This is a genomic window from Amycolatopsis sp. Poz14 (assembly GCF_006704225.1).
GTDB lineage: Bacteria > Actinomycetota > Actinomycetes > Mycobacteriales > Pseudonocardiaceae > Amycolatopsis > Amycolatopsis nivea.
In genome coordinates, this window is the sequence record NZ_JACLHD010000001.1 from 8,811,518 (window position 1) to 9,042,203 (window position 230,686).

General features: G+C 68.7%; 207 protein-coding genes, 2 tRNA genes and 1 riboswitch (2 of these 210 cut by a window edge). Of the genes, 91 read left to right on the forward strand and 118 right to left on the reverse strand.

Annotated elements, in window-relative coordinates; all coding sequences use genetic code 11:
• Positions 1-566: the 3' portion of an RHS repeat-associated core domain-containing protein gene (locus FKO37_RS40970; protein ID WP_238607890.1), read on the forward strand. The gene continues 4,402 nt to the left of window position 1, outside the view; 566 of the gene's 4,968 nt are visible here — the last part of the coding sequence; the start codon falls outside the window, past its left edge; its stop codon occupies positions 564-566.
• 60 nt (positions 567-626) lie between these two features.
• Here the strand turns inward: FKO37_RS40970 and recG are convergent, their stop codons facing one another.
• Both recG and FKO37_RS40980 read right to left on the reverse strand, forming a co-directional pair.
• Complete coding sequence (gene recG / locus FKO37_RS40975; RefSeq protein WP_238607891.1) at positions 627-2,780, reverse strand: ATP-dependent DNA helicase RecG; 2,154 nt, start codon at positions 2,778-2,780, stop codon at positions 627-629.
• A 2-nt stretch (positions 2,781-2,782) separates the two neighbouring features.
• Positions 2,783-4,369, reverse strand: coding sequence for a DAK2 domain-containing protein (locus tag FKO37_RS40980; protein WP_037811702.1), 1,587 nt, complete (start codon positions 4,367-4,369; stop codon positions 2,783-2,785).
• A gap of 134 nt (positions 4,370-4,503) precedes the next feature.
• On the opposite strand from FKO37_RS40980, the gene rpmB reads away from it, so the two are divergent.
• Positions 4,504-4,695 carry a 50S ribosomal protein L28 gene (rpmB, locus tag FKO37_RS40985; RefSeq protein WP_009074135.1) on the forward strand — a complete coding sequence of 64 codons (192 nt, stop codon included), beginning with the start codon at positions 4,504-4,506 and terminating at the stop codon, positions 4,693-4,695.
• A gap of 195 nt (positions 4,696-4,890) precedes the next feature.
• On the opposite strand, the gene FKO37_RS40990 is transcribed toward rpmB, so the two are convergent.
• The 5 genes from FKO37_RS40990 to FKO37_RS41010 all read right to left on the reverse strand — a co-directional run bounded on the left by FKO37_RS40990 (position 4,891) and on the right by FKO37_RS41010 (position 8,478).
• On the reverse strand, positions 4,891-5,679 hold the full coding sequence (locus tag FKO37_RS40990; RefSeq protein ID WP_238607892.1) for an alpha/beta fold hydrolase: 789 nt from the start codon (positions 5,677-5,679) through the stop codon (positions 4,891-4,893).
• Positions 5,680-5,752: 73 nt separating this feature from the next.
• Positions 5,753-6,430, reverse strand: a complete 678-nt coding sequence (locus tag FKO37_RS40995; RefSeq protein ID WP_037811706.1) for a uracil-DNA glycosylase — start codon at positions 6,428-6,430, stop codon at positions 5,753-5,755.
• Positions 6,431-6,461: 31 nt separating this feature from the next.
• Complete coding sequence (locus FKO37_RS41000; protein WP_134727843.1) at positions 6,462-6,992, reverse strand: gamma carbonic anhydrase family protein; 531 nt, start codon at positions 6,990-6,992, stop codon at positions 6,462-6,464.
• A 17-nt stretch (positions 6,993-7,009) separates the two neighbouring features.
• Positions 7,010-7,498: a GNAT family N-acetyltransferase gene (locus FKO37_RS41005; RefSeq protein ID WP_238607893.1), complete on the reverse strand. Its 489-nt coding sequence runs from the start codon at positions 7,496-7,498 to the stop codon at positions 7,010-7,012.
• Positions 7,499-7,518: 20 nt separating this feature from the next.
• A complete protein-coding gene (locus tag FKO37_RS41010) occupies positions 7,519-8,478 on the reverse strand; it encodes a thiamine-phosphate kinase (RefSeq protein WP_238607894.1) in 960 nt (319 codons plus the stop codon).
• Positions 8,479-8,624: 146 nt separating this feature from the next.
• On the opposite strand from FKO37_RS41010, the gene FKO37_RS41015 reads away from it, so the two are divergent.
• Positions 8,625-8,858, forward strand: coding sequence for an Lrp/AsnC ligand binding domain-containing protein (locus FKO37_RS41015; protein WP_037811714.1), 234 nt, complete (start codon positions 8,625-8,627; stop codon positions 8,856-8,858).
• A gap of 19 nt (positions 8,859-8,877) precedes the next feature.
• On the forward strand, positions 8,878-9,417 hold the full coding sequence (locus FKO37_RS41020) for a DUF3515 domain-containing protein (RefSeq protein WP_037811716.1): 540 nt from the start codon (positions 8,878-8,880) through the stop codon (positions 9,415-9,417).
• On the opposite strand, the gene FKO37_RS41025 is transcribed toward FKO37_RS41020, so the two are convergent.
• The 4 genes from FKO37_RS41025 to FKO37_RS41040 all read right to left on the reverse strand — a co-directional run bounded on the left by FKO37_RS41025 (position 9,398) and on the right by FKO37_RS41040 (position 14,941).
• A complete protein-coding gene (locus tag FKO37_RS41025) occupies positions 9,398-10,738 on the reverse strand; it encodes an MFS transporter (protein WP_037811717.1) in 1,341 nt (446 codons plus the stop codon). The two genes, FKO37_RS41020 and FKO37_RS41025, sit on opposite strands and share 20 nt — an antisense overlap.
• Before the next feature lie 95 nt (positions 10,739-10,833).
• Positions 10,834-11,931, reverse strand: coding sequence for a D-alanine--D-alanine ligase family protein (locus FKO37_RS41030; protein ID WP_238607895.1), 1,098 nt, complete (start codon positions 11,929-11,931; stop codon positions 10,834-10,836).
• A 6-nt stretch (positions 11,932-11,937) separates the two neighbouring features.
• A complete protein-coding gene (locus FKO37_RS41035) occupies positions 11,938-13,464 on the reverse strand; it encodes a serine hydrolase (protein WP_238607896.1) in 1,527 nt (508 codons plus the stop codon).
• A gap of 106 nt (positions 13,465-13,570) precedes the next feature.
• Positions 13,571-14,941 (reverse strand): PLP-dependent aminotransferase family protein, encoded by a 1,371-nt coding sequence (locus FKO37_RS41040; protein WP_037811720.1) that lies wholly within the window; start codon positions 14,939-14,941, stop codon positions 13,571-13,573.
• 89 nt (positions 14,942-15,030) lie between these two features.
• Here FKO37_RS41040 and FKO37_RS41045 point away from each other — a divergent pair, with 89 nt between their 5' ends.
• Entirely contained in the window at positions 15,031-15,705 is a 675-nt protein-coding gene (locus FKO37_RS41045) for a pyridoxamine 5'-phosphate oxidase family protein (RefSeq protein ID WP_238607897.1), read from the forward strand.
• Here FKO37_RS41045 and FKO37_RS41050 read toward each other — a convergent pair.
• Together FKO37_RS41050 and FKO37_RS41055 are read right to left on the reverse strand one after the other, a co-directional pair.
• On the reverse strand, positions 15,677-17,128 hold the full coding sequence (locus FKO37_RS41050; RefSeq protein ID WP_238607898.1) for a cell wall metabolism sensor histidine kinase WalK: 1,452 nt from the start codon (positions 17,126-17,128) through the stop codon (positions 15,677-15,679). The two genes, FKO37_RS41045 and FKO37_RS41050, sit on opposite strands and share 29 nt — an antisense overlap.
• Complete coding sequence (locus FKO37_RS41055; protein ID WP_134727838.1) at positions 17,125-17,826, reverse strand: response regulator transcription factor; 702 nt, start codon at positions 17,824-17,826, stop codon at positions 17,125-17,127. The genes FKO37_RS41050 and FKO37_RS41055 overlap by 4 nt, the downstream gene beginning before the upstream one ends.
• A gap of 138 nt (positions 17,827-17,964) precedes the next feature.
• Here FKO37_RS41055 and FKO37_RS41060 point away from each other — a divergent pair, with 138 nt between their 5' ends.
• From FKO37_RS41060 to FKO37_RS41070, 3 genes are read left to right on the forward strand one after another with little or no spacing between them, the layout of a single operon-like run.
• Positions 17,965-18,339, forward strand: coding sequence for a VOC family protein (locus FKO37_RS41060; protein ID WP_037811724.1), 375 nt, complete (start codon positions 17,965-17,967; stop codon positions 18,337-18,339).
• Entirely contained in the window at positions 18,336-19,157 is an 822-nt protein-coding gene (locus FKO37_RS41065; RefSeq protein ID WP_238607899.1) for a class I SAM-dependent methyltransferase, read from the forward strand. The genes FKO37_RS41060 and FKO37_RS41065 overlap by 4 nt, the downstream gene beginning before the upstream one ends.
• A 10-nt stretch (positions 19,158-19,167) precedes the next feature.
• On the forward strand, positions 19,168-20,154 hold the full coding sequence (locus FKO37_RS41070; RefSeq protein ID WP_238607900.1) for an asparaginase: 987 nt from the start codon (positions 19,168-19,170) through the stop codon (positions 20,152-20,154).
• On the opposite strand, the gene FKO37_RS41075 is transcribed toward FKO37_RS41070, so the two are convergent.
• From FKO37_RS41075 to FKO37_RS41085, 3 genes are all read right to left on the reverse strand, one after another.
• Entirely contained in the window at positions 20,155-20,634 is a 480-nt protein-coding gene (locus tag FKO37_RS41075; protein ID WP_134727834.1) for a cysteine dioxygenase family protein, read from the reverse strand.
• 266 nt (positions 20,635-20,900) lie between these two features.
• Complete coding sequence (locus FKO37_RS41080; RefSeq protein ID WP_238607901.1) at positions 20,901-21,926, reverse strand: NAD(P)H-dependent glycerol-3-phosphate dehydrogenase; 1,026 nt, start codon at positions 21,924-21,926, stop codon at positions 20,901-20,903.
• Complete coding sequence (locus FKO37_RS41085) at positions 21,926-22,639, reverse strand: 1-acyl-sn-glycerol-3-phosphate acyltransferase (RefSeq protein ID WP_238608412.1); 714 nt, start codon at positions 22,637-22,639, stop codon at positions 21,926-21,928. The genes FKO37_RS41080 and FKO37_RS41085 overlap by 1 nt, the downstream gene beginning before the upstream one ends.
• Positions 22,640-22,815: 176 nt before the next feature.
• Here FKO37_RS41085 and cofC point away from each other — a divergent pair, with 176 nt between their 5' ends.
• The 3 genes from cofC to FKO37_RS41100 are packed head-to-tail and all read left to right on the forward strand — an operon-like array spanning position 22,816 to position 26,862.
• A complete protein-coding gene (gene cofC / locus FKO37_RS41090) occupies positions 22,816-23,448 on the forward strand; it encodes a 2-phospho-L-lactate guanylyltransferase (RefSeq protein WP_238607902.1) in 633 nt (210 codons plus the stop codon).
• 55 nt (positions 23,449-23,503) lie between these two features.
• Positions 23,504-25,918: an RNA degradosome polyphosphate kinase gene (locus FKO37_RS41095; RefSeq protein WP_199817566.1), complete on the forward strand. Its 2,415-nt coding sequence runs from the start codon at positions 23,504-23,506 to the stop codon at positions 25,916-25,918.
• On the forward strand, positions 25,915-26,862 hold the full coding sequence (locus FKO37_RS41100) for an NUDIX hydrolase (protein WP_238607903.1): 948 nt from the start codon (positions 25,915-25,917) through the stop codon (positions 26,860-26,862). The genes FKO37_RS41095 and FKO37_RS41100 overlap by 4 nt, the downstream gene beginning before the upstream one ends.
• A 1,044-nt stretch (positions 26,863-27,906) precedes the next feature.
• Here FKO37_RS41100 and FKO37_RS41105 read toward each other — a convergent pair.
• The 3 genes from FKO37_RS41105 to leuC all read right to left on the reverse strand — a co-directional run bounded on the left by FKO37_RS41105 (position 27,907) and on the right by leuC (position 30,841).
• Positions 27,907-28,548 (reverse strand): HU family DNA-binding protein, encoded by a 642-nt coding sequence (locus tag FKO37_RS41105; protein WP_037811731.1) that lies wholly within the window; start codon positions 28,546-28,548, stop codon positions 27,907-27,909.
• 242 nt (positions 28,549-28,790) lie between these two features.
• On the reverse strand, positions 28,791-29,393 hold the full coding sequence (gene leuD, locus FKO37_RS41110) for a 3-isopropylmalate dehydratase small subunit (protein ID WP_037811732.1): 603 nt from the start codon (positions 29,391-29,393) through the stop codon (positions 28,791-28,793).
• 23 nt (positions 29,394-29,416) lie between these two features.
• Positions 29,417-30,841, reverse strand: a complete 1,425-nt coding sequence (gene leuC / locus FKO37_RS41115; RefSeq protein WP_238607904.1) for a 3-isopropylmalate dehydratase large subunit — start codon at positions 30,839-30,841, stop codon at positions 29,417-29,419.
• A gap of 145 nt (positions 30,842-30,986) precedes the next feature.
• Here leuC and FKO37_RS41120 point away from each other — a divergent pair, with 145 nt between their 5' ends.
• The 6 genes from FKO37_RS41120 to FKO37_RS41145 all read left to right on the forward strand — a co-directional run bounded on the left by FKO37_RS41120 (position 30,987) and on the right by FKO37_RS41145 (position 37,895).
• Positions 30,987-31,688 carry an IclR family transcriptional regulator gene (locus FKO37_RS41120; RefSeq protein WP_009074079.1) on the forward strand — a complete coding sequence of 234 codons (702 nt, stop codon included), beginning with the start codon at positions 30,987-30,989 and terminating at the stop codon, positions 31,686-31,688.
• 1,140 nt (positions 31,689-32,828) lie between these two features.
• Positions 32,829-33,452 carry an HU family DNA-binding protein gene (locus FKO37_RS41125; RefSeq protein ID WP_037811736.1) on the forward strand — a complete coding sequence of 208 codons (624 nt, stop codon included), beginning with the start codon at positions 32,829-32,831 and terminating at the stop codon, positions 33,450-33,452.
• Between the two features lie 740 nt (positions 33,453-34,192).
• Complete coding sequence (locus FKO37_RS41130) at positions 34,193-35,419, forward strand: glycine betaine/L-proline ABC transporter ATP-binding protein (RefSeq protein WP_238607905.1); 1,227 nt, start codon at positions 34,193-34,195, stop codon at positions 35,417-35,419.
• On the forward strand, positions 35,412-36,296 hold the full coding sequence (locus tag FKO37_RS41135; protein WP_043827831.1) for a proline/glycine betaine ABC transporter permease: 885 nt from the start codon (positions 35,412-35,414) through the stop codon (positions 36,294-36,296). Before FKO37_RS41130 ends, FKO37_RS41135 begins: the two co-directional genes overlap by 8 nt.
• 33 nt (positions 36,297-36,329) lie before the next feature.
• A complete protein-coding gene (locus tag FKO37_RS41140; RefSeq protein ID WP_043827830.1) occupies positions 36,330-37,238 on the forward strand; it encodes a glycine betaine ABC transporter substrate-binding protein in 909 nt (302 codons plus the stop codon).
• 156 nt (positions 37,239-37,394) lie between these two features.
• Positions 37,395-37,895, forward strand: a complete 501-nt coding sequence (locus FKO37_RS41145; protein ID WP_051728872.1) for a MarR family winged helix-turn-helix transcriptional regulator — start codon at positions 37,395-37,397, stop codon at positions 37,893-37,895.
• Here the strand turns inward: FKO37_RS41145 and FKO37_RS41150 are convergent.
• Positions 37,892-38,380: a TetR/AcrR family transcriptional regulator gene (locus FKO37_RS41150; protein WP_238607906.1), complete on the reverse strand. Its 489-nt coding sequence runs from the start codon at positions 38,378-38,380 to the stop codon at positions 37,892-37,894. The genes FKO37_RS41145 and FKO37_RS41150 overlap by 4 nt on opposite strands.
• An 85-nt stretch (positions 38,381-38,465) precedes the next feature.
• Between FKO37_RS41150 and FKO37_RS41155 the strand changes: the two genes are divergently transcribed.
• Positions 38,466-39,521, forward strand: coding sequence for an FAD-dependent monooxygenase (locus FKO37_RS41155; RefSeq protein WP_238607907.1), 1,056 nt, complete (start codon positions 38,466-38,468; stop codon positions 39,519-39,521).
• 75 nt (positions 39,522-39,596) lie between these two features.
• Here FKO37_RS41155 and FKO37_RS41160 read toward each other — a convergent pair.
• From FKO37_RS41160 to FKO37_RS41170, 3 genes are all read right to left on the reverse strand, one after another.
• Positions 39,597-39,669, reverse strand: a tRNA-Glu gene (locus tag FKO37_RS41160).
• A gap of 91 nt (positions 39,670-39,760) precedes the next feature.
• Positions 39,761-39,832, reverse strand: a tRNA-Gln gene (locus tag FKO37_RS41165).
• Positions 39,833-39,881: 49 nt separating this feature from the next.
• Positions 39,882-40,628 carry an HAD family hydrolase gene (locus tag FKO37_RS41170; protein ID WP_240016015.1) on the reverse strand — a complete coding sequence of 249 codons (747 nt, stop codon included), beginning with the start codon at positions 40,626-40,628 and terminating at the stop codon, positions 39,882-39,884.
• A gap of 1,259 nt (positions 40,629-41,887) precedes the next feature.
• Between FKO37_RS41170 and FKO37_RS41175 the strand changes: the two genes are divergently transcribed.
• On the forward strand, positions 41,888-43,126 hold the full coding sequence (locus tag FKO37_RS41175; protein WP_238607909.1) for an FAD-dependent oxidoreductase: 1,239 nt from the start codon (positions 41,888-41,890) through the stop codon (positions 43,124-43,126).
• A 542-nt stretch (positions 43,127-43,668) separates the two neighbouring features.
• Here the strand turns inward: FKO37_RS41175 and FKO37_RS41180 are convergent.
• From FKO37_RS41180 to FKO37_RS41220, 9 genes are all read right to left on the reverse strand, one after another.
• Positions 43,669-44,439, reverse strand: a complete 771-nt coding sequence (locus FKO37_RS41180; protein WP_037811749.1) for a fumarylacetoacetate hydrolase family protein — start codon at positions 44,437-44,439, stop codon at positions 43,669-43,671.
• Between the two features lie 282 nt (positions 44,440-44,721).
• A complete protein-coding gene (gene cimA / locus FKO37_RS41185; protein ID WP_238608413.1) occupies positions 44,722-46,386 on the reverse strand; it encodes a citramalate synthase in 1,665 nt (554 codons plus the stop codon).
• 210 nt (positions 46,387-46,596) lie between these two features.
• Positions 46,597-47,409 (reverse strand): ABC transporter substrate-binding protein, encoded by an 813-nt coding sequence (locus tag FKO37_RS41190; protein ID WP_238607910.1) that lies wholly within the window; start codon positions 47,407-47,409, stop codon positions 46,597-46,599.
• Between the two features lie 184 nt (positions 47,410-47,593).
• On the reverse strand, positions 47,594-48,382 hold the full coding sequence (locus tag FKO37_RS41195; RefSeq protein WP_134665572.1) for an ABC transporter ATP-binding protein: 789 nt from the start codon (positions 48,380-48,382) through the stop codon (positions 47,594-47,596).
• On the reverse strand, positions 48,383-49,456 hold the full coding sequence (locus FKO37_RS41200) for an iron ABC transporter permease (RefSeq protein ID WP_238608414.1): 1,074 nt from the start codon (positions 49,454-49,456) through the stop codon (positions 48,383-48,385).
• Between the two features lie 758 nt (positions 49,457-50,214).
• A riboswitch (cobalamin riboswitch) is annotated at positions 50,215-50,343 on the reverse strand.
• A 5-nt stretch (positions 50,344-50,348) separates the two neighbouring features.
• Entirely contained in the window at positions 50,349-51,389 is a 1,041-nt protein-coding gene (locus FKO37_RS41205) for a 3-isopropylmalate dehydrogenase (RefSeq protein WP_037811756.1), read from the reverse strand.
• 262 nt (positions 51,390-51,651) lie between these two features.
• Positions 51,652-54,984, reverse strand: a complete 3,333-nt coding sequence (locus tag FKO37_RS41210; protein ID WP_037811758.1) for a S8 family serine peptidase — start codon at positions 54,982-54,984, stop codon at positions 51,652-51,654.
• A 251-nt stretch (positions 54,985-55,235) separates the two neighbouring features.
• On the reverse strand, positions 55,236-56,834 hold the full coding sequence (gene serA, locus FKO37_RS41215) for a phosphoglycerate dehydrogenase (RefSeq protein WP_134665574.1): 1,599 nt from the start codon (positions 56,832-56,834) through the stop codon (positions 55,236-55,238).
• Between the two features lie 80 nt (positions 56,835-56,914).
• Positions 56,915-57,514: a TetR/AcrR family transcriptional regulator gene (locus tag FKO37_RS41220; RefSeq protein ID WP_134665575.1), complete on the reverse strand. Its 600-nt coding sequence runs from the start codon at positions 57,512-57,514 to the stop codon at positions 56,915-56,917.
• A gap of 206 nt (positions 57,515-57,720) precedes the next feature.
• Here FKO37_RS41220 and FKO37_RS41225 point away from each other — a divergent pair, with 206 nt between their 5' ends.
• The 4 genes from FKO37_RS41225 (at position 57,721) to FKO37_RS41240 (ending at position 62,024) form a co-directional block, all read left to right on the forward strand.
• Positions 57,721-58,554 (forward strand): TIGR03620 family F420-dependent LLM class oxidoreductase, encoded by an 834-nt coding sequence (locus FKO37_RS41225; RefSeq protein WP_238607911.1) that lies wholly within the window; start codon positions 57,721-57,723, stop codon positions 58,552-58,554.
• A gap of 352 nt (positions 58,555-58,906) precedes the next feature.
• Positions 58,907-59,533, forward strand: coding sequence for a DUF1345 domain-containing protein (locus FKO37_RS41230; RefSeq protein ID WP_238607912.1), 627 nt, complete (start codon positions 58,907-58,909; stop codon positions 59,531-59,533).
• Positions 59,534-59,690: 157 nt separating this feature from the next.
• Positions 59,691-61,037: an ankyrin repeat domain-containing protein gene (locus FKO37_RS41235; protein WP_238608415.1), complete on the forward strand. Its 1,347-nt coding sequence runs from the start codon at positions 59,691-59,693 to the stop codon at positions 61,035-61,037.
• 90 nt (positions 61,038-61,127) lie between these two features.
• A complete protein-coding gene (locus tag FKO37_RS41240; protein WP_238607913.1) occupies positions 61,128-62,024 on the forward strand; it encodes a nuclear transport factor 2 family protein in 897 nt (298 codons plus the stop codon).
• A 340-nt stretch (positions 62,025-62,364) separates the two neighbouring features.
• On the opposite strand, the gene FKO37_RS41245 is transcribed toward FKO37_RS41240, so the two are convergent.
• The 3 genes from FKO37_RS41245 to FKO37_RS41255 form a co-directional block, all read right to left on the reverse strand.
• Complete coding sequence (locus FKO37_RS41245; protein WP_134665584.1) at positions 62,365-63,396, reverse strand: HEAT repeat domain-containing protein; 1,032 nt, start codon at positions 63,394-63,396, stop codon at positions 62,365-62,367.
• Complete coding sequence (locus FKO37_RS41250) at positions 63,390-64,070, reverse strand: HEAT repeat domain-containing protein (protein ID WP_238607914.1); 681 nt, start codon at positions 64,068-64,070, stop codon at positions 63,390-63,392. Before FKO37_RS41250 ends, FKO37_RS41245 begins: the two co-directional genes overlap by 7 nt.
• A gap of 97 nt (positions 64,071-64,167) precedes the next feature.
• Entirely contained in the window at positions 64,168-64,707 is a 540-nt protein-coding gene (locus FKO37_RS41255) for a cupin domain-containing protein (protein WP_238607915.1), read from the reverse strand.
• 104 nt (positions 64,708-64,811) lie between these two features.
• Between FKO37_RS41255 and FKO37_RS41260 the strand changes: the two genes are divergently transcribed.
• Positions 64,812-65,372, forward strand: coding sequence for a TetR/AcrR family transcriptional regulator (locus FKO37_RS41260; RefSeq protein WP_205670069.1), 561 nt, complete (start codon positions 64,812-64,814; stop codon positions 65,370-65,372).
• A gap of 238 nt (positions 65,373-65,610) precedes the next feature.
• Positions 65,611-66,435 carry a M55 family metallopeptidase gene (locus tag FKO37_RS41265; protein WP_205670070.1) on the forward strand — a complete coding sequence of 275 codons (825 nt, stop codon included), beginning with the start codon at positions 65,611-65,613 and terminating at the stop codon, positions 66,433-66,435.
• Between the two features lie 147 nt (positions 66,436-66,582).
• Here the strand turns inward: FKO37_RS41265 and FKO37_RS41270 are convergent, their stop codons facing one another.
• From FKO37_RS41270 to FKO37_RS41285, 4 genes are all read right to left on the reverse strand, one after another.
• Positions 66,583-66,846 carry a DUF397 domain-containing protein gene (locus tag FKO37_RS41270; RefSeq protein ID WP_238607916.1) on the reverse strand — a complete coding sequence of 88 codons (264 nt, stop codon included), beginning with the start codon at positions 66,844-66,846 and terminating at the stop codon, positions 66,583-66,585.
• A gap of 101 nt (positions 66,847-66,947) precedes the next feature.
• Complete coding sequence (gene ilvC / locus FKO37_RS41275; protein ID WP_238607917.1) at positions 66,948-67,961, reverse strand: ketol-acid reductoisomerase; 1,014 nt, start codon at positions 67,959-67,961, stop codon at positions 66,948-66,950.
• A gap of 42 nt (positions 67,962-68,003) precedes the next feature.
• Positions 68,004-68,510 (reverse strand): acetolactate synthase small subunit, encoded by a 507-nt coding sequence (ilvN, locus tag FKO37_RS41280; RefSeq protein WP_037811774.1) that lies wholly within the window; start codon positions 68,508-68,510, stop codon positions 68,004-68,006.
• The gene (locus FKO37_RS41285; RefSeq protein ID WP_037811776.1) at positions 68,507-70,393 is read right to left on the reverse strand and encodes an acetolactate synthase large subunit; all 1,887 of its coding nucleotides are present in this window, start codon (positions 70,391-70,393) and stop codon (positions 68,507-68,509) included. Before FKO37_RS41285 ends, ilvN begins: the two co-directional genes overlap by 4 nt.
• 324 nt (positions 70,394-70,717) lie before the next feature.
• On the opposite strand from FKO37_RS41285, the gene FKO37_RS47655 reads away from it, so the two are divergent.
• Positions 70,718-71,308, forward strand: a complete 591-nt coding sequence (locus FKO37_RS47655) for a PH domain-containing protein (protein WP_238607918.1) — start codon at positions 70,718-70,720, stop codon at positions 71,306-71,308.
• 72 nt (positions 71,309-71,380) lie between these two features.
• Positions 71,381-73,225 (forward strand): dihydroxy-acid dehydratase, encoded by a 1,845-nt coding sequence (ilvD, locus tag FKO37_RS41295; protein WP_134665597.1) that lies wholly within the window; start codon positions 71,381-71,383, stop codon positions 73,223-73,225.
• A 588-nt stretch (positions 73,226-73,813) separates the two neighbouring features.
• Here the strand turns inward: ilvD and FKO37_RS41300 are convergent.
• Together FKO37_RS41300 and FKO37_RS41305 are read right to left on the reverse strand one after the other, a co-directional pair.
• Complete coding sequence (locus FKO37_RS41300; RefSeq protein ID WP_134665599.1) at positions 73,814-74,389, reverse strand: DoxX family membrane protein; 576 nt, start codon at positions 74,387-74,389, stop codon at positions 73,814-73,816.
• A 105-nt stretch (positions 74,390-74,494) separates the two neighbouring features.
• Positions 74,495-75,403 carry a 2-hydroxyacid dehydrogenase gene (locus FKO37_RS41305; RefSeq protein ID WP_238607919.1) on the reverse strand — a complete coding sequence of 303 codons (909 nt, stop codon included), beginning with the start codon at positions 75,401-75,403 and terminating at the stop codon, positions 74,495-74,497.
• A gap of 58 nt (positions 75,404-75,461) precedes the next feature.
• On the opposite strand from FKO37_RS41305, the gene FKO37_RS41310 reads away from it, so the two are divergent.
• Positions 75,462-76,670 carry a sorbosone dehydrogenase family protein gene (locus tag FKO37_RS41310; RefSeq protein ID WP_238608416.1) on the forward strand — a complete coding sequence of 403 codons (1,209 nt, stop codon included), beginning with the start codon at positions 75,462-75,464 and terminating at the stop codon, positions 76,668-76,670.
• Between the two features lie 375 nt (positions 76,671-77,045).
• Here FKO37_RS41310 and FKO37_RS41315 read toward each other — a convergent pair whose 3' ends face one another.
• Genes FKO37_RS41315 through gatC form a run of 4 tightly spaced genes read right to left on the reverse strand, consistent with a single transcriptional unit; the run spans position 77,046 to position 80,880 of the window.
• Positions 77,046-77,564, reverse strand: a complete 519-nt coding sequence (locus FKO37_RS41315) for a hypothetical protein (protein WP_037811783.1) — start codon at positions 77,562-77,564, stop codon at positions 77,046-77,048.
• Positions 77,565-79,070: an Asp-tRNA(Asn)/Glu-tRNA(Gln) amidotransferase subunit GatB gene (gene gatB / locus FKO37_RS41320; protein ID WP_037811785.1), complete on the reverse strand. Its 1,506-nt coding sequence runs from the start codon at positions 79,068-79,070 to the stop codon at positions 77,565-77,567.
• Positions 79,067-80,584 carry an Asp-tRNA(Asn)/Glu-tRNA(Gln) amidotransferase subunit GatA gene (gene gatA / locus FKO37_RS41325; RefSeq protein WP_037811788.1) on the reverse strand — a complete coding sequence of 506 codons (1,518 nt, stop codon included), beginning with the start codon at positions 80,582-80,584 and terminating at the stop codon, positions 79,067-79,069. Before gatA ends, gatB begins: the two co-directional genes overlap by 4 nt.
• Positions 80,581-80,880 (reverse strand): Asp-tRNA(Asn)/Glu-tRNA(Gln) amidotransferase subunit GatC, encoded by a 300-nt coding sequence (gene gatC / locus FKO37_RS41330; protein WP_037811790.1) that lies wholly within the window; start codon positions 80,878-80,880, stop codon positions 80,581-80,583. The genes gatA and gatC overlap by 4 nt, the downstream gene beginning before the upstream one ends.
• 221 nt (positions 80,881-81,101) lie before the next feature.
• On the opposite strand from gatC, the gene FKO37_RS41335 reads away from it, so the two are divergent.
• Positions 81,102-81,755 (forward strand): amino acid-binding protein, encoded by a 654-nt coding sequence (locus FKO37_RS41335; RefSeq protein WP_037716711.1) that lies wholly within the window; start codon positions 81,102-81,104, stop codon positions 81,753-81,755.
• A gap of 228 nt (positions 81,756-81,983) precedes the next feature.
• On the opposite strand, the gene FKO37_RS41340 is transcribed toward FKO37_RS41335, so the two are convergent.
• The 5 genes from FKO37_RS41340 to FKO37_RS41360 all read right to left on the reverse strand — a co-directional run bounded on the left by FKO37_RS41340 (position 81,984) and on the right by FKO37_RS41360 (position 87,186).
• The gene (locus FKO37_RS41340; protein WP_037811792.1) at positions 81,984-82,388 is read right to left on the reverse strand and encodes a PASTA domain-containing protein; all 405 of its coding nucleotides are present in this window, start codon (positions 82,386-82,388) and stop codon (positions 81,984-81,986) included.
• Between the two features lie 322 nt (positions 82,389-82,710).
• Positions 82,711-83,205, reverse strand: coding sequence for a GNAT family N-acetyltransferase (locus FKO37_RS41345; RefSeq protein WP_037811794.1), 495 nt, complete (start codon positions 83,203-83,205; stop codon positions 82,711-82,713).
• Positions 83,198-85,357, reverse strand: coding sequence for an NAD-dependent DNA ligase LigA (gene ligA / locus FKO37_RS41350; protein WP_134727822.1), 2,160 nt, complete (start codon positions 85,355-85,357; stop codon positions 83,198-83,200). The genes FKO37_RS41345 and ligA overlap by 8 nt, the downstream gene beginning before the upstream one ends.
• A gap of 11 nt (positions 85,358-85,368) precedes the next feature.
• Complete coding sequence (locus FKO37_RS41355; RefSeq protein ID WP_037811798.1) at positions 85,369-86,079, reverse strand: hypothetical protein; 711 nt, start codon at positions 86,077-86,079, stop codon at positions 85,369-85,371.
• A 72-nt stretch (positions 86,080-86,151) separates the two neighbouring features.
• Entirely contained in the window at positions 86,152-87,186 is a 1,035-nt protein-coding gene (locus FKO37_RS41360; RefSeq protein WP_037811800.1) for a methionine synthase, read from the reverse strand.
• Between the two features lie 20 nt (positions 87,187-87,206).
• Between FKO37_RS41360 and FKO37_RS41365 the strand changes: the two genes are divergently transcribed.
• The 4 genes from FKO37_RS41365 (at position 87,207) to FKO37_RS41380 (ending at position 91,101) form a co-directional block, all read left to right on the forward strand.
• Positions 87,207-88,031: a hypothetical protein gene (locus tag FKO37_RS41365; RefSeq protein ID WP_238607920.1), complete on the forward strand. Its 825-nt coding sequence runs from the start codon at positions 87,207-87,209 to the stop codon at positions 88,029-88,031.
• 104 nt (positions 88,032-88,135) lie between these two features.
• On the forward strand, positions 88,136-89,179 hold the full coding sequence (locus FKO37_RS41370) for an MBL fold metallo-hydrolase (RefSeq protein WP_037811804.1): 1,044 nt from the start codon (positions 88,136-88,138) through the stop codon (positions 89,177-89,179).
• 100 nt (positions 89,180-89,279) lie between these two features.
• Positions 89,280-89,675 (forward strand): GNAT family N-acetyltransferase, encoded by a 396-nt coding sequence (locus FKO37_RS41375; RefSeq protein WP_051728874.1) that lies wholly within the window; start codon positions 89,280-89,282, stop codon positions 89,673-89,675.
• A gap of 151 nt (positions 89,676-89,826) precedes the next feature.
• Entirely contained in the window at positions 89,827-91,101 is a 1,275-nt protein-coding gene (locus FKO37_RS41380) for a DUF222 domain-containing protein (protein ID WP_238607921.1), read from the forward strand.
• 5 nt (positions 91,102-91,106) lie between these two features.
• Here the strand turns inward: FKO37_RS41380 and mnmA are convergent, their stop codons facing one another.
• The 3 genes from mnmA to FKO37_RS41395 form a co-directional block, all read right to left on the reverse strand.
• A complete protein-coding gene (gene mnmA / locus FKO37_RS41385) occupies positions 91,107-92,201 on the reverse strand; it encodes a tRNA 2-thiouridine(34) synthase MnmA (RefSeq protein ID WP_037811810.1) in 1,095 nt (364 codons plus the stop codon).
• Between the two features lie 4 nt (positions 92,202-92,205).
• On the reverse strand, positions 92,206-93,402 hold the full coding sequence (locus tag FKO37_RS41390) for a cysteine desulfurase family protein (RefSeq protein WP_037811811.1): 1,197 nt from the start codon (positions 93,400-93,402) through the stop codon (positions 92,206-92,208).
• Between the two features lie 64 nt (positions 93,403-93,466).
• Complete coding sequence (locus FKO37_RS41395) at positions 93,467-94,831, reverse strand: MFS transporter (RefSeq protein WP_134665612.1); 1,365 nt, start codon at positions 94,829-94,831, stop codon at positions 93,467-93,469.
• A 357-nt stretch (positions 94,832-95,188) separates the two neighbouring features.
• Here FKO37_RS41395 and FKO37_RS41400 point away from each other — a divergent pair, with 357 nt between their 5' ends.
• Positions 95,189-96,094 carry an NADP-dependent oxidoreductase gene (locus tag FKO37_RS41400; protein ID WP_037811813.1) on the forward strand — a complete coding sequence of 302 codons (906 nt, stop codon included), beginning with the start codon at positions 95,189-95,191 and terminating at the stop codon, positions 96,092-96,094.
• Between the two features lie 425 nt (positions 96,095-96,519).
• On the opposite strand, the gene FKO37_RS41405 is transcribed toward FKO37_RS41400, so the two are convergent.
• The 4 genes from FKO37_RS41405 to FKO37_RS41420 all read right to left on the reverse strand — a co-directional run bounded on the left by FKO37_RS41405 (position 96,520) and on the right by FKO37_RS41420 (position 100,140).
• Positions 96,520-97,410 (reverse strand): 1-acyl-sn-glycerol-3-phosphate acyltransferase, encoded by an 891-nt coding sequence (locus FKO37_RS41405; protein ID WP_037811814.1) that lies wholly within the window; start codon positions 97,408-97,410, stop codon positions 96,520-96,522.
• On the reverse strand, positions 97,407-98,189 hold the full coding sequence (locus FKO37_RS41410; protein ID WP_037811815.1) for a GNAT family N-acetyltransferase: 783 nt from the start codon (positions 98,187-98,189) through the stop codon (positions 97,407-97,409). The genes FKO37_RS41405 and FKO37_RS41410 overlap by 4 nt, the downstream gene beginning before the upstream one ends.
• A gap of 177 nt (positions 98,190-98,366) precedes the next feature.
• Positions 98,367-99,326 carry an electron transfer flavoprotein subunit alpha/FixB family protein gene (locus FKO37_RS41415; RefSeq protein ID WP_037811816.1) on the reverse strand — a complete coding sequence of 320 codons (960 nt, stop codon included), beginning with the start codon at positions 99,324-99,326 and terminating at the stop codon, positions 98,367-98,369.
• Positions 99,327-99,354: 28 nt separating this feature from the next.
• On the reverse strand, positions 99,355-100,140 hold the full coding sequence (locus FKO37_RS41420) for an electron transfer flavoprotein subunit beta/FixA family protein (protein WP_037811817.1): 786 nt from the start codon (positions 100,138-100,140) through the stop codon (positions 99,355-99,357).
• Between the two features lie 243 nt (positions 100,141-100,383).
• Here FKO37_RS41420 and FKO37_RS41425 point away from each other — a divergent pair, with 243 nt between their 5' ends.
• On the forward strand, positions 100,384-101,223 hold the full coding sequence (locus tag FKO37_RS41425; protein WP_043839119.1) for a DegV family protein: 840 nt from the start codon (positions 100,384-100,386) through the stop codon (positions 101,221-101,223).
• Here the strand turns inward: FKO37_RS41425 and FKO37_RS41430 are convergent.
• Complete coding sequence (locus tag FKO37_RS41430) at positions 101,201-101,632, reverse strand: hypothetical protein (RefSeq protein ID WP_037811819.1); 432 nt, start codon at positions 101,630-101,632, stop codon at positions 101,201-101,203. The genes FKO37_RS41425 and FKO37_RS41430 overlap by 23 nt on opposite strands.
• Before the next feature lie 53 nt (positions 101,633-101,685).
• On the opposite strand from FKO37_RS41430, the gene FKO37_RS41435 reads away from it, so the two are divergent.
• Genes FKO37_RS41435 through FKO37_RS41445 form a run of 3 tightly spaced genes read left to right on the forward strand, consistent with a single transcriptional unit; the run spans position 101,686 to position 104,494 of the window.
• On the forward strand, positions 101,686-102,459 hold the full coding sequence (locus FKO37_RS41435; RefSeq protein ID WP_238607922.1) for a bifunctional 2-polyprenyl-6-hydroxyphenol methylase/3-demethylubiquinol 3-O-methyltransferase UbiG: 774 nt from the start codon (positions 101,686-101,688) through the stop codon (positions 102,457-102,459).
• Complete coding sequence (locus FKO37_RS41440) at positions 102,456-103,985, forward strand: glycoside hydrolase family 57 protein (RefSeq protein ID WP_238607923.1); 1,530 nt, start codon at positions 102,456-102,458, stop codon at positions 103,983-103,985. The genes FKO37_RS41435 and FKO37_RS41440 overlap by 4 nt, the downstream gene beginning before the upstream one ends.
• Positions 103,986-104,002: 17 nt before the next feature.
• Positions 104,003-104,494 carry a glutathione peroxidase gene (locus FKO37_RS41445; protein ID WP_037811822.1) on the forward strand — a complete coding sequence of 164 codons (492 nt, stop codon included), beginning with the start codon at positions 104,003-104,005 and terminating at the stop codon, positions 104,492-104,494.
• A gap of 500 nt (positions 104,495-104,994) precedes the next feature.
• Here FKO37_RS41445 and FKO37_RS41450 read toward each other — a convergent pair whose 3' ends face one another.
• Positions 104,995-106,809 (reverse strand): glycoside hydrolase family 2 protein, encoded by a 1,815-nt coding sequence (locus FKO37_RS41450; RefSeq protein WP_037811823.1) that lies wholly within the window; start codon positions 106,807-106,809, stop codon positions 104,995-104,997.
• Positions 106,810-107,340: 531 nt separating this feature from the next.
• On the opposite strand from FKO37_RS41450, the gene FKO37_RS41455 reads away from it, so the two are divergent.
• Positions 107,341-108,594 carry a glycosyltransferase family 4 protein gene (locus FKO37_RS41455; protein ID WP_037811824.1) on the forward strand — a complete coding sequence of 418 codons (1,254 nt, stop codon included), beginning with the start codon at positions 107,341-107,343 and terminating at the stop codon, positions 108,592-108,594.
• 68 nt (positions 108,595-108,662) lie between these two features.
• Here the strand turns inward: FKO37_RS41455 and FKO37_RS41460 are convergent, their stop codons facing one another.
• From FKO37_RS41460 to aceA, 6 genes are all read right to left on the reverse strand, one after another.
• Positions 108,663-109,124 (reverse strand): MarR family winged helix-turn-helix transcriptional regulator, encoded by a 462-nt coding sequence (locus tag FKO37_RS41460; protein ID WP_134665620.1) that lies wholly within the window; start codon positions 109,122-109,124, stop codon positions 108,663-108,665.
• A 202-nt stretch (positions 109,125-109,326) separates the two neighbouring features.
• A complete protein-coding gene (locus FKO37_RS41465) occupies positions 109,327-110,118 on the reverse strand; it encodes an alpha/beta fold hydrolase (RefSeq protein ID WP_037811825.1) in 792 nt (263 codons plus the stop codon).
• 132 nt (positions 110,119-110,250) lie between these two features.
• On the reverse strand, positions 110,251-110,655 hold the full coding sequence (locus tag FKO37_RS41470; RefSeq protein ID WP_051728875.1) for a multidrug efflux SMR transporter: 405 nt from the start codon (positions 110,653-110,655) through the stop codon (positions 110,251-110,253).
• 34 nt (positions 110,656-110,689) lie between these two features.
• Complete coding sequence (locus FKO37_RS41475) at positions 110,690-111,007, reverse strand: multidrug efflux SMR transporter (protein ID WP_037811827.1); 318 nt, start codon at positions 111,005-111,007, stop codon at positions 110,690-110,692.
• 843 nt (positions 111,008-111,850) lie between these two features.
• Positions 111,851-113,455: a malate synthase A gene (gene aceB / locus FKO37_RS41480; RefSeq protein WP_238607924.1), complete on the reverse strand. Its 1,605-nt coding sequence runs from the start codon at positions 113,453-113,455 to the stop codon at positions 111,851-111,853.
• Between the two features lie 70 nt (positions 113,456-113,525).
• Complete coding sequence (gene aceA, locus FKO37_RS41485; protein ID WP_037811829.1) at positions 113,526-114,815, reverse strand: isocitrate lyase; 1,290 nt, start codon at positions 114,813-114,815, stop codon at positions 113,526-113,528.
• 229 nt (positions 114,816-115,044) lie between these two features.
• Here aceA and FKO37_RS41490 point away from each other — a divergent pair, with 229 nt between their 5' ends.
• From FKO37_RS41490 to FKO37_RS41500, 3 genes are all read left to right on the forward strand, one after another.
• The gene (locus FKO37_RS41490; RefSeq protein ID WP_037811830.1) at positions 115,045-116,469 is read left to right on the forward strand and encodes a short-chain fatty acyl-CoA regulator family protein; all 1,425 of its coding nucleotides are present in this window, start codon (positions 115,045-115,047) and stop codon (positions 116,467-116,469) included.
• Positions 116,470-116,530: 61 nt separating this feature from the next.
• On the forward strand, positions 116,531-117,787 hold the full coding sequence (ilvA, locus tag FKO37_RS41495; protein ID WP_043839134.1) for a threonine ammonia-lyase IlvA: 1,257 nt from the start codon (positions 116,531-116,533) through the stop codon (positions 117,785-117,787).
• 86 nt (positions 117,788-117,873) lie between these two features.
• Positions 117,874-118,551, forward strand: coding sequence for a GrpB family protein (locus tag FKO37_RS41500; protein WP_238607925.1), 678 nt, complete (start codon positions 117,874-117,876; stop codon positions 118,549-118,551).
• On the opposite strand, the gene FKO37_RS41505 is transcribed toward FKO37_RS41500, so the two are convergent.
• Both FKO37_RS41505 and FKO37_RS41510 read right to left on the reverse strand, forming a co-directional pair.
• Positions 118,505-118,849 (reverse strand): nuclear transport factor 2 family protein, encoded by a 345-nt coding sequence (locus FKO37_RS41505; RefSeq protein WP_238607926.1) that lies wholly within the window; start codon positions 118,847-118,849, stop codon positions 118,505-118,507. The genes FKO37_RS41500 and FKO37_RS41505 overlap by 47 nt on opposite strands.
• Positions 118,850-118,914: 65 nt before the next feature.
• Complete coding sequence (locus FKO37_RS41510; protein WP_037712791.1) at positions 118,915-119,670, reverse strand: acyltransferase; 756 nt, start codon at positions 119,668-119,670, stop codon at positions 118,915-118,917.
• 52 nt (positions 119,671-119,722) lie between these two features.
• On the opposite strand from FKO37_RS41510, the gene FKO37_RS41515 reads away from it, so the two are divergent.
• Positions 119,723-120,670, forward strand: a complete 948-nt coding sequence (locus tag FKO37_RS41515; RefSeq protein WP_238607927.1) for a nucleoside hydrolase — start codon at positions 119,723-119,725, stop codon at positions 120,668-120,670.
• Between the two features lie 647 nt (positions 120,671-121,317).
• Complete coding sequence (locus FKO37_RS41520) at positions 121,318-122,418, forward strand: C40 family peptidase (protein ID WP_238608417.1); 1,101 nt, start codon at positions 121,318-121,320, stop codon at positions 122,416-122,418.
• A gap of 176 nt (positions 122,419-122,594) precedes the next feature.
• On the opposite strand, the gene FKO37_RS41525 is transcribed toward FKO37_RS41520, so the two are convergent.
• Positions 122,595-123,569 (reverse strand): SDR family NAD(P)-dependent oxidoreductase, encoded by a 975-nt coding sequence (locus tag FKO37_RS41525; protein WP_238607928.1) that lies wholly within the window; start codon positions 123,567-123,569, stop codon positions 122,595-122,597.
• 43 nt (positions 123,570-123,612) lie between these two features.
• Between FKO37_RS41525 and FKO37_RS41530 the strand changes: the two genes are divergently transcribed.
• The gene (locus tag FKO37_RS41530) at positions 123,613-124,137 is read left to right on the forward strand and encodes a TetR/AcrR family transcriptional regulator (protein ID WP_238607929.1); all 525 of its coding nucleotides are present in this window, start codon (positions 123,613-123,615) and stop codon (positions 124,135-124,137) included.
• 3 nt (positions 124,138-124,140) lie between these two features.
• Here the strand turns inward: FKO37_RS41530 and FKO37_RS41535 are convergent, their stop codons facing one another.
• Positions 124,141-124,749 carry a TetR/AcrR family transcriptional regulator gene (locus FKO37_RS41535; RefSeq protein ID WP_037811843.1) on the reverse strand — a complete coding sequence of 203 codons (609 nt, stop codon included), beginning with the start codon at positions 124,747-124,749 and terminating at the stop codon, positions 124,141-124,143.
• 91 nt (positions 124,750-124,840) lie between these two features.
• On the opposite strand from FKO37_RS41535, the gene FKO37_RS41540 reads away from it, so the two are divergent.
• The 3 genes from FKO37_RS41540 (at position 124,841) to FKO37_RS41550 (ending at position 127,218) form a co-directional block, all read left to right on the forward strand.
• Positions 124,841-125,584: an SDR family oxidoreductase gene (locus FKO37_RS41540; RefSeq protein WP_238607930.1), complete on the forward strand. Its 744-nt coding sequence runs from the start codon at positions 124,841-124,843 to the stop codon at positions 125,582-125,584.
• Positions 125,585-125,684: 100 nt separating this feature from the next.
• Positions 125,685-126,311 carry a TetR/AcrR family transcriptional regulator gene (locus tag FKO37_RS41545; RefSeq protein ID WP_037811847.1) on the forward strand — a complete coding sequence of 209 codons (627 nt, stop codon included), beginning with the start codon at positions 125,685-125,687 and terminating at the stop codon, positions 126,309-126,311.
• A gap of 1 nt (position 126,312) precedes the next feature.
• Complete coding sequence (locus FKO37_RS41550; protein ID WP_037811849.1) at positions 126,313-127,218, forward strand: carboxymuconolactone decarboxylase family protein; 906 nt, start codon at positions 126,313-126,315, stop codon at positions 127,216-127,218.
• Here FKO37_RS41550 and FKO37_RS41555 read toward each other — a convergent pair.
• Positions 127,202-127,612, reverse strand: coding sequence for a hypothetical protein (locus FKO37_RS41555; protein WP_037811851.1), 411 nt, complete (start codon positions 127,610-127,612; stop codon positions 127,202-127,204). The genes FKO37_RS41550 and FKO37_RS41555 overlap by 17 nt on opposite strands.
• A 99-nt stretch (positions 127,613-127,711) precedes the next feature.
• Here FKO37_RS41555 and FKO37_RS41560 point away from each other — a divergent pair, with 99 nt between their 5' ends.
• A complete protein-coding gene (locus tag FKO37_RS41560) occupies positions 127,712-128,575 on the forward strand; it encodes a 3-hydroxyacyl-CoA dehydrogenase family protein (RefSeq protein WP_238607931.1) in 864 nt (287 codons plus the stop codon).
• 1 nt (position 128,576) lies between these two features.
• On the opposite strand, the gene FKO37_RS41565 is transcribed toward FKO37_RS41560, so the two are convergent.
• Both FKO37_RS41565 and FKO37_RS41570 read right to left on the reverse strand, forming a co-directional pair.
• Positions 128,577-129,584, reverse strand: coding sequence for a HAMP domain-containing sensor histidine kinase (locus FKO37_RS41565; protein WP_238607932.1), 1,008 nt, complete (start codon positions 129,582-129,584; stop codon positions 128,577-128,579).
• A gap of 38 nt (positions 129,585-129,622) precedes the next feature.
• Complete coding sequence (locus FKO37_RS41570; RefSeq protein ID WP_238607933.1) at positions 129,623-130,282, reverse strand: response regulator transcription factor; 660 nt, start codon at positions 130,280-130,282, stop codon at positions 129,623-129,625.
• A gap of 518 nt (positions 130,283-130,800) precedes the next feature.
• Here FKO37_RS41570 and mptB point away from each other — a divergent pair.
• The gene (mptB, locus tag FKO37_RS41575) at positions 130,801-132,822 is read left to right on the forward strand and encodes a polyprenol phosphomannose-dependent alpha 1,6 mannosyltransferase MptB (protein WP_238607934.1); all 2,022 of its coding nucleotides are present in this window, start codon (positions 130,801-130,803) and stop codon (positions 132,820-132,822) included.
• Positions 132,823-133,461: 639 nt separating this feature from the next.
• On the opposite strand, the gene FKO37_RS41580 is transcribed toward mptB, so the two are convergent.
• From FKO37_RS41580 to FKO37_RS41590, 3 genes are read right to left on the reverse strand one after another with little or no spacing between them, the layout of a single operon-like run.
• Positions 133,462-133,956, reverse strand: a complete 495-nt coding sequence (locus FKO37_RS41580; protein ID WP_037811858.1) for an SRPBCC family protein — start codon at positions 133,954-133,956, stop codon at positions 133,462-133,464.
• Positions 133,910-134,296: a helix-turn-helix transcriptional regulator gene (locus tag FKO37_RS41585; protein WP_037811860.1), complete on the reverse strand. Its 387-nt coding sequence runs from the start codon at positions 134,294-134,296 to the stop codon at positions 133,910-133,912. Before FKO37_RS41585 ends, FKO37_RS41580 begins: the two co-directional genes overlap by 47 nt.
• Positions 134,297-134,326: 30 nt before the next feature.
• Entirely contained in the window at positions 134,327-134,917 is a 591-nt protein-coding gene (locus FKO37_RS41590) for a helix-turn-helix domain-containing protein (RefSeq protein WP_238607935.1), read from the reverse strand.
• 90 nt (positions 134,918-135,007) lie between these two features.
• Between FKO37_RS41590 and FKO37_RS47660 the strand changes: the two genes are divergently transcribed.
• Positions 135,008-136,837, forward strand: a complete 1,830-nt coding sequence (locus FKO37_RS47660; protein WP_238607936.1) for a bifunctional NAD(P)/FAD-dependent oxidoreductase/class I SAM-dependent methyltransferase — start codon at positions 135,008-135,010, stop codon at positions 136,835-136,837.
• A gap of 165 nt (positions 136,838-137,002) precedes the next feature.
• On the opposite strand, the gene FKO37_RS41600 is transcribed toward FKO37_RS47660, so the two are convergent.
• Positions 137,003-137,329 carry a putative quinol monooxygenase gene (locus FKO37_RS41600; protein WP_134727804.1) on the reverse strand — a complete coding sequence of 109 codons (327 nt, stop codon included), beginning with the start codon at positions 137,327-137,329 and terminating at the stop codon, positions 137,003-137,005.
• A gap of 56 nt (positions 137,330-137,385) precedes the next feature.
• Between FKO37_RS41600 and FKO37_RS41605 the strand changes: the two genes are divergently transcribed.
• The 3 genes from FKO37_RS41605 to FKO37_RS41615 all read left to right on the forward strand — a co-directional run bounded on the left by FKO37_RS41605 (position 137,386) and on the right by FKO37_RS41615 (position 139,530).
• Positions 137,386-137,823: a MarR family winged helix-turn-helix transcriptional regulator gene (locus FKO37_RS41605; RefSeq protein ID WP_238607937.1), complete on the forward strand. Its 438-nt coding sequence runs from the start codon at positions 137,386-137,388 to the stop codon at positions 137,821-137,823.
• A gap of 52 nt (positions 137,824-137,875) precedes the next feature.
• Complete coding sequence (locus FKO37_RS41610; protein ID WP_238607938.1) at positions 137,876-138,430, forward strand: dihydrofolate reductase family protein; 555 nt, start codon at positions 137,876-137,878, stop codon at positions 138,428-138,430.
• 119 nt (positions 138,431-138,549) lie between these two features.
• Positions 138,550-139,530: a chitinase gene (locus FKO37_RS41615; RefSeq protein ID WP_238607939.1), complete on the forward strand. Its 981-nt coding sequence runs from the start codon at positions 138,550-138,552 to the stop codon at positions 139,528-139,530.
• Positions 139,531-139,587: 57 nt separating this feature from the next.
• Here the strand turns inward: FKO37_RS41615 and FKO37_RS41620 are convergent, their stop codons facing one another.
• The 5 genes from FKO37_RS41620 to FKO37_RS41640 all read right to left on the reverse strand — a co-directional run bounded on the left by FKO37_RS41620 (position 139,588) and on the right by FKO37_RS41640 (position 144,210).
• A complete protein-coding gene (locus tag FKO37_RS41620) occupies positions 139,588-140,349 on the reverse strand; it encodes an HAD family acid phosphatase (protein ID WP_043839175.1) in 762 nt (253 codons plus the stop codon).
• Between the two features lie 23 nt (positions 140,350-140,372).
• Positions 140,373-141,581: a class I SAM-dependent methyltransferase gene (locus FKO37_RS41625; protein ID WP_134727800.1), complete on the reverse strand. Its 1,209-nt coding sequence runs from the start codon at positions 141,579-141,581 to the stop codon at positions 140,373-140,375.
• A gap of 1 nt (position 141,582) precedes the next feature.
• Complete coding sequence (locus FKO37_RS41630; RefSeq protein ID WP_037811873.1) at positions 141,583-142,548, reverse strand: class I SAM-dependent methyltransferase; 966 nt, start codon at positions 142,546-142,548, stop codon at positions 141,583-141,585.
• Positions 142,545-143,324, reverse strand: coding sequence for an enoyl-CoA hydratase/isomerase family protein (locus tag FKO37_RS41635; protein ID WP_101435362.1), 780 nt, complete (start codon positions 143,322-143,324; stop codon positions 142,545-142,547). Before FKO37_RS41635 ends, FKO37_RS41630 begins: the two co-directional genes overlap by 4 nt.
• Before the next feature lie 73 nt (positions 143,325-143,397).
• Positions 143,398-144,210, reverse strand: a complete 813-nt coding sequence (locus FKO37_RS41640) for an ABC transporter ATP-binding protein (RefSeq protein WP_037811875.1) — start codon at positions 144,208-144,210, stop codon at positions 143,398-143,400.
• A 282-nt stretch (positions 144,211-144,492) separates the two neighbouring features.
• On the opposite strand from FKO37_RS41640, the gene FKO37_RS41645 reads away from it, so the two are divergent.
• Both FKO37_RS41645 and FKO37_RS41650 read left to right on the forward strand, forming a co-directional pair.
• Complete coding sequence (locus FKO37_RS41645; protein WP_037811876.1) at positions 144,493-145,038, forward strand: cysteine dioxygenase family protein; 546 nt, start codon at positions 144,493-144,495, stop codon at positions 145,036-145,038.
• A complete protein-coding gene (locus FKO37_RS41650) occupies positions 145,035-145,430 on the forward strand; it encodes a rhodanese-like domain-containing protein (RefSeq protein WP_238607940.1) in 396 nt (131 codons plus the stop codon). The genes FKO37_RS41645 and FKO37_RS41650 overlap by 4 nt, the downstream gene beginning before the upstream one ends.
• Before the next feature lie 105 nt (positions 145,431-145,535).
• Here FKO37_RS41650 and glgP read toward each other — a convergent pair whose 3' ends face one another.
• A complete protein-coding gene (glgP, locus tag FKO37_RS41655) occupies positions 145,536-148,079 on the reverse strand; it encodes an alpha-glucan family phosphorylase (protein ID WP_037811878.1) in 2,544 nt (847 codons plus the stop codon).
• A 128-nt stretch (positions 148,080-148,207) separates the two neighbouring features.
• Between glgP and FKO37_RS41660 the strand changes: the two genes are divergently transcribed.
• Entirely contained in the window at positions 148,208-149,650 is a 1,443-nt protein-coding gene (locus tag FKO37_RS41660; RefSeq protein ID WP_037811879.1) for a neutral zinc metallopeptidase, read from the forward strand.
• A 55-nt stretch (positions 149,651-149,705) separates the two neighbouring features.
• On the opposite strand, the gene FKO37_RS41665 is transcribed toward FKO37_RS41660, so the two are convergent.
• A complete protein-coding gene (locus tag FKO37_RS41665) occupies positions 149,706-150,626 on the reverse strand; it encodes a tetratricopeptide repeat protein (protein WP_199817577.1) in 921 nt (306 codons plus the stop codon).
• 155 nt (positions 150,627-150,781) lie between these two features.
• Here FKO37_RS41665 and FKO37_RS41670 point away from each other — a divergent pair, with 155 nt between their 5' ends.
• On the forward strand, positions 150,782-151,189 hold the full coding sequence (locus FKO37_RS41670; protein ID WP_238607941.1) for a hypothetical protein: 408 nt from the start codon (positions 150,782-150,784) through the stop codon (positions 151,187-151,189).
• A 1-nt stretch (position 151,190) separates the two neighbouring features.
• Here FKO37_RS41670 and FKO37_RS41675 read toward each other — a convergent pair whose 3' ends face one another.
• Positions 151,191-151,496: a thiamine-binding protein gene (locus tag FKO37_RS41675; RefSeq protein WP_043839187.1), complete on the reverse strand. Its 306-nt coding sequence runs from the start codon at positions 151,494-151,496 to the stop codon at positions 151,191-151,193.
• 71 nt (positions 151,497-151,567) lie between these two features.
• Here FKO37_RS41675 and FKO37_RS41680 point away from each other — a divergent pair, with 71 nt between their 5' ends.
• Positions 151,568-152,068, forward strand: coding sequence for a MarR family winged helix-turn-helix transcriptional regulator (locus tag FKO37_RS41680; protein ID WP_037811883.1), 501 nt, complete (start codon positions 151,568-151,570; stop codon positions 152,066-152,068).
• Between the two features lie 51 nt (positions 152,069-152,119).
• Here the strand turns inward: FKO37_RS41680 and FKO37_RS41685 are convergent, their stop codons facing one another.
• The 3 genes from FKO37_RS41685 to FKO37_RS41695 all read right to left on the reverse strand — a co-directional run bounded on the left by FKO37_RS41685 (position 152,120) and on the right by FKO37_RS41695 (position 158,525).
• The gene (locus FKO37_RS41685) at positions 152,120-152,488 is read right to left on the reverse strand and encodes a DUF3817 domain-containing protein (protein WP_037811885.1); all 369 of its coding nucleotides are present in this window, start codon (positions 152,486-152,488) and stop codon (positions 152,120-152,122) included.
• Between the two features lie 314 nt (positions 152,489-152,802).
• Positions 152,803-155,190, reverse strand: coding sequence for a GH92 family glycosyl hydrolase (locus FKO37_RS41690; protein WP_238607942.1), 2,388 nt, complete (start codon positions 155,188-155,190; stop codon positions 152,803-152,805).
• A 77-nt stretch (positions 155,191-155,267) separates the two neighbouring features.
• Positions 155,268-158,525 carry a GH92 family glycosyl hydrolase gene (locus FKO37_RS41695; RefSeq protein ID WP_238607943.1) on the reverse strand — a complete coding sequence of 1,086 codons (3,258 nt, stop codon included), beginning with the start codon at positions 158,523-158,525 and terminating at the stop codon, positions 155,268-155,270.
• A gap of 317 nt (positions 158,526-158,842) precedes the next feature.
• Here FKO37_RS41695 and FKO37_RS41700 point away from each other — a divergent pair, with 317 nt between their 5' ends.
• The 11 genes from FKO37_RS41700 to FKO37_RS41750 all read left to right on the forward strand — a co-directional run bounded on the left by FKO37_RS41700 (position 158,843) and on the right by FKO37_RS41750 (position 169,997).
• Complete coding sequence (locus tag FKO37_RS41700; RefSeq protein WP_037811888.1) at positions 158,843-159,826, forward strand: LacI family DNA-binding transcriptional regulator; 984 nt, start codon at positions 158,843-158,845, stop codon at positions 159,824-159,826.
• A complete protein-coding gene (locus FKO37_RS41705) occupies positions 159,823-160,860 on the forward strand; it encodes a class I mannose-6-phosphate isomerase (protein WP_037811889.1) in 1,038 nt (345 codons plus the stop codon). Before FKO37_RS41700 ends, FKO37_RS41705 begins: the two co-directional genes overlap by 4 nt.
• Before the next feature lie 5 nt (positions 160,861-160,865).
• Positions 160,866-161,630, forward strand: coding sequence for an ATP-binding cassette domain-containing protein (locus FKO37_RS41710; RefSeq protein WP_238607944.1), 765 nt, complete (start codon positions 160,866-160,868; stop codon positions 161,628-161,630).
• Positions 161,627-162,670: an ABC transporter permease gene (locus FKO37_RS41715; protein WP_238607945.1), complete on the forward strand. Its 1,044-nt coding sequence runs from the start codon at positions 161,627-161,629 to the stop codon at positions 162,668-162,670. The genes FKO37_RS41710 and FKO37_RS41715 overlap by 4 nt, the downstream gene beginning before the upstream one ends.
• 31 nt (positions 162,671-162,701) lie before the next feature.
• Positions 162,702-163,703 (forward strand): ABC transporter substrate-binding protein, encoded by a 1,002-nt coding sequence (locus FKO37_RS41720; protein ID WP_037811894.1) that lies wholly within the window; start codon positions 162,702-162,704, stop codon positions 163,701-163,703.
• A gap of 101 nt (positions 163,704-163,804) precedes the next feature.
• Positions 163,805-164,854 (forward strand): sensor histidine kinase, encoded by a 1,050-nt coding sequence (locus tag FKO37_RS41725; RefSeq protein WP_037811896.1) that lies wholly within the window; start codon positions 163,805-163,807, stop codon positions 164,852-164,854.
• Positions 164,851-165,606, forward strand: coding sequence for a LytTR family DNA-binding domain-containing protein (locus FKO37_RS41730; RefSeq protein ID WP_043839202.1), 756 nt, complete (start codon positions 164,851-164,853; stop codon positions 165,604-165,606). The genes FKO37_RS41725 and FKO37_RS41730 overlap by 4 nt, the downstream gene beginning before the upstream one ends.
• Positions 165,607-165,757: 151 nt before the next feature.
• Positions 165,758-166,108: a hypothetical protein gene (locus tag FKO37_RS41735; RefSeq protein WP_238607946.1), complete on the forward strand. Its 351-nt coding sequence runs from the start codon at positions 165,758-165,760 to the stop codon at positions 166,106-166,108.
• 125 nt (positions 166,109-166,233) lie between these two features.
• On the forward strand, positions 166,234-167,946 hold the full coding sequence (locus FKO37_RS41740) for a cation acetate symporter (protein WP_238607947.1): 1,713 nt from the start codon (positions 166,234-166,236) through the stop codon (positions 167,944-167,946).
• Positions 167,947-168,018: 72 nt separating this feature from the next.
• Entirely contained in the window at positions 168,019-168,369 is a 351-nt protein-coding gene (locus FKO37_RS41745; protein ID WP_037811903.1) for a DUF485 domain-containing protein, read from the forward strand.
• On the forward strand, positions 168,366-169,997 hold the full coding sequence (locus tag FKO37_RS41750) for a cation acetate symporter (protein WP_037811905.1): 1,632 nt from the start codon (positions 168,366-168,368) through the stop codon (positions 169,995-169,997). Before FKO37_RS41745 ends, FKO37_RS41750 begins: the two co-directional genes overlap by 4 nt.
• Positions 169,998-170,055: 58 nt before the next feature.
• Here FKO37_RS41750 and FKO37_RS41755 read toward each other — a convergent pair whose 3' ends face one another.
• The 5 genes from FKO37_RS41755 to FKO37_RS41775 all read right to left on the reverse strand — a co-directional run bounded on the left by FKO37_RS41755 (position 170,056) and on the right by FKO37_RS41775 (position 174,624).
• Entirely contained in the window at positions 170,056-170,796 is a 741-nt protein-coding gene (locus FKO37_RS41755; RefSeq protein WP_238607948.1) for an isocitrate lyase/phosphoenolpyruvate mutase family protein, read from the reverse strand.
• On the reverse strand, positions 170,793-171,251 hold the full coding sequence (locus FKO37_RS41760; RefSeq protein WP_037812138.1) for a carboxymuconolactone decarboxylase family protein: 459 nt from the start codon (positions 171,249-171,251) through the stop codon (positions 170,793-170,795). Before FKO37_RS41760 ends, FKO37_RS41755 begins: the two co-directional genes overlap by 4 nt.
• A gap of 373 nt (positions 171,252-171,624) precedes the next feature.
• Positions 171,625-172,362 carry a peptidylprolyl isomerase gene (locus FKO37_RS41765; RefSeq protein ID WP_238607949.1) on the reverse strand — a complete coding sequence of 246 codons (738 nt, stop codon included), beginning with the start codon at positions 172,360-172,362 and terminating at the stop codon, positions 171,625-171,627.
• Between the two features lie 110 nt (positions 172,363-172,472).
• Positions 172,473-173,435, reverse strand: coding sequence for a methylmalonyl Co-A mutase-associated GTPase MeaB (gene meaB, locus FKO37_RS41770; protein WP_037811909.1), 963 nt, complete (start codon positions 173,433-173,435; stop codon positions 172,473-172,475).
• Position 173,436: 1 nt separating this feature from the next.
• The gene (locus tag FKO37_RS41775) at positions 173,437-174,624 is read right to left on the reverse strand and encodes an acetyl-CoA C-acetyltransferase (protein WP_037812139.1); all 1,188 of its coding nucleotides are present in this window, start codon (positions 174,622-174,624) and stop codon (positions 173,437-173,439) included.
• Positions 174,625-174,764: 140 nt separating this feature from the next.
• On the opposite strand from FKO37_RS41775, the gene mce reads away from it, so the two are divergent.
• Positions 174,765-175,226, forward strand: a complete 462-nt coding sequence (gene mce / locus FKO37_RS41780; RefSeq protein ID WP_037811910.1) for a methylmalonyl-CoA epimerase — start codon at positions 174,765-174,767, stop codon at positions 175,224-175,226.
• A gap of 572 nt (positions 175,227-175,798) precedes the next feature.
• On the opposite strand, the gene FKO37_RS41785 is transcribed toward mce, so the two are convergent.
• Both FKO37_RS41785 and FKO37_RS41790 read right to left on the reverse strand, forming a co-directional pair.
• Complete coding sequence (locus FKO37_RS41785) at positions 175,799-176,392, reverse strand: TetR/AcrR family transcriptional regulator (RefSeq protein WP_037811911.1); 594 nt, start codon at positions 176,390-176,392, stop codon at positions 175,799-175,801.
• Between the two features lie 33 nt (positions 176,393-176,425).
• Complete coding sequence (locus FKO37_RS41790; protein WP_051173160.1) at positions 176,426-176,794, reverse strand: SPW repeat protein; 369 nt, start codon at positions 176,792-176,794, stop codon at positions 176,426-176,428.
• A gap of 199 nt (positions 176,795-176,993) precedes the next feature.
• On the opposite strand from FKO37_RS41790, the gene ccrA reads away from it, so the two are divergent.
• From ccrA to FKO37_RS41810, 4 genes are all read left to right on the forward strand, one after another.
• Entirely contained in the window at positions 176,994-178,334 is a 1,341-nt protein-coding gene (gene ccrA, locus FKO37_RS41795) for a crotonyl-CoA carboxylase/reductase (protein ID WP_037811912.1), read from the forward strand.
• 129 nt (positions 178,335-178,463) lie between these two features.
• Positions 178,464-179,744, forward strand: coding sequence for a chromosome segregation protein (locus FKO37_RS41800; protein ID WP_374204470.1), 1,281 nt, complete (start codon positions 178,464-178,466; stop codon positions 179,742-179,744).
• Positions 179,745-179,801: 57 nt separating this feature from the next.
• A complete protein-coding gene (locus tag FKO37_RS41805; RefSeq protein WP_037811913.1) occupies positions 179,802-180,251 on the forward strand; it encodes a universal stress protein in 450 nt (149 codons plus the stop codon).
• A gap of 4 nt (positions 180,252-180,255) precedes the next feature.
• The gene (locus FKO37_RS41810; protein ID WP_238607951.1) at positions 180,256-181,371 is read left to right on the forward strand and encodes an adenylate/guanylate cyclase domain-containing protein; all 1,116 of its coding nucleotides are present in this window, start codon (positions 180,256-180,258) and stop codon (positions 181,369-181,371) included.
• Positions 181,372-181,798: 427 nt separating this feature from the next.
• Here the strand turns inward: FKO37_RS41810 and paaE are convergent, their stop codons facing one another.
• Genes paaE through paaZ form a run of 6 tightly spaced genes read right to left on the reverse strand, consistent with a single transcriptional unit; the run spans position 181,799 to position 187,473 of the window.
• Positions 181,799-182,875 (reverse strand): 1,2-phenylacetyl-CoA epoxidase subunit PaaE, encoded by a 1,077-nt coding sequence (gene paaE / locus FKO37_RS41815; RefSeq protein ID WP_134727790.1) that lies wholly within the window; start codon positions 182,873-182,875, stop codon positions 181,799-181,801.
• Entirely contained in the window at positions 182,876-183,367 is a 492-nt protein-coding gene (paaD, locus tag FKO37_RS41820) for a 1,2-phenylacetyl-CoA epoxidase subunit PaaD (protein ID WP_037811915.1), read from the reverse strand. It abuts the gene before it with no gap.
• On the reverse strand, positions 183,361-184,218 hold the full coding sequence (paaC, locus tag FKO37_RS41825) for a 1,2-phenylacetyl-CoA epoxidase subunit PaaC (protein WP_037811916.1): 858 nt from the start codon (positions 184,216-184,218) through the stop codon (positions 183,361-183,363). Before paaC ends, paaD begins: the two co-directional genes overlap by 7 nt.
• An 8-nt stretch (positions 184,219-184,226) precedes the next feature.
• Entirely contained in the window at positions 184,227-184,511 is a 285-nt protein-coding gene (gene paaB / locus FKO37_RS41830) for a 1,2-phenylacetyl-CoA epoxidase subunit PaaB (protein WP_009073848.1), read from the reverse strand.
• On the reverse strand, positions 184,508-185,449 hold the full coding sequence (paaA, locus tag FKO37_RS41835; RefSeq protein WP_037811918.1) for a 1,2-phenylacetyl-CoA epoxidase subunit PaaA: 942 nt from the start codon (positions 185,447-185,449) through the stop codon (positions 184,508-184,510). Before paaA ends, paaB begins: the two co-directional genes overlap by 4 nt.
• Positions 185,446-187,473 (reverse strand): phenylacetic acid degradation bifunctional protein PaaZ, encoded by a 2,028-nt coding sequence (gene paaZ, locus FKO37_RS41840; protein WP_238607952.1) that lies wholly within the window; start codon positions 187,471-187,473, stop codon positions 185,446-185,448. The genes paaA and paaZ overlap by 4 nt, the downstream gene beginning before the upstream one ends.
• Before the next feature lie 200 nt (positions 187,474-187,673).
• Between paaZ and paaI the strand changes: the two genes are divergently transcribed.
• From paaI to FKO37_RS41860, 4 genes are read left to right on the forward strand one after another with little or no spacing between them, the layout of a single operon-like run.
• The gene (paaI, locus tag FKO37_RS41845; RefSeq protein WP_037812143.1) at positions 187,674-188,069 is read left to right on the forward strand and encodes a hydroxyphenylacetyl-CoA thioesterase PaaI; all 396 of its coding nucleotides are present in this window, start codon (positions 187,674-187,676) and stop codon (positions 188,067-188,069) included.
• Positions 188,066-189,346 carry a phenylacetate--CoA ligase PaaK gene (gene paaK, locus FKO37_RS41850; RefSeq protein WP_037811920.1) on the forward strand — a complete coding sequence of 427 codons (1,281 nt, stop codon included), beginning with the start codon at positions 188,066-188,068 and terminating at the stop codon, positions 189,344-189,346. Before paaI ends, paaK begins: the two co-directional genes overlap by 4 nt.
• Positions 189,343-189,933, forward strand: coding sequence for a TetR/AcrR family transcriptional regulator (locus FKO37_RS41855; protein ID WP_037811921.1), 591 nt, complete (start codon positions 189,343-189,345; stop codon positions 189,931-189,933). Before paaK ends, FKO37_RS41855 begins: the two co-directional genes overlap by 4 nt.
• Before the next feature lie 39 nt (positions 189,934-189,972).
• Complete coding sequence (locus FKO37_RS41860; RefSeq protein ID WP_238607953.1) at positions 189,973-191,568, forward strand: SMI1/KNR4 family protein; 1,596 nt, start codon at positions 189,973-189,975, stop codon at positions 191,566-191,568.
• Here the strand turns inward: FKO37_RS41860 and FKO37_RS41865 are convergent.
• Positions 191,537-192,568, reverse strand: coding sequence for an Lrp/AsnC family transcriptional regulator (locus tag FKO37_RS41865; protein WP_134663200.1), 1,032 nt, complete (start codon positions 192,566-192,568; stop codon positions 191,537-191,539). The genes FKO37_RS41860 and FKO37_RS41865 overlap by 32 nt on opposite strands.
• A 119-nt stretch (positions 192,569-192,687) precedes the next feature.
• Here FKO37_RS41865 and FKO37_RS41870 point away from each other — a divergent pair, with 119 nt between their 5' ends.
• Together FKO37_RS41870 and FKO37_RS41875 are read left to right on the forward strand one after the other, a co-directional pair.
• A complete protein-coding gene (locus tag FKO37_RS41870) occupies positions 192,688-193,914 on the forward strand; it encodes a M20 family metallopeptidase (RefSeq protein ID WP_238607954.1) in 1,227 nt (408 codons plus the stop codon).
• Positions 193,911-195,224, forward strand: a complete 1,314-nt coding sequence (locus FKO37_RS41875; protein ID WP_238607955.1) for an MFS transporter — start codon at positions 193,911-193,913, stop codon at positions 195,222-195,224. The genes FKO37_RS41870 and FKO37_RS41875 overlap by 4 nt, the downstream gene beginning before the upstream one ends.
• 77 nt (positions 195,225-195,301) lie before the next feature.
• On the opposite strand, the gene FKO37_RS41880 is transcribed toward FKO37_RS41875, so the two are convergent.
• A complete protein-coding gene (locus tag FKO37_RS41880) occupies positions 195,302-195,592 on the reverse strand; it encodes a hypothetical protein (protein WP_037811929.1) in 291 nt (96 codons plus the stop codon).
• Between the two features lie 164 nt (positions 195,593-195,756).
• Here FKO37_RS41880 and FKO37_RS41885 point away from each other — a divergent pair, with 164 nt between their 5' ends.
• A complete protein-coding gene (locus FKO37_RS41885; protein ID WP_200864558.1) occupies positions 195,757-196,359 on the forward strand; it encodes a TetR/AcrR family transcriptional regulator in 603 nt (200 codons plus the stop codon).
• Here FKO37_RS41885 and FKO37_RS41890 read toward each other — a convergent pair.
• Positions 196,356-197,372, reverse strand: coding sequence for an AraC family transcriptional regulator (locus FKO37_RS41890; protein WP_238607956.1), 1,017 nt, complete (start codon positions 197,370-197,372; stop codon positions 196,356-196,358). The two genes, FKO37_RS41885 and FKO37_RS41890, sit on opposite strands and share 4 nt — an antisense overlap.
• Positions 197,373-197,451: 79 nt before the next feature.
• Between FKO37_RS41890 and FKO37_RS41895 the strand changes: the two genes are divergently transcribed.
• Together FKO37_RS41895 and FKO37_RS41900 are read left to right on the forward strand one after the other, a co-directional pair.
• A complete protein-coding gene (locus tag FKO37_RS41895) occupies positions 197,452-198,543 on the forward strand; it encodes a winged helix DNA-binding domain-containing protein (RefSeq protein WP_238607957.1) in 1,092 nt (363 codons plus the stop codon).
• An 80-nt stretch (positions 198,544-198,623) separates the two neighbouring features.
• Entirely contained in the window at positions 198,624-200,099 is a 1,476-nt protein-coding gene (locus FKO37_RS41900) for an NAD(P)/FAD-dependent oxidoreductase (protein WP_238607958.1), read from the forward strand.
• On the opposite strand, the gene FKO37_RS41905 is transcribed toward FKO37_RS41900, so the two are convergent.
• Entirely contained in the window at positions 200,071-201,567 is a 1,497-nt protein-coding gene (locus FKO37_RS41905; protein WP_205669931.1) for a chitinase, read from the reverse strand. The two genes, FKO37_RS41900 and FKO37_RS41905, sit on opposite strands and share 29 nt — an antisense overlap.
• A gap of 126 nt (positions 201,568-201,693) precedes the next feature.
• Here FKO37_RS41905 and FKO37_RS41910 point away from each other — a divergent pair, with 126 nt between their 5' ends.
• On the forward strand, positions 201,694-204,117 hold the full coding sequence (locus tag FKO37_RS41910; RefSeq protein ID WP_238607959.1) for a Tex family protein: 2,424 nt from the start codon (positions 201,694-201,696) through the stop codon (positions 204,115-204,117).
• A gap of 55 nt (positions 204,118-204,172) precedes the next feature.
• Here FKO37_RS41910 and FKO37_RS41915 read toward each other — a convergent pair whose 3' ends face one another.
• Positions 204,173-205,900 carry an acyl-CoA dehydrogenase gene (locus FKO37_RS41915; RefSeq protein WP_238607960.1) on the reverse strand — a complete coding sequence of 576 codons (1,728 nt, stop codon included), beginning with the start codon at positions 205,898-205,900 and terminating at the stop codon, positions 204,173-204,175.
• Between the two features lie 12 nt (positions 205,901-205,912).
• Positions 205,913-207,241, reverse strand: coding sequence for a serine hydrolase (locus FKO37_RS41920; protein WP_238607961.1), 1,329 nt, complete (start codon positions 207,239-207,241; stop codon positions 205,913-205,915).
• A gap of 278 nt (positions 207,242-207,519) precedes the next feature.
• Between FKO37_RS41920 and FKO37_RS41925 the strand changes: the two genes are divergently transcribed.
• Complete coding sequence (locus FKO37_RS41925) at positions 207,520-209,052, forward strand: DEAD/DEAH box helicase (RefSeq protein WP_238607962.1); 1,533 nt, start codon at positions 207,520-207,522, stop codon at positions 209,050-209,052.
• Between the two features lie 59 nt (positions 209,053-209,111).
• On the opposite strand, the gene FKO37_RS41930 is transcribed toward FKO37_RS41925, so the two are convergent.
• From FKO37_RS41930 to FKO37_RS41945, 4 genes are all read right to left on the reverse strand, one after another.
• Entirely contained in the window at positions 209,112-209,438 is a 327-nt protein-coding gene (locus FKO37_RS41930; RefSeq protein ID WP_051728877.1) for a hypothetical protein, read from the reverse strand.
• Positions 209,435-209,827 (reverse strand): hypothetical protein, encoded by a 393-nt coding sequence (locus FKO37_RS41935; RefSeq protein ID WP_238607963.1) that lies wholly within the window; start codon positions 209,825-209,827, stop codon positions 209,435-209,437. Before FKO37_RS41935 ends, FKO37_RS41930 begins: the two co-directional genes overlap by 4 nt.
• The gene (locus FKO37_RS41940; RefSeq protein WP_238607964.1) at positions 209,824-210,189 is read right to left on the reverse strand and encodes a hypothetical protein; all 366 of its coding nucleotides are present in this window, start codon (positions 210,187-210,189) and stop codon (positions 209,824-209,826) included. The genes FKO37_RS41935 and FKO37_RS41940 overlap by 4 nt, the downstream gene beginning before the upstream one ends.
• Before the next feature lie 83 nt (positions 210,190-210,272).
• The gene (locus tag FKO37_RS41945; RefSeq protein ID WP_238607965.1) at positions 210,273-214,505 is read right to left on the reverse strand and encodes a hypothetical protein; all 4,233 of its coding nucleotides are present in this window, start codon (positions 214,503-214,505) and stop codon (positions 210,273-210,275) included.
• Between the two features lie 347 nt (positions 214,506-214,852).
• On the opposite strand from FKO37_RS41945, the gene FKO37_RS41950 reads away from it, so the two are divergent.
• From FKO37_RS41950 to FKO37_RS41960, 3 genes are all read left to right on the forward strand, one after another.
• Positions 214,853-215,389, forward strand: a complete 537-nt coding sequence (locus FKO37_RS41950; RefSeq protein WP_238607966.1) for a hypothetical protein — start codon at positions 214,853-214,855, stop codon at positions 215,387-215,389.
• Positions 215,390-215,578: 189 nt separating this feature from the next.
• Positions 215,579-216,970 (forward strand): tachylectin-related carbohydrate-binding protein, encoded by a 1,392-nt coding sequence (locus FKO37_RS41955; protein WP_238607967.1) that lies wholly within the window; start codon positions 215,579-215,581, stop codon positions 216,968-216,970.
• 62 nt (positions 216,971-217,032) lie between these two features.
• Positions 217,033-217,248 (forward strand): cold-shock protein, encoded by a 216-nt coding sequence (locus tag FKO37_RS41960; RefSeq protein WP_238607968.1) that lies wholly within the window; start codon positions 217,033-217,035, stop codon positions 217,246-217,248.
• Here the strand turns inward: FKO37_RS41960 and FKO37_RS41965 are convergent, their stop codons facing one another.
• The 7 genes from FKO37_RS41965 to FKO37_RS41995 all read right to left on the reverse strand — a co-directional run bounded on the left by FKO37_RS41965 (position 217,249) and on the right by FKO37_RS41995 (position 224,242).
• Positions 217,249-218,238 carry a YdcF family protein gene (locus tag FKO37_RS41965; RefSeq protein WP_238607969.1) on the reverse strand — a complete coding sequence of 330 codons (990 nt, stop codon included), beginning with the start codon at positions 218,236-218,238 and terminating at the stop codon, positions 217,249-217,251.
• Between the two features lie 47 nt (positions 218,239-218,285).
• The gene (locus tag FKO37_RS41970; RefSeq protein WP_037811952.1) at positions 218,286-219,170 is read right to left on the reverse strand and encodes an ABC transporter permease; all 885 of its coding nucleotides are present in this window, start codon (positions 219,168-219,170) and stop codon (positions 218,286-218,288) included.
• Entirely contained in the window at positions 219,157-219,933 is a 777-nt protein-coding gene (locus tag FKO37_RS41975) for an ABC transporter ATP-binding protein (RefSeq protein WP_037811954.1), read from the reverse strand. The genes FKO37_RS41970 and FKO37_RS41975 overlap by 14 nt, the downstream gene beginning before the upstream one ends.
• A 25-nt stretch (positions 219,934-219,958) precedes the next feature.
• Positions 219,959-221,014, reverse strand: a complete 1,056-nt coding sequence (locus tag FKO37_RS41980; protein ID WP_037811955.1) for an ABC transporter substrate-binding protein — start codon at positions 221,012-221,014, stop codon at positions 219,959-219,961.
• Between the two features lie 114 nt (positions 221,015-221,128).
• The gene (locus FKO37_RS41985) at positions 221,129-222,154 is read right to left on the reverse strand and encodes an S-adenosylmethionine:tRNA ribosyltransferase-isomerase (protein ID WP_238607970.1); all 1,026 of its coding nucleotides are present in this window, start codon (positions 222,152-222,154) and stop codon (positions 221,129-221,131) included.
• On the reverse strand, positions 222,151-222,825 hold the full coding sequence (locus tag FKO37_RS41990; RefSeq protein WP_037811958.1) for an SDR family oxidoreductase: 675 nt from the start codon (positions 222,823-222,825) through the stop codon (positions 222,151-222,153). The genes FKO37_RS41985 and FKO37_RS41990 overlap by 4 nt, the downstream gene beginning before the upstream one ends.
• A gap of 43 nt (positions 222,826-222,868) precedes the next feature.
• A complete protein-coding gene (locus FKO37_RS41995; RefSeq protein WP_238607971.1) occupies positions 222,869-224,242 on the reverse strand; it encodes a cytosine permease in 1,374 nt (457 codons plus the stop codon).
• A 101-nt stretch (positions 224,243-224,343) separates the two neighbouring features.
• On the opposite strand from FKO37_RS41995, the gene FKO37_RS42000 reads away from it, so the two are divergent.
• The gene (locus FKO37_RS42000) at positions 224,344-225,564 is read left to right on the forward strand and encodes an MFS transporter (protein ID WP_238607972.1); all 1,221 of its coding nucleotides are present in this window, start codon (positions 224,344-224,346) and stop codon (positions 225,562-225,564) included.
• A gap of 54 nt (positions 225,565-225,618) precedes the next feature.
• On the opposite strand, the gene FKO37_RS42005 is transcribed toward FKO37_RS42000, so the two are convergent.
• Entirely contained in the window at positions 225,619-227,598 is a 1,980-nt protein-coding gene (locus FKO37_RS42005; protein ID WP_037811964.1) for a protease pro-enzyme activation domain-containing protein, read from the reverse strand.
• An 876-nt stretch (positions 227,599-228,474) separates the two neighbouring features.
• Here FKO37_RS42005 and FKO37_RS42010 point away from each other — a divergent pair.
• Positions 228,475-230,686, forward strand: the 5' portion of a protein-coding gene (locus FKO37_RS42010; RefSeq protein ID WP_238607974.1) for a BTAD domain-containing putative transcriptional regulator. Its footprint extends 665 nt past the window's final position; only the first 2,212 of its 2,877 coding nucleotides appear in the window; its start codon is at positions 228,475-228,477; the stop codon falls past the right edge of the window.

A 230,686-nucleotide genomic window follows, 5' to 3' on the forward strand; every position in this document is an offset into this window, starting at 1 on the left:
ACCCGAACCGGCGCTACCAGACGCACGACTACCTCGGCAATCCCACCGGCATCGTCCGCGGCCACAGCAATGTCGTGATGGGCCACAACCCGTCGGCCGGAACCCATTTCAACCAGACCGGCCATCGGAACACGCCCGAACAGAACTTCGCGCACAACTCCGACGTGCGGATCTTCAAGCACCTCGAACCGAAGAGCAACTCCGCCGCGAGCGGATCCCAGGAACCCCGGTTCGGCGCCCCGGACCCGCGGGACTCCAACCGGGTCTACTGGGACAAGAACCACCGCGGCTACGTCGGCAATCCGGACCACGACTGGGATCTGGTGAGTCCGCAGCCGAGCCGGTCCTCCGGCCACCGCGGGTCAGGCGGCGGGAGCTACAGCGGCGGATACAGCGGGAGTTACGGCGGCGGTTCCAGCAGTTACGGCGGTGGCTCCAGCAGCCACGGCGGATACAGCGGCGGCTACGGCGGCAGCGGCGGATACGGCGGCGGCAGCAGCTACGGAGGCAGCAGCAGCCGCCGGAACCACGGCTACGACTCCGACGACGACCTCTACGACGCCTGACCCCACGAGAAACCTCAAGCAAGAAGGCGTGGCCCGGGAAACTCCCGGGTCGCGCCCCGCTCAGCTCTTCTCCAGGTACTCCGCCCGCTCCAGGTCGACGACGTCCGCCACCATCTGCGCCAGCCCCGGCAGCGAAGCCAGCTCCGGATCGGCCGTCACGATCTCCTGAGCCTGCGCCCGCGCCTCGGTGATCACGTCCTCGTCCCGCAGCAACGACAGCAGTTTCAGCCCGGACCGCTTGCCCGACTGCGCCGCACCGAGGATGTCGCCCTCCCGGCGCAGTTCCAGGTCCAATCGGGACAGTTCGAACCCGTCCGTGGTGGACTCGACCGCCGCCAGCCGCTCGCGCGTGGAAGTGCCGTCCAGGGTTTCCGTGACCAGCAAACACAATCCGGGTACGCTCCCCCGCCCGACCCGGCCGCGAAGCTGGTGCAGCTGGCTCACGCCGAAGCGGTCGGCGTCGAGGATGACCATCGCCGTCGCGTTGGGGACGTTCACGCCGACCTCGACCACCGTCGTCGCGACCAGCACCTCGACCTTCCCCGCGCCGAACGCCTGCATGACGGCGTCCTTCTCGTCCGTCGGCATCCGGCCGTGCAGGGCGGCGATCTTCAAGCCCTTCAACGCGCCGTTGGCGAGATCCGGCGCGACGTCCAGCACCGCGAGCGGCGGCCGCTTGTCGCTCTTGTCCGACGGCGGTTCGTCGCCGATCCGCGGGCACACGACGTACGCCTGGTGTCCCTTGCCGACTTCCTCGCTGACCCGCTGCCACACCCGGTCGAACCACGCGGGCTTCTCCGCGACCGGCACGACCGTCGTCTTGATCGGCGAGCGGCCGACCGGCATTTCGCGCAGCGCCGAGATTTCCAGGTCGCCGTAGACCGTCATGGCGACCGTGCGCGGGATCGGCGTCGCCGTCATGACCAGCACGTGCGGACTCGTCGAATCGGCCCCGCGCGAGCGCAAAGCGTCCCGTTGCTCGACGCCGAACCGGTGCTGTTCGTCCACGACCACGAGCCCGAGATCGGCGAACTGCACGGTGTCCTGGATCAGCGCGTGCGTGCCGACGACGATGCCCGCCTCGCCGCTTACCGTCTCCAGCAACGCTTTCTTGCGTTCCTTCGCGCCCATCGACCCGGTGAGCAGCGTGATCCGGGTGGAATTCTCGGCCGCGCCGAGCTCGCCCGCCATCCCGATGTCGCCGAGCATTTCGCGCAGCGAGCGCGCGTGCTGCGCGGCCAGTACCTCGGTGGGCGCGAGCATCGCCGCCTGCCGTCCGGAATCGACGACCTGCAGCATCGCCCGCAGCGCGACCACCGTCTTGCCGGAACCGACCTCGCCCTGCAGCAACCGGTTCATCGGATGCTCGGTCGACAGGTCGGCCGCGATCTCGTCGCCGATCGCGCGCTGGCCCGCGGTGAGGTCGAACGGCAGCCGCTTGTCGAACGCGTCGAGCAGGCCGCCGTCGACGTGCGGGCTCGCCTTCGCCGGACGCGACACCGCGGAATGCCTGCGCTGCGCGAAAATCAGCTGCACGGCCATCGCTTCGTCCCACTTGAGCCGGTGCCGCGACGACTCCAGGTGCGCCCAGTCCTCCGGGCGGTGGATGCCGCGCAGCGCGCGCTCGAGACCGGGCAGCCCGTGCCGCTTGCGCAGTTCCTCGGGCATCGGGTCCTCGCCGACCTCCAGCACGTCCAGCACCTGCCGCACGCATTTGGCGATCGACCAGGTCGGCATGCCTTGCGCCGCCGGGTACACCGGGATGATCTCGGCGAGGAAGTTGTCGACCGCCTCGGCCTCGCGTTCGGCGTCGAGCAGTTCGTACTCCGGGTTGGCCAGCTGCAGCGTGTCCCGGAACGCGGTGACCTTGCCCGCGAACAGCCCGGTTTTGCCGGGGGCCAGCTCCTTCTCGCGCCACGCCTGATTGAAGAACGCGCACGCGAGCCGTCGCTTGCCGTCGGTGATCACCATGTCGAGGATGGTGCCGTTGCGGGATTTCATCCGGCGCTTGCTGATCTTCTCGATCCGCGCCAGCACGGTCGCGTGCTCGCCGAGCTCCAGCCCGGCGATGTCGGTCAGCTCGCCTCGTTCGGCGTAGCGGCGCGGATAGTGGCGCAGCAGATCGGAAACCGTCTCGATGTCGAGCGAACTCGACAGCGCCTTCGCCGTTTTCGCGCCCAGCAGCAGCGGGAGCTTGTCGCGAAGCCCGGCCATGATTATTCGACCCCCATCAGCAGCACAGCGTCGTTTTGCCCGCCGGCGTAACTCGTCAACTCCACCTCGGGGTGCTCCAGCCGCAGTTGTTCGGCGAGCTCGGCGGCCACCCTCGGCGGAGCGTCCGCCCCGCTCAGGACGGTGACCAGCTCGCCGCCGAGCGCCAGCATCCGGTTCAGCACGCTGACCGCCGCCGCGACGAGATTCGTCGCCGACGCCGGGGCGGGCTCGATCAGCACCACCTCGTCGTCGACCAGGCCGATCACGTCGCCGGACTGGGCCCGGCCCACCCAGGTTAGCGACTCCTCGTGCGCGATCCGCAGCTCGCCACGCCTGGTCGCGGCGGCCGCCTCGGCCATCGCGACGACGTCGTCGTTGACCCGGCGTCCGCTGTCGTGCACCGCGAGCGCGGCCAGCACCTGCACCGGCGACGCGCACGGGATCACCACGACGTCGCGCTCGCCCGCCATCGGATGCCCGGCGGCGGTGTCGGCGGCCGCGGTGAGGTCCGGCCCGCCCGGCAGGACGCTCAGGTGCTGTCCGGCCGCCTCGTTGAACAGCCCGATCATGTCCTCGACGCTCGGCGTCTCGCCCTCGGGCACCGCCAGCACGGCGACGCCCTCGGCGCGCAGCAGCTCGGCGAGCCCGCCGCCGCGCACCACCGCGACCACAGACCGGTCGATACCGCCACCGGGTTCGATCGGCGTCGGCGTGATCAGCGGTTCGACCCGGATCTTCCGCGGCCTGCCCAGCTGCAGCCCGGCTTCGATGGCCGCGCCGATGTCCGCGCAATGGACGTGCACCGCGTGGCTGCCCGAACCGTCGCCCGCCACGGTCACGCTGTCGCCGAACCCGCTCAGTTCCTTGCGCAACGCCGGCAGCCGGGCCTCGTCGACCTCGTCCAGCAAGTACATGACCTCCCACGCGTACGGCGCCTGCTCCGGCAGCGAAGCGACCGCCTTCAAGTCGTGTCCGGGGTCCTCGGGTTCGCCGGTGATCACGCCGGCCAGCGCGTCGAGCACCGCGACCAGCCCGCGGCCCCCCGCGTCGACGACTCCCGCCTTGGCCAGCGCGGGCAACTGCTTGGGCGTCTCCTCCAGCGCGGCCGCCGCCACGGTGACGACCTCGCGCGCTACCTCGGGCAACGTCCGCGTCGTGTCTCGGACGGCGGCGGCCACGGCGTGCAGAACGGTCAGCATCGTCCCGGCAACCGGCCTGCTGACCGCGCCCGTGGCGGCCTGGTCCGCGTGCCCCAGCGCAGCGGCAAGGCCCGATCCGTCGAGGTCGCCGCCGGTGGCCGCCCAGTCGGCCATCCCCCGCACGACCTGGGACAGGATCACGCCCGAATTGCCCCGCGCGTGCGCCACCGCCCCGCGCGCCAGCACCGCCAGCGCCTCAGCCGCGTCGGCCGGTTCCGCCGCGGCGAGCGCCTCGTGCGCGCCGGTCATCGTGTACAGCAGGTTGGAGCCGGTGTCGGAGTCCGCGACCGGGTAGACGTTGATGCCGTCGATGGCCGTGCGCAGCCTGTCCAAGCTGCGCACAGAGGCCGCCGCCCAGCCCGACACCGCCGCCGCGTCCAGCACCCGCACCCCGTAACCTCCTAGCCGGTCCCCGCGAGGGTAACGACCCCGCGGCAAGCCCCCCGAGACCACTCGTTACTATGGTCGAGTTGCCCGGCACGTTCGGGCGCGCATTCTTTGTCCCATATCCAGAGGAGTTCGACGTGGCTGCCGTGTGCGACGTCTGTGGCAAGGGACCCGGCTTCGGCAAGTCGGTCTCGCACTCCCACCGGCGTACCAACCGCCGGTGGAACCCGAACATCCAGGTTGTGCACGCGAAGGTCGGCGTGTCCCAGCGCAAGCGCCTGAACGCCTGCACCTCGTGCATCAAGGCTGGCAAGGTCGTCCGCGGCTGAGCGCAGATTTCAGGGTGGCGAGTGCTCGTGGAGAGCACTCGCCATTTTTCTGCGCTCAGGTGTCTTCCGGGGGTCGAACCCCCGAGCCCCCGCCAGGGGCAAGCCCCCTGGACCCCCGCGTTGAGTCGCCTTGGGGTCGGAACTTGAGTTGGGGCGAGGAAAGGGGCGAGTGCTTCGGCACCCGCCCCTTTTTCGTCACCGCAGGAAGTTCGCCAGCACCTCTCGCAAGGACTCCGGCGCGTTCAGCACCCCGTGGTCCTGCCCCGGGATCTCCTCATACCGCCCATGCGCGACCGCTCCCGCCACAGCCTTGGCGGACGACGTCATCCACGCCTCCCCCGCGCCGCCGGACAGCGACAGCACCGGGACGGTGATCGCCGCCAGCCGGTCCGTCGGCAGGTAGTTGCCGCGGCCGCACACGGTCAGGTCGTACGGCAGCGTGTGCGCCAGTCCGACGAACCAGCCCCACACCGGCGCGGACTTCATCGAGTCCACCATCGAGGCCGGGGTCCCGGTGCCCTCGACCAGGAACAACTCGACCGCGCCGTCCCGGTCGCCGTCGGCGAGGCAGGCGCTGACCCGGTCCACCAGGTCTTCGGCCGGCCGTGGGCGGTCGTCGCCGATGAACGGCGGTTCGTACACCGCCACCTTCGTGATCGGCAGCCCGCGCGCCGCCGCTTCCAGGGCCAGGATCGCGCCGGACGAGTGGCCGAACACCGCGGCCGAGCCGCCGACGGCCTCGATCAGCACCTCGAGGTCGTCGATCTCGCGCTCGACGGCGTAGACCGGCGCGTCGCCGCTGTCGCCGCGGCCTCTCCGGTCGTAGGCGACGGCGGTGAAACCGGCGTCGGCGAGCACCGCGGCGAGCGCGGCGACGGTCGTGCGGTCGTTCACCGCGCCGCCGACCAGCAGCACCGGCGAACCCGTGCCGTAGGTGTCGAAGGCGATCGGGGTGCCGTCGGCGGACGTGACGGTGGCGGTCATGGCGTTCCTCCAGGGTTTCAGTCGCTGCTTACCCTGGTGGTCGGCGCCGATCGCCGGAACTGGACACGCCGCGTCAGGGAAGTTTCCAGTCGAGCGGTTCCGCGCCCTGCTGGACCAGCAGCTGGTTCGCCCGGCTGAACGGCCGCGACCCGAAGAAGCCGTTGCGCGCCGAAAGCGGGCTCGGGTGCGCCGATTCGATGCACGGCACCTCGCCGAGCATCGGCCGCAGGTTCCGCGCGTTGCGGCCCCACAGGATCGCCACCAGCGGTCCGCCGCGCGCGGCGAGCGCCTTGATCGCCTGCTCGGTGACCTGCTCCCAGCCCTTGCCCTGGTGCGAGTTCGACTTGTGCGGCTGCACGGTGAGCGACCGGTTCAGCAGCAACACGCCCTGCTCCGCCCACGGGGTCAGGTCGCCGTTGGACGGCGTCGGATGGCCCAGGTCCTCGCAGTACTCCTGGTAGATGTTGATCAGGCTCTTCGGGATCGGCCGCACGTCCGGGGCCACCGAGAAGCTCAAGCCGACCGCGTGCCCCGGCGTCGGGTACGGGTCCTGGCCGACGATCAGCACGCGGACGTCGTCGAACGGCTGCTTGAACGCGCGCAGCACGTGCTCGCCCGCGGGAAGATAGGTGCGGCCCGCGGCGATCTCGGCGCGGAGGAACTCCCCCATCGCGGCGACCTGCGGGGCCACTGGTTCAAGGGCTTTCGCCCAGCCGGCTTCGACGATTTCGTCCAGCGGTCGTCCAGTCACGGCCCGCGAGCCTAGCGCCACGTGCCCGAGGTCACCGGGGCGGGTCCAGCCTGCGCAACTCGGCCCGGAACCGGGCCCCGCGCCGGACGTAGGAATCCACCACCGCGGCGATCTGGTCTTCGGAAAACGACTTGTTCGGCCGCGTTTTCGCCGGAACTCCCAGTGCGATCTCGCCGGTGCCGACGCGCGATTCGTACGACAGCACCGCGCCCGCGCCGACCATGCCGCCATCCTCGATCACGCTTCCGTTCAGCACCACCGAACCCGACGCGATCAGGCAGCCGGTGCCGATCGTCGCGCCCTCGATGTGCACCGCGTGCCCGACCGCCGAGGACGGGCCCACGATCGTCGGATGCCGCGCGGTGCAGTGGACGACGCAGCCGTCCTGCACGTTCGAACGTTCGCCGATCTCGATGTACCCGTGGTCGCCGCGCAGCACCGTCTGCGGCCAGACCGAGGCGCGCGCGCCGATCCGGACGTCGCCGATCACAGTGGCGTCGGGATGGACGTAGGCGTCCGGGTGGATGGTCGGGACCAGGTCGCCGAGCGCGTAGATGGCCAATGCCGCCTCCGGGTCGTTCAGTGTTGTCGGTCGCGGGCCAGATCCTTGCCGTAGTACCGGCTTTCGGGCATTTCGCCGTAATAACCGAAAGCCGGGACCTCGACGTAGCCCGACGAACGGTAGAGGGCGATCGCTTCCGGCTGTTCGGTGCCCGTCTCCAGCACGACGCGGCGGCGTCCGGCGGCGACCGCGGTGCGTTCCAGTTCGGCGAGCATCGCGCGGGCGAAACCGCGGCCCCGCGCGGATTCGACCACGTACATCCGTTTCAGCTCGACGTCGCCGGGCCGGAACGTCGGCTCGGGACCGTCGTGCGCGCGCCACGCGCCGGACGCCACCGGCACGTCGTCCAGGTACCCGACCAGGAACAGGCCCCGCGGCGGCGCGAACTCCGCGGGGTCCATCGGGGTCTCGTCCTCGGAGCCGTAGCGGCGCACGTACTCCAGTTGCACCTCGGCCATCAGCTTGGCGGCGTCGGGGTGGTCGAAGGCGACGGCACGGATGTCCACGGCGCCAGCCTAATGAAGGTTCACTGCTGCCAGTGCTCCCAGCCGCCCTGCTGGTCGTACTCGCGCCCGTCCACGGTGACGCCGGATCCGGGCATGGTGACCACGCCGATCTTGCGCCAGCCCTCGGGCAGGTCGTCGAACGGCGGGAACGTCGCGACCAGCGCGTGGTCCTCGCCGCCGGTCAGCACCCACTGCATCGGGTCCGCGCCGAGCGCGCTGCCGACCTCCTTCAGCCGCGTCGGCACCTCGAGCAACGCGGTCTGCACGTCGAGCCCGACCTCGGAAGCCGCGGCCAGGTGCGCGAGGTCGGCGAGGAGCCCGTCGGACACGTCCATCATCGCCGTCGCACCGGCGTGCGCGGCCTGCGGACCGGCCGAATACGGCGGTTCCGGGCAGCGCTGCGCGTTCACCACCCCGACCGGCGACCGGAATCCGCGGCGCAGCACCGCGAGCCCGGCCGCGGCCCAGCCGAGCCGTCCGCACACCGCGAGCACGTCGCCGGGGCGCGCGCCGGAGCGGGTCACCGGTTCGCGGTCTTCGAGGTCGCCCAATGCGGTGACGCTGATCACGAGCTGGTCCGCGCTCACGAGATCGCCGCCGGACACCCCGATCCCGGCCGCGTTCGCCTCGGCCCACATGCCGTCCATGATCTCGGTCACGACCTGCGCCGGGGTGTCGGCCGGGCACGCGATCCCGACGACCACCGACGTCGGTTTCGCGCCCATCGCCGCGACGTCGGACAGATTCACCGCGACCGCCTTGCGCCCGACCTGCTCCGGGCTCGACCAGTCGAGCCGGAAGTGCACGCCGTGGACCAGCACGTCGGTCGTCACGACCACGCGGCCGTCCGGCGCGGCGAGAACCGCCGCGTCGTCGCCCGGGCCCAGCAGTGTCGACGGCGGCTGCGCGCGTCCTTCGGTGACCCGCCGGATCAGGCCGAACTCGCCTGTCGCGGCCACCGAGTGCTCGTCCGGTGACACCGGTCACCTCCTGTTTCCCTCGCCTGTGTCGGATCGGCCACCGACAATCGGATCCCCTAGGTTTTTCCCAGGGCTGGCGCTACGTTTCCTACACCGTCTACACCGTTCCTACCTCGACTAGACCGCCACCGACGAAAGGGCACGCCGTGGTCCACGCATACATCCTCATCCAGACCGAGGTCGGCAAGGCGGCCGCGGTGGCTGCGGAGATCGCCGGGGTCCCGGGCGTGACCAGCTCCGAGGACGTCACCGGCCCGTACGACGTGATCGTGCGCGCCGCCGCGGACACGGTGGACCAGCTCGGCCAGCTCGTCGTCGCCCGCGTGCAGAACGTGCAGGGGATCACGCGCACGCTGACCTGCCCGGTCGTGCATCTCTGAGCCGTGGTCCACTGAGGCGGTGGCAGACACCGACACCGGGGCCCCTCCGAAGGTCGTCCTCGTCACCGCGTCGTTGCTCGTGGCCGCGCTGGCGGTCGCGGTCGCGGTCGTCGCGCTGACGAAGAGCTCTTCGGGACAGCCCGATCCGAACCAGCCGCTCGCGCTCGTGTCCGTTCCCGCGCCGCAGGCCGGGTCGCCGGACTGCGCGAAGCTGATCGCCGGGGTCCCGGCCACGCTCACGTCGAACGGCAAGGAACTGTCGCCGCGCACGCTCGCCGAGCCCGCGCCGAAGGCCACCGTCGCGTGGGGCGAACCGGATCCGGTCGTGCTGCGCTGCGGCCTCGAACGCCCGCCGGAGCTCACCCAGACCGCGCAGCTGCGCGTGGTCAACAAGGTGCAGTGGCTGCAGATCGAGCAGGGCGGTTCGGCCACCTGGTACGCGGTCGACCGGCCGGTCTACGTCGCGCTGACCGTCCCGGAGAGCGCCGGGACGGGACCGCTGCAGGCCATTTCGGACGCTATCTCGGCCAAGTTGCCGGTCAAGCCTCTGAAGTTCTAGCCGCGATCGTCTCCAGCGACTCGCCAGTAGTACGCGGGCCGAGCACCGCCACGTCGACCATCAGCAGCACCATCGCACCCGCGACCACCGCGAACATCGTCGTCGCGCCCGCCGAATGCAGAACCGGCAGCAGCACGAACGGCATCGCCGCCGTCGCCAGCCGGGACAACGCGTAGGCCGAGCCGGCGGCGGTGCCGCGCAGCGACGTCGGGAACAGTTCGCCCTGGTAGGTGTGGAAGGCGTTGGAGAAGACGTTGCTGACGGCGGTGTAGCAGAAACCGAACACCGCAATGAGCACGCCGGACGTCGCGTAGCCGAAGGCCAGCCCGAACACCGCCATCGCCGCCGCGCTCGCGACGATCAGCCACTTGCGTTCCAGCCGTTCGATGATCGGGATGGACAGCGCCGACCCGATCGGATAGCCCAGGAAGGTGAGCGCGCTGAACGTCAGCGACGTGACGAGGCCGAAACCCTTGGCGGCCAGCACAATCGGCACCAGCGAACCGAAGCCGTAGTAGCCGAACGATTGCAGCAGCTGGAAGACGTACAGCATCGCCGTGCGACGGAACCACGGCGGACGCAGCAATGCCGACGCGCGCACGGGTTCGGGCGCGGGTGGTTCCGGCTCCGGTTCGGGCAACGGCTGCGGCGCGCTCGCTTCGAGCTTGCGCACGACCTCGTCCGCTTCGCCGATTCTTCCTTGTGCCGCAAGCCAACGCGGTGATTCCGGCAGCGTAAACCGCAGCGCCCACACGACCGCCGCGCCCAGCGCGCCGATCACGAACAGCCAGCGCCAGCCGTCGATGCCGAGCGGCGCGTGGCCAACCAAAGCACGGGCGAGGAATCCGGCAGCGGGGACGCCGCAGAAGCCGATGGTGTAAGCCCAGGCTGTCGCCCGGCCGCGGGCGCGCGCGGGCAGCAGGTCGGCGAGATAGGCGTCAGCGACCGGCAGTTCCGCGCCGATGCCGATCCCGGCGATGAACCGGCAGATCACCAGCATCCACACGTCCGTGCTGAACGCGCCGAGCAGCGTGAACACCGAGTACAGGCCCAGGGTGAGCAGGAACGCGCGGCGCCGGCCGAGCCGGTCGGCCAGTCTGCCGAGGAACACCGCGCCCACGAACGCGCCGACGAACGCCGACGCCAGGACGTACTTCAGCGTCGTCGGGGTGACGCCGAACTCCTTGGTGAGGACGGTGCTGATGGTCGCCGCGAGGAACAGGTCGTAGAGGTCGAAGAAGGTCGCGATGCCGACCACTGCGACGAAGTACCGGTGCCGCCGGGTGACCGGGAGCCGGTCGAGCCGGGATGCGATCTGCACGCGCTGTTTTCCTTACGGTGGGGACAGGCCGTTTGTTCGAGGGCCATCGTAAGGTCGCTGGCCTGGTCCGGCCGCGCGCGCCGCGGTCGCGGCGGTCAGCGCAGGCCGGTGCCCCGCGCGAGCGCGGTGTCGATCAGCGTCGACAGCAGCGTCGGGTAGTCCACCCCGGTGACCTCCCACATCTTCGGGTAGGCGGACTTCGTGGTGAACCCGGGCATCGTGTTGACCTCGTTGATCACCAGGTCGCCTTCCTCGGTCACGAAGAAGTCGACGCGGGCGAGGCCCTGGCAGTCGAGCGCGCGGAACGCCTCGACGGCCATCGCGCGCAGCCGGTCGGTGAGCGCGTCGTCCAGTTTGGCCGGGATGTCCAGTTCGGCGTCCTCGCCGAGGTACTTGGTTTCGAAGTCGTACCAGGCGTCCTCGCCCTCGGCGAGGACCCGGATCTCCGCCGGGAGCGACGCCTCGACGCGGCCGTCCGGGAATTCCAGCACGCCGCATTCGACCTCGCGCCCGCGCACCGCAGCCTCGACGAGCACCTTCGGGTCGGTGCGCCGGGCCAGTTCGATCGCGGCGTCCAGGCCGGCCCAGTCGGCGACCCGGGAGATCCCGACCGACGAACCGGCGCGCGAGGGCTTCACGAACACCGGCAGGCCAAGGCGTTCCCGGTCCGCTTCGGCCAAAGTGGACTGTCCGCGGCGCAGCGCGGCGTAGGTGCCGACCGGCAGCCCTTCCGCGGCGAGCAGCTTCTTCGCGTATTCCTTGTCCATCGCCGCCGCGCTGGCGAGCACGCCGGGGCCGACGTACGGAATGTCGGCGAGTTCGAGCAGGCCCTGGATGGTGCCGTCCTCGCCGAAGGCACCGTGCAGCACCGGGAAGACGACGTCGACGGTGCCGAGCACCTCGGTGGCCTGGCCCGGGTCGACCGTGCGCAGCTCGCGGCTGGTCGGGTCGCCGGCGAGCACGAGCGAGCGGCCGGACTCGACCGACGGCAGCTCGCGGCCCTGGATGCTGAGCTGCTTCGGGTCGCCGGTGCCGAGCACCCAGCCGCCGTTCGGCGTGACGCCGACCGGGAGCACCTCGAAGCGGTCCGGATCCAGGTTCGAGATCACACTGCCCGCGGACAGGCACGAGATGGTGTGCTCGCTGCTGCGGCCACCGAACACGACCGCGACCCGGATCTTTTCAGCGCTCATAGCCGGTCACCGTACCGGGTGAGCCTCGCCAACAGCGCGCGCCGGGGGTGTCTGCGCTGGTCGGGAGGGTCGAGCCGCTGGTCGGCGAGTCCGCGAGGCGGCCAGCGCGAACCACCCCAACCCGCGCACCGCGAGGAACGCTGTCCCGGCCAGGACGAGGACCGTGAAGTCCGGCAGCGTCTGGAACGCGACGTCCACCGGCAGCCAGCCGCCGTAGCTGAGCAGGCCGACTCCGACGAACACCGCCGCGTACAGCGCGGCTGCGGCGATGAGATGTCCGACCAGCGGCCGTACTGCCACTCGACGGAAACCCTTGTCCCGCAAGAGTTCCGGCAGCTTTCGCGCGCGACGGATCTGTCGGCGGGTCGCCAAGACCATCGCAGCGAGGGCCAGGAGCGCGACACCGTCGATGACGCCGTAGGTGAGCAGGAAACCGTTGCCGATCTCCGGGGCCGGTGCGCCCGCGAGCATCGCGAGGGTGTGGTGGAACGGCGCGCCGTTGTCCAGCAGGACCGGGTTGCGCGAGGTCAGCACCACCAGGCCGACCTGCTGGTTCGGCAGAAAGCCCAGGTTGGCGTGGTAGCGGGTCAGGTCGCCGTCGTGCTGGACGACCGGCTGGCCGTGGAGAGTGCCGGTGCCCCAGCCGGATCCGTAGTGGTCGATGCCGTCGATCGCGTGGTCGTCGCCGGTCGGGACGGCCGCGCTGTGCATCAGGCGCAGGCTTTCGGCGGACAGCGGACCTACGCCGCGGTAGGCGCCGGTCATCTGGAAGGTGAGGTAGTGGCTGAGGTCCTCGGCGGTCGAGACCAGGTAGCCGTCAGGCAGCGCGCCCGGGAAATCCGGTGTTTCCATCGGCACGTTCAGGCCGAACAGCACCGACGAGCCCTCGATCAGACCCGCGCGACGGGCGTCGGCGAGGTTGGTGAAGGTGCGGTTCATGCCGAGCGGGGCGAGGACGTGCGCTTTGAGGTAGTCGGCGTAGCTCTGGCCGGAAACCTGCTCGACCAGCAGACCCAACGTCGCGTAATTCTTGTTGCAGTAGTGGAAAGCGGTGCCTGGGCGAGACACCGGGACGACGTCGGCGAGTGCGCGGACGCGCTGCTCCAGCGTGGTTTCCGGTTCGTAGAGGTCGACGGTGCCGGCTTCGGTCGGCAGGCCGCTGGTCTGGTTCAGCAGCTGCCGCACGGTGATCGGATCGTTGGATCCGGCGGTGCGGAACCACGGCAGGTACGCGGTGATCGGGGTGTCCAGACCGACTTTGCCCGCGTCGACGAGCTGCATGACTGCCGTGGCCGTGAACGATTTGCTCAGCGAGCCAAGCAGAAACGGCGACTGCGGTGTCACGTCGGGGCCGACCGCGCCGGTCGTCACCTTGCCGTCCGCGGATACCAACGCGTAGGACGACGGCGGACCGCCCGCCAGTTCTTCACGCAAGTGCGCTACCGCAGTGTCTGCTGGCTGCGCTGAGGCCGGTGCGGCGAACACCGCCAGCATCGCGGTCGCCATCGCTGCTACCCGGATCCGCCAAGTCATCCCGCACTCCTCCGCGCGCCGAACTGATCGGCAAAAGCCTCGCGGAGCAGCGGATCCGGCACCATGAAGCTGACCGGCGGACCGAAGGTAGGGCTGGCCCCCGTGCTCAGCGGAGAAGATCGACCAGAGTCGGCACCGCGGCCATCAACGCTTCCCGCGAGCAGCCCGCGTAACCCAGCGCGATGCCGTGCACCGTCGGCGTTCCGGCGAAATGCCGCGCCAGCCCGTCGAGGCGGATCGAATGCCGTTCCGCCGCGGCGATCAACTCGGCCTCGGTCTCGGCGCTTTCCGTCCGCACCACCAAATGCGCGCCAGCGTCGTCGCCGACGAACGGGATCCCGGCATTCGACAGCGCGGTCACCAGCACCGTCCGGCGTTCGGCCATTTCCCGGCGCAGCTTCCGCAGGTGCCGGCCCAGATCGCCGGTCCGGGCGAGTTCGACCAGCACCCGCTGCCCCGCCGGCGACGGACGGGTTCCGGTGAGATCGCGGTACGCCAGAATGGAATCGGCCACCGACGCGGGCGCGACGAGCCAGCCCGCGCCGAGGGTCGGGGTGAGGATTTTGCTGGTGGTGCCGAGGTGCACGACGACGTCCGGGGCGAGCGCGGCCAGCATCGGCAGCGGGGCGACGTCGAAGCGCAGCTCGCCGTCGTAGTCGTCCTCGATGACCAGCATGCCTTCCGCGCGAGCGCGTTCCACGAGCTGCACGCGGCGGGCCGCGCTCATCCGGCTGCCCATCGGGTACTGGTGCGCGGGCGAGCAGTAAACCGCGCGCGCTCCGGCGGGAATCGCGTCCGGACGAAGACCTTCCTCGTCCACCGGAACGCCGACAACGGTGAGCCCGGCCTGCCGGAACGCTTGCACCGCACGCTGATAACCCGGTTCCTCGAAGGCCACGACCGCACCTCGGCGCAGCACGGCAGCGGCGAGTTCCACGACAGCCGCAGTGGTACCGCCGGTCGCGAGCACCGAACCGGCGGCCAGACCGCGGTGGCGCAGCAGGTGTTCCGACACAGTCGCGCGGTATTCCGGCAACCCGGCGCGGTGCGCGCGCGTGAGCGGCTCGGGATCGGCGGCGGCCCGCCACGCTCGCCGCCAGGCCGCGCGGTCGAGGCCGCCAGCCCACGGCGTACCCGGCGCGAGGTCCAGCAGCGGGGCTTGTTCCGCCTCGGCGAGCAGCGAACCGGGCACCGTCACGGACGCGGCGGCGCGGGTCGGCGGAGTGGTCACGTAGGTGCCGGAGCCGTGCCGGCCAGCGATCCAGCCTTCCGCGTGAAGTTGCTCGTACGCAGCGGAAGTGACCGTGCGCGAGACGCCGAGCCGTTCCGCCAGCGCGCGCGTGGACGGCAGCCGGTCGCCGCCGCGGAGATGCCCGCCGGCCGCGGCTTCGCGCAAGGCGTCGGCCAACTGCACGGCCAGCGGGGTGGCCGCTTCGCGGTCGAGACTGACCGGCAGGGCGGTGTCGGCGTAGGACACGGCGGACCTCCGTTACGGCGAAGTGGACTTCTCAAGTGTAGAAGAAGTGGACATTCAACGTAGCCACTTGCCCGCCGCACACTGAACGCATGAGCAGCCTTTCGCCCACCGAACGCACCACGCTCGGCCGCAAACGCCACCGCGCCGCCAGCGAGCGCGCGGTCCTGCACGCCGTGCTCGACGAGGCGCTGATCTGCCACCTCGGCGTGGTCCGCGACGGCGTCCCGCTGGTGCTGCCCACCGGATACGGCCGCGACGGCGACACCCTGTACCTGCATGGTTCCACGGGCGCGGCCAGTCTGCGAGCCGCGACCGGGGAAACCGACGTGTGCGTGACGGTCACCCTCCTCGACGGCATCGTCTACTGCCGCTCGGTGAACAACCACTCGGTCAACTACCGCAGCGCGGTGATCCTCGGCAAGGCCCGGCTGGTGACCGACCCGGACGAGAAGATGCGCGGCCTGCACGTGCTCACCGACCACCTCTCCCCTGGTTCGTGGGAGCACGCTCGCGCGGTGAACAAGAAGGAATTCGCCGCGGTGTCGGTCATCGCGCTCGACCTCGCCGAAGCGTCGGTGAAACTCCGCGCCGAAGGACCCGACGACGAGCCCGAAGACGTGACCGCAAATGCCGCCTGGGCCGGAGTACTGCCGGTGCGCACGGTCTTCGGCGAGCCGGAACCGTCCGCCGACCTGCCACCCGGCTGGGCCGTGCCCGAACACGTCACCGCACGCGTCACGAAGGCAGCGGCAACCGCACGGTGAATACCGTCCGTCCGGGGCGGCTCTCCAGCGAGACCGTCCCGCCGTGCTCCACCACCAGCGAATGCACCACTGACAATCCCAGCCCGGTGCCGCCAGCGGCCCGGGTGCGGGAGTTGTCGACGCGATAGAACCGGTCGAAAATCCGCTGCTGATCCGCCGCGGAAATCCCCGGTCCGGCGTCGGTGACGGTGGCGACGGCCATCCCGTCGGCCACCGACACCGCCAGCTCGACCGGCGTTCCCTCCGCGGTGTGCACGGCGGCGTTCGCGAGCAGGTTGTCCAGGACTTGCCGCAGCCGCGCCGGATCCGCGTGCAGCAGCACCGGTTCCTCCGGAATCGAGACCGTCAGCGGATGTCCCGGCCGACCGGCCCGGAACGCGTCCGCGGCGGCCGCGGCGATCTCGGTGAGATCCATCCGCTGCGGCCGCACCGGCGGTTCGACATCGCGCGCGTCCAGCCGCGCGAGCAGCAGCAGATCGTCCACCAGCACGCTCATCCGCGCCGTCTCGGCCCGGATTTTCTCCAGGTGCGCCTCTCGTTCCTCGGGTTCGTTCGCGGCGGCGTAACGGAAAAGATCGGCATAGCCGCGGATCGACGTCAACGGCGTCCGCAGCTCATGCGAAGCATCGGCGACGAACCGGCGCAGCCGATCGTTCGCCTCGGTGCGCGCGGCCAGCGAGGATTCGATGTGGCTCAACATCAAGTTGAACGCCGTCCGCAGCTCCTCGACCTCCGCTCCGCCACCCGTGCCGGACGCGCGCACCGGCAAATCCGCCGTGGCGGTGAGGTCGTGCGAGGCGATGTCGTGCGCCGTGCCAGCCATGTCCGACAACGGACGCAATCCGCGCCGCAGCACCACGCGGCCCGCGACGACGAGGATCGCCAACGCGATGAGAAACGCGAGCACTTCGATCAACATCAGCTGCTGCACGGTGTTGTCCAGATCGGCTTGCGGCGCGGCACTCAACAGTACGGTGCCGGTCCCGTTCTGCGAGGTCTCCACCGGACAGGCCCGGACGCGGTAAGAACCCTGACCGGGCAAGGCGATCGTGCGAAACAGGTCGCCGCTGGTCGCTTCTTCGGCGACCTGCGCCAACGGCCGCACGTCGTTCGGCAACGTACTTCCCGGCTGCGGGACGGCGTGCCCCTCCCGCACGTCGAAAACCGCGGAGTACCAGGAGTAGACGACTTCCGGATTGTCTTTCGACTCGCGCAAATGCGGCACCTGCGCGACCTGGCTGGTTTTGAGCTGCTCGTCGAGCCGCCGGTTGAGGTAGTCGTGCATCAGCTCGACGGTCAGCGCGCCGACGATCGCGAACACCACCAGCGACAACGCGCCCAGCCCGAACGCCAGCCGCGTGCCGAGCCGGGAAGCGCGCCAAGCCCGGTACCACCGGCGAGCCCAGCGCCCGACCCGGTTCACCGGCCCGCCTGTCGCACGGAATACCCGACGCCGCGCACGGTGTGGATCAGCGGTTCGGCCTCGGTGTCGAGCTTGCGCCGCAGCCGCGAGATCGCGAGTTCGACCACATTGGACCGTCCGCCGAAGTCGTACTCCCAGACGTGGTCGAGGATCTGCGCCTTGGTGAGCACCGCGGGCGAACGCCGCATCAGGTAACGCAGCAGCTCGTATTCGGTGGGCGTCAGCTCGGCGAGCTGGCCGCCGCGGCGGACTTCGTGCGTCTCCTCGTCCAGGGTGAGATCGCCCACCTGCAGCACCACCGTGCGGGTATCCGGCTTCTCGGACGTCCGCCGCAGCACCGCACGCAGCCGCGCCATCAACTCCTCGACGGAGAACGGCTTGACGAGGTAATCGTCACCCCCGCGGGTGAGGCCGGCGATGCGGTCGGCGGTCGCGTCCTTGGCGGTCAGGAACACCACCGGCACCGCGTCGTGTTTCTCGCGCAGCTTGTCAAGCACGGTGAAGCCGTCGAAATCGGGCAGCATGAGGTCGAGCACGACGATGTCGGGAGCGAACTCTGCGGCGCGCGCGAGCGCGTCGGCGCCGCAGCCGGCCGTCACGGCCTGCCAGCCCTCGTAACGGGCGACGGTCGCCACCAGGTCGGCGATGTGCGGCTCGTCGTCCACGACGAGCAGCCGCACCGGGTTCGGGTTCTCCACCCCGCCATCCTCCGCGACGTCCGCGCGAGCGCGCGAGCCGAACCCGCAGCTGACAGCGACTCGACAGGAAACCTGTCGCGCGCATCGGGCATTCCGGGCAGACTCCGGACCGACAGCAACCCTGGCCCGAGGAGCCCGATGACTGCTTACGTGGACAACATCACCGTCGACTGCGCCGACCCGTGGGAACTGGCCCAGTTCTGGACCAAGGTGACCGGCCGCCCGGTCGGCGACGACGACCATCAAGGCGATCCGGAGATCGGCATCAGGCTCGAGTCCGGCGTCACTCTCCTGTTCATCGCCGTCCCCGAACCCAAGACCGTCAAGAACCGGCTGCACGTCTGCCTGAAGCCGGACGGCGGGACCCGTGACGAAGAGGTGGAGCGGCTGCTCAAGCTGGGCGCGACGCTGCATGCCGACCACCGCCGCGAGGACGGCGGCGGCTGGATCGTGCTGCGGGATCCCGAAGGGAACGAGTTCTGCGTCGAGCGCAGCCTGGCGGAGATGGCGTGACCGATTCGTTCGAGATCAACCGCGCCAACTGGGACGACCGCGCGCCGATCCATGCGCGCTCGGCGTACTACGAGTTCGACAAGTTCAAGGCAGATCCCGCGCACCTGAGCCAGATCGTGCGCTTCGACCAGCCTCGCCTCGGCGACGTTTCCGGGCTCCGCACCGTGCACCTGCAGTGTCACATCGGCACGGACACGCTGTCGCTGCACCGGCTCGGGGCCAAGATCTCTGGTCTGGACCTTTCCCCGGCGTCGCTCGCCGAGGCGCGCGAGCTCGCCGACGCCACCGGCGCGGACATCGACTACCACGAGGCGAACGTCTACGACGCGGTGGAAGTCTTCGGCGAAAACGCGTTCGACCTGGTGTACACCGGGATCGGCGCGATCTGCTGGCTGCCGAAGATCGCGCCGTGGGCCGAGGTGGTCGCGCGGCTGCTGCGGCCGGGCGGACGGCTCTTCATGCGCGAAGGCCATCCGATGCTGTGGACGCTCGACGACGAGTCCGAACGCGCGTGGCCGAAGTACGACTACTTCGAGCACGACGAACCGCTCGTGTTCAGCGACGACACCACCTACGTCGACACGGACGAACCGGTGCGCACGACGACCACGCACAGCTGGAACCATTCGCTCGGCGAGATCGTCACCGCGCTGCTCGACCAAGGCCTGATCCTGACGGGGCTGACCGAACACGACACCGCGGCGTGGAACGCGTTGCCCAACGAGATGGAAGAGGCTGGGGGCGGCGAATGGCGGTTGCGGGACAACCCGCGCCGGATCGCCGCGAGCTACACCCTGCAGGCGCGGCGCCCCGCATAGAGTGCGGGGCATGACTCGCATCGCCGTCGCCGCGCTGGGCGGCACCATCTCGATGGCTCCCGGACGTTCGATCGAAGACGGCGTCGTGCCGCGGCTCAGCGCCGAGGACCTGCTGGGAGACCTGGGTTCCCGGCTGCCGATGGAGATCACCGCGGCGACGCTCGCCGGGCTGTCGAGTTCGTCGATGGACTACGCGACGCTCGCGCGGACCCGGCAGTGGGGCGTCGAGCAGATCGAGGCGGGCGCGGACGGTCTCGTGGTGGTGCAGGGCACGGACACGCTGGAGGAAACGGCGTACCTGTTCGACCTCACGTGGCCGTCCGACGCGCCGGTGGTGATCACCGGCGCGATGCGGAACCCGAGCCTGCCCAGCCCGGACGGGCAGGCGAACATCCTCGCCGCGCTCGCGGTCGCCGCGGATCCGCGCAGCCGCGGCCGGGGCGCGCTGGTGGCGTTCAACGACGACGTGCACGCGGCGCGCTGGGTGCGGAAGACGCATTCCAGCCACGTCGAAACGTTTTCGTCGCGGCCGGCGGGCCCGCTCGGCATGGTCGCTGAGGGCTCGGTGCATTACTTCCACCCATCGCCGCCGCGCCTGCCGGTGCTGCCGGGAGCCGAAACCGTCGATCTCGTTCCGCTGCTGGAATCGGGTCTCGATGATTCTGGCGAACTGCTTTCGCTGGTCCTCAAGGGCGGCGCGCGGGGCGTCGTGGTGGCCGCGAACGGCGTCGGACACGTGTCGACCGGAACCGCGGACGTGATCGCAGCGGCCGAAGTACCGGTGGTCGTCGCTTCCCGGACCGGCGCGGGCCCGACTTTCCGCGGCACCTACGGGTTTCACGGCTCCGAATCGAGCCTGATCCGGATGGGCGCGACGATGGCCGGATGGCTCTGCCCGCGGAAATCGCGGATCCTGCTGCAGGTTCTGCTCGCGGCGGGCGTCTCCCGGGAGGAGATCGAACGGCAGTTCAGGCTGCGCGGCGACCTCGACCGCTGATCACGCCCGGAACGGCCCGTCGACCGGATTCGCCTGGTACGACCGCATCTGCCGGCCGCCCTGGCGGTAGACGTGCACGCTGATCGCCGGGTCCGGGCCGTCGTTGCGCACCTCGTGCACGTAACCGGGCCCGAACACGCGCGACTGCCCGGCGGACAGCCCGTGCACCTCGGTCACCGCACGCCCGCCAGGGGCACGCCGCGCGACGGTTTCGGTCAGCCGCCCGGACACGACGGTGAACGCACCGGTCGAGAAGGCGTGGTCGTGCAGGTCGGTGTGCTGGCCGGGAAGCCAGCTGAGCAGCCAGATCTCCTGGTCCTCGGTGCGTTCGACGAGGGCGGAGAACCGCTGGTCGGGGTCGTAGCGCAGCAGGGCGCCCCAGCGCTCCCGGTCAGCGGCCACGTCGACGGCGACGCGGACCGGATGACGCAGGGCGGGGTTCTCGGGACGCAGCAGGGTGTTGTCCGGAACGGCGAACATGAAAAGAAGTCCTCACGGGAAGAAGATGGGTGTCGAACTGGGCCGGGACGGTTTCACCGACAACAGCGACACGACATGCCCATGACGGGGCGGAGGTCGTCAGACCCCGGCCGCATCGTCATCTCGCACGTCAGCATGCCGCACAGAGAACCAGCCCCGGACCGCCCGGTCAACCCGTCTCACCCCCTGGACCGCCCAGGTGAGCGCAGGTTCACACCCTCGCGCGCGGCAATGCCGGTTCTCACCGGCACCGCCGCTCACAAGTCTCAGCGCCACTCCGGCTTCCGAGACCGCCCGAGCAGTTCCGCGCCGGCCTGCCGCGGGTCGACGCCCTCGTGGCACACCCGGTACATCGCGTCCGTGATCGGCATGTCGGCCCCGTGCCGCTGCGCCAGTTCGCGGATCGACGAGCACGACGCGACGCCCTCCGCGACCTGCCCGCCGGTCGCCGCCTGCGCCTCGGCCAGCGTCTCGCCGCGGCCGAGGCGTTCGCCGAAGGTGCGGTTGCGCGACAACGGCGACGAGCACGTCGCGACCAGGTCGCCGAGCCCGGCGAGTCCGGCGAAGGTCAGCGGGTCCGCGCCGAGTTTCGCGCCGAGCCGGGCCATTTCGGCGAGGCCGCGCGTGATGAGCGTCGCCATCGTGTTCGCGCCCAAGCCCATCCCTGCGGCCATCCCGCAGCTGAGCGCGATCACGTTCTTGCACGCGCCGCCCAGCTCGCAGCCGACCACATCGGTGTTCGTGTAGGGCCGGAAATACTGGTTCGACGTCGCCTGCTGCACCGCTTTCGCGCGCTCGTGGTCGGCGCACGCGAGCACCGCGGCGGCGGGCTGCCCGGCGGCGATCTCGCGGGCCAGGTTCGGCCCGGACACCACCACGATCTCGCCCGGATCGACTTCGGCGAGTTCGGCGATCACCTCGCTCATCCGCTTGAGCGTGCCCAGTTCCACACCCTTGGCGAGGCTGACCAGGATCCCCTCGGGCGGCAGCAGCGGCCGCCAGCCGGTGAGATTCGCGCGCAGGCTTTGGCTCGGCACCCCGAGCACGACCGCTTGCGCGCCGTCCAGCGCCTCGGCCGCGTCGGACGTCGCGGTGATCCGGTCCGGCAACGTCGTTCCCGGCAGATACGACTCGTTGGTGTGCCGCTCCCGGATTTCCTCGGCGACGCTTTCCCGGCGCGCCCACATCGTCACGTCCCGGCCCGCGTCGCCGAGCACCTTCGCGAACGCGGTGCCCCACGAACCCGCGCCGAGCACGGTGACCCGCTGCACGTCGGCGGCGAAACCCGCCATCAGGCACCGTCCTCCGGCTTCTCGGCCTCCGCCTTGGGCTCGGCGGTGATCTCCGCCTTGGTGTCCGCCGCCGCGTCCGTTTCCGGCTTCTTCGCGGGCGGTTCCTCCTGCCGGATCTCGGCCAGCAGCCGGGTCACCTCGTCCATCAGCACCGCGGTGACCTCACGCAGCGTCGAGGCGCTGCGCGGGTTCGCGCCGCGGAACCGCGACAGGTCGATCGGGTCGCCGACCAGGTGCGTCACCGTCTTGCGCGGGAACGGCGTGAACTTCTTGGTGTAGCCGTTGAAGATCTGGTTCGTGCCCCAGCGCGCGATCGGGATCACCGGCACGTCGTTCTGCAGCGCCAGCCGCGCCGCGCCGCTGTAAGCCTCCTTCGGCCAGCCCAGCGGGTCCTTCGTGATCGTGCCCTCGGGGTAGATCACGATGACCTTGCCCTCTTCGAGCGCCTGGTGCGCGGCCTTGAGGCTGTCGCCCGCCGCGCTCGACCCGCGCGCCACCGGGATCTGCCCGGACCCGGTCACGATCCGGCCGAAGACCGGCACGTTCTTCAGGCTCGCCTTGAGGAAGAACCGCGGCACCCGCTTCTGCCGGTGCACGAACACCGCGTCGACCGGCGGGTCGAGGTGCGAGATGTGGTTCATCACCAGCACCGCGGGCCCTTCCCGGGGGATTTTCTCCGCGCCGAGGTACACCCGCTTGCCGATCGCGGTCATCGGGTAGAACGCGGCGGCGGCCAGCCCCACCCAGAATCCGCCCTTCTCACGCCGTGCCACAGTTCTCCTCCTCGGGTCGCCTCTGCTCCGGGTGATCCTGCCGCGCGCCGGTTCGCGCAGTCCAGGGAGGGTGCGCTCACGCACGCGCGCGAGCGGTTTCGGGTAAAGATGGACAGGTGGACGCAGACCTGGTCATGCCGCTGAAACCGCCGGGCGCGGGCAAGTCGCGGCTGCGCGGCGCGGTCGCCGCGCACCGGCACGCCGAACTGGTGCTGGCGCTGGCCTGCGACACGCTGGCCGCGGTCACGTCGGTCGCCCGCGTCCGCCGCGTGCTCGTCGTCACCTCCGATCCGGCCGCCCTGTCCGAATTGGCCGGTCTCGGCGTCGAACTGGTCGCCGAACCGGCGGAGGGCGGGCTCAACGAAGCGTTGCGGCACGGCGCGGAGCTGCTGCGCGCGGACGCGCCGGACGGAGTCGTCGGCGCGCTCCAAGCGGATCTCCCCGCGTTGCGCGCGGTGGATCTGGAACAGGCGCTCACCGAAGCCGCCGGCCGCCGCGCGGTGGTCTTCGACCGGCAGGGCACCGGGACCACGCTGTTGCTGTCCGCGCCGGGGAAACCGCTCGACCCGCACTTCGGCGCCGGTTCCGCGGAACTGCATCGGGCGTCCGGTGCGATTCCGCTCACCCAGGCATTGCCGTCGCTGCGCAGCGACGTCGACACCGAAGATGATCTGCGCCACGCCGCGCGGCTCGGTCTCGGGAAGCGCACCGCGGCATTGCTCCCGGCCGAACGGACGCAATTGCGCTGACGTGTTCACTCGACCTTCATCGCGGCCTGCGCAAACCGCGGCTTCGTAGTGAACAATGGGCAGCGTGAGCACAGAAGACGGCAGCACTCCGGCCCGGCGGCGCGTGAAGAGCGGCAGCAGCGCGTCCCCCTCGTCCCCGGCCCCGCGCACCGCGGGCGGGAAGGCGACCTCGCGCGGGAACGGCGACGCCGCGGCGGCCCGCCGGGCAAAACCCAAGGCGGCTCCGGCTGAGGACAAAGACAAACCGGCCAAGCGCAAAACCGCCTCGTCGAGCGCGCTGCGCACCTCGGCGAAGAAACCCGCCGCGCCGCCCGCCGCCGCGCGATCGCGCCGGACCACGACCGAGAGCGGCGAGGAATTCCGCTCCGTCCCCTCGGCCCCGCCCGCCGTCACGTCCGCGCCCACCGCCGTCGAGTCGCTTCCCGACGACCGTTATTTCAACCGCGAGCTGTCCTGGCTCGACTTCAACGCCCGCGTGCTCGCGCTGGCCGAGGACGAATCGCAGCCGCTGCTCGAGCGAGCCAAGTTCCTCGCCATTTTCGCGTCCAATTTGGACGAGTTCTACATGGTCCGGGTCGCCGGGCTGAAACGGCGCGACGGCACCGGCCTCTCGGTGCGCAGCGCGGACGGGCTCACGCCGCGCGAACAGCTGGACTACATCGCCAAGCGCAACCAGGACCTGGTCGAGCGGCACACCGCCGCGTTCAAGGAGCACCTGCGCCCGCAGCTGGCCGAGCAGGACATCCGGATCGTCGGCTGGTCGGACCTGTCCGGGGCCGACCAGCTCCGGCTGTCGAGCTACTTCTCCGAGCAGATCTTCCCGGTGCTCACGCCGCTCGCGGTCGACCCGGCGCACCCGTTCCCGTACATCTCGGGGCTGTCGCTCAACCTCGCGGTGACGGTGCGGGATCCGCAGGGCGGCCTCGAACGGTTCGCGCGCGTGAAGGTGCCGAGCAACGTGCCGCGGCTGATGCGCGTGGAAACCGAACGCGGCAACCGGACCGCGACCTTCCTGCCGCTCGAGGAACTGATCTCCGCGCACCTGAGCGATCTGTTCACCGGCATGGAGGTCACCGAGCACCACGTCTTCCGCGTCACCCGCAACGCCGACTTCGAGGTCGAGGAAGACCGCGACGAGGACCTGTTGCAGGCATTGGAACGCGAGCTGGCGCAGCGCCGGTTCGGCCCGCCGGTGCGGCTCGAGGTCGCGCAGGACATGAGCGAGCACATGCTCGAACTGCTGCTGCGCGAGCTGGAAGTCGATCCCGAGGACGTCGTCGAGGTGCCTGGTCTCCTCGACCTCACCTGCCTGTTCCAGCTGTCCGCGGTCGACCGCAAGGAGTTGAAGGACCGGCCGTTCGTGCCCGCGACGCATCCGGCGTTCGGCGAACGCGAGACGCCCAAGAGCGTGTTCGCGACGCTGCGCGAGGGCGACGTCCTGGTGCACCACCCGTACGACTCGTTCTCCACGAGCGTGCAGCGGTTCATCGAACAGGCCGCGGCCGACTCGAAGGTGCTGGCGATCAAGCAGACGCTGTACCGGACGTCGGGCGATTCGCCGATCGTGGACGCGCTGATCGACGCCGCCGAGGCGGGCAAGCAGGTCGTGGCGCTGGTGGAGATCAAGGCGCGGTTCGACGAGCAGGCCAACATCACCTGGGCGCGCACGCTGGAACGCGCGGGCGTGCACGTCGTGTACGGCTTGGTGGGCCTCAAAACGCACTGCAAGGTGTCGATGGTGGTGCGGCAGGAGGGTTCGACCATCCGCCGCTACTGCCACATCGGCACCGGCAACTACAACCCGAAGACCGCGCGGCTGTACGAGGACCTCGGCCTGCTCACGGCGGACCCGAGCATCGGCGCGGACATCACCGACCTGTTCAACGTCCTCACCGGCTACTCGCGCCAGGACACCTACCGCACGATCCTCACGTCGCCGCACGGCATCCGCCGCGGCATCGTGCGCGCGATCGGCGAGGAGATCGAACTCGCGCGCGCCGGGCTCGACGCGGGCATCCGGATCAAGTGCAACTCGCTCGTGGACGAGCAGGTGATCGACGCGCTGTACCACGCGTCGCAGGCAGGCGTTCCGGTCGACGTGGTGGTGCGCGGGATCTGTTCGCTGAAGCCGGGCGTCGAAGGCTTGAGCGAGAACATCCGCGTCCGCTCGATCCTCGGCCGGTTCCTGGAGCATTCGCGGGTGTTCAACTTCCGGGCGGGCGGCACGCACTGGATCGGCAGCGCGGACATGATGCACCGCAACCTCGACCGCCGGATCGAGGCGCTGGTGCGGGTCAAGGACCCGAGGCTGACGCGACAGCTGGACGAGGTGTTCGATTCGGCGCTCGATCCGCACACGCGCTGCTGGGTGCTCAGTTCCTCGGGCGAATGGCAGCCGTTCCCGGCCGCCGGTTCGCAGGTGCGCGACCATCAGCTCGAACTCGCGAAGCTGCACGGGGCCGTCGGATGAGCGTGGACGTCCGAGCCGCGGGCGCGGTGCTCTGGCGCCGTGCCGGGGCGGGGATCGAGGTAGCCGTCGTGCACCGGCCCCGCTACGACGATTGGTCGCTGCCGAAGGGAAAGGTCGACCCCGGCGAGACGATCGCGGCCACCGCGGTGCGCGAGATCGCCGAGGAGACCGGGTTCCGCGCGGTGCTGGGCCGCTATGTCGCGCAGACGAGGTACGAAGTCCCCGCGAAGAACAACGGGCGGCTGCTGCGCAAGAGCGTCGACTACTTCAGCGGCGAAGCCGTCGAGGGAGCCTTCGCGCCCAACGAAGAGGTCGACGAACTGCGCTGGCTGGACCCGATCGCGGCCGAGCAGCTGCTCACCCGGCCGGCGGATGTCCGGGTGCTGCGCGAGTTCTGCGCCCTCCCGCCCGCGCCGACGACGGTGTTGCTGGTGCGGCACGCGAAAGCGGGCAAACGCGAAGACTGGACCGGCGACGACGACCTCCGCCCGCTGTCGGAAGCCGGCCAACGCCAAGCGGCCGCACTGCGAGACCTGCTGCCGCTCTTCGGCCCCGACCGGGTGTTCTCCGCGCCGCGACTGCGCTGCGTGCAGACCGTCGGCGGAATCGCGGACGCCCTCGGCGTCGAGGTGCGGCACGAGCCGCTGCTGTCGGAAGAGGGCTACTGGCCCGACCCGCTGCTCGGAATCCGCCGCCTGCTGGCGATCGCGGCCGACGGGGGCACCCCGCTGATCAGCAGCCAGGGCGGGGTGATCCCGGACCTGGTGAGCGCACTGGCGGACCGGGACGGCCTGGAACTGCCCGCCGCCCGCGACGGGGTGGTGCCGAGCAAGAAGGGCTCGCTGTGGGTCCTGTCGTTCTCTGCTGGCGACGACGGACCGGTTCTGGTGGGCGCGGACTATTACCCGAGCCCGCTGCCCGCTCCGGTGCCTTCGGCAGGCTGATTTTTTTCACCAGGGGCCTGGCGTGCGCGCCGGGCCCCTTCTCGTGCGCGCTCTTCGGCGATTCGGATTCTATAGAGACCGGTATTGCTGAGCGCCGCTCAGCAGTTATCCCGGGTCCGGCATAAGCGACGTCCGAGACACGCTCGCGGGGTTTATTTACCCCCGGCGGGGATTTATCTCCGGGCGTCGGATTAGCCCTCCCGGACCGACCTCTTCGGGGAATCCGATCGCCTTCCCGGACGGCCCCGAATCTGTTGTCTTATCAGCAATTCGGCGGGTTCTCCCCGGAGCCCGAACAGGCCGCCGACCTCGGGAAACGCTGTCTTCCCACTGCCCCAACACCATCCGGGCAGGTGCTCCGGCAACCCTGGCGGGGCAGCGAATTCGCGACCTCCGGAGAGACTCGCCACACCGGCTCGCCTGCCCCGCTGTCCCGCCTCGCCCGGAAATCCCGCGACCGCAACGGGGTCTGGCGGCCCACCGCTCGCCCCGCCTCGAAACCCGCCCGCCACAACAGCTCGGCCGCCCTCTCGCAGCAGGTCGACACCGCAATCGCCCCCGCAACGCCATCCCCGCAACGCACCCGGTTCGCTCGTCCGGGCGCCCCTCAGCCACCCGCGAGCCACCGCCGTCCAGCCACAATCCCAGCCCCCGCAACCCCGTCCGACTCCTCGCCCGAAGCACCCCGCGCAGCCGCAACCTAACCCCGCACCAGCACAACAGCCCTGCCCCGGCTCACCGCGCGAAGCACCCACCCAGCCGAAACCCCAACCCCACGCCAGCACAGCAACCCCCGCGCCGACGCACCGCTCAGCCCAGCCGAAACCCCAGCCCCCACAACGCCTCACCCCCCGCCAGCTAACCCTTCCCACCGCCCGACTCCCCCCATCCAGCCGCCCAAGCCCCCCCGAAAACGCGGCAGCGCCCCGACCTCACCCCGCCCGACTCCCCCATCCAGCCGCCCAAGTCCCCCCGAAAACGCGGCAGGGCCCCGACCTCACCCGAGGTCGGGGCCCTGCCGCGAAGCAACGAATACCGGGGCTGTTACTTCTTCTTGGCCGCCGAGGTGCGCTTCGCCGGGGCCTTCTTGGCCGCGGCCGTGGTCTTCTTCGCTGCCGCGGTGGTCTTGGCGGCAGGCTTGGCGGCGGCCTTCGCCCGCGTGGTGGTGGCCTTCGGGGCCGCCTTGGCGCGGGTGGTGGTGGACTTCGCGGCCGTGGCGCGCGTCGTCGTCTTGGCCGCGGTGGCCTTGGCGGGAGCCTTGGCCGCGGTGGCGCGGGTGCGCGTGGCGGCGGGCTTCGCCGCCGTGGCACGGGTGCTGCGCGTGGCGGTGGTCGAGGCGGCGCGGGTGGTGGTCGCCTTCGCGGTGCTGGCCGTGGCCCGCTTCGCCGCCGTGGCCTTCGGCAGCTTCTTCGAACCGGAAATCACGTCCTTGAACGTGGTGCCCGCGCGGAACGCCGGAACGTTCGTCTTCTTCACTCGCACGGCTTCGCCGGTGCGCGGGTTGCGCGCGGTGCGGGCGGCACGAGCGCGCTTCTCGAACACCCCGAAGCCGGTGATGTTCACCTTTTCGCCCTTGTTGACCGTCCGGATGATGATGTCGACGAGACCGTCGACGGCCTCCGAAGCAACCTTTTTGTCGCCCAGACGCTCCGACAGCGCCTCGATCAGCTGGGCCTTGTTGGCCATTCCAGTCCCTCCAAGAAGAACTCTTCGTCCACGGCCAGGTCGGCCGGCTAACGCACACGGTATTACCAAGACAGCACAAATTCCAAACGGCACGCGAAATTTTCCCTTGCGGCGGGAACGGTTCCGCCCTCCCGAAGGACCCGTTTCCGGGTCCGGGAGGCTCCGTTTGGCGTGGGCGAAGAGGGGGCCCGCCGGGGGCGGATTCCCTTTCCGAGCAGGGAATCCGGCCCCGGCGGCGCAGGTCAGGAGGTCGCGGCGGGAAGCGTCGCGGGCTTCCAGGAGGGCCGCTTCGACTCGAACTCGTCGATGTCCCCCGCGTGGCGCAGAGTCAGCGCGATGTCGTCGAGTCCTTCGAGCAGCCGCCAGCGGACGTAGTCGTCGATCTGGAAGGGCGCGGTGAAGTCCTTGGCCCGCACGGTCTTGGCTTCGAGGTCCACCGACACCTCGGTGCCGGGCTCGTTCTCCAGCAGCTTCCAGAGCAGTTCGACATCCGACTGCTCGCACTGCGCGGCGACGAGGCCGCCCTTGCCGGAGTTGCCGCGGAAGATGTCGGCGAACCGGGATGAGATGACGACCCGGAAGCCGTAGTCCATCAACGCCCACACGGCGTGCTCGCGCGACGAACCGGTGCCGAAGTCCGGCCCGGCGACCAGCACCGACCCGTTCTTGAACGGTTCCTGGTTGAGGATGAAGTCCTCCTGGCCGCGCCAGGCGGCGAACAGCCCGTCCTCGAATCCGGTGCGGGTCACGCGCTTGAGGTAGACGGCCGGGATGATCTGGTCAGTGTCCACGTTGGACCTGCGCAGCGGGACCCCGATCCCGGTGTGCTGGGTGAACGGTTCCATGGTGGGAGCTCCTCTCGGGGAAGTCAGGCGGGCAGGTCGGCGGGCGAGGACAGCGTCCCGCGCACGGCGGTGGCGGCGGCCACGAGCGGCGAGACGAGGTGCGTGCGGCCGCCCTTGCCCTGCCGTCCCTCGAAGTTGCGGTTGGAGGTGGACGCGCTGCGCTCGCCGGGGGCGAGCTGGTCCGGGTTCATCCCGAGACACATGGAGCAGCCCGCCTGCCGCCATTCGGCTCCCGCCTCGGCGAAGATCTTGTCCAGGCCTTCCTCTTCGGCGGTCTTGCGCACCCGCATCGAACCGGGCACCACGAGCATCCGGACCGAATCGGCCACCTTGCGCCCGCGCAGCACCTCGGCCGCGGCGCGCAGGTCCTCGATCCGGCCGTTGGTGCAGGACCCGAGGAAGACGGTGTCCACCGCGATCTCGCGCAGCGGCGTGCCCGGCTTCAGATCCATATAGGACAGCGCCTTCTCGGCGGCGAAGCGCGCGTTCTCGTCCGGGATCGCGGCCGGGTCGGGCACCGAATCGCCCAGCGGCAGGCCCTGTCCCGGGTTGGTGCCCCACGTCACGAACGGCGTCAGCTGGTCCGCGTCGAGGTGGACCTCGGCGTCGAATTCCGCGCCCTCGTCGGTGCGCAGCTCGCGCCAGGCGGCGACGGCGGCGTCCCACTCCCCGCCCTTCGGCGCGTGCGGACGGCCCTTGAGGTAGGCGAAGGTCGTCTCGTCCGGCGCGATCATGCCGGCGCGCGCGCCCGCCTCGATCGACATGTTGCAGATGGTCATCCGGGCTTCCATCGACAGCTCTTCGATGGCCTTGCCGCGGTACTCGAGGACGTAGCCCTGCCCGCCGCCGGTGCCGATTTTGGCGATCACCGCGAGGATCACGTCCTTCGCGGTGACGCCCGGCTGCAGCGTGCCGTCGACGTTGATCGCCATCGTCTTGAACGGCCGCAGCGGCAGCGTCTGGGTGGCGAGCACGTGCTCGACCTCGGAAGTGCCGATGCCGAAGGCCATCGCGCCGAACGCGCCGTGCGTCGAGGTGTGACTGTCGCCGCACACCACGGTGGTGCCCGGCTGGGTCAGCCCGAGCTGCGGTCCGATCACGTGCACGATGCCCTGTTCGGCGTCGCCCATCGGGTGCAGCCGGACGCCGAACTCCTTGCAGTTGCGGCGAAGCGTGTCGACCTGGGTGCGGGACACCGGGTCGGCGATCGGGAGGTCGATGTCGACGGTGGGGACGTTGTGGTCCTCGGTGGCGATGGTGAGGTCGGGGCGGCGCACCTGCCGCCCGGCCAGCCGCAGTCCGTCGAACGCCTGCGGGCTGGTCACTTCGTGCACCAGGTGGAGGTCGATGTAGAGCAGATCCGGTTCGGCGCCTTCGCCTCGGCGCACGAGGTGGCTGTCCCACACCTTCTCCGCCAGCGTACGAGCCTTGCCGGTGGGGGTGGTCATCTCCGGCTCCTTCCACGGGATCGGCCGGGAGCACGGAACCCGGACAGAGCCGGTGAGGAGGGGCGAGCCGCGGCTGGCCGCAGGCCCGGGTTTCGTTTTTCCCAGATTCTGGACTTCCCACACTGCGGGAAGATAGTATCGCGTCGTGGGACAGCATAGCGGTATCGGAGTACTGGACAAAGCCGTGGCCGTGCTGCAGGCCGTCGCCGAGGACCCGTGCGGGCTGGCGGAACTGTGCACGCGCACCGGGCTTCCGCGCGCGACCGCGCACCGGCTCGCGGTCGGGCTCGAGGTGCATCGCCTGTTGCGGCGCGGCCCGGACGGGCGCTGGCGGCCGGGCACCGCGCTCGCCGAACTCGCGGGCGGCTCGACCGACCCGTTGCTCGACGCGGCGAGTTCGGTGCTGCCGAAGCTCCGGGACATCACCGGCGAAAGCGTTCAGCTTTACCGGCGCGACGGCGTGCAGCGCGTGTGCGTTTCGACCGCGGAACCGCCGAGCGGTTTGCGCGACACGGTTCCGATCGGCTCGCGCCTGCCGATGACGGCGGGCTCGGGCGCGAAGGTCCTTGCCGCGTGGTCGGATCCGCACACGCAACGGACGATCCTCGCCGACGCGGTTTACGGCGAACGCACTCTGCTCGAAGTCCGCCGCCGCGGCTGGGCGCAAAGCGTCGCCGAACGCGAGCCCGGCGTCGCGAGCGTTTCCGCCCCGGTGCGCGATTCCTCCGGAACCGTCGTCGCCGCGGTATCGGTCTCCGGCCCGATCGAACGCATAGGGCGCAAGCCCGGCGCCCGGTGGGCGGCCGATCTTCTCGCCGCCGCCGACGCGCTCCAGGAACGCCTCTAACGCCCGCCTCCCACCACGCGCCAACCCCAGGCCGCCTTCCGCCACCCCGGCGGGAGGCGGCCTTTTCGCATCGACAGCCCTGACGCGGGTTACCGCGAACACACCCCGCCCGGTAGCCAGACCCCAAGCGCCGCCGCCGAAGCACCCGGGGAACGACTCCGCCGCTCAGCTCTTCTCCGGCAACCCTCCCCTCACACAAGGCAGCTCCCCTCGCCCGACGCGACGAACCCAAAGCCCCGACCGTCTCTCCGCCACCCCGGCGGGAGGCGGCCTTTTCACGCCGACGCCCGCCTGCCCCGAATCCAAAGCCCGCCCACCACAGCCGCCTCTCCACCACACCGGCAGGAGGCAGCCTTTTCCCGTCGACAATCCTGACGCGGGTTACCGCGAACACACCCCACCCGACAGCCAGACCCAAAGCGCCACCGCCGAACCACCCGGAGAACGACCCCGCCGCTCAGCCCTTCTCCGACAGCCCTCCCCTAACGCGAAGCCGCTCCCCTCGCCCCACGCGACGAACCCAAGCCCCGACCACCTCTCCGCCACCCCGCCAAGAACCGCCCTTCCCCCACAACCGATCCCACCGACGCGACGTCCCGCGAACCCAACGCACCCCGCAGCCGAACCCAAACCCGGCACCGCGAACGATTCCGCCCCGCCGCGCGATTCCCCCGCCGCCACGGCACCGACCCGATCGAACGACCTCGAGCCCCTCCCGAAGACCCTCCCCGCCGCCAACCACGACGCCCCGCGGAACGCCTCTGTCGCCCAGCCCCCGCTCCGCCACGCCCGTGCGAGGCAGCCTTTTTCGCGCGGTTTTCGATCGTCCTCAGTAGACCGTCCGGCCGCTGCACGGGCCCTCCGAGCGCCCCCGCCGGACCCAGCCACGACACCTCAAGAAAAGGCAAAACCGCAGGCCAGCGGCTGTCCACATGCGACTTTGCCGGTGCCGCAAGCACTCTCGCGGGTCTTCCGGCCAGTGAAAGAATCCGGCGCTTCGGGCGGCTCGCCCGCTCTCCGGTTAGCCGACACGGCAACGAAAAAGGCAGGTCCCGATTGGACTTGCGAAGTCTATGGGTGATAATGACTGCGTTCGGCCTGTATGGCCGTATAAAACAAGTTCTGGTTGGAGGAACTGGAATGGCCAACAAGGCCCAGCTGATCGAAGCTCTGTCGGAGCGCATCGGCGACAAGAAGGCAGCCGCGGAAGCCGTCGACGGTCTCGTCGACATCATCATCCGCACCGTCCACAAGGGCGAAAAGGTCACCATCACCGGCTTCGGTGTCTTCGAAAAGCGCGCTCGTGCCGCCCGCACCGCGCGCAACCCGCGCACCGGCGAAGCCGTGCGGGTCAAGAAGACCAACGTTCCGGCGTTCCGCGCGGGCACCACGTTCAAGGACGTCATCTCCGGCTCCAAGAAGCTGCCGAAGGCGACTGCCGTGAAGCGTGCGACCGCCAGCACCGCGAAGGCGACCGCCACCCGCGCCACGGCGACGACCACCACTCGCGCCAAGGCCACCGCCGCCAAGCCGGCCGCCACCCGCACCCGCGCCACCGCGGCCAAGGCTCCCGCCAAGGCCACCGCCGCGAAGGCCACCACCACCCGCGCCAAGGCGACCGCCACCAAGGCCACCGCGGCCAAGGCGGCTCCGAAGGCCACCACCACGCGGGCGAAGGCCGCCGCCAAGCCGGCCGCCAAGAAGACCACGGCGACCGCGAAGAAGGCTCCGGCCAAGCGCACCTCGGCCGCGAAGAAGAAGTAACTCCGCTTCCCCGGAAGCAGACCGCAAGCCCCGCCCGGCTTCTCCCCGGGCGGGGCTTGCCGCATCTCTGCCCTTTTTCCCGCGCCGCATGCGCTCTCCGGCATTCGGAGCAAACAGCGCACGGCCGACCCCGCGCCTCGCGTCGATTCCCCAGCAGCGCGTCGACCGCCAAGATCCGTTGGCACGCTTGCCCGTACAGCTCTCGCGGACCGCGAAGCGACAGCCGGGCCGCGGCGGCGGGCATTGTCCCCGCCGCACCACAACGGCGCAGCGCGAAGGAAATCGAGGGAACGCCTCTGCGTTTTCCCGATCGCACCGGCCATCTCGCCGCCGCCTCCAGTCGATCACCTGTTCCCCCAAGCAAGTGCGAACGCCCGCGCGAAGCGGTCTCCGGGGTTTCCTTGCCGTGTCCGGCCCGGCACCATGCGTGGCCGCCGGGTGTCCGCGATCACCCAGGCCGCGCAAGGTCCACAACAGACTTTCGGGTTGTTATGCGAACGTGACAACCACGCACTGTCGCCACCGGTAATCCAGTCGGGCGAACCGGCGAATCCGGACTGGTTTCGCCAGCGCACACCGTCTTTTCCCCGCCGCCGCACCGGTGTCTCGCGGGCGCGCGCACCGCGCCCGCGAAAGTGGGTGCCGGGCCACGAAAACCGGCCGTCATCGGTGAAGCGGTCGCGCGATCGGCTCCGATCACTGTTGGTCTATGCAATCATGACGCCCGGCAAGGACCCCGAATGCGAGAACATGAGACGACTGTGCCGATAGTTCGTGTGGAGAAGCTGTACAAAGTGTTCGGCCGCCGGGCGGAAGAAGCGGTCGGCAAGCTGGAGAACGGCGCCGACCGCGCCGAATTGGAGCTGCCCGGCGTGACCGCGGCGGTGATCGACGCCTCCTTCACCGTGGAGCGCGGCGAAATTTTCGTGGTGATGGGACTGTCCGGTTCGGGCAAGTCGACCCTGCTGCGCACGCTGAACGGATTGCTCCCGGCCACTTCCGGGCGGGTGCTGGTCGACGACATCGACCTGACCGACAAGTCCGCGAGCGAGGTGCGCGAGCTGCGCCAGCGGCGGATGAGCATGGTGTTCCAGCACTTCGCGCTGTTCCCGCACCGCACGGTCGCGGAGAACGTCGCCTACGGGCTGAGCGTGCAGAACGCTCCGCGCGAGCGGCAGCGCGAACGCACCGCCGAAGCGCTCGAGATGGTGGGGCTCACCGGATGGGAGGACCGGTTGCCCGGTCAGCTTTCCGGCGGGATGCGCCAGCGCGTCGGCCTCGCCCGCGCGCTGGCCGCGGACACCGAGATCCTGCTGATGGACGAGGCGTTCAGCGCGCTGGACCCGTTGATCCGCAAGGAGATGCAGGACCAGCTCCTGACGCTGCAGCGGCAGCTGGGCAAAACGATCGTGTTCATCACGCACGACCTCAACGAGGCCATGCGCCTCGGCGACCGGATCGCGATGATGCGCGACGGCCGGATCGTGCAGGTCGCGACCGCGCAGGAGATGCTCACCGAACCGGCCGACGAATACGTCGCGAAGTTCGTCCGCGATGTCGACCGTTCCCGGGTGCTCACCGCGTCGGCGGTGATGGCGCCCGCGGACATCTCGTTCACCCCGGCCACGACCGTCACCGAAGCGCTGGAAACGATGCGCCGGAACGAACTCTCCGGCGTGCTGGTGACCGAGGACGGCAAGTTCGCCGGCGCGGTCGACCGGCGCGCGGTGAGCGAGGCCGCCGACAACGGCACGGAAACGATCGCCGGCATCGTCGACCGTTCCGCCGCGCGCACCAGCCCGGAAACCCAGATGGCCGACCTGTTCGGCCACGCCGCTTCCGCGCCCGCGCCGCTCGCGGTGGTCGACGCCGAGGGCGCGCTGCTCGGCGCGGTGACCCGGGAGGCGCTGCTGAACGCGCTGAGCTCAGGAGAAAACGACGAACAGGAGGTGAACGCCCGTGTCTGACAGCGTCCTCGTCGGCGATCTGCCGCAGATTCCCGTCGGTGCCTGGTTCAAGGCGATCATCGACTGGCTGCAGGGCAACATCGGCCCGTTCTTCGATTTCGTCGAAAGCATTGTCAACGGTGCGATCACCGGGCTTTCCTCAGCGCTGACCTGGGCGCCGTGGCCGGTGCTGCTCGTGCTTTTCGCGGCACTCGGCTGGTGGCTGCGCGGCTGGAAGTTCGGCGTCGGCTCGGCGATCGGGTTCGCGCTCATCGACAGCCTGCGCGAGTTCCCGTCCGCGATGCAGACGCTGTCGCAGGTGCTCGTCTCCGGGGTGGTCGCGGTGGCGATCGCGGTGCCGGTCGGGATCGCGGCCGCGCGCAACGAAACGGTGAGCCGGATCGTGAAGCCGGTCCTGGACTTCATGCAGACGCTGCCCGCGTTCGTGTACCTGATCCCGGTCATCTTCTTCTTCCACATCGGCCCCGTGCCGGGCGTCGTGGCGACGATCGTGTTCTCGCTGCCGCCGGGCGTGCGGCTGACCGAACTCGGCATCCGCCAGGTCGACCCGGAAATGGTCGAGGCGGGCGAGGCGTTCGGCTCGCCGCCGCGGCGGATCCTGCGGGAGATCCAGATCCCGCTCGCGATGCCGTCGATCATGGCCGGGATCAACCAGATCATCATGCTGTCGCTGTCGATGGTCGTGATCTCCGGCATGGTCGGCGCGCCGGGACTCGGCGCCGAGGTGTACGCCGCGGTCACGAGCCTCAAGCTGGACCTGGGTTTCCAAGCCGGTCTCAGCGTGGTCGTGCTGGCGATCTACCTCGACCGGCTCACCTCTTCGCTCGGGGCGCGCTCGGCGGTGGGCCGCGCCCTCCGCCGGGCCGACGCGGCCTGATCCACCTCCACCGCAACGAGAAAGGACGAACGAGTGCGCACATCGAAACGCTTCGGCCGGATCATCGCCATCGGCGCCGCCGTGACGGCCCTGGTCGGCCTCACCGCGGCGTGCGGCGGCCGGGAGTCCCAGTCGAACAACAGCCAGGAAGCCAAGAGCGTCACCATCGGCTACATCAACTGGGACGAGGACGTCGCCCTCACCAACCTGTACCAGGCGGTGCTGGAGGAGAAGGGCTACAAGGTCAAGACGCAGATGCTCGACGTCGGCCCGATCTACGCGGGTCTCGCGAAGGGCGACGTCGACCTGTTCCTCGACTCGTGGCTGCCCGCGACGCACAAGCAGTACTGGGACCAGTACAAGAACCAGCTCGAGGACCTCGGCGTCTGGTACGACAAGGCGACCCTGAACCTCGCCGTGCCGGACTACGTGAAGGACGTCAACAGCATCGCCGACCTCAAGGACAAGGCGAGCATGTTCGACGGCAAGATCACCGGCATCGAGGCGAGCGCGGGCGAGACGGGCATCGTGCAGAAGCAAGCGATCCCGCAGTACGGCCTCGACGGCGCGATGACCCTGCAGAACTCGTCGACCACCGCGATGCTGGCCGCGCTCGACAGCTCGATCAAGGCGAAGAAGCCGATCGTCGTGACGCTGTGGCACCCGCACTGGGCGTACTCGCGCTACCAGCTCAAGGATCTCCAGGACCCGAAGGGCGCGATGGGCAAGGGCGAGCAGATCCACGCGCTGGGCCGCAAGGGCTTCGAGAAGGACTTCCCGGCGCTCGCCGGCGTGGCCAAGAAGCTGAAGATGTCGGACGAGGACCTCGGTTCGCTCGAGGACGCGATCCAGAAGGCTCCGAAGGGCCAGGAAAAGACCGCCGCCAAGCAGTGGGCGGATCAGCACAAGCAGTTCGTGGACCAGGCTTTCGCCGGTCTCTGAGCAGGCTCCGGAACGACCCCGCCTCCCGTTCGCCGGGACGCGGGGTCGTTTCTTTTTCCCGCCGGCCGGGCAGCCGGAATGGCCCGATTCCCCCTGATTCGTTGCCCAGCACCGTTATCGAGCGGAATCCGCCGCGAGATGCGGCACACTGGGAACATGTCTCGCGCGCCGATCTCCGCTCGCACCGACGTACCCGACGACGTCGACGCGGTCACCGAAGCCGTGCTCACCGCTTCGCGGCTGCTCGTCGCGGTGTCCGCGCGGTCCATCGCCTCCGTCGGCGACCTCATCACGATGCCGCAATTCCGGCTCCTGGTGGTGCTGCATTCCCGCGGCCCGCTGAAACAGGCCGCGCTCGCCGAACATCTCGGCGTCACGCCGTCCACCGCGAGCCGGATGATCGACCGGCTGGTCGCTGTCGAGCTGGTCGCCCGCCTGGGCAACCCGTCGTCCCGGCGCGAGGTCGTCATCGAACTCACTCAGGAAGGCGACCGGATCGTCCGCGTCGTCACCCAACGACGGCGGCGCGAAATCGCCGCCGTCGTGGAGAAAATGCCCGAATCGGCCCGCCGCGGCCTGGTCGACGCGCTGACCGCGTTCGCCGAAGCGGGCGGCGAACCGCCCGCCGGAAACCCGGCCGACTCCGTCTGGGTCTAGCTTTCCGCCGCCACCGCGCGAATCCCGTCGGTGACTTCTTTCGCCGACGGTGCCTCCTCCGGGTCGAGCAGCCACTGCACCATCAGCCCGATCACCAACGCGCTCTGCACCGCCCCGCCGACCCCGGCGCGCGCCTCCCGCAGCCCCTGCACGAGATGCCGGCGCACGTCCGGTGACCGCTCGGCCTGCACGAGCGCTTCCAGCTGCGCGACCCACAGCGCCCGGTGCTCGCCGAAGCTGTCGATCAGCCGGTTCAGCCCCTGCTCGGACAGGTCGAAGGAGGAATCCGCGACCTGACCGCCCAGCTCGTCGACCGCCGCGACCAGCGCCTGCGTCAGCAACGCGTCCCGCGACCCGAAGTGGTAGCCGATCGCCGCGTGACTGACGCCCGCCGCGGCCGCGATGTCGCGCACCGTCGTGTTGCCCCAGCCCCGCTCGATCAAGCAGCGCTTCGCCCCGGCCAGCAGATCCTCGCGATTACCCATGGAGCCCAGCCTAGCCGAAGCCTTGTCCAGATGGTTTATCCAAACGGTTTGACCAAATGGACAAAACTTGGCTACGGTCTCTCCCATGACCTCCTCGAACGTCCTGATCTCCGGTGCCGGCGTGGCTGGCGCAACCCTCGCCGAGTTGCTCACCCGCGCCGGCCACCGCGTGACGATCGTCGAACGCGCTCCTGCCCTCCGGCGCACCGGTTACGCCGTGGATTTCCGCGGCGCCGCCTTCGATGTCCTCGCCGAGCTGGGCATCCTCGACGACGTCCGCCGGCACGACACGAAAATGACCGGCACCGCCATCGTCGACCGCGACGGCACCCAGGTAGACCTGCTGCCCGCCGAAGCTTTCGCGGGCGAGCTGGAGGTGCCCAAGCACGTCCTGAACGAGCTGCTGTACGCCCTGACTGTCGATCATGTCGAGTACCGCTTCGGCACCTCGATCACGTCGCTGACGCAAACTGAGGCCGCCGTGACCGCCGAACTGACCGACGGCTCCACGGGGACCTACGACCTGGTCTTCGGCGCGGACGGCGTGTACTCGAAGGTCCGCCAACTGGCCTTCGCCCCGCACTCAGCAGTGCTGCAGCACCTCGGCCTTTCCGGCGCGGGCTTCACCATGCCGAACTTCCTGAACTTGGACCACAGCGGCCTCCTCCGCACCGCCGACAGCACCGCGGTCTACTTGTTCAACTCAGCGGACCCCGACCGCCTGACGGTCAGCCTGTCCTTCGGAACGACCTCAGGAGCCCTGGACCGTCTCCCCCGCGCCGACCAGGAAGCAGCGACCCGCGCCGCCTTCGCCGGTGACGCTTGGCACACGCCGCGCCTGCTCGAGGCGATGTCGGAGGCCGCGGATTTCTACTTCAGCTCGAGCACCCAGGTACACCTGAACCACTGGTCGACCGGCCGCATCGCCGTGGTGGGAGACGCCGGATACTGCGCCGCGCCGACGGCGGGCATGGGCACCTCGCAGGCCCTGCTCGGCGCCCGTTCACTGGCTCAGCACCTGGCGGATGCGACGCACCCGGAGGCTTTCGCCAAGTACGAGACCGAACTCCGGCCGTATGTGACCGAAAACCAGGCGAATGGCCGCGCGGCGGCAGCGATGTTCGGCGGCGCGCAGGAGTGATCGTGGATTGCCCGGGTTTTCCCGCCGAATACAACAAAACCCGGTTGATCTTTAATCGATCAACCGGGCTGGCTGTACCCCCGATGGGATTCGAACCCACGCTACCGGCGTGAGAGGCCGGCGTCCTAGGCCGCTAGACGACGGGGGCTTAGGAACTTCCCCGTTTCCGGGGCGTTTCTTGCGAGAGAGAACTTACCAGAAGCGATTTTCGCACTTCCGAGAGGGGGTCCTCTCTGCAGCTGGGGTACCAGGACTCGAACCTAGACTAACTGGACCAGAACCAGTCGTGCTGCCAATTACACCATACCCCAGTGAGGTACTTTCCCGGTTGCCCAGGTCAGTGCCGCACGAGAAGAAATACTAGAACATCCCGCCGCGGACCGTCGCAGCGGGGGTCCCCGCTGCCCGCGGAGCAGGCACGCCGACCGTCGCGTACTCCGAAACCAGCAGCTCAGGAAGCTCGCCGAGCCCCGCCACGGTGTGCACCCCCTCAGGCGCCCGCTCGCCGGTGCGACTGGTCCCGTCGCGATCGAGCCAGACCGCGCCGAGCCCGGCGTCGAACGCGCCGATCGCGTCGGTGTCGAGCTTGTCCCCGACGTGCACCGTGCGCTCCGGCGGGCAGTCCAGCGCCAGGCAGACCGAGTGGAACATCACCGGATCGGGTTTCGCGACCCCGACCTCCCCCGCGATCGCGACGTGGTCGAAATACGGCGCCAGCCCGAGTTCCGCGATTTTCTGCCGCTGATGAACCCCTGAGGCGTTCGTCACGGCGGCCAGCTGAAGCCCCGCGGCGCGCAGCCATTCCAGGCAAGGAAGAACATCGTCGAACAACCGCCAGGACCGAGCCAGAATCTCCCGCCGGCGCGCCTCGAACGCGCTCACTTGCGCGGAGTCGCCGAAGATCCCCAACTCGGCGAGGAAACATTCAGTACGCCGGTGATGCATGACGTCGTAACCGAGTTTCCCCGCCACCACGAGCGCGACGTGCTCCTCGGTGATCAAATCCCACAACGGCCAAAGATCGTCGCGCCCCGTGAGCGCGTGCAACGTACGCCGGATCGCGGCGGTGCAGTCGATCAACGTGTCATCGATGTCGAGGCAAACCAGACTCAACTCAGGAGGAGCCCACGGTTCGCGACCGGCAGCGGCCGGCGGGGCAGTACGAGCACGCGACAGAGCGGCCGGGGCGAAATCCACCCCGTGAGGCTAGGGCACTCGCCGCGTTCGCAACGCGGCCAAAAAGGTGATTACCCCAGAGCCGTTGCCGCTGACCGGCTCTACCGCCGGTGCACAAAGTGTCCGCCCCGTGACGTTCACCACCGCCCCAGAGGGCCGAGCGGGTGAAAGCCGCTTACTCCACGCTCCCCTTCGAAAACTTACCAATTCCGAACGGTCCCCCTCGGTGCTCGCCCCACTGCCCCCTCCCGCTTCCGCCGCGAAACCCTGTAGCCACAACCCTTTCCCCGCCCACAAAGTCGGCCGCCCTCAGCCGTGACTGTCCTCAAAGCAACAACAACCACGCATAAGTTCCGCGACCGAACTAACCACCCGAAATCCTTTCCGGAAATACTGCCGTCCTGATCTTTCCGGCCAGATGGCAGCGACCCCTCATGCCACCGGAGATCCACATACGCGAACCACGTGCCATTACGCAAACTCCCCACATTCTGGCCGCCCGCGGACTACATCAACTCCGCTGCCGACACCAGCCAGTGGCAGTTCCGCGCTCTCCCTGAAGACACCGCGCTCCGCCGATCCCGCCCCACGATCCCCGGTGGACAGAACCGACCCCACCCACGATCCCCGGCGGGCAAAGCCGATCCCACCCACGATCCCGGGCGGGCAAAGCCGATCCTGATCACGATCCCCGGTTGGCAAACATGCTCTCGACCGCGTCATTGCTGCCCATCGCCGCTGAGACAGCCCCTCTCCTGCCCCCTCTCCTTCCTCGCCATGCCTTCCTCGCCATCCCTCCCTCGCCATCCCTCCCTCGCCATCCCTCCCTCGCCATCCCTCCCTCGCCATCCCTCCCTCGCCATGCCTTCCTCACCATGCCTTGCCTGCCTCGTCTTGCCCTGCCTGCCTCGTCTTGCCCTGCCTGCCTCGTCTTGCCCTGCCTGCCTCGTCTTGCCGCGCCTCGCCTTGCCTGCCTCGTCTTCCTTGCCTCGCCTCGCCTTGCCTCGCCTACCTCGTCCCGCCCCGCCCCGCCCCGCCCCGGAGCCTCCACCAGCTCCGGCCCCAACCGCACTCCCCGACACCCACCCCACGCCTGACCCCCACCCCATCGGCCGACTTGACGCGCCCTCCGCCCAAGGTGCATCCTCGGTGTTATTCAACAGGCGATGAATAAGAGGGAGCTGGGGAAGATGACCGAGCACACGGGCTGCGTCATAGTCGGCGGCGGACCGGCAGGCATGGTGGCGGGTTTGCTGCTGGCCCGAGCAGGCGTAGAGGTAACCGTGCTGGAAAAGCACGCAGACTTCCTCCGCGACTTCCGCGGCGACACCGTCCACCCGTCCACCCTCAGGCTCCTGGACGAACTGGGCCTGGGCGAGAAATTCGAAGCGCTCCCGCACACCAAGGTGACCACCGTCGGACTCCCCACTCCCGACGGCGACGCGCTGACCCTCGCCGACATGTCCCTGCTGAACGTCCCCCGCCCGTACGTGGCGATGGTCCCCCAATGGGATTTCCTGGACCTGCTCGCCGAGACAGCGCAGAAGGAGCCGACCTTCACCCTGCGCCTCGAAACCGAAATGACCGGCCTGCTCCGCTCGGGCCGCCGAGTCACCGGCGTCCGCTACCGCACCGCAGACGGCACCGAAGGCGAACTGAAAGCCAACCTGGTCCTCGCCGCCGACGGCCGCTGGTCACTGGCCCGCCGCTCAGCCGGCCTCACCCCGCGCGAGTACTACACCCCGTTCGACGCCTGGTGGTTCCGCCTCTCCCGGAAGCCCGAGGAACAGGAAGCCACGCTCATGCCGAGGATGCGCAACCACCGTTTCGCGGTGCCGTTGCCACGCAAGGGCTACTACCAGATCGCCTACCTCACGCCGAAGGGCAAGGACCTGAACGACGCCGGCATCGAAAGCTTCCGCCGCGACGTCACCGAGGTCTGCCCGGAATTCGCCGACCGAGTGCACGAACTGAAGTCCATGGACGACGTCAAGTTCCTCAACGTCCGCCTCAACCGCCTGCACCGCTGGCACGTCGACGGCCTGCTGTGCATCGGAGACGCCGCCCACGCGATGTCCCCAGTCGGAGGCGTCGGAATCAACCTGGCGGTCCAAGACGCCGTCGCCGCCGCGAGGCTACTGGCCGAGCCGCTCCTCCGCGGCAAACCGACCGAAAAGGACCTCACCGCAGTCCGCCGCCGTCGCCTCCTGCCGACCGTCGCCGTTCAGGGGCTGCAACGCCTTCTCCACCGCCGCGTGATGGGCCCCGTAATGACCGGCCACGCCGACGGCCCGCCCGCACAATTGATCACCCTGCTCAGGCGCTTCCCGAAACTCGCTCGAGTCCCGGCGTACCTCATCGGCGTAGGCATCCGCCGGGAATCCGCCCCAGCCTTCGCCCGCCGCCCAGCAGAACCGGCCAGCCGCTAAGCCACCGCCGGATTCGCCGCGAACCGGCAACGCCGAGCACCTCTCGCCCGCGCGACGCACCCGCCCACCGGCATCACCCGCCGGTGGGCAAAGCCGGAAACAGGAATGGGTTTCGCCACCCAACGGCAACAACGCCACCGACCCGCCGACTGACCATCAGCGCTCTCGCCACCCAGCGGCCACAACGCCACCAACTCGCCAACTGACGATCAGCTGCGCTCTCGCCACCTACCGGCAACAGCACCGACTCCCAGCCAGCTCAGCACCGATCGTGTTTCGCCGCTCCGAGGCAACAGCACCGACCGCTCGGCAAGCGAAGCGCCAGCGGTCATTCGCCACTTACCGGCAACAGCGCTGACCACTAACCAGCCCGAGCACCAGTCACCTCTCGCCGCCCCGCGGCGACAGCGCCGACCACTCGCCAGCGACCATTCGCCACTAAACGGCAACGCCCGAACGCACTCCGCCGAGCCGCTGTCGCCGCTAAACGGCAACACCCGAACCCGCCCAAGCACCGTCGCCACCAAACGGCGACACCCAGCTCAGAGGTCCTGAACCGGGTTCGTCAGAGTCCCGATGCCGTCGATCGTGATGGATACCGACTGCCCGTTGACGATCGGACCGACCCCCTCCGGCGTGCCGGTGAGGATCACGTCGCCGGGAAGGAGCGTCATCACCCGCGACACGAACTCGACCAGTTCGGGCACCTTGTGCACGAGGTCGGAGGTACGGCCGTCCTGCTTCAACTCGCCGTCGACCTCGCTGCGGAGCGCCAGGTCGGACGGGTCGATCGACGTGTCGATCCACGGACCGAGCGGGCAGAACGTGTCGAACCCCTTCGCCCGGCCCCACTGGCCGTCGGACTTCTGCAGGTCGCGCGCGCTCACGTCGTTCGCGACCGTGTAGCCGAGGATCGCACTGGCGGCGCGGGCCGCGGGCACGTTCTTGACCGGCTGTCCGATGACGACCGCGAGTTCGCCCTCGAAGTCGACGCGTCCGACGTCCGACGGACGGCGGATCGGAGCATTCGGCCCGACCACCGTCGTGGACGGCTTGATGAACAGCATCGGCGCGGACGGCACCTCGTTGCCGAACTCCGCCGCGTGCTTCGCGTAGTTCCTGCCGACCGCGATCACCTTCGACGGCAGGATCGGCGCGAGCAGCCGGACGTCGGCGAGCGGCCAGCGCTTGCCGGTGAAGTTCGGCTGGCCGAACGGATGTTCCGCGATCTCGAGGACCTGGGCATCGTCGCCGTCCCCCTCGATCGAAGCGAACGCGACACCACTGGGATGAGCAATACGAGCTAGACGCACGGCACCAGTCTACGTACCCCCACCGACTGTCGCGCACCCCGAGCGTGCGCGACAGTCCCCCCCCCTCGCTCCATTCCGCGCGAACGGACCCCTCGCACCAGGTGACCTGACGTGACACAACTGGCGCGAACGGACCATCGCACCGGCCAGAAACGACCGCAAGTACAAGCCAGCCTCAGCACCAGCACGCACGGCCACCAACGACCCGATTGTGAGCCGCAATACCACCCGCACGAAGGCCAGACCCGAAAGCCTCAACGCCCCCCAGCAGGAAAGCCGGAATCACCCGCCCACAGCAGCCACCCCCAGCTCGGGCACCGACGGTTCCGACGCGACGGCCAGGCTCTTGTGCACCAACGCGTCGCACAACGCCAGCCAGCTCGCCTCGACGATGTTGCCGTGCACGCCCACCGTCGTCCATTCGTGTTCGCCGTCACTAGTTTCGAGAAGCACCCGCGTGACAGCGTCCGTCCCTGGGTTCGACGGCAGGATCCGCACCTTGTAATCAGCCAGCTCCATGCTGTCCAACCAGGACAGATACGGCGTCAGCGCCTGGCGCAGCGCCGCGTCGAGGGCGTGCACTGGGCCGTTCCCTTCGGCGGTCGCGATGACTCGCTCGCCCGCGACGTGCACCTTCACCGTCGCCTCGGAGACGACTTCGCCGTCCTGGCGGTGGTCCAGCACCACCCGGTACGACTCAAGCTCGAACGGCGGCGGATCCGACTTTTCGCCGGAAACCTCCTCGACCTCGCGACGCAGCAACAGCCCCAGCGACGCATCGGCCGCTTCGAACGACCAGCCTTCCGATTCGAGTTCTTTCACCTTCCGCACCGCGTTCGTGAGTGCGTCGGGCCGGCCGGCAAGGTCGACCCCGAGTTCACGTCCCTTGAGCTCGAGACTGGCCCTGCCGGCCATCTCCGTGACCAGTACTCGCATGCCGTTGCCGACGGAAGACGGATCGATGTGGTTGTACAACAACGGATCCACCTTGATCGCACTCGCGTGCAGCCCCGCCTTGTGGGCGAAAGCGGACGACCCGACGTAAGCCTGGTGGGTGTCGGGTGCGAGGTTGGCGATTTCGGCCAAAGCATGGGAGACGCGAGTGAGCTCGGCGGCTCCTCCGGTCGGGAGGACCTCCATTCCAAGCTTGGTCACGAGGTTTCCCGCTACGGCGAACAGGTCGGCGTTGCCTGCCCGCTCCCCGTAGCCGTTCGCGGTGCACTGCACGTGCGTCGCACCGGCCTGTACCGCGGCGACAGAGTTCGCCACGGCACAGGAAGTATCATCCTGGCAATGGATTCCGAGTCGGAATCCGGTCTTTTCCTTGATCTCGCCTACGGTTTCGGCAAGTCCTAGCGGTAACTGCCCACCGTTGGTGTCGCACAGCACGAGAACGTCCGCGCCGGCGTGCGCCGCAGCGTCGAGCACCCGCAGCGAGGTTTCGGGAGAGAAGGCATAACCGTCGAAAAAGTGTTCTGCGTCAAGGAAAACGCGACGTCCTTCGCCGACGAGGAAAGCGACTGTGTCCCGCACCATCGCGCACGCCTCGTCGACGTCGACCCGCAGCGCTCGCTCGATGTGCCGAAGGTCCGATTTGGCCACCAACGTGACGACCGGGGCCGCCGAGTCCAAGAGCGCACGGACCTGCGGATCCTTGTCAGCCGCAGTTCCGGCCTTGCGGGTGGATCCGAACGCAACCAGCGCAGCGTGCTTGAGCGGCAATTCTCCCTGTGCAGCGCGGGAAAAGAACTCCGTGTCCTTCGGCAACGCACCCGGCCAGCCACCCTCGATGAACCCGACCCCCAGCTCGTCCAACAGCCGCGCAACAGCCAGCTTGTCGGTGACGGAGTAGGTGATCCCTTCGCGCTGAGCACCGTCGCGCAAAGTAGTGTCGTAGAGGTGGAAGGCATCGCCGAGCGGCGTGCCGGCGGGTTCCGTGCGGGTCACGGTGTTCTCCTTGTGGCGGGGCAGAACCTGGTCCAGGCAACAAAAAAACCTCCCGCATGGGTGCGAGAGGTTGCGCGCCGGTAGCTCTTGTGGAGCGTCTATCCGGCGCGCAAGGCAATAATGACGGAGATGGCGGTCATGTCGGCCATCATGCCACAGCTTCGCCCGGCTTCCAAACGCCGGGCGAAGCATCCCACCTTCTGAGAGTCGTCAGCCGGGCAGTTTCGCCAGATAGCGGCCGAATTCCTCGACCGCGGCCGCATTTCGCGGCCCCTCCACCAAAGCCGCGTACGGCAGCGCGAAGAAGCGTCCCTCCTTCACCGCCGGGATGTCGCGCAGACCAGGACGCGACCGGAGGAAGTTCTCCTTGTCGGCCACGCTGCCGACCTCGCCGCCGTAGTCGTTGATGAGGATGACGTCCGGCGCTCGCTGGATCACGGCTTCCCAGCTGACACTGGTCCAGCTGTCGTTGAGGTCGGCGAAGATGTTGGCACCACCCGATTTGGTGATGATTTCGTCCGGGCCCGCGTTGCGTCCGGAGGTGAATGGCTGGTCACGGCCGTCGTCGTAGAGGAACACCTTGGGTTTCGGCCGTCCGGCCGGAACCGCGTTCGTGACAGCGGCGACCCGTGCGCGGTACTCTTCGATCAAACGTTCTGCACGATCACTGATTCCGAAAATTTTCCCCAGATTGCGCATGTCTGTGTACAGCGCGTCGAGCGGTCGCATGATGCCCCGTTGCTTGCCATTGCCGTTGCGGCAGGCCTCGGTGAGCAAGTAGCTGGAGATGCCCAGCTTCGCGAGGGAGTCCGGGGTGAACCCGGTTGCTTCCGAGAAGCCGTAGTTCCAGCCCGCGAACACGAGGTCCGCTCCCGCGCCCTGCACCACCTCACGGTTGATCTTCTCCGCAAGCTTGGGCACCTTGGCGAAATCGGCTTTCCACGGCGACGAGGCCACGCCACCGGACTGTCCTTTGCCGACCACGTAACCGGCCATCCGGTCGCCCAGGCCGAGCGCGAACATCAGCTCGGTGATGCCGATGTCATTCGTCACGACCCGAGAAGGAGGTTTGGACACGGTCAACGACGAACCGCAATTGGTCACCGTCACCGGAAACCCAGCCGGGGCCGCTCGACTGTCCCCTTCGGACACTTGAGCGCCGCATCCGGTGGCGACGAGGGCGACCGTCACGAGCAACGCGACTGTCCTACGCATGACTGTCCTCCTGGGACTCGAGCAGGTCGAACAACAACTGCGGACGGCCCGTGGCGGGATGCGGCACCACATGCCCGCGCACGCCGAACACCTCGGCGAGCAGTGCGGGCGTGAGGACCTCGGCCGGGGTTCCGCTCGCGACGAGACGGCCGTGGTCGAGCACGTGCACCACGTCGCACACGGCGGCGGCGAGGTTCAAGTCGTGAAGCGCGGCCAGCACCGTAGGTCCGCTGGTGCGTGCGAGCGCGAGGACTTCGAGCTGGTGCCGGATGTCGAGATGATTGGTCGGCTCGTCGAGCACCAGGATCCGGGGCTGCTGCGCGAGTGCACGCGCGATCAGCACCCGCTGCCGTTCGCCGCCGGACAAGGTGAGCACGCCTCGCTCGGCCAGGTGCGCCAGGCCCACTTGGGCCAGTGCGGCGGCGCACAACCGGTGGTCGGCCGCGCTCATGCGGTCGAGCAGGCCGTGATGCGGCATTCGACCCATCGCCACCACTTCGGCGACGGTGAAGTCGAACTCCGCGTGCGCTTCCTGCGCGACCGCGGCGATCGCGCGCGCCCGCTTCCGCGGTGCGAGACCGTCCAGCGGTCGACCGTCGACCAAAACAGCTCCGGCCGACGGCTTGAGCACTTGGCAGACGGCGCGCAGCGTCGTCGACTTTCCGCTGCCGTTCGGGCCGAGCAGTCCGACGAACTGACCTTGCCGTGCTTCGAGGGTCACGTCTTCGACCAGCGTGCGACCGGCCGCGGTCACGCTGACGCCGTTGAGCGAGAGGTCCATTCACGCACCTCCGAACACGTAGGCGCGACGACGCATCAAGAGCAGGAAGGCCGGTACCCCGACCGCCGCGGTCAGCACCCCGATCGGCAACTCCTCGGGTGCGGCGAGCACCCGCGCCGCGACGTCCACCCACACCAGGAAGACCGCGCCGGCCAGCGGTGCCACGGCAAGCACCCGGCGATGATCGGCACCGACGACCAGCCGCACCAGATGCGGAAGGATCAGCCCGACAAACCCGATCGCCCCGCTCACCGCCACCAGAACCCCCGTCATGGCAGCACAAACGATGAACAGGAGGATCCGCAGTTTCCCGACGTCAACGCCAAGGGTCGTCGCCGCTTCGTCACCCATAGCAAGCGCGTTGAGCCGACCGGCCAGCGCCAGCAACAACAAAACCCCGCCGACCACCACGATCGCGGCGATCGGCAGCGTGCCCCAATTCGCGCCGGCGAGGCTGCCGAGAAGCCAAAACAGCGCCGACCGCGCAGCCTCGCCGTTCGGTGCCTGGAAGACGATGACCGTGGTGATCGCGAAGAACCCATAAGACAACGTCGTTCCGGTGAGCACCAGACGCAGCGGTGTGAGTCCTTGCCGCGTGCGGGCGACGAGATAAACGATCAAAGTTGCGGCGAGCGCGGCCACGAACGCCCCGACCGACAACGCGTAGATCCCGAGCGACGCGAAGACGCCGAACAACGTCACCGCAGTCGCGCCGACAGACGCGCCAGAAGAAATCCCCAGCACGTACGGCTCGGCGAGCGCGTTGCGCACCATCGCTTGAATCGCGACGCCCACTGTCGACAACCCAGCGCCGACAACCACCGCGAGCAGAACGCGAGGAAGCCGAAGGTCCCAGATGATCCGGTACTCCCCGACCTCGTCCGGGCTGATCGTCCCGCCGAACAGCCCCGCGCGGAGAAAGGCCCACGTGTGAGTGACCGGTACCGCCACCGTCCCGATCCCGACAGCGATGACAATCGACCCGAGCAACGCCACCCCAAGCCCGAGCAGCACCGGCGTCAACGGCCGCCGCCGCTGAACGGCTACCGCCCCCTCCTGGGATTCGCCACTCAACAGCGACGCAGCCTGCTGGCCCTGCGATTCGCCAGTCCACGGCGACACAACCTGCTTGTGCTGGGGTTCGCCATTCAACGGCGACGCAGCCCGCTCGCTCTCGGGTTCGCCGCTCAATGGCGACGTAACCGGCTGGCTCTCAGGTTCGCCAATCTGCGGCGACACAACCCGCTGGCTCTCGAGTTCGCCACTCGACAGCGACACAGCCCGTTCGCCCGGGGATTCGCCACTCAACGGCGACGCCGCCCGCTCGCCCTCGGGTTCGCCACTCAACGGCGACGTCACCCGCTGGCTCTGAGATTCGCCAGTCCACGGCGACACAACCGGTCGGCGCTGAGGTTCGCCACTCAACGGCGAACCCCGCCCCTCCCCCGAGGATTGGCCATCCAACGGCGAGGCATCGCGAGCCCCGGAGCCACCCAACTCACGGCGAGCCGAGTTGTCGGCCTGCAACTCACCGATCGGCGACTCGCCGCGCTGCCCCGAGTTACCACGAAGTGGCGAACCCGCCGTAGCAGGAGGACCACCCTGTCGGCTCGAGCCGCGCGTACCGCCATCGCCGCTGGATGGCGAAACACCAGAACCACCGTCGCCGGAAACCGGCGAATCCCCGGCCTCGTCGACCACGGGCTCGGGAGAAGCAGAACGTCCTTCAGAAAAAACCACCGGCGACGACCCAATCGAGACATTGGGCCCGCAAAAGACGGCAGCCGCCGGCGGCGGGAGTGTCGTCTCCCGCAGACCACGACGGGAGGGGACGAGGTTCGAGGAACCTCCGCCGGTATCGGGCTCGCCTTCGGCTCCCGGGAGAGGGAGCCGAAGGCCTACCGTTGCGGGTCAGCGCCGGAATTCGACCGGCTTCCGCGGCGGGGGTCCGAAAAAAATCAGGCGGTCAGCCGGCCTGACGCGCGTTGGACGAGACGAGCGCCGCGAGGCGGTCGCCGATCGCCTGGGTCGCGCCGGGGGACGACTGGTCGCGCGTGGCGAGATCGAACGCCACCGAGGCCTCGATCCGCCGTGCCGCTTCCTTCTGGCCGAGGTGGTCCAGCAGGAGCGACACCGAGAGCACCGCGGCGGTCGGGTCCGCGAGACCCTGGCCGGCGATGTCCGGAGCGCTGCCGTGCACCGGCTCGAACATGCTCGGGTTCCGGCGCGTGATGTCGAGGTTCCCGCTGGCCGCGAGGCCGATGCCGCCGGTCACCGCGGCCGCGAGGTCGGTGATGATGTCGCCGAAGAGGTTGTCGGTGACCATCACGTCGAACCGCGACGGGTCGGTGACCAGGTGGATCGTGGCGGCGTCCACGTGCGAGTACGCGACGGTGACGTCCGGGTGCTCCAGCGAAACCTCTTCGACGATCCGCGACCACAGCGAACCGGCGTGCTCCAGCACGTTGGTCTTGTGCACGAGCGTGAGGTGCTTGCGCGGCCGCTCTTCGGCGCGGTTGAACGCGTCCGCGACCACGCGTCGCACGCCGAAGGCCGTGTTGACGCTGACCTCGGTGGCGATCTCGTGCTCGGTGTCCTTGCGCAGCAGACCGCCGTTGCCCGCGTACGGGCCTTCGGTGCCTTCGCGCACCACGACCATGTCGACGTCCCCGGCGTCGGCCAGCGGGCCGCGCACTCCGGGGTACAGCCGCGCCGGGCGCAGGTTCACGTGGTGGTCCAGCTCGAACCGCAGCCGCAGCAGCAGGCCGCGCTCGAGGATTCCGCTGGGCACCGTCGGGTCGCCGACCGCGCCGAGCAGGATCGCGTCGTGCTGGCGCAGTTCGCCGAGCACCGACTCCGGGAGCAGCTCCCCGGTGGCGTGCCACCGCGAGGCGCCGAGGTCGTAGTTCGTGATCTCCGCCGCCGGTGCTACCTCACCGAGCACCTTGAGCGCCTCGGAGACCACCTCGGGCCCGATCCCGTCCCCTGGGATCACCGCGAGCCGCATCCACACACCTCCGTAGCCCAGGCCACCGGGCGCACCGATGGCCCATTCGCACAAAAACGCCAGCAGCGGAAGGTTACCGGCCGTAGACAAGGTGCCGTAGCCGCACCACCCTTATGCCGCATCCTCCCACAGGGTGAGACACCCGTTCGGGCGAACGGAAACGGGGGCTTGCCCAGGCCGGACAGCCTGGGCAAGCCCCCGCGTCCCGCTATGCGGCCGCCTGCGCGGCACCCTTCAAGTTCCCCTCAAAGGGTGAACCAGGTCAGCCGCGCGGGAACTGCGATTCGATCCGCACGACCGAGGCGCGCTGCCCGGCCGCGTTGTGGTGCTCGATCGCCAGCAGGCCCTTCGCCTTGTCCCCGGCGACAGCGGCCTTGTTGCGGTTGACCACCAGAGCCGTGCCCGGCTTGGCGACGTAGCCCAGCGCCGCGTCGCCGCCGCCCTGCGCGGAGTACGCCGGTGCGAGCACATCGAACGACAGCGGAGTGCTGACCTGGTCGATCAACCCGTTCGAGGTACCCGGAGCGACGTAGTACCCGGCGGTGCCGACCGTGTAGCTGATCCGGTGCGACGCCTCCTTCGGGTCGATGCCGAGCGCGGCGATGCTGACCGGCAGCACCATCACGTTCGAGTCGAACACGTTGGTGTCGACGTCGCCGAGCTGCCCGTTGATCGCCTGCAGGTCCACCGACGGGTTGCCCGGCTTGGTCAGCGACACCGTGTTGACGAGCAGCACGTCCGACCCCGTCGCCTTCGTCACGAAGGTTTCGAAGTCCGGCTTGCCGTCGCCGGTGGTGTCGATGTCCACGAACGGCACCGTATTGCTGCCGAGGTTCGCGAAATCGCTCCAGGTGGTGATGCCGAACGCCAGCGTCGCGTTCTCCGGCTCCCCCTGCGCCTTGGCGAGCGGGGCCGTCGACGCCGCGCCGACGTAGCGCAGGTCGCCGCCCTTCGCGGTGCGGTTGAGGGTGCAGTCGGACGTGACGTGCGAGTCGCATTCCGGCAGCTGCGGCGATTCGGCCTGCAACTCGAGGACGCTGATCAGCGAGCGGTACCGCTGGGAGCCGCTGCCCTGGTCGATGCCCTTGCCACCGAGGTTCAGCACGGCCTGGTCGGCGTTCGCTCCGAAGCGCACGCCGGCCGGGGTGGTGATCGCCGAAACCGGCTTCGGCGACGAGTACACGGCCACCCGCAGCGGAACGGTCGCGCCGTTCTTCGGGGTGAACGCGACCCGGCCCGAGGCGTCCGCCACGAACTGCCGGGCGAGCCCGGCCTGCGAAGCCGCCATGGTCGGGTCGAGAACCTTGCGCAGCGCCTTCGGGTCAGTGATCTTCAGCGTCACCTTCACCGTCGCGACCCCGCGCGGGTTCAGCTTCACCGAGCTCTTGTCCACTGTGTACTCAACGCCGGGCAGGCTGTTGACCGCCTCGTAGCCCACCGAGTACTCGGCCGCCTTGACGCCCTTGTTGACCACCTTGATCGTCTTGCTCAAGGTGACCGGCCCAGCCGCCTCGACGGTGCCGAACGTGACGCTCACCGCGCCCGGGTCGTCCTGCACATACGCGAGAACCTGGTTGTCCAGCGCGGCTTTCGCGTCGATCCGGCCGGCCCCGACCCGCTGCGGGCCGTAGGTATGCCCGGCCCCGTCGGTGATGTCGTGCACCGCGGTGCCCACGACGTCGGCCTTGACCTCTTCGACGCTCCAGTCCGGGTGCGCCTGGCGGACCAGCGCCGTGATGCCCGACGTGTGCGGCGCGGCCATCGACGTGCCCGAGATGACCAGCCGCTCGTTGCCGCTGCCGCGGAACGCCGACGTGATCGTGTCGCCAGGCGCGGCGACGTCCGGCTTCACCGACGGACCGCGTCCGCCGCGCGAGGTGAACGAGCTGGGAGTGTCCACGATGGACTGGTCATAGGTCTGCAGCGTGGTCCGGCCGGCTCCGTACAGCCGCACGGTCAGCGTGCCCGCGCTCAGGCCCGCCCGCACGGCCTGGGTGGCCTTGCCGGTGAGCTGGAACATCGGAACGGCCGCGTTGCCAGCGATGCCCGCGCCGAAATGCTCCACAGTGGACGAAAGCAGCACGCCCTTGGCACCCGCGGCCTGCGCGTTGTTAGCCCGCGCCGCGGAACCGCACGGACGGGTGGCGTCGTTGTCGTCCCACTCCAGCCACGCGATCTTGCCCGCGACCTTTGCCTTGTCCTCAGCCGCATAGGCGGCGCAACCGGCGTTGTTGCTCGCCGAGATCGGCACCACCGGAGCGGTGAGGTCGAGGGTGTCGTAGCCGGTGTACTCCTGGCTGTACTGGCCAGGCTGCTGACCGGCGGTCGGGGCCTTGACCTCGATCGCGTCCCGCAGCTCGCCCGCGTCGCGGCTGCTGGCCACGGTGAGCGCTTCCGGGGTGTTGCCCGGCGAACCGGCGATGTCGTTGATGTCGCCGCCGTTGCCCGCCGAGATCACCGGCAGTACGTTGTTCTGCGCGAGTTTGCGCACGAACAGCGAGTCCGGGTCGTCCGGAGCGCCGAAGTCGCTGCCCAGCGACAGGTTCACGACGTCGAGGTGATCGGTGAAGTCGCCGTCGCCGTCCGGGTCGAGCGCCCAGTCCAGCGCCTGCGACGTGACGTTCGTGGAACCCTTGCAGCCGAACACCTTGATCGCGTACAGCAAAGCCTTCGGCGCGGTGCCCGGCCCGATCCGCATGGCGTCGAGCGTCTTCTTGTTCAGCTTCTTGTAGTCGCCGGTGAACGTGCTGCCGTCGGCGTTCACGCCGAAGCCGCCGATCGTGCCCGCGACGTGCGTGCCGTGCTCGCCGCACGCGATCGGGTTGGGGTCCGGCACCGGCGTCGGCGAACCGGTCTTGCCCGCCGAGTCGTAGTCGTCGCCGACGAGGTCGGTGCCGCCGACCACCTTGGCGCTCGGGAACAGCGGCGACGGCTTGGCGCGGTCGACCGCCTTGTACGCCTCGGGCGTGCCCGGCCCGCCGAAGTCGGCGTGGGTGTAGTCGATGCCGTCGTCGATCACGCCGACGCGGATGTTGTCGCCGAACTTGCCGGTTTTCTGCCAGCTGGCAAGCGTGTTGGTGAGCTGTTCGGCGCTGGCGTTGGTGCGGTTCTTCGGCACGACCGTGCGCACCGAGACGACGTCCGGCCGTTCCGCGAGCTGGCGGATCTTGGCCGCGTCCGCGGTGACGACGGCGCCGGGCACCGCGTTGGCCGTCTGGGTGACCAGCTTCGTGCCCGCGTCCGCGGACCGCAGCTGCCCGACGACGGAGCTGACCGCCGCGGCGACGTCGGCCTTGGCCGCCTTCGCTGCCTGCTTGGCCTTCTCCTTGCCCTTGCCCTGCTCCTCCTTGAACGCGTCCACCGCGGGCTTTTTGGCCAGCTCGACGAACGCGGTGATCTGCCCCTGGGCCGCGCTCAGCCGGGGCGAAAGCTTGCCCTGGACCTTGCTCGCGTCGACCTTCACCGGAGCGACCGGCTCGGCAAGCGGCGCGCCCTGCGCGGACGCCGCGGGCACGGCGACAGCCGCCGCCAGCACCACCGCGGAACCCACGACCACCGAGCGGGCAGCCCACCCGGGCAACCGGGTTCTGCTCATGAGTAACCCCTTCTCGAGGCCCGGATCACGAACCTGCCCGCGCTCCCCATTCGCACCCCCGACGGTGAGCACCGGCGCCGCACCGTGCTCTCACGGCGCGTGGTTCAGCCTCGCGGCAAGAACCTAACTGTCCGAAACCCCTACTTTCGTGCGGAAAAAGCTCCGTTACCCGAATGTTGCCGGTGTGGGCGAACGACAGAACGGCCCCTTCCCCGGGAGTCCGGGAAAGGGGCCGTTCGGCGAAATCGGGACTAGCTGAAGTCGACGGCGCGGATGGTGTGCGCGCCGACGGTGGCTCCGATCGGCTCGAGGACGTTAGCGTCCACGTGCCGGTCGACGCGCAGCAGCATGATCGAGTCGGAACCGTCCGTGCTCTGGCTGATCTGCGCGGCCTCGATGTTGATGCCGGCCTCGCCGAGCAGCGTGCCGACGCGGCCCATGACGCCCGGGCGGTCCGGGTACTCGATCACGAGCACGTCGCCCTCGGCGCGGAGGTCGAAGTGCCTGCCCTTGACCTCGACGATCTTCTCGACCTCGTCCTTGCCGGTGACCGAACCGGACACGGTGAGCGTCCCGCCGTCGCCGTGCACCGCGCGGAGCGTGACCAGGCTGCGGAACTTCGGGCTCTCCGACTCGGAAACCAGCTCCGCCTGCACGCCGAGCTCCTCGGCCAGCCGCGGCGCGTTGACGAAGGTGACCTGGTCCTCGACCACGCCCGCGAACAGTCCGCGCAGCGCCGCCAGCTTCAGCACCGCGGTGTCTTCGCTGGAGATCTCGCCCTTGACCTCGACGGTCAGCGACGTCGGAGCCTTCGGGTTCAGCGCGGTCAGCACCTGGCCGAGCTTCTGGGTGAGCGACAGGTACGGCCGCACGTGCTCGCCGACCGCGCCGCCGCCGGACACGTTCACCGCGTCCGGCACGAAGTCGCCGCGCAGCGCCAGCAGCACCGAACGCGCCACGTCCGTGCCCGCGCGGTCCTGCGCCTCGGCCGTGGACGCGCCGAGGTGCGGCGTGACGACGACGTTCGGCAGGTTGAACAGCGGGCTCTCGGTGGTCGGCTCGGTGACGAACACGTCGATGCCCGCGCCGCCCACGTGGCCGCTGCGCACCGCGTCGGCCAGCGCCTCCTCGACGATCAGCCCGCCGCGGGCGGCGTTGACGATGATCACGCCGGGCTTGGTCTTCTTGAGCGCCTCGGCGTCGATGAGGCCCTTGGTCTCCGGCGTCTTCGGCAGGTGGATGGAGATCGCGTCCGCGCGTTCCAGCAGCTCGTCGAGGGTGACCAGCTCGATGCCCAGCTGGCCGGCGCGTGCGGCCGAGACGTAGGGGTCGTATGCGATCAGCTTCGCGCCGAACGCGGCGAGCCGCTGGGCGAACAGCTGGCCGATCTTGCCGAGCCCGACGACGCCGACCGTCTTGCCGTTGATCTCGACGCCGGAGAACGAGCTGCGCTTCCATTCGCCGCCGCGGAGGCTCTGGTCGGCGGCGGGAACACGGCGGGCGACCGCGAGCAGCAGCGCGACCGCGTGCTCGGCGGCGGAGACGATGTTCGACGTCGGCGCGTTCACCACGAGCACGCCGCGCTCGGTGGCAGCCGGGACCTCGACATTGTCCAGGCCGACGCCCGCGCGGGCGACGACCTTCAGCTGAGTGGTCGCCCCGAGCACCTCGGCGTCGACCTTGGTGGCGGATCGGACCAAAAGCGCGTCGGCGCTCTTCACCGCCTCGAGCAGAGCGGGACGGTCGGTGCCGTCCACGTGCCGGACCTCTACCTCGTCACCGAACACACTCAGCACGGAGGGCGCGAGCTTCTCCGCGATGAGGACTACGGGTTTGCTGGGCTTGGTCACGATGCGGCTCCCACTATCTGGTCACGAAATCGAGGACGCTCTCTCGCGGCGCACGTCGTTGTGCCCGGACTGGCGGGAGTTTAACGCGGGGCACTGACAGCCCGCTGCCCCCGCTGTTCACTTGTTCGTAATCCGGTGAAGACAAGCCCCATCAGGCGCTCTGTACCGCCTTCTCCCGGAAGGTGGGATCCGGCCCAGGAAGCGCCGTGCAGCAACAAAAGCAGCTCCCGGACCGTCACGTCGGCGCGGAAAACGCCGGCCGCTTGCGCCCTGTCCACTAGGTGAGACGCGGCTTCGCGCATCGCTTCGCAGGAGGCGTGCAGCCGCGACTCCGGATCGTCGAACGCGTCAGCCAGCATTTCGGTAAGCCCGCGGTAAACGGCGGAGGTTTCGCCGAAGCCGATCAGCCAGGTGTACAGCCCGTCGAGCGGATCGTCGGCGAGCAGCAGCTCACGCGCCTTTTCCGCCTGGGTGTCGAACCGGTCCCGCAGCAGCGTCTCGATCAGGTCTTCCCTGGTCGGGAAGTGGCGATAGAGGGTGCCGATCCCGACGCCGGCGCTGCGGGCGACGTCTTCGAGCGAGGCGTCGACGCCGCGTTCGGCGAAGGCGCGCCTCGCTTCGGCCAGCAGGCGGTCGTAGTTGCGGCGGGCGTCCGCGCGCATCGGCTTGACGTCGGTCATCTCGGGTCCGAGTTTATCCCGTGACAAATCGGAGGCATCCTCCATATAGTAACCGGAGGCAGCCTCTGGTTCTGCGGTGCGTCCTCAGTGGACGTATCGACCTTGGCTGCGCCGGGATCACGCCGCGCCTCCGCGGCCAGGAGCTTCTTGGAGTCTGTTGTGGATCTGTTCGCGAAACTTCCCGCCGCCGCGGAAGGCGGGACCCGATGACCGTCGGGATCTGGACGTTTGCCTTTGACGGCAAGGAAGTCGGCGAATTACGCACGGCCGCCCGCGAGGTCGAGTCGCTGGGTTTCACTGCCCTGTGGTTCGGCGAATACCGCGGCCGGGAGGCGCTTACGCAGGCCGCGCTACTGCTCGAGGCGACCACGACGTTGACTGTGGCGACGGGAATCGCACGATTTTCCGAACGGTCAGCAGCGTCCGCCGAAGCTGCTGGACGCACGCTGGCCGAGGCGTATCCAGGACGGTTCACACTGGGTTTGGGCGGACATCGGCCCGGCGGCGGAGGCAGCGCGATGCAGGACTACCTCGACGCCATGGATGCAGCCGACCTGGACTTTGCTTCCAGAGTTCGGCCACGTCGGCTCCTAGCCGCCCTCGGCCCGAAAATGCTGAAACTCGCGGCGACTCAGGCCGACGGCGCGCACACGTACTTCGTCCCTCCAGAGCACACCGCATTAGCCTGGGAAACGATGGGACCCGACGCGTACCTCGCCGCCGAACAAGCCGTCGTCCTCGCCCCAGACCCGTTGCGGGCGCGGCGAATCGCCCGCGAACACGTCGCCGGCTACGTGCGGCTCGCCCCACACCAAAGAGCGAATCTGCGCCGCCTCGGCTACACCGAGGAAGATCTAGCCGACGGCGGCAGCGATCGCCTGGTCGACGCGATCGTCGCCTACCGCAGCGAGCAGGAAGTCGCCGACCGAATCCGCGCACACCTCGACGCCAGCGCGGACCACGTCTGCGTCCAGGTTCTCGGCGACGGACCGGAGATCCCAGTGGACGGCTGGCGTCGCCTCGCCGACCTGGTTCCCTGATTCCCCGGCGGGGCTTTCGGCGCTTCCCGCGACAGCCCCACTCGGCTTACCCACGAGATCTCCGCCGAGCCCGAACTACCGGGGTTCGCCGTACTCGCCGAAGCCGCCCCGGGACGCCGAATCCCCTGCTCACCACGGATTCGCCACTAAACGGCGAATCCGTTCATCCCCTGCATACGGCCACTTTTTCGTTCATCACGGACATTCTCCCGCCTCCGCGCCCGCCGCAGTGATCCCGACGAACACTTCCCCTGAACGGGCGACCCCGGCGGGACCGTTTCGCCGTTCAGCGGCCACCACCCGCTGTTATCTTCGCGAGACGCCTCGCCCGCGTTCGCCCCGGGAGCCGCCGGTGTTCACGAAACTCGCCATCGCCGCGTCCCGAACAGTCGAACTGGTCCTGCTGGCGCTGGGGATCGTCACCTTCATCCAGGACGACAACGTCCTCGCCCTTCTCTCCTGGGATCTGCTCGCGCTGATCTATCTCGGCATCCGGATCGCGCGCGTGTCCCGTAGCCGGAAAAAAGACCACACCGACGCCCGGTGGTTGAAAGGCGTTCTCGGCCGCCGGCTGGGACTGCTGTTCACCCTGTTGACCAGCCTGGTCGGCGTCACCGCCGGACTGTCGATCGTCTTGCCGGAAACAGCGGGCATCGACCCGGTCGTGGCGAGAATCGTCGGTGTCCCCGCAGTCCTGCTGGCCTGGGCGATCCTGCACTTCGGTTACGCGGAACGCTACGCCCAGAAGTACTACGACAGCCTCCCGACGCAGCACTTCCGCTTCCCTGAAACGGAACGTCCCACGCTGGCCGATTTCACCTATTTCGCGTTCACCATCGGGACGAGCTTCGCCGTCTCGGACGTCGAAACGCGGACGACGTCGATCCGTTCCCTCGTCCTCGCGCACAGCGTCCTGTCATTCATGTACAACACGGCCACGCTCGGCATCGCGGTCAGCGTCATCACCGGCGGACGTTGACCCTTTTGAGTTACAGTTGTCCTCGCGCGGCAGGGGCCGCGTCCTGTCCGCGGAAAGGGCTGAGCCCACCCCCGTACTACGAGTTGCCGAGCTTCTCCTTCTTCCCTGCCCGGTGCCGGCGGACCACGGGGCGCACAAGGGAAGGAAGGACTCCCTGATGACGGCCTTGCCCGCTAACCCCGACCTCGGTCAGCTCCGCAAGCAGGCGAAGGAACTCGCCCGCGCGGATGCGGTCGCACTGTCGGAAGCGCAGTTCCGGCTCGCCCGCCGCTACGGATTCCCCAGCTGGACACAGCTTCAGGCGTACGTCCGCCGAATCGCCGAGCACGGACCGGACGTCCAGCACGCCTACCACCAGGACGTCGAGTACTACCGAGGCCGCGCCGTCGGCCTCCTCGCCTCAGCCGAAGACGGCACTCCCGACGCCCGCGCCGCCTTCGACCGGCACGAACAACCGCTGACCCGCACCGGCGCGCGAACCGTCATCGCCCGCGAGCACGGCTTCCCGACATGGCGGGCGCTGAAGACCCACGTCGAGAATTTGCCGAAAAACGGCGAACCGTTCGCCCGGGCGTATCAACTAGTAGAAGCCCGAGACTTGGACGGCCTGACCACACTGCTCACCGAAGCCCCGCACCTTGCCCACGCACGCGGCACCAACGGGAACGATCTGCTCGGCATGGCCTCCGCGACCCATGACGAACGCCTCGTCCGCATCCTGCTCGCCCACGGCGCCGATCCCGCACGAGCCAACGCACACGGTTGGACTGCCTTGCACCAAGCCGCCTACAGCAATTTACCACTGATCGCCGACCTGTTGATCAACGCCGGCGCACCCTTGGCCGTCTCCGGCCGCGGCGACGGCGGAACCCCGCTCATTGTGGCTCTATTTTGGGGAAATCGCGCTGTTGCCGAAAAACTGGCAACGCACGAACGGTCCCCTCACAACCTGCGCGTCGCAGCCGGTCTCGGCGACGACGCACTACTGGATGAACTCGTCAGTCCAAAGGGGACTCTTTCTCCGGCAGCCGGCGCGCACCGTGAGTTCTACCGTCCACACAGCGGTTTTCCCTTCTGGCAGCCCACAAACGACCCCACGGAAGTCCTCGACGAATCCCTAGCCTGGGCCGCCCGCAACAACCAAACAACCGCACTCCGCACCCTGGCCGCACGCGGCGCGAACCTGGACGCCGACGTCTACCGCGGCACCGCCCTCACCTGGGCAGCGACGCGTGGCCACTCAGCGGCAACAGAAACCCTGCTGTCACTGGGCGCGAACGTCAACCACGTCGGCACCTTCGGCGGCCCACGCCACGGCGTCGGCGTCACGGCGCTGCACCTGGCCGCCCAAAGCAACCGACTGGACGTCATCGAACTCCTCGTAAACGCGGGTGCCGACCTCAACGCCCGCGACGCTCTCTGGGACAGCACCCCCGAAGGCTGGGCAGAAGCCTGCGACAGCCCCGCCGCTCAAGAACTGTTGCACCGCCTCAGTCGCCACTAATCGGCAACTCCCGGCCGTAGACAACCGGAGTATGTAGTCCGTATCGTAACGGACTACATACTCCGGTTAACCGACCCCGCGGAGACCCTCATGCCGACCGCACGCGACCTGTTCGACCAGCTCTCCACCGGAATCACCGACGGCCGCTTCGCCGACCTCGCACGCCTCTACTCCGAAGACACCATCGTGGAACACCCCACCGCAGTCCCCAGGCCCGGACGCTTGGAAGGCCGAGCCGCAGTGCACGACCGTTTCGTCAGCGGCCTGGGCCAGACCCTTCGCCTCAAACGCCACGACGTGACCATTCACGACACCGCTGACCCCGCAGTCATCGTGGCCGAATACCAGTACACCGCCGAAGCGCGGAAAACCGGCCGGACCACCGAGACCGCCAACATCCAAGTCCTCCGCGCCCGCGACGGACTCCTTACCCACACCCGCGACTATCACGACTACCTGCGCCTGGCCGCGATCCAAAACGCGACCGCCGGCCTAGACGCGGCATACGCCAAAGCACCCGCTTACGAAACACGCCCCATCGCTCCGCGCCCGACTGAACTCTTCTCCCCGAACAGCCGCGAAGGCGTATTCCAACGAGTCGTCTTCGGCGTCGCCGACGGACGCTGGTCCGAACTCCCCGACCTCTATGCGGCAAAAACCGATGTCCGCCACCCGTTCCTGCCCGGTGCCCCCATCCTCCGCACCCGAGACGACCTGCGAGCCCACTTCGCCGCCGGTGCCGCAGCAGCCTTCCGCATCGAGGTGACCGACCTGGTGCTCCACCTGAGCACCGATCCCGAAGTCGTCATCGGCGAATCGACCTACGTAGGCGAAACCAGCTCCGGGACTCCGTTCCAGGTGAACAACATCTTCGCCATGCGCATCCGAGACGGCCAGATCGTCGAATCCCGCGACTACGGTGACCACCTCGCCCTGGCCGCAGCCACCGGACGCCTGCCGGAACTCGTCGCCCGCGTCGCCGAATAACGGCAACACCTCCAGCCTCTCGCTGCTGAACGGCAACCCCCACGCTATCCACAGCCACCACGGCGGCTCGCCACAAGATTCGCCACTCAACGGCGAACCAGCATCCCGACGCAGTCAATCAACCGTCGAAACCCATCGTTGCCATTCAGCGGGGAACACCCACGGCCGCGGACCTCGCCACCCGGTGACAGCAACTGCCACCGCGACCATTCGCCGTTCAGCGGCAACAGCCGGTCGCCGCTGAACGGCCAGTCACCCCAGATCAACTTTCGCCATTAAATGGCAAATGCCCCCTGACCAGCTTCAACCGACTGAATCTCCGCCAACCACCGGCACCCGCCTAGGTACTTCCCGAGCCCTCACCACCAACATCCTCACGCTCTTCAACAACCTTCACCAAAGCCGAAGCCACCAACGCCACCGCCCGGTCCCCATCCCCCGCCAGTTGCTGCAACGCCCCGTGCGCGAGCGTCCCCGGCATCTCCGCGAGCGCCTGCGTCAACCGGATCCGCACCGCTGAATCCGCAGGATGTGCCGCCGACGCATCGACCAACGCGCGGACAATTCCGTCCGCGCCCCCGTCCGCCAGCGCGCCCAAAACCTCAGCCGCCTCGACGTCGTTTCGCCCCTCAACGACCATTTCGACGAGCGTCGGCACAGCCTCCTCCACACCGCGCGCGCCCAGAGCGAGCGCCGCATGCCGACGGACCGCAGGATCGGAACCGGCGAGCGCGTCCATCAACACCGCGGTCGCCTCGTCGCCGGGCAACTCGATGAGTGCCAGGATCGCGCGTCGGCGGACGTCGGCGTCCTCCGAGCGGAGACCGGACGCCACATTCGCAACCGCGTCGCCGTCGGTCCGGGCGAGGGCCCATCGGAGTGCGCCGGCGACGTTCGGGTCGGATTCGGTGAGGATCGCCCTGGCCAGCACTTCTGCGGGGACCGGAACATCGTCGGCCGGAGCCAGGACGGTCTGCTGCCGACGCGCGGCACCCGGTGAACTGAGCCCGCGCAGCAGTTCGACGATGCGCAAGGCACCCTCCCATCCGGAGGGTGCCGAGGCATCGACCGCGCGGAGCCGGTCGAGCAGCTCCTGTTCCCGCTTGAGCCGGTCTTCGGTCCGCCGGATGAGGTCGCCGACCAGCTCCGACGGCACGAAAGCGGGATCTTCCAGCGCCCGGCCGATCTGCCGCAGCGACATCCCGAGCGACCGGAGGCTCTCCACGTGGAAGATCCGGCGGATGTCGTCGGCCGAGTATTCGCGATAGCCGCCCACGGTGCGGCCGGTCGGCCGCACCAGCCCGAGGGCGTCGTAGTGCCGAAGCATCCGGGTGCTCACCCCCGAACGGCGGGCGACCTCGCCGATCAGCACGCGGTTTCCCGAGCCCGTTCCGGACCGAGTGCGACAATCCGTTTCGCCTCGTCCACGGCTTGGTCGAAACCGGCGTCCGGGTCGCGAAGCAGCCGCTCTGTGGCAACAGCGTGCGCCCGAACATCCGGGTCGGTACTCGTCACTGCGGCCTCCAGCACCGGCTCGATCGTGGGGCCGAGCGCGACCAGCGCCCGGCTGAGGCTGAGCTGCAGGGTTCGGTCACCGCGACCGAGCTGTGTCGCCAGTTCAGCCGCCAGCCCGGGCTTGTCCCCGCCCGGCACCAGGACGACAGCCGCCCGCCACGCGCTTCTCGCGACCTCGTCGTCGACGTCGCGGAGCAACGACCGGGTGATCGCTGGCCACACGTTCCGGTCGCCGATTTTGGACAACGTGTGCAGCGACTGGCTCCGGGCCTGCGCTACTGGCGACCGCAGCTCCGCGAGAAGTCGCGGCACCGTGTCCCCGGCCGGGAACCGGGTCAACGCCCAAGTGAGCATGTCGCGTACGTAAAAGTCCGGCTCGATCGCGCACCGTGCGACGAGCGCCTGGACGAGACCAGGGCCGTCCGGGCGCGTTCCGATCGTCAGGGCGGCCTGCAGCCGCGTCGACGAGTCCCCCGCGCCCAACGCCTCGATCAGCCGCGTGAGCTGGGAATTCATCTGGGTCGAGTTCATCGGGATCACCTCCGCCGACCAGTGAAGACCTTGTCACGATGTCAATGTCAAACGCGGCCGGCAAAAGGAACTGTCGCCGCTCAGTGGCGAATCCGGCCTACGCCCGATCCGCACCGACAGCGACGCCGACGATCGTGCACGGTTCGGTGCCGTGGTTTCGCCAAGCGTGCCGCGTGCCGTTCTGGACGACGACGTCGCCTGTCCGCAAGACCGCCTGCTCCCCGTCGTCCAGCTCCAACGTGACCTCGCCCGAGACGACCAGGACGTAATCGAGAGTGTCGGTGGTGTGCATGCCCGGTGCGTCCGGCTCCATTGCGGCGGCCGCGCCCGGCGCCTGTCGCTCCAGTTCTTCCCAGGCTGCCGTCACGTCGAGATCTGGCGCCGGGGTCAGTTCGCCGGGCGCGATCGTGTTGATCATGAACCGCGAACCGTCCCGCGGCGGGTAATACGTCTCGGCCTGACCTGGCGAGCCGTTGTCGGGAAATACCGGTCGCTCGTCCCGGCCCCACAGCCGGTAGATCGCGCAGCCCGGCATCAAGCCGGTGGTGATCGGCTCGACGGTGCCGTCGGCGACCACCCGGGCCTTGCCGTCGGAGTCGTGCCCGGTGACCACTCGGCGAACCTTCGCGTGTGCCATCTCTTCGCCCCTCAGTACGGCAGCGTATGAATACGGTTACGTATGGATACGCCACCGTATCCAGCGTGGACAGGGCCGTCAATACGGTGGCGTATCCTCCGCGCATGGTGAACGATTCGCCCCGGCTGTCCGCCCAGGACTGGACGCGGGCCGCGCTGAAGGCGATCGCGGACGGCGGACTGGCCGCGGTCGGAGTCGAACCGCTCGCGCGGACGCTCGGCGTGACCAAGGGCAGTTTCTACGCGCACTTCCGCAACCGGGACGAGCTGATCACCGCGGCTCTCGCCGATTGGGGGCGAAACCACGGCGAAGCGGGGCTCGCCGAGTACGCCGCAATCGCCGATCCGCGGCAACGGCTGCGCGAACTGCTCACCGCCGTCGTGCGCGCCGTCCAGCCGTTGGCCCCGTCGGTACACCTGAGCCTGCTCGGCGATCGCAACGACCCGCGGGTCAAGGACGCGGTCGGCCGCGTCAACCAAGCCCGGCTCAACCTTCTGACCAGCACGTATCTCGAACTCGACTTCCCGCCGGATCAGGCGGCACACCGGGCGAGAGTCGCTTACGCGGCCATTCTCGGGCTGCTGCACCTGGCCCAGACCGAAGCGGACTCGCCAAGTCCCGACGCACTTGCCGACGCAGCGGCGGCGATCTTCCTGCCGTCCTGAGGGCCAGCCCGCGCGCACCGCACCGGCCGCTGCAGCATTGGCCTCCCAGTGGCGAATCCGACGGGACACGAATCTGGTCCGGCGAGATCCGAGTAGCCGCGAATCGGCGAAACCCGCGATCGACCGAACGTCCGGAGACCCGAGAAATCCCGCAGACGCGAGGCGGCCGATCGCAACCCGCAGACAGAATCGCTCGATAAGGTGGCATTCCTGGCCATGTGTCGCCAAGAAGGGCGTGATGGAGATGCGGGTGCTCGTCTCGGTCGACATGGAGGGAATCGCCGGAGTGGTCCACGGCGAAGAGGTCATTCCCGGGCACAGCGAATACGAGCGCAACCGCAAGCTGCTCACCGCGGAGGCCAACGCAGCCGTCCGCGGCGTATTCGCGTATGACGCAGCCGCGCACGTCCAGGTCACCGAGGCGCACGCGAGCTTCCGGAACCTTCTGCCCGAACTGCTGGACCGACGTGCCGAATTGCTCCGCGGCACGCCCAAGCCTGGCGGGATGATGGCGGGATTGGCCGAGAATACGGACGCGGTCCTGTTCATCGGCTACCACGGCAAGGCCGGCACGCCCCGCTCGGTCATGGCGCACACCATCTCCGGCGGGACCATCGCGGACGTCCGTTGCAATGGCCGTTCGTTGGGCGAAATCGGTCTGAACACCGCGCTCGCGGCGCGCTACGGCGCGCCGCCGGTGCTGGCCAGCGGCGATGACACCGTGGCGGCTGAGGCGGCCGAAGTCGCCCCGGGCATTCACTCCGTGGTGGTCAAACGCGCGCTGGGTGCGGGCGCGGCCGCGATGCTGCATCCCGACGAGGCGGGCGACCAAATCGAGCACGCGGTACCCGAAGCGCTGGCCGGCCGGGAGGACGTCCGCCCGCTGCGTTTCGACGGCCCGGTCGACCTTGAAGTCCAGGTGCACCGGCCCCGGATGACCGAACACGCGCTGCTGGTGCCGGGCATGGAACTCGCCGACGGCCGCACCCTCCGCTACCGGGCACCGGACTTCCCGACGGCCTACCAGGTCATCGAACTCATCGCGACGCTCGGAGCCGTCTGATCCGGACTACCAGCCCCGACTGCGCAGCCGCGCTCAAACCTCTGACCTGGGCAATCACGCCGCTGACCACAGATTCGCCACTAAACGGCAACAGCCGCCCACAAGCAGCCAGGCCGGTTTCCCAGTCAGAAAGGGCCGCGAAAAACCCTACGACTCCGGCAGCTCGAACTCGCCGTCCCGGACCCCGCGCGTGAACGCGTCCCATTCCGAAGGCGTGAACACGAGCACCGCACCGTCCGGGTCGGTCGGCTGCCGGATGGCCACGTAGGTCACCCCGTCCGAGTGCGGGACGAACGCGTACTCCGCACAATGCTCCAGGGTCGCGCCCGCCGGTTCGGCGCGGATCCAGGTGACGCCGGTGAGGTCGAGTTCGTGCCGGATGTGCGCCTTGTCGTCGGTCGGGCGGCTCATCGGCACAGCGTATCCGCCATTCAGCGGCAACGCCTTGGAACGAAAAGAGGCCCCTGCCGTCCGGCGAACGGACGGCAGGGGCCTCCTGCCAAGAAAAACCGTCAGGCGGTCTCGGTGATCGGCCGGTCCACCCACGACATGAGGTCGCGGAGCTTCTTGCCGGTCTTCTCGATCGGGTGCTGGTTGCCCTGCTCCTCGAGCTTCGTGAAGTTCGGCCGGCCGGCCTCGTCCTCGGCGACCCACTCGCGGGCGAAGGTGCCGTCCTGGATCTCGCCCAGGATCTTCTTCATCTCCTCCTTGACGGCCGGCGAGATGACGCGCGGGCCGCGGGTGAGGTCGCCGTACTCGGCGGTGTCGGAGATGGAGTAGCGCTGGCGCGCGATGCCGCCCTCGTACATGAGGTCGACGATCAGCTTCAGCTCGTGCAGCACCTCGAAGTACGCGATCTCCGGGGCGTAGCCCGCCTCGGTGAGCACCTCGAAACCGGTCTGCACCAGCGCGGACGCGCCGCCGCACAGCACGGCCTGCTCGCCGAAGAGGTCGGTCTCGGTCTCCTCGGTGAAGGTCGTCTTGATGACGCCGGCCCGCGCGCCGCCGATCGCCGCGGCGTAGGAGAGCGCGAGCGCCTGGGCGTTGCCCGAAGCGTCCTGCTCGACCGCGATCAGGCAGGGCACGCCCTTGCCGTCCACGAACTGGCGGCGGACCAGGTGGCCCGGGCCCTTCGGGGCGACCATCGCGACGTCGACGTTCGCCGGCGGCTTGATCAGCTCGTACCGGATGTTGAAGCCGTGGCCGAAGAAGAGCGCGTCGCCGTCCTTGAGGTTCGGCGCGATGTGCTCTTCGTAGATGAAGCGCTGCTTCGTGTCCGGCGCGAGGATCATGATCACGTCGGCCTCGGCGGCCGCCTCGGCGACCGACAGCACGCGCAGGCCCTGCTCCTCGGCCTTCGCCCGGGACTTGGACCCCTCCTGAAGGCCGATCCGGACGTCGACGCCCGAGTCGCGCAGGCTGAGCGAGTGCGCGTGGCCCTGGCTGCCGTAGCCGATCACGGCGACCTTGCGATCCTGGATGATCGACAGGTCGGCGTCGTCGTCGTAGAAGATTTCCACTGCCATGGGGGGTACTACTTCCTTCCGTACTTACACGAAATCTGAGGTTCAGCGGGGAGAAGCGGCGGTGATCGAGCGGGCCCCGCGGCCCACCGCGACCATGCCGGACTGGACGAGTTCGCGAATGCCGTACGGCTCCAGCATCCGCAGCAGCGCGCCGATCTTGTCCGACGTCCCGGTCGCCTCGACGGTGAGCGCCTCCGGCGAGACGTCCACCACCTTGGCGCGGAAGAGCTGGACGGTCTCGAGGACCTGGCTGCGCACGGTGGCGTCGGCCCTGACCTTCACGAGCAGCAGTTCGCGCTGCACCGCGCTGCCAGTTTCCAGCTCGACGATCTTGATCACGTTCACCAGCTTGTTGAGCTGCTTGGTCACCTGTTCGAGCGGTAGCTCCTCAACGGCGACCACGATCGTCATCCGGGACACCTCGGGGTTCTCCGTGGGCCCGACAGCAAGGGACTCGATGTTGAAGCCGCGGCGGGAGAACAGTCCCGAGACCCGGGCGAGCACACCGGGCTTGTTCTCGACCAGCACGCTCAGCGTGTGGACAGTCATGCTTGTTCTCCCTCCGCGGCCGCGGCCTCGGCGGCTTCCTGCGAAACCTCGTCGTCGTCGAACAGCGGCCGGATGCCGCGGACGGCCATGATCTCGTCGTTCCCGGTGCCCGCGGCGACCATCGGCCACACCTGGGCATCCTTCCCCACGACGAAATCGATCACGACGGGGCGGTCGTTGATTTCCATCGCGCGCCGGATCGTCGCGTCGACGTCTTCCTTGGCCTCGCAGCGCAGGCCCGCACAGCCGAGCGCCTCGGCCAGCAGCGTGAAGTCCGGGATGCGGTGCTTGTGCGTGCCGAGGTCGGTGTTGGAGTACCGCTCGGAGTAGAACAGGTTCTGCCACTGGCGGACCATGCCGAGGTTGCCGTTGTTGATCACGGCGACCTTGATCGGCGCGCCCTCGATGGCGCACGTGGCGAGTTCCTGGTTGGTCATTTGGAAGCAGCCGTCGCCGTCGATCGCCCACACCTGCGTGTCCGGGAGGCCGAACTGCGCGCCCATCGCGGCCGGGACGGCGAAGCCCATGGTGCCGAGGCCGCCGGAGTTGATCCAGGTGCGCGGCTTCTCGTACTTCACGAACTGCGCGGCCCACATCTGGTGCTGCCCGACGCCCGCGGCGTACACCGCGTCCGGGCCGACCAGCTCGCCGATCCGCTCGATGACGTACTGCGGCGACAGCGAACCGTCGTCGGGCCATTCGTAGCCCGCCGGGTAGTCCTCGCGCCACGAGTCGACCTGCGTCCACCAGTCGCTCAGGTCGGGACGGGCGCGGTCGAACTCGGTCTTCACCGCTTCGATCAGCTCGCCGATGATCTCCTTGCAGTCGCCGACGATCGGCACGTCCGCCTTGCGGTTCTTGGAGATCTCGGCCGGGTCGATGTCCGCGTGGACGATCTTCGCGTCCGGCGCGAACGACGACAGCTGGCCGGTGACCCGGTCGTCGAACCGGGCGCCGAGCGCGACCAGCAGGTCAGCGCGCTGCATCGAAGCGACCGCGGCGACGGACCCGTGCATGCCGGGCATGCCGACGTGCTGGCGGTGCGAGTCCGGGAACGCGCCGCGCGCCATCAGCGTGGTGGCGACCGGGATGCCGGTCAGCTCGGCGAGTTCGCGCAGCTGCTCGGACGCCTCGGCCTTGATCACGCCGCCGCCGACGTACAGCACCGGCCGCTTGGCCTGTGCGATCAGCTTCGCGGCCTCGCGGACCTGCTTGCCGTGCGGACGCAGCGTCGGGCGGTAGCCGGGCAGCCGCAGTTCGGGCGGCCAGGAGAACGAGGTCATCTCCTGCAGCACGTCCTTGGGGATGTCCACCAGCACCGGGCCCGGGCGTCCGGTCGCGGCCAGGTGGAACGCCTCGGCGATCGCCCGCGGGATCTCCGCCGGGTCGGTGACGAGGAAGTTGTGCTTGGTGATCGGCATGGTGATGCCGCAGATGTCGGCTTCCTGGAACGCGTCGGTGCCGATCAGGGCGCGCGACTGCTGCCCGGTGATGGCGACGACCGGGACCGAGTCCATGTTGGCGTCGGCCAGCGGGGTGACGAGGTTCGTGGCTCCCGGACCCGAGGTGGCCATGCAGACGCCGACCTTGCCGGTCGCCTGGGCGTACCCGGTGGCGGCGTGCCCGGCGCCCTGCTCGTGGCGGACGAGGACGTGCCGCACCTTCGTCGAGTCGAGCAACGGGTCGTAGGCGGGAAGGATGGTGCCACCCGGAATGCCGAACACGACCTCCGCGCCGACCGCCTCGAGCGAGCGGACAAGCGACTGCGCGCCGGTGACGCGCACCGGCGTACCCGCCGGCGGGGCGGGCTTCGGACGTGCTCCTGGGACACCGGGCGCGGTCGGCCCGGGCTTCGCGTCGCTGCGCGACGTGGCACTGGTCATCGGTTCTGCCTCGTGGGTTCTCGGTGTCACTCGTTCGGGTTGTCTGGGCCGTACTTCCGGTCGGGGAACCGGTTTCACGCAACAAAAAACCCTCGCCGACCGTAAGGTCGCACGAGGGTCGCGCGTCGACGCAGAGGACTCTTCCTAAGCGTCGGCGCGCTGGGGAAGTACGAGACCGGTCTGCGTAATCACGGCCCCGACGTTAGTCGCGCGCCCGGGCGAGTGTCAACTCTACGGGACGGCGGTTCCGCATCGTGGACGGCCAGTACTGCTCCCGCGCGACCCGGACGCAGGTCACTCCCGGCGTCGGTGCACCATTCCTGCGTGGCCAAGAAACAGCAGGACCAGCGTGCGGACGAGGGCCGGAAGGCCGTGTTCCGGATCCCGACCACGGCGTATCTCGCGATCGGTCTGCTGACCGTCTGTGTGACACCGATCGCACTGGGCGAGATCGGCGGATTCCAGTGGCTGTACGTCTTCCCGCTCGCGCTGCTCGTGTTCGTCGCGCGCACGCGCACCGTCGCGACCCGCGAAGGGCTGCACATCCGGACCGTCTTCGGCAAGCGCGACCTGCCGTGGTCGTCGCTCAAGGGCCTGGCGATCACGAACAAGGCCCGCGTGCGCGCGGTCCTCGGCGACGACACGCAGGTCAGTCTTCCCACGGTGCGGACGCGGCACCTTCCGGTACTGGCGCTGGTGAGCGAGGGCAAGATCCAGGACCCGTCCGGCGTGCTGAGCGACGAGGAGCTCACCGGTCGCAAACCGGCGGCCGAGACCGCGCCGGATGCTGCCCAGGAACCTGCTGAGGAACCCGCGCCGGAGCCCTCTCCAGAGTCCTCCCCCGAGCCCGCTGAACCGGAGCCTTCCGCCGACGCGGAACGGACCGGCGGCGGCAGCGGCAAACCCGCCGAGTAGAATTGGTAGGACCAGTTTGCGGAGCCGTAGTTCCCCTCCGCCTGGTTCAGCCTTCTGACCTGGGAGAATGCCGTGCCGCACCTCCGTTCCCGGACCACCACCCACGGTCGCAACGCGGCGGGCGCACGCTCGCTCTGGCGTGCGACCGGAATGACCGACAGCGATTTCGGCAAGCCGATCGTCGCGATCGCCAACTCCTACACCCAGTTCGTGCCCGGCCACGTGCACCTCAAGGACCTCGGCGAGATCGTCGCCGAGGCGGTCGCCGAAGCAGGCGGCATCGCGCGCGAGTTCCACACGATCGCGGTCGACGACGGCATCGCGATGGGTCACTCGGGCATGCTCTACTCGCTGCCCTCGCGCGAGATCATCGCCGACTCGGTGGAGTACATGGTCAACGCGCACCAGGCCGACGCGCTGGTGTGCATCTCCAACTGCGACAAGATCACGCCGGGCATGCTCAACGCCGCGATGCGGCTCAACATCCCGACCGTGTTCGTCTCCGGCGGTCCGATGGAAGCCGGCAAGGCAGTGGTCGTCGAAGGCGTCGCGCACGCCCCGACCGACTTGATCACCACCATCGCGGCCTCCGCGAACTCCGCAGTCGACGAGGCCGGTCTGTCCGAGGTCGAGCGCTCCGCCTGTCCGACCTGCGGTTCCTGCTCCGGCATGTTCACCGCGAACTCGATGAACTGCCTCACCGAAGCGCTGGGCTTGTCGTTGCCGGGCAACGGTTCCACGCTCGCGACGCACGCGGCTCGCCGCGAACTGTTCTCCAACGCCGGACGCACGGTGGTCGAGCTGTGCAAGCGCTGGTACGGCTCCGATGACGAGTCCGCGCTGCCGCGTTCGATCGCCACGAAGGAGGCGTTCGAGAACGCGATGGCGCTCGATATGGCCATGGGCGGGTCGACGAACACCGTGCTGCACATCCTCGCCGCCGCGCAGGAGGGCGAGGTCGACTTCACGATCAGCGACATCGACGCCATCGGACGGCGGGTGCCGTGCCTTTCGAAGGTCGCGCCGAACTCCGACTACCACATGGAAGACGTCCACCGGGCCGGCGGAATCCCCGCGATCCTGGGCGAGCTGTACCGCGGCGGCCTGCTGAACACCGGCGTGCACGCGGTCCACGCCCCGGACATCGCGACGTGGCTGAACGAGTGGGACATCCGCGCCGAGTCTCCGTCGGAGAAGGCGCTGGAGCTGTTCCACGCCGCACCGGGCGGGGTCCGGACCACGCAGGCGTTCTCGACGGAAAACCGCTGGTCGTCGCTGGACACCGACGCCGCTGGCGGCTGCATCCGCGACGTCGAACACGCCTACACGAAGGACGGCGGCCTCGCGATCCTGCGCGGCAACCTGGCCGAGAACGGCGCCGTGATCAAGTCCGCGGGCATCGACGAGGAGCTGTGGCACTTCCAGGGCCCGGCGCGGGTGCTGGAAAGCCAAGAGGAAGCCGTGTCGGCGATCCTGAAGAAGGAGATCCAGCCGGGCGAAGTGCTGGTCATCCGCTACGAGGGCCCGGCGGGCGGTCCCGGCATGCAGGAAATGCTGCACCCGACGGCGTTCCTCAAGGGATCCGGCCTCGGCAAGAAATGCGCCCTGATCACCGACGGCCGTTTCTCCGGCGGTTCCTCGGGCATCTCGGTCGGGCACATCTCGCCGGAAGCTGCCGCGGGCGGACTGATCGGCCTGGTGGAGAACGGCGACCAGATCGTCCTGGACGTCCACGAGCGCCGGCTCGAGCTGCTGGTCGAGCCGGAAGTTCTGGCCGAACGGCGGGCGAAGATGGAGGCTTCCGAGCGTCCGTGGCAGCCGAAGGACCGGGAACGCCCGATCACCTCGGCGCTGCGGGCCTACGCCCGGATGGCCACGTCGGCCGACACCGGCGCGGTCCGGGACCCGAACCGCTGATCCTGCTGTTCGCTTTAGCCGAAAAGGGGCCCGCGCGTGGTGCGCGGGCCCCTTTTCGGTATCCCGACCAGTCGGCTTCCACCGCTGCGAATCCCGAATTGCGCCGCCGACGGATCCCGGTCGACGCGATTCGCCACTGAACGGCCAACGGTCACCGTGTCTAGCCCAAGTCCCCCGGCCCGCCCCATTCGCCACTCAACGGCGACCGCTCCCCTGACCAGCCCAACCCACCCCGGGGTCAACGCGAATCGCCACTCAACGGCGAGCAGTCGCTCCGGCCTGCCCGAGTCGCCAGGCAGCAACATTCGCCGCCAAACGGCGAACACTCGCTCTCGCCAGTCCAAGGCCCCCGAGCGGCACGATTCGCCACTCAACGGCCACGGACCGCCCACCCGCGCGCCAAGCTCCAGCCGCGGCACCCACGTCTACTGCCGCCACTCACGAGCGAGTCCAGCGAACCTCGGATTGCGGCCCCGACCAGGCATTCGCCACTAAACGGCAACACCTGAGCGGTCTGGTCAACGACCCGAGTCCACCAACCCCACCGTTGCGTCCTCCGCGCAGTCAGCGACGCAGGCCCCGGCCGGGTCAGCGAGTCAGAACGATGACCACCACAGACGCGGCCGCCGCCAGCAGCAACGAGATGAACCCCAGCGGCAGCGGCCGTTTCCGCCACGGCGTGTTCCGCTCCAGCGAGATGGTGCCCGCGCCGGTGAAGATCAGCGTCAGCGCGCACAGGCCCAGGAGCAGCTCGTACTCCCAGCCCTGACCTGCGCCCTCGAAGAAGCCTCCGTGGAACTTCGCGTAGACGATGTTCGCGGCCACACCCAGCAGCCCCGCCGCGGCGAGCGGGGTGAAGAGGCCGACGATCAGCAGCGCACTGCCCGCGACCTCGGTGATGCCGGTGATCCAGGACAGCAGCGTCGTCTGTTTGTGGTACCCGAACATCTCGAGCACGTGCGCGAACCCGCCGACGCCCGGTCCGCCGAAAGCGCCGAACAGATGCTGCAGGCCGTGCGCACCCATGATCACGCCGAGCCCCAGGCGCAGGACGAGCAGGCCGAAGCCGAGACCGCCCTGCCGCGGTTCGTCGTAGTCGTTGCCGGCAGAGTCCTCGACACCGGACAGCACGCTGGTCTGGTAGTCGTCCCCTTGAGTGGTCACGCGGCGAAGATTAGGGGATTCAGCCGTGGCCCGCGAGCGAGCACGCCGAGGTCAGGGGCTCTTTCAGGGTTCACCCTGAGTGCCATGCCGACATCCGGGAAATGATCAGTATTCGCCGCGCACGAGATTTCCAGGTAGCTCTCCGCCAGCGTACCGGGCGATTTCCGCGGCAGCCACCAAATAAGCGCGCCGCCGGACGCCCCGCACCGCTCCGGCCACGTGCGGAGTCAGCACGAAACCGGGCGCTGTCCACAACGGATGGCCATCTGGCAACGGCTCGGGATCGGTCACGTCGAGCGCGGCGCGAAGCCTTCCCGCCACCAGCTCCGCCGCGAGCGCGTCGGTAACCACAACCGGCCCTTGAGCAGCATTGACCAACACCGCGCCGTCACGCATCGCCGCGAGGAAATCAGCGTCGACCATCCCCCGCGTCCGCGACGTGAGGGGGACCATCATGACCACCACATCGTGGTGCGGCAGCAGTTCCGGTAACTCGTCGACACCGTGCACGCCCTCACGCGCCGACATCCCGACCATCGTGCAGCGAACGTCGAACGGTTCCAACCGCCGCCGCAACTGCCGTCCGACGTCCCCAGCCCCGACGATCAATACGCGCTGGCCCTGCAGAGTGTCCGACGGCAACTGCTCCCATCGCCCAGCCCGCTGCGCCGCCGCGTAAACGTCCAGGTTCCGATACATCGACAACAGGACGCCGACGACCCACTCCGCCATGCTGCCGCCGTGCGCGCCGCGGCAGGTGGACAACAGCACGCCGTCCGGGACGCGGCCGACCCAGTCTTCCGCGCCGGCGGTCAGGAGCTGGACCAGCTTGAGGTTCGGCAGATCGCTCCAGATGTCGTCGCCCGCCGAATCCATGGCCGGGACGAGCACCTCGGCTTTCGCAGCCTCCGGCGGTAACGGGTGGCCCCATTCGTAGCGCACCGCGTGGACGAGGGGGATTTCGGACAGCACGGCGACGCCCTCGTCGTCCGGGACCAGCACGGTGACTGTCATGATCACCACGGTAACCACTTACCAGTGGCTCACGCCGCGCCACCTAGGCTGGGGCATCATGCGTACCCGGTTCCGGTGGTCGGCGCCGCTGGCCCTCCTCGCCTGCGGCGGCCTCGTGCTTTCCGGCTGCGCCCGGTTCGACGACACCGCCGCCGGCCAGACGTTCACCCCCGCGCCGGTGCCGAGCCCGGAATCGCCGCCGCACGTCCAGGAGCACGGCGACGGCCCCGGCAGCGGTCCCCGAAACGGCCCCGCGCAAGCGCCGCCCTCGCCGGTTCCGCCTCCGCAGGGCTGCAAGGACTTCGACAAGGCCGTCATCGCCACCTGCCTGGACACAGTCGCCGCCGTCGCCGGGCTTCCCGGCGAAGGATCCGCGCCCGCCGCTCTCGCCGGTGAACGGAAAACCGGCCGGGTGATGCTGGCCAGCTCCGGACATGACGCGACGTCGTTCGCGCAACTGGACGTCCAGGCCGACGGCGACGGAGGGCTCACCAGCCTGGCGCTGTCACCGAGTTATGTCGAGGATCAGCTGGTCTTCGCGTACGTCACCACTGCGTCGGACAACCGAGTCGTGCGCTTCGCCAAGGGCCAGGCCCCGAAGCCGGTGCTGACCGGAATCCCGAAGGGCCCGACCGGCAACCGCGGCGCGCTGGCCAGCGACGGAAGCGGCGCACTGCTCGTCGCGACCGGCGACGCCGGCAACCCAGCCGCAGCTGCGGACCCGAATTCCCTGGCAGGCAAGGTCCTGCGCATCGACGTTTCCGGAAAGCCGGCGACTGGCAATCCCACGTCCGGGTCAGCCGTCTACGCAGCCGGCCTGCACTCTCCCGGCGGCATCTGCCGTTCGTCCGACGGGAAGCGCACGTGGGTGACGGATCACCCGGCCAACGGCCCGGACGCCGTGTACCGCCTCCATCCCGGACAGCCCCTCAGCACACCCGCGTGGACCTGGCAGGACAAGCCCACTCTCGGCGGCTGCGTCGATTTCGTCGACGCGAACGGCATCCTCGGCATCGCGTCGTCCACGGGTATGCAGAACGTGCCGGTCAACAAAGACGGGGCGGTCACCGGCAAGCCGACGGTCACCCTCGACGGCAAAAGCAAGGCCGCCACGACGTACGGCCGGCTCTCCGCCATGAGCATGATCAACCCTCAGCTGGCCGTCGCCGGAACCGTCAACAAGGACGGCGGCAAACCGGTCTCCAGCGACGACCGCGTGGTCCTGATCGTGATGAGCGACACGGGCGGCGGTCCCGGCAAGGACTGACGCCGGGCGCGTCGGGCAGATCCTTTCCCGGGCTCAATGGCCAGCCGACCTGCGGTTAGCCATTTAGTGGCGACACCTGACCTGATCACGCGACATTCTGTTTCCACTCGAGCCGCCCGCTTGCCGTGGCCCGCTGCGCGCAGCCGACGTGAAGTCCGGTCGGAGTCGCCACTCGGCGGCGAATCCACCAACCCGCGTCCCGGCTGAGCATGCGTCGCCGCTCAACGCCCCATCCGCTAAGCGTCGACTCCCGATCCGAGCACCCGTCGCCAGCCAGCGGCGAATCCCCCGAAGCCAGCCCACGAGAACTCAACCCCGTCGCCGCTGAGCGGCGAATCTGCCAGAAGCCCAGCCAGGACCGACCCGCGTTGCCGTTCAGCGGCGACGACGGGAAGCCCGGCTCTCCGCCCGAGCCGCCCGGATGTCCACGATCGCCACCACGACCGACCCGACCGCGAACGCCATCCCGAGATACCGTCCGACCCCGCCCGAGATCGACACGCCCGCAGCGTCCAGGAACGCCCGTTGATCGCTGTCGAACACCCAGTCCAGCGTCGTCCAGCCGATCACCATCAGCAAAACCGTCGCCAAGCCGCCCACCAGCCACAACTGCGGCAGCCCGCTCACTCGTGCCTTCGTGACCTGCCCGAACAGGACCACCGCGAGGCCGACCACGGCCAGCAGCAACGGCGGCCCCCACGAGAAAAGATCCGAATTCCACGCCGTGCGCACGACGTCGCTGTGCGGCAACGTCTTAAACGCCTCGCGGACATCGGGCGTCGCGGTGTCCGCCGACAACACAGTCCAGGGCAGGGCTGTCGACCCGGCCGCGAGCAGCCCGGCCGCCAGGCCGAGCCACTCGCGCCAGGTGACGCGTCGAAGCGAAAAAGCCACTCAGGAACCGACGCGCTCGATGATCAGCTCGCGCACCCGCTTGGCGTCGGCCTGGCCCTTGGTCGCCTTCATGACCGCGCCGACGATCGCGCCTGCCGCGGCGACCTTGCCGCCGCGGATCTTGTCGGCGATGTCCGGCTGCGCGGCCAGAGCTTCGTCGACCGCGGTGAGCAGCGCCGAATCGTCGGAAACGACCTTCAGGCCGCGCTTCTCGACGACCTCGCGCGGCGAACCCTCGCCCGCGAGAACGCCCTGCACGACCTCCTTGGCGAGCTTGTTCGTCAGCTCCCCGGAGGACACGAGCCCGATCACCTCGGCGACCTGCGCCGGCGTGATCGCCAGTTCGGCAAGCTCGACCTCGCGCGTGTTCGCTTCCTGCGCCAGCGTGTTGACCCACCAGCCGCGCGCCTCGTCCGGCGTCGCACCTGCTTCGACCGTCGCCGCGACGAGGTCCACAGCACCGACGTTCAGCAGGTCGCGCAGCGCCTCGTCGGAGAGCTTCCACTCTTCCTGGATCCGCTTGCGCCGCTCCCAGGGCATCTCCGGCAGCGTCGCACGCAGTTCCTCGACCCACTCGCGCGACGGCGCGATCGGCACGAGGTCGGGCTCCGGGAAGTACCGGTAGTCCTCCGCGGTTTCCTTGGCGCGCCCGGACGACGTGGTGCCGTCGGCCTCCTGGAAGTGCCGCGTCTCCTGCCGGATCGACCCGCCTTCGGCGAGAATCGCCGCCTGGCGCGTCATCTCGTACCGCACCGCGCGTTCGACACTGCGCAGCGAGTTGACGTTCTTCGTCTCGGTGCGCGTGCCGAATTCCGTCGCGTCCTTGGCCATCAGCGACACGTTCGCGTCGCAGCGCAGCGAGCCCTGGTCCATGCGGACGTCGGACACGTCGAGCGCCCGCAGCAGGTCGCGCAGCGCGGTGACGTACGCGCGCGCCACCTCGGGCGCCCGCTCGCCGGTGCCGGTGATCGGCTTGGTGACGATCTCGATCAGCGGCACGCCGGCGCGGTTGTAGTCGAGCAGCGAGTGCTCGGCGCCGTGGATCCGGCCGGTCGCGCCGCCGATGTGCAGCGACTTGCCGGTGTCCTCCTCCATGTGCGCGCGCTCGATCTCGACGCGCACGACCTCGCCGTCGTCCAGCGTCACGTCGAGGTAGCCGTCGAACGCGATCGGCTCGTCGTACTGCGACGTCTGGAAGTTCTTCGGCATGTCCGGGTAGAAGTAGTTCTTCCGGGCGAACCGGCACCACTCCGCGATCTCGCAGTTGAGCGCGAGACCGATCCGGATCGCGCCCTCGACCGCCTTGCCGTTCACGGCAGGCAGCGAACCGGGCAGGCCGAGACAGGTCGGGCACGTCTTGGTGTTCGGCTCGCCGCCGAACTCGTTGACGCAGCCGCAGAACATCTTCGTGTTCGTGCTGAGCTCAACGTGGACCTCGAGCCCGAGCACGGGGTCGAACCGCTCGATGACCTCGGCGTAGTCCATCAACTCGGCCACGGCAGTCACTTCGTTCCTCCCAGCTCCGGAGCCTGGTGCACGAGCGAGCCGCCGGCAGCGGCGTCGCGCGCGGCCTCGTACGCGGCGCCGACGCGGTACAGCCGGTCGTCGGCGAGCGCCGGGGCCATGATCTGCAGGCCGACCGGCAGCCCGTCCTCGTCGGACAGTCCGCTCGGGACGCTCATGGCGGCGTTGCCCGCGAGGTTCGACGGGATGGTGCACAGGTCGGCGAGGTACATCGCCATCGGGTCGTCCACGCGCTCGCCGAGCTTGAACGCCGTGGTCGGCGTCGTCGGCGACACGAGCACGTCGACCTTCTCGAAGGCCTGCGTGAAGTCGCGCGTGATGAGCGTGCGCACCTTCTGCGCGGAGCCGTAGTACGCGTCGTAGTAGCCCGACGAAAGCGCGTACGTGCCGAGCATGATGCGACGCTTCACTTCAGCGCCGAAGCCCTTCTCGCGGGTCAGCGACATCACTTCTTCGGCGCTGTGTTCGCCGTCGTCCGAAACGCGCAGGCCGTACCGCATCGCGTCGAAGCGCGCGAGGTTCGACGACGCTTCGCTCGGCGCGATCAGGTAGTACGCAGGCAGCGCGTACGTGAAGTGCGGGCACGACACCTCCACCACTTCGGCGCCGAGAGCGCGAAGCTGCTCCACGGCAGCCTGGAACGAGCGCAGCACGCCTGCCTGGTAGCCGTCGCCGCCGAACTCCTTCACAACGCCGACGCGTACGCCGGACAGGTCGCCCTTCGCGCCTTCGCGCGCCGCGGCGACAACCGGCGGCACCGGTGCGTTGATGGACGTCGAGTCCATCGGGTCGTAGCCAGCGATCGCTTCGTGCAGCAGCGCGGCGTCAAGCACCGTACGCGCGCACGGCCCGGCCTGGTCGAGCGAAGACGAGAACGCCACGAGGCCGTAGCGCGACACTCCGCCATACGTCGGCTTCACGCCCACAGTGCCGGTGACAGCGCCGGGCTGGCGGATCGAGCCGCCGGTGTCCGTACCGATCGCGAGAGCCGCCTCGAACGCCGAAATCGCCGCAGAGGAGCCACCGCCCGAACCACCCGGGATGCGCGCGTGGTCCCACGGGTTGTGCGTCGGGCCGTACGCCGAGTTCTCCGTGGAGGAGCCCATCGCAAACTCGTCCATGTTCGTCTTGCCGAGGATCACGACGCCCGCTTCGCGCAGCTTGCGCGTGACGGTCGCGTCGTACGGCGGCAGCCATCCCTCGAGCGTGCGGGACCCGCAGGTCGTCGGGACGCCCTTAGTGGTCAGCACGTCCTTCAGCGCCAGCGGGACGCCCGCCAGCGGCGACGCCGGCTGCTCTCCCGCGGCCAGCTGCTCGTCGACGGCCTTGGCCGCGCCGAGCGCGCCTTCCGTGTCGACGTGCAGGAACGCGTGCACGTGGTCGTCCACCGCGGCGATCCGGTCCAGGTGCGCCTGCGCGACCTCGACGGCGGACACCTCGCGCGAGTGGATCTTCGCCGCCAGTTCGGCGGCGGTCAGCTTGACGAGTTCGCTCACTGTTCTTCTCCCAGGATCCGCGGCACCCGGAACCGGCCGTCCTCGGCGGCCGGCGCGGCGGCCAGCGCGTCCTGCTGCTCGAGACTGGGCCGGACGGTGTCCTCGCGGAAGACGTTCGTCAGCGGCACGGCGTGCGAGGTCGGCGGGACGTCTTCCTCGGCGACTTCGCTGACCTTCGCGACCGAGTCCAGGATCTGATCGAGCTGGCCGGCGAAAACGTCCAGCTCGTCGTCGGTCACGGCCAGCCTGGCCAGCCTCGCGAGGTGTGCGACCTCGTCTCGGGAAATGTTGGGCACGCGGGTGACTCCCGGGGTGTGCTGTGCGGGTGCTCTCGGAAGCTGCAAGTCTATGGTGACGGCGTCGGACGGTTCGACCGGGTTATCGGGCCGCGGGCGCCGGGCAGGGCGTCCCGCTTGCCGGACAGCGGGCCCCCGCGGGTACCCGGTCTGTCACAATCGGCGCCCGGCAAGCGCGTCCCACGACAGGGCTGGGACGCCTGAGGCGAGAGGGGCGCGTGGTGTCGTTCCTGATCCGGGTCCAGCTACCGGACTCCCCCGGCACCCTCGGCGCGGTCGCGACCGCGCTCGGCACGGTCGGGGCCGACATCCTGAGCGTGGACGTGGTGGAACGCGGCGGCGGCCTCGCGATCGACGACCTGGTGGTCGAACTCCCGTCGGGCAGGCTCCCGGACGCGCTGATCACCGCGGCCGAGAGCGTGGAAGGCGTCGAGGTCGACGCGGTGCGGCCGTACGCGGGCATCCTCGACACCCATCGCGAGCTCGAACTGGTCGAGGAGATCGCCGCACAGCCGAAGGCCGGGCTGGATTTGCTCGCCGAAGGTGTGCCGAAGATCATCCGCGCCGGGTGGGCGGTGATCGTCGAGCACGCGGAATCGGGACCTCGCCGCTTGGCTTCGTCGAGCGCGGCGCCAGAGAACCCGTTCACGGACTTGCCGTGGCTGCCGCTGGAACGTGCGACCGTCTTGGACGGCGAGGATTCGTGGGTCCCGGAGACGTGGAAGGAGCTCGGCACCGAACTGGCCGCCACTCCGCTGGGCAAGCCGGGGAAGGCGATGCTCGTCGCGCGACCGGGCGGGCCCAACTTCCGTGCTGCGGAGGTCGCCCGGCTGGCGCACTTCGCCGGGATCGTCGCGGTGGTCCTGGACGGGTGACCCGAGATTTGGGTCAGGTGTCCTGAAGGTGGTGGCCGAGCGGAGCGTCTGGCGGATCTTGGTTGCCGATAATCGGCGAATCGGCCGGTAAAAGGTCGTAGCCAGCACAAATTCGAGCCCGACTCGGCCCCTCGTCGCACTGTAGTTCAGCCGCCGTCGGCCGTCCTCAAGTGCAGACAATCTCCCTCATGAAGGTGAAACGCCTACCGACTCCCCTGGCTGCGGCGATCAGCACTTGTCGGCATAGAGGGTGACGACTGTGCCAGCGGAAACCACGGTCCCGGGCTTGGGATCCTGCCCGGTCTGGCACCAGTTCCGGTCGATGATCATCATCCGTTTCTTCCCGGACGAATCGACCTCGCGCAGGTTGTACAGCCCAGCCGCCTGCATGGCGTCCTGCGCGTCCTGATGATTCATCCCGGACACGTCAGGGACTTTGATCGTCGCCGGCTGCGCAGTGCTGACCGGTGCGCTCACGGTTGCCGTCGCGGACTGGGTCGCCGTCGCGGTCACAGTCTCGCTCGTGACTGTCGTCGTCGAGGTGCCACCAGGTTGTGGTGCCGCGTTGCACGCAACAGCAAGAAACGCGGCAACGCCAACGACCGGTACTGCGGCTTGAACGAATTTCGCCATGCTCACGCTTCCTCGGTACGAGTCGGTACTTCACGCGTGACAGCTTGAGTCGAAGCCAGACATCCAGACGTTACAACCCGTACCCAGTCGAAGCTCGCCAAACAGACGCGCCGACGCACAGCCGTCCGCCAGCGACAGCCTCGACCACTTCCGCCCGACCGACGCCCACCGCCAGGTCCGCCAAAGCGCTCACCAGTACCCGACGGAAGCCCAGGCGGGGTTCGCCAAACCGTCGCCACTCAACGGCGAAAACCGGCGGCGAACCCCGTCCAACGCTTTCGCCAAAAAACGGCAAAAGTCCCTGACCAGCGAGAACGAGCGGTCAGAAGCCGTATTCGTAGGCGATCAGGTTGACCCCCGGATGCGGATGCCAGTCCCGCGCGGGCAAGCGCCGGAACCCAAGCCGCTCGTAGAGCCGGTGCGCCTTCCGCATCACGTCGAGGCTGCTCAGCACGACCCGGTCGACGCCGAGTTCCCGGCCACGGGTCAGCACCGCCTGGGTGAGCGCCTCCCCGACCCCTCGCCCGCGCGCCGCCTCCGCGACCGCCAGCATGCGGAACTCCAGCTCACCCGGCTGGGAAATCTCGGACAGCTTGCTCCCGGGCTGAACGATCGCGACCGAGCCCAAGACCTCTCCGTCCGGATCTACCGCGACCAGCAGCTCGGCGTGCTCCGCTCGCCCCGACACGTCACGGAGTTTCGCCTCGTACGCCGCGTCCGTGTCGAAGAATCCCTCGATCCGGTAAGCCTCGACGGTCACCTCGCCGAGCGCCTCAAACTCCTCCGGCCGCGCCGGACGGATCTCCACCTCACTCATCGCCGCCCTCAGCTTCCTCGTCCGAACCGGTGTCGAGCGCCAGTTCCGCAGCCGCCTCCGGGCCGCGCTCCAGCAACGCGCGGAACCCGTTCTCGTCCAGCACCGGCACCTTCAACTGCACAGCCTTGTCGTACTTCGCCCCCGGAGCTTCGCCCACCACAACGAACGCCGTCTTCTTCGACACCGATCCCGCAGCTTTGCCGCCGCGCGCCATGATGACTTCCTTCGCTTCGTCACGGGAAAACCCGTCCAGCGAACCGGTCACCACGATCGACAGGCCCTCGAGATTCCGCGGGATGGACTCGTCGCGCTCTTCCTCCATCCGAACCCCGGCCCGTCGCCATTTTTCGACGATTTCCCGGTGCCAGTCGACCTCGAACCATTCCTGCACGGCGTGCGCGATGGTCGGGCCGACGCCGTCGACGTCCGCGAGTTCCTCCTCGCTCGCGTCCTCGATCCGTTGCAACGAACCGAATTCGCGCGCGAGCGCCTGCGCCGCGGTCGGCCCGACATGCCGGATCGACAGCGCGACGATCACTTTCCACAGCGGACGGTCCTTCGCCGAATCGAGGTTCGCCAGAAGCTTCCGCGCGTTCGCCGACAGGTCGCCTGCCTTGGTGCGGAACAACTCCACCTCGGCGAGCGCCTCCTCGGTGAGGTCGAATACGTCGCCCTCGTCAGCGACCACCCTGGCGTCGAGCAGCGCAACCGCCGCCTCGTACCCGAGCACCTCGATGTCGAACGCACCGCGACCGGCGAGATGGAACAGCCGTTCCCGCAGCTGCGCAGGACAGAACCGGGTGTTCGGGCACCGGATGTCCTTGTCGCCTTCCTTTTGATAGGCGAGTTCCGTGCCGCATTCCGGGCATTCGGTGGGCATGACGAATTCGCGCTCGTCGCCGGTCCGCGCGTCGACGACGGGACCGAGCACCTCGGGAATCACGTCGCCGGCCTTGCGGATCACGATCCGGTCGCCGATCAGCACGCCCTTGCGCTTGACCTCTTCTTGGTTGTGCAGCGTCGCCCGCGCGACCGTCGAGCCCGCGACCTTCACAGGCTCGGTTACGGCGAACGGGGTGACCCGCCCTGTGCGCCCGACGCCGACCTGGATGTCGAGCAACGTCGTGATCGCCTCTTCCGGCGGATACTTGTACGCGATCGCCCACCGCGGCGCACGCGACGTGGTGCCGAGCCGGCGCTGCAAAGCGACCTGATCGACCTTGATCACCACGCCGTCGATCTCGTGCTCGGCGTCGTGCCGATGTTCACCCCAATAGGCGATGTGATCGGTGAGCTCCTTGCCGGTCCGCAGCACTCGCGTGTGCGGCGACACCGGCAACCCCCACGCCGCCAACGCGTCGTAAGCATGCGACTGCGTCACCGGCTCGAAACCATCGCGCTTGCCGAGACCGTGGCAGATCAGCCGTAGCCGGCGCTCCCTGGTGATTTTCGGGTCCTTCTGCCGCAGCGACCCGGCAGCGGTGTTGCGCGGATTCGCGTACGGCAACTTGCCCGCCTCGACCATCTTCGCGTTCAGCTCAAGGAAGTCCTCGACGCGGAAGTAGACCTCGCCGCGCACCTCGACGAGCTTCGGCACTGGGAACTCGTCGGTGCCGGTGAGCTGGTCCGGTACCTGGTCGAGGGTGCGGATGTTGAGCGTGACGTCCTCGCCCGTACGCCCGTCGCCGCGGGTAAGGCCCCTGGTGAGCTTGCCGTTTTCGTAGAGCAGGTTGATGGCGAGCCCGTCGATCTTCAGCTCGGCCAAGTACTCCGTGGACCCGATTTCCTTCTCGACCCGTTCGACCCAGGTGAGGAACTCCTCGGTGTCGAACACGTTGTCCAGGCTCAGCATGCGCTCGAGGTGGTCGTGCGCGACGAACTCGGTGGAGAACGTGCCGCCGACGTTCTGGGTCGGCGAATCCGGCGTGACCAGCGCCGGGTACTCGTCCTCGATCTCCTGGAGATCGCTGAGGAGCGCGTCGAACTGGCCGTCGGAGACGATCGGCGAATCCAGCACGTAGTACCGGAACTGATGGCCGCGGATCTCCTCGGCGAGCGCGCCGTGCCGCTCGCGCACGTCGGCCGGTACGTCGGTCACGTCCTGGGCGGCCTCCACGGCCGCCTGGTCTTGGGGAAGGTCGGTGCTGCTCACAGGTGGTGAGCCTAGCCGGAGGCACCGACACTTTCGTCCGGTCGCTCCGTCAGTCCGCGGACCAGCTCCCGGAACTCCAGCAGATCGATCGTGCCCTCCGGCACCGCCTCGGCGGTCTCGACCCGGCGGAGCCTCTCGGCGGCCAGACGCTCGCCTAACGTCGCGTCGAGCGGCAGGAACGTCATCGTGGTGCGGGCAGCCTCGTCCAGCTCCGCGAACGCCGGATGATGGACTGCGACGTCGACCACGCCATCGTCCACCTGCGCGACAACCCGGACATCGGCCAGCGAGATCCGATGCTCGCCCAGGTTCACCGTCACCTCTGTCGGGTCCGGGACCGGAGGCACCGAATCGTGGTACTCCCAGATCGCGTCGTCCGGCGGTCCAGCCGCTTTCCACGCGTCGGTGTACGGGCGCAGCTCCGGGTCTTCCTGCCCGCTCACGACCAACGCGTAGATGGCGGTCCGGCCGCGTTCGAGCGAGAAGTGCAGCCGCGGGTGCAGCGCCTCGACCAGCACGCACAGATCGTGCTCGACCCGATGCGGCTCGCCTTCGCCCAGCGCAGCACTGACTTCGGGCAGGAGGTCGTACCACCCTTCCCAGAACGCAGCCGCCGCGGCGACGGCGTCAGACGGCACCTGCTGCTCAGGCCATGGCGTACGGGGATCTGGCGGCGCGGCCTCGGTGTCGGCTTCCGAGCGGCGACGACGGAACAAGCGCATGATTCGAAATTCCCCCGGTTGCTTCTCTTCGCCAGCCACGGTACGCGTCACGGCAGCGGCGCGTCCGCGAAATCACCAGTTCTCGGGTGGCTCCACGAACCCTTTGCCCAGGTCGCTACTAAGAGCGAGCGCGCGGCGCATCCACTCGTTCGTGGCACCGGCCAGCCCACACGCCGGCGTCGGAACCGCACGCTCGGCCAGGATTGAACGGTTGAACCCCAGCCGGTCCACGAGCTTGAGCGCCGGCGAAGCGAGGTCCTTCAGGCCGGGAGCCGTCACCGGGTCCGTAGCCGGTACGAGGCCCAAGAAGAACGAGATACCGCTGTCCCAAGCCTCGCCAATCTCGTCCAGGAGCTCGGCGGACGCCCCGGCAAGCAGGCTGACGTCCAACGCGATGGCCCCGGCACCCGCGGCACGGAGGAGCGCGATCGGCGGCCGCGGAGCGCAGCAGTGGACGATGACTGGCTGCCCAGTCAACGCGCCGATCCGTTCGATCGTCGTCGCAAGCAGCTCCCGAACCTCAGGCTCAGGCACCGCCGGCACGTTGCCGTAACCCGACGGAGTCGACAGTTTTCCGGCAAGAACAGCAGGCAACGACGGCTCGTCGAGCTGCACGACCACCGGTGCATCAGTCCTCGCGGTCAGCTCCGCGACATGCTGGGCAAGCCCGTCGAGGAGTGACGCGGTGAAGTCCCGCAACGCCCCGCGGTCAGTGAGCACCCGGTGTCCGCGGGCAAGCTCGATCCCCGCGCCGAGCGTCCACGGCCCAGCGATCTGGGTCTTGAGAACGGCCGGCGCGCCAGCGTTCTCGCGGGCAGCTTGGACGGCGTCGAGGTCCCACTGGAGCAGGTCACGCCCGCGACGATGCTCGTGACCGGGCCGCCCGGCCACGCGGTAACCGCTGGGCACAACCTCGATCGCCAGGTCGACGAGCAACGCCGCGGTCCGGCCGACCAGGTCGGCACCGACGCCACGAGCCGGCAATTCGGGCACATACGGGAAGCCGGGAAGCTCTCCGAACACCACGGCAGCGGCCTCGACGGGATCGGTCCCCGGCATAGACCCGATTCCCGTTGCCGCGCCCGCGGGCCAAGGTCGTTCAGTCACAGGCCGGATTGTCGCGGAACGTGCGGGTGCTGTCCGCACCGCCCCTGTGGACAAGCTTCACCCAGCCGCGCGGCAATAGCCGGACATTCGCCGCATATCCCTTTGCCTGCACCGAATTCGCGGTCACCGCGTTAGTCTGGATCGTCATGACCAGCTCCGCCCCGCCACCGCCCGGCAAAACACCCGGTGACGCATCCGCCCGGGAGCCGCGACGGGGCAGCATGCCCGGCGCACCGGGCCGCCGGGCTTCAAGCCGCTCCTTTGAGCGCACTCTCTTCACCGAGCCGGTCCTTTACGTCAGCCGGGAGCCGAAGCCGACCACCGTCGGCCAGGAGTACGGCGTGTTCGACCGCCACGGCCTTCACATCGGCGACGTAGCCGTCATGACGCCCAGTTTTCTGCGCAGAGTCATTCAGCATCTGTGGAAATCCGGCCAGCACATCGGCCGGATGTTCGAGGTCCGCGACGCGAACCAGAGCACTGTCCTCAAGGTCGAGAAACCCGCGAAGGACCAGTTGGCCCGCTTCGTGGTCACCCGCGCGGACGGAACGCCAATCGGCGAAATCATCCCGACCGACGCAGGCCGCGTCCGTTTCACCCTTCGCGCCGAAGGCAAGACGATCGCCACCGTCATCGCCACTGGCCGGCAACGCTGGGAAGTCACGGTCGAGGACCCGGCCGGCGCAGAGGTCGCCCACGTCGGAGTTCCATCGCCGGAGCTTTCGCCGCTCAGCGGCAACGCCTGTCTCGTAGAGATCCCGCAGCAGGTCCCCGAGCCGCTGGCCAGCATGCTCATCGCGACAACGTTGACTATCGACCTCGCGCTCACCGCACCATCCGGCTGATCACGTGACCGGTGTCTCAGCCCCGCCAGGTGGACAGCGACCGGAATACGGCCCAATGTAAGGAAAGTCCGGGACGCCGAGGTCCCGCCTGGACGGAGGTCGCCGTGGAGCCGTTGCCCGAAGGCAGTTACTCGAACTGGGCCGATCCCGGGGTCTACGAAGTGGCCGCGGGCGTCTACCGGATCCCCTTGCCGCTCCCGAACGACGCCCTGCGCGCAGTCAACGTCTACGCCGTCACCGACGGCGCGAACCTCGTGCTCGTCGACTCGGGATGGGCCCTCACCGAATCTCGCCAGTTGCTGGCCGACGCACTCAAGGCGATCGACGCCGAACTCGGCGACGTCCGTGAGTTCCTCATCACCCACGTCCACCGCGACCACTACACACAGGCAGTCGCGCTTCGGCGGGAGTTCGGCAACCGGATCGCCCTAGGCAAGCTCGAGCAGCCTTCACTGGACGCGAGCGCCAACCCAAACCAGTTCCCCATGCAAGCCCAGCTCGATCTCCTTCGCCTCAGCGACGGACAAGAGGTCATCACCGCGCTCAGCAAGCTGTTCGGTTCGGAACCTCGCCACACCGAGGCGAATCTTTGGGAAGAGCCGGACGAATGGCTGACGCCCGGCCGGCGAGCGGTGCTGCCCGACCGTGAGTTCGACGTAGTCCACACCCCAGGGCACACCAACGGACATGTGGTTTTCGTCGACGGCGCAGCAAACCTGTTGTTCTCCGGCGACCACGTGCTCCCGCACATCACTCCGTCGATCGGCTTCCAGCCAGTTCCGGCTGAGTTGCCGCTGAACGACTATCTCGACTCCCTCCGTCTCGTTCGAGGCATGCCGGACCGGCGAATGCTGCCGGCTCATGGCCCAGTCACCGACAGCGTGCATGCCCGCGTCGACGAACTTCTCGAACACCACCGGCAACGTCTCGACACGATGGCGGCCCAGATCGAAGCAGGGGCAAGCACCGCTTTCGAAGCCGCCAACCGCCTCGGCTGGACCCGCCGCGGCCGCAAACTGTCCGAAATGGACGCCTTCAATCAGATGCTCGCCGTCCTGGAAACCGGCGCACACCTGGATCTGCTGGTCTCACAGAACAAGCTCACGGCCGAAGAAGTCGACGGCATTCGCCGCTACAAGACCACGTAGCGGTCGACCATCCCACGCTCACCCACTGGAATACTGAACTACCGTGCCTCCTACCACTGTGAGACGAGCTCGAGCCGACGATGTCGAAGCGATCGTCCAGATGCTTGCGGACGACCAACTGGGAGCAACCCGCGACTCGCCAGCCGACCTCGAGCCCTACCTGCAGGCTTTCAAAACCATTGATGCAGACCCAAATCAGCTACTGGTCGTCGCAACGTCAAACGACCGACCGGTAGCCACACTTCAGCTGACGATCATTCCCGGTCTCGCGCGGCGCGGAGCACTTCGCGGGCAAATCGAAGCCGCGCGCGTGCACCGCGATCACCGCAGCTCGGGCATGGGCGCACAACTCGTGCAGTGGGCCATCGACGAATCACGACGACGCGGCTGCAACCTGGTCCAGCTCACCTCGGACACAACGAGGACGGCAGCGCACCGCTTCTACGAACGATTGGGCTTCGTCGCGAGTCACACGGGTTTCAAGCTGCATCTCTGATCACTCCCTCCCGCAGCTTCAACCGTCCGCACGCTCGATAGCCCTGCCTTCACCGTGCCAGAGTTGCCACGCGGAAGCCAAGCGATTGCACGAGGGGTCCCCTCGTGCAATTTAGCTGACTGTGCTCGAATAACTGCGTATCGTGACGATCATGAGCAAGTCGACCGCGCCGGCGGATCACGTCGGCCAGACCACCACCACCACCGAAACCGCAGACCTCGCCTTCCTGCTCCGAACCATGCACGCGAACCTCAGCCTTTTCGATCGCTTGCAGCCAGACCAGTTGATAGCGGCAGTGAAGGATGCGAACCGGCAGATCGCCCGCTTGCAGGCGTTGCAGTTGCATTGCATGGCGGGCATGCGAAGACGAAGATCAGACCCGCACGAACTGGCGTGCGAGCTCGCGATTGCCTTGCATATCACCGATACCCGAGCCGGAGCGATGATCCACGCGGCCGAAGCTCTGGCCCACCGTCTGCCTCGAACTTTCCGGCTGATGGACCAGGGCAAGTTCGATCTCTACCGCGCCATGAAAGTCACCGACGGCACCAGCCAGCTGTCCGACCACCACGCGCGGATGGTCGACTACCTGCTCGAACACCGGCTGGAAGACAAGAACCCGACCCAAGTCCGCAAGGCGACCGCTTACGCCGCAACGAAAATCGACCCAGATGGGGCGATGAACCGACTGTCTCAGCGGAAAGCCGAGCGTCGCGTCATCCTGCAGCACCAGAGCGAAGGAATCTCGCGGTTCTCCATCGACAACGCCTCGACGGACAAAGCCGCAGCGGCCTACCTCCGCGTCGACAAGATCGCTCGGTCGCTCAAGACGGGCGACGAAAAGCGAACCCTCGACCAGCTGCGCGCTGACGTCGCGATCGATCTGCTGCTCAGCGGCAAGGGCGGCGTTCCCGAGCAGACCGAGGTGTACCTCTATGTCGATCTGAAGACATATCTAGGCCTCAACGAGAATCCCGCTGAGCTAGCCGGCCACGGTCATATCCCCGCCGAACTCGCGCGCCACATCGCGACTGGTCCCGACACGATCGTCCGCCGGGTCATCACTGACCCGCTGACCGGGCAAGTGATCGAGGTCGGCAAGTTCCGGTATCGGCCGAACATCGATGTCGAGGAGTTCGTGCGGGTCCGCGACCGTGAGTGCCGACAGCCCGGCTGCCCGCGGCCCGCGCACAACTGCCTCACGGAGCCGACCGGCCCCGATTCCGCGGACGCGGACTCGACTTTGAGCTACTGCCTACGTCACCGTCGTCTCAAGAATCGAGCCGACTGGAGCTATGAGGTCATGCAGGACGGGAAGCTGATCGTCACGACTCCGACGGGCGAGACGGCTGAAAGCGCGCCTCCGCCACTGCACGATCCACAGCCCACGCCGGAACAGCCTGAGGAGGAACGCCTAGGCGCGTAGAGAGATCAGCGCGTGCCAGAAATCTTGGCACTCCCGAGCACAAGGTCGCCGGCCTGGTCGTCTTGCCGATAAAGAACAACGACCTGGCCAGGTGCCACACCGCGCAGCGGCTCCCGCAGTTGGATGGAGACTCGTCCGTCTTCATCCACTTCGGCGACCGCATCGGCAATGCCCCCATGCGCGCGAACCTGGACGGTGCATTCGGTCGGCCCGTCCAATGCTCGTCCGCTCGGCCAGATCGGGCGGTCCGCGTCGATGGCGTGGACACCGAGGTCTGCCGACGACCCGACCTTCACCGTGCCCGAAACAGGTTCAAGCGAAAGGACATACCGCGGTCGCCCATCAGCGGCCGGCGCATCGATGCCGAGGCCCTTCCGCTGGCCGACGGTGAACCCGTGCACGCCAGTGTGATGCCCAAGCACCGCGCCGGTCTCTGCATCGACGAGTTCGCCAGGACGTTCGCCGAGTCGCTTCTCCAAGAACTTCTTGGTGTCGCCATCCGGGATGAAGCAGATGTCGTGGCTGTCCGGCTTCCGCGCGACGGAAAGCCCGCGCTGCTCCGCCTCGGCACGCACATCCGACTTCCAGGAGTCGCCCAGCGGAAACATCGCATGACGCAGCTGCTCTGGCTGCAGGGAAGCCAGCACGTACGACTGATCCTTGCCTTCGTCCGCGCTCCGGCGAAGTTCCAATTCGCCGTCAACGGTCGCCAGGCGCGCATAGTGACCGGTCGCGACAGCATCGAAGCCAAGAGCGAGCGCCTTCTCAAGCAGCGCCTCGAACTTGATCTTCTCGTTGCAAGTCACGCAAGGATTGGGCGTACGTCCGGCGGCGTACTCGCCGACAAACGTCTCAACGACCTCTTCGGTGAAGCGCTCCGCGAAATCCCAGATGTAGAACGGGATACCGAGGATATCCGCGGCCCGGCGAGCGTCGTGTGAATCTTCGATGGTGCAGCAGCCGCGGGAACCTGTCCGCAGCGTGCCAGGTTGAGCTGAAAGCGCCAGGTGCACTCCGACGACATCGTGGCCGGCGTCCACTGCACGCGCGGCGGCGACGGCCGAGTCGACTCCTCCGCTCATTGCGGCCAGTACCCGCATTGCTTTACACCTCTTGCTTCTGGGTCTGCTTGCGCATGCCGGCGAGGCCGGCCTGTCGGGCACGGGTGACGACGCCACCGATCTCGCGCGCCAGCGTGTGCACGTCGTCCAGTGTCGACGTGTGGCCAAGCGAGAATCGGAGCGAACCGCGAGCCGCGGCGGCGTCTGCCCCCATTGCCAGGAGGACGTGGCTTGGCTGCGCGACACCCGCGGTGCATGCCGAGCCGGTGGAGCACTCGATGCCCTTGGCGTCCAAAAGCATCAGCAGGCTGTCGCCTGCGCAGCCGGGGAAGGTGAAGTGAGCGTGGCTCGGCAAACGCTCGCCGTCGCGACCATTAAGAATCGCGTCCGGGACCTCCCGCAAGACCGCGGCGACGAGTTCGTCGCGCAGCTTCTCAACTCGGTCGGCGTACTCTGCGCGGCCGCTGATCGCCGCTTGGACAGCAGCGGCGAAGCCAGCAATCGCTGGGACGTCGAGAGTGCCCGAACGAACGCTGCGTTCCTGGCCACCGCCGTGGAGGACCGGGACACATGACGTATCCCTGTCAAGAAGCAGCGCACCGACGCCGTACGGGCCGCCAAGCTTGTGACCGGTCAGCGTGAGTGCGGCTGCGCCGGATGCGGTGAAGTCGACCGGAATTGCACCGACGGCCTGGACGGCGTCGGTGTGCAGGGGGATGCCGTACTCGTTGCAGACCGCGGCGAGGGCGGCGACCGGATTGACCGTGCCGACCTCGTTGTTCGCCCACATCACCGTTGCCAGGGCGACAGTCTCCGGTGCCGATTCAATCGCCGCACGGAGCGTTTCCGGCGAGACCCGGCCCTGGTCGTCGACTTCGAGCCAGGTGATCTCGGCGTCGGAGTGCTGCTCAAGCCACTCGACAGTGTCGAGGACCGCGTGATGCTCGACCGTGCTGCAAAGGATGCGACGCCGGGCCGAGTCCTCGCCATGGCGAGCCCAGAAGATGCCCTTGACCGCGAGGTTGTCACTCTCCGTACCGCCGCCGGTGAAGATAATCTCCGAGGGCCGCGCGCCCAGAGCGGCGGCGATCACTTCGCGCGCTTCCTCGACGGCCCGCCGAGCACGACGGCCCGAAGAATGCAGCGCGGAGGCGTTGCCCACGGTGGACAAAGCCTCAGTCATCGCCGCAATGGCTTCGGGCAGCATCGGAGTCGTTGCCGCATGGTCGAGATAGGTCATCGCTCTATCAGGGTAGACCGATGCGGCCTGTGACGAAGCTCGCCCCGGGCCGCGGAGTGGCACGTCACACCTGTTTCGGCCACCTGCTCGTGAGTTGGACGCCGAGCAGCGCCAGCAGGACGAGGGCGATACTGAGCAGTCCCATCGCGGAGGACGGCTGGGCGGCGGACGCGACAGCGGCCAGGAGTACCCCGCCGAGCCCGATGAGCAGCGCTGATCCGACCCAGTCGGCGAGCTGCATCGCGGAGGTGTTGAAGCCGCGCTCTCCCTCCGGGGAGTAACGCAGTAGGAGGACCGAGATGGCGGGCATCGCGATTCCCATCCCGGCCCCGCCGACCGCGCAAACAGCGAAGGCCACCCAGGCCGGGAACCACGGTTGGGCGACAAAGCCGAAGCCGACCAGGCCGATCGCGACGAGTGCGAAACCAGTACGCAGCGATGCCTCGCGGGACCAGTCGAGGAACCGGCCTTGGAGGGCGGATGCGGCGGACCAGCCGAGAGCGGTGATGGTGAGCGGCAAGCCAGCGAGTGCGGGGCTGTAGCCGTGAACGGCGGTCATGGTCAGTGGGAGATACGCCTCCATTCCTGCATATGCGCCGGCGATCAAGGCGCGGGAGGCGACCACCGTGGGCAGTCCTGGGCGAAAGGTCATCGTTCCGGCAGGCAGGAGTTTGCGCAGTGCGACGGCTAGCGCGACAAGACCCAGGGTTCCGTATGCGATTGCGGCAGGCGATGGGTGTTGGGCGGCCCAGCTCAGGGCGGCAACGCCGAGCGCGGCGACGACGGCGGCGATGACGCCCGCGCGACGTCCGGCTGGCAGCGGCACATGGGCAGGCAAGCGGCGAGTGATCTTGTAAAGGAGAGCAATTCCGATCCCGACCAGGGGAAGCAGCCCGAGGAAGACCCATCGCCAGCCCACCGTCACGGTCACCACGCCGGCGACGGACGGGCCGATGACCGCGGGGAGAACCCAAGCGGTCGCGTTCGCCGCGTAGATGACGGGGCGTTCGCGGTCGGTGAACGTCAGTGCGATCAGCAGCGAGACGGACACCAGCAGAAACCCCGAGCCGAAGCCCTGCAGGGCTCGGCCGACCAGGAGCGTCGGCATCGTCGTGGCGATGCCTGCGACAGCTAGTCCTGCGGCAAACAGAGCCGGCCCCACTAGCAGTGCTGGCGCTGGGCCTCGACGGTCGCCTAGCCGTCCGGACAAGACGGTGGCGACGACGCTCGCCACCAGGAACGTGGTGAACGGCCACGAGTAGAGCGCAAGACCGTGAAGTTCGGCGACCAGCGTCGGCATCGCGGTGGCGACGCCCATGTTTTCAAAGGCCACCAGCGTGACCACAAGCAACAGCCCGACGGTGACAAGGCGGTGTTCGCGACTCCAGAGGACACTTTTTCGAGGCTGCGCTTCGACGGCCTGGCTCATGATCGGAAGCTTGCAACCTCCAGCGCTCTGGAGGTCAAGCCACCCGTAGGTCTTCAGGGGTGAACAGTGGGGCGGATCGCATCCAGGGTGGATCGTTGCCTCAGGTTGGCGTCAGCCCGTGGATGCGGCGGCGGGCCGAGCGAGAGTCGCTCGGCACAGGAAGTTGATGACACCGGGTAACTGGCGACGTCGTTGCAGTCGCCTAGAACGATGGATCAGGCTCAGAGCTGGTGGTCGAGCGCGACAGAGCCCGGGTTTTGCCGTTGACTGGCGAATCGAGCGTGCGGTTCGGAATGCGCCGGATGCTGGCTGGCTTTAAGTAGGACGTACGGCGACCGAAGGAGAGTGCGAACCGAGATGCGAGCCATCACTTTCGCCGAGTACGGCGGGCCCGAAGTGCTGCAACTGAACGAGGTTCCGACACCGGAGCCTGGCCCGGGGCAGGTCCGGGTCGCGGTCCGGCGCGCGGGGATCAACCCGATCGACTGGAAGATTCGTTCGGGGGCGATGGCTGGCGGTGCGGCGCTCAAAACTCCGCAGATTCCGGGGTTGGAGATCGCCGGAGTGGTCGACGCGGTGGGCGACGGTGCTGAATTCGGCGTCGGAGATGAGGTGTTCGGCTGGTCGGCGACCGGCGGATACGCGGAGTACGCGCTCGGCGGTGCGATCGTTCGCAAGCCTGTCGGCCTCTCCTGGGAAGACGCGGCTGCGTTGCCGGTTGCTGGCGAAACTGCGTTGCGCGTGTTGCGGCTGCTCGACGTCAAAGCTGGCGAGCTGTTGGTTGTCCACGGAGCGAGCGGCGCTGTCGGTCGTTTCGCGACACAGATCGCGGTCGCATTGGGCGCGACGGTAATCGGGACGGCTGGACAACACAATCTCAATGAGGTGAAAGCGCTGGGTGCGATTCCAGTGCGTTACGGCGACGGGTGGCTCGAGCGGGTCCGTGCAGTGGCGGACCGACCGGTCGATGCGGTGTTCGACGCGTCCGGCCATGGCGTTTTGCCGGAATCGATCGAGTTGCGCGGGTCGAAGGATCGCATCGTGACCATTGCCGACGGTGCGGCCTTCGAACTCGGAGTGCCGTTTTCGTCTGGTGGCCAGGACGGACAGACACAAGAGGTCCTGAACGAGATCCTCGGATATGTACACAACGGGTTGCGGATTGCGCAGGGTAAGACGTTCCCCTTGGCGGAAGCAGCGGCTGCGCAAGAGGAGAGCCGGAACGGGCACCCCGGCGGGAAGCTGACTCTTGCCATTTCTTGACCATGTTCGTCGGCTAGCCTTGAGGACGACACGGCTCGGCAAGTTGGTGTTGCCGGTTTACGGCGACCGCGGCGCGTGGGCCGTTGCCGCTCAGTGGCGAAAAGGCTAAGCACCGTGGGCAGACGCGCCGACGATACGCGACTGTCGCCATTCAGCGGCGAGAGATGTGAGTCGCGGAAATTAGGCGCGCCGACCTGAGTGATTCGCCGCTGGGAGGCGAGTGGCGGATGACGAGGTGGCGGTTACAGGCGACGAGCGGGTAGCCATCCGGCGGTGAGGCGAGTCGGGCGGCTGTCGCCATTGAGTGGCGAATGGGCTGGTCCACTGTCAGCCGAAAGGCTAACCGCGGCTGGGCTGGGAGCCGCGGAGAAGGTGTCGCCAAAAAACGGCAACTCCCCTCCGCGGCCCCGTGACCAGGGGGTTCGTCAGTGCGCAACCGGCTGGGAATCCGCAGGGCGGCCGACGAGAACCCGGCGACGACGCTGCGGCGGGATGCGGACTGTGCCGAGGGCCGAGTGGACAGCCGCTTCGGCAAGGGCGGCCAGCGAACGGCGGTCCTCTGCGCGGCCGGGAGCGATCTCCGGGCACACATGCACTTCCAGCACCAGGCCGCGCAGCGCGGCGACCCGGCGTAAAGACGCGATGAGCGACTCCGGTCCGATGAACGCCGGCTGACTGGTTTCGCGGCCATCGGCGAGGCGGTAGCGGAGGGCGATCGGCCGGACCGGAACACCGCCGTCGATCGCGGCTTGGAAGGTGGCCGTCGTGAAGCGGCCGGAGGCCAAGCCGCACCAGGTGGTGCCCTCGGGAGTCACGTTGACGAGCGCGCCGGCGCGGAGGCTGTCGGCAAGTTCGGACATGGTGTCCGGCAGAGCGCGCAAACGGTTGCGGTCCAGGAAAATGCTGCCCCCGCGACGGACAAGCGCCCCTAAGATCGGCCAGGAGGCGATCTCGATCTTCGCGAGGGCCCGCATCGGGCGCAGCGCGTTGATCGCAATGATGTCCAGCCACGAGATGTGGTTGTTCACCACGAGCGCACCGCGACCCGCGGGGGCGGCGAGGAGGAAGTCCCCGCCGCCGACCACGGACATCCGCACGCCGAACGCCCTCAGCACTGCCCGGAAGATCCGGCGCACCAAGCGTTCCCGGCTCCGGCCGCGAATCACCAGCAACGCCGGCGCGAGCAGCAACGCCGCGAAGACTACTGAAACCGCTGCGGTGAAACGCAAAATCCGTCGCGGCAGGCCGACCGTCGGTGCGCCGTCGGTGAGGCAACCGTCACCGCAGGGCGACGTCGGCATCCATGCGTGGCTCATCCTTGCGCCCCGAGGAAGAACTTCAAGTAACGCTCGTCGACCTGCTGCAGATCAAGAAGGACGAAAAAGTCCGCGACCCCGAAGTCGGCGTCGAGAGCCGGCGGGCCGCACACTTTGGCGCCGAGCCGCACGTAACCCTTGATGAGCGGCGGAAGCATGGCCCGGTCGGGACGTGGGATCGCGCCCGGTTCCCAGGGCGTCAACGGCGAGACGCGCAACGAGTCGTCGGCGTGATGCTTGGTGCGCAAGACATCCCAGACGCCCGCGGCATAGCTGCCGCCGTCGTCGATCGGGACCGAAGCGCACCCGGCGAGATAGCGGTGTCCGGAAAGGAGCATGTAGCGCGCGATCCCGGCCCACACCAGGCTCACGACGGCGCCGCTGCGGTGGTCGGGGTGGACGCAAGACCGTCCGGTCTCGACCAAGGACGGCCGCAGTGCGGCGAGCGTCGTCAGGTCGAATTCGCTGTCCGAATAAAGCTTTCCAGCCTGCGCGGCGCGCTCCGGCGGAAGCATGCGATAGCAGCCGACGATCTCGCCGGTGTTGTCGTCGCGGACGACGAGGTGGTCGCAGAATTCGTCGAAGTAGTCGACGTCCCGGCCGGGCTCCGGGGAATGCAGTTCCGCCCCCATCTCCTCGGCGAAAACCCGGTATCGCAGTTTCTGTGCGGCGAGCACTTCATCGTTCCCGTTGGCTACCAGAAGCGAATACCGCGGAGCGCCTGCGGGAAGGTCGGCACCCGCCTGATCAGTACTGACGAGGAGCTGTGACGACGTCATGGTCAAGGTGTACCTGCCGGTAAGCGGCCTCGGAGAGTGCCAATCGATGACCGGTCAGTGCACGTTGAGTTAATTGCGGGTTCTCAGATTCCTCTCAGGCAGCCGGGAAGCTTCCGGAGAACGCGGAAGGCCGCCGCGTGGCGAGCACGCGACGGCCTTCCGCGCGAAAAGAAAGCGTCAGCCCTTGCGCTTGTCGACCGCGTCGGTCAGCTGCGGCGCGACGTTGAACAAGTCGCCCACCACACCGAAGTCGGCGATCTCGAAGATCGGGGCCTCGGCGTCCTTGTTGACCGCGATGATCGTCTTCGACGTCTGCATGCCGGCGCGGTGCTGGATCGCGCCGGAGATGCCGAGCGCGATGTACAGCTGCGGCGACACCGTCTTGCCGGTCTGGCCGACCTGGAACTGCGCCGGGTAGTAGCCGGAGTCGACGGCCGCACGGGACGCGCCGACAGCCGCGCCGAGCGAGTCGGCCAGCTTCTCCACGACGTCGAACTTCTCCGCCGAGCCGACGCCGCGGCCACCGGACACGACGATCGACGCCTCGGTCAGCTCCGGACGGTCGCCGCCGACGACCGGCTCGATGCCGGTGATCTTGGCGGACTTCGCCGGGTCCTGCGCCGGGATCTCGACGGTCTCCTCGGCGGCCGCGCCGTCGGCGGCCTCCGCCTCGACCGCGCCCGGACGCACCGACACGACCGGCGCGCCCTTGGCGGCCTTGGCCTTGACGGAGAACGCGCCACCGAAGATGGACTGGTCCACGGTGCCGTCAGCGTTCACGCCGACCGCGTCGTAGAGCAGACCGGAGCCCAGCCGCAGCGCGACCCGCGCGGCCACCTCCTTGCCCTCGGCGCTGGCGGCGACTAGCACCGCGGCCGGGGAGACCTGCTCGGCGAGCTTCGCGAGCACGTCGACCTTCGGCGTCACCAGGTAACCGGCGGCGTCGTCGCCCTCGGCGACGTACACCTTCGCCGCGCCGTGGCCGGCGAGCGCTTCCTTGGCCTTCGCCGCGGTGCCGGTCGGGCCCACCACGACGGCGGAGGGCTCGCCGAGGGCGCGCGCAGCGGTCAGCAGCTCGAGCGTGACCTTCTTGACATCACCGTCGACGTGGTCGACGAGGACGAGTACTTCAGCCATTTTCCGGAATCCTCCTCGAAACCGTGTCTCAGATGAGCTTCTGCGCGACCAGGTACTCAGCGACCTTCGAGCCGCCGTCGCCCTCGTCCTCGACCTTCTCGCCCGCGGTGCGCGGCGGCTTCGGCGAGGCTTCGACGACCGTCGACCACGCGTTGGCGAGGCCGACCTCGCCCGCGTCGATGCCCAGGTCGGCGATGGTCAGCGTCTCGACCGGCTTCTTCTTCGCGGCCATGATGCCCTTGAAGGACGGGTAACGCGGCTCGTTGATCTTCTCGCTCACGCTCACCAGCGCCGGCAGGTTCGCCTCGAGGTGGGTGATGCCGTCTTCGGTCTCGCGGTCGGCCTTCACGGCGGAGCCCTCGACGGTCAGCTGGCGCACGTAGGTCAGCTGCGGCACGCCGAGCAGCTCGGCGAGGATCGCGGGCACGGCAGCGCCGCGGCCGTCGGACGCCTCGTTGCCGGCCAGGATCAGGTCGAAGCCCTCGACCTTGCCGACGGCGGCGGCGATGACCTTCGCGGTGGCGATCGCGTCGGAGCCGTGCAGCGCCTCGTCGGAGACGTGGATGGCCTTGTCGGCGCCCATGGAGAGCGCCTTGCGGATCGCGTCGGTCGCGCGGTCCGGGCCGACCGAGATCACGGTGACTTCGCCCTCGCCGGCTTCCTTGATCTTGAGGGCCTCTTCGACGGCCTTCTCGTTGATCTCGTCGAGCACGGCGTCGGCGGATTCGCGGTCAAGGGTGTTGTCGGAACCGGAGAGCTTCCGCTCCGAGTAGGTGTCCGGTACCTGCTTGACCAGGACAACGATGTTCGTCATGGGTCTTCTTCGACCTCCCGGTTGGGGCCGGCTCTCGGCCGCGGGACAGTGCTCTACTGAGCGGTAGATTAGGGGCAATTCCGCGGCCGGACCCCTCGAGGTGACGGCATTCACCTGGATGAGCAATCTAATGGGACCATCGTCCCAGTAGTTGGCCGGTTAGCCCTTCCAGCGCGCCGCTCGCCCGATCGGAGCAACGGTCACTTACTCGCAGTAGGCCGTTAGGGGTTACGCTCCGGCACCATGTCCGCGCACATCGCCGTAGTCACCGACTCGACCTCGTGCCTGCCCGAGCAACTCGCCGCTCAGTGGCGAATCAGTGTCGTCCAGGTCCAGCTGCATGTCGGCGACCAGACGGACGACGAGCACCGCTTCGACCGGAGCGAGCTCATCCAGACGATGAAATCCGGCGCGGCCGTCACGACTTCGCCGCCGGATCCGGGCGCGTTCTTCTGGAGCTACCAGGACGCGGCCTCCGCCGGCGCGTCCGCCATCGTGAGCCTGCACATCTCCGGACGGCTTTCGCAGACCGTCGAAGCCGCCCGCGAAGCCGCCCAGCAGGTCCGGATTCCGGTGCACATCCTCGACAGCGGGACGGCGAGCATGAGTCTCGGCTACGCAGCGGTGTCCGCCGCCCGGGTCGCCGGGGCCGGCGGACAGCTCGAACGGGTGTTGGACGCCGCGGAACGACGAGTGCGCAACTCGACCGAACTGATCTATGTCGACACGCTCGAGTACCTGCGGCGATCAGGACGGATCGGCGCTGCCCAGTCGATGCTCGGAAGTGCGTTCGCGATCAAGCCGCTGCTCACCGTCCGCAATGGAGAAGTGAGCCCGCTCGCCCGCGTTCCCGGCACTAAACGAGCGATGAACCGGCTCGTCGACCTGGCGGTGAAGGCCGCGGGCGACCAGCCGGTGGACCTCGCGGTGACCCGGTTCGGCTCTGACGAGAACGAGATCGTCCGGCGGCTGCGGGAACGCGTGCCGGGCGCGGGCGAGATCGTGGTGGGCGACGCAAGCACCGTGATCGGCGCTCACGTCGGCCCGGGTGCGCTCAGCATCACGGTGTCGCCGTCGAACTGATCTCGATTCGCCGCCCCGGGACCACAAGCACCACGAGCGGCAGCAGGACCGTCACCGCGAGCCCGCCAATGATGAGCACCTGGTCGAGCTGCGGATAGTGCCCGACGTGACCCGCGTGGTAGACGAGGTGCGGGACGGCGAACAGCAACGCCGCGATCGCCACCAGCCTCGCGACAGCTGTGGTGCCCATCACGGCAGCGCCCACCAGCATCGCGCCGAGCGCCAGGCTGAGGCCGCCGAAATCGATGATGAAGTGCTCGTTGTAGGGCCCGTCCATGGAGACCCAGCCATGCCGGAAACCGGGAAAGTCCTGGTAGAACCCCATCGGGTCGAGCAGCGGCCACAGCCCCTGCACCAGGGTGTAGAGACCGAGCAGGATCAGGAGGATGCGCGTGATCGTCCGTTGCATACCGCTGGAACGAGACGGCTGCGCGAAACGTGACAGGCGCTAGGGTCGCGCAGGTGACCAACGCAGCCACCCGGACCGAGGCACTGCACCTCACCGGCGAACGGACCGTCCCCGGCATCCCCGAGGAAAATTACTGGTTCCGCCGCCATGAAGCCGCATACCTCGCCCTCCTCCCCCACTGCACCGACGCGACGGTGCTCGAAGCCGGCTGCGGCGAGGGCTACGGTGCCGGGCTCATCGCCCAGCATGCCCGGCGAGTGCTTGCACTGGACTACGACGTACCGACCACCGAGCACGTCGCACGCAGGTACCCAAGTGTCGACGTCGCGCGCGCGAACCTCGCGTACCTCCCGTTGCAGGACGGCGCGGTCGACGTGGTGGCGAACTTCCAGGTGATCGAGCACCTCTGGGACCAGGACGGTTTCCTCGCCGAATGCTTCCGGGTCCTGCGCCCGGGCGGAAAACTGCTGGTCACGACCCCGAATCGGCTCACTTTCACGCCGGACAGCGACACTCCGCTCAACCCGTTCCACACGCGCGAACTGGCACCGTCCGAAATGGACGACTTGCTGCGCGCAGCCGGGTTCACCGTGGCGGCGCTGAGCGGGCTGCACCATGCGGAATCCCTGCGCACCATGGAAACCCGTTACGGCGGCTCGATCATCGACGCCCAACTAGACGTCGTCATGGGCTCTCTCCCCGGACAGGCCGCCTGGCCCGCCGACCTCCTCGCGGACGTCGCGGCGATCCGGGCCGACGACTTCGCCGTCCACAGCGACGACCTGGACGCGTGCCTCGACCTGGTGGCCGTGGCGGTGCGCCCGTGAGCGTCCGGAATCCCGCCTACGAAGGCACGTTCTGCCTCGTCCTGCACAGCCACCTGCCGTGGCTGCCGCACCATGGCAGCTGGCCGGTCGGCGAGGAGTGGCTGTACCAGGCGTGGACGCATTCGTACCTGCCGGTCGTCGACCTGCTGCGCCGATTCGCCGCTGAGGGGCGACGCGACGTCCTGACACTCGGCATGACACCGGTTCTCGCCGCACAGCTCGACGATCCGTACGCCATCCGCGCCTGCCACGACTGGATCGGCCATTGGCAGCTGCGCACGCAGCACGCATCGACGCTCTGGCACGGCGATCCATTGCTGCGCGACTTGGCAGCCGCTGAGCACCAGGCCGCGATGCACGCCACCGAAGAGCTGGAAACGCGCTGGCGGCACGGTTTCTCGCCGGTTCTTCGGTCGCTTGTGGACAGTGACACGATCGAACTGCTCGGCGGGCCGCTGGCGCATCCGTTCCAGCCGCTGCTGGACCAGCGAGTGCGACGGTTCGCTCTCCAGGCCGGGCTCGAGGACACCGCGCTGCGCATTGGCCGCGCACAAGAAGGTATTTGGGCACCTGAATGTGGTTACGCACCGGGGATGGAACAAGATTATCACGATGCCGGTGTGCGACGCTTCCTTGTCGACGGCCCTTCACTCCATGGTGACACTTCGGCCGCGCATCCCGTCGGAGACTCCGACGTCGTCTGCTTCGGCCGCGATCTCGAAGTCACCTACCGGGTTTGGTCGCCGAAAGCCGGCTATCCAGGCCATGCCGCGTATCGGGATTTCCACACCTGGGCACATGAAGTCGGACTGAAGGCGTCGCGCGTCACCGGAAAAACCGTTGAGCCACAAGACAAAGCTCCATACGATCCTGCGCTCGCCGCAGACGTTCTAGGTTCGCACGTCAAGGATTTCGTCGAGACAGTCGTCGCGCGGTTGAGGTCTCTCCGCGAGCAACATGGCCGCGAGTCGCTAGTGGTTGCGGCATACGACACGGAACTCTTCGGACATTGGTGGCACGAAGGGCCCGCGTGGCTCGAAGGAATCCTGCGCGCACTGCCCGAAGCAGGCGTCCGGGTGACCACGTTGCGCGGCGCGCTCGAGGCTGGCCACCTAGGCGAACCGGTCCAGCTGCCCGCATCCTCATGGGGTTCCGGCAAGGACTGGCGTGTATGGGACGGCGAGCAGGTCGCGGACATGGTGCAGGACAACACCGCACTGCAGGCCCGCCTGCTCGACCTGGTCGATAAGCAGGATGGGACCACTCGCGACGCCGTTGCCGATCAGGCCGTCGCCGAGGCGATGATGGCACTGTCCAGCGACTGGGCGTTCATGGTCACCAAAGACTCCGCCGCCGACTACGCCCGCCGGCGCGCTCGTGTGCACACCGAGCGGTTCGACGCCTTGGCAGGGTTGCTGCGCAGCGGAGATCGCTCTCGCGCGCTCGCCCTGGCCGAGGAATACCGCCGGGCCGACGGCCCGTTCGGACATCTGGACGCGCGCACCCTGCGGCGTCCTCGCGCATGACGATCGAAAGGAACTCCATGGGAATCCGCGACCTGCCCCTCAAGACTCTGTCTGGCGAAGACGCCACTCTTGGCGGACCGCTGGCCGGCAAGACGCTGCTCGTGGTGAATGTGGCGTCGAAGTGCGGGTTGACGCCGCAGTACACCGGCCTGGAACGCCTGCAAGAACGCTACGGCGACAAGGGCTTCTCGGTCGTCGGGTTCCCCTGCAACCAGTTCGCCGGTCAGGAGCCAGGCACGGCGGAGGAGATCCAGACGTTCTGCTCCACCACGTACGGTGTGTCTTTCCCGCTGTTCGAAAAGGTCGACGTCAACGGCGAAGACCGGCACCCGCTCTACGCGAGCATCACGGAAACTCCCGACGCGGACGGCGAAGCCGGTGACGTGCAGTGGAACTTCGAGAAGTTCCTGATCAGCCCGGACGGCAAGGTGCTCGGTCGCTTCCGGCCGCGCACGGAGCCCGAAGACGAGACGATCGTCGCGGCGATCGAAGCGGCGCTGCCTGCTTGAGCTCCGGTCCTGCTCTCCGGCCAGCGTTCATCGCGGCCGGAGGGCATTTGCCGTTTTTCGGCAACTGCTGGCAAACGCCGAGGCGGCTGGCTTCCCAAGGAGACAGCGCTAGCCGTTTGCTGCCGTTGCCGCTCAGTGGCGAAAGATCCGGCGTTCCTCACCTCTGCTTGTCCGCGGTGGTGTCGCCACTTATCGGCGACTGACGACCAGCGCCATAAGTCGCCACGAGTGGACGTCACCGCGCACCACAACGTCAGGCCGGTGCCACGACCGAGGATGCCGTCGCCGTTCAAAGGCTAATTCGGCAGTGACGTCGGCACAGCACGGTGGACGGTGACCCGCCATGTCCGAACTGGACGAAACCCTGGCAGCTTCGAAACACCGTTGGCCAGTTCGTCGCCAGTGAGCGGCGAATCGCAAGTCGGCCTGGTTCGTCCCCCAGGCCGCAGCCCAGTGCAGGGCTGCCTGTCTCGCGTTGCCGCTCAACGGCGAATTGCAGGTCAACGGCTGTCCGAAGCCTCGCCAGCCAGTTCGGCCGCGGTCTTCACGTCGGGATACGAACCACGCGCGATCACCGCTCGGTTGTGGTTCGCGGCGTCGGTGAAGTCGAGCTTTTCCACTCGGCGGTCGTAGGTGAGGAGGCCGTTCACTTCGTTCTCTACATCAGTGGTCTGAGTATAGATCGCGCCGGACAACCCCAGATCGGAAACCAACCGTTCGAGGCGTTCACTCACCTCCGCGTACCGGCGAGTGAGATGCGTGGAATCCGCCGTCATTTCGTAGGCGTTGGGCGGACCTGGCCAAATGTGGTCGTCGAGCACCAAGCCCAGGCCGCCGTATTCACCGTCCACCAGGGCGCGATGGTCCCCCTCGTGCGGCTCCCCTGGCCCGACGTAGGTGTGGTCGTCGTAGATGTCGCCAGCACCAGTGTCGGGGCGAGAGAAACAGCAGTTCACGCCGCTGTTGGCGATCACCAGCCGAGTCGGGTCGAGTTCCTTTACGAGCGCGGCAATCCGGGCAGTGTCGAATTCTCCCCAGCCTTCGTTGAACGGCACCCAGGCGACGATCGACGTGACGTTGCTCAGCTGCGCGACCATTTCCCGCAGTTCGGCCTCGAACCGTTGTTGTCCTTCGGGCAGCGGATCCGGCGCGTGCCCGGGCGGTCCGGCGAACGAGACGACCAGTGACGGCATGTCCTGCCAGACCGCCAAACCCAGCCGGTCCGCCCAGTAGTACCAGCGCGCGGGTTCGACCTTGACGTGCTTGCGGACCAGGTTGAACCCGAGTTCCGTCGTCTTCTCCAGATCGAACCGGAGCGCCTCGTCTGTCGGCGCGGTGTAACCGCCGTCCGGCCAGTAGCCCTGGTCGAGTGGTCCGTGCAGGAAGGTGATCCGGCCGTTCACAGCGATCCGTGGCTGTCCGTCGACATCCGGGACGATTTCTACCGTTCGCAGGCCGCAATAACTGGCGACTTCGTCCAATACATCACCGTGCGCATCGAGAAGCCGGACGGTGATGTCGTAGAGAAACGGATCGTCGGGAGACCACGGATGCGGTTCCGGAAGGTTGGCTCGCAGCCGCGCGCCGGCGGAGCTCCGAACGCGTACTGCCTCGTCGCCGTTTGGCGGCGAAACGATCAGCTCCACTTGAGCGCCACCGGTGACCTGCGGGAACACAGAGACGCCTGATAGGTCCGAGGTGATTTCGAGGAAGGAAACGCGCTCGTTCGGCACCGGCTCGACCCAGACGGTCTGCCAAATTCCCGACGTCGGGGTGTAGCAGATACCGCCAGGTTCGTTGCGCTGCTTGCCGATCGGGTACGGCTCGATGTCCGTACGGTCCTCTGCGCGAACGGTAATTTCCTGCGGTCCCGATGCACGGAGCGCGTCTGTGATGTCCGCGGAGAACGACGTGTACCCGCCCTCATGGGTGACCACCGTCTGGTTGTTGACCCGAACCTCGGCTTTCTGGTCGACTGCACCGAAATGCAGCAACACCCGTCGCCCGCGCCAGCTTTGCGGAACCTCGAACAACCGCCGATACCAGAGCACTTCGTCGCGTCGGCCGATTCCGGAGAGCGCCGATTCCGGCGCGAAGGGAACCAGGATGCGCTCGCTGTACCCGACAGGGCGCGGCTCCGCGGGCGAAGCGGGCCATCCTGCGTACTCCCAGACGCCGTTGAGGCTCAGCCATTCCGGCCGGCGGAGCTGGGGGCGTGGGTACTCGGGCAGCACCGCGGCCGGGTCGACTCGGTCGGTCCACGGGGTGGTCAGTGGCGGATCCGCTCGCTGCCATTCGGGCTCTGTTGGAGTCATCACTGGTCATGGTGGCATGAGAATCGCGTTCCGCGGCATGGCTTGGGCGCCACCTGGGCAGCCGACGACCCAGGCCCTGCGCGACGGTCATGTCGGCTGTCGGTGGTCGCTGGCTGGCAACTGGTCCTCGGTGGGGGGTCCCCCGGCGAGACGGTGGAGATGCCGTCGACAACCTCATCGCCACTGAGTGGCTAATCGCTGGTCAGCAGCTCGTCAGCGCGCTTCGCCCGCGGGCGCAGTAGGCGTGCCGCGGCGCGTGAGGGTTGCTGGTCGCGGTGGGTGGCTGCAGCAGGAACGTATGTATTCGGCCTGGTGCTCCCTGCGGACCGCGGCGGGGTGCTGAGCTGCGGGGATGCGGTGGTCGCGAGCCGTCGGAGCGGCTGCGCGGACCTTTTGCCGTTTTTTGGCGAAACGCTCTGACCAGCTCGTTCTTGCCTGCTCAGGCACTTTTTCGCCAGCAGAAGGCGAGGCTTTCCGCCGGTCGTTCGGGCGGCCGCCCCGGGGTAAGCGACTGGCGAGTAACCTCGGGCCATGCGCGTGCTGATGTTGTCCTGGGAGTACCCGCCGGTGGTCATCGGCGGGCTGGCCCGGCACGTTCACGCGCTGGCGAGGCACCTCGCGCAGCAGGGCCACGACGTCGTCGTCCTCTGCCGGCACACCGCGGGCACCGACGCCTCGACACATCCGCGCAGCGATCGGGTCATCGAGGGGGTCCGGGTCGTCCGCGTGGCCGAGGATCCGATGCACCTGACTTTCGAGCGGGATCTCGTCGCGTGGACCCTCGCCATGGGCCACGCCATGATCCGGGCGGCGCAGGATTTGCTCCGCACGTGGCAACCCGACGTCGTCCATGCCCACGACTGGCTGGTCACGCATCCGGCGATCGCGGTCGCCGAGGCTGCCCGGGTGCCGCTCGTCGGGACGATCCACGCGACCGAAGCGGGCCGGCATTCGGGGTGGCTGTCGCATCCGCTCAACCAGCAGGTGCATTCGGTCGAATGGTGGCTGGCCAACCGCGCCGACGCGGTGATCACCTGTTCGCAGGCCATGCGCAAGGAGGTCGCGCACCTCTTCGAGATCGACCCTGCTGACGTCGCGGTGATCCACAACGGCATCGAGGGGCGCAGCTGGCGCGTGTCGTCCAGCGAGGTCGCGAGGATGCGGGAGCAGCACAGCCCGGACGGGGCTCCGTTCCTGCTGTTCTTCGGCCGGCTTGAGTGGGAAAAAGGCGTGCAAGACCTGCTGGCCGCGCTGCCCCGGATCCGCCGACGGTTTCCGGGGACTCGGGTGGTCGTCGCCGGTAAAGGGCGACATCACGACGAACTCGTCGCGCAGGCTCGAAAGCTGCGGATTCGCCGGGCGGTGGACTTCGTCGGTCATCTTTCCGACCGCGACCTGCGAGCTCTCCTCGCTGCGGCCGATGCGGTCGTGCTGCCGAGCCGGTATGAGCCGTTCGGGATTGTCGCGCTGGAGGCTGCTGCCGCGAAAGCGCCGTTGGTGGCGTCGACCGCGGGCGGGCTCGGCGAGGTTGTCATCGACGGGGAGACCGGCTTGGCCTTCGCGCCAGGTGACGTCGCGGGTCTCGCCTCATCCGTGACGACTGTCTTGAGCGACGTCCCGGCTGCGACCCGGCGCGCGCGTGCAGCACAGGCCCGGCTGGGCGCGGACTTCGACTGGGGACGGATCGCTGAGGCGACCGTCGAGGTTTATCGGCGGGCTCGGGTCGGCGAACCGGTAGAGTTGGGACGGCCGAAGATCGCGACTGGCAATGCGTTCGAGGTGTAAGTTAAACGCTGGTCGCAGGTGGTCGGCGAGATTCGCCGTTCAGTGGCGAATACCTGGTCAGAGCGCTTTCAGCGGGGATCGACGGCGGCGATGAGGTCGCGGTAATCGGGGTCCGCTGCCACGCGGTCGAAAGCGTTCGCCAAGGCTGCTTCGTAGACCGGGACGGCTTTGCGCAACGTGGCTCGTCCGGCGTCGGTGATTCCGGTGTAGACGCCTCGGCGGTCGTATTCGCAGAGACGTCGTTCGGTCAGACCGGTCCGCTCGAGCCGGCCCACCAGGCGGGTCGCGGAGCTCTGGTTGAGTGACGTCGCGTCCGCGAGCTCCTGCATGCGGAGTTCGCCGTCGGGGCGATCGGCCAGCGACATCAGGGCGACGAATTCCGAGAAGCCCAGGTGCAACTGGCGTTGCAGGGCTTGCTCGACCTCATGGTCGATCCGGCTGCGAAGGGCCATCATGCGGGGCCACATCGCGCCGAGGGTGGTGAGTTTCGCACCGGCCTGCTTGCGGCCAGGGGAAGGTGTGGTGGTCACGCGAACGACCTCTCCGGCAAAGCCTTGTCCAGCGTCGAGAAGTGACGCCGAGACCTCTTGTATAGCACATGTGCGTGCATGCAATTGTGCGTTCGTCAAGCCTCTCATGTCCGGAGATCGCGGTGGTCTGCATGGCGCTGGGAGATGGGAGAATTCGGGTTTTCTGGCTACGTGAGCAGTCTCGGCCGCTCGGTGGTACCGGTCAGGCCAGCGTCTGCAGGAACTGTTGCAGCAACGGGTTGACCTGCTCTGGATGAGTCAGAGTTGGGGTGTGGGCCGCGCCGCGGATTACGTGCACCTCGCCGGCGTTCGGGAGGCGTTCGCTCAGCAGGTCCATACGGTCGCGCGGAAGGGAAACGTCTTGCTCGCCCCACATCAGCAACGCCGGGCAGGTGATTTCGTTCAGTCGGGGCGAGACGTCGTCTCGTTCCAGCAGGCAGTGCGCGGCTGGGCCTAGCGGCAGTGCGGGTTCGGCACGCCATCGTGCGCGCAACTCGTCACGCAGGTCGGATTCTCCGAGCAGCTGTGTCGACAACGGTACGATGAGGTCATCGATTGGTCCGTACTCGCGCAATGCGGCGAACATGCCGCCGTAGGCTGCTTTGTCGGCTGGGTCGCACGGTGTTGCTTCGGTGTCCCAGAGCACCAGGCCTGCGACCCGTTCGGGTGCCAGCAAAGCGATTCGTAGCGCGGTGAATCCGCCTTGGGACAGTCCGCCTGCGACGGCGCGTTCGATGCCCAGGTGGTCGAGCAGGCCGAGCGCGTCTCGGGCTTGGTCCCAATAGGTGTATGAGGTGCCGGGGTCGTCATCCGGGGTTTGCCCGTGGCCGCGGGCGTCCCAGGTGATCAGGCGCCACGTGGGCGCGAGCACCGCTGCTTGCGGCGAGAACGTTGAGTGGTCCAGGAAGTAGCCGTGTCCCAGGAGCAAGACCGGTCCGTCTCCCCCGGTGTCGGCGAAGAAGAGCGGGCGGTCGTTGACGGTCGCCATCGGCATTGGCTGGCCTCCAGGTTCGTCGCAAGCAATGGTGCAGCGTAGTGACGAAAACGTGCTGACGGTGCCCGCCGCCAGAGTTAGGCAGATTCGCTGCCAACTGGCGGATTTGGCGGGACGTCGGGCTGGATACGGTCAGTCGTCAGCCTTCGCCGAATCGGTGGATCCGCCGGCGAGTTTGAGGCAGATGACGCCGGTGATGATCACTGCCAGGAACAGGATGCGCAGCGGTCCCAGACTTTCGCCGAAGATGATCGCGCCGAAGATCGCGGCGCCGCTCGCGCCGATACCCGTCCAGACCGCGTAGCCGACGCCGACGTCGATGGTGCGCAAGGCCAGGCTGAGCGTGAAAATCGTTGCGGCGGCCGTAATCACCGTGGCGATCGACCACGGCAGGTTGGTGAAGCCTCGGCTGCCGTCCGTGCTGACGGCGAACGCGATTTCGCAGACTCCGGCGAAGAGAAGGATGCCCCATGCTCGGCGATTAGTCTGCGTACTCTCCGGTGTGATGGCTGGTGCTGCTTCGGGCTGAACGGACACGGCGGAAATCCTTTCGGGAGCGGGAAGAGGAGCGTCAGGCACCGGTTAGCTGGAGACCGATGATGCCGCAGATCACCAGGCCGAAGCCGATGAGCTTGCGCCAGTTGAGCTTCTCTTTGAAGATCAGCGCGCCCAGCAGCACGATGCCCACCGAGCCGAGACCGGTCCAGATCGCGTAGCCGACGCCGACGTCGAGGGTCAGCAGGGCCCGGCTGAGGAAGAAGATGCCGCCGGCCGCCATGACCAGCGTGAACACCGACGGCCACAGCTTGGTGAACCCGTCCGTGGCGTTGGCTCCGAGCGCGAAGGCGATCTCGAAGAGCACAGCGATGCCGAGGTAAAGCCAATGCATGGGTTTCTCCGGATGCGAGTCAGATCGGAAGCTGCCCGGCACCCTCGCCGGCGACGCTCCCCCAGGTAGTTACATGTGCAATATATGTATGTCGAATCAAATAGGCAAGGTGTGTTCGGCAGTTGGACGGCGCGGCTTCGGGTGCCTGCCGCGGAAGGGAGCCGTCGTGGCCAGGAGGGCGATCGAAGGCTTGAAATGGGCGTCTACCAGGCATTCGCCATTGAGCGGCAACGGTGGTTCGGCCGGGCGACGGCGGAGTCGGGCAGATCGGCGCAGCTCGTTCGCGTTATCGGGCGGACCGGGTTAGGAGCCGAGATCTCCGTGGGATAGGCCGTTCGAGGAGCGATGGCTGAGCGTGGTCAAGGGGCTGGAGACCGGTTGAAGAGAGCGGGCGAAATCCATCCGGCGCGGGCGTGTCAGGGACTCGGCGACATCGGGCGTCGGGGCTGGAGCGCGGGTCCGAACTGGGTAACGCGGTCGAACTGGCAGCGGTGATCGGCTTGATCCGCGACGAGAGGCGAGATCAAGCGCGGCCTGGGACGTACGCGGGATTCGCCACTGAGCGGCCACGACACCGCCGCCCCGAACAGCACCCGGGGTTCGGGCAGCGTGCGTGCGGAAGTGAGCGAGAAGCCAAGCCACGGTCCAAGCCCGAAGCATCGAAAACCCGCAATGCCGAAAACCCGCGCCCCTCGCCGCTCAACGGCGAAGGAGCGCGGGTCCGGAAAGACCCGGGTCCGGTGGCGGGGAGCCTCCGCCACCGGACCCGTCCCCTGCACCGTCCCAAAATGTGGTGCGGGGTAACCGGTCGCCGGTGGTCAGGTCACTGGCGACCGGAGCCTGTCACCGCTCGGTCAGGTAGCGGGCGTAGGCGACAGTCGTGAGGAAGCTCGGCAGCTTTTCGCCGAGGGCGGTCTCGGTGAAGATCGCGCGGGCGTCGTCGAGGCGGGCCGACGGGCCGAGGTCCGTGCGGACCTTCGTCAGTTCGTCGTCCAGGAATTCGACGGCCAGCTCGTGGGTCAGCGCCGTGCCGTCCTCGAGCTTCGTGCCGTTGCGGATCCACTGCCACACCTGGCACCGCGCGATTTCCGCGGTCGCGGCGTCTTCCATGAGGTTGTGGATCGCCGCTGCGCCGGTGCCGCGCAGCCAGGAGTCGATGTAGCGGAGGGCGACGTTGATGTTCGCCCGCACGCCCGCTTCGGTGACCTCGCCGCCGGCGCTCGCGACGTCGAGCAGGTCCGCAGCGTCGACAGTCACGTCTTCACGCAGCTTGCCGAGCTGGTTCGGCCAGCCGCCGAGCACCTGGTCGAACACCTCGCGGCACACCGGGACCAGGCCGGGGTGCGCGACCCAGGAGCCGTCGAAGCCGTCGCCGGCCTCGCGTTCCTTGTCCTGGCGGACCTTCTCGAGCGCGTTCTCGTTGGTGACCGGGTCCTTGCTCGGGATGAACGCGGCCATCCCGCCGATCGCGTGGGCCCCGCGGCGGTGGCAGGTGCTGACGAGCAGTTCGGTGTAGGCGCGCATGAAGGGGACCGTCATCGTCACCTGGGCACGGTCCGGCAGCACGAAGTCGGCGCCGTGCGCGGAGAAGTTCTTGATGACGCTGAAGATGTAGTCCCACCGTCCGGCGTTCAGGCCGGCCGCGTGCTCGCGGAGTTCGTAGAGGATCTCGTCCATCTCGAAGGCCGCGGTGATCGTCTCGATCAGCACGGTCGCGCGGATGGTGCCGCGCGGGATGCCGAGTTCCTTCTGCGCCAGCAGGAACACGTCGTTCCACAGGCGCGCTTCCTGGTGGCTTTCCAGCTTCGGCAGGTAGAAGTACGGGCCGCTGCCGCGCGCCAAAAGCTGCCGGGCGTTGTGGAATAAGTACAGGCCGAAGTCCACGAGGCTCGCCGAAACCGGGCGGCCGTCGATGCGGATGTGCTTCTCGACCAGGTGCCAGCCGCGGGGGCGGGCGACGATCGTCGCCGGGTCGTCGCCGATCGTGTAGCGCTTGCCGGCCTCGGTGGTGAAGTCGATGTTGCGGCGGATGGCGTCGAACAGGTTGAGCTGGCCGTCGACGACGTTGTGCCAGGTCGGCGACGTCGCGTCCTCGAAGTCCGCCAGCCACACCTTCGCGCCGGAGTTGAGCGCGTTGACCGTCATCTTCCGGTCGGTCGGGCCGGTGATCTCGACGCGGCGGTCCTCCAGACCGGGCGCGACGGGGGCGATGTGCCAGCTCTCGTCCGACCGGATCGCCCGCGTTTCGGGCAGGAAGTCCAGCTGCTCCTCCCCCGACTGCAGCCGCTCGCGACGGCGGCGGCGCTCGTCGAGGAGTTCGCGGCGGCGTCCGGCGAAGGTGTTGTCGAGTTTGGCTACGAAGTCCAGTGCTGCCGGGGTGAGGATCTCGGCGAAGCGGCCATCGGCGGGCCCGGTGACCTCGATGCGGGTGTTCAACGTGTCAGCCATCTCGTACCTCCGCGAAGGGGGAAAGGGAAGGGGCGGGCCGGCGACCGGAATCGCCGGCCCGCGGGGTGCGTCAGTGGAACTGGTCTTCTTCGGTCGAACCCTTGAGCGCGGTGGTCGAGCTCTCCGGGTTCAGCGCGGTGGACACCAGGTCGAACCAGCCGGTGCCGACCTCGCGCTGGTGCTTCGTCGCGGTGTAGCCGCGCTCCTCCGAAGCGAACTCGCGCTCCTGCAGGTCGACGTAGGCGCTCATGCCGTTGCGGGCGTAGCCGTGCGCCAGGTCGAACATCGAGTAGTTCAGCGCGTGGAAACCGGCCAGCGTGATGAACTGGAACTTGTAGCCCATGGCGCCGAGCTCGCGCTGGAACCGCGCGATGGTGTCGTCGTCGAGGTGCTTCTTCCAGTTGAACGACGGCGAGCAGTTGTAGGCCAGCATCTGGTCCGGGTACTGCGCCTTGATCGCCTCGGCGTACTTGCGGGCGACCTCGAGGTCCGGCGTGGAGGTCTCCATCCACAGCAGGTCGGCGTACTGCGCGTAGGCCAGGCCGCGGTCGATGCACGGCTCGATGCCGTTGTTGACCTCGTAGAAGCCCTCGGAGGTGCGGCCGCCGGTGAGGTACTTGCGGTCGCGCTCGTCGACGTCGCTGGTCAGCAGGGTCGCGGCCTGGGCGTCGGTGCGGGCGACGACCAGGGACGGCACGTTCAGCACGTCGGCGGCGAGACGGGCGGCGTTCAGGGTGCGCTCGTGCTGCTTGGTCGGGATGAGGACCTTGCCGCCGAGGTGGCCGCACTTCTTCTCGGACGCGAGCTGGTCTTCCCAGTGCACGCCCGCGGCACCGGCCGCGATCATGCCCTTCATCAGCTCGAACGCGTTCAGCGGACCGCCGAAGCCGGCTTCCGCGTCGGCGACGATCGGGGCGAACCAGTCGATGTCGCCGTTGCCCTCGGCCCAGTTGATCTGGTCGGCGCGGCCCAGCGCGTTGTTGATGCGGCGGACGACGGCCGGGACCGAGTTGGCCGGGTAGAGGCTCTGGTCCGGGTAGGTCTGGCCGGCGAGGTTGGCGTCGGCGGCGACCTGCCAGCCGGACAGGTAGATGGCCTTCAGGCCGGCGCGCACCTGCTGCACGGCCTGGTTGCCGGTGAGCGCGCCCAGCGCGTGGACGTAGTCCTCGCTGTGCAGCAGCTCCCACAGCTTCTCGGCGCCGCGGCGGGCGAGGGTGTGCTCTTCGACGACAGAACCGCGAAGCTTCACCACGTCGGCGGCGGAGTAGGTCCGCTGGACACCCGCCCAGCGGGGGTCGGTCTTCCACTGCTCGGCCAGCTCGGCCGCCGCCTGCTCGAGCTGATTGGCCTGCTCGGTCATCGGACTCTCCCGTGTTGCGAAGTTTGCGATTGCTCGCCTTGCCTGGTCACGACCCTGACACGAGCGGGAAAACTCGGTCCACTGCTCCAATTTGCCAATTTCTGCGAAGATTGCCTAGCATGTTGCAAAGGTTGCGAATCTGCTGTTCGCAACCGCACCGAAAATTCGCGGGCTTGATCGTTCACGTAATCGTTCAGGCCCGGAAACCTTCCGGCCGGACGGAGCACTCATGGACAAAACTTTCGCCGGGGCGCGGCTGCGGCATCTGCGCGAAAGCCGGTCGATGAGCCAGGCGGATCTCGCCCGTGTGCTCGAGATCTCACCCAGTTACCTCAATCAGATCGAGCACAACTCGCGCCCGCTGACCGTGCCGGTGCTGCTGCGGATCACGCAGGCATTCGGCGTCGACACGGAGTTTTTCGCCAACAACGACACCTCGCGGCTCGTCGCCGATGTGAAGGAAGCGCTGCTCGACGAGGCCGTCGGCGTCGAAGCGACCACGAGCGAGCTGAACGACCTGGCCAGCAACTTGCCGTCCATCGCCCAGGCGCTGGTGAAACTGCATCGCAGCTACCGGAACGCGGTCGAGAGCACGGCGGCGCTGACCACGGAAAACGGCCTCGGCCTGCACGGGAGCGCCGCCGCGCCGCTGCCGCACGAGGAGGTCCGCGACTTCTTCTACGAGCGGGAGAACTACGTCGCCGAACTGGACGAGCGGGCCGAGCGGATGGCCGCGCAGATCCCGCTGCGGCGCGGGTCGGTGCTGGGGTCGCTCAAGGAACGGCTGTGGCAGCGCTACGGCGTCGACGTGACGAACGAGGGCATCAACGAATCCGCAGGTGAACAGCATCGGTACGAGCCGGCGACGCGGGTGTTGCGGCTGGCCCCGAGCCTCCGGGTCGGACAGCAGGCGTTCCGGATGGCGTCCCAGATCGCGTTGCTGGAATACGACGATCTGATCACCGAACTCGCCGATTCGTGGGCGTTTTCCGGCCCGGCCGCGCGGACGCTCGCGCGCGTCGGCCTGGCTAACTACTTCGCGGGCGCGCTGATCCTGCCGTACAGCCCGTTCCTGGCCGCGGCCGAGGAGTTCCGGTATGACATCGAGCGCCTTTGCGACCACTTCGGCGTCGGATTCGAGACGACGTGCCACCGGCTGTCGACTCTTCAGCGGCCAAAACAGCGCGGCGTGCCGTTCTCGTTCGTGCGCGTCGACCGGGCCGGGAACATGTCGAAACGCCAGTCAGCGGCCGGTTTTCACTTCTCGCGCGTCGGCGGCGCTTGCCCGTTGTGGAACATCTACGAGGCCTTCACCTCGCCGGGCAAGATCCTCACGCAGATCGCGGCGCTGCCGGACGGCAAGCGGTACTTCTGGGTCGCGCGGACGGTGTCGCGCAATATCGGCGGGTACGGCAGCCCGGGCAAGACGTTCACCGTCGGTCTCGGCTGCGAGCTGCGACACGCTGGCCGGCTGATCTACTCGACCGGTCTTGACCTGGACGAACCCGCCGCCGCGACGCCAATCGGCATGGGGTGCAAGGTGTGCGACCGGCCCGCTTGTTCGCAACGCGCGTTTCCGGCGATCGGCAAACCGCTCACGGTGGACGAAAACACCAGCACCTTCGTCCCGTACCCGGCGGTGCCGAAGACGTGAACGCGGCCAGTGACGTGAGTGCCCCGGACGTGTTCACCGGGTGCGAAGTACATTCACCCGAGTGCACGACATCGACACGGTGAACGCAGAACTGGTCGAACAGGCCGCCGAACGGCTCGCGGGCGTGGTCACACGTACGCCCCTGGAGCCCAACGCGCGTCTCTCGTCCCGCGTAGACGCGCGCGTCTGGCTTAAGCGCGAAGACCAGCAGACGGTCCGCTCGTACAAGATCCGCGGCGCGTACAACTTCATCGTGCAGCTCGACGCTTCGACGCGGGAGCGCGGTGTCGTCTGCGCGAGCGCGGGCAACCACGCACAAGGCGTCGCGTACGCGTGTCGCCGCTTAGGGGCGAACGGTCGCGTGTACGTGCCGGGCACGACGCCGCGGCAGAAGCGTGAACGCATTGCAGCTCTCGGCGGCGCGCACATCGAGGTCATCGTCGTCGGCGAGACGTACGAAGACGCCTTCGCCGCGGCTAAGGATGACGCCCACCGCACTGGAGCGACGCTCGTGCCAGCGTTCGACGACGTACGCACTGTCGCGGGTCAGGGCACTGTCGCGCTTGAAGTGGTTTCGCAGCTCGGCTTCGTGCCGGATGTCCTAGTGGTGCCTGTTGGCGGCGGAGGGTTGCTGGCTGGGATCGCGACGTGGGTTCGCGAGCGGCATCCGGACATCCGGGTCGTCGGCGTCGAACCGGCAGGCGCGATGTGCATGGCGGCGGCTCTTGAAGCGGGCGAACCGGTGCGGATCGACGCGGTGGACCCGTTCGTGGACGGTGCCGCGGTGCGCGAGGCCGGTCAGGTGACGTTCCCGTTGATCCGCGACAGCGGCGCGGAGCTGACGTCCGTCGCCGAGGGCGCGGTGTGCACGGAAATGCTGTCGATGTACCAGTCGGACGGCATCATCGCCGAACCCGCAGGTGCGCTCGCGGCCGCTTCGCTCGGGACCAGCGTGCAGGTCGAGCAGGGGCAGACGGTGGTGTGCATCGTGTCCGGCGGCAACAACGACGTCAGCCGGTACAGCGAAGTCCTCGAACGCTCGCTGATGCACGAGGGGCTGAAGCACTACTTCCTCGTCAGCTTCCCGCAGGAACCCGGCGCGCTCCGGCGGTTCCTTGACGAAATCCTCGGGCCGGAGGACGACATCACGCGGTTCGAGTACGTGAAGCGCAACAACCGGGAGATCGGGCCGGCGCTGATCGGCGTCGAGATCCCGCGGCGCGCGGACCTGCCCGGACTGCTGGCGCGGCTGGAGAAGAGCCCGCTGCAGGTGGAGCGGGTGGAACCGGGGAGTCCGTTGTTCCATTTCCTGCTCTGAGGCATCGGTGTCCACCCGACGCCGTGCGAAGCCGTGACCAGGCGATGGGTGGCCCGGCGAGAGCACGAGCCAAGAGGACGATCTGAGTGGACGCGCCAGTCGAGATCGTGGACTACGACCCACGATGGCCTCAGGTCTTCGCCGGCCTCAGCGACCGCATCACCGCGGCGGTGGGCGGACTCGCGCAGCGCGTCGAGCACGTCGGCAGCACCGCAGTCCCCGAGCTGGCCGCTAAACCGATCATCGACCTGGCCGTCGTGATCGCCACCCGCGACGACCTGCCCGCTGTTGTCGCCAGTTTTCTGGCGATCGGCTATCGGCCTAGAGGCGATCTCGGCATTCCCGGTCGAGAAGCCTTCGCTCGGCCTCCGGACAGTCCACCGCATCACCTCTACGTCTGCGCAGCCGACAACGAGAATCTCGCTCGGGTACTCGCGTTCCGGGACTTCCTGCGCGCCCACCCGAGCACCGCGCAGGCCTACGCAACGCTGAAGCGCTCACTCGCCCATCGCTTCCGCACCGACCGCGCTGCTTACACCTCAGCGAAGACCGCATTCATCGACGATGTAGTGGCGAAGGCGCTGTCGGAGTCATCTGGCCGGGACCTAGTCACGGGCGTCCAGGTAGGCCGCTCCCCTGCCGTCGACCGGCTAATCGGGCCGCACGGGCTCACGTTCCCGCAGGTCAGCGCGATTCGCCAAAAAACGGCAACACCGGTCAGTCGAGTTCGGCGCTGCCCTCGCGGTAGATCTTCGCCGACTTGATGCGGTCTCCGGACAGCCGATAGAACCCGGCGATGGCGAAAACCTGGTCCTCGCCGTTGTGGGTGAGCCGTTCGGTCAATTGGGCGGCAATCTGATCACCGTCCGCGAGAACGTTCTCGACCTTCAGCGTCGGAAGAAGTTGTTCCATGGCACCGCTGAACAACTCGGTGAGTTCCTCGCGTCCGCGCACGACGCTGCTGCCGGTGATCCAGACCGCGTCCTCGGTGAAGCCGTCGAGGAGGCCTGGCAGGTCACGGTTGTTGAAGGCGGCGACGTGTCGGCTGAGGGCTTCGCTCATAAGGCGAGGCTATCGACGCTGTCAGGTTATTTTCGGCGCCGAACTCGACGTGCGACGCGCTGGCGTCAGCTGTCGCCGAGCGTTTTCTGCAGTGCCTTGTTCGCCTTGCGCGCCATGTCCGCGACGGCCTCACGCCGGGCCGCATCCGCGGCGTAGTCGTCCTCGCGGTTGCGGACCACCCGGGCCGGTGAACCAACCGCGATCGAGTAGTCCGGGATGTCACCGCGCACCACGGCGTGCGCACCGAGCACGCTGCCGCGGCCGACGCGCGTGCCCTTGAGGACGCTGACCTTCGTGCCGAGCCAGGTGTCCGGGCCGATCCGGACCGGCGACTTGACGATGCCCTGGTCCTTGATCGGCACGTGGATGTCCGCGGTCACGTGGTCGAAGTCGCAGATGTACACCCAGTCGGCGACGAGCGTGGCGGCGCCGAGCTCGATGTCGAGATAGCAGTTGATCACGTTCTGCCGTCCGAACACCGACTTGTCGCCGATGCGAAGGGACCCCTCGTGACAGCGGATGGCGTTGCCGTCGCCGATGTGCACCCAGCGGCCGATCTCCATCCGGCCGTATCCGGGACGGCAGTGGATCTCGACGTTCTTGCCGAGGAACAGCATGCCGCGCAGGATGATGTGCGGGTTCGCGATGCGGAATTTCAGCAGCCGGTAATAGCGCACGAGGTACCACGGCGTGTACGCGCGATTGCGCAGGATCCAGCGCAGCGAGTCGGCCGTCAGGAACTTCGCCTGGTGCGGGTCCCGCCGGGCCCGCCGCCAGGCGCGCACGCGCGACAACGCGGGCGCACCCCACATCGACGTCATGCCCTTGACCGTAACCTGTGGACGACGGCCGGCCACACGCAAGGGGAGCAGGATGGGGACCAAGCTGATCATCGACACCGACCCCGGCGTCGATGATGCTTTCGCGATCGCACTGGCCGCGAGGTCGGCGGACGTCGACCTGCTGGGCGTGACGACGGTCTTCGGCAACGTGCCGCTGGCCACGACCACCGCGAACGCGCGCCGGTTGCTGCAGATGTGCGACCGCCCGGACGTCCCGGTCGCCGCGGGGGCCTCGCGGCCGCTCCTGTACCGCGATCTGCACCGGTCGAGCACCGTCCACGGCTCCGACGGACTTTCCGGGCACGCCGCTTCGCTGCCCGACGCCACCCGTCCGCTCGAGGATTCCGACGCGGTCAGCCTGATGGTCTCGCTGCTCGAAGCCTCGGACGAACCAGTGACCATCGCACCGATCGGCCCGCTCACGAACATCGCCGCCCTGCTCGCGGCCCACCCCGGGGTGCGTTCGAAGATCGCGCGCATCGTCCTGATGGGCGGAGCGATCGCCCTCGGCAACTCGACCGCGGTCTCCGAATTCAACATCTGGGCCGACCCAGACGCGGCCCGACGCGTGATCGCCGAGGACGACGTCCCGTGCGTGATGGTCCCCCTCGATCTCACCCACCGGTGCGCGGTCGACAGCACGTGGCTGGCGAAACTCGCTGCGTCCGGACCGGTCGGGCAGGCGCTGAACTCGTTCACCCCGGACTACCTGGCGCACTACCGCCAGGTGCTCGGCTACGAAGGCATCGTCATGCACGACGCGGTGGCCGTCGCCGAGGCGATCCGCCCGGGCATCCTGCGCACGGAGACCTACCCGGTCGACATCGACGCCGGCCTCGGCCCGACCCGCGGCATGACGATCGTCGACCGGCGGGCGGTCCCGAACAGGCCCACCGGGCGGCCGATCGAGGTGGCGGTGGATACGGAACTGGACGTGCTGCGCGAGTTCGTGCTGTCGAGACTCGCCGGGGGCCGGTGATGGACGGAGCCGGGAGATCGCCGCTGGATGGCGAATCGCAGGTCACGCCTGGTGCGGTGGCCGGTGGGGAGCCTGGGGGCGCGGGTTCGTTGCCGGTTAGCGGCGAATCGGGTGGCTCCGGTCCTTCGGCGGTCGGTGAATCGTCGCCAGCGGATGGCGAGAATGCTGGGTCGACTAGCGTGTCGCCGCTGAGTGGCGAAACAGTCAGCGCGGGTGGTTCGTCCGCCGTTGAGGCATCGCCAGTGAACGGCGAACAAGTCGGCTCCGGTCCTTCGTCAGTCCGCGAATCATCGCCAACGAGTGGCGAGAATCCGGGATCGACCAGTGTGTCACCGCTGAGTGGCGAAACAGTCGACGCGGGTGTTTCGTCCGCCAGTGAGGCATCGCCAGTGAACGGCGAATCGGGCGGCTCCGGTCCTTCGTCGGTCGGTGAATCGTCGCCAGCGAGTGGCGAAAATCCTGGGTCGACCAGCGAGTCGCCGCTGAGTGGCGAAACTTTCGGGCTGGCTGGCGAGTCGTCGCGGGGAAGCGACTCGCCTGAGTTGACCAGCGCGTCGCCGTTAAACGGCGACGGGGGCCAGGTCTCGGAAGGCGAAGGAGACGCGCGTTCGGCGAGGCAGGGCTTTCTCGCGCGGAATCGGCGGGCCGTGGTGACCTTGGCGGCGGTTGTGGTGGTCGTCGCGGCGTTGGTTGTCGCGGTGCGGGTTTTGCCGGGCGGCGGTGCCGGTGATGCGAATTCAGGGAACGTCGCGGCGACGTCGTCGTTGGTTCCGAGTACCTCGAAGACGGCTCCGGCCTCGACTGCGCCGACGTCGGTGGTGCCGTCCCAGCCTGGGGTGCCGCGGGCTGGGGAGTTCGGGGCGTGGGCGTCGCGGACCAGTCAGTGGCTCGATATCCCGTTGCGGGCGATGAACGGGTACGCGCAGGCGACCGTCACGCTCAGCAAGGAGCAACCCGACTGTCACCTGTCCTGGATCACCCTCGCCGCGATCGGGAAGATCACCAGCGATCATGGGCGGGCGCAGGGTAATCGGGTCGGGGAAAACGGGACTCTCGCGAAACCGCTTGGCACGGTGGAGGTTCTCGACTTCTATCACCGGCCTGTTTCGACGCCGGGGGCCGCAGGGCCGTTGCAGCTCTCTCCTGCGGTGTGGAGCAAGTGGCAGCGCAGTGCGTCCGGTGGCAAGCCTGACATTCAGAACATCGACGATTCGGCGCTCACGGCTGGGCGCGCGCTCTGTGCGAATGGCCGCGATCTGGCGACAGATTGGTGGAACGGGGTCGCCACGTTGGAGCCGGCGCCGGTCGTCTTGCATCGGACGCTTGCGACGACCAACGTCTACGGCACGGTCGGCCAGAGCGATCAGCCGCCTAATCCCGCGGTGCTCACTGCGGTCGACTTCGCGATTGACCAGATTGGTCTGCCGTACGTCTGGGGCGGCAATGGCACTCGAGACGCCGATCCGGGCTTCGACTGTTCCGGTCTGACGACCGCTGCTTACGCGAGCGCTGACGTCAAGCTGATGCGGACGGCGGATACACAATTCCGCAGCGTTCCCCATGTGAGCGAACCCCAGTTGGGCGATTTGATCTTCTACGGTGCGCCCGCTTCGAAGATCCATCACGTGGGGCTGTACATCGGGAATCAGCAGATGATCGACGCGCCGCAGACTGGGCAGGCGGTGCAAGTCCATCCGTATCGGAAGCCCGGCGACGACTACGCGGGCGCGGGGCGGCCGACGGCCTGACTTGCGCGGTGATCTCTCGAGAATGCCGTTCCGCGGATTGGTGCGACCTGCGATGGCAACTACAGGTCCGCGGCTCAATCTGTCGTGTGCACGGCGAAAACCTAGCGAACGTGAGACACGCGCTTGTGGCAACAAACGTGCTTTCGCTGACAGCGACGGGTCTCCAGCGGGCCTCGTCAGCGTTGACGGACCAGGTCTAGGGACACCTCCCATAGCTGCTGCGCGGCCGAGGCGTCGCGGGCCCAGCGTTTGACTGCGTGGCTGTTGCCGGCCAAGTCGACATCGTCGGGAACGGTCGGAGATTCGTTGCCATCGTCCAGGTAATGGCCACCGTTATGGGCGAATTCCGGGGCGGTCGCGGCGACGAGAGTGGTGGCCGCGCCTTGTTCGACGGTCTTGTAGGCGAAGACTCCGGCGGCTTCGAGCCGGTCCAAGTGGTTCTTCATGTCTTGGGTGAAATCCCGTTGCAGGCCAGTGGAAACTCCGCCGGGGTTGACCGCGTTGGCGACGATTCCGTCGGCTGCCCACCAGCGGGTCGCTTCGACGGCGAACAGCGAGTTGGCCGTTTTCGACTGCCCGTAAGCCAATTGGGGGTCGTAGGCTCGGCGGGTAAAGTGGATGTCATCAAAGACAACGGGTGAGTACATGTGCGCGCCGGAGGTCACCGCGACGATCCGGGCCGTTCCTCGCTGATTCGCGCCTGCGGCCAGGGCGTCGTGCAGGCCCAGTGCCAGCGCGAAGTGGCCGAGGTGATTGGTCGCGAACTGCAGTTCCCAACCCTGTGGAGTGCGCCCCAGGGTCGGGCGCATGACGCCGGCATTGTTGATCAGCAGGTGCAGCGGGCCGTCCCAGCGTGCGGTGAAGTGGGTGACGGTGGCGAGGTCGGCCAGTTCGAGGTGGGCGACGCGGACGGCTCGGTTTCCGGTGGAGGCGGTGATCTCCTCGGCGACGCTTGCGCCGAGGGCGGTGTTGCGTACGGCCAGGGTGACGTCCGCACCGACGGATGCGAGCGCGCGGGCTGTTTCGCGGCCGAGGCCGGACGTGGCACCGGTGACGATTGCGCGGACACCGGTGAGGTTCTGGCCTGCGATGACGTCGTCGGCGGTACTGGTGGCGTCGAAGGCCGTGCGGATCAAGGAGGATTGAGACACCCTTCGAACTATACGCATTGTACGTGGTTTGTATAGTGTGTCCATGGGCAGTGATCGGCGCACGCACGTACTGGATTCGGCGCTGGAGGTGTTCGCGCGCTACGGCTATCGCAAGGCGTCCATGGACGACGTCGCGAAGGCCGCGGACATCTCGCGTCCTGGCTTGTACTTCTACTTCTCGTCCAAGCCGGAGCTGTTCCGCGCGACCGTGCGGCATTCGCTCGACGGCAGCATCGAGGCAGCTAGGGTCGCTCTCGCCGATTTGCGGCAACCGCTTCGCGAGCGGCTGATCGAGGCGTTCGACCACTGGGCCGGTCGCTACGTGGGGCCGATGGCTGCGGAGATCGGTGTTCTGATCGACTCGAATCCCGATCTGCTCGGCACGATGCCGGCTGAGTATCCGAAGCGGTTCCGTGCGCTCGTCATCGACGCGATTGGGGGGCGCTCACCCGACGACGTCGCTGGGACATTGATCAGCACGGCGATCGGGATCAAGTACGACGCGGACACCCGCGACGAGTTTCGCGCTCGGATGACCATCGCGGTCGACCTTTACTGCAAAGGCTGAAGCTCAGGCAGGCGGCCAGTTGCACAGGGCCGCGTCGGCGACTTCCTGCAGTTCTTCTCGGGTTGCGCCGCTTGCCGCTTCGACGGCGATTCCGAACGCGACCGTCATGACGTAGCGGGCCAGCCGTGCCGGGTCGGCACCTGGCGGCAAATCGTGTTCATCGATGGCGCGTCGAAATCTCTTCTCCAGGGCTCGGCGCGCGGCGTTTCGCCACTCTACGAGCAATTCGCGCGCGGGGTGGCCTAGTTCGCCGGCAGCCAATGAGCCTTGGACGCCCAGGCAGCCGGGCGGACAATCGGGATTGGTGGTCGCTCGGACGGCGCCGTTGAGTATCGCGGCGGCCACCTTGGCGGCAGTCGGCTCGGCCCAGGCTCGCGGGCCGTAGGAAGCGGGGCCTTCGTCGTAGAGCGCCAGAGCCTTGCGGAACAACTGCTCTTTGTTGCCGAAAGCCGCGTACATGCTGGTTTTTGTGATGCCCATGGCCCCGGTCAGATCGGCCAGACTGGCCCCTTCGTAGCCCTGCTCCCAGAACACCAGCATGGCGCGCCGGAGCGCCTCGTCGGCGTCGAATCCGCGCGGTCGGCCGATCTGCGCCTTGTCCTGAGTGGTCACCTCGCCAGCATACCCCTTCAGTACCGATCGGTTCAGAAGTGCTACGGTCGCTTTAAGTACCGATCGGTACCGAATAATTCGGAGGTCAGCAGTGGGACAGCTCGAGGGCAAGACAGCGGTCGTCACCGGCGGAAGCAGCGGGATCGGCCTGGCCGCGGCCGAACGGCTCGCTGCCGAGGGCGCGCATGTCTTCATCACCGGCCGGAGTCAGGGCGCGCTGGACGAGGCCGCGAAGTCCATCGGTTCGGCCACCGCGGCTGCGGGTGACATCGCCGATCTGGGCGACCTCGATCGGCTTTACGACGCGGTTCGCGCCCGGGGCAAAGGACTCGACATCGTTTTCGCCAACGCGGCGGCGGGATCTTTTGCGAGCCTGGAGGAGACCACTCCGGAACACTTCGATCAGGTCTTCACCACCAACGTTCGCGGCACGCTCTTCACCGTGCAGAAAGCGTTGCCGCTGCTCAACAAGGGTGCATCGGTGATCTTGAATTCGTCAGTGCGCGCCGATGACGGTCTCGTGTCGTTCGGAACGTATTCGGCGTCGAAAGCTGCCCTCCGTTCCTACGCCCGGACTTGGGCGAACGAGCTGAAGGACCGCGGCATCCGGGTCAACGTGGTATCGCCCGGCACCATCGACACGCCGGTGCTCGAGAAGGCGGTCGGCGCGGACAAGGTCGACGAGGCTCGGGCGAGTTTCGCGGCACGGGTTCCGCTTGGACGGATGGGAACGCCGCGCGAGGTTGCGGACGCCGTGCTGTTCCTCGCGTCGGAGCAGAGCAGTTTCATCCTGGGCGCGAACATCTACGTCGACGGCGGCGAAAAGCAGTTCTGACCAGCGTCAGCGCGGGGACAACGGCGTTCCCGCCGCTTCACAGTAGCGCGAAGGCTATACATGCGTGTAGCGTACTGTTCATGCGTATAGCGAAGATGTCATGACCGACCCCGACGACCTGACCGCGCGTGCCCGTATCCGCGACGCGGCGATGCGGCACTTCGGCGAGCACGGCTTCGAGCGCGCCACGATCCGCGGCATCGCGGTGGAAGCCGGGGTGTCACTGGGATTGGTGCGGCACCACTTCGGGTCCAAACAGGCGCTCCGCGAGGCGTGCGACGCGCACCTGATCAAGCTCCTCCGCGAACTCAACGACCAGGTGCCGGACGACCTGGCCACCAGCGTCACCGCGAATCCTGTCGCGGCGGCGCGGGTCGCTGTCGGGCCGTACCGCGACTATCTCGTCCGGGCGCTGGTCGAGGGCGGCGTCGCGCCGTTGTTCGACGAGATGGTCGAACTCGGCACGAACCGGCTTGTCGCCGCTGATCGGCAACGGGCGGATCCGCCGACGGTCGAGCCCAAGGTCCGCGCCGCGATCGGCACCGCGATGGCGTTGTCGATTACCGTGCTGCACCAGCACATTTCCCGTGCGGCGGACATCGACATCCTCAGCCCGGCTGGCGACAACATGCTCGCCCGCGCGCTGATCGACATCTACTCGCATCCGCAGCTCAGCCTCGAGGAAGCGCAGGCGGCGCTCGACCGCCTGCCCGCGGAAGGAAACTGACATGCCGCACGCGACGATTCCCCGCATCCCGCCGCTCGAACTCGACGAGATGGATCCCGAGCAGCAAAAGCTGGCGAAACTCGGTGCGGACACCGTGATCCAGGTTCTCGCCCGTGCGCCGGAAGTGATGCAGGCGTCCGGTGCGTTGGGCGCTTACCTGTTGAGCCAGGGAAAACTGCATCCGCGGATCCGCGAGCTGGCGATTCTTCGCGTCGCGCTGCGGTGCGACGCGCCGTACGAGTGGGCCAATCATGCGCCGGCTGCGCTCGGTGGTGGCGCGACGGAGGCGGAGATCGCGGCTCTCTCCGATCCGGACGCCAGTTGGCCGCCCGAGGACGACGCGGTGCTGCGTGCCGTTGACGAGCTGTGCGCGAATGTCTTTGTGTCCGACGAAACCTGGGCCGCTCTCGCTGCGACTCGCGACCATGCCGAGATCATCGAGATTCTGTTCCTCGTCGGCTACTACCGGATGATGGCGGGGTTTCTGAATTCCGCGGGCGTTCCAGTGAAGCCTGGGCAACCGGCGCTCGGCGAGCCTCCGGTGCCGGTGGCTGTCGTTTCTCAGCAGGTTTGGCCCGCCAGCGGCGAAACCGGCCCGGACGGCAGCTGGAAGATCACGTTCACGCACCCGGCGGGGAGCAAAGACCTGCTCCTCGAACTCGCAACCGACGGCACCAAGGTGTCCGGTTCCATTTTTGACACGCAGCTGCAGGTCACGGTCCCCATCGTGTCGGGGACGGTCGACGGCCAAGAGGTCGCTTTTACCGCGCTGGTGACTGATCCGGTGCGCTTCGAGGTGAGCGTGACCGGCACGGTTGACGGGGATCTGTTCTCCGGGTCCGTCACGGTGTCCGGTGGCGGCACCTTTCCGCTGACCGGAGTCCGGGAGGTCAGTCCCAGTAATTGAACAGGGCTTCGCCGACGGTCGATGGTTTCCAGTACGCGACGTCGGACCGCGTGAGGTGTGGCCATTCTTTGGCGACGAAGGACCGATCGAGGTCGGCTGGCGTGAGCACTTGGAACTGCTCGGTTTGCGCCAGCACCGCGATCAGGTCCGGTTCGTCGACGAACTGCAGCGGGCCCCATTCCCGCGCTGGCGCGAAGTCGAACGAGCGGGGCCGAGCGAGCGCGACCACTGGTGCGTCGTTGGCGGCGACGACTGAGATTGTGCGGTCGGGATACTCGATGACGGCTTGCCAGAAGTTCGGCGTGACGGTCGGGACGCGAAAATCGGTCAGGGTTCCGCCGGTGCTACGGGCGAAGTCGTAACAGAGACGGCGAACCTCGCGAACCTCGACCACCGCCGCATTCTACGCGGCCGATCCCCCGGCGGTGGGCGCGGAATTGCGGCGGGCGAGGACGGGTGGTCTTCTTGGCTCAAGATCGAAAGGTGAGCCGCCATGCCGTACGCGTACACATTCGACCAGATCCGCGACCGGCCGGTCACCGTGTTCGGTGCCGGGACGCTGGGCAGGCGCATCGCGCTGATGTTCGCCTCGCGCGGCGGGACCGTGCGGATCAGCGACCCGAGCGCCGAACAGGTCGCCGCGGCGGCGGAATACGTGGCGGAGGCGCTGCCCGTCCTGCTGGAAAAACGCGGCAGCGGCGAGGTCGGCCAGGTCGAAGACGCGGCGTCGATCGAGGACGCGTTGCGCGACGCGTGGCTGGTCGTGGAGGCGGTGCCAGAGCGGCTGGACATCAAAATCCCGCTGTGGGGCCAAATCGACGAAGCCGCGCCCGCCGACACCATCTTCGCGACGAACTCGTCGTCGTATCCGTCGCGGATGATGGCCGAGAAGGTGCGCGACAAATCGCGGCTGTGCAACATCCACTTCTACATGCCACCGACGGCGAACGCGGTCGATCTCATGTCCGACGGCGAAACCGGCCGGACCGTGCTCGACACGCTGCTCGGAGTGTTGCCGGAGTTCGGCATTCATCCGTTCGAGGCGCGCAAGGAAAGCGTCGGCTTCATCTTCAACCGCGTGTGGGCGGCGATTAAACGGGAATCGCTGGCCGTCGTCGCGGAGGGCGTCGCCCGGCCGGAGGACGTGGACGGGATGTTCAAGATCAATTGGCATCTGCCGTACGGGCCGTTCCAGATGATGGACCAGGTCGGCCTGGACGTCGTGCTGGACATCGAAAACCATTACGCGGACGAGAATCCGCACCTGCCGGCCGGGGCGCGAGACCTGCTGCGCAGCTACGTCGACGCGGGGAAGCTCGGGATCAAGACCGGCGAGGGGTTCTACTCGTACGGCTGAATCACGGCAGCACGACGTCGACCCGCAGCCCGCCGTCCGGCACCGCGACCGCGGACACCCGACCGCGGTGTGCGGAGGCTACCGAGTTCACGAGCGACAAACCGAGGCCGGCTCCGTCGCGATGGTTCAGGCGTTCGTCGGTCAGCCTGCGGAACGGCTGGAAGAGCGAATCGACTGCCTCGGCAGGCACGCGGTCACCGGAGTTGCGGACGCTCAGCGCCGGTTCGCCGCCGACGTTCACCTCGACCCACCCGCCGGGCCGGTTGTACTTGATCGCGTTGTGCACGAGGTTGGCGATCATCCGTTCGAGCAGGACGGGATCGCCGGGCACAGTGCGCTCGGCCGAGCTGTGGCGCAGGGTCAGTTCGTGCTCGGTCAGCTGATCGCCGTACCGGGTGACGACGGCGTCCACCAGCTCGTCAAGCCGGACCGGGACCATGCCGGGCAGTCCGCGGTCGGCTTCGGCCAGCACTAGCAAGCCCTCGATCAGCTGCTCGTTGCGTTCGTTGACGACGAGCAGCTGCGCCGCGAGCCGCCGCACGTCCTCTCCCCCGCCGGTGACGATCGCGACCTCCGCGAGCGTCCGCTGCACCGCGAGCGGCGTGCGCAGCTCGTGCGACGCGTTCGCAGCGAATCGGCGCTGACCTTCGAAGCCGGCCGCGACGCGGTCGAGCATTCCGTTGACCGCTGTCGAGAGGACCCGCAGCTCGCGCTCGTTCTGATGCGGCGGCATGCGCTGCCCCAGGTTCCGCGGCCCGAGCTGGTCGATGGTGGACGAAAGATCCAGCAACGGCCGCACCACCCACGACACCACCGGGCGCCAGCTGCGGATCGCCAGAACGACGACGAGGGCCAGCGGCAGGAACCACAAGATCGTGCCCAGCGGGTTGCGGCAGGCGGTACCGCGCGGGCAGAACGAAGTGTCCACGTAGGTCCCGAGCACCATGGAGACTCCTTTGCCGACCGGGTACGCCAGGACCAGCGCGACCAGCAGCCCGCCGAGGAACACCAGCTCGATGCGACCGCGCAGCGAGGCTCGGGCCCGTTTCAGGTAGCCAAACGGTAGCCAGCGCCGGGAACCGTGTGGACTATCGGCGGCGGGCCGAGTTTCTTCCGAAGCGTCATGACCGTCATCCGCACTGTGTTCGTGAACGGATCGGCGTGCTCGTCCCATGCCTTCTCCAGCAGCTCTTCCGGGCTGACGACCCGCTCCTCGGCCCGCAGCAGCACCTCCAACACGGCGAACTCCTTGGGAGACAAGGACAACGGCTGCCCGTCACGCGACGCGAACCGCTTGGCCGGGTCCAGCTCGACGCCCGCACCGTGCAGCACCGGCGGCAACGAGGGTCGTGCCCGCCTCGCCAGGGCGTGCACCCTCGCGACGAGTTCGGCAAACGCGAACGGCTTCGTGAGATAGTCGTCCGCGCCGAGGCCGAGCCCTTCAACCCGGTCGCGAATACCCGCCGCGGCGGTCAGCATCAGCACCCGGGTCTCGCTGCCGTCACCGGCGATCCTTCGGCAGATTTCGTCGCCGTGCACCCGCGGCAGGTCTCGGTCCAGCAGCACGACGTCGTACCGATGGACGGCGACGCGTTCGAGCGCGGCGTCACCGTCGTAGCAGACATCGACCGCCATGCCGAGGTGCCGCAAGCCCTCCGTGACGGAGTCGGCCAGCATCCGCTCGTCTTCGGCCACGAGCACTCGCATTCAGCTTCTCCTCACGAGCGCCAGTACAACGCCAGGCGGATAAAGACCGGATAAACGCCGATCTTAACTGCCCGGGACCGCGCGCTGACTAGACCTGCGGGATGATCTTCGCCGGGAAACGCTCGTCTGGTGCACGGGTCGCAGGGGCAGGCGGCTCTGTCGCGAGATTCTGGTCCGCGGTGCGGTTTCCGCGCAGGACACAGCGCGAGCCGAGTGCGCGAGTCCGGCCCGGTGCCCAGCTCGAACCGCGCGCTCTTGGCCGATGCACCTCGCCGGTCAGACCACTCAGCCGGGTTGCGGTGGCCGCGTCCAGTTTCTCGTCCGGAGCAGGCACAGGGAGCGCCGGACGGCTCGAACCGTCTGGATTCTTGGCGCAGCCTGGGCTCCTTGGGCCGTTCGGATTCGTGGCGTGGCTCGGATCGATCGCACGGGCCTGGCCTGACGCACGAGTCGCTGGAAAACACGCGCCAGCCCCGAAGGCCGCCGGAAGACACGCGGCTACCTCTGCGCTCCCGAGAATGCGCGCCTTTACCGCGAGGTCTTCTCGAGCGAGCGCGTCTGCCGCCGGTCTCGCCGGGAAACGCGTGTCCACACCAGCGTTCGCCGGAAGAAGCGCTTCCGCCTCGGCGCACTCCGGGAAACGCGCCTTGGCTGCGCGGTTTCCCGGGTGCGGAGCGTCTGCCGTTGGGCTCGCTGGATCGGTACTGGTTTCGCTCGGCGCGTTCGGCGCGGGCGCGACGGTGCGGCATGATCCTGTGCTGTCCGGAACCGTGTTGAGCGCCGTGCGCTTCGGCCATGGCCGCCTGCTGGCGACTGCTGTTGTCTATCTCGGCATTTTCCTCCTGGTATCAGCTTGGGTCCGATTAGGACACTCTGCGCGTGCTGGGCAGGCGGACGCGCGAAAGATCGTGCGGACCACCTGGATGTGGTGTGCACCGCTGCTTTGCGCGCCGCCGTTGTTCAGCACGGACCTGTACACGTACCTCGCGCAGGGCGTGGTGGCACAGTCCGGGTTTGATCCCTACACCCGCGTTGCGGCGGACTTTCCGGGTCCGATCACTGACAATGCGGCTGGCGGCTGGCTGCGTATTCCGTCGCCTTATGGGCCGTTGCATATCCTGATCGTGAAAAGCGTCCTCTCGGTAACTGGTGACAACGTGATTCTCGGGGCGCTGCTGACCCGCCTTGCCATGACGGCGGGTTTGGCACTGATGTGCGTCGCTGTGCCGATCTTGTGCCGACGACTGGGCGCGCGGCCGGAATGCGCACTGTGGATGGCGGCTGCGAACCCGTTGACGGTGCTGTGCGTGGTTTCAGGCGGGCACAACGATTTGCTGATGATCGGGCTCTTGAGTGCGGGCGCGGCGTTGGTGATCACCACTGTACCAGGGTTGGGGTTCGTCTTGGTAGCACTTGCTGCGGCGGTGAAAGTTCCGGCTGCGGCGGCGTTGCCGTTTCTCTGGTGGGAGTGGGCACGTCGTCGATCGGGTGGGCAGTTTTCCGTTCGTGGCTACGGATTCACGCTCATCGCCGCGATGTCCATTGTGGTCGTTACGATGGGTCTCTGCAGTGTCTTCGCCGGGGTCAGCCTCGGGTGGATTCGTGCGTTGAGCGGAAATTCGGAGCTCGAACCGTGGTTGTCGGCCTCGACGTCGGTCGGGAAGATCGTGGGCTTAGTGGCAGGCGATCCGACGGAAGCTGTTGCGGTGAGCCGGGTTGCGTGCTGTGTTGTGCTCGTGGTTGTGGTCGCCTGGTTGTGGTGGCGTTCGCGAGCGGGTGGCGGGGGTGCGGTGCGCGGAGCTGCTGTGGCGCTATTTGCGACTGTTGTGCTGGCTCCAGTGGCGCTTCCCTGGTATTTCACATGGCCGTTGGTTCTGGGAAGTGCTGCTGCGTGGCCTGTTTCGCGGGTCGCCGTTGCGGCCGCTGCGTCCACGTGGTTGGTGGTCAGCACTCATCCTGATGGCAAGAGTTTGTTGCCACCATGGGGGTTTGGGGTGCTGGCAGTGGCGTCGGCCGCCGTGGGCGTGCTGACTGTGGGCGGGAAGTTCGCACGGTTGGGTGATGCCGGGGCTGGTAGAGTGGTGGCATCAACCTTCGAAGGTTCTTCTTTACCCATCAATGGATTTCTTGCCATTCGTGCGCGTCTGTGTGCCGGTTTGAGTGTGGCGTTCAAGGATCGTGACCGTGTTGCGGTTACTGCACCGCGGTCTGCCGTGGCGGTGATCGACGGTGCTGAGGCGGTGCCGGTCGGGCCGCGGGCGGACGGATGGGGCGGCGGCGAGCAGCGGGAGGATTGCAAGGCGGGCGACGAACAGTGTGCGGGGAGGTGGATCGGCGACAAGCGGCGAGCGGACAGTCAAGCCAGCGACGGACGGTGCGCAGGCTGCAAGATCGAGGGCAGACGACGGGAGGGCAGCGAGGACAGCAACGAGCGGCGCACGGGCAGCAGGGTCGGCGGTGAGCGGCGCACGAACAGCAGGATCGGTGATGAGCGGCGCACGAACAGCAGGATCGGTGATGAGCGGCGCACGGGCAGCTAGGCCAGCGATGGACAGCAGCCGGGTAGCTTGACTGACAATGGACGGCAGCCGGGTAGCTTGACTGACAATGGACGGCAGCCGGACAGCAAGGCCGATAATGGGCGGCAGCCGGGCAGGAGGGCCAGCGGCAAGCGACGTGTGGACAGCCGCACCGGTAGTACGGCAGGCGATGTGCGTACAGTCGCACCTGTAGTAGACGTGCGGACAGTCGCACCGGTAGTAAGCGGCAGTCAGGCGGCGAAACCAGCGTGCGGGCGGCACGCGAAATGCTCGACGACCCGCGCCACGGCGAGCAGCGCGCGGACAGCCGAACCGGCGACAAACAGCAGCCAGACAACGAAACCTGCGACAAGCAGCGCGGAAAAAGGAGGCGGGAAGACAAGCAGCGGCCGCACAGTTGGGGCGGAAGGGAGTAGGTGAAGGGTGGGACGGAAGGGAGTAGGTGAAGGGCCCGGCGGTGTGTGCATGAACGCCGCTGAAACCGATCGCCAGCGAGCTCAGTCGGGCGTGGCGCGACCGTCGTGCTGGCACGGAAGAGCGACGACGCTGAGCATGGCTGGCTGAGCACGGGTTCAGGACGCGCCAGCGCTCAGCCGGACCAAGGTCCAGGGAGGAGAGTCAACGAGAGAAACCGTTGGCTTAATTCAGTGAAACCGCGACTTCTTCCAGTGCGTCCATCGACGTCTGCATTCCGCCCTCCATACCGGATTCCAGGATGGCGTCGCGGAGTTCCTTGGTGTGCGTTTCGGTCAGCATGGTCACTGTGGTGCGGCCGCCCGATTCGGCGAACGTCACGGTGACCACGGGGGCTTCCACATCCTCGGCGCCGGGGGTTTCGTAGACCTCGGTGTGGACCAGGCGTTCGTTGGGCGTTATCTCTCGGTACTCGCCGTGAAAAGCGACCTCGAAGTTGCCGTTCGCCAGCATCACGTAGCGCCATTGGCCGCCGACGCGCAGGTCGATGTCTACGGACGTCACGGTGCCTCCTTTGCCGGCCCACCAGCGTTTCACCAGCTCCGGCGTGGTCCAAGCGCGGTAGACGTGCTGTCGCGGGGCGGCGAAGTCGCGGGTGATCAGGATCTGGTCGTCAGCGGGCAGCGTCACCTTCGCGGTGCCGGTCGTCGTGTCGGTCATGGGTTTCCTCCTCGGTCGTGTCCATTTCTTCCAGCACGGCGTCCAGCGAGGCGAACCGTTCCTCCCAGGAGCGTTCGTAGCGGCGTACCCAGTCGTGGATCGGTTTGAGGGCGCGGCCGTTCAGGCTGTAGAGGCGTTGCCTGCCCTCGTCTCGTACCTCGACCGCGCCTACCTCGCGCAGAACTCGCAGGTGCTTCGACACTTGCGGTTGGCCTAAGCCCAGCACGCGGACCAGGTCGTTCACTGGGCGTTCGCCCTCGGCTAGGACGTCCAGGATTTCCCGGCGCCGTGGTTCGGCGACGGCGTTGAAGACGTCCGCGGTGGTTGCTGCCCGTGCCATGCGGCAATCATATGCCGATATGGGTATGCGTCAAGAGGTTGGGCGGGCGCGGACGTGGAAGCGTTCTCCTTGCGGGCCGAACAGGGCCAGGACCTCGCAGACCTCGTCCCCCGCGTTGCCGAACCAGTGCGGGACGTGGGTGTCGAACTCGGCGACCTCGCCTGGTCGGAGGATCACGTCGTGTTCGCCGAGCATCAGGCGCAACTGCCCGGACAGGACGTACATCCACTCGTATCCCTCGTGGACCCGCTGATCCGGGGGTTCGGGCGAACGTTCTGGCGGGAGGATCATCTTGTAGGCGCGCAGACCGCCTGGGCGACGGGTGAGCGGCAGGTAGGTCCTGCCGTGCCGGACGAAGGGTTTCGGGTGCAGGCGCGGGTCGCCGGTCGGGGGTGCGCCGACCAGTTCGTCGAGCGGGACCTGGTACGCGCGGGCCAGGGCCAGCAGCAGCTCCAGGGTCGGTTTGCGCTGGCCGGCCTCGAGGCGGGACAGGGTGCTCACCGAGATGCCGGTCGTTTCCGAGAGGCCGGTCAGCGTCGCGTTGCGTTGTTTGCGCAGGGCGCGCAGCCTCGGGCCGACCGCGTGCAGGACGTCGCCCAGGTCCTGGTCGTCTTCGCTCATGCCGTTCAATTTGCCACTTCGGCAAAGAACTTTGTCAAGTCGGCGCGTTCTCCGGATAGTCCGTGGCACGGGGACTGACAGGAGGATCCAGTGGACGAAAAGTACGACGTGGTGGTGGTCGGCGGCGGTGCGGCCGGGCTCAGCGGAGCGGTGGCGCTCGCTCGGTCGCGGCGGTCGGTGCTGGTCGTCGATTCCGGCGAACCGCGCAACGCGCCGGCCGGGCACGTGCACAACTATCTTGGCCGCGAGAGCACGCCGCCCGCCGAGTTGCTCTCGCTCGGGCGCGCGGAGCTGGCCGGGTACGGCGGCGAGGTCGTCGCAGCGACGGTGACCTCGGTTGCCAAGGGGGACAACGGGTTCGAGATCTCGCTGGCCGACGGGCGGCGCACGCGCGCGCGGCGGGTGCTGGTCGCGACCGGCCTCGTCGACGAGCTTCCCGAGATCGCCGGGCTGGCCGCGCGGTGGGGGCGCGACGTGCTGCATTGCCCGTACTGCCACGGCTGGGAGGTTCGCGACCGTGCGGTCGGCGTGCTGTCGACCGGTCCGATGACCGTGCACCAGGCGTTGATGTGGCGGCAGCTGACCGACGACGTGGTCGTTTTCCGGCACACGCACGGGGATTTCGACGAGGCTCCGCTGCTGGCTCGCGGGATCCGGATCGTGGACGGGGCGGTCGCCGCGGTCGAGGCCGAGGGCGACCAGCTGACCGGGGTGCGGCTCGAATCGGGCGAGGTCGTGGCGCGCGAGGCGTTGGCGGTCGCGGCGCCGGCCAGGACGCGGGCGGACTTTCTCGCGCCGCTCGGGATCGAGCCGGAACCGGTGGAGTTCAACGGTTTCGTGATCGGCACGCGCGTTCCCGCGGACGCGGCCGGGCGGACGTCGGTGCCCGGTTTGTGGGTGGCGGGGAACGTCACGGACATGCGGGCGCAGGTCGTCGTGTCCGCGGCGGCGGGGTTGATGGCCGGGGCGGCGATCAATGGCGAACTGGTCGAGGAGGAGGCCGCGGAAGCCGTGCGGCTGCGGGAAATGCCGTTCTCGCATGAGATGGAGCGGGAGGTTGCGCGGGCTAACGAGCGCCTCGCCGAGGACCGGGAAGACGCGCGAGCCGACGAGCACCAAGCCAAAGACCGCGAGGGCGCACGGGTCACCGAGAACCACACGCAGGACCGCGAAGGCGCACGAGCCGACGAGCGCCACGCCGAGGACCGCGAAGGCGCACGGGTCACCGAGAACCACACGCAGGACCGCGAAGGCGCACGAGCCGACGAGCACCACACCGAAGACCGCGAAGGCACGCGAGCCGACGACCACCACGCGGAGGCACCGCCGTTCGATCGGGCTTCTTGGGAGGAGCGGTATCGCTCACAGGACGGAATGTGGAGCGGACGGCCGAACGATCAGCTCGTGACCGAGGCTCGCGGTCTCGAACCGGGGCACGCGCTGGACGCTGGTTGCGGTGAGGGTGGCGACGCGCTGTGGCTCGCGCAGCAGGGCTGGCGCGTGACGGCGGTCGACTTCTCCACGACGGCCATCGAACGTGGACGCGTGCAGGCGGCGAAACTCGGGGTCGCGGACCGGATCACGTGGGTTGCGGCGGATTTGGGCGAGTGGGTGCCCGAGTCGAAGTACGACCTGGTGACGTCGCATTTCCTGCACATTCCGTCGGCGGCCCGTACCGCCGCATTCGCGCGGCTCGCGGACGCGGTGGCTCCGGGCGGCACGCTGCTGGTGGTGGGGCACGACCCCGCGGATCACCACGCCGGGCGGCCGCACATGCCGGACATGATGTTCACGGCGGAGGAAGTGGCGGAGACGTTGGATCAGTCGTGGGCGTCGGTGGCCGCGGACAATCGTGAAAGGCCTGCGGTCGGGGCGGAGATGGTGGTTCGGGACACCGTGCTGGTGGCTCGGAAGAGGTGACGGCTCCCCCGGTCTGGTTACGGGCAACCCTGCCAGACCGGGGGTTGGCCGCAGCTGGGTTGCTGAGGGGTGGCGTGAGGCAGCGCCGTCATGTCGGGGCGAGGTCGGCAGGGCTCGCGCGTCCGCATACAGAGGCGCCGGGGTCACCCGTTGACCCAGCATGAATCAGGCGTGGTGCACGGATTCCACGGTGCACAGGTGCGGATCGCTCTCAGCCAGGGCCAGGGCGGCGGACAGGTGGTCGCGGCATTCCGGGGCGGCGAGCATGGCCTGGAAATCCTCGGCGCTCGCCCACTGGGCGTAGTTCACCACGCGGGTGCCGTCGGTGCTCGCGTGGATGTTCGCGGACACGAAACCGGGCCGGTGGCGGATGACTTCCTCCGTCGCCGTCGTCAGGACCTCGACGAGGGCCCGCTGCTTGTCCGGGGCGACGGTGAAGACGTTCACCAGGGTGGCGACGTCGGCGTCGGTGCTGATGGTGGTGAGCGGCATCGGATTCTCCCTATGACAGGTTCCTGACAATGGCCATTATGTGTAAGGTTCCTGTCATGAGTCAAGAGACGACGCGGCGGCCGGGGTACCTCGTGAAGCGGGTGCAGCAGGCGTTCCGGCAGGCGTCCGACGAGCTCTTGCGGCCGATCGGGCTGTCGATGGCGCAGTACGCGGTGCTGGCGGCACTGGCGGAGAACCCGGGAGCGTCGTCGGCTGAACTCGCGCGGCATTGCTTCGTGACGCGGCAGTCGTTGCGGGACGTCCTGGCCGGGCTGAAGACGGCCGGGCTGGTCGCGGTTGCCGAGGAAGCGTCGACCGGGCGGGCGCAGCCGGTGCGGCTCACGGCGTCCGGCGAAGACCGGTTGAAAGAGGCGCATCGGCTGGTCGACCAGGTCGAGGAGCGGATGCTCGCCGGGATGCCGGAGGACGAGCGGCATCGCCTGGCTGAGCTGCTGAGCATCTGTTCGGAGAACCTGACGCCAGGAGACCGATGAGTTTTCGCTGCCCTGCCGGTCTACCTCGTTATTGAGCACACGAGGAGGACTCATGGGCAAGGTGTTGTGGCACGTCGCGATGTCGCTGGACGGGTTCGTCGCCGCGGACGGGCATGCGATGGACTGGATGTCGGGCGTGCGTGTCACGCCGGGGGTGCACGAGGAATCCATCGCGCGGATCGGGGCGATTCTGGGCGGACGGCGCGGGTTTGACGCGCTCGTCGCCCGCGTGCCCGGGGAGGTCGCCAGGCAGCCGTATGGCGGAGCGTGGAGCGGGCCCGTTTTCGTGCTCACCCATCATCCGGAGGACGCTCCGGCCGAGGACGGGGTGACGTTTCTCCGCTGCGACGTCCGGGAGGCGGTCGAGATCGGGCTCGCGGCGGCAGGCGGGAAGGATCTTGAGCTGCACAGCCAGGATATCGCGCGCCAGTGCGTCGAGCTGGGGATTCTCGACGAGTTCCAGGTGCATCTCATGCCGGTGATGCTGGGCTCCGGGGTGCGGCTGTTCGACAATCCGGGCCGGAAACCGGTCCGGTGGGACCGGGTGCACGACGGGGATCCGGCGCTGGCGGTCGACCTGCGGTACCGGCTCGCCGCGCGACACTGAATCCCGGTCAGCGGGACGGATCGGCCTACTAATGGCGTATGGCCTCCACGGGGTTATTGGTCTATACCATTTGGACAGGGGTTTACCGCCCCTCGGTCCTCACCGTGGAGGTTCCACCTATGCGTCTCCCCTCCCCCCGGAAACTGGCGGCCGCGCTCGGCGGGTTGCTGGCCGTAGCCGGACTCGCGGCGCCGCCGAGCACCGCGGCCGCGGCGAGCGGCTCGTCGATCGCGCTCGCGCCCTATGTGGACATGGGCGCGTGGCCGTCGCCTGTGCTGTCTTCGATGTCCCAGCAGAGCGGCATCAAGAGTTTCACCCTCGGCTTCGTCACCGGAGCTGCTTGCAAGGCCAGCTGGTTCGCCGCTTACGACCCGCGCCAGGGCTGGCAGTCTGACGAAATCGCGAAGATCCGCGCGGCTGGCGGAGACGTCAAGGTCTCGTTCGGCGGTGCATCCGGCGTCGAGCTCGCGCAGGCGTGCGGGGACGTCAATTCGCTGGTCGGCGAGTACGAGGCGGTGATCAAAGCCTACGACCTCAAGTACATCGACGTGGACATCGAGGGCGCGGCGGTCGCCGACCCGGGTTCGATCAAACTTCGTTCGCAGGCACTGAAAAAGGTGCAGGACGACAATCCCGGGCTCAAGATTTCCCTGACGCTGCCGGTGCTTCCGACCGGGCTCACGTCGGACGGGCTGAACGTCGTGACCTCGGCGCGGGACGCGGGCGTCAACCTCGACCTGGTGAACGTCATGGCGATGGACTACTACCAGGGCTCCGGCGATCAGGGAGCGAAGGCGATTCAGGCGGCGCAATCCACGCAGGCGCAACTGAAATCGGCGCTCGGACTGTCCGATGCGGACGCTTGGCAGAAGGTCGGGCTCACGCCGATGCTCGGCGTCAACGATTCGCAGAACGAGATCTTCTACCAGAAGGACGCCAGCGCCGTGGTCAGCTTCGCGCAGAGTGTCCACTTGGGAATGCTGTCGTTCTGGGAACTCGGCCGGGACGCGAACGCGTGCAGCGGGCCGCTGTACCGGTGCACGAACATTTCCCAGCAGCCGTACGAATTCTCGAAGATCTTCGCCGGGTACTCCGGCTGAGGAGAAACGGAGCAGCCCGGGCCCGGCGCGGGACCCGGGCTGCTTCCGGCAAGGAACTCAGGGCAGGTAGTACATCGGGTTCGGCAGCTTCACCGGGCGGTCCGCGTAGCCGCCTTCGAGGTCGCTGAACTGGTCGCCGAGGTTGAGCACGATGTGCGCGCCGGTCGACTGGATGTGCGCGCGGGTGCCCGACTTGTACTGGACGGTGGTGCAGGTCAGCCCGCACGGCAGGTAGTCCGGCGGGGTGGTCTTCGGCTTGAAGTACGCGCCGGCCGGGGTCGGGTAGCCCTCGTTGGCGAGGTTCTTGAGCGACTGCGGGCCCTGCTTGTCGTTGCGGCCGGTCAGGAAGTAGATCCGCACCCCGCGGTCGGCGGCCCACTTCGCCAGTTCCAGGACCGGCTTGTTGGCCTCGAACGTGCCGTCGTCGATGGCTTTCTGCTGCTTCACCGGGTCGAAGCCGAAGTCGTTGTCGGCTTCCCAGCCGTAGGTGACCTCGGACGTGTCGTCCACGTCGAGCACGATCGCCGGGTTCTTCACCTTCCCGAGCTTCTGCTGCAGGTACCGCTTCGCGTCGGCGACCACGCGCTTGGTGTCGGTGACGAACCGGCTGGTTTCGGAGTAGTGGTGCTTGCCGGACGCGTCGAGCCAGTCGCCGTAGTACGCCTTGACGTCGTTCTTCACCTGGCCGATGTTGGCCGGTTCGCGGCCGTGCGCGGCAGTGACGGCGTCGGACCCGGCCAGCGCGGTCGCGCCGCCTGCGACGGTGGCTCCGATGGCCGCGGCGGCGGCCAATTTGACGAGAGCGGGAAAACGAGACACAGCGACCCTCCAGTGATGATGCGTCAACCCGCAGAACTTACGCCGCGTTCCCCGGCTTGGGAACCCTCCATCGGGATGCGCTCGGCGCGGCACACGAACGCCACCGGCGACCGGCCGATCCGCGTGAGCACCACAGTGGACTCTTCGCGACCGCGCGGTTTCAGCTTGCGACGCAAGGCGTCCGGGTCTACGTCGAGGCCGCGGACGAGGATCTCCAGCCGTCCGACGTCGAGCTTCTTCAACGCCTGCCCGAGCGTCTTTTCCCGGTACGGCAACTGTTCGAGCACCCGGAAGGCACGCACTCCGGGCGGCGGCGTGTCGCCGGTGAGGTAGGCGATGCGTTCGTCCAGCTGCCACAAGCCGTGCCGCGCCGCGTAATGCCGCACGAGCCCGGCTCGGACGACCGCGCCGTCCGGATCGACGAGCCACTCCCCCGCCGCCCGCACGGGGATGTCGTCCGGCTCCGCGTCAGTGAGAGTCCACTGTGTACCGTCCGAACGCAACACTGTCGCGCGGCGGGTGACCCCGGACGAGAGCCCGCGCCACAGGCAGGCTTCGCGGACTTGGCCGTCGAGCGACACGAGTTCGACCTCGTCCGCCCACGGCGCGATGGAGAAATCCATGCCGGGCGCGCATTTCACCGACAGGATCCGGCCGGGATACGCGGCCACGAGTTCGTCGAGCGGCGGCAGGAAGTCGGCCGGACGCCATACCCGGCGACCCGCGGAGTCGCGGCGGGCGGGATCGGCGACCACAGCGGTGGTCCGGGAAATCGGCAGCAAGGCGTCGGCCCGGGCGATGAGCGGAGAGACTCCGGCAGCGGAAGCGTTGTGCTGAGCCATTTCCAGCCGTACGGGGTCCACATCGGACCCGACCGCCACCGAGGCGACGCGAGACAGTTCAACCAGGTCCGCGCCGACCGAGCAGGTGACGTCGTGCACCGGCAACCCCGCGAGCCGGGAAGCGCGATGCCAGGCCACTGGCGTAGCGCTCGCCTGCTGCAAGGCGTCGCCAGTGAACAGCCAATCCTCGGACGAAGCCAGTTTCAGAACCGATTTACGCCGCAGCGCAACGGTTTCCAGCACCGGGGAAGCGTGCTCCCCGGCCAGGCGACGAGCGGTCGTGACGTCCGCGATCCGCGAACCGTCCAATGTGGAGCACTCGGCGAGCGCCGCCCGTCCCGCGCCGGAGCGCAGGAAGGCGACGTCGTCGAGCGTGAAACTGTAGGGCAATTCAGGACGGCCGCTTGGTCCCGGTGATCATCACGTTGTAGAACAGCTCGCGCGGCAGCACCTTCGACAGCAGCTTCTTGTCCAAAGCGGACAGCCGCAGCCACAGGTGGTAGGCGAACAGCCGCCAGCGCACGGTGAGCTTCTCCTGCGGCACCGCGGCCTCGAAGGTGCGGATCGGCCAGCCGGCCAGCGCCGCCGAGAACTCCTCGGTGACCGCGCGGACGTCCTGGGCGCCGGCGCCGCGCGCCATCGCTTCCAGCTCCGACGGGTCGAAGGTGTGGATGTCGACCACGGCCTCCAGCGCCGCCGCGCGCGAGGATTCGTCCAATTCGGACTGCGGACGCCGCCAGCCGCTCAGCGCGGGCAGCTTGGTGATGTTCGTGGTCAGGTACCAGGTGAGCTGGCCGAGGCGGCGCGCGTAGCGGTCGCCGATTTTCGTCGGCTCGCCGGCGAACACGAACCGGCCGCCCGGCTTGAGCACGCGCAGCACCTCGCCGAACGCCTGGCGCACGTCCGGGATGTGGTGCAGCACCGCGTGCCCGACCACGAGGTCGAACGTGTTGTCGTCGTACGGGATCCGCTCCGCGTCGGCGACCCGGCCGTCGACGTCGAGGCCGAGGCCCTCGGCGTTGCGCAGCGCGACCTGCACCATGCCCGGCGACAGGTCGGTGACCGAACCCTTCTTCGCGACGCCGCCCTGCATCAGGTTCAGCAGGAAGAAGCCGGTGCCGCTGCCCAGTTCCATCGCGTGCTGGTACGGCTGGCCGTCGTCGCCCGCCACCGCGTTGAACACGTCGGTGGCGTAGGAGATGCAGCGCTCGTCGTAGGAAATCGACCACTTCTCGTCGTACGTCCCGGCTTCCCAGTCGTGGTAGAGGACGTTCGCGAGCTTCGGGTCGGCGTAGGCCGCCTTGACCTCGTCTTCGGTGGCGTGCGGGTTCGGCGCCGGGTCGGACACGGAAGTCACTTCCCCTCGAAACTGGCCTTGCCGGGCCCGTTGTCGATGAACGACTGCATGCCGTTGCGCTGGTCCTCGGTCGCCCACAGCGCGGTGAACAGCTGCGTTTCGATCTTGAGGCCGGTCGCCAGGTCGACGTCGAGACCGGAGTCGATCGCGGTCTTGGCCGCGCGCAGCGCCACCGCCGGGCCGTTCGCGAACTGCGAGGCCCACTTGCGCGCCGCCGCGTACACGTCGTCCGGGGCCACGACCTCGTCGACGATGCCGAGCTTGAGCGCCTCTTCGGCCTTCACGAACCGGCCGGTGAAGATCAGGTCCTTGGCCTTGCTCGGGCCGATCAGCCGGGTCAGCCGCTGCGTGCCGCCCGCGCCGGGGATGATGCCGAGCTGGATCTCCGGCTGGCCGACCTTCACGTTGTCGCCGGCGATCCGCCAGTCCGCGGTCAGCGCCAGTTCGAGGCCGCCGCCGAGGGCGTAGCCGGTGATCGCGCAGACGACCGGCTTCGGGATGTTCGCGACCCGGGCGAGCGACGCGGTCAGCTCGGCGCCGAACTTCGCGATCTCCGGGTACGTGCGGGACGCCATCTCCTTGATGTCCGCGCCGCCGGCGAAGGTCTTCTCGCCGCCGTAGAGGATCACCGCGCGCACGTCGTCGCGGTCGGACGCCTCGCGCGCGGCCTCGGCGAGCTCGGCCTGCACCTGGTTGTTCAGCGCGTTGACCGGCGGCCGGTCCAGCCGGATCGTGCCGACCCCGCCCTCGACCTCCAGGGTTACGAACTCTCCCACGCGAACTCCTCCTCGTTAACGGCGTTGACGCAGCGCCAGCAGGCTACCGGCCGGTAAGGCCAACCTAGCCGACCTACCTGCGGCGGGCGAAGAACCGCTCGCCCGAACGCTGCAGCACCAGGTCCTGGTCGAACGTCTTGGACAGGTTCTCGCTGGTGATCACGTCGTCCACCAGCCCGGACACCACCGCGCGGCCCTCGCGCAGCAGCAGCGCGTGGGTGAAGCCCGGCGGGATCTCCTCGACGTGGTGGGTGACCAGCACCATCGCCGGCGCGTCCGGGTCCATCGCGAGCACCGACAGCCGGGCCACGAGGTCCTCGCGACCGCCGAGGTCGAGGCCCGCGGCGGGCTCGTCGAGCAGCAGCAGCTCGGGGTCGGTCATCAGCGAGCGGGCGATCAGGACGCGCTTGCGCTCGCCCTCGCTCAGCGTGCCGAACGTGCGCTCGGCCAGGTGCGCGATGCCGAGCGTGCCGAGCAGTTCGGTCGCCCGGTCGAGGTCCATCCGGTCGTACTGCTCGCGCCAGCGGCCCATCACCGCGTACCCGGCGCTGACCACGACGTCGCCGACGAGCTCGTCGCCGGGCACGCGCTGGGCGATCGCGGCGGACGTGAACCCGATGCGCGGGCGCAGGTCGAAGATGTTCACCTTGCCGATCCGGTCGCCGAGCAGGTCGACGGTGCCGGAGGTGGGGTGCAGTTCGGCGGCGGCCAGGCGCAGCAGGGTGGTCTTGCCGGCCCCGTTCGGCCCGAGCACCACCCATCGCTCGTCCAGCTCGACCGCCCAGTCGAGGGCCGCGAGGAGGTCGTTTCCGGTACGGCGGACGCCGACACCGGACATCCGCACGACGAGGTCGTCAGGATCGCTGGGCAGGATCGGCTCGCTCACGAGCCCATTGTGGCGGTCGCCCGGGCACGGACTCGCACCCGCCCGGGGCTAACGGCGCGCCAGGCGTCCAGCCGCTGGGACGAGCGGCCGTGATCGCGTCGCTGTGGCAGCATCGCCGGCATGTCCAGGTCCGCGCGCCCCGTGTTGTGGCGCCGTCGCGCGATCGACCTGCTCCTGGTGGCTTCCAGCGGATGTAGCCGGGCGCGGCACGCACGCTGATCCTCCGTCGGCGTGCCGCGCTGCCTCGCGTCCCGGCACCGACTCATTCCAGGAGCACCCGCGTTGACCACGTCCATCGTCCGTCCGGAAATCGAAATCCACCCCCAGCTGACCGATCCGCTGCTGCCCGAACTGCTGCACCCGTCGCGGCTGCTGTGGACGCCGCGCGAACTTGTCGACCTGACCCGCACGGTCACCACCGAACTGACCACCAGCCTGCGCGACGTCCTGCGCTTCGACGAGGACCGGCGCTGGTGGGCGCGCCTCGCGCTGACCGACGGCGTCGAACTGTGGCTGCTGTCGTGGCTGCCCGGCCAGGCCACGAAGCCGCACGACCACGGCGGCGCGTCGGGTTCGTTCACCGTGCTGCAGGGCGAACTCGGCGAGGAGTACCGCTACCCCGGCGGCCCGGTGCGCCGCCGCACACACCTCGCGGGCCAGGGCATCGGCTTCGGCGCCGGGCGCGCGCACCAGGTGCTCGGCGTCGGCAGCGAACCGGCGGCCAGCGTGCACGCCTACTCGCCGCCGCTGGTTCCGACGCGCGAGTACACGAGCCTCGCCGACGTGCCGAACGAGATCCCGCCGCTTCCTGCCATTGTGCGGTCATGAGCGCACTTGATGGTTTCCTCGCCGCCGCCCGGTCCACGCTGGACCGGGCGGACCCGGCGCGCGCCGCCGAACTGCAGGCCGACGGCGCGCTGATCGTCGACATCCGGCCGTATGCCAACCGGGTCGCCGAGGGCGAGATCCCCGGGTCGGTGGTGGTCGAGCGGATCCACCTGGAGTGGCGGCTGGCCCCGGAGAGCGAGTGGCGGCTGCCGGGGGTTTCGGCTGAGACGGTCGCGGTGGTGGTGTGCAACGAGGGGTACGCGTCGAGCCTGGCCGCGGCGGATCTGCAGCGGCTGGGGCTGGCGCGGGCTACGGATCTGGTGGGCGGGTTCCGCGCTTGGGCGGCGGCTGGGTTGCCGGTGCGGGAAGGCGGAACCCCGGCGGTCGATTGAGCTGGGTCGCGAGCGCCCCAATGTGGCATTGGGTGCGTCCCACGCACCGAACGCCACATTGGGTGCGTCAGATGCACCCAATGTGGCATTGGGGCGCGAGCGGGCTCAGGCGAGCACGACGCGCGCCAGTTCCGCCGGACTAGCCAGCAGCGGATGCTTTGGCAGTACCCGCACCGTGTAGCCGACCGAGCCCGCTCGTGGCAGGCGCAGGGTCGCGGCGAACGCGCCGATTCCGTCCGGTGTCATCGGGACCTGTACCGCGTCCGCGAGTTCGTCCCCGTCGCCGACCTGGCCCACTACGGCTTGGATGTCCACTTCGGACGGTTCGAGGCCCGCCAGGTCGATCCGGGCGCGGATGGTGACCTCGGTGCCCACCACGAGGCGTTCAGTGTGGTCGTACTGGAGTTCGGCGTCGAAGATCCGCACGCGCGGCCACGCGACTTCCAGTTTGGTGCGGTAGTCCGCCAGCGAAAGCGCGCCCTGGTGGCCGTTGTCGGTGGCGGCGGCGACCATCCTCGATGCGGGCAGATAACCGGAATCCACGTACTCGCGCACCATTCGCGACGCCTGCACGCGCGGGCCCAGCGTTTCGAGCGTGTGCCAGACCATCGCGAGCCAGCCGGTCGGCACGCCGTCCTCGCCGGTGTCGTAGTAGAGCGGCGCGATCTGCTGGCCGAGCAGGTCGTACAGTGCCGCGGCTTCGAGGTCGTCGCGGCGGAGCGGGTCGGTGACGCCGTCCGCGGTGGGGATGGCCCAGCCGTTCGAGCCGTCGTAGCACTCGTCCCACCAACCGTCCTTGATGGACAGGTTCAGGCCGCCGTTGAGCGCCGACTTCATCCCCGACGTGCCGCACGCCTCCAGCGTCCGCACCGGGTTGTTCAGCCACACGTCGCAGCCGCGGTAGAGGTAGCGGGCCATCGACATGTCGTAGTCCGGCAGGAAGACGATGCGGTGGCGCACCGCGGGATCGTCGACGAACCGCACGATCTGCTGGATCAGCTGTTTGCCGTTCTCGTCGGCGGGATGCGATTTGCCGCCGATCACGATCTGGATCGGCCGCTTCTCGTCCAGCAGCAGCGCGCGCAGCCGGTCCGGGTCGCGCAGCATCAGCGTGAGCCGTTTGTACGTCGGCACGCGGCGGGCGAAGCCGACGGTCAGCACGTCCGGGTCGAAAACGCGGTCGGTCCAGCCCAGTTCCAGCGCTGACGCGCCGCGCTGCATCCACGCCGCCCGCACCCGCCGCCGGACCTCGCCGACCAGCTTCCCCCGCAGTTCCCGGCGCAGTTCCCACAGCTGCTGGTCGCTGACGCCGTCGCGCAGCGAACTGTCCGGCGTGCGGCCCTCGTGGCCGAACTCCTCGTGGTTGCCGCCGAGCAGCGCGCTCAGCTCGCGCGCCACCCAGGTCGGCCCGTGCACGCCGTTGGTGATGGACGCGATCGGCACCTCGGCGTCGTCGAAACCGGGCCACAGGCGGGAAAACATCCGGCGCGTGACGCGGCCGTGCAGCTTGGAGACGCCGTTCGCCCGTTGCGCCAGCCGCAGTCCCATGTGCGCCATGTTGAACAGGCCGGGGTTGTCCTCCGCGCCGAGTTGCAGCACGCGGCGGACGTCGACGTCCGGGACGAGCCTGCCGTCGGAGAAGTACCGCTGCACGAGGTCGACCGGGAAGCGGTCGATGCCCGCGCTGACCGGCGTGTGCGTGGTGAACACGGTGCCGGCGCGGACCGCGGGCAGCGCCTCGTCGAAGGCGAGACCGTCGGACTGGATGATCTCGCGGGCGCGCTCCAGCCCGAGGAATCCGGCGTGGCCCTCGTTGGTGTGGAACACCTTCGGCTGCGGATGCCCGGTCAGCTCGCAGAACTTCCGCACCGCGCGGAACCCGCCGATGCCGGCCAGGATCTCCTGCCGGATCCGGTGGTCGGCGTCGCCGCCGTAGAGCCGGTCGGTGACCGAGCGGAGGTCCTCGTCGTTGGCCTCGATGTCGGTGTCGAGCAGCAGCAGCGGGATCCGGCCGACGCGCGCCCGCCACATCTGCGCGCGCAGGTCGCGTCCGCCCGGCATGGCGACCTCGACCAGCACCGGGCGGCCGTCCTCGGTGACCAGCTCCAGCGGGAAGGCGTTCGGGTCGATCACCGGGTAGTGCTCGACCTGCCAGCCGTCCAGCGACAGGCCCTGGCGGAAGTAGCCGGACCGGTACAGCAGGCCGACGCCGACCATCGGGACGCCGAGGTCCGAGGCAGCCTTGAGGTGGTCGCCGGCGAGCACGCCGAGGCCGCCGGAGTAGTTCGGCAGCGCCTCGGTGACCCCGAATTCCATCGAGAAGTACGCGACCGCCTGCGGAAGGCCGTCGTCGGTGCGCCGCTGGTACCAGCGCGGTTCGCTGAGGTAGCGCTCCAGCCCGGCCGCGGCCTCGCGGGTGCGGTTCAGGAAGTCCTCGTCCTTCGCCAGTTCCTCGAGCCGCTCCGGCGGCAGCGCGGTGAGCATGCGCAGCGGGTCGCGGATCTTGTTGAACAGTTCGGCGTCCATCGAGGCGAACAGGTCGCGCGTCGGCGGATGCCAGGTCCAGCGAAGGTTGGTCGCGAGTGCCCCGAGCCCGGCGAGCGGCTCGGGCAGGCTGGCACGGACGGTGAACCGGCGGACTGCACGCATGGTCAGCGACGATATCCGGCCCGCTTCGCCCGCGCTCGCACCCCACTTCGGGGATTGCCGCCACGTTCCGCCATCCGGGTCAGTAATGTCCCGGTTCGTTGTCGGACGCGGATGGGGAACGAGGGAACATGAGCCGAGGGGGACGCCGGTACGCGCTGGTCGCGCTGGTCGCGGCGACCGTGCTGGGGACAGCCGCGTGCGGGGACAAGACTCCCGCGGCGACGCCGGGAGCCGGGAACGTCGCCGGCCTGCCGGTCACGCACTTCGAGAGCGGGCTGCGGACCGACGCGCCGCGGCCGGACCTGCGGGTGCGCAACGCCAGCGGCGGCGAGGACGACCAGCTCGCCACCGCCGCGATCGCGGACGTGCAGGCGTACTGGACCGAGGCGCTGCCCGCGGAGTTCGGCGGCAAGCGGTTCGAGCCGGTCAAATCGCTGCTGTCCTACGACTCGAAGCACGACACCGAGGACACCGCGTGCGGCAGCGTCAAGCAGCTGGTGAACGCGTTCTACTGCGCGGGCGACGATTCGGTGGCCTGGGACCGCGGCGTGCTGCTGCCGATGCTGCGCAAGCGGTTCGGGCCGATGTCGGTGGTGACCGTGCTGGCGCACGAGTTCGGCCACGCGATCCAGTACCGGCTCGGGGCGACCGCGGGGATTTCGAAGTCGACGCCGACGGTGGTGAAGGAACAGCAGGCGGACTGCTTCGCCGGCGGGTACTTCCGGTGGGTCGCCGAGGACAAGAGCAAGTTCTACCGGGTGTCGACCGCCGAGGGGCTCGACCAGATCATGGCGGCGATGTTCTTCATCCGCGACCAGGCCGGGACCAGCGCGACGGACCGGCAGGCGCACGGCACGGCCTTCGACCGGACGTACGCGTTCCAGGCCGGGTTCGAGAAGGGGCCGAAGGAATGCGCGGCGATGAACGCGCAGAACGTGCAGAAGCGGTTGACCGAGCGGCCGTTCGACTCGGGCGACAAGGGCAAGGGCGACGCCCCGTTCGACGAGCAGCGGGTGGCGAAGCTGAAGGGCAGCCTCGACGAGGCGTTCCGGGAAGCGGGCGTGCAGGGGCCGCAGTTCCGGGCCGGGTCGGGCAGCTGTCCCGGCGGGCCGAGCACCCCGCCCGCGTCTTATTGCCCCAACGACAACACGGTGGTTTTCGACCAGCGGGCGCTGGAGAAGCTGGCCGAGCCGGTGGACCAGGAAGCCGAGATGGCCGGCCGGCCTGGGGGCGGGCTGGGCGACTTCGCCGCCTTCGCCGAGCTGGCGTCGCGGTACGCGATCGGGGTCCAGAAGGGCGTGGGAGCGTCGATCGACACACCCAATGCCGGGTTGCGCACGGCTTGCCTCGTAGGGGCTTGGGCGGCGTTCTCGAACCACCCGACCGGCGAGGTGCGGCTGAAGCTGTCGTCCGGCGACCTGGACGAGGCGATCGCGGATCTGCTCCGGCCGGACGGGCTGGTGTCGGCGAACGTGAACGGGGAGCGGCCGGACAGCGGGTTCGACCGGGTCGAGGCGCTGCGGCGGGGCTATCTCGAGGGGTCGTCTTCCTGCTCGAAGCAGTACCCCTGAGCCAGACAGAAAAAGGGCCGCACCGGAACGCTCCGGTGCGGCCCTTTTCGTCAGCTCAGAACAGGGCGCTCGCCAGGTCGCGGCGGGCCTTCGCGACGCGCTCGTCGGCCGGGTCGAAGAGTTCGAACAGGGCGACCAGGTGTTCGCGGACGCGGTTGCGGTCGTCCCCGGCGGTGCGGCGGACGACGTCGACCAGGCGGCGGAACGCGCCTTCCACGTCCTGTTCCGCGATGTCCAGGTCGGCGGCCGCGAGCTGGGCGTCGATGTCCTTCGGGTCGGCTTCGGCCTTCTCGCGGGCGCTCGGGTCGGCGGCCTCGGCGCGGGCGGTGAACTTGACCTGGGCCAGCGCGTTCTTCGCCAGCTCGTTGGCCGGTTCGGCGTCCAGGATGCGCTCGTACGCGGCCTGCGCGGCGGCGTAGTCGCCCTGCTCGAAGGCTTCCTCGGCCTCGGTGAAGCGCGGGTCTTCCGGCTCCTCGACCGGGCCGCGGGCCTCTTCTGCGGCGCGGATGCCGGGGAGACGGTCGCGCAGCGCGTCGAGCAGGGAGTTCAGCCACTTGCGGATCTCCGGCTCCGGCAGCGCGCCGGAGAAGGCGTCCACCGGCTGGCCGCCCGCGATCGCGACCACGGTCGGGACCGACTGCGCGCCGAACGCCTGCGCGATGCGCGGGTTCGCCTCGACGTCGACCTTCGCGAGCACCCAGGCGCCGCCGCTCTCGCCGGCCAGCCGCTCCAGCACCGCGGTCAGCTGCTGGCACTGTTCGGAGAACCCGGCCCACAGGTCGACGACCACGAGCTGGTTGAGGGAGAGTTCGACGACGGACTGGAAGGTCGCCTCGGTGACCTCGAGCACCGTGTCCGACGGAGGCGCGGACGTGCCGCCCGGCTGTCCCGCCCCCGAAGGCGGCTGGTTCCGGGACGCCTCCGCCCTGGCTTTGAGCGCGGACAGGTCGACCGCGCCGGACAACGCGGCGGACATGGCCGCTGAGTTCGCTGCAGATCCGCGTGGGTGTGTCACGCCCTCCATCCTGGCACGCCTCGCCGCGAGAGTTCAGCAGCAGCCCCGAGGTTCGCTTTTGGCATGCGCACTCCGCTGAGGCATGCTCTGCGCGAGGACAACGAGGAGGCCGCAGGATGCTCAGCCGGCGCAACGTCACGGTGGCCGCGGCCGTCGTGGTCGCGGTGGCGTGGATCGCCAGCATCACGGCGACCGTCGCGCACCAGGACCCGCCCGGCGCGGCGTCCCCGCCGGAACTGCGCGCGGAGCTGACCGCGGCGCTGAGCGGGCGGGACGCGGACGCGCTCGCCGGGCTCTTCGACGTCCCCGGCTCCGGCGGCGACGACCTCGCCAAGGACTACGTCAGCGTCCTCAAGGACGGCAACGCGCACGACATCTCCGTGCGGCTCGCGCCGGACGAGCGCTCGCCGACCGCGGCCGTCGTGCAGGGGAAGACCGGGGCGGGCGAGCAGTTCAGCTACCGGCTCGCGGTGACCAGCGCCAAGGGACGCTGGACCGTCGCGTTCACGCCGCCGATTCCGTAGCTCAGTCCTCGCGCAGGTGCGCTTCCACGCGCTCGACCTTCGCGGTGAGCTGGCCGGAGTCGTAACCGGGGCGGATGTCGGCCTTCAGCACCAGCCCGACGCGCGCCGAGCCCTCCCCCGCGGCTTCCACCGCCTTCTTCACCACCGCCATCACGGAGTCCCAGTCGCCTTCGATCTCCGTGAACATCGAGCTGGTCGAGTTCGGCAGGCCCGATTCGCGCACCACCTTCACCGCGCGCGAGACGGCCTCGCTCACTCCGCCGTCCGGTTCCCCCGCCGAGGGGCTCACGCTGAACGCGACGATCATGCCGGATTCCTTTCGCTGTTCTCGCAGGGCGACCCCCACGACCGGGGTACCCGCTGGTAGCTTCGGTTGCCATGAACCGTCCGCTGCCGTTCGATCCGATCGCCCGTGCCGCGCAGCTGTGGGAAGACCGGATCGGCCCGGCCGGAACCATGGCCGCGGTCACCGGTGTGATGCGGGTGCAGCAGATCATCCAGTCGGCGGTCGACGGCGCTCTCAAGCCGCACGGCCTCACCTTCGCCCGCTACGAGGCGCTGGTGCTGCTCACCTTCTCCCGCAACGCGCGGCTGCCGATGCGGGTGATGGGCGAACGGCTCCAGCTGCATCCCACCAGCGTCACCAACATAGTGGACCGGCTCGAGCGCGACGGGCTCGTGAAGCGCGTGCCGCATCCCACCGACCGGCGCACCACGCTCGTCGAGATCACCGACGAGGGGCGCGCGCTGCGGGAAACCGCCACCGCCGCGGTCACCGGCATCGACTTCGGGCTCACCGGGCTCACCGAGCGGCAGGTGGAGCAGCTGACCGACCTGCTCACCAAGGTCCGCAAGTCCGCGGGCGATTTCACCTCGTAACGCACGAAGGGCCCGCGCGGTTCGCACGGGCCCTTCGGGAAAAGCGGAAGATCAGACGCCGACCGGCTCCTGCGCGCGGACGAAGAGGCCGACGCCGCCGTGGGTCAGCCGCTGCGGGCCGTCCAGCTTGCCGTTGCGCAGGGCCCACTTCTCGAACAGCCAGGTGAACAGCGGCGGGATGCTCGCGAGCAGCGCCAGCACCAGGGTCTTGCCGCGCCAGCCCAGCGGCTTGGCCACGGACAGGGAGACGATCACGTACAGGGCGAAGACGACGCCGTGCACCATGCCGAGGACGGGCACGCCGCCCTCGTTAGACGCGTCGACGACGTACTTGAGAAACATCCCGATCAGCAAGCCGAGCCAGGACAGAGCCTCGGCGACTGCGGCCACGCGGAACACGAGAGCGGCCTTGCTGGACACGACATCCTCCTGTGCGTCACCCGGTGCGTGCTGACTGCACACACAAAAAACACGTCCGACGGACTGTCCAAGGCGGACGGAAACCGCCTGGCGTCAACAGCACTGTCGAACGGGTATGAGACCAGTGTGAGGCGTGACCGGCCTCACCGGAACACCGGGGCCCGTGACTCTGGTCACGAGCGATCGCGGCAAAGGTCCGAACCAATTCCGGTCAAGAGCCGGAAACAGGCGGGAAATGCCCGGTTAACGGAAAAGGCCGCCTCCCGATCCCAGGATCCGGGAGGCGGCCTTCACTTACCGTCCACGTGCGAACACTAACCGGCACAAGGAGAAGGCGGCGCGGAGGAGGGTGACGTTCCCCACGTGGCCTTCGGCGCGTCGGCGGTCAGCGCGAAGTCCAGAGTGGACCCGCGGCGCAGTTGTTCGAGGCTGACGAACGTTTTGTCCGACGCCGTGCCGTTGACGCGCAGCCCCGAGACGTACTGCAATTGCGCCCCGTTCGCGCCGCGCGCGTTGATGGTGAAGTCGCGGCCGTTCGGCAGGTGCACTACGGACTTGGCGAACCGCGGCACGTTCAGCACGAAGTTGCCGGTGCCCGGCACGGCCGGGTAGAGGCCGAGCGCGCTGAAGACGTACCAGGCGGACATGGTGCCGAGGTCGTCGTTGCCGGTGACGCCGTTGGGGGCGTTCGTGAACAAGGTGTGCGCGGCCCGCACCACCGCGGAGGTCTTCCACGGCTGTCCGGTGAGCGTGTACATCCACGGCGAGTGCAGATCGGGCTCGTTGTTGGGGTTGTAGCGGAACTGCTTGTAGTAGTCGTACGGGCCGACGACCCACTTCTCGTGCGCGGTCTTCGCCGGGTCCTTCACCAGGTCGTCGTAGGCGAAGAAGTCGTCGAGCCGCTTGCCCGCGTTGGCCGCGCCGCCCATCTTCGCGACCAGGCCGGGCACGTCCTGCTGCACCAGCCACTGGTACTGCCAGGCCGTGCCCTCGTGGAAGCCGTCCTGACCCTGTGGGCTGTACGGGCCGTCAGCCGGGGTGTACCAGCTGCCGCCGGTGACCTTCGGGCGGAAGTAGCCGGTGAAGCCGCGGTCGGTCACCGACGGATCCCACAGCGTCGCGTACGTCCGGCCCTTGGCGGCGAGTTGCTTCGCGTCTTGCTTGCGGCCGAGCGCGGAGGCCATCACCGAGAGGGAGCAGTCGGCGAGGGCGTATTCCAGCGTCGCGGACGCGCCGTGTGCCGGATCGGTGTCCTGGCCCTTTTTCGGGAAATTCGGGTCGTATTGGACGAATCCGTCGGCCTGGTAGCTCGCGTTGCCGGAACGGCCTTGGAACGGCGACGACGCGGGCGGGATCTCGGTCGAATTCTGCAGCAGCGCTTGGTAGGCGTGCATTTCTTCGCCGCTCAGCGCGCCGAACCGCCACAGGTCGACCAGGAACGGCGTGACCGGGTCGCCGGTCATCGTGTTCGTTTCCTGGCTCGCGTACGCCCAGCGCGGGAGCCAGCCGCCTTGGTCGTGGATGGCGAGGATGCTCTTCGCGATGTCGCGGGCGCGGTCCGGTTTCAGCAGCGCCAGCAACTGGTTCTGCGAGCGGTAGGTGTCCCAGAGGGAGAAGAAGTCGTAGTACGTCCAGCCGATCGCGCGGTGGATCTTCTTGTCGAAGCCGTAGTACCGGCCATCGGCGTCGTTCGCGGTCAGCGGTTGCAGGAAGGCGTGGTAGAGCGAGGTGTAGAAGACCGTGCGGTCGTCCGGGGTGCCGCCGGTGATGTCCACACTGGACAGTTCGCGTCGCCAGTCTCGCTGGACGTCTTTCTTCACGGCGTCGAACGGACGGACGCGCGAGGCGGCGAGGTTCGTGTCCGCACCGCGAGCGTCCACTTGGGAAATCGACGTGGTGGCAGTGACTTGGCCGCCCTTGGGGAAGGTCAGCCACGCGCCGCGCAGGCCCGCGCCGCCTTGTGCCGAGCGACTGCCGGGCGTACCGCCGTCCGGCGACCACGTGCCGTACGAGGAGAACGGCTGGTCGAATTTCGTGGTGAAGTAAGTGGTGTAGGGCTTGCCTCCGCAGAAGGCCTGCGATTCGACGGTGCCCGCGATGGTGTGGTCGTCGACGATCCGGACGCTGCTGCCGCTGACCGGTTCCTTCGCGTTGGCCTGCCCGACATTGACGAAAACGTTGGCCGGGCCGGATTTGTCGAAGGAATACCGCTCGACGCCGCTGCGGGTACTGGCGGTGGTTTCGACGTCGATGCCGCCGTAGCCGGTGAGATGCACCTTGTAGTAGCCGGGTTTTCCGACTTCGCCTTCGTGCGTGTACGGCGCGGCGTACTTGGCTTGGTCGAAGGTCGCCGGCTTGCTCGTGTCGAACGCCGCGCCCGGGCCGATGTCGCCGGTGGTGGGCAGCATGGACACCAGGCCGCCCTGTTCCCAGCAGCCCGCGCCGGACAGGAAGAAGTGCCCGAAGCCGCGGATCGCGGTGTCGGTGTAGAGGTATCCGGCGTAGTGCGTGGTGATCGGACTGGACTGGACCATGCCGAACGGCGCGGACGCACCGGGGAAGGTGTTGCCCTCGTCCTGGGTGCCGATGAACGTGTTCACCGCGTCCAGCGGATCGGCCGGACGCGCCTGTGCCGCGACCGGCGTCAGCGCGGCCGCGACCACGGCGAGCGCCGTCGCGCCCGCCACAACTCTGCTCCTCATGAGACTCCTTGGAAAAGTCCGCAGAAGAGGCTCCCCGCGGGAATTCCCGCCGGGAGCCCTTCTGCGGAACGAGTGGATCAGCCCGCGGCGATGGCGAACACGTGCAGGGAGCCGCCGCTGACGCCGCTCGGCAGCGTCACGCTCGCGACGGTTTTGCCCGCGTCCAGCGTGATCGGCGCGGTGGCGAACACCATCGTGCGGATCTGCTGCGGGTCGCCGCCCGCGGAATTGCGGTACGGCGTGGACAGGACGATCCGGTTGCCGAACGCCGGCTGCGCTCCGCCGCCGCCGAGAGTCCAGTCCGAGAATCCGATGGTGGCGGTGGACTTGCTGCCGTCGGTGTAGGTGACGGTGAGCGTGCCTTGCGCGTTGCCGTTGCTGGCGGAGCCGAGCAGCGCGAGCCGTCCCGAACCGGACAGGTTGATCGTCTGTCCCGAGGCCACGACGTTGTCCGGGTCGCCGACCGGGAACGACGGCCAGGTGAAGTTCAGCCCGTCGCTCGACACCGTGCTGCCCGGCTTGGCGCCGGCCTTGGCCAGTGCGTCCGCGGAGTAGCTCCAGCCGCCGCCGTCGAAGTTCCCGGCCGCCGAGTTGGAGTCCGGCGACAGACCGGTGTTGTTCACTGTGGCCAGCCAGCTGTTCGGCTTCGCCACCAGGACAGTCAGCACCGCCTGGACGTCCGAGAGACCCGGCGAGGAGAAGGTGACCGGGATCCGGCGCGGACCGTCGGAGGTGCCTGCCGGAACGCTCACCGTGACGTCAGCGTGGCCCTTGCCCGCCGCGGGAACCTGGACGGAACCGGTCGCGGGGGTCAGCGTGATGCCGTCCGCGCTGCCCGCGGAGTAGGTCCAGGTCCTGGCGGCGCCGGACAGATCCTGCACGCCCACCGAGGCGGTCGAGGTCGTACCAGCGGGCACCACCGCGCGTGCCGGGTCCACAAAGGACAGGCTCGGCTTCTCCTGTTCGCGGAACGACGGCGGCGCGTCAGCCGGAGCGGAACCCCACGCGGTCGCGGTCGTCGAGCGAGTGAAGTCCAGCTTGCCGCCCTGCGAGATCAGGCCTTCCGACAGCCACGCCTTGGTGGCCGTGCCGCCGTTCACCTTCAATCCGCTGGTGTACTCGCCGGTGCCGGGTGCGTTGACGGTGATCTTCTTGCCCGCCCCGGTGGTCACCTCGGCGTGCGCGAAACGCGGCGTGGTCAGCACGGTTTCGGCGCGGCCCGGGATCTCCGGGTAGACGCCGAGCGCGGACCAGACGTACCAGGACGACATCTGCCCGAGGTCGTCGTTGCCGATCAAGCCTTCCGGACGCGGGTTGTACAGCTCGTCCATCGCCCGGCGCACGATGTTCTGCGTCTTCGCCGGAGCACCGGCGAACGAGTACACGTACGGCGCGTTCGAGTTCGGCTCGTTGCCCAGGAACGCGTACGGCTCATGGGTTCCGGCGTTCAGCTTCGTGAAGAAAGTGTCCAAACGCGACTGCGTGGCGGTGGTGCCGCCGAACGCGGTCACGAGACCGGCGAGGTCGTACGGGACCATCCAGTCGTACTGCGCGCCGTTGCCCTCGACCCAGCCCTGCGAGCTGGCCGGGTCGTAGTTGCCAGAGAACGAGCCGTCCGCGTTGCGCGGCTGCAGGTGTCCGCTGCCCGGGTTGTAGAGGTTCTGCCAGTACTGCGCGCGCTTCATGAACGTGGTGTACGTGGCGCTGTCGCCGAGCCGCTTCGCGAACTGGGCGATGGCGAAGTCGGCGCTCGTGTACTCCAGGGTGTCCGCCGCCGCGCCGGGCACGTAGCCGAGCCGCTGGTAGTCCTGCAGACCCGGCCGTTCGGTGTAGCCCTGCGTCGGCTGCGTCGCGCCCTTGATCATGAGCAGCAACGCTTTCTGCGCGTCGAAGTCACGCGCGCCGAACGCGTAGGCGCTGGAAACGATGATGTGGTACGGATCCCCGTTCATCACGCCGGTGTAGTCGTTCGCCACCGTCCAGCGGTCCCACGAACCGCCCTGTTCGGCGAAGGCCATCATCGAGCGCACGAGGTCCGAGGTCTGCTTCGGCGCGATCGTGGCCAGCAGCGGGACTTCGGAGCGGTAGATGTCCCAGCCGGAGATGTTGGTGTACATCGCGTGGCCGCGTTCGGCCTGGTGGATCCGGCCGTCGAAGCCTGGGTAGCGACCGTCCACATCGGAGAACACGTTCGGCTGGATCAGCGAGTGGTACAGCGAGGTGTAGAACGTCGTGGTGTCGGCGTCGCTGCCGCCGCTGACCTGGATCTTGCCGAGCTGGTCGTTCCACGCCTGCCGCGCGGACGCGGCCACCTGGTCGAACGACTTCTTGCCGTTGTTCTCCGCCTTCAGGTTCGCCTTCGCCCCGTCTACGGACACAAAGGACAGTCCGACCTGGACGTTGACCTGCGCGCCGTTGAGGTTCGGGAAGGTCACGTACCCGCCGCTGCCCGGTCCGCTGACCGTGGTGTCCTGTGGCTTGGCCTTCGCCGGGCGCGCCATCGAGGAACCGATGCCGTTGGGCTGGGCGACCTTCGCCCTGGCGCCGCCGGTCTCCGCGGTCTTGCCCGGCGTCACCGCGCCGTTCTTCCACGTCCCGACCGACTCGAACGGGGTGTCGAACTTCGCCGAGAAGTAGACCCGGTAGGAGTTCTTCGCGCCGCAGAACCGGCCGCTGGTCGCCCAGCCGCTGATGGTGTCCTTGCCGATGCTGATCGACGCGTCGTCGGTGCCGTTGACTGAGCCGGAAGTGTTGACCAGCAACGTCGACGCCGCGCCCGCCGGGTAGGTGAAGCGGCCGGAACCGGTGCGCTGGGTCGCGCTCAGTTCGACCTTCGCCCCGTTGTCGAGGGCGACGTCGTACGCGCCGGCCGTCGCGTGCTCGTTCTTGTGGTCGAAGGTCGAGGTGTAGTGGCCCGGATCGGTCGCGGGCGACGTGCTGATCTCGCCGACGTACGGCATGAACGGCAGGTCCTGATACGTGGTGCAGCCCGCGCCGGAAAGGTGCGTGAGGCTGAAGCCGGTGATCGTGTTGTCGTCGTAGAAATAGCCGCCCGGCTGGGATTTCTTCGTGTCCGGGCTCCACTGCACCATGCCGAACGGCGCGACCGCGCCGGGGAAGGTGTTGCCCGCGCCGCCGCCGGTCCCGTGGTCCGCGCCGCCGGGCCGGGTGCCGACGAACGGGTTCACCCACTTCGCCAGGTCAGCGGTCTTCGCGGCGTTCGCCCCGGTGTCGGCCAGTGCGGGGGCAGCGGGGGCCAAGGAGGCCCCAGTCGCCACGACCGCGGAAGTCAGGAAGATCAGTCCGGCTCTCCAGCGCGCTCGCGCCATCGCCATCGCCTCTCCAGTTGTCCGGCGCGAACCCGCCGTCACCGACCTCGAGGCATCGATGACAACCTTGTCGCGCACCGTCGATGCGGGCTACCTTCGGCAATGGCTCACCGGATCGTCAAGACCGCGGTGAGAGCCTGTCCGATTCGAGACAACGATGTCCACCATCCGCACCAGCGGATTCGTCGCCCAGGGCACAGCCGGTCGGCGGCCATTGACACGAAGCGGCCGGATGGTGTCCAATCCCCCGCATTATGACAACGTTGTCTCACTCGGGCCGGGACGCGGACGGGCTTCCCCGCCCCGCCAGCAGGCGGGCCACGATGAGCGATGTGGCGCGGCTGGCCGGCGTCAGCATCAAAACGGTGTCGCGGGTCGTCAACGACGAGCCCGCGGTGCATCCGGACACCGCCGAACGCGTGGTGGCCGCGATCGAACAGCTGGGGTTCCGCCGGAACCTCGGCGCCCGCAACCTGCGCCGCGGCTCGACCACCGGCACCATCGGCCTGGTCGTCGAAGACGTCGGCAACCCCTTCTACTCCGAGCTGAACCGCGCGGTGGAACGGATCGCGACGTCCTTCGGCAGACACGTGCTGACCGGGTCGTCCGGCGAGAATTCCGACCGCGAGCGCGAGCTGTCGCTGGAGTTCTGCGCGCGGCGCGTGGACGGGCTGCTGATCGTGCCCGCCGGGCTGCAGCACGGCTATCTCGTGCCGGAAATGCGCGCGGGCACGCCGGTGGTGTTCCTCGACCGGCCGGCCGGCGACATCGTGGCCGACACCGTGCTCGTGGACAACCTCGGCGGCACCATCGAGGCGGTCAGCCATCTCGTGCGGCACGGCCACCGGCGCATCGCGTTCCTCGGCGACAGCCCGGACATCTTCACCGCCGCCGAGCGGCTGCGCGGCTTCCGGGAAGGCTGTGTGCGCAACGGGATCTCCTACGACGAGAGCCTCGTGGCGATGCAGACGCCGACGCCGGAAACCGTCGGCAACGCGGTGCGCAAGCTGGCCGGCGGCCCGAACCCGGCCACCGCCGTGATCGCGGGCAACAACCGGGTCGCGGTGCACCTGCTGCGCGCGCTCGCGCACGCCGAGCACCGGCCCGCGCTGGTGAGCTTCGACGATTTCGAACTGGCGGACCTGCTCGACCCGCCGGTCACCGTGATCGCCCACGACGTCAGCGCCCTCGGGCACGCAGCGGCCGAGCTGCTGTTCGCCCGCATCCAGGGCGATCAGTCCGCCCCGAGAAAGGTAGTTCTGCCCGTGCACCTAGTCGCCCGCGGTTCCGGTGAGGCCGCCCTGTGACCCAGCACCTCGAGCCGGTCGCACTCCCGGCCAACCAGCCGCCGCAGTTCTACCGGGGCGGCGACGCCATCGCCGCCCTGCGCGGCGCCACCGGCACCGACTCGAAGTTCGGGCCGGAGGACTGGGTCGGTTCCGTCACCACCATGTTCGGCCAGGAGACCAACGGTCTCACCAAGCTGCCCAGCGGGATCTGGCTGCGCGACGCGGTCGGCGCCGACCCGGTCGCGTGGCTGGGCGCGGCGCACGTCGCCAAGCTCGGCGACTCGACCGGCCTGCTGGTCAAGCTGCTCGACGCCGGACAGCGGCTTCCGGTGCACTTCCACCCGTCGGATTCCTTTGCCCGCAAGCACTTCGACTCGCACTTCGGCAAGACCGAGGCGTGGATCGTGGTCGGCACCTACGGCGACGACCCGCGCGTCTACCCGGGTTTCCGGGAGACGCTGAGCAAGGAAACCGTCGCCGAGTGGACCCGCGAACAGGACGCGCCGAGCATGCTGGGCGCGCTCAACAGCATCCCGGTGCAAGCAGGCGACACGGTCTACATCCCGGCCGGGCTGCCGCACGCGATCGGCGAAGGCGTCTTCGTGGTCGAACTGCAGCAGCCGACGGACTTCTCGCTGACCCTGGAATGGCGTGATTTCCTTGCCTCGCCGGAAAAGGGCCACCTCGGGATCGGCTTCGACACCGCGATCGAAACGCTCGACACCTCGGGCTGGGACGACGACCGGCTCAAGACGATCGTGAAGCACACCTCCGGCGACGAAGCGACCACAGTGGACTTGCTCGCGCCGGGCTCGGCGGAGTTCTTCCGCGCCGACCGCATTCAGTTGTCCGGCAACGCGTTCTCGCTCGACCCGTCGTTCAGCGTGCTCGTCGCGCTCGACGGCGAAGGCACCCTGCGCACCGAGCACGGCGGCGAGTTCCCGATGACCAAGGGCGACACCTACGCGGTGCCGTTCGCCGCGGGCCAGACCGAGCTGTCCGGCTCGCTCACCGTCATCCGCTGCCGTCCGCCCGCCCCGGAAAGGAGTTAGCGCCGATGAGCGAGATCCTGCTCGACGCGGTGGACCTGACCAAGCACTACGGATCGGTGGAAGCCTTGCGCGGCGCGTCTTTCCAGGCGCGCGCGGGTGAGGTGACCGCATTGATCGGCGACAACGGCGCGGGCAAGTCCACGCTCGTGAAGTGCCTGTCCGGAGCCGAACAGCCGACGTCGGGCCGGATCTTGCTCGACGGGAAAGAGGTCCATCTCGACTCGCCGGTGGCCGCGCGCCGGGCCGGGATCGAGACGGTGTACCAGGATCTCGCCGTCGCGCCGGAGCTGGACCCGGCGGCGAATCTGTTCCTGGGCCGGGAAATCCCGCGCAAGGGCATCCTCGGCAAGCTCGGCATGCTGGACAAGGCGGAGATGCGCCGCCAGGCGGTCGTCGAGTTCGAGAAGCTCGGCGTGACTCTGCAGAGCACCGACGTGCCGATCGGTTCGCTGTCCGGCGGGCAGCGGCAAAGCGTGGCGGTGGCACGGTCGGTGGTGTGGGCTTCGAAGGTCGTGTTCATGGACGAGCCGACCGCCGCGCTCGGGGTGGTGCAGCGCGAACGCGTGCTGGACGTGATCAAGAAGGTCCGCGACAAGGGCATCGCGGTCGTGCTGATCAGCCACAACATGCCTGAGGTGCTTTCGGTGTCGGATCGGATCGAGGTGCTGCGGCTGGGCAAGCGGGTGGCCCGATTCGCCGGTGCGGACACGAAGCTCGAGGACCTGGTCGCGGCGATGACCGGGGCTCTCGTTCAGGAGGAGGCGGCATGAGCGCTCCGGTGAAGGATATCCAGGCCACTGTGGACGGCGGGTTCGGCAAGCGTCCGCTGGGGAAACGGCTCATCGGGGCCAATACGTTCTGGATCGCGCTGGTGCTGATCGCGTTGATCGCGGTGTTCACCGCCATCGCGCCCGCCGAGTTCGCGACGCTGTTCACCTTCCAGACGCTGCTGATCGAAACGTCCGTGCTGCTGGTGCTTTCGGTCGGCATGACGTTCGTGATCATCACCTCCGGCATCGACCTGTCCGTCGGGTCGGTGCTGATCTTCGCCGGGATGGTCGCGGGCAAGACCATGGAAGCGCTCAGCGGCGGCGACGCCTCGCACGCGGGCTGGGGCGTCATCACCGTCGGGCTTGTCGCGGCGGTGCTCGCGGGCACGGTCTGGGGCCTGATCAACGGCTTCCTCATCGCGGTGGCGGGCATTCCGCCGCTGATCGTCACGCTCGGCACGATGGGAGCGGCGCTCGGTGCGTCGTACCTGCTCAACGGCGGGTCGGACGTGCGCAGCGTGCCCACCGAACTGAACAAGACCCTCGGCTACGGCACGTCGTTCGGCGGGATCCCGAACCTCGTGCTGGTGGCCGTGGTGATCACGCTGATCGGCGCGTGGCTGCTGCACACCACGCGGTTCGGCCGCTACACGTACGCGGTCGGCTCGAACGCCGAGGCGGCGCGGCGCTCAGGCATCGGCGTGACCGCGCACCTGCTGAAGGTGTACCTGCTCACCGGTTTCCTCGCCGGAATCGCGGGTTTCCTGTCGCTCGCCTATTACGCATCGACCACGATCTCGGCGCACACCAACGACAACCTCAACGCCATCTCCGCGACGGTGATGGGCGGCACGAGCCTCTTCGGCGGCGTCGGCTCGATGCTCGGCACGGTGATCGGGGTGTTCATCCCGGCGGTGCTGAAGAAGGGCTTCAACATCACGCACGTGCAGGACTTCTGGCAGATGATCGCGGTCGGCGCCGTCCTGATCGCGGCGGTGTGGTTCGACCAGCGCCGCCGCCGCAAGCGCAACTCCCGCTGAATCGGTCCCCGAGTACAAAGAGGTGCTTACGATGAAATTCAGCAAGACCGTCCTCGCCGCGGGGACGCTCGCGTCCGCGGCGATGCTGGTGGCCGCGTGCGGCTCCGGGCAGGTGGGGCAGAGCGGGTCCGGGGACAAGCCCGGCGGCAACTCCGCGAACAGCAAGAAACTCGCGCTGGTGCCCGGCGTGCAGGCGGAACCGTTCTACATCTCGATGCAGTGCGGAGCGCAGGCCGAAGCGAAGAAGCTCGGCTACGAACTGACCACGCAGGCGCCGCAGAAGTTCGACGCGGCCATGCAGACGTCGATCGTCAACGCGATGGGCTCCAATCCGCCCGCCGCGCTGCTCATCGCGCCGACCGACGACCAGGCGATGCTCGCGCCGATCCAGCAGGTGAAAAACCGCGGCACGAAGATCGTCGAGGTCGACACCTCGCTCAAGGACAAGAGCGTCGCGGTGTCGTCGGTGTCCTCGGACAACGCCGAGGGCGGCAAGCTCGCCGCGCAGACCATGGCGAAGCTCGTCGGCGACAAGCCGGGTTCGGTGCTGGTCCTCGACACCATCGCGGGCACCTCCACCACCGCCGCCCGGGCGAAGGGCTTCGAGGACGAGCTGAAGAACCACCCGAACCTCAAGTCGGTGGGCATCCAGTTCACTCAGAACGAGCCGGACCAGGCAGCGTCGAAGGTGACCGCGGCGCTGGCCTCGACGCCGGATCTCGTCGGCATCTTCGCCACCAACCTCAACACCGGCGAGGGCGCGGCGACCGGCCTGCGCAACGCGGGCAAGATCGGCAAGGTCAACCTGGTCGGCTTCGACGCCAGCCCGTCCGAAGTGGACGGTCTGAAGAAGGGCGAGTACCAGGCGCTCATCGCGCAGGACCCGGCTCAGATCGGCACGAAGGGCGTCGACCAGGCGGTGGCCGCGCTCGAGGGCAAGCCGACCGAGCGGGACCTCACGGCGCAGCTGCACTCGATCACCAAGGACGACCTGGACGCGAATTCGCAGTACTTCTACAAGCAGAGCTGCTAGCCTCTGGTCGCGATCGAAGGGGACTTTCCGCACGGAAAGTCCCCTTCGCCTTGTTACGGGCTAGTATCTACTCCCCCAGGTACCCGAGGGGAGGCTCGTCGATGACCGAGAGTGCCCGGCTGCCGTGGCGCTCCCGCCCGGACGCCGTCGGCGTGCTCGGCGCGGCGCGGAAGGTCGCCGACGACCTGAAAGACGGCCTGTCCGGAGTCCGCGCCCGGCGCGCCGTACACGGTCTGCGACGGCTTTTCGACGTCGCCGGACTAGGGCTCTCCGATCTCTCCGGCACGTTGATGTGGTCCGGCCGCCCCGGAGCCGACGACGCGGTGTCCCAAATCCTGGACGACGTGCTGCACCAGGAGGAGCCGATCACCTCGCGGGGCGTGACGGCGGTCCCATTGCACGTCCACGACGAACTGGCGGGCGCGTTGCTGCTGGTCGGCGAGGTACCCGGCGCGGTGACGCGGCAGGCGACGGACTTGGTCGTGCAGTCTTTGGAACGGGGTCGGCTCGAAGCTTCGGCGGACCAGGCGGCGCAAGCCGAACTCCGCGCATTGCGGGCGGAGATGTCACCGCATTTCGTGTACAACGCGCTCACCGTGATCGCCTCGTTCGTCCGGTCGGAACCGGACCGCGCCCGCGACCTGATGCTCGATTTCGCCGACTACACCCGCTACAGCCTGTCGCGGCACGGCGAGTACACCGTCGTCGCCGAGGAGTTCCGCGCGGTGGAGACGTATCTCGCGCTGCAGCGCGCGGTGCTGGGCGAACGGCTCAAGGTGCAGGTGCGGGTCGCGCCGGAGGTGCTTGCGGTGGCGGTGCCGTACCTGGTACTCGAACCCCTCGTGGAGAACGCGATCCGGCACGGCATCGAGCCGCGGTCGGGCACCGGGCTCGTCCAGGTGCACGGACAGGCGGAAGGGAACGACTGCGTGATCAGCGTCGAGGACGACGGCGTCGGCATGGAGCCCGAGCGCGCCGCGGCCATCCTCGCGGGCAGCGGCGACGGCACCGGGCTCGGACTGGCCAATGTGGACAGACGATTGCGCACGGTGTACGGGGCCTGGTACGGGCTGACCGTGGAAACGGCGGTCGGCGAAGGCACCCGGGTCGTGCTGCGCGTGCCGCGATTCCAGCCGGGGGTGCTGCCGTGAGCGGGCTGCGGGTGCTGGCGGTCGACGATCTCGCGCCGGCGTTGGACGAACTGTGCCGGATGCTGCGCGAGGCGCCGGAGGTCGGCGAGGTCGTCGGCGCGAGCGATGCGTTGAAGGCGCTGAAACTGTTGCAGGCAGACCATTTCGACGCGGTCTTCCTCGACATTTCCATGCCCGGCCTGGACGGGCTGGAGCTCGCGTCGCTGCTGGCGAAACTGTCCGAACCGCCGGTGATCGTGTTCGTCACCGCGCACGACGGGCACGCGGTGACCGCGTACGGCATCGGCGCGGTCGACTATCTGCTGAAACCGGTGCGCACGGAACGGCTTTCCGCCGCGCTGGCGAAGGTGACGCGCTTGGTGCCGAGCGGCCGTCGCCAGTCCTCGCCGGACGCGATGGCCGCACTGCCGGTCGATTCCGGCGGCCGCACGCGGTACGTCCGCCGCGACGACGTGCTGTTCGCCGAAGCCAACGGCGACTACGTCCGCCTCCACACCCGCGGCGGCGTCCATCCGGTGCGGATGCCGATCTCGCGGCTCGAAGAATATTGGGAAGGGACTGGATTTACCCGGGTACATCGCGGATTCCTGCTCGCGGTGAGCGCGGTGCTGGAACTGCGAAGCGACACGACGGGCGGGTTGCTGGCGCACACGGAGGCTGGCGATGTGCCGGTGAGCCGACGGCATGCGCGGGATCTCCGGGACCGGTTGCTGGAGGCGGCGCAGCGCGGGCAACTCGGGAGTGCTCGGTGAGGGGGCGGTGGTGCTTGGGGGCTCGTGAGCGGCTAGGCCGGTTAGAACCGGCTTTGCCACGCACGACAACCCGACTGCACCCGGCACCTTGTGAGCGGCAAAGCCGGTTAGAACCGGCAACGCCGCGCACAAGGATTGCGCGGGCCGTCCGATGAGCCGCGCCAAGCGGGTCGCCGTCACCAGTCCGCAGACGAGGCTCGCCCGGTCGCGGCGGCTCGAACGCGGCCGGTGGCGGATGCCCCGTCTGCGCGCGCCGGAAGCGGAACGCGCGGCCGTCCTCTACCGGATCCAGCGGCGACGCGGGATCCCCGCGCTGGTGGGGATGTTCGTGCTGGTGCTGGGTTTGCCGGTGCTGTTCTCGCTCGCCCCGTCGCTCGACAGCGTGCGGCTGTGGGGGATTCCGCTGTCCTGGCTGCTGATCGCGGTTCTGCCGTACCCGGTGCTGGCCGGGCTCGCGTGGTGGCAGCTGCGCCGCGCGGAGAAGATCGAGGACGATCAGTGAGCCGACTGCCCGCAGCGCCCCAATGTGGCATTGGGTGCATCACACGCACCCAATGTGGCATTCGGTGCGTCGCATGCACCCAATGCCACATTGGGGCCACAGCCGGGGCGGGCGGGAGCGGATAGATGGACATCGCGCTCGCGGTAGCCCCGGTCGTCCTCGTCACGCTGCTCATCGGCGTGCGCGGGGTCGCCGCCATGCGCACCACCTCCGACTTCCTGGTGGCGTCCCGGCGGATCTCGCCCTTCGTCAACTCCGCCGCGGTCTCCGGCGAATACCTCTCCGCGGCCTCATTCCTCGGCGTCGCCGGGCTGATGGTGAAGGACGGCGTCGGCGCGCTCTGGTACCCGGTCGGCTTCACCGCGGGATACGTGGCGATGCTGGTCCTCGTCGCCGCGCCGATGCGCAGATCCGGCGCACTCACCGTCCCCGACTTCGCCGAAGCGCGCCTCGCCTCTCCCGCGCTGCGCCGGTTGGCCGCGGTGGTCGTGCTGGTGATCGGAACCATCTACGTGGTCCCGCAATTCCGCACCGCCGGGCTGGTGCTCACCGCGGTCGGCGGGACTCCGTACTGGGTCGGCGTCGTCATCGCGGGCACCGCGGTCAGCGTCACGCTCGCGCTCGGCGGAATGCGCGCGGCGACGTACGTCCAGGCGTTCCAGTTCTTCCTGAAACTCCTGCTGTTCCTTGTCCCCGCGCTGTGGCTGGTGCTCCAGGTCGGCGCCGAAACCCGCGACGCGAGCCTCACGCCGGTCGAGTTCACCCGCTTTTCGCACGCCACCCCGGTACAGTTCGACCACGACGTCACCCTCACCTTCCGCGAACCAACCGCGATCGAGGACCGCGGTACGTTGCCGCCCGGACAACTGGTGGTGCACAAGGGAGAACAGCTCACCTTCGCCGCCGGCGCACAGGTCCCCGGCGTCAGCGGAGAAGTCGCGCTCGGCGGGCCGGACTGGCAGCGTCCGCTGCTGGAGATCGACAAGGGCTACCCGCTGCTCGGCACCTGGGCGGTCCTCATCGCGACCGTCCTCGGCACGATGGGCCTCCCCCACGTCCTGATGCGCTTCCACACCAGCCCGGACGGCCGCGCCGCACGCCGCACCGCTGCGATTACCGTGGCGCTGCTGGGAGTTTTCTACCTTTTCCCCGGCATTTACGGCGTCCTCGGCCGGGTTCTCGTGCCGCAGCTGTATCTGTCCGGCAACACCGACACGGTGGTCGTCGCGCTTCCGTCGCAGGTCGACCACAGCTGGGCCGGGCAGTTGTTCACCGCGTTGCTCACCGCGGGCGCGTTCGCGGCGTTTCTGGCGACGTCGCTGGGATTGCTGCTGGTGATGTCCGGCGCGCTCGCCTACGACCTGATGCCCGGCGGCCTGCGCCGTCTTCGCGTGACGGTCGTGTTCGCCGCGATCGCGATGGTGCTGCTCGCGCTGCCGTCGGCGCGGCTCGACGCCGGGGTGCTGGTGACGTGGGGGTTCACCGTCGCCGCGTCGACGTTCTGCCCGCTGCTCGTGCTCGGCATCTGGTGGCAGCGACTCACCGCCGCGGGCGCGATCGCCGGAGTGCTGACGGGTCTGGCGGCTTCGTCGGGGTCGATCCTGTTCGCGCTGGCCGGACCCTCGATGGAAGGTTGGGTGGCGATCTTGGTCTCGCAACCGGCACCCTGGTCGGTACCGCTCGCGTTCGGCGTGATGATCACGGTGTCACTGCGCGGGCGCCCACCGTCCTGGGCCGGGGCCGCGATGCTGCGGCTGCACCTCGACGAGCGCCCTTCGTCCGCGCCCGGTGACCGTTCGTCAACCGTTCGTCGTGCGGCGAGGCGTTTGAGCCGCTGACGGTTTCCCTGGCCCGGAGTCCTCCCTACTGTGTCGCGGACCACATCCGCAGCGTCGCACAAGGGAGATCCCATGAGCGCAGGCGACCCGTCCGGCGCCCCGCCGGACTCGACCTGGGAGCAGGTGCACGACAGCGCCGAGTTCCGCCAACTCCGCGGCAGGCTCCGCCGGTTCGTGTTCCCGATGGCCGGACTGTTCCTCGCCTGGTACCTGCTCTACGTCCTGCTCGCCGACTACGCGCACGGCTTCATGAGCACGAAGATCACGGGCAACTTCACCGTCGGCCTCCTCTTCGGGCTCCTGCAGTTCGTGTCCACGTTCCTCATCACGTGGCTGTACGTGCGCTACGCCAACAAGAACCTCGACCCGCTCGCCGAGCGGATCAAGGACGACATCGAGAACCCGGCGAAGGAGGAGGCGTGAAGACTCTCGCGGCGAGCGTCGAGGGCAGCAACCCGACGCTCAACATCACGATCTTCGCGCTGTTCGTGGTCATCACCCTGGTGATCGTGTTCCGCGCGAGCCGCAACACGAAGACCGCGTCGGACTACTACGCGGCAGGCCGTGCGTTCACCGGCCCGCAGAACGGCATCGCGATCTCCGGCGACTACCTGTCGGCGGCGTCGTTCCTCGGCATCGCCGGCGCCATCGCGGTGTACGGCTACGACGGGTTCCTGTACTCGATCGGCTTCCTGGTGGCGTGGCTGGTCGCACTGCTGCTGGTGGCGGAACTGCTGCGCAACACCGGCAAGTTCACCATGGGCGACGTGCTGGCGTTCCGGATGAAACAGCGTCCGGTGCGCGCGGCGGCAGCGATTTCGACGCTCGTGGTGTCGTTCTTCTACCTGCTGGCGCAGATGGCGGGCGCGGGCGGGCTGGTCGCGCTGCTGCTGGGCATCGACGGCAAGGCCGCGCAGGCGCTGGTGATCGCGGTGGTCGGCGTGATCATGATCGCCTACGTCCTGATCGGCGGAATGAAGGGCACCACCTGGGTGCAGATCATCAAGGCGGCGCTGCTGATTGTCGGCGCGCTGGCGATGACGCTGTGGGTGCTCGGCAAGTACGGCTTCAACTTCTCGTCGCTGCTGCAGGGCGCGGTCGACAAGGCGGGCGAAGCCGGCGAAGCGCTGCTCGGGCCGGGCAAGCAGTACGGCAAGAACGGCACGACGAAGCTGGACTTCTTCTCCCTCGGCATCGCGCTGGTGCTGGGCACCGCGGGCCTGCCGCACGTGCTGATGCGCTTCTACACGGTGCCGACCGCGCGCGAGGCGCGTCGTTCGGTGGTGTGGGCGATCGTGCTGATCGGCGTGTTCTACCTGTTCACCCTGGTGCTCGGCTACGGCGCGGGCGCGCTGGTCGGACCGGACGCGATCAAGAAGGCCCCGGGCGGCGTCAACTCCGCGGCTCCGTTGCTGGCGCTGAACCTCGGCGGCCCTATCCTGCTCGGGCTGATCTCGGCGATCGCGTTCGCCACGATCCTCGCCGTGGTCGCCGGATTGACGATCACCGCGTCCGCCTCGTTCGCGCACGACGTCTACGCGAACGTGCTGAAGAAGGGCAAGGCGAACACCGGCTCGGAAGTCCGCGTCGCGCGGATCACCGCCGTGGTGATCGGCATCGTCGCGATTCTCGGCGGCATTCTGGCGAACGGGCAGAACGTCGCGTTCCTGGTGGCGCTGGCGTTCGCGGTGGCGGCTTCGGCGAACCTGCCGACGATTCTGTACTCGCTGTTCTGGAAACGGTTCAACACCCAGGGCGCGCTGTGGAGCATTTACGGCGGGCTGATCGTGACGATCGTGCTCATCGTGTTCTCGCCCGCCGTTTCCGGGAAGCCGGTCGACCCGAAGACCGGCAAGAGCGCGTCGATGCTGCAGGGCGTGGACTTCCACTGGTTCCCGCTCGACAACCCGGGCCTGATCTCGATCCCGATCGCGTTCGTCCTCGGCTGGCTCGGCACGATCCTGTCGAAGGAAAACGACAAGGCGAAGTTCGCCGAAATGGAAGTACGGGCACTGACCGGTGCCGGCGCGGAAAAGGCCGTGCAGCACTGAGTTTTCGTCCCGCTGAAACCGCTGGGTGCCGCTTTCGCCGCGGCGCCCAGCGGTTTTTTCAATACGGCAGCTTCCCCTGCGCGATCCCGTCGAGCGTGCCTTCCAGCACCCGGCGCAGATACCGCCACAACCCGGCCCCCAGCGAAATCCGGGCTACCCCCAGTTCGGCAAGCCCGGCCAGCCCCGGACCGCCGGGAAGCGCCGAAGCGTTGACCGGACCGCCCACCTGCCGGACGAATTCGGCCAGCACTTCCGGCGAACGCACGAGAATCGGGTACACACAGTCGGCCCCCGCCTCGAGATACGCACGCCCGCGAGCCACGGCGTCGTCGAGCACCGCCTGCTCGTCCGGTGCACCGAGGAACGAATCCACTCGCGCGTTGACCACCAGCCCGTCGCCAGCCGCCCGACGCAACTCGGCAATCCGTCCCGCTTGCTCGGCCGCCGGTCGCAAGGCGCCCTTGCCGTGGTCGGTGTCCTCGATATTGCAGCCGACCGCACCGATTTCCTTCAACCGGGCCGCGAGATCCGCCGGGCTCAAGTCATAACCGGCCTCGGCGTCCACCGTCACCGGCACGGACACCGCGTCCACGATCCGCTTGGCCGCCGCGAGCATCTCGTCCGCCGACGCGCCTTCGTGGTCCGCCTGCCCGAGCGCCGCCGCGACCGCCGCGGAACTCGTTGCCACCACCGGGAATCCGGCGGCTTCCACCGCTTGCGCGGTATCCGCGTCCCAAGCGTTCGGCAGAATCAACGGCTTCCCGGGCACATGCAGCGCCCGCAACTCCTCAGCACTCACTCCGCACGCTCCGGCAGCTCAGCGTGGCTCGCGACCATGAGCCGGTTCCAGGTGTTGATGGCGACGACACACCACGCGAGCGCGCGGTGCTGGTCCTCGGTGAAGACGCGGACCGCCTCGGCGTAAACGTCTTCGGGGACGTCCTTGTGGTCCGAGATCCGGGTCATCGCCTCGGTGTACGCGAGCGCGGCGCGTTCCTGCTCGGTGAACAGGTCGGTCTCGCGCCACCCCTCGAGCACGTAAAGCCGCCGCGGCGATTCCCCAGCCGCGACCGCCTCCGCCGCGTGCATGTCGAGGCAGTAGGCGCATCCGTTGATCTGCGACGCGCGCATCTTGACGAGCTCGATGAGCTTCACGTCGAGCCCCGCGTTCGCGCTGGCCTTCTTCACCTCGCCTTGCAGCTGGGACATCGCTCGATACAACTCGCCGGTGGCGAGCGCGATTCGCTTCGTCATGCCGCCCACGCTAATGGGGATTGGCCTAGCTGGGTGGTCCAGTTCGGCTTGGGTGGCGTGGGCCAGTCAGGGTCGCGGTCGCGCGTTGCAGGCGATCGCCGACGGATTAGGCGGCGCGAGCGTTTCGGTGACGACGCAGCCGCTCGAGACGGGCTCGCCGAACGGCCGGAACCTGGCCGCAAGAAGCCGATTGGCGAACGATTTCACCGCCCAGAGAGCGTCCAGCCAGCGATATTCGACGGCATGGACCCGGTCTACGGCATCGCCCGCGGGCAATGCCGGGGAAACCAGTAATCCGGGCAGCGGTCCGCGTCGAGCGTTCAGACGCAGGGTTGCGGCCGCCGGGCGATCGCCGCGACGGCCAGGCCCGGCGTCAGCGACCGCAGAACAGGCACAACGGCAGAACCAGCTCCAGGTCCGTCTTCCGCACCGGTTTCCCGTCCACCGGCGTCTTGCCCGGCGGGGTGTCCGCGTCCGGCTGGATGCCGCCCGCCGCGACCCGGTCCAGGGTGCGCAAACCGGCCGAGCCGACCGTGCCGAAGACCGTGTAGTTCGGCAGCAGGCTGGAATCCCCGTACACCACGAAGAACTGCGATCCGTTCGTGTCCGGGCCGGCGTTCGCCATGGCCAGCAGGCCGCGCGCGTACGTGCGGCGCTTGCCGGTCGGGTCGGACGGGGCGGGCGGGAGCGTCGTCGGGAGTTCGTCGCGGAACTTGTAGCCCGGGCCGCCCTCTCCGGTGCCGGACGGGTCGCCGCACTGCAGGACCTTCAGCGTCGGGTACGCGGTGAGCCGGTGGCAGGTCGTCTGGTTGTAGAAGCCGTGGGCGGCCAGGTGCAGGAAGCTCTGCACGGTGCACGGCGCCTGCGCGCGGTCGAGCCGCAGCGGGAGCAGGCCCTGGTTGGAGAACACGGCGACGTCGACACTGCCGTGGTCCGGCGTGTGTTTCGGGTCGCGCGGCAGGGAAACCGGGCGCACCGCGGGATCGTCCGGAGTCGAGGTGTACTGGCACGGCCCCGAGGTGACCTTCGGCGGCTCCGACGCCGCCGAAGCCGGTGCAGCGACGGCGACCAGCGACAACGCGGTCAGCACGGATACGAGCAGTCTCTTCATTCCGGTTCCCTCCCAGTGCACGGAGGATCGCAGTATAGGGACGGGAAACCGCCTGCGCTTCCGGCGAAAGTCGCATCCTGGCTCCCGCGACGGCTGGCAGCGCTGCCGAGCTAGCCCTTCAGCTCCGCGATCAACCGGTCCGCCGCCGCGAACGGGTCCAGTTCCCGCGCCACCACTCGTGCCGCCAGGTCGCCCAGCCGGTCGCCGTCTCGGAGGTCCGCCAGTTCCGCGTGCAACCTCCGCAACGCGATCGCGGCGACCTCCTCCCGGGCGCGGGCGGCGCGGCGGCGGTCCAGTTCCCCGTGCGCCACAAGCCATTCATGGTGCGTCCGCAACGCCGACACCACCTCGTCGACGCCCTCGCCCTTCGCCGCCACCGTGCGGACGATCGGCTGCCGCCAGCTCGGTCCGCGCAGTTCGCGCCGCGCGAGGGAGATCATCTGCTTGAGGTCGTGCACCGTCGCGTCGGCGCCGTCGCGGTCGGCCTTGTTGACCACGAACACGTCCGCGATCTCCAGCACTCCGGCTTTCGCCGCCTGGATGCCGTCGCCCATTCCAGGGGCCAGCAAGACCACCGTGGTGTCGGCCAGTTTCACAACGTCCACTTCGGACTGTCCAACCCCGACAGTCTCGATCAGCACCACGTCGAACCCGGCGGCGTCGAGCACCCGCACCGCCTGCGGGGTCGCCCACGAAAGGCCGCCGAGGTGGCCCCGGGTCGCCATCGAGCGGATGAACACGCCGGGGTCGGTGGCGTGCTCGGTCATCCGGATCCGGTCGCCGAGCAGCGCGCCGCCGGAGAACGGCGACGACGGGTCGATCGCCAGCACCCCGACCCGCAGTCCCTCGCCGCGCAGCGCGGTGAGCAGCGCGGACGTCGACGTCGACTTGCCGACCCCGGGCGGGCCGGTGAGGCCGACGACGCGGGCGCGCCCGGTGTAGGGCGTCAACGCACGCGCGATGTCCGCCACTCGCGGCGAAGAGTCCTCGACAAGAGAAATGAGCCGGGCGACCGCGCGCGGTTGTCCTTCCCGCGCGCGGCCGACCAGCTCATCGAGGTCCGGGCCGGCCAACTTACGCCGACGGGACGCGGATCAGCAGCGCGTCGCCCTGTCCGCCGCCGCCGCAGAGCGCGGCCGCGCCGAGACCGCCGCCGCGGCGGCGCAGTTCGTGCACCAGGTGCACGGCCAGCCGCGCACCGGAAGCGCCGATCGGGTGGCCGAGCGCGATCGCGCCGCCGTTGACGTTCACCTTCGACTCGTCCAGCCCGAGCTTCTCGCTCGACACCAGGCCGACCGCGGCGAACGCCTCGTTGATCTCCACCAGGTCCAGGTCGCCGACGTCCAGCTTCGCCTTCTTCAGCGCGGCGCGGATCGCGTTCGACGGCTGCTCGTGCAGGCTCGCGTCCGGACCGGCGACGACGCCGTGCGCGCCGATCTCGGCCAGCGGCGTGATGCCCAGTTCGGCCGCCTTCTCCGGGCTGGCCACGATCACCGCGGCCGCGCCGTCGGAAATCTGCGACGCCGAACCCGCGGTGATGGTGCCGTCCGAGGCGAACGCCGGACGCAGCTTCGCGAGGCTCTCGCCGGTGGTGTCGGCGCGCACGCCCTCGTCGGTGGAGAACACGACCGGGTCGCCCTTGCGCTGCGGAATCGACACCGGCGCGATCTCCTCGCGGAAGAACCCGGCCTCGATCGCCGCCGCGGCCCGCTGGTGCGAACGCGCGGAGAACGCGTCCTGCTGCTCGCGGGTGACGCTGTAGCGGCCGTTGTGCTTCTCCGTCGAAACACCCATCGCGACCTGGTCGAACGCGCAGAACAGGCCGTCGTAGGCCATGTGGTCGACCAGCGTGGTGTCGCCGTACTTGAACCCGGCGCGCGACTTCGGCAGCAGGTGCGGCGCCTGCGTCATCGACTCCTGGCCGCCCGCGACGACGAGGTCGAACTCGCCCGCGCGGATCAGCTGGTCGGCGAGCGCGATCGCGTCGAGGCCGGACAGGCAGACCTTGTTGATGGTCAGCGCCGGGACGTCCATCGGGATGCCCGCGGCGACCGCGGCCTGGCGTGCCGGGATCTGGCCCGCGCCCGCGGTGAGGACCTGGCCCATGATCGTGTACTGGACCTGGTCCGGGGAGACGCCGGCGCGTTCGAGCGCGGCCTTGATCGCGATCCCGCCCAGCTGGGCTCCCGAGAAGTCCTTCAACGAGCCGAGCAGCCGCCCGATCGGGGTACGGGCAGCGCCCAGGATCACGGAACCGGACACGACGTCCTCCAAAGCATCGGTGCACTGGCAGTGTTCCCACGATACGGCCTGCGCGGGGTTCCCGGCGCGTCTTGATGGAGCCAGTGTGAGGGGGCGCACGCGGGGTTCCGCGAGGCCCGCCGGGGCTTATCCTCCCCGGTATGGACACCGAGCCCAGCGCATCCGTGCTCAAGCCGTTCGTGACCGCGATCGACCACGTCGGCATCGCCGTGCCCGACCTCGACGCGGCCATCGCCTTCCACCGCGACCACTTCGGCCTGGAGGTCGCGCACGAGGAGGTGAACGACGAGCAGGGCGTGCGCGAGGCGATGCTGCGCGCCCCGGGTACCGCGGGCACCGAGACGATGATCCAGCTGCTCGCCCCGTCCCGCGACGATTCGACGATCGCCAAGTTCATCGGCCGCAACGGGCCGGGCCTGCAGCAGCTCGCGCTGCGAGTGTCCGATGTGGACGCTGCCGCGGAGGCACTGCGCGCGCAGGGGCTGCGGTTGCTGTACGACGCGGCCAAGCGCGGGACGTCGAACAGCCGGGTCAACTTCGTGCACCCGAAGGACGCTGGCGGGGTTCTGGTCGAGCTGGTGGAGCCCGCCGCCTCGCACTGAACCGCGTACCCAATGTGGCATTGGGTGCATGCGACGCACCCAATGCGGCGTTCGGTGCGTTGAGCGCACCCAATGAGGTTTCTCAGTAGCGCGGTACGCGGTGGGTTCGTGGCAGCGATGCTGGTCAGGTGCTGTAGGCGTCGGCTGGCTAGGCGCGCCAGGCGGCTCCTCCTCGCCCCCGCGCACCCACCCGTCGCCAGAGGGACGCAGCCATCCGCGAGCGCGCCGCGTGACGCTGCCCTCGGTCAAGGAGCGCGGTCGGGCTGGTGCGGAGGTCGTGAGGGGAACCCTGACGGAATCTGATTCCCTCAGGGTGCCCCTCACGGACGTCAACCGGAGCGGAGAAGCAACGCAGCCCGTCGACGCTGCGCCTCGCCGTACCAACGCCGCCCGCCGCGCCACTGAGAAAACCCCAATGCGGCATTGGGGCTCGGCCGGAGCGCGCTTCGGCGACAGGACCACCGCGGGCCAGGGCGAAGCGAGCCGGGCAAGTCGTGTCCGGGAGAAGTCGGTGGCGGCCAGGCCGTGAGCGGCGATGCCGGTTCTAACCGGCAGAAACACCCACGAGCACCTCACACCGCCGAAGCGGGCGGCTTGCCCTTGGCCGCCCGGGCGGACAGCGCGTTCGCCACGAACGTCAGCTCCCCGTCGAACTCCGCCGGGCGGTCGTCGCCGGTGTGGCGGGCCGTCGCGTGCCGGTGGGTGATCGCGCGGGCCAGCAGGCCGGACGCGTTGTCGATGTCCGCTCCAGGGAGCCGTCCGCCGGTGGCGGCCACGATCACCGACCGCATCAGGCGGACCAGTTGCTGGAATCGTTCGGACAGCGCGTCGCGGACCACGTGATGGGTGTCGGCCTCGCGCCACAGCAGGTGCGACAGCCCCAGCGAACCGGTGAACCGGCGGTCGAGTTCGCCGACCAGCCTGCGCAGCGAACCCGCCAGGTCGCCCGGAACGACGACCGCGGCGGGTTCGATGCGTTCGTCCGGCAGCCGGTCAACCAGGGCGGCCAGCAGGTCGGACTTGCGGCGGAAGTAATAGTGGACCAGGCCCTTCGGGACCCCGGCGCGCTCCGCGATGCGGGACGTCGGGGTCGCTTCGAAGCCGGACTCGGCGAACAGTTCCTCCGCCGCGCACAGGATCCGTTCTTTCGCCGAGTCGTCGGTCATGTCACCTTCCTCGTCAGGGCTTCATTGCCCCGATCAGTGCTGGCCCGCCATCCGGTGGGCGGCGTTGGCCTCCGGCATCGCGGCCGCGCCGGCGATGATCGTCAGCGCACCGCCGACCCAGGACGTCCACGACGCCCCGTTGAACTGCGTATACCCCATCACCCACGGCGCGATGAACAGCAACGCGCCGAGGACGATCTGCACGCCCTCGCCGTAAACCATGCTCGGCGACGCGAGCGACACCAGGCCGTCGATCGCGATCAGCGCACCGAGGACCACCATCGTCCACACCATCGTGGTGTTCGTGCTCAGCCAAAGGGGTGAAAGAGCGGCGACAACACCAATCACGACCTCGGCCCAGTCATAGGGCCGCGTCCAGGCGCGCGTCGAGACTTCACTCATTCGTGCTCACCTCCGCCGGAAAAGAGCCGTTCAGGGAGATTTCCCACTGCCGACTATGCTCCTTGACTGGCCAGCCGGTCAAGATTCGTGCGTCACACTTCGACTCGTGTACGGGGTGTCTGTCTCGTACAGTGAGGCCCCCGGTTACCGACGAGTAATTTCGTCCAGTCGCGCCGCGACCGACCCCTGGAGGTTCCCGATGACGCACCTCGACGAGATCCAGCAGGCGATCCTCGACGGCCGCCTCGACGCGATCGCCGAGCTGCCCGTGCCCGAGAGCTACCGGGGCGTCACCGTGCACGCCGACGAGGTCGACATGTTCGAAGGCCTCGAAAGCCGCGACAAGGACCCGCGCCGCTCGCTGCACGTGGACGAGGTCCCGACGCCCGAACTCGGTCCCGGCGAGGCGCTGGTCGCGGTGATGGCCAGCGCGATCAACTACAACACCGTCTGGACGTCGATCTTCGAGCCGATCCCGACGTTCAAGTTCCTGCGCAAGTACGGGAAGCTCTCGCCGCTGGCCAAGCGGCACGACCTGCCGTACCACGTGGTCGGCTCGGACCTGTCCGGCGTCGTGCTGCGCACCGGCGCGGGCGTGCACAACTGGAAGCCCGGCGACGAGGTCGTCGCGCACTGCCTGAACGTCGAGCTGGAAGGCCCGGACGGGCACAACGACACGATGCTCGACACCGAGCAGCGGATCTGGGGCTTCGAGACCAACTTCGGCGGGCTCGCCGAGGTCGCGCTGGTCAAGGCGAACCAGCTGATGCCGAAGCCGGCCCACCTGACCTGGGAGGAGTCCGCCTCCCCCGGGCTGGTGAACTCGACCGCGTACCGGCAGCTGGTGTCGCGCAACGGCGCGGACATGAAGCAGGGCGACGTCGTGCTGATCTGGGGCGCGTCCGGCGGCCTCGGCTCGTACGCGACGCAGTACGCGCTCAACGGCGGCGCGATCCCAGTGTGCGTCGTGTCCAGCCCGGAGAAGGCCGAGATCTGCCGGAAGCTGGGCGCGGAGCTGATCATCGACCGCACCGCCGAGGGCTACCAGTTCTGGAAGAACGAGAACGAGCAGGACCCGAAGGAATGGCAGCGGTTCGGCGCGAAGATCCGCGAGCTGACCGGCGGCGAGGACCCGGACATCGTGTTCGAGCACCCGGGCCGCGAGACCTTCGGCGCTTCGGTCTACGCCGCGCGCAAGGGCGGCACCATCGTCACCTGCGCGTCCACGTCGGGCTACATGCACCAGTACGACAACCGGTACCTGTGGATGAACCTGAAGCGGATCATCGGGTCGCACTTCGCGAACTACCGCGAATCGTGGGAGGCCAACCGGCTGATCGCAAAGGGCCTCATCCACCCGACGCTGTCGAAGACCTACTCGCTCGAAGAAACCGGCCAGGCCGCCCTTGACGTGCACCGCAACGCGCACCAGGGCAAGGTCGGCGTGCTCGCGCTCGCCCCGGAAGAAGGACTCGGCGTGCGCGACGAGGAGCTGCGCGCGAAGCACCTCGACGGCATCAACGCCTTCCGCGGCGCGTGAGGGCAGACCACCTGCCTCTTCGGTCCGGCCGCTCGCCGCACGAGCGGCCGGACCCCGTGGGTGCTCACCCGTCCGTGACCGCGGAGCGACTACGGTGGTGTCATGAGTCTTGGCGATGAACGCGAACTCGTGCCGCTGGGAGCCGGCTTCGACGTAGCGAAGCGGGGGTACAGCCGGGCCCAGGTCGACGAGCACCTGGAACGGCTCGACGGCGACCTGAAGATGCTCACCGCCGACCGCGACGCCGCCATCGCCCAAGCCGGCGACCTGGCCCGGCAGCTTGAGGTCGCGCGCGGCGAGATCGCCGATCTGCGCGGTCAGGTCGACCGGCTCGCGCAGCCGCCGACGAGCGTCGAGGGCCTGTCCGAACGCCTCCAGCGGATGCTGCGGCTGGCGCAGGACGAGGCCGCGGACACGCGGGCCCGCGCCGAGGCCGAGGCAGGCCACATCCGGGCCAAGGCGGAGACCGACGCCAGCGCCATGCGCGCCCGGTACGAGCAGCTGCTCACCGAACTCGACCTGCGCCGCAAGGAAATGGAAGCCGAGCACCGCAAGGTGCTCGAGGACGCGCGCGCCGAGGCCAAGCGGATCACCGACGAGGCCGAGGCCGAGCGCAAGAAGCTCGACGCGGAGTCCGAGGCCCGCCGCACGCAGGTCGAGGAAGACTTCGAGATCGCGATGGCGACGCGGCGCGCCGAGGCGATGCGCGTGCTGGCCGAGCAGGAGGCGGCCAGCAAGGCCGAAGCCGAGCGCCGGGTCCGCGAGGCCGCCGAGGACGCGGCCGCGATCCGGGCGAAGGTGCTGGAGGAGGAGACGGCCGCCAAGGCCGACATCGACCGCCGCCAGCGCGAATCGGTCGCCGACGCGAACAAGCGCCGCCAGGACTCGATCACCGAGGCCAACGCGCGGCTCGCGGAAGCGGCGGACGAGGCGCGCCGCCGCGTCCGCACCGCCACCGACGAGTCCAACCGCCGGATCACCCAGGCCAACGAGCGGGTCGAGGCCCTGCGCGCGGTCCGGGCGAGCCTGGCCGAGCAGGTCCGGTCGGCGCGCACCGTGCTGGCCGAGGCGCAGCACGTGCTCGGCGAGATGGACGGCGAGGTGCCCGCGGACATCAAGGCCGCCGCCGAGACGGCCAACGGCTCCGGGCCGAAGTCCGCGAATGGATCCCCGGCTGGCGGCGCGAAGGCGAGCAGCGCCCAGCCGAGCGGCAACGCGGGTGCGCAGAACAGCAAGCCCAGCACTCCGGCCGGGCAGAAATCCACTGGTCAGGGCGGCAAGAACGCCCCGGCGAACAGCGGAAAGCCCGCGGCGAGCGGCGACGTCGAGCAGACCGTCCGACTGCGCACGTCCGACGTGCCCAAGCCGCAGCCGCAACCGCGCCCGGCGGGAAAACCGACTGGCGAGTAACCTTCCCCCGCGAAGGGGCCGCGCCGCCCCGCTGACCGATTCGCCGGGAGGTTGTGGATGGCTGTCTATCGGACTGTGGTGGTGGGCACGGACGGGTCCGACTCGTCCTTCGCCGCGGTGGACAAGGCCGCCGGGGTGGCTGCCGACGCGGGAGCGACGCTGGTCGTCGTCTGCGCGTACCACCCGGCCAGCCGCCAAGACGTGGAACGCGCGCAGGACGAACTGGGCGACGAGGCCTATCAGGTAGTCGGGTCCGCGCCCGCTGAGGACACGCTGCAGTCCGCACGGGACCGCGCGGCGAAGGCCGGCGCCGCGAACATCGAAACGGTCGCGCTGGAGGGTCAGCCGGTCGACATGCTGCGCAAGGTCGTGAAGGACCGCGAGGCCGACCTTCTGGTGGTCGGCAACCGCGGCCTCAACACGCTGACCGGGCGGATCCTGGGCTCGGTGCCGTCGGAGGTGGCCCGGAAGTCGGGCGTCGACGTGCTGATCGTGCACACCACCTGAGGCCGTGGCCGATCCTTACCGGGACCTGCAGCAGCGGCTGGAACGCGCGCTGCTGGGCGGCCCTCGCCGCTACACCCGGCTCGAAGTAGCGAAACGGGCCGGAGTACCCGAAGAACGCTCGCGGCGGCTGTGGCGGGCGCTGGGTTTCGCCACCGTCGAAGACGACGAGGTGGTGTTCACCGACGCCGACGTCGAAGCCATGCGCATCGCCGACGGCCTGGTGAGTTCCGGCCTGGTCGCGCCCGGCATGGAAGTCGCGGTGACCCGTGCCCTCGGCCAGCATCTGTCCCGGCTGGCCGAGTGGCAGGTCCACATGCTGTGGTCGCTGATCACCGAAAACCCGGAACTGGCCCGCAGCGACCGGCAGGTCACCCGCCTGGTGGAACGCCTGCTCCCCGAACTGGAGCAAGTGCAGAATTACGTCTGGCGCCGCCACCTGGCCGCGTTCGCCGGCCGCGCCTTCGCCAGCCCCGACGAGGACCTGGAAACGCGCGCCCTGGTAGTCGGCTTCGTCGACATGGTCGGCTACACGCGCTTCACGAGAGAAGCCGACGAGGAAGAGTTGACCCAGGTCCTGGACGGCTTCGAATCCCTGGCCACCGAAGTCATCGCGGAACACCACGGCCGGGTCGTGAAAATGATCGGCGACGAAGTCCTGTTCGTCACCGACACCCCCGCCGACGGCGCGGAAATCGCCCTGACGCTAGCCGAACGCACCGGCGAAGACGGCGGCCTCCCCGCAGTCCGAGCCGGAATGGCCTCGGGCCGAGTCCTGTCCCGCTTCGGCGACGTCTACGGCTCCGTAGTGAACCTGGCCGCGCGACTCACGTCAGCCGCAAGGCCAGGAACCGTACTGGTCGACCGAGAACTGGCCGGGGAACTGGAACCCTTGCCACAGTTCGATCTCCGCACCCGCCGCCCCATCGCAGTCCGCGGCTACAACCGCCTACGCCCGTCTGCCCTACGGCGAGCGAAAGACAAACCCACCGGCCGCTTCGCGTCGTCCCAGCAACTGGCCGCGGAAATGCTAGGCCTAGGCGACCAGCCGACGCCCGAACCCCCGGAGTCAGACGACTTCCCCACCCCCGCTGCTCCCCGCAAACGCCGCCGACGCCGCTGACCCCGTACGTGAGGGCCACCCTCATTGACTCTGATTCCCTCAGGGTTCCCCTCACGACCCGCCACTCGGTCGTGAGGGGCCCTTCACGGACCACCGCCGCGCCGCCGCTGGGGTGCCGCCCCCAATGCGGCATTGGGTGCGTCAGATGCACCCAATGTGGCGTTCGGTGCGTGAGATGCACCCAATGCCACATTGGTGCGCTAACCCCCACCCAAACCGCAGCCAGCCCACTCAACGCATCGAGGGCCCCAGCCGCACCGGTGCACCCAGCTATCGAGGCATCCAGCCCTCCCCCAACCCCGATACGAAGCCGCCCTGCGGTTCGGGGGTGCTTGTCAAGGCATCTTTCCCGCCTTGACAAGCACCCCCGAACCGTCAGCACAATCAACCTTCGGGGTGCCCCACGCAACCACCCCGCCTACGAACCTCAAGCATCAAAATCAACAGTAACCCGCTCAGAAACCGGATGAGACTGACAAGTCAGCACAAACCCAGCCTCCACCTCAGCCTTCTCCAACGCGAAATTCCGCCGCATGTCCACCGCCCCCTCGGTCACCCGAGCCCGGCAGGTCCCGCAAACCCCGCCCTTGCAAGCAAACGGCAAATCCGGCCGAAACCGCTGCGCCCCGTCCAGCACCGACGATTCCCGGGGCAGATTCATCGTCGTGGACCGACCGTCCAGCACCAACGTCACCTCGGACGAAGCCCCGGCAACAGCAGGGTCGACATGCTTGACCGGCTCCGGCGGCACATCGTCCACATAGAACAGTTCCTGATGAATCCGCTCCTCAGGAACCCCCAGCGACCCAAGCAGATCCTGCGCCGAGGTCACCATCCCGAACGGCCCGCACAGCCAGAAATGGTCCACATCCTCAACCGGCACAATCGATTCGAACAGCGCACGCAGCTTGTCCGCATCCAGCCGCCCGGTGAACAATTCAGCCTCACGCGGCTCCCGGGACAACACATGCACAAGTTCCAGCCGAGCCGGGTAGCGATCCTTCAAATCAGCCAGATCGTCCGCGAACATCACCGTGTCAGTACGCCGATTCCCATAAAGCACAGTCACCGAAGCGTCCGGCGTAGCCAGCAGTGAGGCCGCAATCGACAACACCGGCGTAATCCCGGACCCGGCAGCGATCAGCACATGATGCCCGCCAGCAGCGAGATCCGGCGTGAACGACCCAGTCGGCGCGGAGACCTCGACCGTATCCCCGGCACGAACCTCATTGACCAGCCACGACGAGAACACCCCGTCCGGCACCAACCGCACCCCGACCCGAGGCCGCTCCCCCGCCGGAGCGCAAATCGAATACGACCGCCGCTCGTCCCGCCCGTCGACAAGACGCCGCAAGGTCAGCGACTGCCCAGGCGCGAACGCGTAGACCGAAGCCAACTCCTCCGGCACGTCGAACGTCACGGCCACGGCGTCGTCACAAAGCCGCTCGACCTCAGCCACCCGCAACGGATGGAACCCGGCACGGCGGGAAACGGTGGCAGTCACTCAAATCTCCTTGACGTGTTCGAACGGCTCCCAGCAAGACCGGCACCGCCGCAACGCTTTGCACGCAGTCGCGCTGAACCGGGACTGCTCCTCCGTATCCATCGACCCGCAATGCGGACAAGCCACCCGCCGCACCGAAGGCCCCAACGTCAACGGAATCGGCCCGGCAGCCCGCCGCGGCGCGGACCCCGGCGGCGCGATCCCGGCCTCCGCCAGCTTCCGCCGCCCGTCCGCGCTGATCCAATCCGACGTCCAAGCCGGTTCCAGCACCGTACGGATCTCAACCGAGGTGTACCCGGCGCCCCGCAACGCGTGCTCCAGGTCGTCCCGCATCGTGTCCATCGCCGGACAACCGGTGTAGGTCGGCGTAATAGACACCGTCACCCGACCGTCCTCTTCGGACACTTCACGCAGCACACCCAGATCCGCGAGCGTCAGCATCGGCAGCTCCGGATCAGTGACCGTCGAAGCCACGGCGACCGCGGTCACCACGTCGCTCCAGGCATCGCCCGAGCCACACTCTGCAGCTCGGCCAGCAGGAAACCCATCTGCTCGGTATGCACGCCGTCGCGTCCCATCCGCCCGGAAACCCCGGCGATAGCGCCGACCTCCGGCCGTTCCAACGTGGCCGCCGCCAACGCCTGATCCAGCACAGCGTCGAACTCCGGCCGCAGCGAAGCCGCGTCGACCATCTCGGACGGATGCGTCGAGAACAGCTCCTCGACATACGGCCACACCGCGGCCAGCCCCTCGGCCATCCGCTCGTGCGACAACGGCGTCCCGTCGCCCAGCCGCACCAGCCACTGCGCGGCGTAGTCCCGGTGGTAGGCCAATTCCTTCACGCCCTTGGCCGCGATAGCCGCCAGTACCGGGTCCACACTGGACTCCAGCCGCTGGAACAACGCGAGCCGCCAAGTCGAGAACACGAACAGCTGCGCGATCAGGTGCCCGAAGTGCCCGCCGCCCAGCTCGGCCAGCCGGACGTTCCGGAACTCGTTCTCCGCGCGCAAGAACGCGAACGTGTCCTCGGACCGGTCCGTGCCGTCCGCCTTGCCGGAACGAGCCAGCAGCAACCGCGCCTGGCCGAGCAGGTCGAGGCCGATGTTCGCGATCGCGACCTCGTCCTCCAGCTCCGGCGCGCTCGCGACCCACTCCTGCAACCGGTGCGAGAAGATCAACGCGTCGTCGCCCAGCATCAAGCAATAGGCGGCGAGCTGCGCACCGTCCACTCCGGACGGAACGGAGGTGTCCACTCCGGACAGCGGATCGGCGAACCCGGTGCCGAAGGCCCACCGGGCGTCGTTGTCCTCGGTGATCGCTTCGTAGACGTTGTCGAAAGACATCCCAGACCTCACATGTGGGGAACGTTGTCGGGAATGTCGTAGAACGTCGGGTGCCGGTACACCTTGTCCCCGCTGGGCGCGAAGAACGGGTCCTTCTCGTCCGGCGACGACGCGGTGATGTCCGAGGCGCGAACGACCCAGATGGACACTCCCTCGTTGCGGCGCGTGTAGAGATCGCGCGCGTGGTGCAACGCCATCTCGTCGTCCGCCGCGTGCAGCGAACCCACGTGGACGTGGTTCAGTCCCCGCTTCCCGCGGACGAAAACCTCGTACAGCGGCCAGTCGTGCTTCATGCCGAAACCTCTTTCTTGGCCGCGTGCGCAGCCGCGGCCTCCCGGACCCAGGCGCCTTCGTCGTGTGCGCGCTTGCGGTGCGCGATCCGCTCCGCGTTGCACGGGCCGTTGCCCTTGAGCACGTTCTTGAACTCGTCCCAGTCGACCGCGCCGAAGTCGTAGTGTTCCCGGTCGGCGTTCCACTTGAGCTCCGGGTCCGGGAACGTCACGCCGAGCGCCTCGGCCTGCGGCACGGACATGTCGACAAACCGCTGCCGCAGCTCGTCGTTGGTGTGCCGCTTGATCTTCCACGCCATCGACTGCGCGGTGTTCGGCGAATCCGCGTCCGGCGGTCCGAACATCATCAGCGACGGCCACCACCAGCGGTTCACCGCCTCCTGCACCATGTCCCGCTGCTGCTGGGTGCCCTTCATCATGGTCATCAGCAGCTCGTAGCCCTGCCGCTGGTGGAAGGACTCCTCCTTGCAGATGCGGATCATCGCCCGCGCGTAGGGCCCGTACGACGACCGGCACAGCGGCACCTGATTGCAGATCGCCGCGCCGTCCACCAGCCAGCCGATCACGCCGACGTCGGCGAAGGTCAGCGTCGGGTAGTTGAAGATCGACGAGTACTTCTGCCTGCCGGTGATGAGCTTGTCGGTGAGGTCCGCGCGGTCCGCGCCGAGCGTCGCTGCCGCGGAGTACAAGTACAGCCCGTGGCCCGCTTCGTCCTGCACCTTCGCGAGCAGGATCGCCTTGCGCCGCAACGAAGGCGCGCGGGTGATCCAGTTGCCCTCGGGCTGCATGCCGATGATCTCCGAATGCGCGTGCTGCGCGATCTGGCGGATCATCGTCTTGCGGTAGCCCTCGGGAATCCAGTCACGCGGTTCGATGCGCTGGTCCCGTTCGATGGTGTGCTCGAACAAGGCTTCCAGTTCCGGCTCTGCCACAGCGGTCACGGCTGCTCCTTCGAGACGAGGGTGAGCACGTCGTACTTCGCGACCGAGTCGCCGTCCTGATTGGTGACGTCGGCGTCCCAGCGGACTTCGCCGTACTCCTGGTCGATCCGCGGCGTGATCTGCTTGGCCGTCAGGGTGACCGTCAGCGCGTCCCCCTCCTTGACGGGCGTGAGGAAGCGCAGGTTCTCCAGGCCGTAGTTGGCCAGCACCGGACCTGGCTCGGGCGAGACGAACAGGCCCGCCGCGAACGACACGACCAGGTAGCCGTGCGCCACAATGCCGCCGAACAGCGGGTTCGCCGCGGCCGCCGCCTCGTCGGTGTGCGCGTAGAAGGTGTCGCCGGTGAACTCGGCGAAGTGGTCGATGTCGGCGCGGGTGACGGTGCGCGGACCGGCCACCACGGTGTCGCCGACGCTCAGCTCCGCCAGCGACTTGCGGAACGGGTGCTCGCCTTCGACGCGCGGACCGCCCTCGACCCACCGGCCGGTGACGGCGCCGAGCACCCTCGGGCTGGCCTGCACGGCCGTGCGCTGCATGTGGTGCAGCACGCCGCGGATGCCGCCCATCTCCTCGCCGCCGCCCGCGCGGCCCGGGCCGCCGTGCACCAGCTGCGGCATCGGCGAACCGTGCCCGGTGGATTCCTTCGCGTCTTCGCTGTCGAGCACGAGCAGCCGGCCGTGGTACGGCGCGACGCCCAGCACGATGTCGCGAGCGAACACCGGGTCGCCGGTCACGACGGACCCGGCCAGGCTGCCGCCGCCGCGTGCGGCGAACTCGATGACCTGCTTGACCGACGTGTACGGCATCAGCGTGGACACCGGGCCGAACGCCTCGACCTCGTGCGGCTCGGCGCGCTCCGGGTCGGCCTTGAGCAGGATCGGCGAGATGAACGCGCCGGTCGCCTCGTCACCGTCCACGACGTCGACGTGCTCCGGGTCGCCGAAGACGATGCTGCCCGCGTCGAGCAGGGCCTTCAGCGAACGACGTACTTCTTCACGCTGCTCCAGGCTGGCCAGCGCACCCATCCGGACGCCCTCGGCGTTCGGGTTGCCGACCGTCACCTTGGCGAGCCGGGCGCTGACCGCTTCGGCGACGTCGTCCAGCATCTCGGCCGGAACGAACGCGCGGCGGATCGCGGTGCACTTCTGGCCCGCCTTCACCGTCATCTCGGTGGTCAGCTGCTTGACGAACAGATCGAACTCCGGCGTCGACGGCCGGGCGTCCGGGGCGAGGATCGAGCAGTTCAGCGAGTCGGCCTCGGCGTTGAACCGCACCGAGTTCCGCACGATCGCCGGGTGCGCGCGCAGCTTCTGCGCGGTGGACGCGGAACCGGTGAACGACACCAGGTCCTGCGCGGTGACGTGGTCGAGCAGGTCGCCGACGCTGCCCGCGACGAACTGCACCGTGCCCTCGGGCAGGATGCCGGACTCGACGATCAGCTCCACGAGCCGCGCGGTCAGGTACGCGGTCTGGCTGGCCGGCTTGATCAGGCTCGGCACGCCGGCGAGGAACGCGGGCGCGAACTTCTCCAGCGGACCCCACACCGGGAAGTTGAAGGCGTTGATCTGGATCGCGACGCCCTGCAGCGGGGTCGCGATGTGCTGCGCGACGAACGTGCCGCCGCGGCTCAGCGGCTCGACCGCGCCCTCGACGTACACGGTGTCGTTCGGCAGCTCGCGCTTGCCCTTCGAGCCGTAGCTGAACAGGACGCCGATGCCGCCGTCGATGTCGAACTTCGAGTCGCCGAGCGTCGCACCCGTGCGCGCCGACAGCGCGTACAGCTCTTCGCGGTGCTCGCGCAGGTGCGAAGCGAGCGACTTCAGCAGCGCGGCCCGCTGATGGAACGTCAACTTCCGCAGCGCCGGACCGCCGACTTCGCGGCCGTACTCGAGCGCCGCGGCGAAGTCGATCCCCTCCGACGAAATCCGGGCCACTTCCTCCCCGGTCGCCGCGTCGTGCAGCGGGGCGCCCTCGCCCGGCGCCGTGTGCCATCCCCCGGAGACGTAGCTGCGGAGCAGAACCATGCCGACCCTCTCGCCGAATTACCAACCGGACGTTCAGTAATTCGCAGGATAGCCGTTCTCCCGGCTGATCGGAACCCCCGCATTGCTTGACACCGCCGGAGTCGCGGCCTTTACTGGGCTCCAGCCGGGATTACCGGCCATTCGGTCAGTAAGTCACCGTCCCGGAGGGCTAGCTCGTGACCCGCAACGCCGCGCACGCCATGTTCGACACCGACGAGGCGTCCCGCTCTCTCGGCATCGAACTCGTCGAGGCCGCCGACGGCAGGGCGGTGGCCACGATGAAGGTCACCGAGACGATGGTCAACGGGCACGACATCGCCCACGGCGGTTACGTGTTCCTGCTCGCCGACACCGCTTTCGCCCTGGCCTGCAACACGCACGGGCCGGTCACCGTCGCCTCGGGCGCGGAGATCTCGTTCGTCGCCGCCGGAAAACTGGGCGACCACCTCGTCGCGACGGCCGCCGAGCGCACCCGCTACGGCCGCAACGGCATCTACGACGTCACGGTGCACCGGGAGACCCCCGGCGGGCCCGAAGTCGTCGCCGAATTCCGCGGCCGCAGCCGCGTCATCGAGAAGACCCGGGAAGCACAGTGACCCCCACCCTCGCCGAAAACGTCAGCGCCGACGAGCTGGCCGCACTCCAGCTTGAACGGCTGCAGTGGACCCTGCGGCACGCGTACGAGAACGTCCCGCTGTACCGCAAGAAGTTCGACGACGCCGGGGTGCACCCCGACGACTGCCGCGAACTGGGCGACCTGGCGAAGTTCCCCTTCACCACCAAGGCCGACCTGCGCGAGAGCTACCCGTTCGGGATGTTCGCCGTGCCGCAGGACCAGATCCGCCGGCTGCACGCGTCGAGCGGCACCACCGGGAAGCCGACCGTCGTCGGCTACACCGAGAAGGACCTCGACACGTGGGCCACCGTGATGGCGCGCTCGATCCACGCCGCGGGCGGACGGCCCGGGCACAAGGTGCACGTCGCGTACGGCTATGGCCTGTTCACCGGCGGGCTCGGCGCGCACTACGGCGCGGAAAAGCTCGGCTGCACGGTGATCCCGGCGTCCGGCGGCATGACCGCCCGGCAGGTCCAGCTGATCACGGACTTCAAGCCGGAAATCATCATGATCACGCCGTCGTACATGCTGACGCTGCTCGACGAGTTCGAGCGCCAGGGCGTGGATCCGCGGGCCAGTTCACTGAAGGTGGGCATTTTCGGCGCGGAGCCGTGGACCGAGCAGATGCGGTCCGAGATCGAGGAACGGTTCGCGCTGGACGCGGTCGACATCTACGGCCTGTCCGAGGTAATGGGCCCCGGCGTCGCGCAGGAATGCGCGGAAACCAAGGACGGCCTGCACATCTGGGAGGACCACTTCTTCCCCGAGGTGATCGACCCGTTCACCGATCAGGTGCTGCCCGAGGGCGAACGCGGCGAACTGCTGTTCACGTCGCTGACCAAGCAGGCGCTGCCGATCATCCGCTACCGCACCCGCGACCTGACCCGCCTGCTGCCCGGCACCGCGCGTCCCTCGTTCCGCCGGATGGAGAAGGTGACCGGACGCAGCGACGACCTGATCATTTTGCGCGGGGTCAACGTTTTCCCGACGCAGATCGAGGAAATCGTGCTGCGCACCGAGGGATTGAGCCCGCACTTCCAGCTGGTCCGCTCGACGCGAGGCCGCCTGGACCACCTGACGGTGCGGGTCGAAGCCCGCGCCGAGACGACCGCCGAAGCCCGGAACGCTGCCGCCGCGCTGGTGGCCGCCGGGGTGAAGGACGGCGTCGGCGTGAGCGTTTCGGTGGAAGTCGTGGACCCGGACACCCTCGAGCGCTCGCTCGGTAAAATGCGCCGCGTGCTGGACGAACGCTCGTGACCGCCCCCGCCCGCCGCGGCCGGCCTGGCTACGACCTGGAGTCGCTGCTCCAGGTCGCGGTCAAGCTTTTCAACGACCGCGGCTACGACGGGACCAGCATGGAGGACCTGTCGCGCAAGCTCGGCATCACGAAATCCGCGATCTATCACCACGTGCCGAGCAAGGAAGAACTGCTGCGGCTGGCGGTGGGCCGGGCCTTGGACGGACTGTTCGAGGTCGCGGAATCGACGGAAGCTCTCGACGGACGGGCGATCGACCGTCTGGAACACCTGGTGCGCGGAAGCGTGCTGGTGCTGGCGGACCGGCTGCCGTTCGTGACGCTGCTGCTTCGGGTGCGGGGCAATACGAAGGCCGAGCGAGCGGCGTTGGCGCGGCGGCGCGAGTTCGATCATCTGGTGACGGATCTGGTCAAGCAGGCCGAGGCGGAGGGGGATGTCCGCCCGGACATCGACCCGGCGATCGCGGCGCGGTTGCTGTTCGGCACGGTGAACTCGCTGATCGAGTGGTACCGGCCGCGGCGGGGGTCTTCTCCGGAGGAATTAGCGGACGCGGTGTGCAAGATGGCGTTTGACGGGTTGCGTGCTTGATCCCCTCTGCTGATGGGCGTTTCTCGCTAGGCTGATTTCGTGGACTTGGGGGAGATCGGGCGGACTCTGGCAGAACGGCTTCGCGGCTGGGCAGGCGACGGCTGGTCCGAGGCGGTGCTGCAGATTTCGACCGGCAGCGAGGGATCGGTCGAAGCGTGGACTGACGGACCGGATCACACCAGCGGGCGCGATCTCCTCCCTGCTATGTACGGGGCCTACCCGCCGGACCATCCTCCGGCGGCGTATGAGGTGCGGTTGCGTTCCGACGGCACTTACCGGTGCACGACCAGCCCCGACGTCGACCGCCTGTCCCCGGCCCGGCGCGTGTTCGACCCGGATTTCCGTTGCCCACGACGCCCGGCCGCCGGCATGCCGCGACCGGCGGGCACCGAACCGACCGGGGCACCGACCGACCCGGCGGTGCTCAGCGAAGTCCGTGCACTAGTCGAGGAATTCGCCGAGCGATACACCGCGATCACCGGCCACGCACCGGACTGGGAGCCGGGCCGGAGCGAGGAAGAGATCGCCGCCGTCGAGGCGAGGATCCAGGTACGGCTGCCAGAAGACCTGCGAGCGCTCCACCGGCTGATCGGCCGGGACTCCGGCGAAACCGGGCTGCTCGGTTACTACGCGCACGACTCGCTCGAGACGGTGGTCGAGGACTACCTCTTCAGCTTGCCCGGCGCCTACCGCGGAGCCGCCTGGGACGAACCGCAGCACAGCGCGGGCGTGGTGTTCGAAGCGACGCCGCCGGGACGGATCAAACGCGTTTCGCGCAATGACTGGTGGGTGTCCTTCGGCGGCAACCACAGCGACCAGTGGATCGCGGTCGATCTCGATCCCGCCGAAGGCGGCCGGTCCGGGCAGGTGATCGAACACGGCGAGGAGGTCGCCCAGCTGCTCGCCCCCTCGGTCGCGGCAATGATCGCCGACGTCGTTGCCGCCCTTCGCGCTGGCCGGTTCACCCGCCGCGAAGGCGATCCCCGGCTCGAGATCCAGGCGGCCTTCCACGACTTCCCTTACGAGAACCACGTGCTTCTCATCCGCGATGTCGCGAAAACAGACCTGGCCGCCGAACTCGGCACCGCGAACCGGGAAGCGGTCCAGTCGTGTCATCTGACCGATGGAGCCCACCTCGATCTCGCCGCTCTCGAACCGCTTGGCGGGCTGCGCGAACTCGGTGCCCATCGCATGCGGAGCGTCGTGCCGGCCGTGACGAACCTGCCGCTCCTGGAATCCCTCACCATCGCCGCCGAACAGACCGACCTCAAGGCGCTCGCCGGTCATCCGACCCTGTGGGACCTCACCCTCAGCGACCTCACCCACCCCGTCGATCTAACCCCGCTGGCCACCCTCCCGAACCTCACCCGGCTCGCCATCAGCGGCCTGGACATCCCAGCGATCGACCAACTAGCCCAACTACCCGCCCTCCGCGTACTCACCCTCGACGCCGACCAGCTCACCCGTCTCCTGGCATCTGGCCACCGCATCCCCCAGCTGGCCGCGCTGACCATCTCCGGCCGAGTCCTGCTCTCCGACGCCGTCGAGTTCCTCCGTCATTTCCGCGACACCGACGTCCGCCTCAAGGAGTTCACCGGCTCGCTCAGCGCTCCTCCCGAGCAGGCGCAGGCATAGTCACCACAAACCCCGTGCTGCGTCCCAAATCGTCCAGCAGCCAGCCCATTCGCTTGACCGTCCGCAGGATCAGCGCCGAGTCCACCACCGACAGCGGCGCGAGGTCCTGTTCCAGATGTTCCTGCATCCGCATCGATTCCTCGATCGACCGCATCCACGTGGTCACCAAAAGATTCGCCGGTCCCGGCAAACTCGCCATCTGCCGCACGGTCGGGTTGGCGCGCAACCGGTCCACGCACGTCGACACGTGGGCCACCGGCACCTGGCACCACCAGTTCACGACGATCGGCGACGGCGTCAAGCCCTGCGCGATCTCGCAGCGGAACGTCAAAGCATCGGCGTTCAGCAGGTGTCCGAGCTGGCGGCGCACGGTCGAGACCGGACGGCCAGTGATCCGCGCCAGATCCGCGGCGCTGCGTCGGCCGTCCTCGCCCAAGGCGACAGTCAAAGGCGCGTAAGGCTCTTCCCACGGCTGCAGTTTGGCCATCCGCCCGCCGCCGATGGACGGTAGTTGCGACAGGGCCTGCACGCGCCGCCGATCCAGCGCGCCTACTCGCCAGGAACTGCCCTCCACATGCAGTCGCGACGCCAGGTGCGAGCGGGTGTTGAGCACGCCGGGCAGGCTGGGGATCGCGTCCAGCAGCAAGGCGGACAGGTCGCGCAGGCCGAGGCCGAAAACGGTCAGCACCAGGCTGTATTCCCGCGAAGCCTCCTCGATGCTGGCCACCGAAGGCCACGTCGCCAGCTCCCGGATCAGCTCGCGTACCTGGCCGCTCGCGCAGCGGATTTCCACGTACGCGGCCTGCACCTGGTACAGCCCGGGCACGTGCGGATACGCCGTCACCCACGCCGCTCCCCCGTCGCGCAGGCGTTCCCAGCGCCGGGCCAGCGTCACCGGGGAGGAGTCGAGTGCCGCGGCCAGTTGCGTCCAGGTGGCGCGGGGGCGCAGTTGCAGTGCGTGGATGAGCGAAAAGTCTTCCTCCTCCAGTGAGTCGATCATTGTTTCTTCTCCAGAGGGCCGGTTCGCGAGCGATTCCGACAACTCTAACGCGATATCAGGCGTGAGTTCGCACACTCGACCACCAAGACGCCGTTCCCCGACGAAGAGGAGCCGAGCCGGTGGACCTCCACGAAGACGCCCGCAGCCAGCAGGACGACCTGGCGCGGCTGCGCCAGGAACTGCACCGCGAGCCCGAGATCGGCCTCGACCTGCCGCGCACCCAGGAACGGGTCCTGCGCGAGCTCGACGGGCTCGGGCTGGAGATCTCCACCGGAACCGGCACGACGTCGGTGACCGCGGTGCTTCGCGGCGAAGGCTCCGCGCGGGATTCGGCTCAGCCGCGCACGGTCCTGTTGCGCGCCGACATGGACGCGCTCCCGGTCCAGGAAGCGACCGGGCTCGATTTCGCCGCTACCAACGGCGCGATGCACGCGTGCGGCCACGATTTGCACACCACGTCGCTGGTCGGCGCGGCTCGGCTGCTCCACACGCACCGCGACCGGATCAACGGCGACGTCGTCCTGATGTTCCAGCCCGGCGAAGAAGGCTGGGACGGCGCGGGCGTGATGCTGAAGGAAGGCGTGCTCGACGCCGCCGGCCGACGCGTCGACGCCGCGTACGGGCTCCACGTCTTCTCGTCGATGCTGCCCAGCGGCCAGTTCGCGAGCCGTCCCGGGACGCTGATGTCGGCCTCGCACAAGCTGCTCGTGACCGTGCACGGCGAAGGCGGCCACGGATCGATGCCGCACCGTGCCAAGGACCCGATCTCCGCCGCCGCGGCGATGATCACCGCACTGCAGACGATGATCACGCGCCGCCTGGACATCTTCGACCCGGCGGTGCTCACCGTCGGCGTCATCCGCGGCGGCACCAAGCGCAACGTCATCCCCGCGACCGCCGAGTTCGAGGCCACCGTCCGCTGCTTCTCCGACGACACCGCCGCTCTGCTGGACACCACGATCCGCGAGACGATCGACGGTGTCGCGCGGGCGAACGGCGTCACCGCGGACGTCGTGTTCGAGAACGAATATCCAGTGACCGTAACGGATGTCGACGAAACGGCGTTCGGCGCCGAGGTCGTCCGCGAGACGATCGGCGAGCAGTACTACACCGATCTGCCCAACCCGGTCGCCGGTTCCGAGGACTTCTCCCGCGTGCTCGCCGCGGTGCCGGGCACGTTCCTCGGCCTCGGCGCGCTGATGCCGGGCCTCGAACCGGACACCGCGCCCAACAACCACAGCCCGTACGCCGATTTCGACCCGTCCGTGCTGTCCCGCGCCGCCACCGTCTACGCCGAACTCGCCGTCCGCCGTCTCGACCGGTTCGCCGAAGGAGCATTGCGATGACTTCTGTGGTCCCAGACCGTCGCCGCACCCTGTTCGGGCTCGGCGCCGGCAACGCGATGGAGTGGTTCGACTGGAACGTCTACGCCACGTTCGCGTCGTTCTTCGCCGCGCAGTTCTTCAACGCTCACAGCGCCGTTTCGGCTCTGCTGAGCACGCTCGCGGTATTCGCGGTCGGCTTCGCCGCGCGGCCGATCGGCGGCTGGGTGTTCGGCTGGATCGCCGACCGCAAGGGCCGCCAGCTGGCGATGGCGCTGACCGTCGCGATCGCCGCCGCGGGCAGCCTGGTCATCGGCCTTTCCCCGACGTACGGCCAAATCGGCGTGTGGGCGTCGGTGATCCTGGTGGTCGCACGGCTGGCACAGGGCCTCGCGCACGGCGGCGAGCTGCCGTCCGCGCAGACCTACATCGCCGAGGTCGCGCCGCCGGCCCGCCGCGGACTGTGGTCGAGCCTGATCTACTTCTCCGGCACCTGCGGCGTCCTCGTCGGCACCCTGCTCGGCGCGGTCCTTTCCGGCGTGCTGACCCACGAGCAGATGCTCTCCTTCGGCTGGCGGATCCCGTTCATCCTCGGCGGCGTCTTCGGGATCTACTCGCTCTACGTGCGGCTCCGCATGCGCGAGACCGAGGTCTTCCAGGCGGCGAAGAAGGACGAGGGGAAGGAAAAGGGCCAGATCTGGCAGACGATCAAGCAGAACCCGAAGCTGCTCGCCCAGGTCATCGGCCTGACGGTCGGCGCGACGGTCATCTACTACATGTGGGCCGTCGCCGCGCCGTCGTACGCGATCACCGTGCGCGGCGTCCCGCCGACCGGCGCGCTGTGGGCGGGCGTGTTCGCGAACGTGGTCTTCCTGATCGCCTTGCCGCTGTGGGGAATCGTGTCCGACCGCATCGGCCGCAAGCCGGTGCTGTTCATCGCGATCGCGGGCCTGCTCGTGCTGAGCTTCCCGCTGAACGCGATGGTCGGGCACGAGGCGTGGCAGCTGTTCGTGGCGATGTCGATCGCGCTGATCTTCATGGCCGGGTTCTCCTCCATCGGCCCGGCGGTCTACGCGGAAATCTTCCCGACCCGCATCCGCGCGGTCGGCGTCGGAGTCCCGTACTCGATCGCGGTCGCGGCGTTCGGCGGCACGGCGCCGTACTTGCAGACGCTGTTCGCCGGTAACGGACATCCGTCGCTGTTCATCGTCTACGGGATCGTGCTGATGGTGATCAGCGCGCTGGTGGTGTTCACGCTGCCGGAGACCCGGGGCGTGGACCTGCGGGAGAAGACGGAAGCGGTCGACCGGGCGGTCACCGGGTCAGGAGCGTAGGGCGGAGCCACCGTCCGTCTCTTGTGGACAGTTCGCCGACGGCCGTGCGGGGTTCCCCGCACGGCCGTCGGCGTGCTTCAGCTGTCCGCCTGAGTCTCGCCCAGCTGCCACCACAGCGCCGCGCGCAGCTGTTCGATCAGGGCCTCGTCGTCGTCCTCGCTCGGGTCCGCTCCCAGCGGCACCCAGCGTTCCTCCACCAGTTCGCCGTCGTCGTAGCTGCTTATCAGTATCCCCGGATACGAAACCGTCAGCTCGTCCTCCGGGCAGCCGGTCGCGCACGGCCGGTCGTCCATCCGCACATGCCGGTAGTGCAACCGCACCCCGACCCATCGGCCGGACGGCCGCGGCTGCTGGTCCGTGCCGTCCATCGCCCGCTCCCGCTCGCCCCACGTCCCCCGGCTGAAGGTCGCGCCCGGGGCGGCCGGAGTTACCGGCCGGTTGTTCCGGTTGGGTAACGGCATCCGGCGCCGACGCCGCGGGGCGCTTCGCAGGCGTGTTGACAACGACCTCGCCCGGCGGCGAGGCTGGCCCGGTGAACAGCGGATCTCGGCGGCGGCTGGACCCCGCGCAGCGCCGCGCCGAGATCCTCGCCGCGGCCCGGCGGTGCTTCGGCGCCGGCAGCTACTCCTCGGTGTCCACTTCGGACATCGCGGCCGCCGCGGGAGTCGCCCGGCCGCTGATCAACCACTATTTCGGCGGCAAACGCGAGCTGTACCTCGAAGTGGTGCGGCAGATGACGATCGTGCCCGCCCCGGTCGTCGACGCGCTGCCGGACGGCCCGCCCCGGCTGCGGCTCGAGGTCGGCATCGACCGGTGGATCGACGTCGTGGAACGCAACCGCGACGCCTGGCTGACCGTGATCGACGCGGCGCACGACCCGGAGGTCGAGCGGATCATGCGCGAGGCGGACGAGATCGCCGCCGACCGCGTGCTCGCCGCCGCCCAGCTGCCCGAGAACGGGCATCCGCAGCTGCGGGCGATGATCCGCGCGTACGGCGGGATGTTGCGCGCCGCGTCCCGGGAATGGCTCGTCCGCGGCACGCTGGAGCGGGCCGAACTGCGCGCGTTCCTGGTGGAATCGCTGGTGCAGCTGCTGGAAGTCACCTATCCGGCGGTACTGGCGCAAAAGAACTAACGGTTGCGGCGGGCGTACGCGGCCGGAGTCGTCCCGGTCCAGCGTTTGAAGGCGTAGATGAAGCTCGACGCTTCGGCGTAGCCAAGGCGCAGGGCGACGTCGTCGACGGACAGCACGCCGGTGTCGAGCATTTCTTCCGCGAGCGTCTGCCGGACTTCGTCCAGCAGTTGCCGGTAGCCGGTACCCGCCTCGGTCAGCCGCCGTCGCAGGGTTCGCGTGCTGAGGGTGAGCTGACGGGCGATCTCGTCCATCCCGGCGTCCGCGCCGCCGAGCCGCACCAGTCGTTCGCGCACCAGCTGCGGGACGCCCGAGCGCGTGCGGCGGCGGGCGACGAGAGCGTCGCACTGCGCGGCGCACAAGGCGACGGTTTGCTCGTTGGCCTGCGGCAGCGGAAGGTTCAGCAGCTCCGGATCGAGGGTGACCCGGTGTTCGGCCGCGCCGAAGACCGGGGCGACGCCGAAGGCCGTCCGATAAGAGTCCACAAAGGACGACGACGGGAAGCGGAACTCCAGGCGTTCCAAGGAGATCTCCGGCAGCAGGTCCCGCATGACGGTGCAGATCGCGGACAGGTCGCGCAGCGCGAGGAACCGGGCGACGTCGTCCGGCACCCGCGAATCGTCCAGCACCAGGCGGAGTCCGGCGGCGTCCAGCTCGACGTGCGGAATACAGAAGGTGAAGGACAAATCCAGGTAGCGCAACGCGAACACCATCGCGTCGCGCATCGTCGGGCTGCTGATGCAGGCGAAACCGAAGATGCCGAACGTCGTCGCGCGGTACCGGCAGCCGAGGCTGAGCGCGACGTCGTCCCCCGAGCCGACCGTGGTCAGCAATGCCCGCACGACGGCCAGCTCCTGCCGCGCGTCGAGCTGCCGATCCGGCGCGCGCAGTTCCTCGACCGGCACTCCGGGCAGCGAGACGCCGCGTTCCTCGGCGAAGCGGTGCATGAGCAGCACACTCGCCGTGCCGCGCGGGTAGTCCCAGTCGCGGATGGCGGGTGCGGCTAGCTCGGCCATGGCCGGAATTATGGATCAACCGCCCGCCCGCGTGCGTTCGAGGGCCAAAACTGTCCGGGTTGCTCGTTAAGCTCCCGCCGTGCACCTTTCCCACCGCGTCCTCAACCGCGCCACCCTCCACCGGCAACTGCTCCTGAAGCCCGCCAAGATGCCGGTGCTCGACGCCGTCACCCACCTCGCCGGGCTGCAAGCGCAAGCGCCGTTCCCGCCGTACTACGCGCTGTGGTGCCGGTTGCAGGACTTCCAGCCGGACGATCTCGCGAGCCTGCTGCTCGACCGCAGCGTGGTGCGGATGGTGCTGATGCGCGGCACGGTGCACCTCGTCCCGGCCGCGGACGCGCTCGCGTGGCGGCCGCTGGTGCAGATCGTCATGGACCGCGCCCTGACCGCGGCCAACCAGCATCGGGAACCGCTGTCCAAACTCGACCACGACGCGGTGGCGAAGACGACCAGCGAACTGCTGCGCGAGCGGCCGTATTCGAGCGATCAGCTCGGCAAAGCGCTGGTCGAGCACTATCCGGAGACGCCGGCCGGGTCGCTGATGTTCCTGGTCCGCGCCATCCTGCCGCTCGTGCAGATCCCGCCACGCGGCGTGTGGGGCAAGGCCGGGCAGCCCACCTACCAGGTCGCGGACCACTGGCTCGACGGCGTCGACGCGCCGGAGCAGTCCGCCGCCGAACTGGTCCGCCGCTATCTCGCCGCGTTCGGTCCGGCGACGGTGGCTGACGTGCAGGCCTGGGCCGGCGTCACGAAGCTCGGCGAGGTGGTCGAGGAGATGGACCTGCGCACGTACCTCGACCCCGAAGGACGCACGCTCTACGACCTGCCGGACGCGACGCTGCCCGACGAGGACACGCCCGCGCCGACGAGGCTGCTGGGTCCGTTCGACCAGACGCTGCTGTCCTACGCCGACCGCACGCGGATGATCAGCGACGAGCACCGCAAACGCGTGATCACCATCAACGGCCTGGTCAAAGGCACCCTGCTGGTCGACGGCCAGGTCCGGGGAATCTGGGAGACGACCACCAACCGCGCGTCGGCGACGATGGTCCTCACCCCGTTCGAACGGCTCGCGAAACGCGATATCGCCGCGCTGGAGAGCTCCGCGCGGAAGCTGCTCGCGTGGGCCGAGCCAGGCAAGACGCACGAGGTCCAGGTCGTGCCCGGGTAGCCGCGTCCGCTGGCCGGAATTCTCGATCGAGTGGCCGTTCGTGCCTTCCGCACCGGCGGCCGCCTGCGTAACTTCGGCCTATGGACGACACCCCGTCGGTGCTGATAGTCGGCACCGGGTTCGGCGGAATCGGCGCCGCGATCGAGCTGAAGCGCGCCGGTTTCCCGAACGTCACGATCCTCGAGCGGGCGGCCGAACCGGGCGGCGTGTGGCGCGAGAACACCTACCCCGGCGCGGCCTGCGACATCCCGTCGCCGCTGTATTCGTTCTCCTTCGAGCCCAATCCGGACTGGCCGAAGCGGTACGCGATGCAGCCGGACATCCACGCCTACCTCAAGCGCGTGATCGCGAAATACGGCATCGAACCGCACATCCGGTACGGCCGCGAGGTCACGTCCGCGACCTACGACGACGGCCGCTGGCGCGTCGAGACCGCACAGGGCGAAACCTTCGAGTCGGACGTCTTCGTGCCCGCCGTCGGCCAGCTTTCCCGGCCCGCCTTGCCGTCGATCCCCGGCCGCGAAACCTTCGCGGGAGCGGCCTTCCACTCCGCGGAGTGGAATCACGAAATCCCGTTGGCGGGCAAGCGGATCGCGGTGATCGGCACCGGCGCGAGCGCGATCCAGTTCGTGCCGGAGGTCCGCAAGGAAGCCGCGCACGTCACCGTCTTCCAGCGCACGCCGCCCTACATCATGGCCAAGAACGACGGCCGCTACAAAGCCTGGCAGAAGCGGCTTTTCCGCCGCCTGCCGAAGACGCAGCTGTTCGGCCGCGCGCGGATCTTCCTGCTCGCCGAGTACGCGACGCACGGCATGACGCGGCACCCGGTGCTGACCAAGGCCTTCGAACTGCGCACCGCTCAACTGCGCCGCCGTCATCTCAAGGACCGCACGCTGCGCCGCAAGGTCAAGCCGGACTATCCGCTGGGCTGCAAGCGGATCTTGTTCACCAACGACTACCTGCCCGCGCTCGCCCAGCCGAACGTGTCGGTCGAAACGTCCTCGATCAAGGAGATCACCCCGCGCGGCGTGCGCACCGCGGACGGCGTCGAGCACGAGGCGGACGTGCTGATCTACGGCACCGGGTTCAAGGCGACGGAATTCCTCGGCCCGATGAAGGTGTTCGGCCGCGACGGACGGTCGCTGGCCGAGGCGTGGAGCGGCGGCGCGCGGGCGTACCTCGGCATGACGGTGCCGGGATTCCCGAACCTGTTCTGCGTCTACGGCCCCAACACCAACCTCGGCGCGGGTTCGATCATCTACATGATCGAACGGCAAGCCCGTTACCTCCGCCAGGCCGTCGAGCACCTCGCCCGGCCGGGCGTGGCGTCGCTGGAGGTGCGCGCCGAGGTCGAGGAGCGCTACGACCGCGAGGTGCAGGCGCGGCTCTCGCACAGCGTCTGGAGCGGGTGCACCAGCTGGTACCGGCAGGAGAACGGCCGGGTGAGCACCAACTGGCCCGGGCTGGTCACCGAATACGACCGCCGGACCAGGGCACTCGACCCGGCCGACTACCTGGTGCGTTCGATCAGGGCAGGTTCTTCAGGCCCGCGCTGACCGTGGTGGCGAAGGAGTAGCCGTTCGACGCGTCCCAGTTGATGGACCAGGTCATCGCGCCGCGGAACTCCGGGTAGGTCGTCGAAGGCTTGAACGAAGCGCAGCCGGTGCCCTTGGCCATGCAGTTCATCGCCGACACGACGTTCGACGGCGACTGGTACCCGCCGCCCGCCGCCGAGCCCGACGACGGGAGCCCGAACGCGACCTGGTCGGCCCGCAGTCCGCCCTGCAGCTGGATGCACGAGAGCGCGGTGAGGAAGTCGACGGTGCCCTGGGAGTAGACGTTCCCGTTGCAGCCGTTCATCGCGCCCGAGTTGTAGTACTGCATGTTGACGACGGTGAGGATGTCCTTGACGTTCAGCGCCAGCTGGAAGTAGCCGCCCTGGGTGGACTGCATGTCGATCGTCTGCGGCGCCATGGTGATCACCGAGCCGCCGCCGTCGTGGATGCTGCGCAGCGCCTGCCCCATGTAGGTGGCGTTGATGCCGTTCTCCAGGTCGATGTCGACGCCGTCGAAGCCGTAGGTCGAGATCAGCTGCTTCACCGAGTTGGCGAAGTTGCTCGCCGACTGGCTGTCGCCGACGCTGATCGTGCCCTTCTCGCCGCCGACCGAGATGATCACCTTCTGGCCGCGCGCCTGCACGGTCTTGATGTCCGCGCGGAACTGCGCGTCGGTGTAGCCGCCGAGTTTCGACGACAACGCCGGGTCGAGCGTGAAGCTCACCGCGCCGGGCGTCGTGGTGGCGTCGGCGAAGGCGATCGCGATGACGTTGTACGTCGTGGGCACGTCAGCGAGTTTCAGGGTCTTCGCGCCGTTGTCGAAGTTCTGCCAGTAGCCGGTGAGGATGTGCTTCGGCAGGTCGCCGTTGTGCGGCGGGGTGCTGGTCGTGGTGGTCGTCGGCGGCGTGGTCGGGGTGGTCGGGGTCGTGGGCGTCGTCGGCGAAGTGGAGGTCGTGGGCGGGGTGCCCGGGCCGTCGAGGCTGACGTCGTCGGCGAGGTAGGCGGGCTGGCCGTACCAGCCGTGCAGGTACACCGTGAGGCTCGTGGACGAGCCGGTGGTGAAGCTCAGGCTGAGCTGCTGCCAGCCGGTCGCTCCGGGCGTCCAGGTGTTCTGCACGGCCGAACCGGAGACGCCGAGGTAGACGTAGCTGCCCTGGACCCACGCGGACAGCTTGTACGCGGTGTTGGGCTGCACGGTGACCTGCTGGGAGCACTGCCCGGTGTCGGAACCGGAGGGCGCCGCGCTCAGCGAGTGGCTGCCGTCGTGTGCCTGGGTCGAGACGACCGACGAGGTGCCGGTGCAGGTCCAGCCGGAGAGCGAGCCGCTCTCGAAGCCGGGGTTGGCGAGGATGTTCGCGGCCGACGCGCTGGTGGTGCCGAGGGCCAGCGTGACTCCGAGCGCGAGCGCGACCGAGGCCAGCAGGGACACCAGGGCGGGCAGCCGCCGGGGGGACGGGTGTGGGGACACGGGCAGACCTCCGCAGGGGCAGTGAGCCAGATCACCTCAAAATGGACTAGACCAATACGGATGTCAAGGAACTTCCGGAGGTGCTTCGGCGGGCCATCCGCAGCGCGCGGGGCGGGCAGCGGCACAATGCAGGCTCGGAGCAACCCGAGACGAAGCAGGAGCCTGGTTTTGAGCGTGCAGTCGGTCGAGCAGCGGATCGCCGAAGAGCTGGGGGTGCGCGAAGGGCAGGTCAAGGCCGCCGTCACCCTCCTCGACGAGGGGTCCACGGTGCCGTTCATCGCCCGGTACCGCAAGGAAGTCACCGGAGAGCTGGACGACGCGCAGCTGCGCACGCTCGAGGAGCGGCTGCGCTACCTGCGCGAGCTCGACGAGCGCCGCGCCGCGGTCCTGGAGTCCATCCGGAGCCAGGGCAAGCTGGACGAGACGCTCGAGGCGCAGATCCTCGCCGCGGACACGAAGTCGCGGCTGGAGGACATCTACCTGCCCTACAAGCCGAAGCGGCGGACCAAGGCGCAGATCGCCCGCGAGGCCGGTCTGGAGCCGCTGGCCGACGGCCTGCTGAACGACCCGTCGACCGATCCGCAGGCGGCCGCCGCGGTGTTCGTCGACGCGGACAAGGGCGTCGCGGACGCGCAGGCCGCCCTCGACGGCGCGCGCGCCATCCTGGTCGAGCGCTTCGCCGAGGACGCCGACCTGATCGGCGAGCTGCGCGAGAAGATGTGGACCGAGGGCCATTTGGCGTCGAAGGTCCGCGCGGGCAAGGAGACCGACGGGGCCAAGTTCTCCGACTACTTCGACTTCTCCGAGCCCTACACCAAGCTCCCCTCGCACCGGATCCTCGCGATGCTCCGCGGCGAGAAGGAAGAGATCCTCGACCTGTCGATGGAGCCTTCCGAGCCGGTCGCCGAGGACGCCCCGCCGCGCGTCGGCCCGACCGAGTACGAGCAGCGCATCGCCGCCCGGTTCGGCATCAGCCAGCAGGACCGTCCGGCCGACAAGTGGCTCGGCGACACCGTGCGCTGGGCCTGGCGCACGAAGATCCTCCTGCACCTTGGTATCGACCTGCGGATGCGGCTGCGCCAGTCGGCCGAGGACGACGCCGTGCGCGTGTTCGCCGCGAACCTGCGCGACCTCCTGCTGGCCGCCCCGGCGGGCACCCGCGCGACGATGGGCCTCGACCCGGGCTTCCGCACCGGCGTGAAGGTGGCCGTGGTCGACGCGACCGGCAAGGTCGTCGACACTCACGTCATCTACCCGCACCAGCCGGCGAACAAGTGGGACCAGTCGATCGCCGAACTGGCCGTTCTGGCCGGAAAGCACAACGTCGACCTGATCTCGATCGGCAACGGCACCGCCTCGCGGGAGACCGACAAGCTGGCCATCGAGCTGATCAAGAAGCACCCGGAGCTGAAGCTCACCAAGGCCGTCGTGTCCGAGGCGGGCGCGTCGGTGTACTCGGCGTCGGCGTTCGCTTCGCAGGAACTGCCGGGCATGGACGTCTCGCTGCGCGGCGCGGTCTCGATCGCGCGCCGGCTGCAGGACCCGCTGGCCGAACTCGTGAAGATCGACCCGAAGTCGATCGGCGTCGGCCAGTACCAGCACGACCTGTCCGAGGTGTCGCTGTCGCGTTCGCTGGACGCGGTCGTCGAGGACTGCGTGAACGCGGTCGGCGTGGACGTGAACACCGCGTCCGCCCCGCTGCTCACGCGGGTTTCGGGCATCACGACCTCGCTCGCGGAGAACATCGTGGCGCATCGCGACTCCAACGGCCCGTTCCGCTCGCGGACCGCGCTCAAGGACGTCGCGCGGCTCGGCCCGAAGGCGTTCGAGCAGTGCGCGGGCTTCCTCCGGATCCCGGACGGCGACGACCCGCTCGACGCGTCCTCGGTGCACCCGGAGGCGTACCCGGTGGTGCGGCGGATCCTCGACCGCACCGGCACCGGCATCCGCGAGCTGATCGGCAACGCGCGGACCCTGCAGGCGCTGAAGCCCACGGAGTTCGTCGACGACACCTTCGGGCTCCCGACGGTCACCGACATCCTGTCCGAACTGGAGAAGCCGGGCCGCGACCCGCGTCCGGCGTTCAAGACCGCGACCTTCGCCGAGGGCGTCGAGAAGATCGGCGACCTCAAGCCGGGCATGCGCCTGGAGGGCGTGGTGACGAACGTGGCCGCGTTCGGCGCGTTCATCGACGTCGGCGTGCACCAGGACGGTCTCGCGCACGTTTCCGCGCTGTCGAAGAACTTCGTGAAGGACCCGCGCGACGTCGTGAAGCCGGGCGACATCGTCAAGGTGAAGGTGCTGGACGTCGACGTGCCGCGCAAGCGGATCTCGCTGACGCTGCGCCTGGACGACGAGCCCGGCGCGGGCAACAACCGCGGCGGTGGCGGCGGACGTGATCGCGGCCAGGGCGGCGGTGGCGGCGGTCAGGGCGGCGGCGGTCAGCGCCGGAACCAGCCGCAGCAGCGCGGCGGCGGCCGGGACCGTCGTGACTCCGGGGGCGGCGGCGCGATGGCGGACGCGCTGCGGCGCGCCGGATTCGGCAAGTAGCACAACGGAAAACGGCCTCCCGAACTGCTCGGGAGGCCGTTTTCGTTGTCTTGGCTCAGGGATTCATCTCGTACGCGCCGGAAAGCTCGCGCACCTTTTCCCACACGCGACCGAACCGCTCGTCGTCCACAACCGGCTTCCGCAGCCCGGCCAGCGCCAGCTCCTGCTGCTTCTCCGTGGAGCTCGACTTGCCGTGCAGATCGACCGCGGCGACGCTGAAGTCCTGCACCAGCACCGCGAACAGCTGGTCCAGCACGTCGTCTGACACGCCGGTCAGCTCAGCCTGCTCCAGGATCAGCTGCCCGTACACGACGAGGGTGAACAGTTCGGTCAGTGCGAGGCCGAAGTCCAGGTCTTTCTGCTGCGCCTCGTCCGGCGTGGCTTCGGAAAGCAGCCGCACCAGCACGCCTGCCTGCTCGGTGAAGCGGGCGACGTTCGGCAGGTGCTTCGCGTTCTCGTACGCCGGTTTCCAGTCGTGGAACCGGATCTTCGACAGCCCGCGCGCCGGGCCCTGCCGGAACAGGAAGTCGTCGTCGGAGGCGTCGTCGCGGGTCGGCACCGCCGGGTATTCCTGCGGCGCGAACAGGTACGCGGGCATGAACTTCGCGATCAGCGCGAGGTTCACCGCGACCGTGCCCTCCAGCTTGGGCAGGCCGTCGATGTCGTTCTTGGCCATCGCGAGGTAGGTGTCGGCCTCGAAACCCTTGGCCGCCACGACATCCGCGACCAGCCCGATCACCTTCTGCGCCTCGGTGGTCACCTTCATCTTGGTGATCGGGTTGTACAGCAGGTAGCGGCGGTCCTGCTGGTTCGCCGAGCGGAAGTAGTCGATCGCGCGGTCGGAGAACAGCTTCATCCCGGTCAGCCGCGCGTACGCCTCGACGAATTCGCGGCGCACGTGCGGGAAATCGGTGACCGGGTTGCCGTACAGGATCCGGTTCTGCGCGTGCGTGATCGCCTCGTACAGCGAATGCGTCGCCATCCCGATGCCGCCGAAGCACAGGTTGAACTTGCCGATGTTGACCGTGTTCAGCGCGGCGCTGAAGGCTTCCGCCCCGGTGTGGAGGATGTCCTCGGCGCGCACCGGGTAGTCCTCGAGCCGGAACTCCGCGACGTACATCTGCGACGGCACGATGTTCTTCACGACGTGGTAGTTCGGGTGCTCGGAATCGGCGTAGAAGAACACGTACTGCTCGGGTCCTTCGACGCCGTCGATCCGGCCGAACACCGAAACGGTGCGCGCGCAGTTCCCATTGCCGATGTAGTACTTCGACCCGTTCGCGCGGTAGCCGCCCTCGCCGTCCGGGGTGAGCACGAGGTCGGACGAGTAGATGTCCGCGCCGTGCTCCTTTTCGGACAGTCCGAACGCGCCGACGCCGCCCTCGGCCAGCGCCTCCGCGGCACGCTTGCGCGCGGCCGCGTTCCCGCTCTGCCACACCGGTCCGAGGCCGAGGACGGTGACCTGGAACGGGTACCAGTAGTTGAGCCCGTAGAAGCCGAGGATTTCCGCCAGCGCGGCGATCCGGCTGGTGTCCCAGCGCTTGTCCGGGTCGCCGGCGGAATCCGCGGCCGGGGTGAGGAACCTGGCGAACAGGCCTTCCTTGCCCGCGAACTCCAGGAAGTCGGCGTAGAACTCGCGGTCGTGATACGCCTGCGCGAGACGGCGTTTGCCGCGCGCTTCGAACCAGTCGATCGTCGCCCGCAGCAGCCGCTGGGTCTCCGGGTCGAACTTCCGGGCGTCGTAATCGCGCGGGTTCAGCAGCGCTGTCGCCGTTTCGCTCATCGCATCTCCAGGTCAGCCGATATTACTGCCCGGTAACTTTAGCGCGGTGCGGCCGCCGAACTCCACCGCATCCACCCGGCCGTGGCCGTCGCGCCGGAAACGGGCGCTCGGCCTGCTGGTGTCGGAGGCGCGGGCGAGCACGTCGTCGTCGACGAAGACGACCTCGAACGGCGGCGCGGAGAGGATGTCCGGATCCTCGGTGTCGAGGATCATCTGCGCCCAGAGCGAGCCGTCGCGTTCGGTGATTTCGAAGATCAGCGAGCCGGTCCGATACCGTCCAGGGCAGTCGCCCGGGTCGACTGCCCGGGTCGGACGACCGCCCGGTTTCGGCAGGTCAGCCACGTTCTCCAGGCACCAGTCGACGATCCGCGGGCCGAGCGCGCCGCCGCCCGCGCTGTTGGTGAGGACGGTGACCGCGAGGTTCTCGCTCGGCACCATCACGAACTCCGACAGCTGCAGGTTGCTGATGTTGCCGCCGTGCCGCACCACCTGGGCGTCGCCGTGGCTCAGCCGCAGCCAGGACAGCCCGACCTCCTCGAACGGCAGCGCGCCCGTGCGCTGCGCGGCGTGCATGAGGCGGCGGGTCTCGTCGCTCAGCACGTCCGCGCCGGTCAGCTGGAAACGAGCCCATTTCAGCTGGTCGCGGGCGGTCGACCAGAGGCCGCCGGCCGCGGCTTCGGCCCGGGAGATGCCGACGGTGTGCGCGACCGCCGGGCCGTCCTCGCGCAGCGCGTGCCCGACCGCGTGCCGCCGGGTCAGCACCTCCCAGGGCTGGAAGTACGAGTCGGTCATGCCGAGCGGTTCGAGCAGCCGGGTGCGGACCAGGTCCTCGTAAGTGCCGCCGGACACCGCCTCGGCGACACGGCCGGCCAGCAGGAAGCCGGCGTTGCAGTAGGAGAACACCTCGCCGGCCGGGAACACCTGCGGCAGCTCGGCGAACTGCTCCACGGCGCGGGCGAGCGCGTCGTCGCCCCATCCGGTGTCGACCTCGATGTCGCCGAGGAAGCCGGACGAATGCGTGAGGAGGTGGCGCAGCGTCACCGTCTTGGTGGCGAGCGGGTCGGCGAGCCTCAGCTCCGGGAGGTACTCGACCACCGGCCGGTCCAGTTCGAGCACGCCGTCCTCGACCAGCACGAGCACCGCGGCGGCGGCGAACGTCTTGCTGGTGGAGCCGATCATGAACAGGGTGCCGTCGTCGACCGGCGCTCCCGTGTCCACACTGGACACTCCCGCGGTCAGCAGGGTTTCCGTGCCCTCGTGGAAAATTCCGGCCGAGACGCCGGGAACTTTCGCTTCTCGCGCCCATTCCGCCAGCAGTCCCCGGAGTTCGTCTGTGCTCATGCGGCCAGCCTCGCACCCGCGTGCGCGGCGGCGATGGTGGAAACGGACGAACATCGCGCGCCCGCTTCGTCGGTTCGCGCGTGGCGGCCTGCGGGCGATATCACGTAGCCCGCTGGATCTTGGGACGGTATAGTGGGCGATGCGGTCCGCTCAGTTCTGCCTCGGACCGCGTTTCACTGTTGTCGACGACCACGCGCCGCAGCCACCCGAGGCCGCGCCGGGCAGGACAACCGCGCTACGTACGGAGATACGGGACGCTGTCGCGTCCGCACCAACCCATGACGACTTTCACCGAACTCGGCCTGCCCAAGACTCTTGTCGACGCGCTCGCCGCACAGGGCGTCACCGAGCCCTTCCCGATCCAGGCCGCCACGCTCCCGCACACGCTCGCGGGCCGTGACGTGCTCGGCCGCGGCCGCACCGGCTCCGGCAAGACCTACGGCTTCGTGCTGCCCGTGCTGGCCCGCCTCGCCGCCGGGCCCACGCGGCGCCGCCCCGGCCGTCCGCGGGCGCTGATCCTCGCCCCGACGCGCGAACTGGCCACCCAGATCGAGGCCGCGATCGTGCCGCTGGCGCGCCCGCTCGGCCTCAAGGCCACCACGATCTTCGGCGGCGTGAGCGCGAACCCGCAGATCACCCGCCTGCGCGACGGCGTCGATATCGTCGTCGCCTGCCCCGGCCGGCTCGCCGACCACATGCGCTCCGGCGAAGCGAAGCTGGACAAGATCGAGATCACCGTCCTCGACGAGGCCGACCACATGGCCGACCTGGGCTTCCTGCCCGAGGTCCGCCGCATCATGGCGGCCACCCCCGAGCGCGGCCAGCGCCTGCTGTTCTCCGCGACCCTCGACAACGGCATCGACGTGCTCGCGAAGCGCTTCATGAACGACCCGATGCTGCACAGCGTCGACTCGGCGCAATCCCCGGTCTCGACGATGACGCACCACGTGCTGCACCTCGAGGAAACCCACCGCCTGCCGGTACTGGTCGACCTGACCGCGGCTCCCGGCCGCACCCTGGTCTTCACCCGCACGAAGCACCGCGCGAAGGCCCTCACCCGCAAACTCGTCGCGAGCGGCGTCCCCGCGGTCGAACTGCACGGCAACCTCGGCCAGAACGCGCGCACGCGCAACCTGGAAGCGTTCTCGTCCGGCACGGCGAAAACCCTGGTGGCCACCGACATCGCCGCCCGGGGCATCCACGTGGACGACGTCACGCTGGTGATCCACGCCGACCCGCCGGTCGAGCACAAGGCGTACCTGCACCGCTCCGGCCGCACCGCACGGGCGGGCGCGTCGGGCACCGTGGTGACCCTGATGACCGACGAGCAGGTCTCGGACGTCCGTGCGCTCACCCGCAAGGCCGGGATCTCGCCGACCACCACACGGATCTCGCCGACGCACCCGCTGCTGGCCGAGCTCGCCCCCGGGGACCGCTCGTTCACCGCTTCGCCGCGTCGCCCCGTGGTGGACAACCGCCCGAAGACGGTCACCGCCTCCGGTGCCGCACCGGGCACCGGCCGCCGCCGCGGCGCCCCCTCGGAAAACCGAGGCGGTCTCGGCGCGCGGACTGGATCGCAACCCCGCCGCTCCGGCGGCCGCGGCGGACCTCGACAGGGCGGCGAGGCCCGTTCCACGGAACGGCAGCCAGGCCAGGCCCGCCGGGAAGACCAGCGCCGCGGCACGGGCACCGGTCGACGCGGCGCGGAGGGCGCTGGGCGTCGCGCTGCCGGCGCCGACCGTCGCGGATCGGGCCAGCCGCCGCGAAACCGCCGCAACGGCTCGAGCGGACGGCGTCAGTCAGAGTCCTGAGTTGTGCACTGGGCGGGTCGGAGATCAGGTCTCCGGCCCGCTTTGCTGTGCGGAGGAAATCAGGCGAACCAGTCGCCGATGTCCTTCCACTGGAAAGCTTCTTTCCAGGAGTCGTCGTCGGCAAGCCATCCCACGATGGCGGCGGCGACCTTGTCCCGCGAGACAGTCAGCGTCTGGTAATGACTGGTCGGCTTCCCGTCCCGGTATTCCAGCTGGTACACGCCGTTGTCGCGAAGCCACACCTGAATAAAGACGTTGTCCGGATCGGAGTCGCTGGCCACGACTGCGTTCCCATCCCGTGCCATCGCTTCCAGCACGGCGACGACGTTGTCCTCGGCCACGTCTTTCACCTGGACGCCGTTGGACGCCCGCAACGTCGCCTTCACCGCACCGGCCCGGGATCCGCCCAGAATTCCTTGATTTCGTCCGTAATGCCGTAATCCTGCGGGATTTCCAACGACAAAGCGTACGGATAATCCTCCGCACGAATGCGGCGACGCTCCTCCTCCGACAACTCCGGCAGCTTCTTCCGCCGAGCCCGCGCCAATTTCCGCGGCTTCCCGTCGTGCACGCACACCGCGCCGATCGCCAACGCCTTGCAGAACATCATTCCCGCGCCGGAAGGCGTCGACGGGCCGTTGTGCGAGACCCAGCCAGCGATGCAGCCCAGCCGAAGCAGTTCGTCGTCGGTACACGAAACGACCCACTCCGCCGCGGTGTCCTCGCCGTACTCGATAAGGTATCGTCGAATAAAGCCTCTTGTTGCCGAGATCATGCACGCCCCGGACGCCGCGCCTGCTGCCAAAACGACTTGAATTCCTCGGTCACCCCGTAAAAATTGCCTTTTACCGCCAAGTCACGCGAACTCGGAGAACCGGAAAAAGACAGTTTCAGAGCTTCCTCCCTGGACAACTCCGGGAGCTTCCGCCTCCGGGACCTGGCGAGCTTCCTCGGATGCCCGTCATGCACGAAAACCGCGGCGATCGAGGAGGCAGCCACCGGCGTGAACCCAGGCTCGGGCAGGCAGCCGGAGGGGTCCGACAGGAGCCAGTCCGCGACGCCGCACACCCGATGGAAGTCGTCGTCCTCGCATCCGGAAACCCACTCGGCCACCGCCTCTTCGCCGTACTCGGCCAACCCTCTCGAGACCAGGGCCCGACTCGTCGAAAACATGCTGCCCACCTTGCCCGAATCCGCCGCGGCCGCCCGGTCCTACCGGGTCAGCCGCCGACCTGCTTCAACTCGACGTCGACGATAGCAAAGCCAATCGAATTTCCGATGCCTCTCGCGACATTGCCCGCTGTGACCCAATTGTCGAACCGCTTCTGCGCAGTAGTCTTTTTCGCGTTGCCGCTCTTGATTTCCAGCCCGCGATAGCGGCCGTTCCCGAGATCGACCGCACCGTCGTAGACCCGGATTTGGTCGCCGTTCCCCTTGGTGTACACCCGGCCACGGACAACCTTGAATCCATCCGCCTCGAGTGCGTCCCACACCGCCTTCTCCGCGTCCGCCCCGACGTTCGTCCCGTCGGTTCCCGCGAACTTGCCGTCCGACGTCCGGATCGAGCCGTCGTCGTAGCGGAAGATTCCCGGTTCGACTTCTTCGATGCACTTGGCCCCGTTGTGCACCAGAATCGGCGTCTCGCCGGCCAGCACGTAGAACGTGTGCGTGGTGTTGATCGCCAGGTTGTACGTCCGGCTGTTCGCCGTGTACCGGCGGCTGTCGATCAGCCGGGCATGGCCGTCCCCCGGCGTGTCGAGTTGGTCGCCGGGACGCAGGTCGGCCGCGGCGGTCCACGCATGGGCACCGGTGTTCCAGATCAGATGGTGCGCGGTCGACGTGATCGTCCGGGGGCCGGCCGGGGTGTCGATGCGCAGGTCGACGAAATCAGTGTCCGTGTCGGTGACGCTGATGTGCGCCACCGTGTGCTGCTGCCGCGTCGCGTCGTCGGGGCGGGCGTTGGTGATCGCGTCCCCGACGCGGACGTCCTTGATCGGCTTCGCCGACCCGTCGGCCATCAAGACCCGCGTCTCGGGCGTGAAGCTGTTCAGCCCGCACAGCAACGGGTTTTCCGACAGCTCTTGCGCCACCCTGGCCATTTGCGCCGCTTCCGCGACCGCCTCAGCGGCTAGGTCACCGGCCTCGCCGGCCGCGGCGATGGCCCGCGAGGTCACCGTGTCCAGCGCGCTGCCCATGGCCGCGTCGAGCAGGTCCCCGGCGAAGATCTCGCCGAGTCCGACCCCGTCCGCCAGGTCGGCGACCGCCCCGCCCAGGAGTTCGACCAGGTCGCATTCCGGGCAGGCCAGTGCGACCAAGCCCATCAGGACGAAGCCGCCGTACTCGGAGAGTTCCTGACCGGAGCCGTCGAACGGCCGGGCCGCGAAGTTGGAGCTCAGCAGGTTGTGCGGGTCGAGGCAGCGCGCGGTGTCGGCGCTGCCTGCCGGGTTCATGTTCCGGCAGACCTCTTGCAGGTGCGCGAGAATGCGCTCCTGGTCGGCCTTGCTGCCGGAGAACAGCAGGTTGCAGTCCTGGTTGTTCAGGTAGAGCAGCGAGTCGTGCGACCGGTACTGGTCTCGGCAGGACGCTTGCCGGTCCTGGATCGCTTGCTGTTTCTCCGCCTTCGCCTTGGTGGCGACGGCCTCCCAGGCCTGCTGCGCGGCGACCGCGGCATCGTGGGCGTCCTTGCCCGCGTCGACCGCCATCTGATGCGCGGTCGCGGCTGAATCCGCTGCCTCGCGGGCATAGTTCGCGGCTACCTGCGCGGAATGCTGCGCCCAGGCCGCCGAGCGGCCGGCCGCGTCCGCGGAAGCGACCGCGGAGGCCGCTGCCCGGGCGGCGGCGTTCGCGGAATCCTGCGCCTGCTTGGCGGACGCGGCTGCGCGGTCGGCTGCAGCCTGCGCGGTCTTCGCGTAGTCCGCGGCTTGGGCGGCGGCCGCGTTGGCCTCTTGTGCGTACCTGTTCGCGTCGTCCGCCGCGTTACGGGCGCGGGCGGCTGCGGCCTGCGCTTCATTGGCGTCGTGAGTCGCGTTCGCGGCCGCGCGGGACGCTTGGGCCAGCAAGGAATCGATCGCAGCGTTGTGCGCGGCAGTGTTCTGGTCGCGCCGCGCCGCGCTGTACTGCCCGACGGCCAAGAACTCGTGGGCCAGGGTCGGCGGTCCGTCCAGCGCGGCCTGCGCTCCGGCGGCCACCTCGCGCTGCCCGGCGTTCCGGGCACCGGAGAGGACCTGGTTGACCTTGACCTGGTCGTCGATTCCGAGAGCCGTGTACTGGCCGGCATCGAGGAAGTCGCGCAGAGCTTTGTCGGTGTTCGCGTCCAGCGCCTTCTGCGCGTACTGGACGACGATCGTGCGCCCGGCCGTGCGAGCGCCCGACATGATCTGGTTGACCTGCAGCGCGTCGTCCTGCTCCCGGCCCGCGTAATCCCGGCTGCGCAGGAAGTCGCGCACCTGAGCGTCGCTGCCGGCGAGCGCGGTGTTCGCCGCGTTCTGGAAACCGGTCGTCGCTGTTTCGCACAGTTGCCGGAGGATCGACCGGTCGTCCTGTCCGGCGGCGGCCTGCACACCGGTGGTGACGAAGTCGATCGCCTCGTCGTCGGTCGCGGCGAGCGCCGCCTGCGCGGCCGCCTTCGTCCACTGTCCTCCGGTGTCGGCCAGGGTCAGCGCGACCTTGCGCGCGTCGGCGAGCACCGTGGCCCGCGGAGCGCCTGCCGCCGTCGCTTCGGCGATCAACCGGGTGGTTTCCGCGTCCCAGGTACTGACTTGGTCGACGTCCCACCGCTTCGGTTTCGGCTGTGCGGCGTAAGCGGCCAACGCTGATTTGGCGGCGTCGTCAGCCGTTTGGCTGGCCTGCGCGATCCGGTCGTCGTCCGCCTTGCGCGCGGCTTGCGCGATGTGGATGGCCTGGTTCGCCGCGGTGACCGCCGCGTTCGCGGCGGCTGTCGCGGCGTTCGCGTGCTCGGTGGCTTTCTTCGCCGCGTCCGCTGCCTCGCCCGCGTGTGCCGCCGCGTCGTCGGCCGCTTGCGCAGCGGCGTTCGCGTCGAGGGCAGCCGCGTGCGCTGCGTTCGCAGACTGATCAGCGGCATCGCTCGCCTGGTGTGCCCACGACTGGCTCGCGTTCGCCGCCGAGACGGCGCGGGCCGCCTGCGCGCGAGCCGTCGCGGCCGCGGCTTGCGCCTGACGTGCGTCCGCGCCTGCGGCAGCAGCGTTGTTAGCGGCATCCGTGGCGGCAGCGGCAGCGTTGCTTGACTGCAGTGCAGCATCGTGTGCAGCGGCACCCGCGTTCTCCGCCTGCTGCGACGCCGTCCGCGCCGCGCGGGCAGCACCAGCTGCTTTCTCCGCACCTACAGCGGCATCGCGCGCGGTCTGCGCGGCATTGCGCGCGACGTCCGCGTGCTCCTTATCGAGCGATGCCTGCGCAGCTGCGTCGTACGCATTCGACGCAGCTTGTCCCGCGCGGGAAGCCGCCGCGGCAGCACGAGACGCCGCCGCGGCCGCAGTGTGTGCGGCGCGCGAAGCAGCGTTCGCGGCCCCGATCGCCTCTCGAGCGGTGATCGCGGCCTGGTTTGCGGCGTACGCAGCCTGCGAAGCAGCCTCGGTTGCCTGACCGGCATGTCCCTGCGCGGCCGCCGCTGCGTCCTTGGCGGCTTGCGCGGCCTTCGCTGCGGCAGCCGCTTCGGCGACTGCGCGGTCGGATTCCTGTTTCGCCAGCTGAGTTTGGGTCGCGGCCTGCGCGGAAGCCGAGTTGGCAGTGGCGACGAGGTCGGCGATGGTCGCTGTTTCAGCGTCGCGAGCTTGCGCGACCGGAAGATCGATGGCCAGGAACTGGGTGAGGGCGTCGTCGGTGTTGGCGTCCAGCGCCTGCTGCGCGGCCTTCTTCACCTCCGGCCCGCCAGCCGCCATTTCCTGGTTGACCTGGACCGCCTGATCGGTCCCGAACGGAACCTTCCAGCCGGTGGAGAGGAAGGTCCGCAACGCCTCTTCGCTGTTGGCGTCCAAGGCTTTCTGAGCGGCCTGCTTCAGCTGCGGCCCGCCCGCGGCCATCATCTGGTTGACGCGCAGCGCGAGGTCGTTCTCGTGCGCGCCTTCCCAGCCGGTGTCGAGGAAGGTTTCGAGTGCGTCGTCGCTGTTGGCGTCCAGTGCCTTCTGCGCGGCCGTCCGGGTCGCGACACCGCCGGAGGACATCAGCTGGTTGACGTGGATGCTCCGGTCGATGGACGCGTCGACATCCTTTTGCGCGGTGAGGAATCGCGTGACGTCCGCGTCGGAACCGACCAGCGCGACCGCCGCGTCCCGTTTGGTCGCCGGACCGCCGAACTGCCACAACCGCCAGGTCTTGGCCCGATCGGTATCCGTGCTGCCCGCCGGCGCGGCGGAAGCCGCTGCTCGCGGCGCCTCGGCCGCGACGGCCGGGGCCTGCACCGTTCCCGCGGCCAAGGAGGCGGTCAAGAACGTCATCAGAGCAGCACGAAAGCGGGCTTTCGCCGTACGCATCGATTCCCCCTGTGAAATGCCACGCGATCCCCGGTGACCGTCCGATCACCACGCGTCTCCGCCCGAGACTAGCCAGCCGCGAGCACCCGCGAGCGATTTCGAATTCATAAAGTTACCAACCGAAACCCGGTCAAGAACACTTTACGATTCCTTTTCCAAAATAATAGAAGTGAACCGCATCACATTCTTGCTAACACCGGGGCCGATTCCACCGAAAAACGCGCGCCAGGATCGCCGGAACCAGTACGCCGAACCGGGTTCACTACTCGCTTTGCCACGGTTTATTAGTCCGCAAGGGGGAACCTTTGAGCTTGTCGACCCGAACGAAGTCCAGCATCGCGGTCGTCGCCTCGGCAGCGGTGTGCGCCGCCGCCGCGACGACCTTGACCCTGGGCACCGGGTCCGCCGCCACCGCGGAGGACCAGCAGCCCGCGATCGTCGAGGACTTCCATTACCCCGGCGCGGACCAGATCCTCGCCGACTACCACGTCCAGCTGCTCTCCGGCGACGGGCACATTCTGTTCGCCGCCTGCCCCTCCGGCCCGGACACGGTCGGCCTGATCCAGGTCCGGACCAGCGAGCCGGTCGGGCAGGGCAGCGACGGCCGGGTGTGCTTCCACGTCATCGCGCCGACCGGTCATCTCACAATGAAAATCCCGGCCGTCTATTCCATCCGCGGCGACGGGATCAATTCCGGGGCGGGGCACAAGGTGCGCGCGGAACTGACCACCGACAGCGGGCAGCACAGCACCGTCGACGTTAATCCGAGCGGAACGACGCAGGTCGGAGTCGGAACCAATCCGCCCGGCGCGCCGACCACCTTGCTCCAATTGGACGCTTCCTCGTGATCGAGCACCGTCGAGCGGAAACTGTTTCTCCGGCCGTTTCCGCTCGACGGTTCCGGCAGCCAGGAATAACACTCCCGCTCACCGGAACATCCGGTAATGGCGCGGTCCCAAGATCGATAGCGTTGCCGTGACTACTCCCCACGCCTCCGGCTGGCCGTCGCTGCCTCGGCCGCAGTCGCGGCAGGCCTGGTGATCGTCCCGCCCGCGGACGCCATCAGCGGCGGAACTCCCGTCCCCGACAAGGCTTTCGACTTCGTCGTTCGCGTCGCCGCCGATGGGCACGGCTGCAGCGGCGTTCTCCTCGGACCGCAGTGGATCGTCACCGCCAGCGGTTGCGTGCCAGCCGGTTCCGGGACACCGGCAAGCCCGGTCACCGTCACGGCAGGCGCTGCCACGGCGAAGGTCGCAACCCTGATTCCGCGACCGGATCGGGATCTGGTGCTGGCCAAGCTCGCCACCCCGATCGCCAACGTCACCCCGATCTCCTTGGGACGGACCGCGCCGACAGCGGGCGAAACGCTCACCGTCGCCGGCTTCGGCCGCACCTCCGACACTTGGGTTCCGGACAAGGCCACGACCTCGCCGTTCACCACCGCGTCGGTCGCTGCCACCGCCTTCGGCCTCACCAACGCCGACGGGCACGACACCTGCCTCGGCGACGCAGGCGGTCCCGCGATCCGCACCACGGCGAACAACACTCCCGAGCTCATCGGGATCAGCTCGCGGTCGTGGCAGCACGGCTGCCTCGCCGTCACCGAAACCCGCCAGGGCAGCGTCGAAACCCGCACCGACGACCTCGTCGACTGGATCCGCGCGCAGGCGCCCGAGCTGGCCATCCAGTGCCGGACAACGGTTCCGCTCTTCGCCGTCACCAGCGACCTGCAGCTCTACCCGCATCCGAACCCGACTGACGGCGGTCCGATGGATCCCCGCCAGTCCACGATCGGCACCGGCGGCTGGAACGGCTACGTCCGGCTCCTCGCCGGACCCGACGGGCTGCTCTACGGCATCCGCGCGAACGGCGACGTCTACCGCTACCAGTGGAACGGCACCGGCTGGACACCCGACTCGCGCACAGTTGTCGCCACCGGCTGGACCGGGTTCGACAACGCGGCCAACCACAACCGCATCACCATCGACAGCCGCGGCGACATCTACGTCGTCAACGCGGACGGCTCGCTCTCCCGCCGCCGCTACGACACCGCCGCCAAGACCTGGTCGTCCGAAACCCTCGGGACCGGCTGGAATTCCTACAACCTCATCACCGGCGGCGGCGACGGCGTGCTCTACGCCCGCAGCACCGACGGCTTCCTGTACCGCTACGCCTGGGACGAGGCCGGGCACAAGTGGGCACAGGAAAAGAAGCTCGTCGGCAACGGCGGCTGGAACGCGTTCACCCGCATCACCTCCGCGGGCGCGGATGTCCTCTACACCGTCACTGGCAAGGGCGAACTGCGCTGGTACCGCTATCTGCCCTACAGCGACACCTGGTCCCCCGGCCCGACCGTGATCGGCGACGGCGGGTGGCAGCAGTTCTCCGACGTCGAGGCGCAACGCAATTCCTGCACCTTGGTTCGTTAGAACAGGATCGCCGTGCCGTAATTCCCTGTGCGGCGCGGCGATCCTTCCCTAAGCTGGCCGTCGTGGAACATCTCGGGAAGGTCGTGCGCTGGGAAGTCGACGAGGGCTGGGGCATCCTCGAATCGGCGGCCGTCGACGGGCCGGTCTGGGCGCATTACTCGATGATCGAGGCTGAGGGATTCCGGTTCCTCACCGCGGGCGACCAGGTGCGGTTCACCGTCGAACGGGCCGAGCAGGACGGCTGCCACTGGCGCGCGATCCAGGTGCGCGCCGTCTGATCAGCTCATCAGGTACAGCAAAAACGGCCCCACGCCCAAGAACAGCAACGCCGCCGCGTTCGTCTTCCGGTACTCCAGCAGCAGTGCGACGAACTCCCGCAAGAACGCGCTCGGCACGAAATACGACGCCGTCTTCGCTCCGATCACGTTGAGCCGCAATCCCAGCTGCCGCGCCAGTACCGCGGTCCGGAACACGTGGTAGTTGTTCGTCACCGCCAGAATCGGCCCGGAAAACCCCCGCTGCGCAAGCAAAGCGACGCTGAATCGCAGGTTTTCGCTCGTGGTCGTCGCCCGGTCTTCCAGCACGATCTGCTCCGCCGGGACCTCCGCCGCGAGGAGATACCGCGCCATCGCGTCCGCTTCCGAGGTCAGTTCGTCCGCGCCCTGCCCACCGGACACCACCAGCAACGCGCCCGGTGACCGCTGCTGCACCTGCACCGCGCGGTCGAGCCTGCTGGCCAGCAGCGGCGGCACTCGGTCGCCCTGCAGCCCGGAGCCGAGGACGACTACGGCTCCGGCACTGGCGCGGCGGGTGACCCGGCTGTAGAGAATCGAGTACAGCAGCAGCGCCGTGAACAGGAATGCCAGATAACCGGTCACGAGCAGCACCGCCATCGCGGCCACGCGCAGCAACGGCTGATCGTCGAAGATGAGCGAGCTCACCGCGAGAGCGAACACTGCGAGCAGACCGAGCCCGGCCAGCAGCGACAACAGGTTCGCGAGCCGCCGGCCTTCCCGGCGCAGCATCACGACGCCGTTCGCGATCAGAGCCCACGGCAGTGCCAAAGCACCGAGCCCGCCGACGAGCGCCACCACCACGATGATCGCGACCTGCGCCCATTCGACGTGGTTGAAAAACGACAGCAGCCACAATCCGGTGAAGCCGAGCGCGATCAGGAACCACACCGCGTTGCCGACCCGCCGCGGCTCGCGCGCGAACCGTACGACGAACACGAGCACGGAAGCCAGCGCGAACAGCCCGGAAGTCATGGTCCAGCATTCTGTCTGGCACCCGCGAGCGGCGCTCGGGCAGGTACTCAGAGTGACGCCGTCAGGCCCCGCGCGCGCAGCACCGACCGTTCCAGCGGACGGAACACGATCAGCTCGATCGCCACCCCGACGAACAGAATCAGGAAAATCGCCGCGATCACCTTGGGCATCGAGTTGTACGACGACCCGTCGTTCAAATACGTCCCCAGCCCGACGCCGAGGCTCGGCGAGCGCGCGATCAGTTCCGCGGCCATCAGCGAACGCCACGAGAACGCCCAGCCCTGCTTGAGCCCGGCCAGGAACCCGGGCAGCGCGGCGGGCAGCAGGATGTGCCGGGCCGCGGCGAGGCGGCCGGCACCCATCACCTTGCCGACGCGCGGCAGGATCGGCGGGATCTGGTCGATGCCGGACACGAGGCCGTTCGCGATCGACGGGACCGAGCCCAGCAGCACGACGAAGTAGATCGCCGCGTCGTTGATGCCGAACCAGATCACCGCGGCGGGCACCCACGCCACCGAAGGCAGGCTCTGCAACCCGCTCAGCAGCGGTCCGATCGCGGCGCGCACCACGCGGACCTTCGCCACCAGGATGCCCAGCGGCGTGCCGAGCACGACCCCGGCGGCGAAACCCAAGGCGGCGCGGTGCACGGAGGTCCAGATGAAGCCGAAGACCGAACCGTCGGTGACCGTGCTCCAGAACTCGGCCCAGACGTCCAGCGGCGCGGGCAGCGTGGTCTCCGGCCAGAACGCGGCGGCCCACAGGATCTGCCAGAGGATCACCAGCAGCACGAGCGCGCCGACGGGCGGCAGGAATCCGCGCACGAACCGGCGGCGCAGCGAAGCCGGCCGCGCGCCGGTGGGGGTGTCGAGCCGGTCCAGGCCGGCGCCGACGGCTTCGTCGAGCTCGGGGGCCGCCTGATCAGGCTGCGGCATGGGTGCTGATCACCTTTCGCAGATCGGCCGTGATCTCCTCGGCCAGCAGTTCGGCGTCGGCGGACGGCACGTCGTCCCACTCGCGGACCACGCGGCCCGGACGCGACGACAGCAGCACCACGCGCTGTCCGAGCCGGACGGCTTCGCGCACGTCGTGCGTCACGAACAGCACCGACGTACCGGTGCTGCGCCACACCCGCAGCAACTCGCTCTGCAGCACGTCGCGGGTGATCGCGTCGAGCGCCGCGAACGGTTCGTCCATGAGCAGCAGCGCGTTGCCGTCGTCACCGCCGACGCGGTGGGTCGCGGCCAGCGCACGGGCCAGCGCGACCCGCTGCCGCATCCCGCCCGACAGCTCGTGCGGACGCTTGCGTGCCGCGTCGCTCAGCCGCACCAGGTCCAGCAGCTCAGCGGCCTTTTCCCGACGCTCGGAACGGCCGAAGCCAGCGAGCCGCAGCGGCAGTTCCACGTTCCGGGACGCGGTCAGCCACGGCATCAGCGCGGCCTCCTGGAACATCACCGCGGGCCGTGAGGTGGTGAGAGTGATCTCGCCGGCGGACGGCTGGTCGAGGCCCGCGACGAGGTTCAGCAGCGTGCTCTTGCCGCAGCCGGACGCCCCAAGCAGGCAGACGAACTCGCCCGGTTCGACGGTGAGGTCGACCCCGTCGAGCGCGGTCACGGCGTTGCCGGCGGAGCCGAACACCTTGCCCACGCGGTCGAGGTGGACGGCGGCGGTCACAGGTCGCGCCAGGGTGGTGGTCATCGCGGATCGCCTTCCGGTCGGGACGTCACTTGGCCAGTTCGGGCGCGTTGACGGCGGGCAGCTGCTGCGCCTTGAGCGCCTCGTTGAGCGGGCCGAAGTCGGCGAACCCCTTGAGGTCCACCACCTGGTCGACCACGCCCGCGGTCACCGAGTCCTTGGCCAGCTGCGGGAACTGCGCGGGCACCGGGTCGGCGGTCAGTTCGATGTTCGCGAACGCGCGGTCGAGCACGGCCGGGCTGAGCGAGCTGCCGGACAGCTCCTTGAGCGCTCCGTTGACCACGGTCTTCGCCTCGGCCGGGTTCTTCTTCGCCCAGTCGATCGCCTGCAGCTCGCCCTTCAGCAGCGCGCGCACGGTGTCCGGGTGCTGCTTGAGGAATTCGCTGCGCACGATCGCGACGGTCGTCGGGAACCGGCCTTGCGGCCACAGCGACTTCTCGTCGACCAGCACCTTCGCGCCCGCGTCGGCGATCAGCCGCGACGACCAAGGCTCGGGCAGCCAGCCGCCGTCGACCTCGCCCTTGCGGAACGCGTCGAGCGTCTTCGGGTTGTCCAGGTTGGTCACGTTGACTTGGCCGGTCAGGTGCTTCTCGGCGAGGAACTTCTTGAGCGCGACGTCCTGGGTGTTGGCCAGCTGCGGCGTCGCGATCGTCTTGCCCTTGAGCTGGTCGACCGAGGTGATCCCGGGCTTGACCACCAGCTGCGCGCCGCCGGTGACCGCGCCGGACACCAGCTGGATCGCGCCCTTGGACTTGGTGAAGGCGTTGATCGCCGGCCCGGAGCCGATGAACGCGACGTCGAGCGAACCGCCGAGCAACGCGTTCACTTCGGACGGACCGGCGTTGAACGTCTGTGTCGTGAGCTTGGTGCCGCCGAGGTTCTGCGCGAAGAAGTTCTTCTTGACCCCGATCAGCGCGGGCGTGTGCGTCACGTTCGGGAAGAAGCCGACGCGCACCTCCCCGGCGGCGCCCTGGTTGGTCGCGGCCTCGGTGCGGTCCGCGCGGGTGCACCCGGCGAGCGCCCCGAGCACCGTCACAGCGGCGAGTGCGGAAGCGAGCAATCGGGTTCGCGGAAATGTACGCACAAATGGCCCTTTCGCGGTCAGCGGAACGGGGCGAGAATGACACGTTCACCCGCGAGACTGCATATGCATCCGCATCCCGGGAAATTGTGCGGGATTACTTGACAGGCCTGGGCCTCACCTGCTTGTCAGGAGCGAGACATCGCCGAACTCGTGCCACAGATACTCCCGTCGCACCGCCGCGTCGTAAGCCCGTTGCACCAGCTCCGGACCCACCACCGCTTCGAGAAGCAGCAGGTGGGAAGCCTCCGGCGCGTGCAGGCCGGTGAGCAAACCGTCGACCGCGCGCGCCGGCCGGTCCGGGCCGAGAACCAGTTCGGTCCAGCCCGCCGCCGCGGTGACGAGTCCGCCGGGATTCGCGGCGGATTCGATCGCGCGCACCGCCGTTGTCCCTACTGCGATAACGCGTCCACCCTGGTCACGCACCCAATTGACCAACGCCGCAGTCGTGGCCGGAACGCGAAATCGCTCACCGTACGGCGGTTCCCCGGCTTCCGGCGACGAGACGCCGGTGTGCAACAAGATCGGTGCGAACAGCACACCGCGCGAGACGAGTTGTGTGACCAATTCCGCAGTGAACGGCCGCGCCGCGCTCGGCATCTCCGCCGAACCCGGATCGAGCGCGAACACCGTCTGGTAATTCGGCAACGGCCACGCGCGCGGCACATAGCCGTAGCGGATCGGCCGCCCGACCTTCGTGAGATACCGCGGGACCTCGCCTTCTACTTCGATCTTCGCGCGCCACAATCGTTGCGCCCCGGCGACGTGCGGCTCGCGCAAGGTGACGACGGCGCCGGCGGGCAGCCTGAGCCGCTCCCCCGCGCGTCCGTCGAGGAGCGGGCCGCCGGGAGCGCGAAGCTCGACCACCCAGGTGCCGTCATCCAGCTCGGTGGAGAAATGGACGGTGATGACGTGGTCGTCCCGGACAGCGTCGACCGCGGCGGCCAGCGTGCCGGAAGTGTTGACCAACAGCAGATCGCCGGGATTCAAGAACGCTGCCAGATCACGGAAAACGGCATGCTGCACGCCTTCCGGACCGGCAGCGAGCAGCCGCACTTCGTCCCGGGCGAGGCCGCGCGCTTCGGGCGGCGCGGACGCGCTGCGGTCCTCGGCCAGGTCGAACCGGGTGCGCGGTGCGGTCATGACTGCACCTGCAGATCCGCGGCCCGGAAGCGGCCGCTCGCCGGACGTTCCTCCAGCAGTCGCAGGAAAGCCGGTACCGCGGTCTCCGGCAACGGCCGGTCCGAGATGTCCTCGCCGGGGAATGCGGCCTGGTGCATGGCGGTGCGCAGATCCCCGGGATCGACGGCATACACCGCGATATCCGGGTTTTCCACGCCCAGCACCGCGCTCACGTGGTCCAACGCGGCCTTCGCCGAACCGTAGCCGCCCCAGCCCTCGTACGCCTCCACGGCGGCGTCGGAGCTGATGTTCACCAGAACTCCCTTTGCCGCGGCGAGCGCGGGCAACAGCAGCCGGGCGAGCGCGAGCGGCGCGAAAACGTTGGTGCGGAAGACAGTTTCCAGCTCGTCCGGCGGGTACTCGGCCAGCGGCGGCAGCGGGCTGACGCCGAGCGTGCTGGCGTTGTTGACGAGCAGATCGAGCCGGGGTCCGACGGCTTCGGCGAGCTGGACGCGGTGCGCGGGATCGGTGACGTCGCCGGGCACCGGGGTGAACCCGAGGTCCGCGGCGGCCGCGCGCAGCGTCCCCGGGTCGCGTCCGGTGCCCAGCACTGTCCAATCGCGACGGACGAGAGCCGAGGCGAGCGCCCGGCCCAGACCGGCGGAAGCGCCGGTGACAACAGCTACTGGCATGGTCCCTCCAGAAGTAGGCACCTGCCAGCGTGCGACCTCTACCTTACTGGAGGTCAACCGGTCGGCGGCCGCGCAGCGCCAGATACGCCACGAGCGAAACCACGAACCCGGCGTAGTAGGCCAGATCCGCCCCGTGCAGCGCCGCGGCGACCGGTCCGGTGTAGACAGTCGTGTTCATGAACGGCACCGCCGCCGCGAAGCCCACCACGAACGCCACCAGCGCGGCCCAGCTGCGAACCGGTCGGCGCAGCTCAGCCAGCACGTCGACCTCGCGGCCGCGACGCGTGCGCCGCAGCCAGTCCGGCACGACGACACCGAGGAACGGCGGGATCCAGTAACTCACCACCAGCAGCACATTCTGGAATTTCGCCGCCAGATCACCGCTGTGCATCCAGAGGATCAACGCGAACGCCAGCACCGTCACGACCACCGCGGACACCGGACGCCGCACCCGCACGCCGACAGTTTGCAACGCGAGCGAGCCGCTGTAGTCGTTCATCGCGTTGGACGACACCGCCGCCAGCGCGATCACCAGCAGCGCCACCGCACCCAGCACGCCGCCGCCGAGCAGCGTCGACACCCCGGCGGCGGTCTGGTCGCCCAATGCCGTGCCGAGGGCGAGACCGATGCCCTCGCCGATCGCGTACGACGCGGTCAGTCCGAGCAGCGTGTACCAAAAGACGCCGCTCGACCGGGTCGTGGCGGGCAGGTAACGGCTGAAATCCGACGCATAAGGAGCCCACGAAATAGCGAGGCTGAGCGTAATGGTGGAAAACAGCACGACGGCTCCGGCGAAATCGCCGCCCGTCGCGGAATCGGCGAACGTGATCGGGTGATCAAGCACCACCTTTACCGCGAGCGCGACAAATGCGACAACCAGCACCACACTCATCACGGCCTGGACCCGGTGGATCACCGCGTAGCCGAACACGCCGAGCGTGCACTGCAACACCAGCACCACCAGCACCGCCGCCCAGAACGGCAGCCCGGTCAGCTGCGCCAGCGCCTCGCCGCCGAACAGCCCGACCAGCGCGTCCCACGCGATCGAGCCGAGCCATTGCACCAGGCCGGGCAGCACGACGCCGCGGCCGAAGGGGAGCCGCGCGAGCGGCAGCTGCCCGGTTCCGGTGCGCGGACCCCAGGTGGACAGCCACGCGACCGGCAGCGAACCGAGCACGGTGCCGATCAGCGCGATGACGAACCCGGTGGTGAAACCGAGCCCGAGCGTCGCGCCGAGGGTGCCGGTGAAGACGGCGGTCATGGTGAGATTCGGGGCGAACCACACGCCCGCGAGCCGCCACGGCCGCCCGAACCGGTTCGCGTGCGGGATCGGGGTGATTCCGTGCGTTTCGATCGCGAAATCCCCTGCTCCAGACGGCATTCGGCCCCCGAAGACCTCGGCGTCGATCCCGCTCATTTCGTGCCCTTTCTCCCGGCTGACCCGTGAGTCTGAACCGGAGTACCCGGCCGCGCCAATACTCTGTGGCGTTCCCGACCCGTTCTCGACAAGATCGCGGGGTGGGGGAAAGACCGCGCACTCCGCTGCGCCATCGCGCATTCGCTGTTTTCTACACCGGACGACTGGTCTCGCTGCTGGGCAGCGCCATGACCCCGGTCGCGCTGGCGTTCGCGGTGCTGGGCAGCAGCCGGAGCCCGACCGACCTCGGCGTCGTGCTCGCCGCCGGGATAGTGCCGCGGCTCGCGTTCCTGCTCGTCGGCGGCGCGGTCGGCGACCGGTTCCCGCGCAACCGGGTGCTGCGGCTGTCGAACCTCGGCGCGGGCGCGGCGCAGCTGGTCGCCGCGGCCATCCTGCTCACCGGCAATTACTCGCTGGCCGCCCTCGCCGGCACCGAGTTCCTCGGCGGGGTCTGCACCGCGTTCACCACGCCGGTGCTGCGCGGGATCGTGCCGCAGATCGTCCCGGCGGAATCGCTGCGCCAGGCGAACTCGCTGCTGGCCACCGGGCGGAACCTCACCAAGGTGGCCGGCCCGGCCGTCGCCGGGATCCTGGTCGGCACGGTCGGCGGTGGCTGGGCGATCGCCGCCGACGGGGTGTCGTTCGTGCTCGCCGCCTTGCTCTACCAGGCGATCACGCTGCCCCCGGCGGAGCACTCCGGGCCGGACAGCGTCTTGCACAGCGTGCGAACCGGCTGGCGGCAGTTCTGGCGGATCCCGTGGCTGTGGCGGGTGGTCAGCGCCTTCACCGTCTACAACATCGTGTTCACCGGCGGCTGGCTGGTGCTCGGGCCGGGAATCGCGCAGGGCACGATCGGCGCGGCCGGCTGGGGTGTGGTGCTGAGCGTGCGCGCGGTGGGCGCACTGCTGTCGGGGCTGGTGATGTACCGGCTCGCGCCGCGACGGCTGCTGCCGCTGGGGCTGGCGAGTGCCGCCCTGACCGTGCTGCCGCTGATCGCGCTCGGCGTGCACGCGGGGTTCGCGGTGCTGGCGGGGTCGACCTTCGTCGCCGGGTTCTGCGCGGGCGTCATGGGCGTCGCCTGGGACACGACGATGCAGGAGAACATCCCCGGGCATCTGCTGTCGCGGATGGCCGCCTTCGACGATTTCGGTTCCTACGCGGGCATCCCCATCGGCGAACTGCTGGCCGGACCGCTCGGGGCGGCGTTCGGCGCGCCGCAGGTGGTGCTGGTCGGCGGGATCGTCATCGCCGTCGCCGCGCTGTCCCCGCTGCGCTCGCCCGCGGTCCGCGCGCTGCGGCATCCGCCGGTCCGCGTGCCGTGAACGCAAGGAAGGGCCTGCCAGGCAATCCCGGCAGGCCCTTCCTTCACCCCTCGGTCACACCAGCAACAGGAACGCCACTCCGTTGGGCGAGCCGAGGCCCGTCACGTCGTCGTAGCCCTTGGTCGTGTGGATCGTCAGGTTCGGGTAGTCGAGCACCCGGGCGGAGGTCTTCAGCCCCTCCGTGGCGTCGACCCCGTTGGCGAAGTCCACGCGCTGCACCGCGCCGTCGACGTGCTGCACGTCGTGGATCGCCGACGTGCGCGACGTCAGCTGGTACAGCACCGGGTTGATGAACCCGTGGTGGTAGTGGTCGAGGCTGTCGGCCACCGCCATCACGCCCGCGAACACCGGCGACGCGAGGCTCGTGCCGCCGATCCGGTACTGGTCGTAGTAGACGCCGTCCGGGAAGGTCTGCGTCTGGCCGACCAGGAAGCCGGTGTTGGGGTCGGCGATCGCGGAGATGTCCGGGACGACCCGGCCCTTCGCGCCGCCGGTCTGGTTCTTCGTGGACAGCGCGTCCGGCACGATTCCCTTCTGGTAGAAGGGCTGGCCGAACAGCCGGCTGGTGCCGCCGCCCGCGCCGCCGTTGAACGCGCCCGGGAACGCCGGGGCGTACGTGCCGTCGGTCAGCGTCGACTTGCCGGTCTCCCAGCCGGTTTCGAAGATCCGCTTGCCGTCCTTGCCGACCGCCAGCGACGTGCCGCCGACCGCGGTCACCCACGGAGCCGAGGCGGAGAAGTCCGGCGACGGCGTGCCGAGGCGCGCGACCTCGTCGCCGTTGTCGCCGGAGGAGAAGTACACGCCGATGCCCTCGAGCACCGCCTGCAGCGAGATGTGGTTGAACACCTTGACCTCGGCGGCCGGGATGTCCTCGCCGGTGTCGCCGTAGGAGTTGGAGATGATGTCGGCCTTGTGGCCCGCGACGACGTAGTTCAGCGCGGTGTCGAGCGAGAGGTCCTCGCAGTCCTGCCCGCCGACGTACAGGATGTTCGCGCCCGGCGCGAGCCCGTGCGCGGCCTCGACGTCCAGGGTTTCCTCGCCGTACCAGCCGGAAGCGTCGCACTGGTCCGGCGGCTCGAGCACCGGGTTCGGCGGGAAGATGTGCTGCTTGAACTGCTGCTGGGTGAGCGGGTGCGCCGGGTCGTTGCGCTTGGCGTACTCCGAGGCGTCGGCGTAGATCGTCGGCGACGCGAAGGCGTCCACGATGGCGATCGTGGTGCCGCGGCCGTCCGCACCGAACTTCGCGACCTGGTCCAGCCCGTACGCCGAACGCAACTGCGCGGGCGTGTAGCCGCACGGCGCGTACGGAAGCTGCTTGCCGTTGTACGCCGGGTCAGTCGTGTCGGTCTTCTCGCCGTAGTAGGCGCTGCACGGACCCGAATTGCGGAACCCGTTGCTTGGCGGCGCGGTCGACGGGCTGGCCTGCGCCCGGGACTGCTTCTTCGCGGTCGGGTCCGCACCGTCGGTGTGGTCCGGCTTGAAGAGGTTCGTCGCCTGGTCGACGCCGACGACGCCGAGCACGTCGTTCGCCAGCGAAGCCGGAACGGACAGGTCCTTGTCCGCCGCCCGCAACGTCTGCCCCTTGACCTGGTACTTGCCCAGGGTCACGGCGAACGCGCGCTGGACCTGATCGGCGGTACCGGTCGCCTCGACGTACGCCCGGTTGGACGGCACCTCGCCGATGCCGAATCCGCTTGCGGACAGCCAGTTCTTCACGGCGGACACGGTCTGGTCGGTAGCCGCGAACCGGTCCCGCACCTGGTCCGGCGACAGGTAATGCCGGTAGTTGCGACTGTTCGGATCGGACACCGACTGAGCGGCGGCCTCTGCCGCGCCCTGGTCCTTGAGGTTCAAGTAAACCCGAAAGTCCATAGTGGACGACCCAGCCGTGTCGGCCACCTTGGACTGCGGATTGGCCCAAACCGGGTGCGATTGCGGAATGTCCGCCCGCCCCTGAGCCGACGCCACGGCAGGCGAAGCGGCTAAACCGCCCACCACCGCAAGCGAAAGAAACATGGTGACGCTTCTACGCACAGCAACTCCCTCGTGTTGCGCGGCCCCTCGACCCCCGCCTGCCGCCGGAACGAGATTAGGACTGCCCGGCCCGCCAGGGAAGCGTCCGGCTCCCCGGTGCGGAACCGTTATCTGCTCCCCTCATCGCGACCAAAGGGACAACTGCGACCAAAGTCCGTTTCATCCGCACTGTCCACAGCGGAATGTCCAGAAATCAGAAGAATGCCCGTTCCCCCACAACCCTCTCCCAGCACTAGACGGCCAGCAACACCACCTACGAAGGTCGCACAATCCCATTCAGCAACACCAGAACCTCACCCATCTGCCGAGCGCATCGCCCAAGCCGCCATGAGGGCCACCCACATTGACTCTGATTCCGTGAGGGTTCCCCTCACGACCCACGACCAGCCCACCCCCACCCGCGATGCACCCAATGCCGCATTGGGTGCATCCCACGCACCGAACGCCACATTGGGTGCGTCCCACGCACCCAATGCCACATTGGGGCGCTAGCCCCACCCCCAACCAACCCGCACCGATGCACCCAACGAGCGAGGCACCCAGCCCCTCCCCCGCACCCCGATACGAAGCCTCCCTGCGGTCTGGGGGTGCTTGTCAAGGCATCTTTCCCGCCTTGACAAGCACCCCCAGACCGTCAGCACAATCAACCTTCGGGGTGCCCCACGCAACCACTCCGGGCGCAATGTCGCCGCCAGGCGACGAGCCGCCCGCGGCCCGCACATGAAAACAATTCACCCCACCCCCAGCCGAACACCAAGCAACATCCACCCCCGATATCACCCCATATGGGGTATTCCTCCCCCAGTGGATCTAGGCAACCGCCCCAAACGCTCCTAGCATGCCGACCATGGGGACCTTGCCGCCAAGGCGGGTAAATTGATTTCGCTGACCTTCCGGATCCTGGGGCCGCTGGAGGTCATCGCCGAGGGCCGGGCCGTACCGCTGGGCGGCCCGAAGCCCCGTCTGCTGCTGGCCGCGCTGGCCCTCCAGCCCAACATCGTCGTGTCCACCGAAGCCCTGGTCGAAGTCCTCTGGCCGACCACCGCCCCCCGCTCCGCGGCCGCCAACATCCGCACCTACGTCCACTCCCTGCGCAGACGCCTGGCGGAAACCTCCCCCGACCTCGCCGACCGCATCACCAGCCGAGCGTCGGGCTACCTCCTCACCGTCGAAGAAGACGAGCTCGACCACCTCGTCTTCACCCGCCTCGCCACCCAAGCCTGGGAATCCCAAGACGACCCGGAAACCGCACTGGCCCTGCTGGACCAAGCCCACTCCCTCTGGCGCGGCGAAGTACTGGAAGGCCTCCCCCACGACCCCACCTGGGGCCCGACCGTCGCGCGTCTGGACGAACTGCGCCTGGCAGTGCAGGAACAACGCCTGCGCGCCCGCCTGGATCTGGGTCGTCACAACGAAGTCATCGCCGAACTCCGCGCTCTCGTCACCGAACACCCGCTGCGCGAAGAACTCTGGCACCACCTCATCACCGCCCTTCGCGACGCAGGCCGCACCACCGAAGCCGCGGAAGCGTACGAACTGGTCGAACAAACCCTCGCCGACGAACTGTCCGCGAGCCCCGGCGCCGCACTCCGCGAACTCCGCACCACCCTCGAAGTCCCCTGCGCCAAAATCCCGCCGATCTGCCAACTCCCCTTGGATCTGCCCGATTTCACCGGCCGCGGCGAAGTCATCGAGCACCTGGTCGCGAAACTCCGCCACCACGCCGAAGCGGAACGCCCCACGATCGTCGTCCTCTCCGGCGCACCCGGCATCGGCAAATCCTCAATCGCCGTACGGGTAGCGCACGCCGTCCGCACCGTTTTCCCGGACGGACAGTTGCATGTGGACCTCGCCGGAACCTCGTCGTCGCCGCGCTCGCCCATGAGCGTCCTTGCCGAACTCCTGCGCGCCCTGGGCATCCCCGACTCCGGCCTCCCCCGGGACCTGGCCGAACGCTCCGCGCTTCTGCGTTCCCAGCTCGCCGGCCGCCGGATGTGCATCGTCCTCGACGACGCGGGCAGCGCCGCCCAGGTACGCCCGCTGCTCCCCGGCGCGGGCGCGTCCGCAGTGCTGGTCACCAGCCGGATCCGCCTGCCCGACCTCGCCGGCGCGATGCCGGTGGACGTCGATCTCCTGCCCGAGCCGGAAGCCGCGCGGCTGCTGGAAGGCATCGTCGGCCATGAACGAGTAGCCGCCGAACCCGAAGACGCCGCGGCGATCCTGCGCCAATGCGGACATCTGCCCCTGGCGATCCGGGTAGCCGGAGCCAAACTCACTCACCGGCCGACTTGGTCTTTGCGCATCCTCGCCGACCGCCTCCACGACGAGCACCGCCGCCTGGACGAGCTGCGCGTCGGCGATCTGGCCGTCCGGGCGAGCGTGACCCTGAGCTACGACCTCCTGCCGATGTCCGCCGCCGCGGCCTTCCGCCGTTTGGGCGCGCTGGGCCCGGTGCAATTCCCCGCCTGGGCAGTCGCCGCGGTCCTGGGCCGCCCGTCCGCCGACGACGTCCTCGACGTGCTCGTCGACGCACACCTGGTGGAACTAGTCGCCACCGACGTCGCGGGACAGCCGCGCTACCGCCTGCACGACCTCCTGCGCGTCTACGCCGCGGAACTGGCCGAGCCCGGCGAAACCCGCGCCGCGATCGGCCGCGTGCTCAAGGGATATCTAGCGCTGGCAGTAGAAGCCGCCGAACGCATGCCGATCCATTTCTTCGGCCAGTACCACGACGACACCGACTTGCCCCTGCCGCCGGAAGCCGATCGTCTGCTGACCGACCCCGCCGCCTGGTTCGCCGCCGAACGCGCCACCTGCGTCGGCGCCGTCGCGCTTGCCGCCGAACGCGGGTTCGACGACCTGACCTGGCGGCTCACCGTGGCCCTTACGCCGTACTTCGACCTCCGCGGCCATCAAGACGACTGGCACGCCACCCACCTGATCGCGCTGGAAGCGGCGCGCCGGGCGGGCGCGATCCGCGGCGAGGCAGTCGTCCAGCGCAACCTCGGCCAAGTCCTGCTGTACCAAGACAACGACGCGGACGCGATGGTCGCCTTCGAGGCAGCACGCGAGCTGTACCAACGGATCG

Bases quoted from the DNA above. Each gene is read 5' to 3' on its own strand.
- recG (WP_238607891.1), bottom strand. From the start codon at position 2,780: ATGGCCGGGCTTCGCGACAAGCTCCCGCTGCTGCTGGGCGCGAAAACG.
- FKO37_RS40990 (WP_238607892.1), bottom strand. From the start codon at position 5,679: ATGACCGCCACCGTCACGTCCGCCGACGGCACCCCGATCGCCTTCGAC.
- FKO37_RS41030 (WP_238607895.1), bottom strand. From the start codon at position 11,931: ATGAGCGCTGAAAAGATCCGGGTCGCGGTCGTGTTCGGTGGCCGCAGC.
- FKO37_RS41035 (WP_238607896.1), bottom strand. From the start codon at position 13,464: ATGACTTGGCGGATCCGGGTAGCAGCGATGGCGACCGCGATGCTGGCG.
- FKO37_RS41045 (WP_238607897.1), top strand. From the start codon at position 15,031: ATGAGCAGCCTTTCGCCCACCGAACGCACCACGCTCGGCCGCAAACGC.
- FKO37_RS41060 (WP_037811724.1), top strand. From the start codon at position 17,965: ATGACTGCTTACGTGGACAACATCACCGTCGACTGCGCCGACCCGTGG.
- FKO37_RS41070 (WP_238607900.1), top strand. From the start codon at position 19,168: ATGACTCGCATCGCCGTCGCCGCGCTGGGCGGCACCATCTCGATGGCT.
- FKO37_RS41075 (WP_134727834.1), bottom strand. From the start codon at position 20,634: ATGTTCGCCGTTCCGGACAACACCCTGCTGCGTCCCGAGAACCCCGCC.
- FKO37_RS41080 (WP_238607901.1), bottom strand. From the start codon at position 21,926: ATGGCGGGTTTCGCCGCCGACGTGCAGCGGGTCACCGTGCTCGGCGCG.
- FKO37_RS41085 (WP_238608412.1), bottom strand. From the start codon at position 22,639: ATGACCGCGATCGGCAAGCGGGTGTACCTCGGCGCGGAGAAAATCCCC.
- FKO37_RS41095 (WP_199817566.1), top strand. From the start codon at position 23,504: ATGGGCAGCGTGAGCACAGAAGACGGCAGCACTCCGGCCCGGCGGCGC.
- FKO37_RS41100 (WP_238607903.1), top strand. From the start codon at position 25,915: ATGAGCGTGGACGTCCGAGCCGCGGGCGCGGTGCTCTGGCGCCGTGCC.
- FKO37_RS41105 (WP_037811731.1), bottom strand. From the start codon at position 28,548: ATGGCCAACAAGGCCCAGCTGATCGAGGCGCTGTCGGAGCGTCTGGGC.
- leuD (WP_037811732.1), bottom strand. From the start codon at position 29,393: ATGGAACCGTTCACCCAGCACACCGGGATCGGGGTCCCGCTGCGCAGG.
- leuC (WP_238607904.1), bottom strand. From the start codon at position 30,841: ATGACCACCCCCACCGGCAAGGCTCGTACGCTGGCGGAGAAGGTGTGG.
- FKO37_RS41125 (WP_037811736.1), top strand. From the start codon at position 32,829: ATGGCCAACAAGGCCCAGCTGATCGAAGCTCTGTCGGAGCGCATCGGC.
- FKO37_RS41130 (WP_238607905.1), top strand. From the start codon at position 34,193: ATGCGAGAACATGAGACGACTGTGCCGATAGTTCGTGTGGAGAAGCTG.
- FKO37_RS41145 (WP_051728872.1), top strand. From the start codon at position 37,395: ATGTCTCGCGCGCCGATCTCCGCTCGCACCGACGTACCCGACGACGTC.
- FKO37_RS41150 (WP_238607906.1), bottom strand. From the start codon at position 38,380: ATGGGTAATCGCGAGGATCTGCTGGCCGGGGCGAAGCGCTGCTTGATC.
- FKO37_RS41155 (WP_238607907.1), top strand. From the start codon at position 38,466: ATGACCTCCTCGAACGTCCTGATCTCCGGTGCCGGCGTGGCTGGCGCA.
- FKO37_RS41175 (WP_238607909.1), top strand. From the start codon at position 41,888: ATGACCGAGCACACGGGCTGCGTCATAGTCGGCGGCGGACCGGCAGGC.
- FKO37_RS41190 (WP_238607910.1), bottom strand. From the start codon at position 47,409: ATGTTCGCGCTCGGCCTGGGCGACCGGATGGCCGGTTACGTGGTCGGC.
- FKO37_RS41195 (WP_134665572.1), bottom strand. From the start codon at position 48,382: ATGGACCTCTCGCTCAACGGCGTCAGCGTGACCGCGGCCGGTCGCACG.
- FKO37_RS41205 (WP_037811756.1), bottom strand. From the start codon at position 51,389: ATGCGGCTCGCGGTGATCCCAGGGGACGGGATCGGGCCCGAGGTGGTC.
- FKO37_RS41210 (WP_037811758.1), bottom strand. From the start codon at position 54,984: ATGAGCAGAACCCGGTTGCCCGGGTGGGCTGCCCGCTCGGTGGTCGTG.
- FKO37_RS41220 (WP_134665575.1), bottom strand. From the start codon at position 57,514: ATGACCGACGTCAAGCCGATGCGCGCGGACGCCCGCCGCAACTACGAC.
- FKO37_RS41225 (WP_238607911.1), top strand. From the start codon at position 57,721: ATGACCGTCGGGATCTGGACGTTTGCCTTTGACGGCAAGGAAGTCGGC.
- FKO37_RS41235 (WP_238608415.1), top strand. From the start codon at position 59,691: ATGACGGCCTTGCCCGCTAACCCCGACCTCGGTCAGCTCCGCAAGCAG.
- FKO37_RS41240 (WP_238607913.1), top strand. From the start codon at position 61,128: ATGCCGACCGCACGCGACCTGTTCGACCAGCTCTCCACCGGAATCACC.
- FKO37_RS41250 (WP_238607914.1), bottom strand. From the start codon at position 64,070: ATGAACTCGACCCAGATGAATTCCCAGCTCACGCGGCTGATCGAGGCG.
- FKO37_RS41255 (WP_238607915.1), bottom strand. From the start codon at position 64,707: ATGGCACACGCGAAGGTTCGCCGAGTGGTCACCGGGCACGACTCCGAC.
- FKO37_RS41260 (WP_205670069.1), top strand. From the start codon at position 64,812: ATGGTGAACGATTCGCCCCGGCTGTCCGCCCAGGACTGGACGCGGGCC.
- FKO37_RS41265 (WP_205670070.1), top strand. From the start codon at position 65,611: ATGGAGATGCGGGTGCTCGTCTCGGTCGACATGGAGGGAATCGCCGGA.
- FKO37_RS41270 (WP_238607916.1), bottom strand. From the start codon at position 66,846: ATGAGCCGCCCGACCGACGACAAGGCGCACATCCGGCACGAACTCGAC.
- ilvC (WP_238607917.1), bottom strand. From the start codon at position 67,961: ATGGCAGTGGAAATCTTCTACGACGACGACGCCGACCTGTCGATCATC.
- ilvN (WP_037811774.1), bottom strand. From the start codon at position 68,510: ATGACTGTCCACACGCTGAGCGTGCTGGTCGAGAACAAGCCCGGTGTG.
- FKO37_RS41285 (WP_037811776.1), bottom strand. From the start codon at position 70,393: ATGACCAGTGCCACGTCGCGCAGCGACGCGAAGCCCGGGCCGACCGCG.
- FKO37_RS41305 (WP_238607919.1), bottom strand. From the start codon at position 75,403: ATGACAGTCACCGTGCTGGTCCCGGACGACGAGGGCGTCGCCGTGCTG.
- FKO37_RS41310 (WP_238608416.1), top strand. From the start codon at position 75,462: ATGCGTACCCGGTTCCGGTGGTCGGCGCCGCTGGCCCTCCTCGCCTGC.
- FKO37_RS41340 (WP_037811792.1), bottom strand. From the start codon at position 82,388: ATGGCGAAATTCGTTCAAGCCGCAGTACCGGTCGTTGGCGTTGCCGCG.
- FKO37_RS41345 (WP_037811794.1), bottom strand. From the start codon at position 83,205: ATGAGTGAGGTGGAGATCCGTCCGGCGCGGCCGGAGGAGTTTGAGGCG.
- FKO37_RS41355 (WP_037811798.1), bottom strand. From the start codon at position 86,079: ATGCGCTTGTTCCGTCGTCGCCGCTCGGAAGCCGACACCGAGGCCGCG.
- FKO37_RS41375 (WP_051728874.1), top strand. From the start codon at position 89,280: ATGCTTGCGGACGACCAACTGGGAGCAACCCGCGACTCGCCAGCCGAC.
- FKO37_RS41380 (WP_238607921.1), top strand. From the start codon at position 89,827: ATGAGCAAGTCGACCGCGCCGGCGGATCACGTCGGCCAGACCACCACC.
- mnmA (WP_037811810.1), bottom strand. From the start codon at position 92,201: ATGCGGGTACTGGCCGCAATGAGCGGAGGAGTCGACTCGGCCGTCGCC.
- FKO37_RS41390 (WP_037811811.1), bottom strand. From the start codon at position 93,402: ATGACCTATCTCGACCATGCGGCAACGACTCCGATGCTGCCCGAAGCC.
- FKO37_RS41395 (WP_134665612.1), bottom strand. From the start codon at position 94,831: ATGAGCCAGGCCGTCGAAGCGCAGCCTCGAAAAAGTGTCCTCTGGAGT.
- FKO37_RS41400 (WP_037811813.1), top strand. From the start codon at position 95,189: ATGCGAGCCATCACTTTCGCCGAGTACGGCGGGCCCGAAGTGCTGCAA.
- FKO37_RS41405 (WP_037811814.1), bottom strand. From the start codon at position 97,410: ATGAGCCACGCATGGATGCCGACGTCGCCCTGCGGTGACGGTTGCCTC.
- FKO37_RS41410 (WP_037811815.1), bottom strand. From the start codon at position 98,189: ATGACGTCGTCACAGCTCCTCGTCAGTACTGATCAGGCGGGTGCCGAC.
- FKO37_RS41415 (WP_037811816.1), bottom strand. From the start codon at position 99,326: ATGGCTGAAGTACTCGTCCTCGTCGACCACGTCGACGGTGATGTCAAG.
- FKO37_RS41420 (WP_037811817.1), bottom strand. From the start codon at position 100,140: ATGACGAACATCGTTGTCCTGGTCAAGCAGGTACCGGACACCTACTCG.
- FKO37_RS41425 (WP_043839119.1), top strand. From the start codon at position 100,384: ATGTCCGCGCACATCGCCGTAGTCACCGACTCGACCTCGTGCCTGCCC.
- FKO37_RS41430 (WP_037811819.1), bottom strand. From the start codon at position 101,632: ATGCAACGGACGATCACGCGCATCCTCCTGATCCTGCTCGGTCTCTAC.
- FKO37_RS41445 (WP_037811822.1), top strand. From the start codon at position 104,003: ATGGGAATCCGCGACCTGCCCCTCAAGACTCTGTCTGGCGAAGACGCC.
- FKO37_RS41450 (WP_037811823.1), bottom strand. From the start codon at position 106,809: ATGACTCCAACAGAGCCCGAATGGCAGCGAGCGGATCCGCCACTGACC.
- FKO37_RS41455 (WP_037811824.1), top strand. From the start codon at position 107,341: ATGCGCGTGCTGATGTTGTCCTGGGAGTACCCGCCGGTGGTCATCGGC.
- FKO37_RS41465 (WP_037811825.1), bottom strand. From the start codon at position 110,118: ATGCCGATGGCGACCGTCAACGACCGCCCGCTCTTCTTCGCCGACACC.
- FKO37_RS41475 (WP_037811827.1), bottom strand. From the start codon at position 111,007: ATGCATTGGCTTTACCTCGGCATCGCTGTGCTCTTCGAGATCGCCTTC.
- aceB (WP_238607924.1), bottom strand. From the start codon at position 113,455: ATGGCTGACACGTTGAACACCCGCATCGAGGTCACCGGGCCCGCCGAT.
- aceA (WP_037811829.1), bottom strand. From the start codon at position 114,815: ATGACCGAGCAGGCCAATCAGCTCGAGCAGGCGGCGGCCGAGCTGGCC.
- FKO37_RS41490 (WP_037811830.1), top strand. From the start codon at position 115,045: ATGGACAAAACTTTCGCCGGGGCGCGGCTGCGGCATCTGCGCGAAAGC.
- FKO37_RS41505 (WP_238607926.1), bottom strand. From the start codon at position 118,849: ATGAGCGAAGCCCTCAGCCGACACGTCGCCGCCTTCAACAACCGTGAC.
- FKO37_RS41510 (WP_037712791.1), bottom strand. From the start codon at position 119,670: ATGACGTCGATGTGGGGTGCGCCCGCGTTGTCGCGCGTGCGCGCCTGG.
- FKO37_RS41515 (WP_238607927.1), top strand. From the start codon at position 119,723: ATGGGGACCAAGCTGATCATCGACACCGACCCCGGCGTCGATGATGCT.
- FKO37_RS41530 (WP_238607929.1), top strand. From the start codon at position 123,613: ATGGGCAGTGATCGGCGCACGCACGTACTGGATTCGGCGCTGGAGGTG.
- FKO37_RS41545 (WP_037811847.1), top strand. From the start codon at position 125,685: ATGACCGACCCCGACGACCTGACCGCGCGTGCCCGTATCCGCGACGCG.
- FKO37_RS41550 (WP_037811849.1), top strand. From the start codon at position 126,313: ATGCCGCACGCGACGATTCCCCGCATCCCGCCGCTCGAACTCGACGAG.
- FKO37_RS41560 (WP_238607931.1), top strand. From the start codon at position 127,712: ATGCCGTACGCGTACACATTCGACCAGATCCGCGACCGGCCGGTCACC.
- FKO37_RS41570 (WP_238607933.1), bottom strand. From the start codon at position 130,282: ATGCGAGTGCTCGTGGCCGAAGACGAGCGGATGCTGGCCGACTCCGTC.
- mptB (WP_238607934.1), top strand. From the start codon at position 130,801: ATGCGCGCCTTTACCGCGAGGTCTTCTCGAGCGAGCGCGTCTGCCGCC.
- FKO37_RS41580 (WP_037811858.1), bottom strand. From the start codon at position 133,956: ATGACCGACACGACGACCGGCACCGCGAAGGTGACGCTGCCCGCTGAC.
- FKO37_RS41585 (WP_037811860.1), bottom strand. From the start codon at position 134,296: ATGGCACGGGCAGCAACCACCGCGGACGTCTTCAACGCCGTCGCCGAA.
- FKO37_RS41590 (WP_238607935.1), bottom strand. From the start codon at position 134,917: ATGAGCGAAGACGACCAGGACCTGGGCGACGTCCTGCACGCGGTCGGC.
- FKO37_RS41600 (WP_134727804.1), bottom strand. From the start codon at position 137,329: ATGCCGCTCACCACCATCAGCACCGACGCCGACGTCGCCACCCTGGTG.
- FKO37_RS41605 (WP_238607937.1), top strand. From the start codon at position 137,386: ATGAGTCAAGAGACGACGCGGCGGCCGGGGTACCTCGTGAAGCGGGTG.
- FKO37_RS41610 (WP_238607938.1), top strand. From the start codon at position 137,876: ATGGGCAAGGTGTTGTGGCACGTCGCGATGTCGCTGGACGGGTTCGTC.
- FKO37_RS41615 (WP_238607939.1), top strand. From the start codon at position 138,550: ATGCGTCTCCCCTCCCCCCGGAAACTGGCGGCCGCGCTCGGCGGGTTG.
- FKO37_RS41650 (WP_238607940.1), top strand. From the start codon at position 145,035: ATGAGCGCACTTGATGGTTTCCTCGCCGCCGCCCGGTCCACGCTGGAC.
- glgP (WP_037811878.1), bottom strand. From the start codon at position 148,079: ATGCGTGCAGTCCGCCGGTTCACCGTCCGTGCCAGCCTGCCCGAGCCG.
- FKO37_RS41660 (WP_037811879.1), top strand. From the start codon at position 148,208: ATGAGCCGAGGGGGACGCCGGTACGCGCTGGTCGCGCTGGTCGCGGCG.
- FKO37_RS41665 (WP_199817577.1), bottom strand. From the start codon at position 150,626: ATGTCCGCCGCGTTGTCCGGCGCGGTCGACCTGTCCGCGCTCAAAGCC.
- FKO37_RS41670 (WP_238607941.1), top strand. From the start codon at position 150,782: ATGCTCAGCCGGCGCAACGTCACGGTGGCCGCGGCCGTCGTGGTCGCG.
- FKO37_RS41675 (WP_043839187.1), bottom strand. From the start codon at position 151,496: ATGATCGTCGCGTTCAGCGTGAGCCCCTCGGCGGGGGAACCGGACGGC.
- FKO37_RS41680 (WP_037811883.1), top strand. From the start codon at position 151,568: ATGAACCGTCCGCTGCCGTTCGATCCGATCGCCCGTGCCGCGCAGCTG.
- FKO37_RS41690 (WP_238607942.1), bottom strand. From the start codon at position 155,190: ATGAGGAGCAGAGTTGTGGCGGGCGCGACGGCGCTCGCCGTGGTCGCG.
- FKO37_RS41695 (WP_238607943.1), bottom strand. From the start codon at position 158,525: ATGGCGATGGCGCGAGCGCGCTGGAGAGCCGGACTGATCTTCCTGACT.
- FKO37_RS41700 (WP_037811888.1), top strand. From the start codon at position 158,843: ATGAGCGATGTGGCGCGGCTGGCCGGCGTCAGCATCAAAACGGTGTCG.
- FKO37_RS41710 (WP_238607944.1), top strand. From the start codon at position 160,866: ATGAGCGAGATCCTGCTCGACGCGGTGGACCTGACCAAGCACTACGGA.
- FKO37_RS41715 (WP_238607945.1), top strand. From the start codon at position 161,627: ATGAGCGCTCCGGTGAAGGATATCCAGGCCACTGTGGACGGCGGGTTC.
- FKO37_RS41720 (WP_037811894.1), top strand. From the start codon at position 162,702: ATGAAATTCAGCAAGACCGTCCTCGCCGCGGGGACGCTCGCGTCCGCG.
- FKO37_RS41725 (WP_037811896.1), top strand. From the start codon at position 163,805: ATGACCGAGAGTGCCCGGCTGCCGTGGCGCTCCCGCCCGGACGCCGTC.
- FKO37_RS41735 (WP_238607946.1), top strand. From the start codon at position 165,758: ATGAGCCGCGCCAAGCGGGTCGCCGTCACCAGTCCGCAGACGAGGCTC.
- FKO37_RS41740 (WP_238607947.1), top strand. From the start codon at position 166,234: ATGGACATCGCGCTCGCGGTAGCCCCGGTCGTCCTCGTCACGCTGCTC.
- FKO37_RS41745 (WP_037811903.1), top strand. From the start codon at position 168,019: ATGAGCGCAGGCGACCCGTCCGGCGCCCCGCCGGACTCGACCTGGGAG.
- FKO37_RS41760 (WP_037812138.1), bottom strand. From the start codon at position 171,251: ATGACGAAGCGAATCGCGCTCGCCACCGGCGAGTTGTATCGAGCGATG.
- FKO37_RS41765 (WP_238607949.1), bottom strand. From the start codon at position 172,362: ATGAAGAGACTGCTCGTATCCGTGCTGACCGCGTTGTCGCTGGTCGCC.
- mce (WP_037811910.1), top strand. From the start codon at position 174,765: ATGGACACCGAGCCCAGCGCATCCGTGCTCAAGCCGTTCGTGACCGCG.
- FKO37_RS41785 (WP_037811911.1), bottom strand. From the start codon at position 176,392: ATGACCGACGACTCGGCGAAAGAACGGATCCTGTGCGCGGCGGAGGAA.
- FKO37_RS41790 (WP_051173160.1), bottom strand. From the start codon at position 176,794: ATGAGTGAAGTCTCGACGCGCGCCTGGACGCGGCCCTATGACTGGGCC.
- ccrA (WP_037811912.1), top strand. From the start codon at position 176,994: ATGACGCACCTCGACGAGATCCAGCAGGCGATCCTCGACGGCCGCCTC.
- FKO37_RS41805 (WP_037811913.1), top strand. From the start codon at position 179,802: ATGGCTGTCTATCGGACTGTGGTGGTGGGCACGGACGGGTCCGACTCG.
- paaC (WP_037811916.1), bottom strand. From the start codon at position 184,218: ATGTCTTTCGACAACGTCTACGAAGCGATCACCGAGGACAACGACGCC.
- paaB (WP_009073848.1), bottom strand. From the start codon at position 184,511: ATGAAGCACGACTGGCCGCTGTACGAGGTTTTCGTCCGCGGGAAGCGG.
- paaZ (WP_238607952.1), bottom strand. From the start codon at position 187,473: ATGGTTCTGCTCCGCAGCTACGTCTCCGGGGGATGGCACACGGCGCCG.
- paaI (WP_037812143.1), top strand. From the start codon at position 187,674: ATGTTCGACACCGACGAGGCGTCCCGCTCTCTCGGCATCGAACTCGTC.
- FKO37_RS41865 (WP_134663200.1), bottom strand. From the start codon at position 192,568: ATGATCGACTCACTGGAGGAGGAAGACTTTTCGCTCATCCACGCACTG.
- FKO37_RS41875 (WP_238607955.1), top strand. From the start codon at position 193,911: ATGACTTCTGTGGTCCCAGACCGTCGCCGCACCCTGTTCGGGCTCGGC.
- FKO37_RS41880 (WP_037811929.1), bottom strand. From the start codon at position 195,592: ATGGACGGCACGGACCAGCAGCCGCGGCCGTCCGGCCGATGGGTCGGG.
- FKO37_RS41890 (WP_238607956.1), bottom strand. From the start codon at position 197,372: ATGGCCGAGCTAGCCGCACCCGCCATCCGCGACTGGGACTACCCGCGC.
- FKO37_RS41900 (WP_238607958.1), top strand. From the start codon at position 198,624: ATGGACGACACCCCGTCGGTGCTGATAGTCGGCACCGGGTTCGGCGGA.
- FKO37_RS41910 (WP_238607959.1), top strand. From the start codon at position 201,694: ATGCAGGCTCGGAGCAACCCGAGACGAAGCAGGAGCCTGGTTTTGAGC.
- FKO37_RS41915 (WP_238607960.1), bottom strand. From the start codon at position 205,900: ATGAGCGAAACGGCGACAGCGCTGCTGAACCCGCGCGATTACGACGCC.
- FKO37_RS41920 (WP_238607961.1), bottom strand. From the start codon at position 207,241: ATGAGCACAGACGAACTCCGGGGACTGCTGGCGGAATGGGCGCGAGAA.
- FKO37_RS41925 (WP_238607962.1), top strand. From the start codon at position 207,520: ATGACGACTTTCACCGAACTCGGCCTGCCCAAGACTCTTGTCGACGCG.
- FKO37_RS41935 (WP_238607963.1), bottom strand. From the start codon at position 209,827: ATGATCTCGGCAACAAGAGGCTTTATTCGACGATACCTTATCGAGTAC.
- FKO37_RS41945 (WP_238607965.1), bottom strand. From the start codon at position 214,505: ATGACGTTCTTGACCGCCTCCTTGGCCGCGGGAACGGTGCAGGCCCCG.
- FKO37_RS41965 (WP_238607969.1), bottom strand. From the start codon at position 218,238: ATGACTTCCGGGCTGTTCGCGCTGGCTTCCGTGCTCGTGTTCGTCGTA.
- FKO37_RS41970 (WP_037811952.1), bottom strand. From the start codon at position 219,170: ATGCCGCAGCCTGATCAGGCGGCCCCCGAGCTCGACGAAGCCGTCGGC.
- FKO37_RS41975 (WP_037811954.1), bottom strand. From the start codon at position 219,933: ATGACCACCACCCTGGCGCGACCTGTGACCGCCGCCGTCCACCTCGAC.
- FKO37_RS41985 (WP_238607970.1), bottom strand. From the start codon at position 222,154: ATGACCGCACCGCGCACCCGGTTCGACCTGGCCGAGGACCGCAGCGCG.
- FKO37_RS41990 (WP_037811958.1), bottom strand. From the start codon at position 222,825: ATGCCAGTAGCTGTTGTCACCGGCGCTTCCGCCGGTCTGGGCCGGGCG.
- FKO37_RS41995 (WP_238607971.1), bottom strand. From the start codon at position 224,242: ATGAGCGGGATCGACGCCGAGGTCTTCGGGGGCCGAATGCCGTCTGGA.